At 45.7% G+C, this 230686-nt stretch carries 198 protein-coding genes, 7 tRNA genes, 7 pseudogenes, 3 riboswitches and 1 other annotated feature (2 of these 216 running past the window's edge); of the genes and pseudogenes, 37 read left to right on the top strand and 175 right to left on the bottom strand.

The features are described 5' to 3' along the window. The 15 genes from hypF to argC form a co-directional block, all read right to left on the bottom strand. A protein-coding gene (hypF, locus tag EYS05_RS10040; protein WP_138277100.1) for a carbamoyltransferase HypF crosses the window boundary here: on the bottom strand, positions 1–1772 show its 5' portion. 601 nt of this gene lie to the left of the window's left edge; 1772 of the gene's 2373 nt are visible here — the first part of the coding sequence; it begins with the start codon at positions 1770–1772; its stop codon lies beyond the left edge, outside the window. 78 nt (positions 1773–1850) lie between these two features. Beyond that, positions 1851–2888, bottom strand: a complete 1038-nt coding sequence (locus tag EYS05_RS10035; protein WP_138277099.1) for a nitrogenase component 1 — start codon at positions 2886–2888, stop codon at positions 1851–1853. Further along, on the bottom strand, positions 2885–4189 hold the full coding sequence (locus EYS05_RS10030; protein ID WP_138277098.1) for a nitrogenase component 1: 1305 nt from the start codon (positions 4187–4189) through the stop codon (positions 2885–2887). The genes EYS05_RS10035 and EYS05_RS10030 overlap by 4 nt, the downstream gene beginning before the upstream one ends. Further along, entirely contained in the window at positions 4186–4959 is a 774-nt protein-coding gene (locus EYS05_RS10025) for a nucleotide-binding protein (protein WP_021651581.1), read from the bottom strand. The genes EYS05_RS10030 and EYS05_RS10025 overlap by 4 nt, the downstream gene beginning before the upstream one ends. A gap of 470 nt (positions 4960–5429) precedes the next feature. Continuing rightward, on the bottom strand, positions 5430–5786 hold the full coding sequence (locus tag EYS05_RS10020; RefSeq protein ID WP_118513188.1) for a heavy-metal-associated domain-containing protein: 357 nt from the start codon (positions 5784–5786) through the stop codon (positions 5430–5432). A gap of 18 nt (positions 5787–5804) precedes the next feature. Beyond that, positions 5805–5999 (bottom strand): FeoB-associated Cys-rich membrane protein, encoded by a 195-nt coding sequence (locus EYS05_RS10015; protein ID WP_118513189.1) that lies wholly within the window; start codon positions 5997–5999, stop codon positions 5805–5807. A gap of 184 nt (positions 6000–6183) precedes the next feature. Beyond that, on the bottom strand, positions 6184–8367 hold the full coding sequence (feoB, locus tag EYS05_RS10010; RefSeq protein WP_138277097.1) for a ferrous iron transport protein B: 2184 nt from the start codon (positions 8365–8367) through the stop codon (positions 6184–6186). 59 nt (positions 8368–8426) lie between these two features. Beyond that, a complete protein-coding gene (locus EYS05_RS10005) occupies positions 8427–8645 on the bottom strand; it encodes a FeoA family protein (protein WP_015525998.1) in 219 nt (72 codons plus the stop codon). Positions 8646–8748: 103 nt separating this feature from the next. After that, positions 8749–8961 (bottom strand): FeoA family protein, encoded by a 213-nt coding sequence (locus EYS05_RS10000; protein ID WP_118513191.1) that lies wholly within the window; start codon positions 8959–8961, stop codon positions 8749–8751. A gap of 302 nt (positions 8962–9263) precedes the next feature. Further along, positions 9264–10268: a cytidylate kinase-like family protein gene (locus EYS05_RS09995; protein ID WP_118513192.1), complete on the bottom strand. Its 1005-nt coding sequence runs from the start codon at positions 10266–10268 to the stop codon at positions 9264–9266. A 15-nt stretch (positions 10269–10283) separates the two neighbouring features. Next, entirely contained in the window at positions 10284–11723 is a 1440-nt protein-coding gene (locus EYS05_RS09990; RefSeq protein ID WP_118513193.1) for a sodium:proton antiporter, read from the bottom strand. Between the two features lie 301 nt (positions 11724–12024). After that, positions 12025–13215, bottom strand: a complete 1191-nt coding sequence (locus EYS05_RS09985; protein ID WP_118623556.1) for an aspartate aminotransferase family protein — start codon at positions 13213–13215, stop codon at positions 12025–12027. After that, on the bottom strand, positions 13202–14098 hold the full coding sequence (argB, locus tag EYS05_RS09980; protein ID WP_110103319.1) for an acetylglutamate kinase: 897 nt from the start codon (positions 14096–14098) through the stop codon (positions 13202–13204). Before argB ends, EYS05_RS09985 begins: the two co-directional genes overlap by 14 nt. Before the next feature lie 548 nt (positions 14099–14646). Beyond that, positions 14647–15870 (bottom strand): bifunctional glutamate N-acetyltransferase/amino-acid acetyltransferase ArgJ, encoded by a 1224-nt coding sequence (gene argJ, locus EYS05_RS09975; protein WP_118513196.1) that lies wholly within the window; start codon positions 15868–15870, stop codon positions 14647–14649. Positions 15871–15990: 120 nt separating this feature from the next. Continuing rightward, on the bottom strand, positions 15991–17031 hold the full coding sequence (gene argC, locus EYS05_RS09970; RefSeq protein WP_118513197.1) for an N-acetyl-gamma-glutamyl-phosphate reductase: 1041 nt from the start codon (positions 17029–17031) through the stop codon (positions 15991–15993). 528 nt (positions 17032–17559) lie between these two features. On the opposite strand from argC, the gene EYS05_RS09965 reads away from it, so the two are divergent. Beyond that, positions 17560–18792 (top strand): argininosuccinate synthase, encoded by a 1233-nt coding sequence (locus tag EYS05_RS09965; RefSeq protein WP_015526007.1) that lies wholly within the window; start codon positions 17560–17562, stop codon positions 18790–18792. A 139-nt stretch (positions 18793–18931) separates the two neighbouring features. Continuing rightward, positions 18932–19876: a DMT family transporter gene (locus tag EYS05_RS09960; RefSeq protein WP_138277717.1), complete on the top strand. Its 945-nt coding sequence runs from the start codon at positions 18932–18934 to the stop codon at positions 19874–19876. A 54-nt stretch (positions 19877–19930) separates the two neighbouring features. Here EYS05_RS09960 and EYS05_RS09955 read toward each other — a convergent pair whose 3' ends face one another. Then, on the bottom strand, positions 19931–20320 hold the full coding sequence (locus EYS05_RS09955) for a metal-dependent transcriptional regulator (RefSeq protein ID WP_021650299.1): 390 nt from the start codon (positions 20318–20320) through the stop codon (positions 19931–19933). Positions 20321–20582: 262 nt separating this feature from the next. Here EYS05_RS09955 and EYS05_RS09950 point away from each other — a divergent pair, with 262 nt between their 5' ends. The 3 genes from EYS05_RS09950 to EYS05_RS09940 all read left to right on the top strand — a co-directional run bounded on the left by EYS05_RS09950 (position 20583) and on the right by EYS05_RS09940 (position 25426). Beyond that, positions 20583–22334, top strand: coding sequence for an ABC transporter ATP-binding protein (locus EYS05_RS09950; RefSeq protein WP_138277096.1), 1752 nt, complete (start codon positions 20583–20585; stop codon positions 22332–22334). An 11-nt stretch (positions 22335–22345) separates the two neighbouring features. Then, the gene (locus EYS05_RS09945) at positions 22346–24232 is read left to right on the top strand and encodes an ABC transporter ATP-binding protein (protein WP_138277716.1); all 1887 of its coding nucleotides are present in this window, start codon (positions 22346–22348) and stop codon (positions 24230–24232) included. 147 nt (positions 24233–24379) lie between these two features. Further along, positions 24380–25426, top strand: a complete 1047-nt coding sequence (locus EYS05_RS09940; RefSeq protein ID WP_138277095.1) for a transglutaminase domain-containing protein — start codon at positions 24380–24382, stop codon at positions 25424–25426. Positions 25427–25620: 194 nt separating this feature from the next. On the opposite strand, the gene EYS05_RS09935 is transcribed toward EYS05_RS09940, so the two are convergent. From EYS05_RS09935 to EYS05_RS09905, 7 genes are all read right to left on the bottom strand, one after another. Next, positions 25621–25700 (bottom strand) — tRNA-Leu (locus EYS05_RS09935). A 67-nt stretch (positions 25701–25767) separates the two neighbouring features. Further along, positions 25768–25840 (bottom strand) — tRNA-Lys (locus EYS05_RS09930). Between the two features lie 10 nt (positions 25841–25850). After that, positions 25851–25922 (bottom strand) — tRNA-Gln (locus tag EYS05_RS09925). Between the two features lie 10 nt (positions 25923–25932). Next, a tRNA-His gene (locus tag EYS05_RS09920) sits at positions 25933–26006 on the bottom strand. A gap of 5 nt (positions 26007–26011) precedes the next feature. Next, a tRNA-Arg gene (locus EYS05_RS09915) sits at positions 26012–26085 on the bottom strand. A gap of 18 nt (positions 26086–26103) precedes the next feature. Beyond that, a tRNA-Gly gene (locus tag EYS05_RS09910) sits at positions 26104–26174 on the bottom strand. A gap of 27 nt (positions 26175–26201) precedes the next feature. Further along, positions 26202–26276: transfer RNA gene (locus EYS05_RS09905), tRNA-Pro, on the bottom strand. A 262-nt stretch (positions 26277–26538) separates the two neighbouring features. On the opposite strand from EYS05_RS09905, the gene EYS05_RS09900 reads away from it, so the two are divergent. Further along, complete coding sequence (locus tag EYS05_RS09900) at positions 26539–27312, top strand: hypothetical protein (protein ID WP_015526012.1); 774 nt, start codon at positions 26539–26541, stop codon at positions 27310–27312. A gap of 68 nt (positions 27313–27380) precedes the next feature. Here EYS05_RS09900 and EYS05_RS09895 read toward each other — a convergent pair whose 3' ends face one another. From EYS05_RS09895 to pckA, 11 genes are all read right to left on the bottom strand, one after another. Further along, on the bottom strand, positions 27381–29924 hold the full coding sequence (locus tag EYS05_RS09895) for a histidine kinase N-terminal 7TM domain-containing diguanylate cyclase/phosphohydrolase (RefSeq protein WP_114002197.1): 2544 nt from the start codon (positions 29922–29924) through the stop codon (positions 27381–27383). A 2-nt stretch (positions 29925–29926) separates the two neighbouring features. Continuing rightward, positions 29927–31558: a GH3 family domain-containing protein gene (locus tag EYS05_RS09890; protein WP_114002198.1), complete on the bottom strand. Its 1632-nt coding sequence runs from the start codon at positions 31556–31558 to the stop codon at positions 29927–29929. Beyond that, positions 31555–32136 carry a hypothetical protein gene (locus tag EYS05_RS09885; protein WP_118608104.1) on the bottom strand — a complete coding sequence of 194 codons (582 nt, stop codon included), beginning with the start codon at positions 32134–32136 and terminating at the stop codon, positions 31555–31557. Before EYS05_RS09885 ends, EYS05_RS09890 begins: the two co-directional genes overlap by 4 nt. A 237-nt stretch (positions 32137–32373) precedes the next feature. After that, positions 32374–32853 carry a metallophosphoesterase family protein gene (locus tag EYS05_RS09880; protein ID WP_021650292.1) on the bottom strand — a complete coding sequence of 160 codons (480 nt, stop codon included), beginning with the start codon at positions 32851–32853 and terminating at the stop codon, positions 32374–32376. After that, the gene (locus EYS05_RS09875) at positions 32850–33434 is read right to left on the bottom strand and encodes an XTP/dITP diphosphatase (protein WP_110103311.1); all 585 of its coding nucleotides are present in this window, start codon (positions 33432–33434) and stop codon (positions 32850–32852) included. Before EYS05_RS09875 ends, EYS05_RS09880 begins: the two co-directional genes overlap by 4 nt. Next, positions 33431–34588 (bottom strand): THUMP domain-containing class I SAM-dependent RNA methyltransferase, encoded by a 1158-nt coding sequence (locus EYS05_RS09870; protein ID WP_015526018.1) that lies wholly within the window; start codon positions 34586–34588, stop codon positions 33431–33433. The genes EYS05_RS09875 and EYS05_RS09870 overlap by 4 nt, the downstream gene beginning before the upstream one ends. Continuing rightward, on the bottom strand, positions 34585–35127 hold the full coding sequence (gene yfcE, locus EYS05_RS09865) for a phosphodiesterase (RefSeq protein ID WP_015526019.1): 543 nt from the start codon (positions 35125–35127) through the stop codon (positions 34585–34587). The genes EYS05_RS09870 and yfcE overlap by 4 nt, the downstream gene beginning before the upstream one ends. Positions 35128–35253: 126 nt before the next feature. Then, complete coding sequence (locus EYS05_RS09860; RefSeq protein ID WP_015526020.1) at positions 35254–35586, bottom strand: rhodanese-like domain-containing protein; 333 nt, start codon at positions 35584–35586, stop codon at positions 35254–35256. Positions 35587–35698: 112 nt separating this feature from the next. Beyond that, the gene (locus EYS05_RS09855) at positions 35699–35902 is read right to left on the bottom strand and encodes a hypothetical protein (RefSeq protein WP_022426534.1); all 204 of its coding nucleotides are present in this window, start codon (positions 35900–35902) and stop codon (positions 35699–35701) included. Between the two features lie 305 nt (positions 35903–36207). Next, positions 36208–37137: a cation diffusion facilitator family transporter gene (locus tag EYS05_RS09850; protein ID WP_059086782.1), complete on the bottom strand. Its 930-nt coding sequence runs from the start codon at positions 37135–37137 to the stop codon at positions 36208–36210. A gap of 200 nt (positions 37138–37337) precedes the next feature. Next, a riboswitch (NiCo riboswitch) is annotated at positions 37338–37518 on the bottom strand. 296 nt (positions 37519–37814) lie between these two features. Further along, entirely contained in the window at positions 37815–39419 is a 1605-nt protein-coding gene (gene pckA / locus EYS05_RS09845) for a phosphoenolpyruvate carboxykinase (ATP) (protein WP_015526024.1), read from the bottom strand. Positions 39420–39740: 321 nt separating this feature from the next. Here pckA and EYS05_RS09840 point away from each other — a divergent pair, with 321 nt between their 5' ends. Continuing rightward, positions 39741–41069, top strand: a complete 1329-nt coding sequence (locus EYS05_RS09840; RefSeq protein ID WP_015526025.1) for a threonine/serine ThrE exporter family protein — start codon at positions 39741–39743, stop codon at positions 41067–41069. 95 nt (positions 41070–41164) lie between these two features. Here the strand turns inward: EYS05_RS09840 and EYS05_RS09835 are convergent, their stop codons facing one another. Further along, positions 41165–41920 carry a DUF4866 domain-containing protein gene (locus EYS05_RS09835; RefSeq protein WP_173740795.1) on the bottom strand — a complete coding sequence of 252 codons (756 nt, stop codon included), beginning with the start codon at positions 41918–41920 and terminating at the stop codon, positions 41165–41167. A 15-nt stretch (positions 41921–41935) separates the two neighbouring features. Continuing rightward, complete coding sequence (locus EYS05_RS09830) at positions 41936–42583, bottom strand: YoaK family protein (protein WP_118752824.1); 648 nt, start codon at positions 42581–42583, stop codon at positions 41936–41938. 166 nt (positions 42584–42749) lie between these two features. Here EYS05_RS09830 and EYS05_RS09825 point away from each other — a divergent pair, with 166 nt between their 5' ends. After that, the gene (locus EYS05_RS09825) at positions 42750–43628 is read left to right on the top strand and encodes a LysR family transcriptional regulator (RefSeq protein ID WP_015526026.1); all 879 of its coding nucleotides are present in this window, start codon (positions 42750–42752) and stop codon (positions 43626–43628) included. Positions 43629–43656: 28 nt separating this feature from the next. Here the strand turns inward: EYS05_RS09825 and EYS05_RS09820 are convergent, their stop codons facing one another. Then, positions 43657–44484 (bottom strand): PRD domain-containing protein, encoded by an 828-nt coding sequence (locus EYS05_RS09820; protein ID WP_138277715.1) that lies wholly within the window; start codon positions 44482–44484, stop codon positions 43657–43659. A gap of 239 nt (positions 44485–44723) precedes the next feature. Further along, the gene (locus EYS05_RS09815; RefSeq protein ID WP_138277093.1) at positions 44724–46976 is read right to left on the bottom strand and encodes a PTS transporter subunit IIABC; all 2253 of its coding nucleotides are present in this window, start codon (positions 46974–46976) and stop codon (positions 44724–44726) included. Positions 46977–47421: 445 nt separating this feature from the next. On the opposite strand from EYS05_RS09815, the gene EYS05_RS09810 reads away from it, so the two are divergent. Then, on the top strand, positions 47422–49143 hold the full coding sequence (locus EYS05_RS09810) for an ABC transporter ATP-binding protein (RefSeq protein ID WP_138277092.1): 1722 nt from the start codon (positions 47422–47424) through the stop codon (positions 49141–49143). Positions 49144–49291: 148 nt separating this feature from the next. Here the strand turns inward: EYS05_RS09810 and EYS05_RS17510 are convergent, their stop codons facing one another. The 6 genes and pseudogenes from EYS05_RS17510 to nhaC all read right to left on the bottom strand — a co-directional run bounded on the left by EYS05_RS17510 (position 49292) and on the right by nhaC (position 54107). Continuing rightward, positions 49292–49735, bottom strand: coding sequence for a hypothetical protein (locus EYS05_RS17510; RefSeq protein WP_021650455.1), 444 nt, complete (start codon positions 49733–49735; stop codon positions 49292–49294). Beyond that, positions 49722–50513 carry a ParA family protein gene (locus tag EYS05_RS09800; RefSeq protein ID WP_015526030.1) on the bottom strand — a complete coding sequence of 264 codons (792 nt, stop codon included), beginning with the start codon at positions 50511–50513 and terminating at the stop codon, positions 49722–49724. The genes EYS05_RS17510 and EYS05_RS09800 overlap by 14 nt, the downstream gene beginning before the upstream one ends. 201 nt (positions 50514–50714) lie before the next feature. Continuing rightward, a pseudogene (locus tag EYS05_RS09795) lies at positions 50715–50915 on the bottom strand (sugar ABC transporter permease); the annotation flags it as partial. 35 nt (positions 50916–50950) lie between these two features. Then, positions 50951–52111 (bottom strand): beta-aspartyl-peptidase, encoded by a 1161-nt coding sequence (gene iadA, locus EYS05_RS09790; RefSeq protein WP_015526031.1) that lies wholly within the window; start codon positions 52109–52111, stop codon positions 50951–50953. 53 nt (positions 52112–52164) lie between these two features. Continuing rightward, on the bottom strand, positions 52165–52656 hold the full coding sequence (locus EYS05_RS09785; RefSeq protein ID WP_015526032.1) for an amidohydrolase family protein: 492 nt from the start codon (positions 52654–52656) through the stop codon (positions 52165–52167). Between the two features lie 5 nt (positions 52657–52661). Next, the gene (gene nhaC / locus EYS05_RS09780) at positions 52662–54107 is read right to left on the bottom strand and encodes a Na+/H+ antiporter NhaC (protein ID WP_015526033.1); all 1446 of its coding nucleotides are present in this window, start codon (positions 54105–54107) and stop codon (positions 52662–52664) included. Positions 54108–54443: 336 nt separating this feature from the next. Here nhaC and EYS05_RS18205 point away from each other — a divergent pair. Beyond that, positions 54444–54671: pseudogene (locus tag EYS05_RS18205) on the top strand (IS1634 family transposase); the annotation flags it as partial. A 149-nt stretch (positions 54672–54820) separates the two neighbouring features. Here the strand turns inward: EYS05_RS18205 and EYS05_RS09770 are convergent. The 9 genes and pseudogenes from EYS05_RS09770 to EYS05_RS09735 all read right to left on the bottom strand — a co-directional run. Further along, positions 54821–56149: pseudogene (locus EYS05_RS09770) on the bottom strand (IS1182 family transposase); the annotation flags it as partial. A 389-nt stretch (positions 56150–56538) separates the two neighbouring features. Then, the gene (gene mmsB, locus EYS05_RS09765) at positions 56539–57714 is read right to left on the bottom strand and encodes a multiple monosaccharide ABC transporter permease (RefSeq protein ID WP_092070224.1); all 1176 of its coding nucleotides are present in this window, start codon (positions 57712–57714) and stop codon (positions 56539–56541) included. Positions 57715–57718: 4 nt separating this feature from the next. After that, positions 57719–59257: a multiple monosaccharide ABC transporter ATP-binding protein gene (mmsA, locus tag EYS05_RS09760; protein WP_044960730.1), complete on the bottom strand. Its 1539-nt coding sequence runs from the start codon at positions 59255–59257 to the stop codon at positions 57719–57721. Positions 59258–59342: 85 nt separating this feature from the next. Further along, entirely contained in the window at positions 59343–60371 is a 1029-nt protein-coding gene (gene chvE / locus EYS05_RS09755; protein ID WP_243119302.1) for a multiple monosaccharide ABC transporter substrate-binding protein, read from the bottom strand. Between the two features lie 308 nt (positions 60372–60679). Then, the gene (locus EYS05_RS09750; protein ID WP_243119082.1) at positions 60680–61759 is read right to left on the bottom strand and encodes a sugar ABC transporter substrate-binding protein; all 1080 of its coding nucleotides are present in this window, start codon (positions 61757–61759) and stop codon (positions 60680–60682) included. A 5-nt stretch (positions 61760–61764) separates the two neighbouring features. Further along, positions 61765–63363 carry a response regulator transcription factor gene (locus tag EYS05_RS09745; RefSeq protein WP_138277090.1) on the bottom strand — a complete coding sequence of 533 codons (1599 nt, stop codon included), beginning with the start codon at positions 63361–63363 and terminating at the stop codon, positions 61765–61767. Further along, positions 63341–64102, bottom strand: coding sequence for a histidine kinase (locus EYS05_RS18200; protein WP_330575421.1), 762 nt, complete (start codon positions 64100–64102; stop codon positions 63341–63343). Before EYS05_RS18200 ends, EYS05_RS09745 begins: the two co-directional genes overlap by 23 nt. A gap of 17 nt (positions 64103–64119) precedes the next feature. Next, the gene (locus tag EYS05_RS18195; RefSeq protein ID WP_330575420.1) at positions 64120–64848 is read right to left on the bottom strand and encodes a hypothetical protein; all 729 of its coding nucleotides are present in this window, start codon (positions 64846–64848) and stop codon (positions 64120–64122) included. Then, positions 64826–65854 carry a sugar ABC transporter substrate-binding protein gene (locus EYS05_RS09735; protein ID WP_015526039.1) on the bottom strand — a complete coding sequence of 343 codons (1029 nt, stop codon included), beginning with the start codon at positions 65852–65854 and terminating at the stop codon, positions 64826–64828. Before EYS05_RS09735 ends, EYS05_RS18195 begins: the two co-directional genes overlap by 23 nt. A 141-nt stretch (positions 65855–65995) precedes the next feature. Here EYS05_RS09735 and EYS05_RS09730 point away from each other — a divergent pair, with 141 nt between their 5' ends. Both EYS05_RS09730 and EYS05_RS09725 read left to right on the top strand, forming a co-directional pair. Further along, the gene (locus tag EYS05_RS09730) at positions 65996–66580 is read left to right on the top strand and encodes a TetR/AcrR family transcriptional regulator (RefSeq protein ID WP_015526040.1); all 585 of its coding nucleotides are present in this window, start codon (positions 65996–65998) and stop codon (positions 66578–66580) included. Positions 66581–66737: 157 nt separating this feature from the next. Then, on the top strand, positions 66738–68702 hold the full coding sequence (locus EYS05_RS09725) for an oleate hydratase (RefSeq protein ID WP_138277089.1): 1965 nt from the start codon (positions 66738–66740) through the stop codon (positions 68700–68702). A gap of 145 nt (positions 68703–68847) precedes the next feature. Here the strand turns inward: EYS05_RS09725 and larE are convergent, their stop codons facing one another. From larE to EYS05_RS09660, 13 genes and pseudogenes are all read right to left on the bottom strand, one after another. After that, positions 68848–69675, bottom strand: coding sequence for an ATP-dependent sacrificial sulfur transferase LarE (gene larE / locus EYS05_RS09720; protein WP_138277088.1), 828 nt, complete (start codon positions 69673–69675; stop codon positions 68848–68850). 66 nt (positions 69676–69741) lie between these two features. Beyond that, on the bottom strand, positions 69742–70542 hold the full coding sequence (locus tag EYS05_RS09715) for an MBL fold metallo-hydrolase (protein WP_118513226.1): 801 nt from the start codon (positions 70540–70542) through the stop codon (positions 69742–69744). 174 nt (positions 70543–70716) lie between these two features. After that, positions 70717–71061: pseudogene (locus tag EYS05_RS09710) on the bottom strand (Uma2 family endonuclease); the annotation flags it as partial. A 45-nt stretch (positions 71062–71106) separates the two neighbouring features. Further along, complete coding sequence (locus EYS05_RS09705; protein ID WP_227752229.1) at positions 71107–71466, bottom strand: inorganic diphosphatase; 360 nt, start codon at positions 71464–71466, stop codon at positions 71107–71109. 102 nt (positions 71467–71568) lie between these two features. Beyond that, complete coding sequence (locus EYS05_RS09700) at positions 71569–73173, bottom strand: xylulokinase (RefSeq protein ID WP_118513227.1); 1605 nt, start codon at positions 73171–73173, stop codon at positions 71569–71571. Positions 73174–73191: 18 nt separating this feature from the next. Beyond that, entirely contained in the window at positions 73192–74691 is a 1500-nt protein-coding gene (gene araA / locus EYS05_RS09695) for an L-arabinose isomerase (RefSeq protein WP_138277086.1), read from the bottom strand. A gap of 177 nt (positions 74692–74868) precedes the next feature. Next, on the bottom strand, positions 74869–75963 hold the full coding sequence (locus tag EYS05_RS09690; protein WP_138277085.1) for a GntR family transcriptional regulator: 1095 nt from the start codon (positions 75961–75963) through the stop codon (positions 74869–74871). Positions 75964–76230: 267 nt separating this feature from the next. After that, positions 76231–77556: an alpha-glucosidase/alpha-galactosidase gene (locus tag EYS05_RS09685; RefSeq protein ID WP_118752814.1), complete on the bottom strand. Its 1326-nt coding sequence runs from the start codon at positions 77554–77556 to the stop codon at positions 76231–76233. A 264-nt stretch (positions 77557–77820) separates the two neighbouring features. Continuing rightward, entirely contained in the window at positions 77821–78741 is a 921-nt protein-coding gene (locus EYS05_RS09680; RefSeq protein ID WP_138277084.1) for an AraC family transcriptional regulator, read from the bottom strand. 150 nt (positions 78742–78891) lie between these two features. Beyond that, positions 78892–81111, bottom strand: a complete 2220-nt coding sequence (locus tag EYS05_RS09675; protein ID WP_138277083.1) for an alpha-galactosidase — start codon at positions 81109–81111, stop codon at positions 78892–78894. A gap of 181 nt (positions 81112–81292) precedes the next feature. After that, positions 81293–82132 (bottom strand): carbohydrate ABC transporter permease, encoded by an 840-nt coding sequence (locus EYS05_RS09670; protein WP_021650444.1) that lies wholly within the window; start codon positions 82130–82132, stop codon positions 81293–81295. A 15-nt stretch (positions 82133–82147) separates the two neighbouring features. Continuing rightward, the gene (locus tag EYS05_RS09665) at positions 82148–83050 is read right to left on the bottom strand and encodes a carbohydrate ABC transporter permease (RefSeq protein ID WP_015526053.1); all 903 of its coding nucleotides are present in this window, start codon (positions 83048–83050) and stop codon (positions 82148–82150) included. A 99-nt stretch (positions 83051–83149) separates the two neighbouring features. Beyond that, positions 83150–84403, bottom strand: coding sequence for an ABC transporter substrate-binding protein (locus EYS05_RS09660; RefSeq protein ID WP_059086771.1), 1254 nt, complete (start codon positions 84401–84403; stop codon positions 83150–83152). 591 nt (positions 84404–84994) lie between these two features. On the opposite strand from EYS05_RS09660, the gene EYS05_RS09655 reads away from it, so the two are divergent. Then, on the top strand, positions 84995–85639 hold the full coding sequence (locus tag EYS05_RS09655; RefSeq protein ID WP_015526055.1) for a YesL family protein: 645 nt from the start codon (positions 84995–84997) through the stop codon (positions 85637–85639). A gap of 169 nt (positions 85640–85808) precedes the next feature. Here EYS05_RS09655 and EYS05_RS09650 read toward each other — a convergent pair whose 3' ends face one another. Continuing rightward, complete coding sequence (locus EYS05_RS09650; protein WP_138277082.1) at positions 85809–87335, bottom strand: glycoside hydrolase family 31 protein; 1527 nt, start codon at positions 87333–87335, stop codon at positions 85809–85811. 931 nt (positions 87336–88266) lie between these two features. Here EYS05_RS09650 and EYS05_RS09645 point away from each other — a divergent pair. Beyond that, positions 88267–89094: an AraC family transcriptional regulator gene (locus EYS05_RS09645; RefSeq protein ID WP_110104211.1), complete on the top strand. Its 828-nt coding sequence runs from the start codon at positions 88267–88269 to the stop codon at positions 89092–89094. A 143-nt stretch (positions 89095–89237) separates the two neighbouring features. Here EYS05_RS09645 and EYS05_RS09640 read toward each other — a convergent pair whose 3' ends face one another. The 5 genes from EYS05_RS09640 to EYS05_RS09620 form a co-directional block, all read right to left on the bottom strand. Beyond that, the gene (locus EYS05_RS09640; RefSeq protein ID WP_138277081.1) at positions 89238–90839 is read right to left on the bottom strand and encodes an ABC1 kinase family protein; all 1602 of its coding nucleotides are present in this window, start codon (positions 90837–90839) and stop codon (positions 89238–89240) included. Positions 90840–90908: 69 nt separating this feature from the next. Beyond that, positions 90909–91334, bottom strand: coding sequence for a hypothetical protein (locus EYS05_RS09635; RefSeq protein WP_180211336.1), 426 nt, complete (start codon positions 91332–91334; stop codon positions 90909–90911). 95 nt (positions 91335–91429) lie between these two features. Further along, complete coding sequence (locus EYS05_RS09630; RefSeq protein ID WP_021652500.1) at positions 91430–91807, bottom strand: diacylglycerol kinase family protein; 378 nt, start codon at positions 91805–91807, stop codon at positions 91430–91432. A 265-nt stretch (positions 91808–92072) separates the two neighbouring features. Continuing rightward, the gene (locus EYS05_RS09625) at positions 92073–94388 is read right to left on the bottom strand and encodes an ABC transporter permease (RefSeq protein WP_138277080.1); all 2316 of its coding nucleotides are present in this window, start codon (positions 94386–94388) and stop codon (positions 92073–92075) included. A gap of 9 nt (positions 94389–94397) precedes the next feature. After that, positions 94398–95096 (bottom strand): ABC transporter ATP-binding protein, encoded by a 699-nt coding sequence (locus EYS05_RS09620; protein WP_138277079.1) that lies wholly within the window; start codon positions 95094–95096, stop codon positions 94398–94400. Positions 95097–95328: 232 nt separating this feature from the next. On the opposite strand from EYS05_RS09620, the gene EYS05_RS09615 reads away from it, so the two are divergent. From EYS05_RS09615 to ilvN, 3 genes are all read left to right on the top strand, one after another. After that, complete coding sequence (locus EYS05_RS09615; protein WP_021652503.1) at positions 95329–96615, top strand: HlyC/CorC family transporter; 1287 nt, start codon at positions 95329–95331, stop codon at positions 96613–96615. A 183-nt stretch (positions 96616–96798) separates the two neighbouring features. Then, positions 96799–97040 (top strand) — a binding site (T-box leader). Positions 97041–97140: 100 nt separating this feature from the next. Then, complete coding sequence (ilvB, locus tag EYS05_RS09610) at positions 97141–98859, top strand: biosynthetic-type acetolactate synthase large subunit (RefSeq protein WP_015526064.1); 1719 nt, start codon at positions 97141–97143, stop codon at positions 98857–98859. Positions 98860–98871: 12 nt separating this feature from the next. Further along, a complete protein-coding gene (ilvN, locus tag EYS05_RS09605) occupies positions 98872–99381 on the top strand; it encodes an acetolactate synthase small subunit (RefSeq protein ID WP_015526065.1) in 510 nt (169 codons plus the stop codon). 97 nt (positions 99382–99478) lie between these two features. On the opposite strand, the gene EYS05_RS09600 is transcribed toward ilvN, so the two are convergent. The 13 genes and pseudogenes from EYS05_RS09600 to pcrA all read right to left on the bottom strand — a co-directional run bounded on the left by EYS05_RS09600 (position 99479) and on the right by pcrA (position 112856). Beyond that, positions 99479–99904: a carbohydrate kinase family protein gene (locus EYS05_RS09600; protein ID WP_243119080.1), complete on the bottom strand. Its 426-nt coding sequence runs from the start codon at positions 99902–99904 to the stop codon at positions 99479–99481. Between the two features lie 75 nt (positions 99905–99979). Then, a complete protein-coding gene (locus EYS05_RS09595; RefSeq protein ID WP_015526067.1) occupies positions 99980–101344 on the bottom strand; it encodes an MFS transporter in 1365 nt (454 codons plus the stop codon). 18 nt (positions 101345–101362) lie between these two features. Beyond that, positions 101363–101755: a VOC family protein gene (locus EYS05_RS09590; RefSeq protein ID WP_008369413.1), complete on the bottom strand. Its 393-nt coding sequence runs from the start codon at positions 101753–101755 to the stop codon at positions 101363–101365. A 9-nt stretch (positions 101756–101764) separates the two neighbouring features. After that, entirely contained in the window at positions 101765–102793 is a 1029-nt protein-coding gene (locus EYS05_RS09585; RefSeq protein ID WP_044962122.1) for a zinc-dependent alcohol dehydrogenase, read from the bottom strand. A 426-nt stretch (positions 102794–103219) separates the two neighbouring features. Next, positions 103220–104392: an ROK family protein gene (locus tag EYS05_RS09580; protein WP_330389409.1), complete on the bottom strand. Its 1173-nt coding sequence runs from the start codon at positions 104390–104392 to the stop codon at positions 103220–103222. A 72-nt stretch (positions 104393–104464) separates the two neighbouring features. Further along, positions 104465–104563: pseudogene (locus EYS05_RS17690) on the bottom strand (TnpV protein); the annotation flags it as partial. 93 nt (positions 104564–104656) lie between these two features. After that, positions 104657–106114, bottom strand: coding sequence for a 23S rRNA (uracil(1939)-C(5))-methyltransferase RlmD (gene rlmD / locus EYS05_RS09570; RefSeq protein WP_138277078.1), 1458 nt, complete (start codon positions 106112–106114; stop codon positions 104657–104659). Between the two features lie 210 nt (positions 106115–106324). Further along, positions 106325–106555 carry a hypothetical protein gene (locus tag EYS05_RS09565; RefSeq protein ID WP_015526073.1) on the bottom strand — a complete coding sequence of 77 codons (231 nt, stop codon included), beginning with the start codon at positions 106553–106555 and terminating at the stop codon, positions 106325–106327. Positions 106556–106774: 219 nt separating this feature from the next. Beyond that, a complete protein-coding gene (locus EYS05_RS09560) occupies positions 106775–107128 on the bottom strand; it encodes a CGGC domain-containing protein (RefSeq protein ID WP_044961569.1) in 354 nt (117 codons plus the stop codon). Between the two features lie 36 nt (positions 107129–107164). Continuing rightward, positions 107165–107920 (bottom strand): ABC transporter ATP-binding protein, encoded by a 756-nt coding sequence (locus EYS05_RS09555; RefSeq protein ID WP_021651662.1) that lies wholly within the window; start codon positions 107918–107920, stop codon positions 107165–107167. Continuing rightward, positions 107920–109005, bottom strand: a complete 1086-nt coding sequence (locus EYS05_RS09550; RefSeq protein WP_227574163.1) for a FecCD family ABC transporter permease — start codon at positions 109003–109005, stop codon at positions 107920–107922. Before EYS05_RS09550 ends, EYS05_RS09555 begins: the two co-directional genes overlap by 1 nt. 14 nt (positions 109006–109019) lie before the next feature. After that, positions 109020–110114 (bottom strand): ABC transporter substrate-binding protein, encoded by a 1095-nt coding sequence (locus tag EYS05_RS09545; RefSeq protein WP_015526076.1) that lies wholly within the window; start codon positions 110112–110114, stop codon positions 109020–109022. Positions 110115–110220: 106 nt separating this feature from the next. Then, positions 110221–110511, bottom strand: a riboswitch (cobalamin riboswitch). 101 nt (positions 110512–110612) lie between these two features. Beyond that, a complete protein-coding gene (gene pcrA, locus EYS05_RS09540) occupies positions 110613–112856 on the bottom strand; it encodes a DNA helicase PcrA (RefSeq protein WP_044961576.1) in 2244 nt (747 codons plus the stop codon). A gap of 145 nt (positions 112857–113001) precedes the next feature. On the opposite strand from pcrA, the gene EYS05_RS09535 reads away from it, so the two are divergent. After that, positions 113002–113622 carry a DUF1836 domain-containing protein gene (locus tag EYS05_RS09535; RefSeq protein WP_015526078.1) on the top strand — a complete coding sequence of 207 codons (621 nt, stop codon included), beginning with the start codon at positions 113002–113004 and terminating at the stop codon, positions 113620–113622. A 130-nt stretch (positions 113623–113752) separates the two neighbouring features. Here the strand turns inward: EYS05_RS09535 and EYS05_RS09530 are convergent, their stop codons facing one another. Then, positions 113753–114070, bottom strand: coding sequence for a YerC/YecD family TrpR-related protein (locus tag EYS05_RS09530; RefSeq protein ID WP_015526079.1), 318 nt, complete (start codon positions 114068–114070; stop codon positions 113753–113755). A 239-nt stretch (positions 114071–114309) separates the two neighbouring features. Here EYS05_RS09530 and EYS05_RS09525 point away from each other — a divergent pair, with 239 nt between their 5' ends. From EYS05_RS09525 to EYS05_RS09515, 3 genes are read left to right on the top strand one after another with little or no spacing between them, the layout of a single operon-like run. Next, positions 114310–114999 carry a YesL family protein gene (locus EYS05_RS09525; RefSeq protein ID WP_110102929.1) on the top strand — a complete coding sequence of 230 codons (690 nt, stop codon included), beginning with the start codon at positions 114310–114312 and terminating at the stop codon, positions 114997–114999. After that, positions 114999–115940 carry a TIGR01212 family radical SAM protein gene (locus tag EYS05_RS09520; protein WP_015526081.1) on the top strand — a complete coding sequence of 314 codons (942 nt, stop codon included), beginning with the start codon at positions 114999–115001 and terminating at the stop codon, positions 115938–115940. The genes EYS05_RS09525 and EYS05_RS09520 overlap by 1 nt, the downstream gene beginning before the upstream one ends. Before the next feature lie 14 nt (positions 115941–115954). Further along, on the top strand, positions 115955–116467 hold the full coding sequence (locus tag EYS05_RS09515) for a DUF4364 family protein (protein ID WP_059086750.1): 513 nt from the start codon (positions 115955–115957) through the stop codon (positions 116465–116467). Positions 116468–116495: 28 nt separating this feature from the next. On the opposite strand, the gene EYS05_RS09510 is transcribed toward EYS05_RS09515, so the two are convergent. From EYS05_RS09510 to infC, 11 genes are all read right to left on the bottom strand, one after another. After that, on the bottom strand, positions 116496–117818 hold the full coding sequence (locus EYS05_RS09510; RefSeq protein ID WP_138277077.1) for a replication-associated recombination protein A: 1323 nt from the start codon (positions 117816–117818) through the stop codon (positions 116496–116498). A 157-nt stretch (positions 117819–117975) separates the two neighbouring features. Further along, a complete protein-coding gene (locus EYS05_RS09505) occupies positions 117976–118746 on the bottom strand; it encodes a polysaccharide deacetylase family protein (protein WP_243119078.1) in 771 nt (256 codons plus the stop codon). A 104-nt stretch (positions 118747–118850) separates the two neighbouring features. Beyond that, positions 118851–119471: a cytidylate kinase-like family protein gene (locus EYS05_RS09500; protein WP_118512547.1), complete on the bottom strand. Its 621-nt coding sequence runs from the start codon at positions 119469–119471 to the stop codon at positions 118851–118853. A gap of 10 nt (positions 119472–119481) precedes the next feature. Next, a complete protein-coding gene (locus tag EYS05_RS09495) occupies positions 119482–120192 on the bottom strand; it encodes an ABC transporter ATP-binding protein (RefSeq protein ID WP_092071187.1) in 711 nt (236 codons plus the stop codon). Positions 120193–120206: 14 nt separating this feature from the next. Beyond that, a complete protein-coding gene (locus tag EYS05_RS09490; protein ID WP_021651650.1) occupies positions 120207–120965 on the bottom strand; it encodes an ABC transporter ATP-binding protein in 759 nt (252 codons plus the stop codon). Positions 120966–120967: 2 nt separating this feature from the next. After that, positions 120968–122041 (bottom strand): branched-chain amino acid ABC transporter permease, encoded by a 1074-nt coding sequence (locus EYS05_RS09485; protein WP_174235843.1) that lies wholly within the window; start codon positions 122039–122041, stop codon positions 120968–120970. Positions 122042–122051: 10 nt separating this feature from the next. After that, the gene (locus EYS05_RS09480; RefSeq protein ID WP_015526088.1) at positions 122052–122936 is read right to left on the bottom strand and encodes a branched-chain amino acid ABC transporter permease; all 885 of its coding nucleotides are present in this window, start codon (positions 122934–122936) and stop codon (positions 122052–122054) included. A gap of 96 nt (positions 122937–123032) precedes the next feature. Beyond that, positions 123033–124193: an ABC transporter substrate-binding protein gene (locus tag EYS05_RS09475; RefSeq protein WP_138277075.1), complete on the bottom strand. Its 1161-nt coding sequence runs from the start codon at positions 124191–124193 to the stop codon at positions 123033–123035. Between the two features lie 236 nt (positions 124194–124429). Next, a complete protein-coding gene (gene rplT / locus EYS05_RS09470) occupies positions 124430–124786 on the bottom strand; it encodes a 50S ribosomal protein L20 (RefSeq protein WP_015526090.1) in 357 nt (118 codons plus the stop codon). A 33-nt stretch (positions 124787–124819) separates the two neighbouring features. Further along, positions 124820–125017, bottom strand: a complete 198-nt coding sequence (gene rpmI, locus EYS05_RS09465; protein WP_021651646.1) for a 50S ribosomal protein L35 — start codon at positions 125015–125017, stop codon at positions 124820–124822. 83 nt (positions 125018–125100) lie between these two features. Next, on the bottom strand, positions 125101–125595 hold the full coding sequence (infC, locus tag EYS05_RS09460) for a translation initiation factor IF-3 (protein ID WP_118368792.1): 495 nt from the start codon (positions 125593–125595) through the stop codon (positions 125101–125103). Between the two features lie 434 nt (positions 125596–126029). Between infC and EYS05_RS09455 the strand changes: the two genes are divergently transcribed. Further along, a complete protein-coding gene (locus EYS05_RS09455) occupies positions 126030–126353 on the top strand; it encodes a DUF1540 domain-containing protein (protein ID WP_118512551.1) in 324 nt (107 codons plus the stop codon). A 123-nt stretch (positions 126354–126476) separates the two neighbouring features. Here the strand turns inward: EYS05_RS09455 and ftsZ are convergent, their stop codons facing one another. The 12 genes from ftsZ to EYS05_RS09395 form a co-directional block, all read right to left on the bottom strand. Continuing rightward, entirely contained in the window at positions 126477–127628 is a 1152-nt protein-coding gene (gene ftsZ, locus EYS05_RS09450) for a cell division protein FtsZ (RefSeq protein ID WP_118368794.1), read from the bottom strand. Positions 127629–127880: 252 nt separating this feature from the next. Then, positions 127881–129164, bottom strand: a complete 1284-nt coding sequence (locus EYS05_RS09445) for a cell division protein FtsQ/DivIB (RefSeq protein WP_118512552.1) — start codon at positions 129162–129164, stop codon at positions 127881–127883. Further along, positions 129161–130441: a UDP-N-acetylglucosamine 1-carboxyvinyltransferase gene (murA, locus tag EYS05_RS09440; protein WP_243119076.1), complete on the bottom strand. Its 1281-nt coding sequence runs from the start codon at positions 130439–130441 to the stop codon at positions 129161–129163. The genes EYS05_RS09445 and murA overlap by 4 nt, the downstream gene beginning before the upstream one ends. Positions 130442–130468: 27 nt before the next feature. Next, entirely contained in the window at positions 130469–131569 is a 1101-nt protein-coding gene (locus tag EYS05_RS09435; RefSeq protein ID WP_138277074.1) for an FtsW/RodA/SpoVE family cell cycle protein, read from the bottom strand. Positions 131570–131623: 54 nt separating this feature from the next. Continuing rightward, positions 131624–132979, bottom strand: coding sequence for a UDP-N-acetylmuramoyl-L-alanine--D-glutamate ligase (murD, locus tag EYS05_RS09430; protein WP_138277073.1), 1356 nt, complete (start codon positions 132977–132979; stop codon positions 131624–131626). A 14-nt stretch (positions 132980–132993) separates the two neighbouring features. Continuing rightward, complete coding sequence (mraY, locus tag EYS05_RS09425) at positions 132994–133950, bottom strand: phospho-N-acetylmuramoyl-pentapeptide-transferase (RefSeq protein WP_138277072.1); 957 nt, start codon at positions 133948–133950, stop codon at positions 132994–132996. Positions 133951–134013: 63 nt separating this feature from the next. Next, the gene (locus tag EYS05_RS09420; protein WP_174235842.1) at positions 134014–135780 is read right to left on the bottom strand and encodes a peptidoglycan D,D-transpeptidase FtsI family protein; all 1767 of its coding nucleotides are present in this window, start codon (positions 135778–135780) and stop codon (positions 134014–134016) included. A gap of 66 nt (positions 135781–135846) precedes the next feature. Continuing rightward, positions 135847–137916 (bottom strand): peptidoglycan D,D-transpeptidase FtsI family protein, encoded by a 2070-nt coding sequence (locus EYS05_RS09415; RefSeq protein WP_243119074.1) that lies wholly within the window; start codon positions 137914–137916, stop codon positions 135847–135849. 30 nt (positions 137917–137946) lie between these two features. Beyond that, positions 137947–138516: a hypothetical protein gene (locus EYS05_RS09410; RefSeq protein WP_118368799.1), complete on the bottom strand. Its 570-nt coding sequence runs from the start codon at positions 138514–138516 to the stop codon at positions 137947–137949. 22 nt (positions 138517–138538) lie between these two features. Further along, positions 138539–139474 (bottom strand): 16S rRNA (cytosine(1402)-N(4))-methyltransferase RsmH, encoded by a 936-nt coding sequence (gene rsmH, locus EYS05_RS09405; protein WP_118368800.1) that lies wholly within the window; start codon positions 139472–139474, stop codon positions 138539–138541. A gap of 35 nt (positions 139475–139509) precedes the next feature. After that, complete coding sequence (mraZ, locus tag EYS05_RS09400; protein ID WP_118368801.1) at positions 139510–139941, bottom strand: division/cell wall cluster transcriptional repressor MraZ; 432 nt, start codon at positions 139939–139941, stop codon at positions 139510–139512. Between the two features lie 303 nt (positions 139942–140244). Further along, positions 140245–143289, bottom strand: coding sequence for a glycoside hydrolase family 2 TIM barrel-domain containing protein (locus tag EYS05_RS09395; RefSeq protein WP_138277071.1), 3045 nt, complete (start codon positions 143287–143289; stop codon positions 140245–140247). A 140-nt stretch (positions 143290–143429) separates the two neighbouring features. Between EYS05_RS09395 and EYS05_RS09390 the strand changes: the two genes are divergently transcribed. Then, the gene (locus EYS05_RS09390) at positions 143430–144236 is read left to right on the top strand and encodes a helix-turn-helix domain-containing protein (protein ID WP_138277070.1); all 807 of its coding nucleotides are present in this window, start codon (positions 143430–143432) and stop codon (positions 144234–144236) included. 187 nt (positions 144237–144423) lie between these two features. On the opposite strand, the gene lgt is transcribed toward EYS05_RS09390, so the two are convergent. The 15 genes from lgt to EYS05_RS09315 all read right to left on the bottom strand — a co-directional run bounded on the left by lgt (position 144424) and on the right by EYS05_RS09315 (position 162483). Next, on the bottom strand, positions 144424–145542 hold the full coding sequence (gene lgt, locus EYS05_RS09385) for a prolipoprotein diacylglyceryl transferase (RefSeq protein ID WP_138277069.1): 1119 nt from the start codon (positions 145540–145542) through the stop codon (positions 144424–144426). A gap of 55 nt (positions 145543–145597) precedes the next feature. Beyond that, positions 145598–146695 (bottom strand): redox-regulated ATPase YchF, encoded by a 1098-nt coding sequence (gene ychF / locus EYS05_RS09380; RefSeq protein ID WP_022426886.1) that lies wholly within the window; start codon positions 146693–146695, stop codon positions 145598–145600. Between the two features lie 145 nt (positions 146696–146840). Continuing rightward, entirely contained in the window at positions 146841–147515 is a 675-nt protein-coding gene (locus EYS05_RS09375; protein ID WP_138277068.1) for a thiamine diphosphokinase, read from the bottom strand. Positions 147516–147517: 2 nt separating this feature from the next. Then, a complete protein-coding gene (rpe, locus tag EYS05_RS09370) occupies positions 147518–148192 on the bottom strand; it encodes a ribulose-phosphate 3-epimerase (RefSeq protein ID WP_015526113.1) in 675 nt (224 codons plus the stop codon). Between the two features lie 3 nt (positions 148193–148195). Continuing rightward, complete coding sequence (gene rsgA / locus EYS05_RS09365) at positions 148196–149074, bottom strand: ribosome small subunit-dependent GTPase A (protein WP_118368806.1); 879 nt, start codon at positions 149072–149074, stop codon at positions 148196–148198. A gap of 2 nt (positions 149075–149076) precedes the next feature. Continuing rightward, entirely contained in the window at positions 149077–151284 is a 2208-nt protein-coding gene (pknB, locus tag EYS05_RS09360; RefSeq protein ID WP_138277067.1) for a Stk1 family PASTA domain-containing Ser/Thr kinase, read from the bottom strand. Continuing rightward, positions 151278–152024, bottom strand: a complete 747-nt coding sequence (locus EYS05_RS09355; protein WP_118368808.1) for a Stp1/IreP family PP2C-type Ser/Thr phosphatase — start codon at positions 152022–152024, stop codon at positions 151278–151280. Before EYS05_RS09355 ends, pknB begins: the two co-directional genes overlap by 7 nt. A gap of 1 nt (position 152025) precedes the next feature. Continuing rightward, on the bottom strand, positions 152026–153066 hold the full coding sequence (gene rlmN / locus EYS05_RS09350; protein ID WP_110102942.1) for a 23S rRNA (adenine(2503)-C(2))-methyltransferase RlmN: 1041 nt from the start codon (positions 153064–153066) through the stop codon (positions 152026–152028). Between the two features lie 6 nt (positions 153067–153072). After that, entirely contained in the window at positions 153073–154425 is a 1353-nt protein-coding gene (gene rsmB / locus EYS05_RS09345; RefSeq protein ID WP_118608183.1) for a 16S rRNA (cytosine(967)-C(5))-methyltransferase RsmB, read from the bottom strand. Continuing rightward, positions 154421–155128 carry a zinc metallopeptidase gene (locus EYS05_RS09340; RefSeq protein WP_118512562.1) on the bottom strand — a complete coding sequence of 236 codons (708 nt, stop codon included), beginning with the start codon at positions 155126–155128 and terminating at the stop codon, positions 154421–154423. The genes rsmB and EYS05_RS09340 overlap by 5 nt, the downstream gene beginning before the upstream one ends. Positions 155129–155134: 6 nt before the next feature. Then, positions 155135–156079, bottom strand: a complete 945-nt coding sequence (fmt, locus tag EYS05_RS09335; RefSeq protein WP_138277066.1) for a methionyl-tRNA formyltransferase — start codon at positions 156077–156079, stop codon at positions 155135–155137. Positions 156080–156091: 12 nt separating this feature from the next. Continuing rightward, on the bottom strand, positions 156092–156565 hold the full coding sequence (gene def / locus EYS05_RS09330; RefSeq protein ID WP_021651614.1) for a peptide deformylase: 474 nt from the start codon (positions 156563–156565) through the stop codon (positions 156092–156094). A gap of 12 nt (positions 156566–156577) precedes the next feature. After that, entirely contained in the window at positions 156578–158797 is a 2220-nt protein-coding gene (gene priA / locus EYS05_RS09325) for a replication restart helicase PriA (RefSeq protein ID WP_138277065.1), read from the bottom strand. A 4-nt stretch (positions 158798–158801) separates the two neighbouring features. Next, a complete protein-coding gene (locus EYS05_RS09320; protein WP_118368826.1) occupies positions 158802–160268 on the bottom strand; it encodes a UDP-N-acetylmuramoyl-L-alanyl-D-glutamate--2,6-diaminopimelate ligase in 1467 nt (488 codons plus the stop codon). Positions 160269–160455: 187 nt separating this feature from the next. Beyond that, positions 160456–162483 (bottom strand): DUF7507 domain-containing protein, encoded by a 2028-nt coding sequence (locus EYS05_RS09315; RefSeq protein ID WP_138277064.1) that lies wholly within the window; start codon positions 162481–162483, stop codon positions 160456–160458. 695 nt (positions 162484–163178) lie between these two features. On the opposite strand from EYS05_RS09315, the gene arcC reads away from it, so the two are divergent. Beyond that, entirely contained in the window at positions 163179–164111 is a 933-nt protein-coding gene (arcC, locus tag EYS05_RS09310; protein ID WP_015526125.1) for a carbamate kinase, read from the top strand. 159 nt (positions 164112–164270) lie between these two features. Here the strand turns inward: arcC and nrdD are convergent, their stop codons facing one another. Both nrdD and EYS05_RS09300 read right to left on the bottom strand, forming a co-directional pair. Further along, positions 164271–166406 carry an anaerobic ribonucleoside-triphosphate reductase gene (gene nrdD, locus EYS05_RS09305; RefSeq protein ID WP_118623406.1) on the bottom strand — a complete coding sequence of 712 codons (2136 nt, stop codon included), beginning with the start codon at positions 166404–166406 and terminating at the stop codon, positions 164271–164273. A 201-nt stretch (positions 166407–166607) separates the two neighbouring features. Next, positions 166608–167177: a hypothetical protein gene (locus EYS05_RS09300; RefSeq protein WP_138277063.1), complete on the bottom strand. Its 570-nt coding sequence runs from the start codon at positions 167175–167177 to the stop codon at positions 166608–166610. A 216-nt stretch (positions 167178–167393) separates the two neighbouring features. On the opposite strand from EYS05_RS09300, the gene asnA reads away from it, so the two are divergent. Then, a complete protein-coding gene (gene asnA / locus EYS05_RS09295) occupies positions 167394–168404 on the top strand; it encodes an aspartate--ammonia ligase (protein WP_138277062.1) in 1011 nt (336 codons plus the stop codon). A 49-nt stretch (positions 168405–168453) separates the two neighbouring features. Beyond that, positions 168454–168888 (top strand): CBS domain-containing protein, encoded by a 435-nt coding sequence (locus EYS05_RS09290; protein WP_118623398.1) that lies wholly within the window; start codon positions 168454–168456, stop codon positions 168886–168888. 123 nt (positions 168889–169011) lie between these two features. On the opposite strand, the gene EYS05_RS09285 is transcribed toward EYS05_RS09290, so the two are convergent. The 3 genes from EYS05_RS09285 to EYS05_RS09275 form a co-directional block, all read right to left on the bottom strand. Then, positions 169012–169755 (bottom strand): amino acid ABC transporter ATP-binding protein, encoded by a 744-nt coding sequence (locus EYS05_RS09285; RefSeq protein WP_118512578.1) that lies wholly within the window; start codon positions 169753–169755, stop codon positions 169012–169014. Continuing rightward, on the bottom strand, positions 169742–170434 hold the full coding sequence (locus EYS05_RS09280) for an amino acid ABC transporter permease (RefSeq protein WP_059086976.1): 693 nt from the start codon (positions 170432–170434) through the stop codon (positions 169742–169744). Before EYS05_RS09280 ends, EYS05_RS09285 begins: the two co-directional genes overlap by 14 nt. A 144-nt stretch (positions 170435–170578) precedes the next feature. After that, positions 170579–171355, bottom strand: coding sequence for a transporter substrate-binding domain-containing protein (locus tag EYS05_RS09275; protein ID WP_118512579.1), 777 nt, complete (start codon positions 171353–171355; stop codon positions 170579–170581). Positions 171356–171702: 347 nt separating this feature from the next. Between EYS05_RS09275 and dapF the strand changes: the two genes are divergently transcribed. Then, positions 171703–172557 carry a diaminopimelate epimerase gene (gene dapF / locus EYS05_RS09270; RefSeq protein WP_118512580.1) on the top strand — a complete coding sequence of 285 codons (855 nt, stop codon included), beginning with the start codon at positions 171703–171705 and terminating at the stop codon, positions 172555–172557. Between the two features lie 63 nt (positions 172558–172620). On the opposite strand, the gene EYS05_RS09265 is transcribed toward dapF, so the two are convergent. The 14 genes from EYS05_RS09265 to EYS05_RS17685 all read right to left on the bottom strand — a co-directional run bounded on the left by EYS05_RS09265 (position 172621) and on the right by EYS05_RS17685 (position 188720). Beyond that, positions 172621–172935, bottom strand: a complete 315-nt coding sequence (locus EYS05_RS09265; RefSeq protein ID WP_118512581.1) for an AzlD domain-containing protein — start codon at positions 172933–172935, stop codon at positions 172621–172623. Further along, positions 172925–173644, bottom strand: a complete 720-nt coding sequence (locus tag EYS05_RS09260) for an AzlC family ABC transporter permease (RefSeq protein WP_118512582.1) — start codon at positions 173642–173644, stop codon at positions 172925–172927. The genes EYS05_RS09265 and EYS05_RS09260 overlap by 11 nt, the downstream gene beginning before the upstream one ends. Before the next feature lie 226 nt (positions 173645–173870). Further along, on the bottom strand, positions 173871–174311 hold the full coding sequence (locus EYS05_RS09255) for an amino acid-binding protein (protein ID WP_118512583.1): 441 nt from the start codon (positions 174309–174311) through the stop codon (positions 173871–173873). A 1061-nt stretch (positions 174312–175372) separates the two neighbouring features. Next, positions 175373–177745: a ribonucleoside triphosphate reductase gene (locus EYS05_RS09250; RefSeq protein ID WP_138277061.1), complete on the bottom strand. Its 2373-nt coding sequence runs from the start codon at positions 177743–177745 to the stop codon at positions 175373–175375. Positions 177746–177959: 214 nt separating this feature from the next. Continuing rightward, entirely contained in the window at positions 177960–179195 is a 1236-nt protein-coding gene (gene hflX, locus EYS05_RS09245) for a GTPase HflX (RefSeq protein ID WP_118512586.1), read from the bottom strand. 1 nt (position 179196) lies between these two features. Beyond that, positions 179197–180255 (bottom strand): tetratricopeptide repeat protein, encoded by a 1059-nt coding sequence (locus EYS05_RS09240; protein ID WP_118512587.1) that lies wholly within the window; start codon positions 180253–180255, stop codon positions 179197–179199. 8 nt (positions 180256–180263) lie between these two features. Next, entirely contained in the window at positions 180264–181610 is a 1347-nt protein-coding gene (gene glmM, locus EYS05_RS09235; protein WP_015526146.1) for a phosphoglucosamine mutase, read from the bottom strand. Positions 181611–181624: 14 nt separating this feature from the next. Continuing rightward, complete coding sequence (locus EYS05_RS09230; protein ID WP_118512588.1) at positions 181625–182542, bottom strand: nucleotidyltransferase family protein; 918 nt, start codon at positions 182540–182542, stop codon at positions 181625–181627. A 56-nt stretch (positions 182543–182598) separates the two neighbouring features. After that, positions 182599–183675 (bottom strand): peptide chain release factor 1, encoded by a 1077-nt coding sequence (gene prfA, locus EYS05_RS09225; RefSeq protein WP_118512589.1) that lies wholly within the window; start codon positions 183673–183675, stop codon positions 182599–182601. Continuing rightward, positions 183668–184555 (bottom strand): peptide chain release factor N(5)-glutamine methyltransferase, encoded by an 888-nt coding sequence (prmC, locus tag EYS05_RS09220; protein ID WP_138277060.1) that lies wholly within the window; start codon positions 184553–184555, stop codon positions 183668–183670. Before prmC ends, prfA begins: the two co-directional genes overlap by 8 nt. Next, complete coding sequence (locus EYS05_RS09215; protein WP_118623376.1) at positions 184542–185540, bottom strand: DUF1385 domain-containing protein; 999 nt, start codon at positions 185538–185540, stop codon at positions 184542–184544. The genes prmC and EYS05_RS09215 overlap by 14 nt, the downstream gene beginning before the upstream one ends. A gap of 92 nt (positions 185541–185632) precedes the next feature. Continuing rightward, positions 185633–185836 carry a 50S ribosomal protein L31 gene (rpmE, locus tag EYS05_RS09210; RefSeq protein WP_118512592.1) on the bottom strand — a complete coding sequence of 68 codons (204 nt, stop codon included), beginning with the start codon at positions 185834–185836 and terminating at the stop codon, positions 185633–185635. Positions 185837–185942: 106 nt separating this feature from the next. Then, positions 185943–187475: a transcription termination factor Rho gene (gene rho / locus EYS05_RS09205; RefSeq protein ID WP_138277059.1), complete on the bottom strand. Its 1533-nt coding sequence runs from the start codon at positions 187473–187475 to the stop codon at positions 185943–185945. Positions 187476–187724: 249 nt separating this feature from the next. Next, positions 187725–188720 (bottom strand): anthrax toxin lethal factor-related metalloendopeptidase, encoded by a 996-nt coding sequence (locus EYS05_RS17685; RefSeq protein WP_243119072.1) that lies wholly within the window; start codon positions 188718–188720, stop codon positions 187725–187727. Positions 188721–188880: 160 nt separating this feature from the next. Then, positions 188881–188968: riboswitch (cyclic di-GMP riboswitch) on the bottom strand. A 129-nt stretch (positions 188969–189097) separates the two neighbouring features. Between EYS05_RS17685 and EYS05_RS09190 the strand changes: the two genes are divergently transcribed. Genes EYS05_RS09190 through EYS05_RS09160 form a run of 7 tightly spaced genes read left to right on the top strand, consistent with a single transcriptional unit; the run spans position 189098 to position 193934 of the window. Beyond that, positions 189098–190015, top strand: coding sequence for a transglutaminase-like domain-containing protein (locus tag EYS05_RS09190; RefSeq protein ID WP_174235841.1), 918 nt, complete (start codon positions 189098–189100; stop codon positions 190013–190015). Between the two features lie 21 nt (positions 190016–190036). After that, positions 190037–191080, top strand: a complete 1044-nt coding sequence (locus tag EYS05_RS09185; RefSeq protein ID WP_138277058.1) for a type II secretion system F family protein — start codon at positions 190037–190039, stop codon at positions 191078–191080. A 12-nt stretch (positions 191081–191092) separates the two neighbouring features. Next, positions 191093–191449, top strand: a complete 357-nt coding sequence (locus EYS05_RS09180; RefSeq protein WP_138277057.1) for a hypothetical protein — start codon at positions 191093–191095, stop codon at positions 191447–191449. Then, positions 191446–191940 carry a DUF4860 domain-containing protein gene (locus tag EYS05_RS09175; RefSeq protein ID WP_118623368.1) on the top strand — a complete coding sequence of 165 codons (495 nt, stop codon included), beginning with the start codon at positions 191446–191448 and terminating at the stop codon, positions 191938–191940. The genes EYS05_RS09180 and EYS05_RS09175 overlap by 4 nt, the downstream gene beginning before the upstream one ends. Continuing rightward, complete coding sequence (locus EYS05_RS09170; protein WP_138277056.1) at positions 191937–192386, top strand: hypothetical protein; 450 nt, start codon at positions 191937–191939, stop codon at positions 192384–192386. The genes EYS05_RS09175 and EYS05_RS09170 overlap by 4 nt, the downstream gene beginning before the upstream one ends. Next, on the top strand, positions 192383–192868 hold the full coding sequence (locus tag EYS05_RS09165; RefSeq protein WP_138277055.1) for a hypothetical protein: 486 nt from the start codon (positions 192383–192385) through the stop codon (positions 192866–192868). Before EYS05_RS09170 ends, EYS05_RS09165 begins: the two co-directional genes overlap by 4 nt. Positions 192869–192872: 4 nt before the next feature. Continuing rightward, a complete protein-coding gene (locus EYS05_RS09160; protein ID WP_138277054.1) occupies positions 192873–193934 on the top strand; it encodes a type IV pilus twitching motility protein PilT in 1062 nt (353 codons plus the stop codon). Positions 193935–194106: 172 nt separating this feature from the next. Here EYS05_RS09160 and EYS05_RS09155 read toward each other — a convergent pair whose 3' ends face one another. The 15 genes and pseudogenes from EYS05_RS09155 to EYS05_RS09090 form a co-directional block, all read right to left on the bottom strand. After that, positions 194107–194607: a COG2426 family protein gene (locus tag EYS05_RS09155; protein ID WP_118512600.1), complete on the bottom strand. Its 501-nt coding sequence runs from the start codon at positions 194605–194607 to the stop codon at positions 194107–194109. A gap of 16 nt (positions 194608–194623) precedes the next feature. Continuing rightward, on the bottom strand, positions 194624–195682 hold the full coding sequence (gene hisC, locus EYS05_RS09150; protein ID WP_138277053.1) for a histidinol-phosphate transaminase: 1059 nt from the start codon (positions 195680–195682) through the stop codon (positions 194624–194626). Positions 195683–195860: 178 nt separating this feature from the next. Further along, entirely contained in the window at positions 195861–197036 is a 1176-nt protein-coding gene (locus EYS05_RS09145) for an NAD(P)-dependent malic enzyme (RefSeq protein ID WP_118512602.1), read from the bottom strand. A 56-nt stretch (positions 197037–197092) separates the two neighbouring features. Further along, the gene (locus EYS05_RS09140) at positions 197093–198223 is read right to left on the bottom strand and encodes an Ldh family oxidoreductase (protein ID WP_138277052.1); all 1131 of its coding nucleotides are present in this window, start codon (positions 198221–198223) and stop codon (positions 197093–197095) included. 388 nt (positions 198224–198611) lie between these two features. Next, the gene (locus EYS05_RS09135) at positions 198612–199346 is read right to left on the bottom strand and encodes a FadR/GntR family transcriptional regulator (protein WP_118512603.1); all 735 of its coding nucleotides are present in this window, start codon (positions 199344–199346) and stop codon (positions 198612–198614) included. A 264-nt stretch (positions 199347–199610) separates the two neighbouring features. After that, positions 199611–200696, bottom strand: a complete 1086-nt coding sequence (locus tag EYS05_RS09130; RefSeq protein ID WP_055290736.1) for an IS701 family transposase — start codon at positions 200694–200696, stop codon at positions 199611–199613. 239 nt (positions 200697–200935) lie between these two features. Next, on the bottom strand, positions 200936–202522 hold the full coding sequence (locus tag EYS05_RS09125) for an AAA family ATPase (protein ID WP_138277051.1): 1587 nt from the start codon (positions 202520–202522) through the stop codon (positions 200936–200938). A gap of 93 nt (positions 202523–202615) precedes the next feature. Beyond that, complete coding sequence (locus tag EYS05_RS09120) at positions 202616–203902, bottom strand: vWA domain-containing protein (protein ID WP_243119300.1); 1287 nt, start codon at positions 203900–203902, stop codon at positions 202616–202618. Positions 203903–204181: 279 nt separating this feature from the next. After that, positions 204182–205192: a leucine-rich repeat protein gene (locus tag EYS05_RS09115; protein ID WP_138277050.1), complete on the bottom strand. Its 1011-nt coding sequence runs from the start codon at positions 205190–205192 to the stop codon at positions 204182–204184. A 301-nt stretch (positions 205193–205493) separates the two neighbouring features. Beyond that, positions 205494–205886: a VOC family protein gene (locus EYS05_RS09110; protein ID WP_118623640.1), complete on the bottom strand. Its 393-nt coding sequence runs from the start codon at positions 205884–205886 to the stop codon at positions 205494–205496. An 81-nt stretch (positions 205887–205967) separates the two neighbouring features. Further along, complete coding sequence (locus tag EYS05_RS09105) at positions 205968–206936, bottom strand: carbohydrate kinase family protein (RefSeq protein WP_243119298.1); 969 nt, start codon at positions 206934–206936, stop codon at positions 205968–205970. Between the two features lie 126 nt (positions 206937–207062). Next, a pseudogene (locus tag EYS05_RS18190) lies at positions 207063–207173 on the bottom strand (HPr family phosphocarrier protein); the annotation flags it as partial. A 41-nt stretch (positions 207174–207214) separates the two neighbouring features. Continuing rightward, positions 207215–208573 carry a GntP family permease gene (locus tag EYS05_RS09100; RefSeq protein ID WP_118512608.1) on the bottom strand — a complete coding sequence of 453 codons (1359 nt, stop codon included), beginning with the start codon at positions 208571–208573 and terminating at the stop codon, positions 207215–207217. A gap of 70 nt (positions 208574–208643) precedes the next feature. Next, entirely contained in the window at positions 208644–210260 is a 1617-nt protein-coding gene (locus EYS05_RS09095; protein ID WP_138277048.1) for a mannitol dehydrogenase family protein, read from the bottom strand. A gap of 312 nt (positions 210261–210572) precedes the next feature. Further along, positions 210573–211658: an IS701 family transposase gene (locus EYS05_RS09090; RefSeq protein ID WP_055290736.1), complete on the bottom strand. Its 1086-nt coding sequence runs from the start codon at positions 211656–211658 to the stop codon at positions 210573–210575. Between the two features lie 264 nt (positions 211659–211922). Between EYS05_RS09090 and EYS05_RS09085 the strand changes: the two genes are divergently transcribed. Then, positions 211923–213056 carry an ROK family transcriptional regulator gene (locus EYS05_RS09085; protein WP_138277047.1) on the top strand — a complete coding sequence of 378 codons (1134 nt, stop codon included), beginning with the start codon at positions 211923–211925 and terminating at the stop codon, positions 213054–213056. 109 nt (positions 213057–213165) lie between these two features. Here EYS05_RS09085 and udk read toward each other — a convergent pair whose 3' ends face one another. From udk to EYS05_RS09030, 11 genes are all read right to left on the bottom strand, one after another. Beyond that, entirely contained in the window at positions 213166–213786 is a 621-nt protein-coding gene (gene udk, locus EYS05_RS09080; protein WP_138277046.1) for a uridine kinase, read from the bottom strand. Positions 213787–213961: 175 nt separating this feature from the next. Continuing rightward, entirely contained in the window at positions 213962–214840 is an 879-nt protein-coding gene (locus EYS05_RS09075) for a methylenetetrahydrofolate reductase (protein ID WP_118512611.1), read from the bottom strand. A gap of 124 nt (positions 214841–214964) precedes the next feature. After that, on the bottom strand, positions 214965–215585 hold the full coding sequence (locus tag EYS05_RS09070; RefSeq protein ID WP_138277045.1) for a methylenetetrahydrofolate reductase C-terminal domain-containing protein: 621 nt from the start codon (positions 215583–215585) through the stop codon (positions 214965–214967). A 1-nt stretch (position 215586) separates the two neighbouring features. Next, positions 215587–217551, bottom strand: coding sequence for an electron transport complex subunit RsxC (rsxC, locus tag EYS05_RS09065; RefSeq protein WP_138277044.1), 1965 nt, complete (start codon positions 217549–217551; stop codon positions 215587–215589). A 504-nt stretch (positions 217552–218055) separates the two neighbouring features. Next, positions 218056–218340, bottom strand: coding sequence for a helix-turn-helix transcriptional regulator (locus EYS05_RS17680; RefSeq protein WP_243119070.1), 285 nt, complete (start codon positions 218338–218340; stop codon positions 218056–218058). 192 nt (positions 218341–218532) lie between these two features. Next, the gene (locus EYS05_RS09055) at positions 218533–218658 is read right to left on the bottom strand and encodes a DUF4428 domain-containing protein (protein WP_227752240.1); all 126 of its coding nucleotides are present in this window, start codon (positions 218656–218658) and stop codon (positions 218533–218535) included. Positions 218659–219140: 482 nt separating this feature from the next. Then, a complete protein-coding gene (locus tag EYS05_RS18065; RefSeq protein WP_243119297.1) occupies positions 219141–219260 on the bottom strand; it encodes a hypothetical protein in 120 nt (39 codons plus the stop codon). Between the two features lie 187 nt (positions 219261–219447). Beyond that, entirely contained in the window at positions 219448–221019 is a 1572-nt protein-coding gene (locus tag EYS05_RS09045) for a recombinase family protein (RefSeq protein WP_138277043.1), read from the bottom strand. After that, positions 221012–222664: a recombinase family protein gene (locus tag EYS05_RS09040; RefSeq protein ID WP_138277042.1), complete on the bottom strand. Its 1653-nt coding sequence runs from the start codon at positions 222662–222664 to the stop codon at positions 221012–221014. Before EYS05_RS09040 ends, EYS05_RS09045 begins: the two co-directional genes overlap by 8 nt. Further along, complete coding sequence (locus tag EYS05_RS09035) at positions 222665–224338, bottom strand: recombinase family protein (RefSeq protein WP_138277041.1); 1674 nt, start codon at positions 224336–224338, stop codon at positions 222665–222667. A gap of 280 nt (positions 224339–224618) precedes the next feature. After that, the gene (locus tag EYS05_RS09030) at positions 224619–224861 is read right to left on the bottom strand and encodes a DUF6870 family protein (protein WP_118512617.1); all 243 of its coding nucleotides are present in this window, start codon (positions 224859–224861) and stop codon (positions 224619–224621) included. Between the two features lie 108 nt (positions 224862–224969). Here EYS05_RS09030 and EYS05_RS18060 point away from each other — a divergent pair. After that, positions 224970–225155 (top strand): annotated as a pseudogene (locus EYS05_RS18060) (helix-turn-helix domain-containing protein); the annotation flags it as partial. Positions 225156–225313: 158 nt separating this feature from the next. Here EYS05_RS18060 and EYS05_RS09020 read toward each other — a convergent pair. Continuing rightward, positions 225314–226165, bottom strand: coding sequence for an NAD-dependent protein deacetylase, SIR2 family (locus EYS05_RS09020; RefSeq protein ID WP_118623330.1), 852 nt, complete (start codon positions 226163–226165; stop codon positions 225314–225316). A 319-nt stretch (positions 226166–226484) separates the two neighbouring features. Continuing rightward, positions 226485–227393, bottom strand: coding sequence for an NAD-dependent protein deacetylase (locus EYS05_RS09010; protein WP_138277040.1), 909 nt, complete (start codon positions 227391–227393; stop codon positions 226485–226487). A gap of 54 nt (positions 227394–227447) precedes the next feature. On the opposite strand from EYS05_RS09010, the gene EYS05_RS09005 reads away from it, so the two are divergent. Continuing rightward, complete coding sequence (locus EYS05_RS09005; RefSeq protein ID WP_118512620.1) at positions 227448–227717, top strand: Rrf2 family transcriptional regulator; 270 nt, start codon at positions 227448–227450, stop codon at positions 227715–227717. A gap of 87 nt (positions 227718–227804) precedes the next feature. On the opposite strand, the gene EYS05_RS09000 is transcribed toward EYS05_RS09005, so the two are convergent. From EYS05_RS09000 to EYS05_RS08985, 4 genes are all read right to left on the bottom strand, one after another. Further along, complete coding sequence (locus EYS05_RS09000) at positions 227805–228716, bottom strand: radical SAM mobile pair protein B (protein WP_118512621.1); 912 nt, start codon at positions 228714–228716, stop codon at positions 227805–227807. Between the two features lie 8 nt (positions 228717–228724). Next, positions 228725–228859: a hypothetical protein gene (locus EYS05_RS17810; protein WP_256372095.1), complete on the bottom strand. Its 135-nt coding sequence runs from the start codon at positions 228857–228859 to the stop codon at positions 228725–228727. 96 nt (positions 228860–228955) lie between these two features. Then, complete coding sequence (locus EYS05_RS08990) at positions 228956–229546, bottom strand: hypothetical protein (protein WP_118512622.1); 591 nt, start codon at positions 229544–229546, stop codon at positions 228956–228958. Then, positions 229543–230686, bottom strand: partial view of a glycoside hydrolase family 3 C-terminal domain-containing protein gene (locus tag EYS05_RS08985; protein WP_174235840.1) — the final stretch only. It continues 1295 nt past the right edge of the window; only the last 1144 of its 2439 coding nucleotides appear in the window; its start codon lies off the right edge, out of view; it ends in the stop codon at positions 229543–229545. Before EYS05_RS08985 ends, EYS05_RS08990 begins: the two co-directional genes overlap by 4 nt.

Raw genomic sequence — 230686 nt, 5'->3', positions numbered from 1 at the left:
AGTACCTTTGCTTCCTGATCTGTGCAAAGTCCCAGTTTCCGGACAGTGTCCAGAGTTTTTTCCAGATTTCCCGTATTCTGCCAGATCAGGGAAACAGCGATCCGCCAGCCTTCTTTTGCGGAAATATCTCCGCCAACCTGGACAAAGGGTTCTATACTTCCAAGCCTTGTAAATCCCTGACAGTCTGCAACCAGGAGCTCTCCGCCCCAGATGGTTCCATCGGTTCCATAGCCTGTTCCGTCAAAGGAAACCCCTATCACCTTTTCTTCGCAGTCATTTTCTGCCATGCAGGATAAAATGTGTGCATAATGATGCTGCACCCTCAGAACTGGAAGCCCTAGCTCCTCTGCCACCACTGTGGAATTATATTTAGGGTGAAGATCACAGACCACTACCTCCGGCTGCACCTCCAGAAGTGTTTCCAGCCGCCCGATCGTTTCCTTCAGGGCTTTTACCGTTCGAAGATCCTCCAGATCTCCCACATAAGGGGAAGGATAAAAACGGTTATCCACACCAATGCAGAAGGTGTTCTTAAGTTCTCCACCTGCTGCGATCACCTGGCCCTTCCAGGGTGTGGAGACCATAAACGGAAGAGGCGCATACCCGCGGGAACGGCGGATCATATAGGGTTCACCCTTATAGAAATCCATCACCGAATCGTCGGCCCGGATACGTATCTTCCTGTTGTGGGAAAGAATGCAGTCACAGAGATGGGAAAGCTCCTCTGCCGCCTCCTCATCATCTCTGCAGATCGGCGCCCCGGAAGTATTTCCGCTAGTCATTACCAGAAGCCCGGGCATCCGGATCCCATCATCGTAATGAAAAAGAAGCAGCTGAACCGGTGCATAGGGAAGCATGACACCCACCTTGGGATTCCCGGGGGCAATGCTCTCACAAAGCCCCGTTTCTCCCGGCAGCTTATCCAGCAGCAGGATCGGCTTCTGATGACCGGTAAGGATCTTCTCCTGTTCCTCGCTGACCTTACAGATCTTCTTCACAGCTTCCATATCCTGTGCCATCACTGCAAAAGGCTTCACCGGACGCTGTTTCCGCTGCCGCAGCCGCTGTACAGCCTCCTCACTGGTAGCATCACAGCAAAGGTGAAAACCACCGATCCCTTTGATGGCCACGATCCCGCCGGAAGCAATGATCTTCCTTGTATAAGTGATCGCCTCCCGTCCCCGTTCCTCTCTTCCCGCCAGGTATACCTCAGGGCCGCAGTCATTACAGCACACCGGCTGGGCATCATAGCGTCTGGTATCCGGGTTATGGTACTCATCCGCACAGGAGGGACACATAGGAAATTCCTTCATACTGGTCCGTTCACGGTCATAAGGAAGGGAATCCAGGATCGTCAGTCTGGGACCGCAGCAGGTACAGTTGATAAAGGGATGCAGATACCGCCTGTTTTCCGGATCAAACATCTCCGCCTTACATTCATCGCAGATCGCGATATCCGGGGAGACAAAGATTTCCCCCTTTGTCTTCTCACTTTCGATGATATCAAACTGTGTAAATTTCTCCGGCTCCTCCACCGGTTCTTCAAGAAGCTTCAGGATAGCTGCACGCTTCGGTGGCTTATTCCCGATATCTGCGATAAAGGCATCCACATCCTGCTGCTTACCCTGAGCAAAAATCTCCACATAGGGTCCTTTATTGGACACACTGCCACGGATTCCTCTTGCCATAGCATGACGACTCACCGTAGGGCGAAATCCCACTCCCTGTACGATCCCGTAAACACGGATCATTTTCGTAATTTCCCGCTCCATATGTTTCTCCATTCCCTGCAGCTGTTTCCACTGATCCGGCTGCAGCATGCATGTAACTTTATGTCCTGCCCTTATGGTCTACCTGCATTTTCCGGATACTGCAAAATGCACTGTATCCACAAACACTCCTGAAAAAGCCTTTGTCATCCGCTTCATACATGGATCTGCAAAGATCACGTCATATCCGCCCTTCTCTGCCAGTTCCATGTAATCTTCCTCATCCCTTAATGACACATCGCCCTCCTCCAGGAGATCTTTTTCCATGGAAAACCAGCTTGCCACGGTGAGCTCTCCGTCCGCACCACGTTTCCGTAGCTCCTCTCTTATGGAACCGGCCATCACCTGCTGCTGCACGATGAGAATCTTTTTTCCTGTATAATCCATATCAGGAACCAGCTCTTCCGCCAGAGGATATCCCACCTCATAAGGTGTTCCGAAGGTTTTCTCCAGATATCTGGCACATTCCAGTGCCGCAGGAGAAACCACAATATTTTTTTCCGCAGAGGAGGCTTTTTTTACCTCATCAAGCCCGTCTCCCATTCCATAGCAGACTGCTCTCTGTCCTCTGGTACGGAATTTTTCACGGATCTTGTCTGCTGCTTTCAGGTCACTGACATCCTGAGGTGTCATTCCGAGAACTCCTGTCTTACCAGCCTCCACAGGCTGCTTTTCCCGGGCAAAGGCTTTAAAAAGCTCCAGATAAGCCTTCCGCTCTCCCGCATCATAAAGCTCCATTCCGTTGGTATTTACTGCAAGCACCGGAAGATCTGTTTTCTTCTCGCACATCCGCCGCAGTGCCTGATGATCCGTTCCGATCACAGCAGGTACCGGTGTTCCGATAATGGCTGCAAAGCCTGCCTCCACCTTTTCTGCTACATCCACAAGCTTGGCAACCAGGCGGTCATCCCGTCCCAGGATGGCATCCATATCCCGAAGTCCTGCGCTGAATACCGCGCTTTTCTGTTCAAACCATCTTGGTTCATCAAAGCCGCAGACATTTCCCGCACATCCTCCTGCATCACAGATCACGATGATCCCGCCAAGCTCATACAGCACTGACACAGCTCCGGACTGATCCGGTGCAAAGGGTGTCAGATATTTCCGAAGTCCTCTCATACCTTTTCTCCCTTCTGCAAAACTTTCTCTGTCAGTGTCTCAAACAGCCTGCGTACCCCTGCATAGCCATAGGGCTGCCGGTCCTGATTCCACACGGCATTTGGCTGATCCCGGTGATAATATCCTGCATCCTTTCCTATGGTAAGGTTCACTCCGCTCCCGGACGGATCGTAATACAGCATGGTGGGTTCCATATTGGAAAAAACCTTTGTATCCGGACTCAATTCCGCAAGATGCCGTATGTATACAAAATTCTCGGCTGTGATAGTTCCGTAGATCTCCGGCACCCGGAAACCATACCGCACCAGGGCAAGGGCCAGCTCAAAGGGATCTCCATTCATGCACTCCCCTACTGCAAAGGACGCATCCGGACAGACCTCCCGGAATCGCTCCACAGCCTCTTCTGCTGCTTTTTTATACACTTCCTGATCAAAAGAGACTCCAAGAACCTGTCCCAAGGCACGATACTGATTTTCGATCTTATCTGTCTGGTAGAGCCTCCGAAGCTCAATAAAAGGAATCTTCAGCCGGTCATGAAAATCCTCCGCTGCAAACCTTGCTTCCGGATGAAGCACCAGATTAAAATTGGCCTGTGACATGGTCTGATATTCTTCATAATCCTTACATCTTGAGATCTCATGGATGGTCTTTACGCCTGCCTGCTGCAGCAGCTCATACATCTCGCAGTCATCAACCAGCGGCGAAAAAAATCCCAGAAGATTGACCACATTTCCCTTTTTCTTCTGTGGCTCAAGGAGGGAGTATAAGGACTGGCGCACATGGACCATAGGCGGCTTTCTGCCCTCACGTGTCAGTGCGTACATGTAACAGGGACGCACCGGAATATCCACCTTTTCCTCTGCCTTCCGGCAGACACGTTCCATATCCGTTCCCAGAAGTGCATCCACACAGGTGATACAGATCATCACCACAGACGGCTTCTTCTCACAGCAGTCGCAGATCTCTTTTACCGCTTTCGGGATCTTTTTCAGGTGACGGCCTGTAACAATATCCGTCTCGTCCATCATCAGATAAAAAAATCGATCATTGTACTCCGGCATGGAGCTGATAAGAGAAGTATTTCTTCCGCAGCATCCCGGTGCCACGATCAGCATAATGGAATCCGGCACTGCAAGCCCGGCCCGCTTTACGCCAAAGCCCTCCGCTCCCGGAGAGTTAAATGCCAGAGTTGCCGGAGAGCTGTAGATCAGATGCTTCCCGGAGATCATCTGCGGAGGGATCGCTTCCAGCCCGCCCCGGGCCAGTTCTTCTGCAGTTGCAAAATATGCTTCCTTCTTCATATATCCTCCTTCTCCGTTTCTTCACTTTCCAATAGCTTCCTGGCCAGTGCAAAAAATTTCTCACTGATCTCAGAATTCTCATCTCCCTCGATCACCGTTTTGCCCTGATCCTCCCATCGGATGATCTCGTCACTTCTCGGGATCTCACCCACGATCGGGATATTATTTTTTTCTGCAAAAGCATTTACTTTTTCCGTTTCATTCTCCACATTCCTGTGATTCAGCACGATCCCGAAGATTCTCGCATAGCTTCGATCCTCAAAATTCCGCACAGCACTGGAAATATTATTGGCTGCATAGAGTGCCATTTTCTCTCCGGATGTGACAATGAGTACTTTTTCCGCATAGCCCTCCCGGATCGGTGCCGCAAAACCGCCGCATACTACATCTCCAAGAACATCGTAAAGCACTACATCCGGCTTCCAGGTCTCAAAAAGCTTCAGATCCTCCAGAAGCTGAAAGGTTGCGATGATACCTCTGCCTGCACAGCCAAGTCCCGGCGTGGGGCCGCCGGTCTCAATGCAGAGGACTCCACCAAAACCCTCCTTTGAAATATCCTCCAGCTTTTCCGGCTCCTCATCCTCTTCCCGCATATAATTCATTACCGGCCGCAGAGGTTCTCCCCCAAGAAGATTGATGGTGGAATCCGCCTTGGGATCACAACCGATCTGGATCACTCTTTTCCCCATGGCTGCAAAAGCCGCCGCCAGGTTGGACGTCACTGTAGACTTTCCGATACCGCCCTTTCCGTATACTGCTACCTTCAGCATAAAATCCTCCCTAATTCATTCTGTCCGCTCCCGCAGGTATTTTTCATAAAAAAAGCTCTTTCACGCACAAGGTGAAAGAGTCCCGTATTCCGCTCACAAAACAAAGTCAAGCGGATATTCGCGATCCGCATTTGCTGCTTGTTCATAACCGAATAACTGCTTCGCAGCTGATTCGGTTAAGCTGTGCCGGATGAACAACGATTCCTGCTCGGATATTCCTTGCCGTCAAAGTCTGTTTCCTGCTGTATTTTGTTTTAATGCCTCATCCGGATAGAAAGAAAATATTTCATTCCGTCTGAATTTTTCTGTTTTTATTATACAATAGTGTACATTAGTGAGTCAATTGCAACTCTGACTTTTTATACAAAAAAAGACCTCCAGGCGAAATATTTTTAAGCATTTCGCCGAGAAGTCTCTTCTCTGATCTGCCGGCTCAGAAGCTGCGGCAAAGTTATTCTTATGATAAAGCTTTACTGGATAGAAACTACGTGATATCCCCTGTCTTCCACTACCTTCTTAAGCTCTTCGTCGGATATCTCTCTGTCGTAGGAAACCACTGCCTCACCTTTTTTCAGGCTTACTTTTGCTGCCGCACCGTCAATGCGGTTGATAGCTCTTGTGACACTGGCCACACAGTTCTCACAATGCATACCGGTGATCTTCATGGTTTTCTCGCCCAGCTTGGTTCCATCCAGCTTCTTCTTCGGAATCTCCGGCTTGCTGCCGCCTCCGCAGCAGGCACCTTCCCCCTTCAGATGTTTATATGCACCTTTTCCGGCAAACAACATAATGATGATAACAGCAATGACAACAATTGCATTTGCCATGATTTCTTTCCCTCCTGATCACTTATGCATTCCATTGCACCCGGAGCAGCCGGAACAGCCGGAGCAATGGCCGGCACAACCGCCTGTACGTGTATTACCGGCACAGCCGACACAGCTGAGCCCCTGTTTCTTTCTTGAATAGAGATAACTGATCACAAATACGCCATATGCGATCACCAGTGCCAGTACAATAATATCCGCTATCATACTCATATCTGTCACCCTTTCTTTCGCTGTACAGCCGGTAAACTGCTGCCAGCCTCTGATGAATACTTTTGTAAAAAACTTCTATATTTTTTCAGGCTTATTATAGCACAGAAGACCAGGTATTTACATCCCCGGTCTCCTGCATTTCTTATCATATGTACCGGATCGTTGTTGTATGACCGGTTTTCAATTACTCTGCTGCCTGTACAGATCTCTTTGTAACATCGTTCTGGTTCTTGTACGGATCTGGTCTGAACAGAAGGAAGAGCAGGATCGCTACAAGGATCAGCGCTACGATCGTTCCAATTCCGAAGGAACCGGCACCTGTGACAACAAGACCAATCTGATATACACAAAGTGTTACAACATAAGCAAAAATATTCTGGAAGAGAATTGCAAACCAGAACCATTTTCTGGACTGCATCTCATGTGCCATTGTAGAAATAGCTGCAAGGCACGGAGAGTCAAGCAGGTTGAACAGCAGGAAAGAAAATGCTGCTACTGCTGTCGGGAACCATGCTTTGATCGCTGCACCGACGATCATGGTATCCTCTGCATCATCACCAGCTACGTTTGCAAGAACACCCATTGTACTTACGATGGACTCTTTTGCGGAGAATCCGGAGATGGAGGCTGCAACCGGCTGCCATTTACCAAATCCAAGAGGGGCAAAGATCGGAGCAAGGATACCGCCAAGGATAGCCATGATACTGTCGTTGCTGTCCTCAACAAATCCGATTCCGCTTCCTGTATTTCCGATGCTGGAAAGGATCCACATGATAACTGTTGCAAGGAAAAGAATGGTACCGGCTTTGATGATGAAGCCTTTCAGTCTCTCCCAAACGTGAAGCAGAACTGTCTTTACAGACGGAATATGATACTGTGGAAGCTCCATTACAAACGGAGCAGGTTTACCGGAGAAAGGTTTGGTTTTCTTCAGAATGATAGCAGATACAAGAACTGCTATAACACCGATAAAATACATCAGTGGTGTGATGAAACCAGCAGCTACGTAGTCACCGGTTGCATAAGCTGTCATGATGCCACCCATAAGAGCGATAACAGGAAGCTTGGCACCACATGGGATAAATGTCGCTGTCATAATTGTCAGACGACGGTCATTATCTGCCTCGATCGTTTTGGAAGCCATGATTCCAGGGATTCCACAGCCGGAGGAGATAAGAAGCGGGATAAAGCTCTTTCCGGAAAGTCCAAAATGACGGAATACACGGTCCATGACGAATGCGATACGAACCATATAACCGCAGTCTTCAAGGATGGAAAGGAACAGGAACAGAATCGCCATCTGCGGAACAAATCCAAGCACTGCCCCAAGACCACCGATGATACCGTCAGATACAAGGCTTACCAGCCAGTCAGCAACACCAGCATTGCCGAGTCCATCCGATACAACACTCTGGATGGTTCCCACAAAGCTGTCATTTGTCCAGTCTGTTACCATGGTACCAACTGTTGTTACCGATACATAATAAACGATGAACATGGTAAGGATAAAGATCGGAAGGCCGAGAATACGGTTCGTTACAATACGGTCGATCTTATCGGAAACTGTCATCTTATTTCCGCTTCTCTTAACGTTTGCAGAAACAACCTTCTGGATGTACTGATATCTTCCATCCGTTACGATACTCTCTGTATCATCATCCTCTGCCTTCTCAAGCTCAGAAGCGATCTCCTCGATCCTGGACTGTGCAGAAACCGGAAGGTTCAGTCCTTCTTTCACCTTGCTGTCTCTCTCAAGAAGCTTTACTGCATACCATCTTCTGTTCTCTTCAGAGATATTTGCAGGAACAAGTCCCTCGATCTCGTTTACAGCCTTCTCAACTGCTTTCGGAAATTCCATCTGCTTCGATGGTACTCTGTGCTGGTTTGCACATTTGATCGCCTCATCAACAACCTCTTTAAGGCCTGTTCCCTTAAGAGCAGATGTCTCAACGATCGGGCATCCAAGTGCGGAGCTTAAGCCTTTTACATTGATATGGATATTGTTCTTCTTCAGAAGATCCACCATATTAAGAGCGATAACAACCGGGATACCGATTTCAAGAAGCTGGGTTGCAAGATACAGGTTTCTCTCGATGTTTGTTGCATCCACAAGATCGATGATCACATCCGGTTTCTCTTTCAGAAGGTAATCACGGCTGACAACCTCCTCAAGTGTATACGGGGAAAGTGAATAGATACCCGGAAGGTCTGTTACCGTTACGTCCTTCTGGTTTTTCAGTTTTCCCTCTTTTTTCTCTACAGTAACACCTGGCCAGTTACCAACGTACTGGTTTGCGCCTGTAAGAGCATTGAACATTGTAGTCTTACCACAGTTCGGGTTTCCGGCAAGAGCTATTGTTACAGACATTTTGCATCCTCCTTTTTTCAGGTCAGAGCCTGACGTTCTGTCATTTTTCGAAGCTTATTTTACTTTACTTCCACACATGCTGCGTCATGCTTACGCAGAGAAAGCTCATAGCCTCTGATGGTGATCTCAACCGGATCTCCAAGAGGAGCTACCTTTCGGATATAAACCTCGCTGCCTTTTGTGATTCCCATATCCATGATACGACGCTTGTAAGCCGGGTCGCCGGTTATCTTGGAAACAACTACTGTAGAACCTACTGCTGCATCACGTAAAGTCATTTCTCTTTTCCTCCCTGTTCATATTCCAATTCCTAATCTATCCTCAACTGCGCCTTCCGCAGTTTGGGGCAAATCCACTACCGGTCACTGCCTCTCAGTCCGGTCACACCATAATGTGTCTGGCCATTTCTTTATTGACTGCTACTCTGGAATCCTTGACATTTACGATCAGATTGCCGTCAAACTGGGAAACAACTGTCACTTCCGCATTCTCAACAAAACCAAGGCCTGCAAGAAATCTTCTTGTATCCTCCGCTCCTGAAATACGCTTGATCGTGCCCGTATCACCTGACTGTAAAAATAAAATCGGCTGCATGGAATCCCTCCGTTTCTTTCTAGTAATTAGCTTAATCTAATTAGTTAATTCTAACTCATAGGTTAGTTTATACTAAGTTTTTTCGAATGTCAATCCCCTAAATGAAAAAAGTTAATCAAGATTAAGTTTTTATAAACAAAATATAAAAAAGTTCCTGCATTTTGAAGTACTTCTGTCTGGCAGAAGGTTGCCTCTCCTTTGCAGGAACTCTGTTCTGATTCTTTTTTTCTGTTTGCAGCCTGTTAAGCTAAAAACCCCTTCCGGAACTTTTTCTTTCTTCCGTGCTGCTCATATTTTATCTCTTAGTGGATCTGATCATCCAGCAGCTTCAGGATCAGATTCTCCGTTTCATTGATTCCGTAGCTTGCGCTGTTGATACAAAGATCGTAATTATCCGGCTTGCCCCACTGAGCTCCGCCGTAAAAATTGTAATACTGTCTGTGCTGGCTGTCCATCTTTTTCAGGAAACGGACTGCCTGCTTCATATTCATCTTCCTTACATCCATAACATGCTGCACACGGATAGCAAAAGGAGCTGTGATAAACAGACTGATATGTGGAATGTGATTGTTTTTGAGGATCGCATCCGCACACCTTCCCATAATGATGCAGTCCTCTTTTGAGGCCAGATCGCAGATCAGGTCACTCATGTTAAAGAATACCGCATCCTGTTTCGGAAGGCCATGGTAACGGTTGAATTCCCGGAACCAGCCCTTGAGATCAAATTTATGCTTCTTCTCATATTTATTGAAATCCGCAAAATATTCCGCATCGTTGACCGCGCCCTTTTCCGCCTCAAGACGCCTTAATACCTGATCAAAGATCTCCACATCATAATAGTTGATCCGAAGCTTGTCTGCCAGTCCGAAACCGATATCATTACCGGCACTTCCCTGTGTACGGCTGATGCAGATGACCAGATGGTCATTCTCAGAGATTTTTTCTCTGCGCTTGATCATATGATTCAGCGCCACACGTTCCTTATCCATGATATCCGTAGCAACAAAAGTCTCCGGCAGCGTCAGGATCTCCTGAAAGATCTCATCATATTTCTTCATGAGACGGCTTTTTTCTTCTTTATCCTTGATGGTCCTGGCCATGTTACTGATCAGTGCCATCTCGCTTCGAAGAAGATGTCCGTCCGGTTTGGTATACATCAGAGCACTTAAATTCCGGATAGTGCCTTCTCTGTCACCGGTGAAGGTACGTCCAAGGGAAGATCCTACGCTTTCATAAACCTCGCCATCCAGTTCATAAAGTCTGGTGGCAAGCTCTCTGCATTTCTCTCGAATGTTATTATCCTGCATATTGATCCTCCTCCCTTATAAAAAGAATACCAGCATATCGATGATGAACATCGGTACCAGGAAACAAATGGACCATGCCATATATCCGAAGAAGGACGGCATGTTGATACCATTTTCGTCAGAAAGTGTCTTGACCATAAAGTTCGGAGCATTGCCGATATATGTATTGGCGCCCATAAATACAGCACCGCAGGAAATCGCAGAAAGAAGCTTTACAGGAACTGTTCCCAGTGTTGTTGCGATTCCGTTTGTAAATCCAAGAGTTCCTGCTGTTGTCAGAAATACCAGATAGGTCGGCGTATTATCCAGGAAACTGGACAAAGCTCCGGTCGCCCAGAACATCTGGTACGGCTCGGTGATACCAAGATTCGGTCCTACTGCTTTCAGAAGCATCAGGGCTGGCTGCATGGTGATAAAAATACCGATGAAAAGTACTGCAACCTCCTTGATCGCACCCCAGGTAAAATGGTTCCGCACACGGATCCTTTTATCTGTTGTCTTAAAGGACAGAAATGCAGCTGCCAGGATCAGGACGATCTCAATGATCGACGGGAAGCTTAAAGTAACCTCGCCGAAAATATGAAGCCCCTTTACATTTCCGGCTGCATCCTGGAATGCAGGCATACCGGGAAGCATTCCACTTAAGATAACACCCACAACGATCATCACAAGGAAGATGATATTATGAAGACCCTCGATCTTAAACTCGGTACCCGGTTTGCTGATATCCGGTTTACGTCCCTCTGCGATATCCTTCTTGTAAGAGCGCATATCCAGATGATAGAACACAAACAGAAGGATCACCATATTAAAGATCAGTACCGGAAAAAGATGAAGGCTCCAGAAAAACGGAACTCCTCGCATGAAGCCCATCAGAAGCGGCGGATCACCGATCGGTGTCAGGCAGCCACCCATGTTGGATACCATAAAGATGAAAAAGATCATAATATGACCCTTTCTCTTTCTCCAGGAATTCATTTTGATCACCGGACGGACCATCAGCATGCTGGCTCCGGTAGTTCCGATACAGCTGGAAAGCAGGGTTCCCAGTGCAAGAAGTCCTACATTTACTCTTGGTGAACCCGCAAAATCGCCCTCAACTGTAATGTTACCGGACACACAGAACAGTCCGAATAACAGGATGATAAATGTAAGATAGTCATTGATCACGCACTCCAGTACTGTTTCCGCAGTTTTTCCGGCACCGTAAACAACTGCAAACGGAATGATCATAAGAACGATCCAGAATGCAACCACAACGGGCTGATGTGACTCCCACCACTCACCCTTTACCAGCGGCATCACTGCAACACACAGAAGAAGGCCCGCAAAAGGGATACAAAGCCACACCGGCACACCAGATCCTGTCCCACCATTTCCGGCTGCCCATACACCCACAGGACATGCCAGAAATACTGTCAGAAAAGTACACATGACGGTTAATAATTTTTTCAAAATTTTCACCCCTCACATAAAATTTTTTTACCAGTGAAATTATAACATATGGCGTCCTAAAATCAACTGTGTAGATGTGCAATTTATACTCGAGCCCTCTCGCTTTTTTGTGCATTTTGTCGGTGTGTCATAGCAGTTTTTGTTTGTTTTCAAACACACGACCAGATTTTCGGATATTGTTTTCTATATCTGTTATATAATTTATATATATTGTCTCTCTGACAAAAAAGCAGCCGTATTCTCCATCGGTACACTGCCCTTTCCGGAAAATACTGCTGCTTTTGTATCTGTTATTTTTTTATTATTCCATACACTCGTCAAGGATCTCTGCCATCTTGTCGATATCCTCTTTTGTGATCACAAGAGGAGGAACAAGGCGGAGAACATCACTTCCTGCTGAGATCACTAGAAGGCCTTTTGCAAGAGCTTTTTTCACCACGTCTCCTACCGGACGTCCCTTGATCACGATACCCTGCATGAAGCCTTTGCCTCTTCTTGTTTCTGCACAGTCATGCTTTGCAACCAGTTCGTCCAGCTTCTCCTCAAAATACGGAGTAAGTCCCTGCACATGGGAAAGGATCTGATCTTTTTCAAAAATGTCAAATACCTTGCTGACTGCTGCACATACGAAGGGATTTCCGCCGTAAGTGGTTCCGTGGTCGCCTGGCTTCAGGGAAGCTGCAGCTGCTTTTTTGTTCAGCACAAAAGCCCCTACCGGAACACCACAGCCAAGTGCTTTGGCACAGGTCATGATATCCGGCTGTACTCCATATGCCTGCCATGCAAAATAATGTCCGGTACGTCCCATACCGCACTGGATCTCGTCCAGGATCAGGATGATATCCTGCTCATCACAAAGCTTACGTAAGCCTTCCAGGAACTCTTTTGTAGCCGGATAAATACCGCCTTCTCCCTGTACGGTCTCGGTGATGATGGCACAGGTCTTATCTGTGATCTGAGCCTTTACACTCTCAAGATCATTGAAATCTGCAAATTTCACCCCACCCATCAGCGGCTCAAAGGGTTCTCTGTAATGTGCATTGCCAGTCACGGAAAGAGCGCCGATGCTGCGGCCGTGGAAGGAATGGTTCATGGCAATGATCTCATGGTCTGCATGGCCATCTCTTTCGTAGGCATATTTCTTAGCAGCCTTCAGAGCACCCTCAATGGCCTCTGTACCACTGTTTGTAAAGAAAGCTTTTTCCATATGGCTTGCCTGTACAAGTCTGGCTCCTGCATCAATGATCGGCTCATTGTAGTACAGGTTGGAAATATGCATCAGCTTGTCGATCTGGGATTTCAATGCTTCGTCATAGCCCGGATAATGATATCCCAGGGCATTTACAGCGATACCTGCCGCAAAATCCAGATATTCCTTTCCTTCGGAATCATAGAGGTAACAGCCCTCGCCTTTTTCAAAAACTACCGGAAAACGGTTATATGTATGAAGAATACTGGCTTCAGATTCTTCCATCTGTTCATTCATGCTCATTGTAATATTTCTCCCCATCATCTTTTAAAATTGCAGTACCAATACCTTTGTTTGTAAATATCTCAAGCAGTAAGCTGTGCGGGATCCTTCCATCCAGGATATGGACTCTGTTTACACCATGCTCGATAGCGTCAATACAGTTTTTCAGCTTCGGGATCATACCGCCGCCCACAGTACCATCTGAGATCAGGTTCTCAGCCTCATCTACACGAAGCTCGGAGATCAGAGTGGAGGGATCATCTGCATCCCTGTAAACACCCTCAATGTCAGACAGGAAGGCCAGCTTCTCTGCCTCAACTGCCTCTGCAATGGCGCAGGCTGCATCATCCGCATTGATATTGTAGGAATCAAAATTTTCGTCAAAGCCGATCGGGAATACGATCGGAAGGAAATCTCTTTCCAGAAGGTCCTGGAGGATCTTCGGATTAACCTTTGTAACCTCACCTACGTAGCCGATGTCTTCGCCTTTGGAAAGCTTTTTTTTGCACTGGAGAAGACCGCCGTCCTTGCCGCTGACACCTACAGCCTGTACGCCGAGAGATTCTACCAGAGTAACAAGCTCCTTGTTTACTTTTGCAAGAACCATCTCTGCGATCTCCATAGTATCTTTATCCGTTACACGGAGACCGTTTACAAAATGCGGCTCCATGCCGACTTTGCCGACCCAGCGGCTGATTTCCTTGCCGCCGCCGTGAACAATGATCGGTTTGAAACCGACTAATTTCAGAAGGACTGCGTCCTTGATGACGTTACGCTTTAATTCTTCATCAAGCATGGCGCTTCCGCCGTATTTGATGACTACGATCTTGCGGTTGAACCGCTGGATATATGGCAGAGCTTCTATGAGAACCTCTGCTTTGTCAAGATATTTCTGATTTACCATGTGGGTGTCTCCTTTTTTTGAAAAATGATATGGGGTGAAAAAGGTTTTGTTGTTGTGTGTTGGACGGATTTGTTTTTTATTATAATTTTGTCTCAGCTGACAGCTGTGGGATTTGCGAGGAGGGGAAGCACTCGGAGTTCCGAAGGCCGTTTCCCCTCCTCGCGCTCCTCCCCTCCGGCCACGGGAAACGGGCTGTTGCCCGCGTTGCGGGCAAAGCGCCTGCTGCGGACAGGCTGCTGCAAGCAGCCGCTTCCGACGCGCTTTCGCCGAAGGCGAACAGCCCGTCAGGCAGTCTTCGTCGACTGACGTTTAATACGACATAACTTCCGAGTTCCCGCCCTGAGGTTTCTCACGCTCGTCACCCAGTCTTCGTCGACTGAAGTTCAACACACCACAGCCAAGCGTGCCCAACGGAGGGGGTTCTTAGGGGGAGCGTGCGGGCTTCGCAACTTTGAGCTCGCTCCCCCTAAGGGTTTTCTCAGCTTACAAACTGAAACAAAACTACAACCAAAATCCACCCATAAAAACCATTCTACAGAGTTCTTACATCAAGAACGATAATCCGCATTGATCTTTATGTAATCATAGGTGAGGTCGCATCCCCATGCAGTTGCGGATGCATCTCCCATCTTCATATCCGCGATGGCTGTCACTGCCTCTTCGGAGAGGATCTTAGTAGCTTCCTCTTCGCTGTAGCCTGTAGAAACTCCATTTTCAATGATCTTGATCTTTCCTGCTTTGCTCTCAAAGTAAAGATCTACCTTTTCCGGATCGAACTGAACGCCGGAGTAGCCGAGGGCGCAGAGGATTCTTCCCCAGTTTGCATCGTGACCGTAAATGGCTGCCTTTGTTAATGAAGAGGTTACCACGGATTTACTTAAGGTTACGGCTTCTGCCTTGGTGGCTGCACCGATGACCTTGACCTCGAAGAGTGCAGTTGCACCTTCTCCGTCACCTGCGATCTTTTTGGCAAGGGTTGTGTTTACGTAGTTAAGAGCCTTTTTGAATTCTTCATAATCTGCGTTTTTCTCTGTGATCTTCGGATTGCCGGCCTGTCCGTTTGCAAGGAGGAGAACGGTATCGTTTGTGGAGGTATCTCCGTCAACGGATACCATGTTGTAGGTGTCCTTGATATCTTCACTGAGTGCTTCCTGAAGAAGCTCCTTGGTGATATCCACATCACTGGTGATAAATCCAAGCATCGTGCACATGTTGGGGTGGATCATTCCGGAGCCCTTGCACATACCGCCTACCGTTACGGTTTTTCCACCGATCTCGATCTCTACCGCTGCCTCTTTCTTCTCGGTATCTGTTGTCATGATAGCTTTTGCTGCCTCAAGGCCTGCCTCGCGGCTTCCCTCAAGCTTCGGTGCCATGGCTTTTACTCCGTTTGCGATACGGTCAATAGGAAGCTGCATTCCGATAACACCTGTGGATGCTACCAGAACACTATCCTCCGGGATCCCAAGGCTTTCGGATGCTGCCTTGGCTGTTTCCCTGCAATAGCCAAATCCTTCCTCACCGGTACATGCATTGGCGATTCCGCTGTTGCAGATCACGGCTCTTGCGCCCTGATGATTATATACAATGTCCTGATCCCATCTTACCGGAGCTGCTTTTACCACATTGGTTGTGAAGGTTCCTGCAGCCACACAGGGAACCTCACTGAATACCATAGCCATATCAGTACGGCCTTTATATTTGATCTCTGCTGCAGTTGACGCTGCCTTAAAACCTTTTGCGGCTGTAACGCCGCCGTCGATGATCTTCATATTATATATCTCCTCTCAACGGTTATGCCGGATCCTGTCCGCTGTACCAGATCGAATATCTCAGTCTATTCAGTCAAAATCCTTCGGCATCCACCATATTTTATTTGTGATCCACCTGTTTTACGGGCACATCGGAATCTGTTTCAGTCCTTCGTTCTCGTCAAATCCAAACATCAGGTTCATGTTCTGAACAGCCTGTCCTGCTGCACCCTTTACCAGATTGTCGATAGCGCCCATCATGATGACTCTCTTTGTTCTCGGATCGATCTTGAAGTTCACGTCCACAAAATTGCTGCCTTCTACATTTCTTGTCTGCGGGCATACATCCTTATTCAGGACACGTACAAAAAACTCGTCCTTATAATATTTGTCATAGGCTGCTTTTACTTCCTCGTAGGTAACATCCCTGGTCAGGGAGGCATATGCTGTTACCAGGATTCCACGGTTCATCGGAACAAGATGTGGGGTAAAGTTGATCATCACTTCCTGTCCGCATGCATATCCAAGCTGATCCTCAATCTCCGGTGTATGCCTGTGTGTGGCAACACCGTAAGCTTTGATGCTCTCGTTTACCTCACAGTAGAGATTCGGAACCTTGGCTCCTCTTCCTGCTCCGGAGGTTCCGGACTTGGCATCAATGATAATGGTGTTCGGATCAATGAGGCCTTCCTTTAACAACGGATAAATAGACAGTGTGGAGCATGTCGGATAGCATCCCGGGTTGGCGATCAGCCTTGCATTCTTAATATCCTCACGGTTGATCTCGCAGAGACCATAAACAGCTTCCTCGATAAACTGCGGAGCCTTATGCTCGATCCCGTACCACTTCTCATATTTTTTCACATCTTTAATACGGAAATCTGCGCTTAAGTCGATCACCTTACATTTGGAAAGGATTTCTTCATTGATAAGGGATGCACAAAGGCCCTGTGGTGTTGCTGTAAAGATCACATCTACCTCATCTGCAAGTGCAGCCATGTTGTCATCCATACATTTGGCATCCACCAGCCTGAAAAAATTCTGATAAATATCTGCATACTGCTGATCTATGTAGCTTCGGGAGCCGAACCATTTAATCTCAACGTCTCTGTGTCCAAGAAGAAGTCTTACAATCTCATTTCCTGCGTATCCTGTCGCACCGATAATTCCTGCTTTAATCATCTTTCACATTCCTCCTCTGCCGTTTTTCCTACGGCTTAATCCCCCCTGCAGAAGCGTTTGCTATTCTTATTTATGCCTCTTTTTTATGTATTCTGATATCTGAATCTTCTGCAAAGGTCAGACAGACATCTTAAACCTGTCCGTACTGCCAGTTCATATGTCCGCCTTGTCAATGGATAGATTATACATCTTATCTGCATATTATGCAATAGTCATTTTTTTTGATTTTTCACGGCCTTTTCTGTTTTTCCTGTATTTTCTTATAATAACGCCTACTTCCAGATGCATTTTTATGCAAAATTTTTTTCATATTTTTCAAATTATCTCTTGCATATTTATAAAATCTGGTGTATATTAAGCCATGTCGACAGGACAGCCGAAAATTTTGTTTTGTTGTACATGAATATTTATTCACTCTGGTAAAGTTGTAAAACGGTATAATTTTTTCCAGATAACGTAAAAAAATTCACCGTCCCGGAAATGTCCGGAGCGATACAAAATCAAAAAAATCCCAGGAGGACATATATTATGAAAGAAAAAGTTGTTTTAGCGTATTCCGGTGGTCTTGATACCACAGCCCTGATCCCGTGGCTGAAAGAAACCTTTGATTACGACGTTGTCTGCTGCTGTGTAAACTGCGGACAGGGAAACGAGCTGGACGGTCTTGAGGAAAGAGCAAAAATGTCCGGTGCTTCCAAATTATATATCGAGGATATCGTTGATGAATTCTGCGATGACTTCATCATGCCATGTGTAGAGGCTGGTGCTGTATACGAGCATTCCTATCTTCTCGGAACTTCCATGGCTCGTCCGGTCATTGCCAAGAAACTGGTTGAGATCGCACGTAAAGAGGGTGCCGTTGCTATCTGCCACGGTGCTACCGGTAAAGGAAATGACCAGATCCGTTTCGAGCTTGGCATCAAGGCTCTTGCTCCGGACATCAAGATCATTGCTCCATGGCGTATGACAGATCTGTGGACCATGCAGTCCCGTGAAGATGAGATTGAGTTCTGTAAGGCTCATGGCATCACTCTTCCATTTGATGCAAGCCACAGCTACAGCCGTGACAGAAACCTCTGGCACATCAGCCATGAGGGACTCGAACTTGAGGATCCATCACAGGCTCCGAACTATGATGACATGCTTGTATTAAGCGTAACACCTGAGAAAGCCCCGGATAAAGAAACTGAGATCACCATGACATTCGAGCAGGGTGTTCCGAAAACACTCAACGGAAAAGCAATGAAGGTTTCCGAGATCATCACAGAGCTGAACAAGCTTGGCGGCGAGAACGGCATCGGTATCGTTGATATTGTTGAGAACCGTGTTGTTGGTATGAAATCCCGTGGCGTTTATGAAACTCCTGGCGGAACGATCCTGATGGCAGCACATGACCAGCTTGAGGAACTGATCCTTGACCGTGAGACAATGGAAGCCAAGAAAAAACTTGGCAGCCAGTTTGCACAGGTTGTTTACGAAGGAAAATGGTACACACCTCTCCGTGAGGCTATCCAGGCATTTGTTGAGTCTACTCAGAAATATGTTACCGGCGAGGTTAAATTCAAGCTTTACAAAGGAAACATCATCAAGAATGGTACAACCTCTCCGTACAGCCTTTACAATGAGTCTCTCGCTTCCTTCACAACCGGTGATATGTATGATCATCATGATGCAGACGGATTCATCACTCTGTTCGGTCTGCCGCTGAAGGTTCGTGCCATGAAGCTTGCAGAAGTTAAGAATAACCAGAATCAGAACTAATTTTGTTGGACATTGTTCCGACAGATCATAAGAATGCCCCGGGAAGCTATATAAGTTCCCCGGGGTCTTTTGTTATATACTGCTTTGATCACATAATACCTAATAAACGAAAGGATTTTTTATCATGAACTCACAGAAAATGCCTCTGAAAAATTCTCTCTGTCTGCTTCTGGCCGCAACGATCTGGGGAATCGCCTTTGTTGCCCAGAGTGTGGGCATGGAATATGTTGGCCCCTTCACCTTCAACGGCGTCCGTTCCCTGATCGGCGCCGCTGTCCTGGTTCCGGTGCTCTTTATTCTGAACCGTTCCGGAAATAAATCCTCTGCTGCCACAGACTCCGCAATACCGGAATCCTCATCAACACTTTCAGAAAAAGCTGTATCCGCCACTCCATATAACAGCCGTGACCTGTGGCTGGGCGGCATTGCCTGCGGATCCGCTCTTTTTGCTGCCAGCAGCTTCCAGCAGTTTGGTATCCAGTACACAACAGTAGGAAAAGCCGGCTTCATCACCGCCTGTTACATTGTCATCGTCCCGATCATCGGAATTTTCCTGAAAAAGAAATGCAGTCCCTTTATATGGGCAGCCGTTGTCATGGCACTGGTCGGACTTTATCTTCTCTGCATCACAGACGGATTTTCCATTGGCCTCGGAGATATTCTGGTGCTGGTATGTGCTTTTCTCTTTTCCCTGCACATTCTGGTGATTGACTATTTTTCCCCGAAGGCAGACGGTGTAAAGCTTTCTTGTATCCAGTTTCTGGTCTGCGGGATCCTGTCCATGATCCCGGCACTTATTCTGGAACATCCGCAGATTTCTTCCATTCTTACTGCCTGGCTGCCGATCCTGTATGCTGGTGTGATGTCCTGCGGTGTTGCCTACACCCTGCAGATCGTAGGCCAGAAAAATGTGAATCCCACCGTTGCTTCTCTGATTCTTTCTCTTGAATCCTGCATCTCCGTGCTTGCAGGCTGGGTGCTCCTGGATCAGAAGCTTTCCATAAAAGAGCTCCTTGGATGTGTCATCATGTTTGCAGCCATCATCCTGGCACAGCTGCCGGAAAAAGAAAAAGATAATAAATAAAAAACAGGCAGCCGGTTTGGTATTTTACCTTCCGGCTGCCTGTCTGCATGTTTCTTAGTCTGCTGTTTCTTCCTTCTTAATAAAGTTATTATAATGTGCCTTGATTTTCTCAAAGCTCTCCTGGCTGATGTCGTGCTCCATCTTGCAGGCATCCTCCATTGCGATCTCTGCCGGAACCCCAAGTCCCTCCAGCATCCTGGCAAGAACAATGTGACGCTCATAAATCTGATTGGCGATCTCCGCCCCCTTCTCCAGAAGTGTCACGGTACCGTAACGGTCCATGGCAATATAACCATCCTCACGAAGAAGCTTCATTGCGTGACTGACGCTTGGCTTGGAAACACCAAGTCTGGTCGCAATATCAATGGAACGAACTCCTCCTCCTTTTTTGGATAAAACCAGAATTGATTCAAGATAATCCTCCGCTGACTGTCTGATCTCCATATAAAATCCTCCCTGCAAAAATTTAACTCTATATAGACCCTCTAAAGGGACCTGAAGCCCATTCTTTCCCTGTTCTACAGGCGAATATTAACTTTTAATATACCGCTTAAAGGATGTTGTGTCAAGCATTTCGCACATGTTTATCTTGACATTAAAAATAATTTCCCCGATAATAGTAGCTGAACAATATATCTGTTCTATAGCAGCCCGGAATCCTTTCCAGTAGTGCTGTCTTTTGAACAGTAAAGAAAGGAGATTTTTTATGCTCAAAACCCTTCTGGCCCAGGTCAGGGAGTTTAAAAAGGCATCGTTTCTCACGCCTTTTTTCATGATCCTGGAAGTTCTCTTTGAGACTCTGATCCCCCTGGCCATGGCTTCCATCATTGATAAGGGTGTGGAAGCCGGAAATATCGGCCATATCTATCGGATGAGTGCAGTTATGGTAGCTCTTGCCCTGTGCGGACTCTGGTCCGGCGTCATGGGAGGAAAATACGGAGCACTAGCCTCCACAGGCTTTGCCAGAAACCTCCGAAAAGCCATGTACACCAACATCCAGACCTTTTCTTTTTCCAACATCGACAAATACAGCACTGCCGGCCTGATCACCCGTCTTACCACAGATGTGACCAACCTGCAGAACGCCTATCAGATGATCCTTCGTATGTGTACCCGTGCACCGGCCAGTCTGATCTGTGCCATGGTCATGGCATTTCTTATCAATGCAAAGCTTGCAAGCATCTATCTTGTCGCTGTTATCTTCCTGGGAGGCTGTCTGATCTTTATCATGAGAAAAGCAACGGTATATTTTCAGGCCGTATTCCGTAAATATGACGACCTGAACGCAAGTGTCCAGGAAAACATCGGCGCTGTACGCGTTGTCAAGGCCTATGTCCGCGAAGACTACGAGATCAACAAATTCCAGAAAGCCTGCAACAAAGTATACGAAATGTTCTTAAGTGCTGAGAAGATCGTTGTCATGAACATGCCCCTGATGCAGTTTACCGTTTATGCCTGTATCCTGGGGATCAGCTGGCTCGGCGCCAAAATGATCGTAGGCAGCTCCCTTACTACCGGTGAGCTTATGAGCCTTCTCACCTACTGCATGAACATTCTCATGAGCCTTATGATGCTTTCCATGGTTTTTGTTATGGTGACAATGAGTATTGCCAGCGCAGAGCGTGTTACGGAAGTCATCAATGATACTGCTGACATCACAGATCCGGAGGATCCGGTAACAGATGTCCCGGACGGAAGTATCGTCTTCGATCATGTGAATTTCAGCTATAAGAAAGACAGTCAGGAACCCGTTCTGAAGGATATCAATCTCTCGATCCGCTCCGGCGAGACCATAGGGATCATCGGCGGTACCGGAAGTGCAAAATCCAGCCTTGTCAACCTGATCAGCCGTCTTTATGACGTAACGGATGGTTCTGTTTCCGTAGGAGGCATCGATGTCCGTAAATACCATCTGGAATCTCTCAGAAATCAGGTTTCCGTTGTTCTTCAGAAGAATGTACTCTTCTCAGGAACCATTCTGGAAAACCTCCGATGGGGTGACAAAAATGCCACTGAGGAGGAATGCCGCCGCGCATGCCAGCTTGCCTGTGCCGATGATTTCATCGAAAAAATGCCGGACAAATACAATACCTTCATTGAACAGGGCGGCTCCAATGTTTCCGGAGGCCAGAAGCAGCGTCTCTGTATTGCCCGCGCTCTTCTGAAGAAGCCGAAGATACTGATCCTGGATGACTCCACCAGTGCGGTAGATACTGCCACAGATGCAAGGATCCGCCGTGCCTTTGCCGAGGAGATCCCGGATACCACCAAGCTGATCATCGCACAGCGTGTTTCCAGCATCCAGAACGCGGACCGGATCATCGTTATGGATAACGGTGAGATCAACGGTTTTGGTACCCACGAGGAGCTTCTTAAGACCAACGCCATTTATCAGGAAGTATTTCATTCACAGACCGGCGGCGCCGGTGATTTTGACGAGGGAGGTGAGCCGGCTTGAAAAAACAGAACATGAAAGGCCCGGGCGGTCCTGGCCCAAGGGGTATGGGAACACCGGAGCAGCCGGGAAAGCTTCTGGGACGCCTTGCCCGTTATATCTTTAAAAACTACAGTATCCATATCGTGATCGTGGTGATCTGCATTTTTGTCAGTGTTCTTGCCAATGTACAGGGAACCATGTTCATGAAAACCCTGATCGACCAGTATATCACACCGCTTCTCTCAGCAGATACACCGGATTTCGGGCCTCTGGCTGCAGCCATCGCACGTGTAGCATGCTTTTACGCCATTGGTGTTATTGCCACCTATACTTATAACCGTATCATGATCAATGTTTCCCAGGGAACCTTACGTAACCTCCGAAACGATATGTTTGCAACGATGGAAACGCTTCCCATCAAATATTTTGACACTCACGCACACGGCGATATCATGTCCATCTACACCAACGACATTGATACCCTGCGCCAGATGATCAGCCAGAGCTTTCCGCAGCTGCTTTCCAGTGTGATCACCATCGTCAGTGTTCTTGTAAGTATGCTGATCCTGAATGTTCCGCTTACTGTAGTTACTCTGCTTATGGTTGCCATTATGATGACTGCCAGCCGGAAGCTTGCAGGCTTAAGCGGAAAATATTTCCTGGAGCAGCAGACCAACCTTGGTATTGTCAATGGTTATATCGAAGAGATGATGGAGGGTCAGAAGGTTGTCAAGGTCTTCTGCCATGAGGACGAAAGCATCCGGAAATTTGATGAACTGAACGACCAGCTTTTCACCAGCGCAGACAATGCAAACCGTTTCGCCAACATCCTGATGCCTGTGGTCGCACAGCTTGGAAATGTCAGCTATGTGATCTGCGCCATGGTGGGCGGTATCCTTGCTATCAACGGCATCGGCAGCTTCACACTTGGCGGGCTTGCCAGCTTCCTGACCTTCAATAAGAGCTTCAACATGCCTATCAACCAGGTCAGCCAGCAGTTCAACAGTATTGTTATGGCTCTTGCAGGTGCAAAACGTATCTTTGATCTTCTGGATGAAAAACCGGAAGTGGATGAAGGCTACGTTACTCTCGTCAATGCAAAAGAGGAAAACGGTGTTCTTACCGAATCCGACAAACGTACCGGCCGCTGGGCATGGAAGCATTTCCACAAAGCTGAGGGTACCACTGATTATATCGAGCTGAAGGGTGATATGGTCCTGGAGGATGTAGACTTTGGTTATAATTCCAACAAGATCGTTCTCCATGACATCAATATGTATGCACAGCCAGGCCAGAAGATCGCTTTTGTAGGCTCCACCGGCGCCGGAAAAACCACCATTACCAATCTTCTGAACCGTTTTTACGACATTCAGAAGGGTAAGATCCGTTATGACGGCATCAACATCACCAAGATCAAAAAAGATGATCTCAGACGCTCCATGGGCATCGTTCTTCAGGATACCAACCTGTTCACAGCAACCGTTATGGAAAATATCCGCTACGGAAAGCTGGATGCCACAGATGAGGAGGTTATCGCAGCAGCAAAGCTTGCCAACGCCGACGGTTTCATCCGCAGGCTTCCGCAGGGTTATAATACCCTTCTCCGCGGAAACGGTGCAAACTTAAGTCAGGGCCAGCGACAGCTTCTCTCCATTGCCCGTGCAGCCGTTGCAGACCCGCCCGTCCTGATCCTGGACGAGGCCACCAGCTCCATTGATACCCGTACCGAAAAGCTTGTACAGGATGGTATGGATAAGCTGATGGAAGGCAGGACGACCTTTGTGATCGCCCACAGACTTTCCACAGTACGCAACAGTGACTGCATCATGGTCCTGGAGCAAGGACACATCATCGAGCGTGGTTCCCACGAGGAGCTGCTTGCACAGAAGGGCCGGTATTATCAGCTGTATAACGGCTGATCCAGGCTCACAGTTATTTTCGATCTAAAATATTCAATACCAAAAACATGCAGGGTGTATCTTTTCTGATAGTCCTGCATGTTTTTTTATGCTATAATCTTTGATTGAAATCTATTTTTGCGGAAAGGAGTCTCCGTATTTTTATATATGAAACAAACTGAAGAATATTACTACGGCAAAATGCCGAAAGATAAACAAAACGTGTACCGTGCAATGCTTCACGGGCTTATGGAGCTTTCCGACGAGTTCCTGATCCCGCAGGTACCAACCACCGATGGAAACTGGCTCTATGATGTATTTTTCCAGCTTCGTCTGGATCACCCGGAGATTTTCTGGGCTGTGGGGTTTAAATACCGTTATTACAAGGACTCGCCAAATCTGATACTGATTCCTGAATATATCTTCGACAAAAATAAAATCCGAGAGCAACAGAAAGCCCTGGGAGCCCGCGTAGACAAGCTTGTGCGCACCGCCATGAAGTTTTCCGAGTGGGATAAGGAAAAATATGTCCATGACTTCATCTGCGAAAATATCCGCTACGACAAGCTGAAAAAGCCATATTCCCACGAGATCATCGGGCCTCTGGGCCATGGTGTCGGTGTCTGCGAGGGAATCGCCAAATCCGTAAAGGTCCTCTGTGATGCCCTTGGTGTATGGTGTATTATCGCCATCTGTGGGAACAATCCGGAAAAAGGGATCAAATACCGTCATACCTGGAACATCGTCCGGATCAACGGACAGTACTATCATCTGGATGCCACCTTCGATAATACTCTGGGCAAAAACGAAGACGGCTCAACCAATATCCGTTACGATTATTTTAATCTGGATGACAAAAACATCTTCCGTGACCATGAACCACTGATCGCTCCGGCACCTCCCTGCCCGGATGGAAACCACTTTTATTACCGTGAGAAAAAGCTATCCTTCACCAAATTGGAAGACGTATACAAACGTGCCCTCCAGGCCGCAAAAAAAGGCCGCGAATTCACCTTCCACTGGCGAGGCGGATATCTCACCCGTGAAGTCCTCGCAGACCTTGTAGATCAGATCCAGGCCGCAGGAAAGACACGGGACAAAAAAGCCATCATCACACTCAACTGGCCTCAGGCTGTACTTCGATTTCATTTTGTGGAACAGCAGGCGGAAGGGAAGGTGTTTATTGAGGAAGTGAATGAAGGGGAGAAACTGTAGGGTCATTTATCAGGCGGTTATTCTGATTCAATGTAGATGACAGCTTGATTCAGTTAAAAATTTCTATAGTAAGAATGCTACAGACATATTGCTCATGATCTGTAGCATTTCTGTCCTGGATGTTACATAAGTGTCCATAATAAAAAAGACCTTCCATAAATTCAAAATTTACAGAAAGTCTCTCTCTTTTCTAATGCGGATAACAGGACTTGAACCTGCACGGTTGCCCACTGGTACCTAAAACCAGCGCGTCTGCCAATTCCGCCATATCCGCATATTCAATTATATTTTCATCCTGTCTGATGATAAAAAAATAACGGAAAGCAAATGCTTTCCGCTAATGAGGCATCGGGGATTCGAACCCCGGACAACTTGATTAAAAGTCAAGTGCTCTACCGACTGAGCTAATACCCCATAAAAAGGACTGGGCTAGCTGGATTCGAACCAGCGAATGCAGCAGTCAAAGTGCTGTGCCTTACCGCTTGGCGATAGCCCAATGGGCGAAGGGTGGATACAGGGATTCGAACCCTGGGCCTCCAGAGCCACAATCTGGCGCGCTAACCAACTGCGCTATACCCACCACAACGTGCCTGAAGGGATTCGAACCCCCGACCCACGGCTTAGAAGGCCGTTGCTCTATCCAGCTGAGCTACAGACACATGCTCTCTTCTCAGAGAAGCGGGTGATGGGAATCGAACCCACGTATCCAGCTTGGAAGGCTGGTGTTCTACCATTGAACTACACCCGCATGCTTGCGGTAATAAGTTTACAGCAGTCGGGGTGACAGGATTCGAACCTGCGGCCTCCTGGTCCCAAACCAGGCGCTCTAGCCAAACTGAGCCACACCCCGATGTACCATTTACTTATGGTTTTTATTAAGTTGTTGTCGTCTTCGTTTGTGTTTCGTTTTCGTTTCCTGCCTGACGACAAGTGATATTATATTATAGCAATCTACAAATGTCAACACCTTTTTTGAATTTTTTTAAAAAAACTTTTTTTCACGTTTTTTCCGCCTATTTAAAGGTTTTCTTGTCATTTGCGACTGGCTTATGGTATCATGAAACCATAATTAAAGTCAAGAAAAAAAGCAAATAATAAGGAGATGTTTTTACATGGATATAAAATTATTTCAGCAGAAGCTTAATGACATCTGTGCCATCGCTGAGGAAAACAATAAGCAGCTCTCCCAGCAGCAGATCCGTGATCATTTCGATGAATCGGATCTGAGCACTTCACAGCTTGTAAAGATCCTGCAGTATCTCAAATTAAAGGGGATCACCATCGAAGGCGCCGATGAAGCTGCCGGCGCTGCCAGAGCAGATGCTGTTTCATCCGAATCCAGCGACAAGGACGAGCTTCCGGGTACCCGTGCTGCTCTTACTGCCGAAGAACAGGCTTATCTCAGTGACTATATGGAAAGCTTTTCCCCGGAAGGACTTGATCCGGATGATCTTGCGTCCCTCTTTCATGCCTTTGCAAAGGGTGACACTGCTGCCGAAGGTGCACTGACACAGTTCTACATGGCTCAGGCAGCCCAGATGGCCGCTGAACTGAACTGTGAGGAAATCCACCTGGCCGATCTCATTCAGGAGGCAAATCTGGCCCTTCTGGCGTCTCTCAAAGAAACTGCCCCACAGGAGAAAAACGACACCTGGATGCGTGGTCGTATCCGCAGTGGGATCCTTCATGCCATTGAGGAACAGACACAACAGAAATTCCGTGACGACTATCTGGTATCCAAGGTAGAAAACCTGGAGGCTGCGGTTAAAGAACTCACAGACGATGATGACGCCACCAAATTCACCATTGATGAGCTTGCCGTGATCCTGGATATGAATGTGGATGAGATCCGGGATGTACTTCGCCTTACTGGAGATGATAAATAAAGCTTTCTTCATATTCTTCACAAAAACGGGTCTGACATAGCTTGTCAGACCCGTAATCTTAATATTCTTTATGCTTTTTCTTCCCGTTTCAGCTCCGCCGGTTCTGCCAGATGGATCTTTCCTTCCCGAAATATGTGGATAAATACCTCCGCCATATCCGGATCGAACTGTTTTCCTTCCTCTTCTCTTATGATCCGAAGAGCTTTTTCCACTGGCATCAGTTCCTTATAACAACGTTTGGATGTCATGGCATCAAAGGAATCTGCGATGCAGAGGATCCTTGCAGATGCCGGGATATCTTCTCCCGCGATCCTCCTTGGATAGCCGTTTCCGTCATAACGTTCGTGATGACCGATAACCGCAGGGATAACATAATCCAGCGACGGAAGGTGACGGATGATCCCGATGGACGCCTCCACATGACCTTTCATGATCTCATACTCTTCATCCGTAAGCTTGCCTTCCTTGTTCAGGATATGCTCCGGGATCCCGATCTTTCCAACATCATGAAGAAGCGCCGCCTGACGGATGATCTCCACCATTTCCGTTGTATAGTTCAGCGCCTTCGCAAGACTTGTTGCGTAATAAGCCACATTGTTGGAATGTCCGAAGGTATAATGATCTTTGGTATCAATGGCTGCAGTCAGCGCATAGATCGTGGATTCATAGGACTGATAAATATGTTCATGATCGGATTTCTTACCCGCATTTTCTTCATCCAGGCTTTCCTTCAGCATGGTGTCAAAAATCTCGATGCCGTTTTTACCGCTGCGCTTTACATGATATACTGCCAGGTCCGCATTATCCAAGAGCTCCTTTGCTGAGCGTGCCGCATAAGGCGCCGCACTGATCCCCACGCTTACCGTAAGGATCTTCAGCTTGTAGTCTGCAGAATCGTTGCGCATATGCAGGATCTGCTTCTGTATGGATTCTGCCAGATTTCTGGCGGAAAAAATATCGTAATTTGGCATCAGGACCGCAAATTCCTTGGCACTGTGACGTGCCACATATCCCTGTTCTCCCACACTTGCCTGGATGATATCTGCCACCTTTCGAAGTGCAACATCTCCCTGCTGATTTCCGTACAGCTGATTGTACAGCTTGAAATCATCAATATTGAACAGGATCAGTGCAAGCGAACCCTCTTTATTTTTTTCGTATTCCTCATCCAGGATCTCATAAAAATATTTCCGGTTCAGAAGGCCCGTCAGTTCATCGGTCCTTGCCTCAGTCCATGCCGCCTCATAAAGTCTGGCATTTTTGATGGCAATGGAAGCTACCGAACTGACCGAAGACAGCATGGCCAGATCATTATGGTTCAGATTTCTGTGTCCGTCACCGGAAATCGCAATAATCCCGGCCAGATCATCATTCTGGCGAAGACCTGCACAGTATTCGATACCCAGCTCTGAAAACATATGTTTTTCCGACTCCCACATGGATTTGTAGGCTGTGGAAGAACGAAAATCCCGGATCACCACACAGTCCTCATTTCTGGTAAGCCAGGTGACCACCGGATTATCCGCTTTCAGTGAAAAGGTCAGATCGTTCAACGGACGGTTGCTGTAAACAGCCTGATATTCCCCTGATTTTTTGTCTCTCAGACAAATATAGATCCGTCCTGCATTGGTAGTTTCCTTCAACACATTTACCGTATTGCGCAGGATCTCTCCTACCCGGAGTGTCCTGGATACTGACTGGCTAAAATCTTTCAGCTCCTGAGACTGCTGGATCTCTTTTTTGATAAAAACATTGTTCATCAGACATTTCCACAGCACTGTGACCAGCCATGCAGATATAAGAAAAACGAAAGAAAAGATCAGCACATGATACTCACTGGCTGCAGGGAGCAGCATTCGGATATAACTCATCAGGTACGGTGAAAGATTGATAAACAGTACTACCGTCAGGACCACGCCCACACCAAAGCAAACCCCATCTGACGCAAGACGGCGCATCTGGAACAGCCGTCTTCTGGTCAGTGCATAAAGCATCAGGACAGCATTGATCAGACCGCTGACAATATCGATGGGGAATCCGGAAAATACCGGCACTGCCAGCGCAAGGTTTCCCACAAAAATGATCAGTATCCCCACAAGGATCGGTTCGATCTGTTTGCGGTATCCGGGATGTCTCCGGCATCCGCGGTACATGGTGATAAAGATCTGAATAATGGTGATTCCTGCCACCACAAAGAACAGAAGGAACCAGGGTGTGATCTTATAAACAAAATGCGCACCACCGTTTTTACGGATCAGATCCGGCCAGCGCAGGATGATCCCGCCCGGGATGTTGATTGCAAAAAGCAGCAGCATCAAAAGCAATGGGATCTTGCTTTTTCTGCCCATACGCACTCCCATGAATTCACTGATGAACACATAGTAAAAATATGGCAGAAACAGGATTCCGGCCAGAGACACATAATACCACAGGATGTAAGAGGGTCCTGCCTCCATACGCATCAGAAAAGAGCCCAACGTCCAGCAGAGCATTCCTCCCAGCACACACATGAAACTGTTGATGATCCGGCTGCGCTTACCAGCCAGAAGAGTCAGTATCATAAATGTATAGAAAAAAACTGAAATGATTGAAAATGATATATAGCTTTCCATAGTTACTTCCTCATATTCCCGAATCCGATTTCATCCTGCAGTCTCAAAAGTTCCGCCACCTCATAATAAGGAGTGCTCATATGCCGTGGTTTCCGTCCTTTTCTGGACTCATACAGATGAAAGGTACCACAGCGCAGGATGGTCACCACAAGGGGATCCATTCCCAGGATTTTCTTCAGATCCCGGTAATCCTGATCGATATATTTGAAATACGTGGTCAGAAGTTCTTTCAGAATATCCGTGCTCATAGCCTGATACATCAGCGCTTCTTTTTTTACTTCTATATAAAGATGCAGATATGGGCGTTTTTTCTCATTATATTCTTTCACTGCGATCCAATCCGTAACCGGCTGCCCGGACAGCTGGATCACACTTTTGATACCATTTTCCGAAATCCTGGTAAAGCCTGCGATATCAATGATCCACGGAACACGGTCTATGTACTCAAATCTTGGGATCTGTGTCCGATCCTCCTGGTTGGTAAGACCCACGCATCGATACATATCTCCCACACGGTACCTGGCAAAGGCTCCGCCCTTCAACACAGTGATCACAAGCTCATATTTCTCCCCGGGAACAACCTCATCCATAAGATAGGTCGGAGGAGTGAACGTGGGATCCTCATAATTATGGAGCATATCCTTTTCGGTGATAAATTCATAAAAGCAGGTATCCGGGAAAAAGTACATTCCGTTCCTGGTCCAGGTCTCGGTTCCTATAATGGAAGGTTCCGTTCCTGCAAAAAGCTCCATGGGCCGAACTCCCCACATTTCCTCCAGATCATCCTTATAGCACTGGTTGTCGGTTCCTGCCACCATAAATCCCTTCAGGTGAAAAAGGTCTTTCGGAAGAAGCTCCCGTTTCTCCTTCTTACAGATCTTTTTGGCATTCAGGATCCTTTTCAGCATCTTTGGTTTATACTGCAGAAGTTCCGAAAAGGAGGTTTTGCTTTTTCCTGATGATACGCTTCCGGTGAGGCTCTGGCTTACTGCATAGGCCACACTTCCAAGTCCGAAGAAAAATTCCACGTCCTGTTTCATGGCCATCTTGAAGCCCTCTTTGTTCCGCTCACCAAAGCTCATATTTACCGCATCTTCCACTTCCGGAAGAAAACGGATGTCGATATCTTCTTTCAGCGCCAGTGGAAAAAGGCCGGTAGCAAAAGGCAACGGTGCCAGTCCGTAAAGGATCTTGTCCGTTTCCTCCACATCAAATTTGCCCTTTTCACGGCTTGTAGCTAATATGAGGCAGGCAACTACATTGTTCCTGTAGGTATCCAGCATACTTCTTGTGTATGGTGCTACCTTTATCGGATGGCGTCCGCCTTCCCAGGTCGTCTGTATCCAGATGATCGGATTCCCCGGAAGAGTTTCACTTCTCTTCTGGAGGAGCATATCCGCATAATCCTCATAAGTGGTAAGAGGTACCAGCCGACGGAACTCGTCGATCCCGGACGGTCTCCTGCCCTTCAGAATGCTTTTGCCCAGTTCACAGTCTGACCAGAGCTGGATCTGCTCTTCCATCAGACGATTCTGGATCTTCATGTAATCCTGCATTGTCAGATCAAGAAATCCGCAATATTCTTTCCAGATAGCATCATACTGCTGTTTTCGAAGCTTTTCGCCAAGACTCACCGCCTTTTCCCCCCTTTTCGCCATGTTTTTATGCAGGCAGCTGTACTGTTTCGGTCTGGGATCAGAAAGGGAGTTGTCTGCTGATACGCTCCGTAATTACTGAATGTTTCCGGAAACACGATCCTGTCCTGGTAAAAAATGTACAATATATTCCACACAATAAGGACCCCAAAAGCCCCCATTGCCTTCCCGGATCCCAGAAATCCGGCCAGGCAAAAATAAAATCCGGCGAACCACAGAACGCCAGGATGTCGGCAGAGTGCATAAACACCCTCTGTATAGGCCAGCCTTTCATGATTTTCTTTGACATATGTCTCATCAAAGGGCAGCGCAAAAAACAATGTATAGATCAACAGTCCCAGAAACAGGATCGCTGCTGTCAGAAAAACAGCAGAAATAAAAAAAGAACTTCCCCGCCGCGGCCAGCAGCTCCGGATCACCAGACCTGTTGACACTGCGATCAGGAAACATCCTATGCTAAAAAACGGATGAAGAAAGCTTTTTTTCAATCGGATACTGTTATGATCATACAGGAAGCAGCATAAAAAGCCGATACTCCCTATAATAACCGCAGTCATGCGTATTTTCCCCCTTCATTTATGTAAAGCGGACCTTCTCATTCCGCTCTGCTGCATTCTCAGGAACGAGACCCATTCATGGTCAGTACCCTAAAGAATGCTCTATATTACTAAAAAAAACTACTTGTTCATTATATAGCACATAGCTGACTTTCGCAATCGTTTTTGACTAATATATGCTGAATATTGGCACAAATTTTATCAATTATGACAGTTTATTTGTTTTTTCTGCCGGAATCAGAGGTAACGGATCTCTACGTGCATTTCGCCCTTTCCATCTGTCTCCATTACTGCATAGCTTGGACGGCGTCCCCGTTGTCTGGGATAAGCCAGACTTCCGGGATTTACCAGAAGCACACCTGCTTCCTTTTCAACAACCGGTACGTGGATATGTCCGAAAAAAGCCGCATTGCATCCCCTTGAGCGGGCAGCTTCTGCCAGCTGATCAAAGGCCATGGATACACCGTAGTAATGACCGTGAGTTACCAGGATCTTATTTCCCTCGACCTCGATCACATCTTCTCTCGGAAGATCCGAGAAAAAATCATTATTTCCGGACACAATACTGCAGGGACATTCTGCAAGGGCTTCGATATAAAATTCTCTGCCTTCCACATCTCCGCAATGTACCAGCATGTCAAAAGGAGCCTCCCGATTTATCGCGATCTCCAGGTTTTCATCTCTTCCGTGAGTATCGCTTACGATCAGCACCTTCATACAAGCTCTTCCTTTATAAGGCAAAGAGCTTTTCCACGATGGCTGATCCTGTTCTTTTCTTCCATGGAAAGCTCTGCGGAAGTACAGCCATATTCCGGAAGATAAAAGATCGGGTCATAGCCAAAGCCATTCTCCCCTTTTTCCTCGTAGCCGATGCGGCCTTCCATGGCAGCACGGACTGTCTTTCTTCTGCCATCCGGGAAAGCTGCCGCAATAGCACATACAAAACGTGCAGTACGTTTCTCATCAGGTACACCTTCCAGACGCTGGATCAGGTTTGCGTTTTTAATATGATAAGAAGTATCCTCACCCATATAGCGTGCGGAATAGATTCCCGGCTCTTTGTTCAGATAGTCGATCTCCAGACCGGAATCATCTGCCAGAACGATCTCGCCAGTCATTTTACTGATTGCTTCTGCCTTGATCATGGCATTTTCTTCAAAGCTTTTTCCATTTTCATCAATATCCGCATGGATCCCGGCATCCTTCAGGGAAAGGATCTCCAGAGAAGGATCCGCAAGTATCCTTCGGATCTCCTTCATTTTATCCTCATTTCCGGTAGCAAAAATGATCTTTTTCATTCTTTAATACTTCCTTTCTTCGGCGGACGTGGTCCAAGAAACTGGTAATAGTAGGTTTTCATCATTCCATTATAGATCTTACGGTTTTTATCTGCCTTTCGGCCGATGTCATTCTCTGCCTTGTCATAGGCAGTGATCAGATACATGGACCAGCGATCCAGCCCCTTATAGCTTTCACCGATCTCACGGTACAATGCAGGGAGATTGGATTTTTCTTCGATCCGCTCACCATATGGCGGATTTGTCACGATAAAACCAAAGGGTTTGGAATGGCGGAGTTCACTGACCGGGCGCTGCTGGAAATGGATCAGTCTGTCCACTCCTGCCATTTTTGCGTTGGCGCGTGCTGCCTTGATGGCAGCTGCATCGATATCAAAGCCCTGGATATCGGTTTCAATATCAAGATTTACACGTTCTCTGGCTTCTTCTCTTGCATCCTCCCAGCATTCCTTCGGGATCAGATGCTCCCAGCTCTCGGCCAGAAAATGACGGTTCAGTCCCGGCGCCATATCCGCTGCCATCATTGCCGCCTCAATAGGAAAGGTGCCGCTTCCGCAGAACGGATCGACAAGAATACGGTCCTTTTTCCAGGGAGTGAGCATCAAAAGAGCACTGGCAAGCGTCTCGGTGATAGGTGCCTTGACAGTCATCTGGCGATACCCTCTCTTATGGAGGGATACTCCTGAAGTGTCGATTCCGATCAGAGCTACGTCTTTCATAAAGGCCACACGGATAGGAAATTCCGGACCATCTTCCGGAAACCAGGAAATCCCGTAAATGCCTTTGAGACGCTCTACAATGGCTTTTTTCATAATGGACTGGATATCAGATGGACTAAAAAGCTTACTTTTGATGGAGTTTGCCTTGGCTACCCAGAATTTACCGTTTTTCGGTATGTAATTCTCCCATGGGAGAGCCTTGGTCTTTTCAAAAAGCTCATCAAAAGTCTCAGCCTTTACTTCGCCTATTTTCAGAAGCACACGTTCTGTGGTACGAAGGAACAGATTGGCGTCTGCCACACCCTGGGCATCAGCCTCAAAGGTTACTCTTCCGTCTTCCACCCTGGTCACTTCATAGCCAAGATCCAGTATTTCACGCTTCAGCACCGCCTCTGTTCCAAAATGACAGGGCGCCGTTAATTCCCACAGATTCATAAAGTGATCTCCCGTACTGTATTTCCTTCAAAATCTTTAATGGTAAAAATTCCGTTCTCAAGGATTGCATAGGTCGGCGGGTTACCTTCCTTTGGAATGGATACGGAACCTGGGTTCAGAAGGATATAATCCCCCATATTTTCTGCCTTCAGCACATGTGTATGGCCGTGGATCAGAATGTCTCCGTCCATCATCGGCGGAAGATTATCCTTATTATAGATATGACCGTGTGTGGCGTACATCGTTTTTCCTTCGATGGCAAGGATACAGTAATCTGCCATAACCGGGAAGTCCAGGACCATCTGATCCACCTCTGCCTCACAGTTTCCGCGTACTGCATAGATCTGGTTTTTTCTCTCATTTAAAAGGCGGATGACTTCCTTTGGTGCGTATTCCTTCGGAAGGTCATTTCTTGGTCCGTGATAAAGCAGATCTCCCAGAAGCACCAGTCTCTCCGCCTTCTCCTTGTCATATGCTTCCAGCATTTTCCGGCAGTAATATGCCGAACCATGTACATCGGACGCAAACATATATTTCATAATCTTTTCTCCTTGTAATTTGTGTTGGTTTTTATCTCTGTTCTTTACATTATCATGATTTCCTTTAAAATACAAGATTTGTTACAGATATGCATTCGCAATCTGATTTGATATTGTCCGCTTTTTTTATCCGCGCACAAGATTTCTCCCTCTGTAGGCTGCAAATCCACCAATCACGGACCTGGTACGACAGCCCTGTCTTGCCAGGCTCCGGGCAGCCTGCATACTGGCGCCGCCGCGGTCGCAGTAAAATATCAGCAGCTTATCTTTGGGAAAACGATATTTCTGATCCTGTTTTTTCTCAAGATATTCCTCCAGCTCTCTGTATGGAATATTTACCGCGTTCCGGACATGTCCCCTTCTGTAGGCGGCAGAATCCCGGAGATCTATGATAACAGCGTCGCTGCGCTCCACATAATAATCCAGCATTTTTGCAGAGATAGTTTCGATCTGAAACATGGAAAAAATCTCCTCTTTTTGGTATATTATATGGAAGCTTCCGGGTGAATGTTCCCTTATATGTATTTAAGCTGGAAAAGCCATCTCTGACTTTTCCCGCTTTTCTTATCCTTTAATATCTGTCAGAGCCTCTGTCCTTCTCAGAATCATATTCATCGGAAATTTTGTTTCCGTAGCTGCTTTTGGAACTGTTTCTGGAAGAATTTCCCGAACTGTTCTTAGAGCTGTTTTTTCCGCAGTTTCTGGAAGCACTTTCCCCGTGATTTTTTCCTGCATAATTAGACTCATTTCTGTCTGTTTCGTAATTTTTCGCCATTTGAATTACCTCCTGATGAAGTTGATTTTACGGCTTTCCGAAGCTTTCTGCCGCTTTTTATTACAGGAAATAGTATCCCAAAAAGTTTGGAGATTATTCGCCAAAATCATATTGCTTTTTTTTCCAGTTTATATTATAATCATTCTTGTAAAAAGAATTTACCCTTCAAAAATTTTTTTTACATAACCCCTTATTTAATTATTTATACTCCCCTCGAAACACCCGGTAGCTCCCCTACCGGGTGTTTCTCTATACAAAAACAAGCCGCCGGATTGACGATCACAGTCGCTCCGGCAGCTTGTTTTTTATCCGTTGATCGGATTTACATGCACCATACAGTGCTTTACATCTTTGAATTTATTCTCGATCGTATGATGTACATTTTCCGCAATATCATGTGCATCAAAAAGGGAAATATTTCCATCTGCTGCGATTTCGATATCCACATACATCTTGGATCCGAAAAGACGGGTTTTAAGAAGGTCTACTCTTCTGACGCCCGGTACCTTGAGGATCTCTCTCTTCATGGATTCCTCCGTTTTTGCATCACAGGAATGATCTACCATCTTGTCAATGGCATCCCTGAAAATGTCGATCGATGCCTTGGCGATCATAACGCAGATCACGATACTGGCGATCGGGTCCAGGATCGGGTATCCCAGTCTTGCACCTAAAATACCGACAAACGCTCCGATAGAGGAAAGTGCATCTGAACGATGGTGCCATGCATCTGCCATCAGGGCTCCTGAATTGATCTTCTTTGCAGCACCTCTTGTATACCAGAACATCCACTCTTTTACCACAATGGATACCACTGCTGCAATCAGTGCAAGTGTTCCCGGAATGGCAATGGTTCCGCCGGATGTGCTTTTTACGATATCACGGGCACCGGTAATTCCGATCCCGAGACCAGTGACAAGCAGCATTCCTGCAAGGACAATGGAAGAAACACACTCCATTCTTTCATGTCCGTACTGGTGCTCTTTGTCCGATTTCTTTGTAGAAAGACGGACACCGATAATTACGATGAAGGTGCTTCCCACATCTGATGCAGAATGAATGGCATCCGAGATCATCGCTCCTGAATGTGCCACAATACCTGCGATCAGTTTAAATACAGATAATAAAAGGTTTACCAGAATACTGATCCCGGATACCTTCATTGCTGTCTGCTGTTCCCATGAAGCTGTTTTTTCTGTATCATGTATAATTGTTTTGTTTTCTGTGTGTTCCATAAACAGAATCTCCTTTTAAATATATGATCAGGTTCTTCTTATGGCACAACATTTTCCGTGAAAAAACCGGCGGTTCCTTCACTACTCGCTACAGTGCGATTTTCCGCCGGTGTTCTTTCTTTTCTGTATAGGGATATCCCAGCTTCTACCTTCTGTTCCATCCATATTTTGCAGTAAAAAAGACATACCTGCGAAACATACACTGTCCCGCAGATATGTCTGAAAGCAAAGTCACATTCTGCTTCACCTCATATTCCGTGAATGCAGGTTCTTTGCAATTACGTTTAAATCCATATCCGCTGCCGCTTCCTGCGGCCCGGCCCCATGCCTTCGATAAATATTTTCGATTCCGAAAAGCATCGCCTGCTCAGTTTGTACTGTTGATCTCGCATCCTGTTCGAATGTAATGCAGTGCAAAGAGAATTTTTACAGTCTTACGGGTCTCCCGCTCAACTTCTCAGAAAGGATACACCATGAACCTTATGTTAGTCAAGCCAAAGTTTTTTATTTTACAGGTAGATATCTTCAACTTTCTGTTTATTCCATGTCTGGAAACATGCTTCGCACTGCACAGTTCTATATCAAACAATAGATCCTCAGTTGTTTGTCAAAAAACCGGGAGCGGATAAATCCGCTCCCGGTTAAGTCTACGATCTGTATTCAGTTGGAATGACTGATTATGCCTGCGGGCCGGCTGCAACGAGTGCTTTACCAGCTGCATTTCCTTCATATTTAGCAAAGTTCTTAACGAATCTTGCAGCAAGATCTTTAGCCTTTGTCTCCCACTCTGCAGCATCTGCATATGTGTCACGTGGGTCAAGGATTGCAGGATCTACGCCCGGAAGCTCTGTCGGAACCTCGAAGTTGAAGAATGGGATCTTCTTTGTCGGAGCTTTAAGGATAGATCCGTCAAGGATAGCATCGATGATACCACGAGTATCTTTGATGGAGATACGTTTTCCAGTTCCATTCCATCCTGTGTTAACGAGGTATGCTTTCGCACCGCTCTTCTCCATTCTCTTAACGAGCTCCTCAGCATATTTTGTCGGATGAAGCTCAAGGAATGCCTGTCCGAAGCATGCGGAGAATGTAGGAGTAGGCTCTGTGATTCCACGCTCTGTACCAGCAAGTTTAGCTGTGAATCCGGAAAGGAAGTAGTACTGTGTCTGCTCCGGTGTCAGGATAGATACTGGAGGAAGTACGCCGAATGCATCTGCGGACAGGAAGATAACCTCTTTCGCTGCCGGTGCAGAAGATACAGGGCGAACAATGTTCTCGATGTGGTTGATCGGGTAAGAAACACGTGTGTTCTCTGTTACGCTCTTGTCAGCGAAGTCGATCTTGCCCTCAGCATCAAGTGTTACGTTCTCAAGAAGAGCGTTTCTCTTGATCGCATTGTAGATGTCCGGCTCAGACTCTTTGTCAAGGTTGATAACCTTAGCGTAGCATCCACCCTCGAAGTTGAATACTCCGTTGTCATCCCAGCCATGCTCGTCATCACCGATCAGAAGACGCTTAGGATCTGTGGAAAGTGTTGTCTTACCTGTTCCGGAAAGACCGAAGAAGATAGCTGTGTTCTCTCCGTTAAGGTCTGTGTTTGCAGAGCAGTGCATGGAAGCGATGCCCTTAAGCGGCAGATAGTAGTTCATCATGGAGAACATACCTTTCTTCATCTCTCCGCCGTACCATGTATTAACGATAACCTGCTCACGGCTTGTAATGTTGAACATTACAGCTGTCTCAGAGTTAAGTCCTAATTCTTTGTAGTTCTCAACTTTAGCCTTGGATGCGTTGTAAACAACGAAATCCGGCTCAAAGTTCTCAAGCTCCTCAGCTGTCGGCTGAATGAACATGTTTGTTACGAAGTGTGCCTGCCATGCAACCTCAACGATGAAACGGATAGCCATACGTGTGTCTTTGTTAGCTCCGCAGAATGCATCTACTACGAAAAGTTTCTTGTTGGAAAGCTCCTTCTTGGCAAGATCTTTAACTGCATTCCATGCTTCCTGAGTTGCCGGATGGTTATCGTTCTTGTACTCATCGGATGTCCACCAAACTGTGTCCTTGGAGTTCTCATCCATAACGATGTATTTGTCTTTAGGGGAACGTCCTGTGTAGATACCTGTCATTACATTGACAGCACCAAGCTCACTGACCTGACCCTTCTCAAATCCTTCAAGCTCCGGTTTGGTCTCTTCCTCAAATAATGTCTCGTAGGAAGGATTGTACACGATCTCAGTTGTTCCGGTAATACCATACTTTGTTAAATCGATTTTTGCCATCTTAACATTTACCTCTCTTCTTTAATAGTAATTATGATAGCCACCTACTGCTGCAGGTTTTTGTCATCCTGCCATAGGAATTGGTCATTCCAACATCCCTATCCACAATTATACATAAATTGTACGTAAAAGCAACCAAAAAAATTCATTTTCCGCAAAAAAATGATAAATCTTTAACAGTGACGTTTTAGTACTGTCAGATTTTATTTCATCTACACTTGACTTTTTCAGAATAATGGCTACAATATATCTGATTATAGTTATTATATATATTTATAATAGCAACTATATGATTTTAATATATAGAAAGAAGTGATTTCTATGTCAGATATTCTAATCAAACGTAATCATATGGAAATCCCCTGGCACAACTACGTAAGCGCCAGGAACAACCAGCCCATCACCGAAGCTTCTCTTTCCGAAAAAGCTTCCCTGATCGGCCGTACAGGCATGATGCTTCTCTCCTGTGGGACCGGTGCCTGGCGGGTACGGAGTTCCATGAATACATTGTCAGAAGCACTTGGTATCACCTGTTCCGCAGATATCGGACTGATGTCTATAAGCTACACCTGCTTTGACGGTGAGAGCAGTTTTTCCCATGCACTTAGTCTGACTACCACCGGCGTAAATACTTCCAGACTGAACAGGCTGGAACATTTTGTCAGTGATTTTCCTGCGGAGGGTATCCATATGAGCGGTGAAGCACTGCACAGTCAGTTAGATGAGATCGAGCGGATCCACGGGCTTTATTCCCCTGCATCCCTGGGACTGGCTTCTGCACTGGCCTGTGGTGCATTTACTTTTCTTCTGGGCGGTGGCCCGCTGGAAATGATCCTGGCTTTTGCAGGCGCAGGCATCGGAAACGCCATCCGCTGCAAGCTTGGCAAGCATCATTTTACTCTGTTTATGTGCATTGCAGTTTCTGTTTCCTCTGCCTGTCTTGTATATGCAGGCTTCCTGAAGCTGGCAGAGCTTCTGTTCCACATTTCCGTCCAGCATGAGGCCGGATACATCTGTTCCATGCTGTTTATCATTCCAGGCTTTCCGTTTATCACAAGCGGGATCGACCTTGCCAAGCTGGATATGCGTTCCGGTCTGGAACGACTGGCCTACGCCATTATTGTTGTAATGGTGGCTGCTGTCTCTGCCTGGCTAATGGCACTGCTTCTTCATCTGAAACCTGTGGATTTCCTGCCTCTGGAGCTTTCGGCAGCTCAGAGGATCCTGTTCCGGCTTCTGGCAAGCTTCTGCGGGGTATTCGGCTTTTCGGTCATGTTCAACAGCCCTGTCCGTCTAGCCGCAGCTGCCGCTTTCATCGGTGCACTGTCCAACACACTCCGGCTGGAACTTGTTGATCTTGCCGGTTTTCCACCTGCTGCCGCAGCTTTTCTCGGAGCACTGACCGCCGGACTTCTGGCCTCCCTCATCAAAACAAAAGTGGGATATCCCAGAATTTCCATTACCGTACCATCCATTGTGATCATGGTCCCGGGGCTTTATCTCTACCGGGCGATCTACAATCTGGGGATCATGTCCCTGAATGTTTCCGCCTCCTGGTTTGCAGCTGCGATCCTGATCATCGTTGCTCTTCCCCTGGGCCTTATTTTCGCCAGGATCCTTACGGACAAAATGTTCCGCTACTGCACCTGATGGGCATACAAAAAGGACTGCTTTCTGTAGCTTCCGGTCATCAGCTATCCTTCTGATAACCGGAGCAATACAAAAGCAGTCCTTTTTTGTACATTCTATTTCATTACGATCTCATCAGCGATCCCGATCATTTTTTCCAGGCGGTCCGCAAATTTATGGATGGGGAGAAAAACGCCCAGTCCGTCATAACGTTTTCCACCATCCTCCACAGAATCCTGCCCATAATACACAAAAGCTCTTGGAAGCTTCTTCTGAATTGCCATCATGATATCCCATACAGCCGCATAGGCCTGTGCCTCCGTTTCTTTTTCCTTTACGCTGTCCGGAAGCTCATACACCAGCAGCACACCGATATGTTCGCCCATTTTGTACTCTTCTACTTCCATGGTATCTTCATCATAGGCATGGCGCTTCCGGTAGCCATACGCCAGATACATCTTTACACCAGGTTTCTCCCTGTATATCCTGCGAAATCGGTCGTAATCCCTGTCACTTACATGGATTCCCTTTTCCCGCAGAAAATTTCCTTTTTCATCTGTGAGAAATACCGGATTCTCCTGTCCATCTGCATTGAACCTGAACGGTGCCAGAAAAGAATTTCGCAGAAGATCAAACATACTGTTCTGGCAGATCGCCATAAGGAGAGCTGTCAGATCACGGTTTTTATATGCGTCCAGCAATGCATAGGCGAATTTTTCCGGAGGAAGATATCCGCATTCTATGTCTGTATCCGCATCCATGGATTCATAGAAGGTCTCCGTCAGCCGTCTGCACGCCTCCGGATCCTTCAGGATCTTTTCAAATAAAAGCTCCGCCTTTTCCTCTCTTGGGAATAATGTGCTGTTTTCCACAATTCCTCACCCTTTCTAATCTCTATGTTTACTGGAAAACATCAGAATAAAGCTGATCAGAAGCAAAACATCCGATACCCAGATTGCCGGGATCCCCAGCCTCATGGACAGATTTCCTCCGCCACCGGCTCCAATGGCAAAAAAGAAAATTATTCCGAAATAATAAAGAGCCTGCTTCAACTGTTCCGGACGTTTTTCACGACAATACACGGACAACGCCGCCGTGCCGCTTCGTAAATTTCCGATGCACATGGTGCTTGCATAGGAATAACCGCCCACCTTCCGGAAGGTCTGTACCTGCATGGCGCAGGAAAAGGATACCAGTACGGTTGCTAGCATATCCAATTCTCCCGGCATAAATCCCACCGCAAAAAGGATCAGGATCTCGATCAGCAGGATCATCTGCCTCCAGTGAAGTTTTTTTGCATATTTAAAGGTACTCTGGATCCGCTCCGCCGCTACAACACCAATGGCAAAGGCTAAAACAGGGAACAGGTACCTTAAGCCCTCTCCCCACTGTCCTGTCATAAAATTTTGGCTCATCAGAACCACGTTGCCTGTCTGGGCGTTGGAAAACACCTCATCTCTTGTAAAGTATGTGTAGGCATCCTGAAATCCGCCGGACATTGCCAGAAATACACTTGTGATAAAAGCTTCTGACATCTGCCGGTCTGCGCTCTGCAGCTTTCTGCCTCCTGAAACCACTCTAAATCACTCCTGTCATTGATTTTTTTCCTCGGGTGTATTATAGTTTGCTCAGAAGCAAATGTAAAAAGTATTATTAATATCGTAAACATATTAAAATCATATCACAGGATGGAGACAATACATGATCACTTACGACTACTACCGGATCTTTTATTATGTAGCCCAGTATAAGAGCTTTACCAAGGCAGCAAGAGCTCTTCACAACAATCAGCCAAATATCACCCGCTGTATGAACAACCTGGAGCAGGAGCTGAAATGTACGCTCTTTCTCCGCTCCAACAAGGGAATCGCACTTACACCGGAAGGCCGCCAACTTTATGAACACGTTGCCCTGGCTTTTGAGCAGCTGTCCATCGGCGAGGAGGAGATCCGCCAGAACGGAGAGCTGGAGCATGGTCTGGTTTCCATCGGCGCCAGCGAAAATGCCCTGCGTCTGATCCTTCTCGAAAAGCTGGAGCTGTTCCGCGAGCAATATCCCCATGTTCGCCTGCGCCTCTTTAACCATTCTACTCCTCAGGCAGTACAGGCACTGAAAAATTATGCGGTGGATTTCGCTATTGTCACCACTCCGATCTCCATCCGCAAACCTTTACAGAAAAAAAGTCTCCTGCGTTACCGGGAGATCCTTGTATGCGGAAGCAAATATAAGGATCTGACCACTGCCCCTATCAGCATCCATGAGCTTCAGGATCTGCCCTTTGTAGGTCTTGCGGAAGGGACCAGCACCAGAGAAATGTATATGAATTACTTTATGGAAAACCGTGTTTCTTTTCATCCTGACATCGAGGCAGCAACTACAGACCAGGTCCTTCCCATGATCGTCCACAATCTGGGAATCGGCTTTTACCCCGAGCCCCTTGCCCGGGAAGTGATCAATGACGGGAAGATTTTTGCCCTTCAGCTTAAGGAGCCGCTCCCTCAGAGAGAGGTCTGCTTAGTCACAAACAGCAGTACTGCCATGAGTACTGCTGTCAAAAAAGCTATTGAATTTATTGTGTAAATCCCTGAGGCGGATCAGCCATTTATATTTATTGCTCCACTGTCCGCTCAATATGCATGGCAAGATAACCGATCTCGATAGGGTCCAGCTTTTTCCCAAGGCTTTTGCCCAGACTCTCGCAGACATCCTCTGCGATTCTGTAGGATTCCGGATATTTTTCTTCTATATATTCATTCATATCCAGCTTCAGTGTCTCCCCTGTGGAGACACGGGCTACCATATATTTGATATGGTTCATCATACGGTTGTAGGACAGGGAGATCACATCGATCTTTCTTCCTGTGGCCATCTCGATCATGGCGATGCATTCCCGTACCGTTCTTGCTGTCTGCATGGCAACAGACACCTTTTCATCTCCAAGTGCTGAGTGAATATGAAGTGCCACATATCCCACTTCATGCTCGTCGATTTCAATATCCATCCGCTCCTTCAGGATCTTCTTCAACACCTCCGCCACCTTGAATTCGCTGTAAAAAAGCACCTTGATATCATCCGTCAGGGGATTGCTGATCTGCTCATGATTCCGGATACGTCCCACTGCAAAGGAAATATGATCAGCAAGGGGAAACAGGATCCTTCTGTCTATGGTATCCCCAAAGGTCTTCTCAGCTTCTCTCAATATCTCATCTGCGATCTCCAGAAATTCCGGTGCTACGCTCTTTGCCAGTTCTTTTGCTGAGCCACGTTCTGTCTCCTGAGCCAGCCTGTAAAGGGTACAGTCTGCCGGAGCCTCAAAACGCTGGCTGACCTTCTTTCCAAATCCCACACCTTTTCCCAGAAGCACATATTCCTGGTTTTCTTCCATATCTATGGCAATGATGCCGTTATTGTTCAATACCTTGCTCACTCTGTACATCTTTTTCCCCACCATTTTTATATATCCTGCTGCTTTTCCACATTCCACCACTGTCTGCCCCGGATTTTCAGTCAACATTTTTGTCTGCAGCTATCGATTTTCTTTATCGTAACAGAATCTGTCTTTTGTGTAAAGTCCTTCTGACGGACAGTTATTTTCTTTGCCACAGGAAAAGCGCGCCCGGGCATTAGGCGCGCTTTTCACAAAACCAATCATCTATATTATTGCTGAAAAATTTCTTATTCTTCCACAGTCTCTACTGCGAACAGCGGCTCTCCTGCCTTGATCTCTCCATTGGCAAGAAGGCGTACTCTCTGATTATCCTCGATCTCTGTGCAAAGGATCGGAGAACATAAGGACGGAGCGTTTTCTGTAAGATATGGGATGTCGATCTTCATCAACGGCTCGCCTTTTTTCACATGCTGTCCCTGCTCTACCAGAATCTCAAAGCCTTTTCCTTCCAGCTTTACAGTGTCAATTCCGATATGGAGAAGCATTGGAAGATCTGTATCTGTCTGGAATCCGATAGCATGCTTTGTGTCAAAAATAAACTCTACCTCGCCGTCTTCCGGAGCACAGATCACCGGGTCCTTCGGTGTGACTACCGCACCCTCTCCCATCATTCCTTCCGCAAAGCCTTCATCCGGCGCTGTGGAAAGGTCTGCGGCGATACCGGTTACCGGGCTGTAGACAATCGCTGTTCTGAGAACCTTTTTCTCCGGCTGCGTGTTGGCTTCGGATGTCGGAGCTGTGTTCTGAACAGCCTCACCTGTACTTTCTGCTGTACGCTCTGTATCCGACTGAGCCTGATTTTCCGCATTGTCTGTTTCTTTCTCATTTGCACCTTCAAAATATTCATTCGGCGCTGTCTCCAGATAATCCTCCAGCTTGGATTTGATCACAGTTACCTGGGGACCGTAGATGATCTGCACGCCCTGGCCTTTTTTCACGATTCCTCTGGAGCCTGTTGTTTTCAGAATGTCGTCGTTAACTCTTGCTGCATCATGGACGGTGATACGGAGTCTTGTTGCACAGCAGTCCACATCACTGATGTTTTTCTTTCCGCCAAGACCGGCTGTGATGGCTTCACTTACCGGATCTGCGGATGTGCTTCCTGCTGTTTCACCGGCTTTTCCGACTTCTTTTCTCGCGTTTACATCTGCTTTTGTATAAAGCTTTGTTTCTGTGTCGTCATCCTCACGTCCCGGAGTCTTGAAGTTGAACTTTTTGATCAGGAAGGTGAAGATCACATAATAGAGAATAAAGTAAATGATACCTACCGGGATAATCCTGAGCCAGCTTGTCTTTGCATTTCCCTGAAGGATCCCGAACAGGAACAGATCAAGGAAACCGCCGGAAAAGGTAAGTCCTACTGCAATGTTCAGCATATGTGCGATCATATAAGCCGCGCCTGCAAGAACAACCTGTACCGCAAACAATGCAGGAGCTACAAACAGGAAAGAGAACTCCAGTGGCTCTGTGATTCCTGTAAGCATACATGCAAGGGCTGCGGAAAGAAGAAGTCCGCCTGCTGCTTTTTTCTTCTCAGGCTTTGCACAGCGGTACATGGCAAGAGCTGCTCCCGGAAGACCGAAGATCATGAAAATGAACTCTCCTGAAAAATATCTTGTTGCATCTGCGCTGAAATGCGCTACATTTGCGGAATCTGCAAGCTGGGCGAAAAAGATGTTCTGTCCGCCCTGTACCATCTGGCCTGCAACCTCCATAGTCCCGCCAACGGCTGTCTGCCAGAATGGCATATAAAATACGTGATGAAGTCCGAAGGGGATCAGCGCACGTTTGATAATACCGAAGATCAAAGTTCCGATATAGCCGCTGCCTGTTACAAGACCGCCCAAAGCATAAATACCGTTCTGGACTGCCGGCCATACGAAATACATCAGGATTCCCACAAACATATATACAATGGTGGAAATGATGGGCACAAATCTGGAACCACCGAAGAAGGAAAGTGCGTTTGGAAGCACGATCTTATGAAAACGGTTGTGCAGAGCCGCAACACCAAGGCCGACGATAATACCGCCAAACACACCCATCTGTAAGGACTGGATGCCGCAGACAGATGTTACAGTACCTTCCAGAACGCTTTTTGCGATCTGTCCGTCTGCTGTGATCTTACCATTTACTACCAGCATACCATTGATGGCTACATTCATAACGAAGTAAGCAATCAGTGCAGAAAGAGCTGCTACCTCTTTCTCTTTTTTTGCCATACCGATGGCCACACCTACTGCAAAGATCAGCGGCAGGTTATCAAATACCGCGCTTCCGACTTTGTTCATAATGATCAGGAGTGCATGTAAAATCGTTCCGTCTCCCAAAAGCTTCTGAAGTCCGTAGGTTGCAATGGTTGTTTCATTTGTGAAGGAACTGCCGAATCCAAGAAGCAGGCCTGCCACAGGAAGGATTGCTATGGGAAGCATAAAGGAACGTCCCACGCGCTGCAAAACTCCGAAAATCTTGTCTTTCATGTTCTCTCTCCTTTTCTTTCGACGTTTTGGAGCGGGAGTCTTTTAAGTGGGCAACAAAAAAAAGACACCAACCCCCATAAACGTCAAATAAAAATAATAACATTTATGACTGGTTAATGCCTGCTTATCAGTTACACACCAAATCTGAAATACACTATACGGGTTTTGTTCTTCTGTGTCAAGGAGTAATTTGATTTTTTCCAAAAAAGATATCTCCTCATATCACTATCCGCTCCGTTGCCAACAATCCCTCGCGGAATATTTCCTGTGAACAGCAGCCATATAGTTTCTATTCTCAGAAAGTATGCAGAAACGAAACAGACCTGAAATTCACTTATCTTGACTTTATTCTTACTTATGATAAGATAAACATAGAATGTCCGGCAGCAATGTTTTTTGCTCAGACAACACTATACATTTCATAAAAACGGAGGTACTTTTTCCGATGAATACCATCAAGAAATTCATCCACTACTACGGCCCGTACAAAGCGGTCTTTTTTATTGACCTGATCTGTGCAGCCGTTATCAGTCTGGTAGATCTTGCCTATCCCCAGATTCTTCGTACTATGACAAAAACTCTCTTTACACAGGATAAGGATATTATTCTTCATGCCCTCCCTGTGATCGCAGCTTCTCTTTTTGTTATGTACATCGTGCAGAGTCTCTGCAAATATTATGTAACCTATCAGGGACATATGATGGGTGCAAAGATGGAACGTGATATGCGCCGGGAGCTTTTTGACCATTACCAGGAGCTGTCTTTTTCCTATTACAGCAGGAATAATTCCGGTCAGATGATGAGTAAGCTGGTCAGTGACCTTTTTGACATTTCCGAGTTTGCACATCATGGTCCAGAGAATCTTTTTATCTCCCTGGTAAAGATCGTCGGTGCTTTTATCTTCCTGTTCTTTATCAACAAAAAACTTGCACTGCCGCTGATCCTCCTGGTGATCGTGATGTTTGTGTTTTCCTTCCGCCAGAATGCAAAAATGCAGGAAACCTTCATGGAAAACCGTCGTAAGATCGGAGATGTAAATGCCAGTCTTCAGGATACGCTTTCCGGAATCCGCGTGGTACAGTCCTTCGCAAACGAGGACATCGAGCGTGCCAAATTTAAGAAAAGCAATGAGGCGTTCCTTATTTCCAAAAGAGATAATTATCACTGCATGGGAAGCTTCATGAGTTCCAATCTTTTCTTCCAGGGCATGATGTACCTGGTAACTCTTGTTTACGGCGGCTATCTGATCGCTCAGGGTGAAATGCAGACTGCAGATCTTGCCATGTATGCCCTGTATATCGGAATCTTTATCAGCCCCATCCAGATCCTGGTGGAACTTGTGGAAATGATGCAGAAGGGTCTTTCCGGTTTCCGCCGTTTCCTGGATGTGATGGAAACAGAATCCGAGATCAGGGATGCAGACAACGCTGCAGAGCTTACGGACGTGAAAGGACATGTGCGTTACGACCATGTTTCTTTTCATTACAGCGATGATGAAACTCCTGTGCTCTCCGATATCTCTATTGATATCCCGGCAGGAAAATCCATTGCCCTGGTGGGACCTTCCGGAAGCGGAAAAACCACGATCTGCTCTCTCCTGCCCAGATTTTATGATGTGATCGGCGGTTCCATTACTGTAGACGGAAAGGATATCCGCGGGCTGACTCTTAAGAGCCTTCGAAGCCAGATCGGTATGGTACAGCAGGATGTCTATCTTTTTGATGGAACCATCAAGGATAATATTGCCTATGGAAAGCCCGGAGCTTCCGATGAGGAGATCATCAAAGCCGCCAAATGTGCGAGTATCCATGACTTTATCATGGAGCTGCCGGATGGATACGATACTTATGTGGGAGAACGTGGCACACGCCTTTCCGGCGGACAGAAGCAGCGAATCTCCATTGCACGTGTATTCCTTAAGAATCCTCCGATCCTGATCCTGGATGAGGCCACCAGCGCTCTGGATAACGAAAGCGAACGTTGGATTCAGAAGAGTCTGGAGGAACTTTCAAAAAATCGTACTACCATTACGATCGCGCACCGGCTTTCTACGATCCGTGATGCGGATGAGATCATTGTGATCACGGAGGAGGGTATCGCCGAAAGAGGCACTCATGCTGAACTGCTTGAGAAGAATGGATTGTATGCTGCATATTACAATATGTAGAAAGATACGAGGGAGGCGCTTCGCTGTCCCACTGAGATTTTTATAGGGCAAAATAAAAGGCTGCTGTATACCTTATCAATAGTGATATAGATATATAGCAGTCTTTTTATTTGTCAATTACTATCTTTTCAAAAAATTCAATCAAAGATTACAGCAGATAAACCGGAAGCTCGTCTTTAATTCCTACTGGCTGGTTGTTGTCCGGCTCATCTTTCTTTGGGGTGAGGAATTTGGCCTGGAGTTCGTCGGCGTTTCCTCCGCTGATCACGTTCTGGGCTACAGTTCCTGTTGTTTCTGCTGCAGCTGTTTTCTTTGCTGCGGTTTTACGTGCTGTTGTTTTTCTGGTAGTGGTTTTCTTTGCTGTTGTTTTTGTTGCGGCTGCTTTCTTTGCTGTGGTCTTCTTTGCAGGAGCTTTGGCTGCTGTTTTCTTTGCTGTAGTTTTTTCTGCCGCTTTTTCAGCTGTTTCAGCTTTTACCTCTGACGGCTTCTCTGCTGCTTTAACCTCAGCCTCTTTTACCTCTGTTTTTGTTTCTGTTTTGGATGCTTTTTCTGCATTTACTGCTCTTGCGATGCTTGCTTTACCTACTGACACGATTCATTACCTCCTCTGCCAATGCTATGTACTCTTTTGCGCTGCGGCTGCTTTTTTTGAACTCCACAACTGGTTCACTGCTGTCCTGGGACCATTCGATGGAGCTGTCTACACGGATAAAAGATTCGAAAAGATAGATTCCTTCCATTTCTTTCAGTGTTTCCATAGTCTGTTTGAAATAATTCTTTCTGGCATCTGCCTTGGTTACTACGATTCCCAAAACCTTTAAATCCGGAGCGATCTCCCTGACTTCATTGAGGAAATCAAACATATTTGCAAGACCAAACATACCCCACGGACTTGCCTCTACCGGAACAAGAACATAATCGGATGCACATAAAATATTCATCACCCAGCCGCCAAGAGTAGGCGGTGCATCAATGAGAATGTAATCGTACACTCCGGAATCTTTAACCTTCTGCAGACATTTCCGCAGGATAAACTCTCTCTGCCATTTTGTAAAAAGCTCATATTCCACGGAGCTCATCAGCGTAGACGACGGAACCAGATCCAGATTCTCATACTTCGTATGCACGATAAAATCGCTGAGATCCGACTGATGACCGATAGCATAGTAGAGATTCTTTTCCCCTGCTGCCATCTCAAGCACTTCTTCCTCCGAAAAAAAAGAAAGGGAAAGATTCAGCTGCATATCACCGTCTACCATCAGTACCTTCTTACCCATGCCGGCCAGTGCCGCTCCCACATTGGAACAGCTGGTGGACTTTCCGCTGCCGCCCTTATTATTTGCAAAACAGATCGTTACTGTATTTCCCATTACAGCCTCCCGACAACATAATTTCGTATTTTCTGTCACTTGCCCTTATTATAATATAACGTTCTCCTAAAAACAAGCACATCCCCCATAAAACCACGAAAACCGACAAAATAACCTCACATAAAACAACAGTATATACACCCAAAAACAGCAGGTTCCGGATCACTCCGAAAACCTGCTGTCCTGATTCGCTGACTATTATTATTTTACGATAAAAGATTTTCTCTTGCTGACAACATCGAAGATAACCGCTGCCAGAAGAACCATACCTTTAACAACCTTCTGGATATTCTGGTCAATACCCATGATACTCATGCCAAGATTCAGAACACCCATCAGAAGTGCACCAATGATAACACCAGGAACTGTACCGGTACCACCATAAGCAGAAGCACCACCAATAAGTCAATCACAGTCCTTCTCCTGTATGTTTTTCCTTACTGCTCGAATCTGCCCTTCATCTTCACTTCCTGCTCCCACACAGCGACCTTGCCGCGGGCAAACAGGCTGTTGATGTTGAGATTCTCATCCAGTACCAGAAGGTCTGCGTCTGCGCCTTCCGCTACACAGCCCTTGATTCCTTCTTTGCCAAGGAGTACGGCCGGAGTGCTGGTCAGAAGCTGTAAGGCATCCTCCAGCGGCATGCCCTCTCTTACCAGGATCTGGATGGTACGGTGCAGATACTTCGGGGACGCGTAGGTCAGGCCAATGCACTCGCCCTCTTCGTTGAAGCGCGGCTGGCTTCCGAACGCGTCACTGGACATGGTTACATGATCCAGGCTCACATCTTCGCGGTGCAACAGCTCATAGAGCTTCAGAGCATCGGATTCGACCTCCACATCATCGGCGCCGGCGGTGCAGTCAATGTAGCCGCCACGGCGCACCAGATCCGCGCCGGCATCAATCAGTCCAGGATTGCGTAAGATGTGGGTCGGCAGCAGGTTCTTGGCTGGAACGTCGGAATGATCCAGCACATAGAAAATCGGATCCAGTCTTCCCTCTCCGTCACCCATGTGCATGGTTACCAGGCCAGGGGTATTGCTGAGTAAGCCGGCTCTGCGCGCTGCAGTAGCCAGCGCGATCAGCTCTTCTCCGCCTGGGTTGGAGCTTCTGTGGTCCGATACCGCTACCTTCACACCGATCATCGGTGGAACCAGGATGATATCGCGCTCTACACTTCCGGTCAGGGTGGTCGGCGGGTAACCATAGGAACTGGTCAGAGTGTACACGGTCATGCCCTCTTCGGTCAGGGCGCGAGCTTTTGCGACCAGATTTTCCACACTGCGGGTTACGCCATCGGTTCCCAGAAGTCCGACTACCGTGGTAATACCATTTTTGAAGAATTCACTGAGCTGGGATTCCGGTACACGGGATGCCGGCCCCTGCTCTCCGCCGCCGCCTGTGATATGCACGTGCATGTCAATGTAAGCCGGAACAACGGTCTTTCCCTCCAGATCATAGGTTTCCACTCCCGGAAGTCCCTCATATCCCTCAATAGTATCCTGCATCAGAAGGATTTTTTCCCCCTCAATAAGGATATCTTTCTTTCCCAGTTTCTCCGGTGCGTACACATTCGCGTTTTTCAGTAACTTGATCATAATGTCAATTCTCCTGTCTCTTTCTTTTCCGCTTTTCTATTTCAAAGCTTCTGTCAGTCTGTCTCAAAGGTGCCTTTTACCAGTGCTTTTCCATACTCCACCATTTTCTGTCCACGGACAAATACCGTATCTACCAGAAATTCCTCATCCAGGATCACAAGATCCGCGTCGCTGCCCGGACGGATGCAGCCCTTTTTCGGGAATAATCCGTTGGCTCTGGCCGGGTTCTCCCCGCAGATGCGGATGGCTTTTTCCACCGGAACCCCTGCCTTTACAGCATCACGCACTTCCTCATGCAGGGAAGAAAGCCGTGTAACCAGAAGCTTTGCGCCGCCCCCGCCAATCACATGAACATGCTGGTCCACATAACCAGGAATTACCATTTTTCCATCTGCAGAAACAACTTCCACCGGAGCAGAAAGTTCCGGTGGATCGATGTGTTCTGCCACAGAAAATACTTTTTCATCTACGATCAGGATATCACGGATTCCTTTTGGATCCGGATCATACAGATTCGCGTTTTTAATCAAAAGCACTCTGGACATCGTATTTAGTTCTCCTTTTTCTTCTCATCATCGAGCTTGGCAATACCAAATCCGGTAAAGCCCCAGATGATTGCAAAAATCCAGCCGGTGTAGCACAGGATTGCCCATGGAAGGTAATCCAAAGTCTCTACGCCAAGGGTGGAAGCCATGTAAGCACCTGCTGCGGACCACGGGATCAGCGGTACAACTACGGTACCGGCATCCTCAAGGGTTCTGGACAGGTTCTTTGCCGCAAGCCCGCGCTCTTTGTAAGCGTCACGGAACATCTCGCCCGGAATCAGAATGGCAAGGTAAGAGTTACCGGTGGTCAGTGCCATGGTAATGCAGGCTGCAACGGTTGCGGTGATCAGCGCACCGGTACTCTTTGCCACGCTTAAGATCTTCTGGAGTACCACATCCAGACAGCCAGCCCGGCTCATGATACCTGCGAAGCAGAATGCGCAGAATACCAGAAGTGTGGTGCTCATAATGCCGTTCATACCGCCGCGGTTTAACAGCTTGGTTACGGCCTCGGAACAGGTCTCGGTGTCAAATCCTGCACGGTGGATCATGGATACATCAAAACCGTTTACGGTTGCCTTTAACACATCTCCTAACGCTACGTGCTGAATGAAGACACTCTCCAAGCCTGCTACAAAAGTAGAAAGAAGCATAACCGGAATGGTTGGCTTCTGAAGCAGGGAGCCGCCCAGCACGATCACTACCGGAATGATGATCAGCAGGTTCCAGCTGTACATGGAAGAAAGCTGGCTTAATAAAGTAGTAACGGTGTCAGAAGTAATATCTGCGCTTACATCTGCGTTCATACCAACAATGGCATATACCACCAGGGAAACGATGGTTGCTGGGACAGTGGTGTAGAACATATGTCCGATATGCTCATACAGTGTGCTGCCTGCCGCGATCGGAGCCAGGTTTGTGGTATCGGACAGCGGAGACATCTTGTCACCAAAGTAGGAACCTGCGATGCAGGCGCCTGCAGTAGCCGGAAGGGATACGCCAAGGGCGCTTGCGATTCCCATCAGGGCAACACCCATGGTTGCAACGGAACCCCAGGAGGTACCGGTAACAACCGAAACCACTGCCTCGATCAGGAACGCGGTAACCAGCATGAATTTCGGGTTTACGATCTGGACGCCGTAATAAATCATCATCGGAATGGTACCGGATGCCATCCAGGTACCAACCATAGCGCCAACACATACAAGAATCAGGATGGCAGGCATGCCCTTTGCGATCTTGGTGCAGATCTCATCCATCATCTCATCCCAGGTAATGCCTACACGGAACGCGATAAATGCTGCGATTGCAGCTACCATGATCAGAAGCGGCTCTGTGCTGTAGCCGAATACGCCTTTTCCGATGGTAAGGATCAGGAGCATTGCGACGATCGGTGTGATCGATTCCGCAAAAGTGGGCAGACGTTTGGCCCGTTCTTTCTTTTCTTTCATTTGTAGTTTCTCCTTTTAGCCTCCTTCGTGACAGTTTCACATTTTATCACGGCAGAGTATTAAGATTTGGACTTATTATATCAGAAAAGATAACGGGCAACAACTAAAACTTTATATTTTTTTATTTTCTTGTTACACGGGAGTTTGACACATTGAAATTCAAAAAAGTACCGCAAAGCCTTGAAACAGGCTTATTTTTTTGTCAAATTTTTATTTTTATTATATAGTAATATTTAGTGATATGTACTATAACAGTGGAAGCGGTAATTATTGTGCGTATAACAACATCAAAATCAAAAAATTCCGAGTCCTTTTATATCACTCAGTCCTATACAAATCCGGTTATTAAACCGCGCTTTGAAAGGAACTTATACTACAGAACAATTGCTCCATATTTTAAAAGACATAAAATTTGCAGATGTAGAAGAACAGGGTTTCATGCCGGTATATGAACGTCAGAAAATCACTGACGATCTCCACGAAACCTGTGGATTCAGAACAGACTATCAATTCATAACAAAACGGAAAATGAAAGGAATTCAGAAAAAAAGTAAGCGGAGATAAAACATTACTATGTTTCGTGTATGCAGATAAAAGTGCCACACCCCTTGTATTTGAAGGGCACTGAAAAACTTCCATTTCTTCTTAAGTGGAAGTTTTTCTTTTATATTATTTTCAAATCTTTACTTAGGAAAATCATAAAAAGCTATGGTTTACTCCATAGCCAGCTCATCTAATCTTACTATTCGTTTTACATTTGCTGTAAATGCCGTAAAATACATTTGCAGATGCATAGCAAATAAACCTCTCGAATCTGCTTTACGCAAACCGTGAGCTTCCTTTAGTTCTCCATTCTTTTCTTCTATCCTGTGCCGAATCTTCATTCGCTCCTGAAAATATTCGCTTTCTTCAAATTTAAGCCTTTCAAGATTTTTCTCGCTTGCTTGCGTGATACTGTAGCTTCTTGTTTTAGCGTTTGATCTTCCTACACGGCATTTTTCTCTTTGGGGACATTTCCGACACGTTACTTTGCTAAATATATATCTTAAATAAGTATTCCCATTTTTTGCCGTTCTTTTTTCTACACGCGTGGAAAGCTCTCCGGCAGGACACTGCAGCATCCCAGCATCTTTATTAAAGCAGAAACCTTCCTCAAGGTTCCCGTTTGCTGCAGCAGCTACTGCTGTATTGGTTCTGGCAATCAATGTAATCTCTTTTCCGCAGACTTCCAGATTGTCATCACTGACATATGCCATATCGCCTATAACTTCTGTAACTTTTATTCCATTTTCCTTCGCGTTTTCTATCAGTTTTGGTAATTCCTGCCCATCTGGTGCTCCTCCATCTGTTACAGTGATCCCCGCAATGAGACGTTCTTCAGTCATCGCAAGATGATTCTTATATCCATAGAACGTACTGGTTGCCGTTTTATGTCCAAACCGTGCATCTTTATCATCTTTGGATCGGATCTCTTTGAGCCGCTCATCTTCTAGTAGTTCTTTCATTTCATGAGAAAGTTTCTGTATCTTTTTATTTCCACAGGATTTTATTCCTTCCTCCAGAACCTGGAGTAGTTCCCTAGTATAGGCAATTTCTTCATCCAGTCCTGCTTCCAAAGAGGGTTTCTCAGGAAATCGCTCTGATAATTCAAAAGCTGTTTTATAAACCTCTTTCCGAAGTTGTTTGCTCATATCCCGCAGAATCTGCGTTGGAGATTTTGCCCAGACAGAAGCAATTGTATGGGTGGAATCAACGATAATGGTTCCCGATTTGATCAGATTTTTATCCAAAGCCTGTTGAATGGTTTCTTTTAACATTTCTTCCAGAATATCTTCTGTAATACGAGTTTTTCTGAATTTTGTGAGAAGACTGGGATCTATCATTTTTGCTTCTGGTTCCAGGTCAAGGAAAAATTTATATGCCATGTCCGTCTGGGCGCTGCTAATCAGGGCTTCGTCAGAAAGATCGTACAGTTTTTTCAGGAAAAGCAGTTTAAACATCATTTCTGGTTCCTTTGCCGGGCGACCGAAATTTTCACAAAAAAGCCCAATTCTTTTTTAGAATCAGACTTTTTCAGTGCCCTTTTAAATATGGTTTTGATTTGGTTTTGTAGCATAAAAAAATCTCCTTGTAGTTGTATTTGCATCGTGCAGATGCTTCTTTAACTACAAGGGCCGCTCTCACTACTTCTAAAAACCAATCAGTAGTGAGAGCGGCCGCACATTTGAGTTGAAGTGTCAACCCCTATTTAGGGAAAAACTAAAAAAGAGGTTAGACCTCATGTATAAGATCTAACCTTGAAAATTAACTAAATGACATTGACCAGTGAACAGTAACAAAATAACCTTACATAAAACAACAGTATATACACCCAAAAACAGCAGGTTCCGGATCACTCCGAAAACCTGCTGTCCTGATTCGCTGACTATTATTATTTTACGATAAAAGATTTTCTCTTGCTGACAACATCGAAGATAACCGCTGCCAGAAGAACCATACCTTTAACAACCTTCTGGATATTCTGGTCAATACCCATGATACTCATACCAAGATTCAGAACACCCATCAGAAGTGCACCAATGATAACACCAGGAACTGTACCGGTACCACCATAAGCAGAAGCACCACCAATAAAACAAGCACCGATCGCATCCATCTCAAAGTTTGTACCAGCCTGCGGGTTGGAAGAATTCAATCTGGCCATTGTCACCATACCTGCGATAGCAGCCAGAAGACCCATGTTCAAGTAAGCAAGGAAATAAACTTTGTTCGTATCAATACCGGAAAGCTTTGTTGCCTTCTCATTACCACCAACTGCGTAGAAATAACGGCCTGTTGTAGTCTTGGAAGCAATGTATGTATAGATCGCGATGATCACTGCAACCCAGAGAAGAGAATTCGGGATACCTTTGTACTGAGCAAGTCTGAACATGAATGCAAGAACAACTACACAGATCAGAACCATCTTCACTGCAACACCACCGAAAGACTCAACACTGTAGCCTTTTTTTGCACGGTCTGCACGGTTTTTCATAACAAGTGCAACATAGACGATGCAGACAATAATGCCAACTACGAAACATGTTCTGTTAAATCCTTCACCTCCACCAAGGAAGTCCGGAATATAGTTATTGAACAGAGCCAGATAAGCATCCGGCATCGGGGCCAGGGTCTGTCCTTCCAGAACTACGTTGGAAAGGCCACGAAAAGCAAGCATACCTGCCAGAGTAACAATAAATGGAGGAATTCGTACATAAGCGATCCAGAATCCCTGCCATGCACCAATGGCAATACCCACAAGAAGCATCACGATCATAGTGAGATACGGGTTCATACTGTTGAGAACCATCATCTTACCACCGACAGCAGCAACAAAGCATACAACAGAACCAACTGACAGATCGATGTTACCACCTGTTAAAATACAGAACAGCATACCGGTTGCAAGAATAAATACATATGCATTCTGGGCTACCAGGTTATTTACATTCTGCGGAAGAAGCATAACGCCCTTTGTGTTCACAGAAAACATGATCACAACAAATACCAGAACAATGACCATGGTATATTTTTTTAATATTTCTGAAAAACTAATCTTTTTCTCCATCTTCTTACTCTCCTTTACCTGACTTCACGATCCTGGACATGATCAGCTCAGATGTAGCTTCCTCACCACTTACCTCTCCTACGAATCTGCCCTCGTTCATGATATAGATTCTGTCTGACATTCCAAGCACTTCCGGAAGCTCAGAAGAGATCATGATCACAGATTTTCCTGCTGCGACCAGGTCATTGATGATACAGTAGATTTCATATTTGGCTCCTACGTCAATACCTCTTGTAGGTTCATCCAAGATCAGAATATCCGGCTCTGCAAACATCCATTTTGCAAGAAGGACCTTCTGCTGATTACCACCGCTCAGGTTTCCGACATTCTGCTCAACTGTCGGACACTTGGTTTTCAGTTTCTTCCTGTATTCCTCAGCAACTGCGTATTCTTTATCCGTATCGATCACTTTTCCATTACTGATACCAGACATGTTTGCAAGCGTAGTGTTCATCTTTATGGACTTGGAAAGGATCAGCCCGTTTCCTTTTCGATCCTCTGTAACATAAGCAAGCTTGTTGTCGATGGCTTCCTGAACTGTATTCAGCTTCACTTCTTTTCCGTTCATGAACACCTGTCCAGAAATTTTAGTTCCATAGCTCTTGCCAAAAATACTCATAGCCAGTTCTGTACGTCCTGCTCCCATCAGTCCTGAAATACCGACAACCTCTCCTTTATGTACTTTAAAGGATACGTTATTTACCACCTTACGTTCTGTATACAGCGGATGATAAACATTCCAGTTTTTAATCTCCATGGAAACATCGCCGATCTTTACATTTGGACGTTTCGGGAACCGATCTGTCATCTCACGTCCAACCATTCCCTGAATGATCCTCTGCTCAGAAAAATCGTCTTTCTTTTTATCCAGTGTTTCAATGGTAGATCCATCTCGGATAACTGTGATCTTATCTGCTACATAGGAGATTTCATTTAATTTATGGGAAATGATGATAGAGGTCATTCCCTGCTTCTTGAATTTCAGAAGAAGATCCAGAAGAGCTTTGGAGTCATCTTCATTCAGTGATGCGGTAGGCTCATCCAGAATGAGCAGCTTTGCATTCTTTGCAAGTGCCTTTGCGATCTCAACCAACTGCTGCTTACCTACACCAATATCCTTGATCAAAGTTCTGGAGGATTCCTCCAGTCCTACTATTTTCAAATATTTATCTGCTTCTCCATAAGTTTCATTCCAGTTGATGGAAAAGCTTTTGCCTCTTTCATTACCCAGATACATGTTCTCCCCGATGGTCATGTACGGGATCAGAGCAAGTTCCTGGTGGATGATTACAATTCCTTTATGTTCACTGTCTTTGATAGTGTTAAACTTACAGATCTCACCATCATAAATAATATTTCCTTCATACGAACCGTACGGATAAATACCACTTAATACATTCATCAATGTAGATTTACCGGCACCGTTTTCACCTACCAGTGCGTGGATCTCGCCTTCCTCGACCTGGAGATTAACATTATCCAGTGCCTTTACACCTGGGAAAGTTTTGGTGATATTTTTCATTTCCAGAAGTATCTTAGCCAACTCAATTTCCCTCCCTTTCCACTGTTCATGCAGGCGGTTATATTCCCCGCCTGCATGTGATAAATTTCTTTCTTAAAAATTCTGATTATTTGATCTGATCCTCTGTGTAGTATCCGGAGTCGATCAGGATCTCTTTGTAGTTATCTGTTGTAACAACAACCGGATCGCAAAGGTATGTCGGGATGACACCGGTTCCATTGTCATAGGACTTGGTATCATTAACTTCCGGCTCCTCACCTTTCATAATGGAGTCAACCATTTTTACTACTGCGGAAGCAAGAGCTCTTGTATCTTTAAATACAGACATTGCCTGTTTTCCAGCTACAAGGTTCTTAACGTTCGGTGTATCACAGTCCTGACCGGTGATGATCGGATATTCTCCTGTGTAGGAAGCTGCCAGTGCATTCTCAACACCAAGTGCCGTGGAATCATTGGAGCAGAGAACTGCGTCAAGATTTGTTCCGTCAGAGTAGTTACCTGCGATGATGGTATCCATTCTGTCCTGTGCTTTTGCACTATCCCAGTTTGCGGTAGCAACCTGCTCGAACTCTGTCTGTCCGGATTTTACTACCAGCTTACCGTCATCGATGTATTTCTGGAGAACATCCATTGCACCACCGAAGAAGAAGTTACAGTTGTTATCACCAGGATCTCCTGTGAACAGCTCGATGTTAAACGGTCCATCCTGATTATCAAGATCCAGTGCGTCTACCAGGTACTCGCCCTGTTTCTGACCTACTTTGTAGTTATCAAATGTTGCATAATAGGAAACTGCATCAGAATTCATAAGAAGACGGTCATAGGAGATAACCGGAATTCCTTTTTCTTTGGCCTGTTTCAGTGGCTCGCCAAGGCTGCTTCCGTCGATGGATGCCACAACCAGAAGGTCACATCCGTTTGCTACCTGGTTCTCAAGCTGGGAAACCTGTGTGCTTACATCGTTGGATGCATACTGAAGGTCTACCTCATATCCTGCTGCCTCCAGCTCTTTCTTCATGTTCTCGCCATCCTGGTTCCATCTCTGGAGATCCTTGGTCGGCATGGTAACACCGATCAGTTTCTTGTCTGCTGCCTGTGCTGTTGCTGTCGGAACTACCACCATACCAGCTACCATTGTTGCGCAAAGAAGTGCAGATACCATTTTTCTTTTCATTGTAAAATCCTCCGTTTCATTATTTGTTTTTTGAATCACGTTTCCTTCGATGATGTTACTATAGCACAGGACTGTCTGGACATAGTTGGCAATGACAGAGACATTTTTTTGCAAAAGAAAAATGCCCTGCATCAGGCAAGACATTTTTGCACCAAAAATCTGCTATTGATTTTTGTCATAATTGTGTATTATTGCACATATGGCTACACTGCCACATTACTTGCAGAATTTCACCACCACATATATGCCGGTATGCAATCTGTTCTGCATTACTCTGTATCATAATCTGTATTGAGATATACTTCATCCCTTCTGTGGAAACCGCCGTCAATGATCACCTCATCAATATTATCCCTTGTAACGGCAACCGGTTCCAGCACCTTCGCCGGGATATCGTAGCTTCCATCGTTCATGGTATCTGTCACATCTGACGGAAGCTTTCCCTCTTCTGCCATCTTCACCGCATATTCAGCTGCCTGGCATGCCAGATCTTCGATAGATTTAAATGCTGTCATGTACTGGGTTCCTTCTACAATACGCTGACATGCAGCCAGATCACCATCCTGGCCTACCACGATCACCTGTCCGGCAAGCTGGTTTTCCGCAAGAACCTGTATCACCTGGCTGGCAATATCATCATTTCCACACATGATTCCCTTTACATCGGGGTACTCTTCCAGTGCCTCCTCCACATAATCTGCTGCCAGCTCCGCGACCCAGCCCTCACAGTTGGCTTCGTAAACCACCTTCAGATCACTGTTTTTCAGAGTGTCTTCAAATCCCTCTTTTACCATGTCCACATTGTTATCTGAAGCAGATCCCTGGACCATAAAAATCTTTCCGCCATCAGGGATCGCTTCCATCATGGACTGTGCCATGACCTCTCCGACTTTCCGGTTATCAAAGGAAATATACATGTCTGTATCCGCATCATTTACCATACGGTCATAGGAGATCACCCTGATCCCTACATTGTGGGCACGCTCCACAGCCTCAGATAATGCCTTGCAGTCTCTGGCAATGATCACGATCACATCCATATGCTTCTTGATAAAATAGTCGATCTGGCTGATCTGCTCTTTTGTATCTGCTCCCGCATCCTGAACATTCACTTCCGCTCCCAATTCCCTTGCGGTTGCCACGAATGCATCCCTGTCACAAATCCACCTCTCAATAACAAAGGAATCCACTGTAAGACCGATCTGAATTTTCTTTTCACCACTGTCTTCCTCTGTATCGTTTTCCTGTGCAGCTGTCTGCTTTGTTTTTTCGGAAGCACAGCCATTCAGCATCAATGTCAACAGACACAGCAAGATCAACAGCTTCCTGATCATTTTCCCCCCGCTCATATTGTCTACCTCAACCTCTCTCTGAATTCACTTGGTGTCACGCCTTCGTATTTTTTGAATATCCTGCTGAAATAATTGGGGTCGCTGTATCCGGATTCCGCACAGATCTCCTTGATGGAAAGCCCTGAATCCTTGAGAAGTTCTCTTGCATTCCGAAGCCGCACTTCTGTAAGATACTCGATAAAATTTCCTCCGGTCTCCTGCTTAAAAAGCTTGCTGAAATAATAAGGGCTGATATCCACCTCCCGTGACACCTCATCCAGTGAAATATCTTTTTTGTAATTGTCCCGAATATAGGACTTTGCTTTTTCGATAATAGAAACCGCTTCTTTTTCCCTTGCAATTTCCATGTTACTGCAGATTTCTGATGTTTTGCCCAGGAACCATTTTTTCATTCCTTCTATATCTGTATATTCCTGGATCTCATGAATATAATTTCTGCGGCAGCTGATCGCATATTTCACGGTACCTGCAAAAAAGGCCTTTTTTTCCACTCCCATCACAAGCTCCAGGATCTTGATGCGCATGTCCTCCAGATCTACTCCCGGCTGCTTCTCCATCCACCTGATAAATTCCTCGGCACAGCTTAAAGCTCCTGCCACATCCTTATCCATCACCCGCTTTTCATAGCGACGTTCCAGATCTCTTGGATATTCGCCGTCATATTTCTGTGCAGCCGGAACATCCTCAATATGTATCACATGGCTGGTGCTTTCCCGAAGTGCGATCATAGCCTCCTTGAAGGATTCTTTCATGGTGCTTCCCATCTCCTTCACCCGGCCGATACCACAGCGAAATTTACTGTCGATCCTGCTTTCCAGCTTATGTACCATGTTTCTGGTTCTTGTTACAACCTCCACACGTTCCTCATAGGACTCCCTGGAATTACGGTGCGGAACAAGCAGTACAATACGGTTTCCCATAATGGGTCCTACCAGACATTCAAAAAATCCCTGAGCGATTTCCCGGAATGTGGAATAAAATTTGTTTGCCTTCACACTGGCCCCCACCGCATTGGTAAGAACGCCATTTTCTGTGGAATCCCCGAATTCAGCCACGATCATATATCCATATTCTTCCCGGATATCCAGAAGCTCCCTGTAATTATCCTGATATGTCTGAAAATCATCCTGCAGAAGAATATTATTGATATATCCGCTCTCGATCATGGGTACAACTGTCTCCAGCTTTTCACGGATACGGAGATCATCGCTTCGCTTCTGTCTTGTGGAATCTACCTTTTCCATAGCTTTGGAGCATATTTCCAGAATCACCTTTTTGTTTACCGGCTTGGTAAGAAATTCCATAACTCCAAGATTTACCGCTTCCTTGGCATAATTAAATTTATCATAGGCTGTAATGATCACAAAGACCACAGATCTGTTAAATTTCTGAATTTCCCGGATTGCCTGGATCCCACTTAAGCCCGGCATCTGAATGTCCATAAAGCAGATATCCGGCGGATATTTCTCCGCCTCCTCCACAACCACACGGCCTGTCTTGGCTGTATGGATCTCACATTCATTTCCATAGTTGGAACTTATAATATTTTTCAGGGATTCCAGCATGATCCCCTCATCATCAGCAATCAGGATTCTGTACATTTTTTTCGCTCCTCTCCAGAGGAATATTGATCACTACCTCTGTTCCCATTCCTTCACCTTCACTGTATATTTCCATTAATCCGTCCCGCTCATAATACAGTTCCAGACGGCTGATCACATTATTCATTCCGATTCCCGTGGAATCACCCTCGCCTGAACTGCTGTGGACTTTTTTTGACAGTACTCTTTGTATCTGTTCTCCGGTCATGCCCAGTCCGTTATCCCGAACACTGATCTCAATATGGTCGTTCCATTTCTCCACACTGAGATCAATATGTCCTTCCCAATCTATATTCCGGATTCCATGATTGACTGCGTTTTCCACAACCGGCTGCAGGATCATACTGGGAACACGTACATTTTCCACATCACATTCCACTTTTTTTGAAAAATGGATGTCCCCGGCAAACCGTACATTCAGAATATAAATGTAATTGTCCACAGCCTCCAGTTCTTCCTCCAGTGTGGCATCTTCCTCACCCTTCTTTACATTGTAGCGAAAAAAATCTGCCATCTTTTCCACAAAGATACTGGTTTTTTCTGCATCCTCCATCATTGCAAGCTGTACTCCTGCATTCAGGGAATTAAAAAGGAAATGCGGGTTGATCTGAGACTGGAGATACTTAAGCTGTGCCTCCTTGAGATGTGTTTCCATCAAAAGCTCCCTCTCTATCATCTGCTGTTCTTTTTCCATGCTGGCCTTTGTCCTGGCAATGTAAAGACCAAGATTATCCACCATGGTATTAAAGGCTCTTGTTACCGTTCCAAGCTCATCCCTGGAATCTGCTGGGGCATCTTTACATTAAAATTCCCCTGACCTACCAGCTGTGCAGTTTCTGCCATATTAGTCAGCGGCAGGAACATCTCCCTTGTTGCCATGATCAGAAGGAACATTCCACAGATCACCACCAGAAGCATGATCATCATATTACTGATCTCCAGATATCTCATAACCGCCCGGAGAGCTGCATAAGTCTGGGAATTTTCTTTAAAAAGCTGCTTGTTCAGCTCATCCATAGAACTCTGGATATAACTGTAAAGCTCCAGACTTTCATCATATTCCTGCTTATATTTCTCCACATTCCTGCCTCTCTTGGCAGCTACAGTTCCTGCGGTACAGGAAAGATATGATTCCGACATCTTACGTATCTTCTTCTCCAGAAGTTTTACGGAATCATCAATATTCCGTTCATTTAACTTCTCCAGCTCCTGCCTGTATTTCGCCTCATTCTGATAATAATCCATCAGTGCCTGAGAGTTTTTTAACTTCAGATACTGGTACATACTGTCCTGCACATCGTCAAAAACCTGCCCAAGCTCTGTGATCTGGGCATTGCTGGCATACACATCATCCATCTCCTGCATGGAGTTGTTGATCCGCGCATAAAACAACATGTTGATGCTGAACAGTAAAACTGCCAGCACGCCAACCTCGATCATGATCTTGCTTACAAGAGAAAAGTCACTCCAACGGATCTTTTTCATCTGTGACTGCCTCCCTCCTCATCTTCTTCACTGCTGTTCTGTCAAGAAAATTAATGTCTACGTTGTAGAAAGAATTGGTTCTTCCATCTTCTATATAGCTGGTAACTGCCTCCACACTGTACTGTCCCAGCTGGGTCGTGTCCACATCACAGGTAACTGAAATAACACCTTTTTCAACTGCCGCCAGAATATCCTCAGATGTATAATAACCAATGATCTTCACTTTTCCTGCAAGGTTGAAATCCAGAATTGCCTGTCTTGCACACTCCGTTGTCTCCTCATCCATACACACAAGGATATCCGGAACATTCCGCTTCTGCTGAAAAATATCAGTAACTGCCTCCTCTGTTTCAAAGGTTCCTGTTGACAGAAGATTCCTTCCCTTGATCTCAATATCCTCAGACCCAGCTGCCATCTTCACCGCATTGCTGATCTGAGTGTATATCTGACTTTCGTTCATATCATCAATATCCCGTTTCTGCAGGATCAGGATCTTCTTCGTGTTCTCATCCACGTATTTGGCAACAATTTCCCCGTAAGCCATGCCAAGCTGATAATCGCTGACTCCCACAAAGCTCTGGCGGCGGCTGTGCACCGCATCACTCATGACTGTAACCACCGGTATTCCGTTTCTTACTGCAGTATTGATTGCTTCTTCCAGACCGGCTTCTCCATTATACTGCAGGATAATACCATCCGCCTTGGCCGCAATGCTCATATTCATATAATCAAGTTTATCATAGGATGTTCCTCTGTCCGGCCCCATGATCTCAAGCAGTACATTATTCTGAGCTGCTTTTTTCTTCGCACTGTCATATACTGCCTGCCAGAACTGGGAATCGGGGCTGTCCACGATCATGTCGTACTGGTATTTATATATTTTCTCTTCCTGTTTATCCAACCCTGCTTTTTCACTGATTCCTCTGTAATAGGATTCTCCTGTCACATAAGTAAGTACTATCACGGCAGCAAAGATCAGCAGGATACAAACTGATTTTTTCTTCATAGTACACTCCGTTCTGTTCCGCAAAATATTCCAGATCCAGTTTATCATAATTTCACAGAAAAGTCACTGTTTAACATGGATTTTCTGTGCACTTTCATGTTATATTAATAACTATAACCTTGCCAAAGGAGGCCGCAAGACATGACAAACGCAACCAAGCTTGCCCTGGAAGAATCCCTGAAACATCTGCTTCTTAAGAAGCCTTTAGATAAGATCACCATCAACGACCTGACTACGGACTGCGGGATCAGCCGCATGACTTTTTACTATCATTTCAAAGATATCTATGATCTTGTGGAGTGGTGCTGTCTGGAAGATGCCAGAATTGCCCTTCAGGGCAAAAAAACCTCTTCCACATGGCATGAAGGGCTTCTGCAGATCTTTGATGCCGTGATGGAAAACAAGCCGTTTATCTTAAATGTATACCGCTGCGTGGGGCGGGAACAGATCGAGAATTATCTGTTCCAGCTTACCTGCGATCTTCTTATGGGCGTGGTAACAGAAAAATCAAAAGATATCCCCATCACGGATGAACAGAAAATTTTTATCGCAGATCTGTATAAATACAGCTTTGTAGGGATCATGCTGGACTGGATCAAAAACGGCATGCGCGAAGATTATCGCGAAATCGCAGATGATACCGCAACCGCACTGTACGGAAGCATCGACAACGCCATCCGCAATTTTGCCGCCAGAAACAAAACAGCAGAAATGCATACAGAATAAAAACTTATCAAAACAGACATAATGATAAAAAACTGAACACTTTCGGTATTTTGTAAATAGAATCTTTTTTCCGGATGGGCTATCATAGCCTCAACAGCAACAAAGAACAGTTAATCCGATACAAACAGGTATCTCATTTACGAAAGGTGGATGTCATATGTCAGATAAAAAAGGATTCATGGGACTTGCAGCACTTGCGGCAGCCGGAGCAGGCGCGGCCATGCTGATGAAAAAAACAAGAGAGATCAACGAAGAGGAAAACCTCCATGTGAAAGAAACTACTGCAAACTACCGCAACACCGAGCGTGGAAAGCATGATAAAAACAGCAAAGGGATTTATTATTCCAACGGTAACTACGAAGCCTTTGCCCGTCCGGAAAAACCGGAAGGTGTGGACGACAAGCATGCCTACATTGTAGGAAGCGGTCTTGCTTCCCTGGCTGCTGCATGCTTCCTGGTAAGAGACGCACAGATGCCAGGTGATCATATCCACATCCTGGAAGCCATGGATATTGCCGGCGGTGCCTGCGATGGAATCTTTGATCCGTCCAGAGGCTATATCATGCGTGGCGGTCGTGAGATGGAAAACCATTTCGAGTGCCTGTGGGATCTTTTCCGCAGTATTCCTTCTCTTGAAAAACCGGGTGCTTCTGTTCTGGACGAATTCTACTGGCTGAACAAGCACGACCCGAACTATTCTCTCTGCCGTGCAACCGTCAACCGTGGACAGGATGCCCATACCGACGGAAAATTTAACCTGAGCCAGAAGGGTTGCATGGAGATCATGAAGCTGTTTATGACAAAGGATGAGGATCTTTACGATAAAACCATCGAAGATGTATTTGATGATGAAGTGTTTGATTCCACCTTCTGGCTGTACTGGAGGACCATGTTCGCATTTGAAAACTGGCACAGTGCTCTGGAAATGAAGCTTTACTTCCAGCGTTTTATCCACCACATTGCAGGTCTTCCGGATTTCAGCGCCCTGAAATTCACCAAGTACAACCAATACGAATCCCTGATCCTTCCCATGAAAAAATATCTGGAGGATGCAGGTGTTGACTTCCAGTTTAATACTGAGGTCACAAACGTGATCTTTAATTTTAAAGATGGCAAAAAGATCGCCACTGCTATCGAATGCAAGGTAAAAGATGTGGAGCAGGGCATCCTTCTTACAGAAAATGATTATGTTTTCGTCACTAACGGAAGCTGTACAGAGGGCACGATCTACGGCGACCAGAACCACGCACCAAACGGTGATGCAGAGGTACGCACCAGTGGTGTATGGTCTCTGTGGAAAAATATCGCAGCTCAGGATCCTTCCTTCGGACATCCGGAAAAGTTCTGCTCAGACATTTCCAGAACAAACTGGGAATCCGCTACTGTCACCACTCTGGATGACCGTATTATCCCTTATATCACCAATATCAGCCAGCGTGACCCACGTACCGGCAAGGTTGTTACCGGTGGTATCGTAAGCTGCCAGGATTCCAAATGGCTCTTAAGCTGGACCATCAACCGTCAGGGACAGTTCAAAGAGCAGGATCCGAAGAAGGTCTGTGTATGGGTTTACGGATTGTTCACAGATGTTCCCGGTGATTATATCAAGAAGCCGATGAAGGATTGTACCGGTAAGGAAATTACCGCCGAGTGGCTGTACCACCTGGGTGTTCCGGTAGATCAGATCGACGATATGGCAGAAAACAGCGCTGTCTGCGTTCCGACCATGATGCCGTACATCACCGCCTTCTTCATGCCGCGTACCAAAGGTGACCGCCCGGATGTTATCCCGGATGGCTGTGTAAATTTTGCATTCCTGGGACAGTTTGCGGAAACTCCTCGTGATACCGTATTCACAACAGAGTATTCCGTACGTACTGCAATGGAGGCTGTATACGGACTTTTCGGTGTAGACCGTGGAGTTCCGGAAGTATGGGGAAGCGTTTACGATATCCGTGAGCTTCTGGACAGCAGTGTGAAACTGATGGACGGAAAATCCCCGCTGGAGATCCAGCTGCCAGGGCCGCTGAATGCACTGAAGAAACCACTTCTGAATGTTGTGAAGGGTACTGTGGTTGAGAAAGTACTGCGGGATCATGATGTGCTGAAAGATTATATGTAAGATATACAGCCTGCCAGGCAGATATTCTCAATCCGAAAATTAAGATTTGAACACAGTAACGGAGCCTCCGGTTCTATTCTTGCAGCAATCCCCCGGAAATACTTCTCGCGCGGTATTTCCGGGGGATTATTTTATTTTCTGATACTTATTTTCCCAGTGTTTCATTCATACTTCCGGAACGGAAGCCCTGAAGATCCAGAGTCACGTAAGAAAATCCCAATGTGTGGAATTTCTCTGTGATCTTTGTTCTTGTTTCATTATCTGCAATTTTCAGGATCTCTTCTGCCGGAACCTCGATCCTGGCCATGGTTCCATGGATACGGACGCGGAACTGACGGAATCCCAGATCCATCAGAAACTGCTCCGCCTGATCTACCATGTGAAGCTTCTCCTCGGTAATGGTCTCCCCATACACAAACCTGGAAGCCAGACAGGCAAAAGACGGCTTGTTCCAGGTTGGAAGATTCATGTCTTTTGACAGCTCCCGGATCTCTTCTTTATAGAGTCCGGCTTCCTGAAGGGGACTTCGCACACCAAGTTCCTGGATGGCCCGGCGGCCGGGACGGTAGTCGCCCAGATCATCCATGTTGGAACCTTCCGCAAGCACATTGATGTTGTTCTTTTTCGCTACTTCCCATAATCTGGTAAAAATGCCTTTTTTGCAGATGTAGCAGCGATCCGGAGGATTCTGGCGAAATCCCGGAATCTCAAATTCATTAAGCTTGCATATCTCCTGATGAATGTGATTTTCCCTGCAGAAATCCTCGGTTTCTTTCCTCTCTCTTTCTGTAAAGGAGCAGGGGCATGCAGTGATGGCTATGGCCTTATCGCCAAGTGTCTCCTGTGCCACCTTCAAAAGAAAGGTAGAATCCACTCCGCCGGAAAAAGCCACGGCTACACTCTCCAGGGAGCGGAGGATTTCCTGAAGCTTCTGATATTTTTTTTCAAGGGTGATTCGGTCTGTTACTGGCATATGTTCTGTCACCTCAAAACCGGGAATGCCACCACAGTCTCATTCCCGGTCCTTTATCTATATTTCTTACATTTCGATCACATCAAGATCATCCGGAATAAACAGATTTCCGTGATAATACTCTCTGCCTTCTGCTCCGTAAAGCTCTTTACGTTTCTTAATGTTCTTATCCTCTGTGTGATACAGGACAAGATTCTTAACTCCAAGGTTCTCAGCCAGCTCACTGGCATCCTTAACTGTGGAGTGGTGTTTCTCATAAGGATTGAAGATATCACGCTGTCCATACAGACAGAATGCTTCGTGGAACATCCAGTCGCTGCCTTTTGCGTATTTCTCCTCACATTCATTGTATGGCTCGTCTCCGCAGCAGGTAAGTACCTTACCACCGTCATAGATCATCTGGAAACCGAACTGTTTCGCCTTGGTGGAACCGATATCAAAGAAGGTCACTTTCTTATTAAGAATTGTTTTTTCCTCGCCATCTTTTACCTCGATCAGATGAAGTCTGTCACCGATGTACTGTGTCTCCTTCTTATTCAGAAGCTTAAATGCCATGTCTTTCAGAAGTCCGATCACTTCGTCATGTGCATAGATATTTGCCTCGCCCTGATAAGTGCCTTTTTTCATGTTCTGGCAGATGATGCGGATCACCCACACGATTCCCATGATATGGTCTACGTGCTTATGTGTAACAAAGATCTCATGAACATCCATCAGATCAATGCCTGCTTTTTTCAGCTGGGAAAGCACCGTATTTCCGCCGCCTCCGTCAACCAGAAAATGGCCGTACTCATCGCTGAGTACAAAGCAGGTATTGTAACACTCTGTTACCAGTGCGTTACCGGTTCCAAGCATGGTTAATTTCATTGTATTCTCCTCCTGTATAGCCCTGGTCATCAAACATTTTGCCACCCATCATTCTGTTCTCTGACCGGCTGCCTCTGATCGTATTACAGACACATATACAACCGTTTAATTTTTTTGTTTTTTAATTTTTTCTGTGTTTTTCGTGTCCAATGATAACATTACGGAGAAATATTTTCAATAAAATCCATTCATTTTCATAGCAGAAAAATCAATCCACAGATCTTCATAAATTCCTGCTTTCACAGAGTCCTGTAATGTATATGGTTCCGAGGTTCCATGTTCAAAATTATATACCAGAACAAGATTCTTATCCGGATCTACCAGCCAGTATTCTCTTACTCCGGCAGTTCGATATTTAAACAGTTTCGTATAATAATCCATCTGCTTACTGGAAGGAGATACAATTTCCACGATCCAGTCCGGTGCTCCCTTGCACCCTCTATCATCCAGTTTATCTGCATCGCAAATAACAGAAATATCCGGTTCAACGTAGGTATTTGATTTTTCATTCAAAAACAGGAGCAGGCACATGGCATACCATGTCTGCTCCTGTTTTTAATTTTCTTATTCCAACATTTCTATCTCTGTCTCAAAATACTGCTCCTGAAACCGTACCTGTTCCATGATCTCCCTGGCTGTCATATTCATATCTTCCGGGACCGCCACCCATTTGTCTTCCACATCACTGAGACGATGGATGATGGCAATCACTTTTCCTGTAAATTCTTTTACAGGGTGATCAATGCCAAGAACGTAGACGTCCTGTTCCTCTCCGTCCGGGGCGATGATTCCTTCAATGTAACCATAATTTACCGGATAAAAAAGATCTTTGTGTTCCGGATGGCAGGTGTTCATGGGCCGGTCGATCACCACATGCACCATCTGGCCGGATGCCGGTTTCTTTTCACGGTCACTCTCGTTCATTTATTTTTCCTCTCTGGACACATCTCAGAAATTCGCCAGATATTTCCATCTGTTTTTCTTCGTATCCGAAACAAACCTTCTGATTTCCGTGCATCCTGTATTTTACCAGATTTTGGATTCCACAGCAGCTCTCTCGATGCCAAGCCCTTTCATATACCGGTCCATAAAGGCGTTAAATCCTTTTACGCCCTCTTCCTCCGGCGCAAGGGTGCTGCCCTCATTTCCCTTAAATACATTCTCATCCAGGAAATCCGCAAGCTCCTCGCCGTCTTTTTTATTAATGAGATAGGAAGCCAGAAGTGCGATTCCCCAGGCTCCGCCTTCTCCTGCCGTAGACATTACAGATACCGGTGCGTTCACTGCATCTGCAAGGATCTGCTGTCCCACACCTTTTGTCTTAAAGAGACCGCCATGTCCCAGAAGCTTGTCGATCTTTACCTGTTCCTGATTCAGAAGGATATCCAGACCTACACGCATGGCGCCGAGGCAGGTGTAAAGATTATTTCGCATAAAGTTTGCCAGTGTAAATTTGCTCTCAGGAGAACGTACAAACAGTGGACGTCCCTCTTCAAAGCCGGTCATATGCTCACCGGAGAAATAGCAGTAGGAAAGAAGTCCGCCACAGTCCGGGTCGCCTTCCATGGCTTTGTTATAAAGAGTTCCGAACAGTTTGTTCATATCTACTTCCATGCCCATAGCTTCTGCAAATTCCTTGAAAACATTCACCCATGCGTTCAGATCAGAGGTGCAGTTGTTGGAATGTGCCATGGCAACCGGATCTCCGGCAGGCGTTGTGACCATATCGATCTCTTTATATGGTTTTGAAAGTGCTTTTTCCAGAACGATCATTGCGAAGACAGAGGTTCCGGCCGAAACATTTCCGGTACGCTGACGTACACTGTTTGTGGCAACCATACCGGTTCCTGCGTCTCCCTCAGGCGGGCACATAGGAATTCCGGCTTTCAGCTTTCCGCTTACATCCAGAAGCTTTGCACCTTCCTCAGTAAGAACTCCTGCATCCTGACCTGCCACCAGAGCTTTCGGCATAATATCGCGGAGTTTCCATGGATATCCATAAGGCGCAACCAGTTCATCGAACTTCTGCACCATCTCCTCGTTGTAGTCCTTCGTTTCACTGTCGATCGGGAACATACCTGCCGCATCACCGATACCAAGAACTCTTTTTCCGGTGAGTTTCCAGTGCACATAGGCCTCCAGAGTGGTGATGTAATCGATATCTTTTACATGCTCCTCACCTTTCAGGATTGCCTGGTACAGGTGTGCGATGCTCCATCTCTGAGGGATATTGTAATGGAAAAGCTCTGCCAGCTTCTCAGAAGCTTCTCCCGTGATATTGTTTCTCCAGGTGCGGAAAGGAACCATCAGCTCTCCCGCTTTATTAAAGGGCATATATCCGTGCATCATGGCACTGACACCGAAAGCACCTACGCTTGTCAGTTCCACGCCGTATTTCTCCCGGACATCTTTTGCCATATCCTGATAGCTGGCCTGAAGGCCCTTCCAGATCTCTTCCAGGCTGTAGGTCCAGATTCCGTCCACATACTGGTTCTCCCATCCGTAACCGCCGGATGCGATCGGCTGATTTTTGTCATCTACCAGAACTGCCTTGATCCTTGTGGAACCAAACTCAATACCAAGAGCTGTACGGTTCTCAAGAATGGCTGTTTTTGCCTCGTTTACTCCCATTTTAAAAAACCTCCCGTATTATTTGCTGAAATACATGCTGTTCCATCTCAGCTCATTCTGCAGATTCCGGATTGTTGTATCACCATCAATATAAACAGCTTCAATACCCATAGCTGCTGCCCAGTCGCCCATCTGCTCTGCGGTCAGATCATAGGTAAATGCAGTATGGTGTGCGCCGCCAGAAAGGATCCAGGCTTCTGCTGCCGTGGAAAGATCCGGCTTCGGTGTCCAGAACGCCGTACCTACCGGAAGTGCAGGCATTGGTTTCTCTGTCTTCTTGCACTCCACTTCATTGATCAGCAGGCGGAAACGATCGCCAAGGTCAACCAGGGATGTTGCGATTCCAGGGCCTGTCTTAGAAGTAAATACCAGTCTTGCAGGATCTTCACGATCTCCCATGGAAAGCGGGCACACACGCATGCTGACCTTTCCATCAGCAACGGATGGGCAAACCTCCAGCATATGTGCCTCAAGGATTCCCTCTTTACCAGGTACCAGATTATAAGTGTAATCCTCCATAAAGGAAGTGCCCTTGGCGTCCTTTTTGCCTGCTGCCATGATTTTCATCAGGCGAACCATAGCTGCTGTTTTCCAGTCACCCTCGCCACCGAAGCCATAGCCTTTTTCCATCAGTCGCTGGATCGCAAGTCCCGGAAGCTGCTTCAGGGATCCCAGATCACCGAAGTGTGTTACGATAGCCTGGTAGTTTTTTTCCTCAAGAAAGCGCTCAAAACCAATCTCAATTCCCGCCTGGACTGCTACATGCTTCTTAAATTCCTCAGGGTCACGTCCATCCAGAATCATATCATATTTATTATAATATTCTTCTACCAGAACATCAATATCTCCCTGGCTTACATCCTGAACATATTCTGCAATCTCATTAACCGGATAAGCATCGATCTCCCATCCGAATTTCATCTGAGCCTCAACCTTATCGCCCTCTGTTACGGCTACATTTCTCATGTTATCCGCAACACGGCATACACGAATATGGCTGCTTTCCATGATACCAACTGCAGTACGCATCCAGGATGCCAGACGCTCCTGGACCTTTTTGTCTGCCCAATGTCCTGCAATGACCTTACGCTCGATTCCCATTCGGGTTACCATATGGCCAAACTCACGTCCGCCGTGTGCGGACTGGTTCTCATTCATAAAGTCCATATCAATGGTGTCATAGGGAATCTCCACATTGAACTGTGTATGAAGGTGACACAGCGGTTTACGATACTCTTTGAGACCAAGAATCCAGGATTTTGCCGGGGAAAATGTATGCATCCATGCAATCACGCCGGCACAATTTTCATCTGCATTGGCATCATTAAAGGTTTTACGGATCAGCTCATTTGTGATCAGCGTTGGTTTCCATACAACCTCAAACGGAAGTACGCCGGATTTGTTCAGCTCCTCCACAATGATCTTAGAATGCTCGGCTACCTTGCGGAGACACTCATCTCCGTAAAGATCCTGTGAACCTGTGCAAAACCAGAATTTGTAATCTCTTCCTGTTTTCATGCGAAAAATCCTCCTTAAAATAAAATTAATATCATATGCATAACATTCCTGAAAATCTTCTGCCCAGTTCTGCTGCCAATATGTGTCCGATCTTCTAAAATGTTATAGGATTCTCTGTAAGCTACATCGCTTCATTCTCTAATAAAACAATCTGATAAAACAGTTATGTATCTGTGCTCACGCCCCTGCTTTCACGCTACTGCCCCGTATGATCAGTTCCGGCCGGATCAGCCGTTCCACTGTACTTTCTTCATCAGGCACGCCACTTAATTTTTCCAGGAGAAGCTTCGCCGCCATCTCCCCCAGTTTTTCCTGGGGATGGGTGATGGTGGTAATGCCCTGTCCCTGTCTTGCGTACAGTGAATTGTCATAGCCGGTCACTGCAACGTCTTCCGGGATCTTTTTGCCCTGACGTTCCAGTTCTTCCATGACCTGGACAGCGATCTGGTCGTTGTAACATACGATCCCATCCGGAAGACTGTTCTGTCGGACCATGTTCCGTACCATAAGAGCCGGCTTTTTTCGCCGGTCTTCGGTGTGAAACCAGACCACCTTATCCGGGTCATAGGCAATTCCATGCTCCTGCAAAGCCTTCACATAGCCCTTATGCCGTTCGATTCCCTGACGGTCATCTGCCTTGAAAAAACCTGCGATGTCACGTCTGCCGGAATCCAGGAGATGCTTTGTAACAAGATAACCGCCACCTGCATCATCCATGAGGATATGGGGTTTTTCCTGCATCTCTGTATACAGTCCCTGGATAAAAATATATGGGATCTGATATTTGTCCAGTGTTTCGTACAGACTTACATGTCTGCACAACAGCTCGCTTTTGCTGGGTTCAATGATCAGTCCGTCAATCCCCTTACTGATCAGCTCTTCCAGGAATCTTGCCTCCTTCTGACGACTGTTTCCTGTATTTTTGAGGATGATACTGTACCCATTATCGGACAGTACCTCATCAATCCCCTGGATCAGCCTGGGAAAAATATAATCCGAGATATATGTAGTTACCACTGCGATGTTTCCGGTCCCGTGGATCTGACGGAGTACATCCGCACAGAAGGTTCCTTTTCCCTGAAAGGATTCTATGTATCCATCTCCTGCCAGAATCCCCAGAGCCTTTCGCACCGTATGCCTGCTCAGCCCGTAGCGGACACTGAGCTGGTTTTCAGAAGGAAGCTGCTCACCCGGACGGATCTTTCCGGAAAGAATGTCTGTTTTCATTTCTTCCATCAGTGCATAATATTTTGCTTTTCCGTTTTCTGCCATAAGCTGCTCCCTTCGTTTGTATTATTCTTCCTTCAAACATCGGATGTAAAACGGATATTTATATTTTGATCTGTATTTATCCTGTTAATTTCATCTGTAATCATTTTATAACTTGTATATACATACGAACAAGTTGTTTTTATTATTTATCCAAAGTTCCATATAAAGAAAGACCGGAACACCCTCCCCATTCTGGTGTTCCGGCCTTTCTATGCTGCCTTGCATATTTATTTCAAAGTTTTTGCTGCCTTCCGATCATTTCCTGCCTTAGCGGTACATCTTCATATAATCCCCGTGTGCCTCGATCAGCTCATCACACATTGCCTGGATGTCTTTGATGTTCAGCTCTGCACCTGTGTGCGGGTCCATCATGGCTGCCTGATAGATTTTCTGGCGGTCTTTGGTCACTGCTGCCTCAATAGCAAGGAGCTGCGGGCTGATATTGGATGAATTCATAGCTGCCAGCTGTGTAGGAAGCTTGCCCACTTTTACCGGATGTACACCGGTTCCGTCGATATAGCATGGAACCTCTACGCAGGCATCTGACGGAAGGTTATCGATGTAACCGTTGTTAAGAACATTTCCACCGATCTTGTACGGTGTGTTTGTAACAACAGCCTCCATGATATAAGAAGCATACTCTTTACTTCTCTCATGGCCGATCTTGCCATCCTTGAGGATATCCTCGCGCTCTTTTTCCCAGCCCTCGATCTGTTTGATACATCTTCTCGGATATTCGTCAAGCGGAATATTGAACTCCTCGATCATCTCCGGATATTTGGATTTAATGAAGAACGGATTATACTCTGCATTGTGCTCACTGGACTCTGTGCAATAGTATCCAAGATGACGGATATACTCATAACGCACCATGTCCTCATGCTTCTCACCGGAGGTATTCTTCTCCTCGGCAATTCTGCGGATCTCCGGATACAGATCATTTCCGTCTTTGTCGTGGATCTCAAGGAGCCACGCCATGTGGTTGATACCTGCGATCAGCTCTGTACGTCCCTCAATCTTGTCTTCCATTCCCATTCCCTCAAGAAGCTTCTGGGAGCAGACCTGAACGCTGTGACAGAGGCCTACAGTACGGATCTTTGTAAAACGCTGCATATAGCCGGTAAGCATTGCCATAGGGTTGGAGTAGTTCAGGAACAGAGTGTTCGGGCAGACTTCTTCCATATCCCGGGCAAATTCTTCCAGAACCGGAATGGTACGAAGTGCACGCATGATTCCGCCGATTCCCAGGGTATCTGCGATTGTCTGTTTGATGCCGTATTTCTTCGGGATCTCAAAGTCTGTTACGGTGCATGGCTCATAGCCGCCTACCTGAATAGCATTGACTACGAAATCTGCATCTCGAAGTGCATCTTTACGGTTCTCTGCACCAAGATAGGTCTTGATCACTGCACGATCCTCGTTTACGTTGTGGTTGATGGCACTTAAGATAATTCTGGAATCCTCCAGCCTCTTCTCATCGATATCATAAAGTGCTATCTCGCTCTCGCGAAGTGCCGGTGTACACATACAGTCACCAAGTACATTTCTTGCAAAAACCGTGCTTCCTGCTCCCATAAATGTAATTTTGATCATGTTCGTTCCTCCTGCCTGTCTTTTTGGATTTTTCTGTGACAGATTTTTCTGTTCTTGGCAAAAATCCTGATTTTCTGCTGATTCTGCGGCGCAGCCCCGCCTCGTTATTATTATGGTTTTATGATACTACCGGAAGCATCTTTAAAATATGTACTTTGATGTCAATAATTGTTGTTTTGTTGCATGAAATATATCCTAATTCAGACAGAGAGTTGTTATTTTTTATCGCAAAGATCTGCCAGCAACAAAAGGTACTGCCAGTTATCAGGCCTCAGATTCCGTATAATCACCCTTCTTTCCATTCACTACAAGTCTTCTCTTTTCTTCCTTGTATTCTCTCGGACTTCTTCCTGTTCTTGCCTTGAATACCTTGGAAAAAGCCAGCGGATCTCCATACCCTACTCTTGCAGCTACTTCACTGACCTGAATATCTCCGTTTTTCAGAAGAGTTTTCGCCTTCTCAATGCGAAGATTCATAAGATATTCCTGCGGCGAGCATCCAAGGCTTTTTTTAAATGAACTGGTAAGATAGCTCCGGTTGACGCCAATGCGGTCTGCCAGCTCATTGATCTTCAGCCTCTTGTCAAAGTTGGCTGCAATGTAATCCACTGCATGCTCCACATAAACGGAATTTGGATATCTGTGGGATGGAAGAAGCTTGCCTTCTCTCAGACATGCATCCCGGTTATCTGTGATCAGGTCAGAAAAAAGAAGCAGCAGAAGTCCGTTTCGTTTCAGCTCATTTTCAAAAACGAGCTTGTTGGTCCGTACCATTGCATCAATATACTTCGCAGCATTTTCCATGCAGTGGATCCTTCGGACCGGATTTTCCCGGCTAAAACCACTTACATGAATTACTTCCTCGGCAATCATTCCCTCAAATCCTACCCAGCGGTACGTCCAGGGATCGTCCATGTCTGCCTCATACCAGGCCTCCACACTGGGTGGAATCAGAAATGCTTCTCCACCGGTCAGATGATACTGATAGCCATCCATCTCAAAAACTCCGCTTCCGGATTCCACGATATGAAGTACATGGGAGATCCTTTTATTTGGTCCAAATCGATATCCCGGATCACATTTTTCCCACCCACAGTAAGTAAGACAGAGATCCACCGCACCTTTCTTTAAATTCTCCAGACATTTATAGCTGTCTGAGTTTGTAAAACCAACTGTATGAAGCAACTTGCCACCTCCCTGATGTCATATATTACATTTCCGACCGTGCGCTGCTTCGCCACCCAATAACAGACCGCCATATCCGGCGGCCTGTTATTTTTCTGGTCAGGCGGATGTTTTTTCTGCAGATAATTTTTATTCCATCATTTACAGAAATCAGTCCTCTGCTTCAATTGTATACAATACAGAATGGAAATCACCGTTTGTCTTATTGCAGTAGTCACGATCAACCGGGATTCCTGCATACATCAGCTCATTTCCGTAAGCTTTCAGGCACTTATCTTCCCATTTTACTTTGTAAAGCTGATCCTCGTCAAGACCCTTGAAGCGCAAACGCATCCAGGAAGCATTGACCTTGTTCAGTCTTTCATAGTATCCGGCAACTGCCTGTTTTTTGTCTCTGGAAACAACCATCCATGCAGTATCATTTCCTTCGAACGGGCTTAAGATACGGTAGAAATCACCCTCCACCTGGATCAGGTCACGATGTTCCTTCATGAATTCCACCTGTGCCTTTACCTCTTCGATCTCTTTGGCACTTAAAAGGTTCAGATCCAGCTCATAGCCAAAGGTTCCGAAATATGCCACATTTGCTCTTGTGGAAAGCGGTGTGGTACGGTGCAGCTGATGATTCGGTACTGCTGATACATGAGATCCCATGCTGACGATCGGATAAACAAAGGAGGTACCGTACTGGATCTTTTCTCTCTCAGCTGCATCGGTATCATCACTGGTCCATGTCTGCGGTGCAAAATACAGCATTCCCGGATCAAATCTTGCTCCGCCGCTTGCGCAGGATTCAAAGAGGATATCCGGAAATCTCTCTGTCAGTCTTGTATACAGCTCATATACACCAAGGATATATTTATGCATAGTCTTGCCCTGATCTGCTGCAGATGCGCCGCGGCTGAAAGGCTCGGACATGTAGCGGTTCATATCCCATTTAATGTAGGAAATGGAAGATTCCTCGATAACCTTGGAGATGGAATCATAAATAAAATCCACAACCTCAGGTCTGGAAAAATCAAGAACATGCTGATGTCTTGAGTGGGACTCAAAACGGTCCGGTGCTCCGATGAGCCAGTCCGGATGTGCTCTGTAGCAGTCGCTGTTCTTGTTTACCATCTCAAGCTCTACCCAGAGGCCGAATTTCAGGCCCATCTCCTCGATCTTGCGGGAAAGTCCGGAAATTCCGTTTGGAAGCTTATTCTTATTTACAAACCAGTCGCCAAGGCCCTGGTAATCATCGTTTCTGGTTCCGAACCATCCGTCATCCAGAACGAAAAGCTCTACCCCAACCTCTTTGGCTTTTTTTGCAATATTGAGGATTTTTTCCTCATCAAAATCAAAATAGGTTGCCTCCCAGTTATTAAGAAGGATCGGGCGTGCATGATTTCTCCATTTTCCGCGCATCAGGCGGTCACGGTACAGTCTGTGGTAAGCCTGGCTCATTCCGTTTAAGCCCTTATCGCTGTATACCATAACGACCTCCGGAGTCTGGAATTCCTCATCTCTGGAAAGCTCCCAGGAAAATCCCTGTGGATTGATTCCCATCATAACTCGTGTCATCTCGTAGGTGGAAACCTCGACCTGTGCAAGGAAGTTGCCGCTGTACACAAAGCTGAAGCCGAAAACCTCGCCTGTATCTTCTGTTGTATGAGGACGCTTCAGCGCGATAAACGGATTCTGCTCAGAGCTGGAGCCGGTTCCTGCAAGACTCTGTACAGCCTGTGTACCCATCTCAAGTTTACGTGTTTTTACATAGCGCTCACGTGCCCACGCACCGGAAAGATGGATCATCTCATAATCCATATCCGGGAACTCCACTGCTGCACTCATCACGTTCTCAAGACGGATTTTCTGATCCCCTTTCTGAACAAGGCGTGCACTTCTGGTGACCACCGGGTAATCCTCATATACGGAATATGTAAGAACAAGTTCTGTGTCCATCACAGAATCATGAAGTGTAATGTCCAGAGATGTTGCCTCTTCCTCGTTCTCTGTGTAGGTTGCCGGAAGACCGGCAAGCTTCTTCTTGCCGCCGTAAATCTCATGAGAAACATATTTGAAATCTACGATCTCGCTTCCGTTCTCCTGACGAACAGTAAGGGCAGGATTTCTGTAATCACCGGTTCCGTAAACAGGATACTCCTGTTTGGTATACTGCATGGAAAGAAGTCCCGGTTCCGGAACGCATACAGCCATCAGGGAACGCATGATCTCCTCGTGAAGATAACTGAAATCCTCTTTATCGCGGATAGCTTTTCCATAGTACAGATTCTCCATCTGGCCATTTTCCATGATACAGGTGATGTAGCTTAAATGTTTGTTATAAATGTGGAATGTCTTTGATCCCTCGTGAAATTTGATCGGCATAATTTTCTCCTTTTTTTCGTTTACTGCGGATAAAAATATCCGCCTCTTTCCTTAAGAATCATCAAATAACTGTGCATTTTGGCATTTGCTTCGATAAAAATACCGCTGACAACATCAATAACCAAATCCTCAGTTATATACATTGTCAGCGGTCTTGTATTACCTTATGTAATATTTCTGATTACAGTTTTCCACCGCTGGTAGCAATACCTTCGATAAACTGTTTCTGGAAGATCATGTAGATCACGATCATCGGAATGCAGGCGATCAGAGATGCAGCCATCAATTCCGGGAATTTGGATACGTACTGGCCCTGCATCTTTGCAAGTGCGGAAGAAAGTACCAGCATATCCTTATCTGTATTAACGATCATCGGCCACATCAGATCTTTGAATGCGAATACAGCTGTGAAAATTCCAAGTGCAACCATACTGGATCTTGTAAGTGGTGCCATGATGTAAAGGAAGGTCTGACCGATGTTACATCCATCAAGTCTGGCAGCCTCCTCCAGATCCTTCGGCAGTCCCATGTATCCCTGTCTCAGAAGGAAGGTACCGAACGCAGTGACAATACCCGGGAATACAAGGGCAAAGATCGTATTCAGCATACCCATCTTGCTGACCATCAGGTACTGCGGGATGATGAAGATCTGTACCGGAACCATCATCTGGAACAGTACAAGACTGAAGCAGAGATCACGGCCCTTGAAGTTCAGTCGTCCAAATGCATAGCCTGCCATAGTTGCTGTAAGAACCGCACACACTACTCGGAAGAAGATCAGAAGCAGTGTATTCTTGTACAGAAGCAGGAAGTTCATGTTATTGATAACAGAAATAAATGCGTCTTTTCTCCATATTTTCGGGAAAATGGTGAAAGGATCTACAGATGTTGCTTCCGTTACAGTTTTAAAAGCTGTCAGGATCATCCAGATAAATGGCACAAGCATCGTTATGGACACAATGATCAGTATGACATGTATTAAAATAGTGGTTAATTTCTTTTTTGTTTCCATACTATCCATGGTTAATCCCCCTTTTTAGTTGTAGAATACCCATTTCTTCTGACCGATCATCTGGAATACTGTCAAGATCATGGTGATAATAAGAAGTACTACTACGATCGTAGCGCCGTATCCCATGTTCTTATTGATAAATGCATATTTATAGAACAGATAAACCAGTGACTGAGTCTTGGTAAGTGCCGGGTTTGACTTGTCAATAACCATATAGATCAGGTCGAATACCTGCAGGGATCCAATTACACGGGTAACAAGTACAAAGAAAATAGTTGGCGACAGAAGCGGAATCGTAATGCTGAAGAATGCATTCACACCTGTAGCTCCGTCAATCTCTGCCGCTTCATAATAATCTCTCGGAATTTCCTGAAGTCCTGCCAGAAAAAGAACCATATTGTAACCGATGATAGACCATACACCGATGATCGCAACGGAAAATACTGCAATTTTCGGATCAGAAACCCAGTTTACATGAACATGGAAAACGTTATTGATAAGACCATAATCAGAGTTGAACAGCCATCTCCATACCATGGCTACCGCTGCCGGAGCTGCTACCATCGGAAGGAAGATGATGGTTCTGTAAACAGAACGGCCCTTCATCTTTCTGTTAAGAAGTACTGCAAGAACAAGTGCGATGACAATGGAAAAAGGAACCTCCACGATCGCATATTTGAATGTGTTGATCAGTGCCTGCCAGATCTCTTTATCTGCAAAAACCTTCTGATAGTTCTGTAAACCGATAAAGATATTTCCTTTACCAAAATCTCCTGTTTTGAAAAAGCTCTGGTAAATAGTCTGGAAGATCGGAATGATGTTCAATACAATCAGTCCGATGGTTGTTGGGAGAATAAACAGCCAGCCCCAGAGGAACTCACTGCGCTCTCTCTTTGTCCGTGCCTGTGACTTGGTAGTTTTAGCCATAAGAATCACTCCTTCTATTCCTTCTATGTATGAGGCCGCTGCACCTGAGTGCGGCGGCCCCTCTCATTACTGCACTTAATTATCGGTGTTTCTTAATGCTTACTCCTCAGCCAGCTTCTCGTTCATCTGATCAGCCATCTGCTTGCAAGCCTCTTCCATTGTGATGTCGCCTGTGTATACGCCCTTAAGGATCTCGTTGTCCTCGTTCTCCCATGTTACAGTAGATTTGGAGTATGGACGGATCTCCATGTCATCCATCATGTTCAGATAAGCCTGAAGGTTGAAGTCTGCGGATTTAGCCCATGCATCAGATGTATCCTTGTATGCACTCATTGTAACACCAAGCTCAGCCTGTTTCTCCTGAGCCTCTTTGGATCCGAGGTACTCGATCAGCTGCCAAGCTTCGTCTGTGTGCTCACCGGAAGCAGATGCTGCCCATCCAAGTCCGTTATATAAGGAAGCTCTTCTGCCTGTCTCAGCGTTTTTAGGAAGCTCTACACAATCACAGTTAGCTGCTGTGTACTCGTTCTCTTTAAATGCTGCAAGCATCCAGGAGCCCTGGCATGTCATAGCGATCTTGCCAGCCTCGAAAAGTACGTCCTCGTTGTTCTCGGACATTGTCTCAAGAGACGGGATCACGCCATCCTTGATCCATCCTTCCAGTGTCTGCATAGCTGCGATCGTCTTCTCATCATCCCAGCCGGATTTTGTCTTGTCATCGCTGATGATGTATCCGCCGTTATCATAGATCAGGTTGTAGTATCCGGCCTGGTTGTTATCATTTCTCATTCCGAGACCGTACTGGGAACCATCATCCTTAGTAAGCTTCTTAGCTGCCTCTGTAACATCATCCCATGTCCAGTCAGCTGTCGGATAATCAAGTCCTGCCTCGTCAAATAATGTCTTGTTGTACCAGAGAGCGATTGTATCTATATCCTTCGGTACTGCATAATATTTATCATCGTATGTATACAGTCCCCAGATATCCTCCGGATAGTTCTCCGGATCGATCAGATCGCTGTCTTTGATCTTATCGGTCAGATCAAGAAGCATATCGTTGGACATGTATCTCTGACTCTCGTTGGAGTGCATCCAGAATACGTCCGGAAGGGAACCACCCTGTGCACCGGCCTCGAGCATTGTCCAGTACTCATCCCATTTAACAACGGAGATCTCTGTCTTGATTCCTGTCTTCTCTGTGAAGTCTGCAAGAATTTCTTTGATTCCCGGCTCCTGGTTGGTGTCCCAGATGGATACGGAAAGTGTAACATCGTCACCTTTTGCATATACCGGAACTGCTGTCATTACCATGGCACCTGCTAACAATAATGCTGCTACTCTTTTGAAATTCATAACTTCTTCCTCCTTTTAAATCTTTCTTATTTTCCCTCTTTCTTTGGTCAGTTTTTATATTTTTTCACGTCCCTGACCGTTGATATTATTATAATTGCACATGGAAAAATGATAAATGGATTATTGTCATTTCAATATGGAAAAATGTTACTTTTTATTCATTTTATCCATTTTTTGTTCATACTTAGTTAATTATTCGTCATTTTTACATGTTTTCTTTCATTTATTACATATATTTTCATTTTTTTCACTATTTATGAGCATATTTTGGCACCCATTTATTTCCTTGTAGCAAAACCAACATTTTTACATATCTGTTTTTGTATGTTTTACTAACTCAGCACATGTATAAATGTCATTTTCCAAAAAACACAATTTTCCTTTCCTAACATAATTCCATGCGTGCCATCATTTTCACATGTGCACGCAAAGTTCCATGTTTTTTTATACAGTCCCATAAACCGTGCTGATACTTATCTGCGTCCCCTCTCTTTACACACAATCAAAAACTATGCTAAGATTAGCTGTATCGGACTTTTCCCATATGGTCTGTTTTCATTTCTACATTTCTATATAAGGAGGTATTTCGTTATGAATCTTTTAAATGAAGATAATGTCGTCCATGTATTTCTCAACAAGCTGGGTGACATCGTGATCGCCAATCTTCTTTTTATTCTCTGCTGCATCCCCGTGATCACCATTGGGCCGTCACTAACTGCCCTTTATCACTGCATGATGCGTACAGTAAAAGGGAATAACAACGGCACAACGAAAACATTTTTCAGAGCTTTTAAGGAAAACTTCAAACAGTCACTGATCATATGGCTGCTGATCCTTGCTGCCGGAACCATGCTCATCCTGAATATCCGCTTTCTGCTCCATGCAGAAGGAAGCGCTGCACATATGCTGTTTTATCTTTCTGTGGGGGTTCTGACTTTGCTGATAATTTTTACTTTATACATATTCCCGGTAATCGCAACCTTTGCTAATACACTGGGGGCACTTTGCAGAAATGCATTTCTGCTGGCATTTATGCATTTCCCCACAACGATCGCCATTGCGGTGATCACGATCTTTCCATTGTATATGACATATCTCGATGCAAAGCTACAGCCACTTTACGCATGCTGCTGGTTTTTCTTTGGATTTGGACTTGTAGCTTTTATAAATTCGATGCTGTTGTATCGATTTTTTAAGAAGCTGCTTCCTCCGGAGGAGGATATTTCGCTTTTGTGATGAAAAGCTTGGGAAAATTGTTATTTATTTAGATATAGTATTTTTAGATATAGTATTTTCGCTTTTCAAAGCGGAGGAAATCTGCGAGGGGGAAAGCACTCAGAGTTGCGAAGCCCGTTTTTCCCCCTCGCGCTCCCCCTTTCCGGGCACGCAATTGTTGTGCGTTGTCCTACACTCTCCTCAAAACAACCAGCCCATCATTCTCACCAAGAACCACATTCCGGCCACCATTCAGTACATCACCCTCAGTCTCTCCAAGGCTAACACACCTCCACTGCCCCTCAGGCAAAGTCACACTTCTGACAACCTCCCCCTGCTTCCAAACAGGCGCCACCAAAAGCGCATCACCAACCATAAACTGATCCATCACCCTCTCCATACCCTGTCCAGGGAAAACAAACTCCATAGAACGGGCAATCGGCTCACCAGTAACTTTCGCACACTCTACAGCCTTGAAAATCTCCGGCAGACATTTCTCTCTGAGCGCCAGCGCAGCCTTAACCTTCTGAAAATCCGCCTCAGGCAGCACCCTCCACGGAGAAGCCGAAAACTGCATCACCGGCATCAAAGCCGCGATCTGTGCATACCGCACAAACATCTCCGGCGTACACGCATTCTCATTCCCATTCAAAAAGCAGGTATACTCACCCCCGCCAATCATATCCGGACTGCCAAAAGGATGCCCAGTAAGCCCCTGGAGCAACGTATCCGGGATCAATCCCGCAATACCACTCTCATCCCACTTCGTCTGCTTATCACAAAGTCTCTGCATCAGAGAATAACCCCCGGCCCGGAAACACACTCTCAGCTCATTAAACGCAAACTGCTCTCCAAACTCAGCCCAAAGCCTGGACAACTCATCCGTAGAAACATCACGGAACAGCTTATCACCCGCATGATAATAACAAGGATCACCCGCGTCCAGTTTAAAGCCATCCACACCCATATCCGTCAGAACATCCAGCTGATCCTTCAGCCACTTCATCGCATCCGGATTCGTCAGATCCAAAGCTGCAGAATACCCATTCCACCACTCCAGGATACGAGGTTTTCCCTCCGGAGTTTCAATCAGAAAATGCTTATCCCTAGCCTCCCGGAACTCCAACGTATCCGGAGTAATAAACGGACAGATCCACAGCATCACAGAAAATCCCATCTCATGCAATTCTTTGAGCATCGCCTTCGCATCCTTGAAATTATCCCCCCTGAACTGCCACCTTCCATAATAAGGAGACCAGCCATCATCGATCATCAGAACACCGGATGGAAAACCATTTTCCAGAATACCTTTTGCATATTTCAGGATATTCTTCTGGGTCTGATAATAGGTAAGTTCGATCCAGGAATTGTATACCGGTACTTTGAAAAACCTGTCTGAAAGTTTGATCTCATGAAATGGAAAATGCGCTTTCATGGCTGCCAGGTATGCACCTCGCAGATCATTGAAGCCATCTTTCAGAATGATAGGTTCCGGACCTTCCGCCAGGATCTCACCATTTCTGAAAGAAATGTGAAAACCTGCATCGCTCCAGATGTAGCGGCCTTTCGAGGAAAGGAATAAAGGCATGATCTGATTGTGGGTTGGGTTTTCGCGGAAATCCCAGTCCACAATGTCGTCTGCACCTACGGGCTGGCGGTAGCCTTCATAGACTGCACCACCGTACCAGAATTCGTTTTTTAATATAATTGTTTTCATGTTGAGGCTCCTCCTTTTATATGTAAATCTATTTTTTTAATGTTGAGGTTATTTTTGGGGGTATTAGTGTAAATTTATCCGCTTTTCAAAGCGGAGGAAATCTGCGAGGGAGAAAGCACTCAGAGTTGCGAAGCCCGCTTTTCCCCCTCGCACTCCCCCTTTCCGGGCACGCTATATTGTCGTACGCTGTGGAAATGTGTTAATGTATTGGCACGGCGATGTATTCTACGGTATTGATAATGCTACGCTACACCGATGTATTCATCCTGCTCCGCTGTGTTCCTCTATATTCCTATGTATTGATATCTCATCCCGGCGCCACTGCATTGCCACAACAACTCACCTCCAAGTCGACAGCGAAACGCCTCGACCCATTCTTCCCCGGCAGACCACAGGGAAACTCTGCCTTTCGTCCCAGTCATCCAGCGTAGCGCTGATGACTCATCCAACTCCCGGGAAAACACCACCATTCCCACTCTGAACCAAATCCCCTCTCCGCCAGCCACATTTTCTCCATCCCCTTCCCTCCTCACCTGTAATCCCTCCCGCCATCGCCACTCTATCCCTTCCGCCCTGAAATACCAGCCCGTGAGGTGTGTGCTGCCTGTCGGCGGACTCTGCAGGAGGGGTGCTGATTCTTAGCCGGTGGAAATCTGCGTTGCTTCAAAAATTCTCGCTGTCTGAGCGGCTTCAGACGCGAGTTCGAGAATTTTTAAAGCGCTTTTAGCAGATTTTCAGCGGCTTAGAAGTCAGCCCCCGACGAAGCCCCGCCGACAGGCAGCACACACCTCACGGGCGTCCGTATATCCATATCCATCCTTGCCCTTCCCACACCCAATATTGTATAATCACCTCATACAACATTCCATCCCATTTTGTGACCCAAAATTGCGTTTTTGTTGAATAACCCAAAAACAGGAGGCCCACCCAAATGAAAAACGATTCCAAAGAAACCCAAACCCAGCACACCCTCTCCGTCTACTTCTGCGGCCAGGAAGACTGCGGTCCGAACCACTCCTTCGGCCCGGCCATGCGCCCACACTACCTTCTCCACGTGATCTTCCACGGCAAAGGCATCTACCAGTGCAGCGGCCACACCTACCATCTGAAAGCAGGCGACGCCTTTCTCATCCGCCCCATGGACTCCATCTACTACCGCGCCGACACCTCCGACCCCTGGAGCTATGCCTGGGCAGGCTTTGACGGCTCCGCCTGCAAAGAAATCCTGAAACAAACCGTATTTTCCGACACCCCAATCTTCACCCCGGAAACACCCTCCCGGCAAAACAGCCTCCTCACCCACATGCAAAGCCTACTTGACACCTTTTCCGAAAACAACGGAAACGACCTTGCCTCCACAGGAAACCTCCTCCTGATATTATCCGACATGCAAAAAAAGCCCTCCGAAAGCAGGACCGACATCTCAAACCTGTACTTTCAGAAAGCCTCCGAATACATTAGAAACAACTATGCCTACCCCATCCAGATTTCAGACGTGGCACACTACGTAGGAATCGACCGTTCCTATCTTTACCGGATCTTCATGGAACATGAAAACACCTCCCCAAAACAATATCTCCTGAAACACCGCCTCCAGATGGCAGCCCAGCTTCTCTGCTCCTCCTCCTGCACCATCACAGAAGCAGCTCTCTCCTGCGGCTTCCGGGACGCTCCCTCCTTCTGCAACTACTTCCGCCAGGGAACCGGCTACACCCCAAGGGAATTCCGCAAAGCCTACAGCGGAACCATCTACACCTGACCAAACACCCGCACTCCGTCCTTTACCAGCTGGTCGGAAGATGATAGCTCCTAATCGCAGTTATAACAGCAGACCGAAACAATTCCATAACAGCAAAAAAAGACGGAAACCATCCCGCAGACTCTGCAAATGATCTCCGTCTTTTATTTTTTTCCTGAAAAGAAATGCTTGATAAACACATACAAAACAATAATAAAAGCAAACACATAGCCAAAAGCCCCCAACGCCGGAATCCCCCACAGCTTTGGTTTCATATCTGTAGTACAGATAATGCTGGAACTGATCAGAAGTGCCATCACCCACAGCCCCATCACAATATTCCGCACCAGCCGCCGCAAAAGCCACGCCAGATCATCCGAGGCATGAAGATCCAGATTGATCTTTGTCTGCCCTTTCATACAGCCCTGAAGAAAATCTGCTGCCAGAGAAGGAATATCCACTGCACGTTTCAGGGACCAGGCAAGATTTTTTCCTTCTTTTTTTATCTCACGCTTCCAGTTCCCATTGCTGAACAGCTGCTCCTTGAGCCTTGCCGCAGCAATCTGTGTCATATTGATGTCCGGACATATCTCAGCCAGAACCCCCTCCACATGAGTCAGCCCCCTTGCAAGCATAGTCAGTCCGTGAGGCATCATGATCTTATTTTCTTTCATGACCTCCATCAGGTCCACCATCACTTCAGCCACATCAATGTTCCCCATATCCGCAGTACCGTATTTCTCCATAAGTCCGCGGATATCCTCATAAAGCTTGCTGGAATCCGGTTTGCCTTTAAACTCCCCAAGAGCCAGGACCGCATCCTGGATCTTGCCGATGTTGTTCATGGCAACCCCTTCAATAGCTTCTGCGATCAGCTGACGATCGTGCTCTGTAAGCCGCCCCATCATTCCCATATCGATCCAGACGATCTTTCCATCCTGGATCCGCACGTTTCCCGGATGTGGATCCGCATGGAAAAAGCCATCCTCCATCACCTGTTTGATGAAATTATCCACATATTTCGTTCCGACCTCATTAAGATCATAACCATTGGCCAGAAGCGCAGCCTTGTCATTGACAGCAAAACCGTCAATATATTCCATCACAAGAATATGCGGCGAAATATACTCACGGTAGAGGATCGGTACTTTAACAAAAGCCACATCTTTGTTCTTTTTTGCAAATTCCGCCATATTTGCAGCTTCCGTCAGGAAATTCATCTCCTCCTGAGTCACAGTCCACAGTTCACTTAAAACCATGTTCAGATCCACCATGCCCTTAATGCTCACCGGCGGCATCAGGCGCACTGCTTTATGCATCAGGCCGATATCCCTGGCCATGGTCTCATAGATTCCTTTTCGCTGAACCTTGATCACAACCTCTTCACCTGTTTTCAGCGTGGCCCGATGCACCTGGGCAATCGATGCTGCTCCCAGAGGTTTCTGCTCAATATGCTGAAATTCCTCCTGCCATGGACATCCCATGGATTCCTCAAGAACCTCGATCACCTGGGAAAACGGCATGGGCGGCACATCCGAGCAGAGTTTCATCAGCTCATCGCAGTAGCGTTTCGGCAGAATATCGGAACGAAGAGACATGATCTGACCCAACTTAATATAAGTTGGGCCCAGATCTTCCAGTATGAGCCGGAGCTTCTCAGGAGAAACACCCCGGGTAATGGCATGTTTTTTCAGAACGGCTGTGATCTCTCTCAGCCGTTCTCCATATCCGCCTTTCTCTTTTTTCTCCTTTTCTTCTCTGCCCATAAACTTCTCCATTTACTGCTTCGTCTGCGTTATCGTTTAGTCAAGCGGATATTTGCGATCCGCAGTCGGTTACTCTGCTGCCTGTTCTTCGCTCCCGGTATCTTCTGCATTTTCTGTTTCCGCAGAAGCTTCCTGTACAGCTTCCTCTGCCGGTTCTTCTGCTGTCTCGGCTTTCTCCTCAGCAGCCTCGGCCTGCATGCGCTCGATCTGCGCCTTCACAGCAGCCAGCTGCTCCGGTGTCAGCCTGGAAATCGTTGCCTTCAGTTCTTCCTGATCATTCTTTCTGGCTGCAGATTCCTTTACAGAATCAGCAGCTGTCTTAACCGTTGATTTGATGTTATGCTTCAGCTCCTGATTAAGAACCTTACCCTGTTCAACCGTAAGCTCACCCTTTTTTACCAGTTCATCCAGGATTTCTTTGGATTTCTCTGCTGTCACTGCTGCTGTACCAATACCCACCAATAAAATTTTCTTCAGTCCTTCACCTAATTCCATAATATTTTCTCCTTTCCTGAAACCGGCAGCTGCCGGACCATCACACCACAGTCCGACACCAGACCCTATCCTGAAACAAAAGTTTTCTGTTCCTGTCATATTCCCAGAAAAGCAAGTCCCTTGGGAACAAAAATGATCAGTCCGACGATCGCTGCCATGATCGCTGCGATCAGTACTGCTCCGGCTGCTGTGTCCTTGGCGATCTTTGCCAGTGGGTGACGTTCCTCTGTGACCAGATCCACAACAGCTTCCACTGCCGTATTCACCAGCTCCAGCGCCATCACCATTCCGAACAGCCCCAGGCAGATGCACCACTCTGTCACGGAAATCCCAAGGATCAGTCCTGCGATCACCACAAGCGCTGCCACCATACAGTGGATCTTCATATTTCTTTCCTTGCGGATGCAGGTAAAAATCCCCTGAAACGCATATCCGAAGCTTTTATACAGCGGATCCTTCTTTCTGCCTGCCATGTTCCTCACCTGATTTCCTGTTTGAATTATTCCCTCCAACGGGAAGTATGGGATTATTATAACAAGTTTGTAGTAATATTTCCAGTATTCCGGAAAATTTATGAATATTTAAGGAGTATATGTGGTTATTCACAGATAACTGTTCAAGCGGATAAAAACATCCGCATTCAGTTAAACCACACATACTCCTGATCCTGTTGCATATTCTGTAAAATTTCCGGATATCCTGAATTATTTTTCCAGATATATATACAGATGTCACATATTATTCCACATTTTTCAGTGCTTCATCCATGGGCACATGACGGATCCTCCGGAATTCCAGCACTGCTACCACTGCATAGGCTGCGATTCCGATCGCTGTCATTTTCACATAGATCATGGGATCCACCCACATGGTAATCCATCCCGAAATACTGGAAAGCATCATCTCGCGGAACAGCACTTCCATGATCTGCCGTTCAACCGGAAGGCTTAATAGCAGGCAGAACACCACCACAAGTGATGTGGAAAGTATATACAAACGGCTGATCTCACCATTTGTATAGCCCAGGATCTTGGTCATGGAAATCGACTGGGCATTTTTTTCGATGATGACCTTGGAAAGCAGATAGATCACCACCAGGAAAATGATCACGGAAAATCCATACATCATTCCCATCATATCTCCCATGGAGACATCCAGCTGCCTGGATATTTTTGTAAGAGCTTCCAGATCAATGACAGAGCCGATATATTTTGAAGGGATATCCCGGATCTCTGTATCAGAGAAATATCCTCCAAAATAATCATCTTCAAGATCAAACGCCTCATTCAGTTTATCTCTTTCCATAAATACACAGAGGCTTGCCGCATAATCATAGATTCCATCTACTTTAAAGGAATACTCATCCTTCTCGTATTTTTCCTTCAAAGTTATGGTATCGCCCTCCTTGATCCGGAATTTATCTGCATAAGCACTGGAAATATAAACACCCTCTCCCGAAAGATCTGCACGGATATACTTGCTATCCGGCTCCACACCATAGAGAGTGATCTCCTCACTTTTATATTTACCAGGCATGGTATTCAGGGAATATGCAGAAAATTTTTCCGCATCTTTATTGTCCGTTCTGATATCCGTATAATATTCCAGAAGAGAATTCATGGCATCCGCTTTATTTCCTGAATAGGCACTTGCCGGAACCGAAAGTATGTACTGGTATTTCGCCAGCATATTCTCCTGGATCTCCATCTGATAATGATCCAGCGTAGACGGCAGGAGCATGCCGAAAAACAGCAGCAAATTTGCAAAAATGACTCCCACAAACAGCACCAGATAATTGCTGACATTCTGAAAGATCACCCGGAGGCGAAACCTGGAAAAAATTCCGATCTTCGGACTTAAATACACCGCGCGTTTCTGTCTTTTCCCGGAAAAATCCCTTCTCAGGAACTTCAGAGGCGAAAGCTTCAGGCGGTACCAGAGCACCGCATAATCGATCAGTATCATAATGATGACCGGAACTACGGTTGTCAGAAGAAAGGCATCTGCATTCCATACTGTCACATAAGTCGGCAGACTATAGCTCCCGTAATATATGTCTGCACATACACCCTTAAATACGGTATATCCAAGAATATTTCCAATCAGGGCACCGACCAGTGTGACCAGAACCGGAAGCGTCATATAATGAAGGATCAGCTCACGCCTGGTATAACCGGATGCACGTAACGTACCGATAACACCGGCTTCCTTTCGGATCGTATTGCTGATGGTAATTCCAAACACAAAAGCCATGATCACGATCACAATATAAAGAAGCGTGATGACCATTGCCCTGTCTCCGCCCATATCATCACCGGTGAAAATGATCGCCTGGTTAAGATAACGTGGGACAAAGGTTTCCAGAGCTACCACTTTGCCAATGTCTTCCATGAGATTTTCAGAAACCTTCTTCTCCTCTTTTTCGTTCTTTGGCTGATGATCATATATCCATGCATAATTGTACCGGAGCTTTTCCTGATCCAGGTTTTCAAATTCCTCCGGAGTTACGATCGCCACACCAAACTTTACAGAATCAAACATGGAATCATTATTATTCTGAAACAGGGCACTGTAATCCGAAAGTGCCACCAGGCCTGTGATCTTCCAGGATTTTTCACCTCTGATCAGGGTATCTCCTACCTTAAGACTGTTGTTATCCGCATACATACGGTCAATGGCGATCTCGCCCTGCCCTGACGGCATTTCTCCCTTCATCAGGCAGACCTTATTCACCTTCTCACGGTTTTTAAAAAAACGCATGGTGCTTCCGTTATCCAGATCTTCTTCTATATAGTAGTTCTCATAAAGCTTAACACCGGTAGCTTCAATATCCTTCCACTGAGAACTGTAAATCTTTTCCGCAGTACGAAAATTTCCGTTTTCGATGTTATATTTATCAAAGCTCTCATTATAAGCCTTCAGCATGCTTCCATCGGCTACCAGAAAGCCGGACACAAACCCGATGGTCAATACCATCAGCAGGAAAACCACCAGATATTTTCCAAATTCCCCCTTCAGTTCCCTGGGGATACGTTTACGTAAAGGATTCTTCATAATGCCCCCTTACCATTCCAGGTCAGCAGCCGGAATCTTCTGCTCATTCTGATAGTTTCTGCGGATCATCCCGTCACGAAGCTTTACCACACGGTCTGCCATATCCTTGATGCCATCGTTATGAGTAACCATGACTATAGTATTTCCGTATTTGTGATTGACTGTTTCGATCAGCTTCAGGATTTCCTTGGAGGTGTTGTAGTCCAGAGCGCCGGTAGGCTCATCACAAAGCAGGATATCCGGATTTTTTACAATGGCACGTCCAATAGCAGTTCTCTGCTGCTGCCCTCCCGAAAGCTGGTTCGGAAACTTCCGCTGATGTTCATAAAGTCCCAGTGTCTCCAGCAGTTCATCCACATCCAGCGGTCTGTCACTTAAATAAGCACCAACTTCAATATTCTCCCTCACAGTCAGATTGGGGATCAGATTATACATCTGAAAAATATATCCCAGATGTTTTCTGCGGTAGAGGGAAAGCTTCTTTTCATTCATATCCTCCAGCTGTTCTCCCTGAATGGTAATGCTTCCTGCATCCGCTCCGTCAATGCCGCCAATAATGTTTAGCAGCGTGGATTTCCCGGAACCGGACGGCCCCAGAAGCACACAAAATTCTCCCTTTTCAATCTCAAGATCGATCCCCTTCAGAACATCTACATGGCTCTCTCCTGCCCCGAAGGATTTTTTGATTCCTTTTATCTCCAGAAACATAAACCTCTCCTTCCATTCCTATACAGTTCTTCTTTATATATGAATATACATATATGTTAGTCTGAACTTACTCTTTTGTCAAGAAGCAGACTTATTTTCGTATTTTTTCCATATATCTATATGCGCTGTACCGGTCCGGCTCTTGCCAAAATCCAGTAAAACGTATATAATGTGGGAGTATCTGTATATTTTTAACCAAATAATCTTATTTTTAAAGGAGTGAATATTGAAAGTGGACCCCAGCGACACTTACCAGATAATCATATTACTTATTCTGCTGGCATTGTCAGCCTTTTTCTCATCTAACGAAACCGCGCTGATGTCGGTAAACAAGATCCGTCTCCGCTCTCTTGCAGACGAGGGAAACAAGCGTGCAGCCATGGCTCTCGATATCCTGGAGAACCAGACGCCCAAGCTTCTCAGTGCGATTCTCATCGGAAACAACATTGTGAACATTTCAGCTTCTTCCCTTGCAACCACACTTGCATACAGCTTTGGCGGCTATATGGTCAGCATCGTGACGGTGATTCTGACGGTTCTGATCCTGATCTTCGGTGAGATCACCCCCAAGAACTACGCAACCATTAACTCTGAAAAGATCACCCTCCGCTATATCCCGGTCTTTAAATTTCTTATGACCATCATGACACCGGTGATCTTCATCATCAATCTCTTTTCAAGAGGTGTGATGCGCCTGATGCGTGTGGATCCGGATGCAGCCAGCAAGGCCATGACCGAGGAGGAGCTTCGTACTATCGTGGACGTCAGCCATGAGGACGGTGTCATTGAATCCGACGAAAAAGAAATGATCTACAATGTGTTTGATCTTGGAGATGCCACAGCCAAGGATATCATGGTTCCAAGAGTACATGTTACCTTTGCGGATGTAGAATCCACCTATGATGAGCTGATCGATATTTTCCGCGAGGATAAGTTCACACGTCTGCCGGTTTATAAGGACAGCCAGAACAACATTGTGGGAATCATCAACATGAAGGATCTTCTTCTTTACGACAAAAATGAGGAATTTGTTATCGATCATTTCCTCCGAAAGCCGCATTTCACTTACGAAACAAAAAGCATTTCCGATCTTCTTGTGGAAATGAAGGACTCCACCTTCAACATTGCCATTGTACTGGATGAATACGGTGATATGGCCGGACTGATCACACTGGAGGATATCCTGGAGGAGATCGTGGGTGAGATCCATGACGAATACGATGAGAAGGAGGACGAGCTTGTCCAGAAGATTTCCGACCGGGAATATATCATCGAAGGTTCCATGCATCTAGATGACGTAAATGATCATCTGGATACGGAACTGGATTCCGAGGATTATGATTCCCTGGGTGGATTTATCATCGAACATCTGGATCGTTTGCCTGTTGCCGGTGACGAAGTGATCACAGAGGACGGAATCCGTCTGATCGTAGAAAAGCTGGATAAAAACCGTATCGAGAAAGTGCATGTCTACCTTCCGGAAAAAGATCCTGAAACACTGGATAATACCGAATCCTGAGTAAGCAGGCTCCAGCTCCGTAACAAGAAACAGCTAATGTACCGAAAAAATATTTAATACTTAATATCATCCATATCGGAACTGTTATCGTAATCCCCGGCTCACCCATTGAGCCATCAGGATTTTTGATTGACAGTTCCGATATTTTATATTATAATAATAGAAAATTTTTATCCATATTTACTAAATGCAATGACAGGGAGTAGTACACAGTCTCCGGATGCACAGAGAGAAGATGGACGGTGAGAATCTTCGTGACTGAACTGTGGAAGTAGCCCTCGAGCAGTGGACTGAACCATGGATCTTCATGCAGTAGGCTTCATCGTCATTCCCACGTTACAGGGAGGCAGTATAATTTTGTACTGGCAGAGAGCAGAGTTTTACCTCTGAAAACAGGTGGTACCGCGGAATCATCCGTCCTGAGCATATTTTATCCAATATGCCGGGACTTTTTTATTGGAAAAATTTCTCGCGGCAGCCCTTATCTGCTTAACTTTTCACATCATCAAAGGAGGGAACCAATTCATGAAACAGATTTCCGGAAACAAATTGCTTGTAAAAGCCTTAAAAGAAGAAGGCGTTGATGTTCTGTTCGGCTATCCTGGTGCCTGTACCATCGATATCAGCGATGAATTATATAAACAGAGCGGCATTGACATCATCCTGCCACGTCACGAGCAGGCCCTTGTACACGAAGCAGATGCCTATGCCAGAACTACCGGAAAGGTTGGCGTATGTCTCGTTACCAGCGGTCCCGGAGCTACCAACCTTGTTACAGGTCTTGCAACTGCCAACTATGACAGTGTTCCGCTTGTATGCTTTACCGGACAGGTTGCCCGTCACCTCATCGGAAACGATGCGTTCCAGGAGGTTGATATTGTCGGGATCACCAGAAGCATCACAAAATACGGTGTTACCGTCCGCAACCGTGAGGATCTTGGACGTATCATCAAGGAAGCTTTCTATATCGCACGCACCGGACGCCCAGGCCCGGTTCTCATCGACCTTCCAAAGGATGTAATGGCCGAGCTGGGAAGTGCTGAGTATCCGAAGACTGTCAATATCCGCGGCTACAAGCCTAACACCAGCGTGCATATCGGACAGCTGAAGCGTGCCCTCAAAATGCTGCAGAAGGCCAAAAAACCTCTGTTTCTTGCTGGCGGCGGTGTGATCATTTCCCGCGCACAGGAGATTTTTACCCAGGTTGTTGAGAAAACTCAGATCCCGGTTGTCACAACCGTCATGGGACGTGGCGCCATTTCCACAAAGAACCCTCTGTTTATCGGAAATCTCGGTATGCACGGCGCTTATGCCGCAAATATGGCCGTGAATGAATGCGATCTTCTGTTTTCCATCGGAACCCGTTTTAACGACCGTATCACAGGCAAGCTCCATGAATTTGCCCCACATGCACAGATCGTCCACATCGATATTGACACCGCTTCCATTTCCAGAAATATCCATGTAGACATCCCCATCGTTGCCGATGCAAAAGAGGCAATAACAAAAATGAATGAATATGTACAGGACTGTAATACCGGCAAATGGCTGAAGCAGATCCAGGAATGGAAGGAAGAGCATCCTCTTACCATGAAAGACCGTGGTATTATGGGACCGCTGGATATCATCGGCGAAATCAACCGCCAGTTTGACAAGGCCATTCTTGTTACCGATGTAGGTCAGCATCAGATGCTGGTGAGCCAGTATGCAGACATCACCGAGAACCGTCAGCTGATCATGTCCGGCGGACTTGGAACCATGGGTTACGGCCTTCCAGGTGCCATCGGTGCCAAGATCGGTAATCCGGATACACCGGTCATCTCCGTTTCCGGTGACGGCGGCATGCAGATGAACATTCAGGAGCTGGCTACCGCAGTTCTGGAGGAGCTTCCGATCATCTGCTGTATCTTTAATAATGAATATCTCGGAATGGTCCGCCAGTGGCAGAAGCTTTTCTACGGAAAACGTTACGCCATGACAAATCTGAAGGCCGGTGCACTCTCCCGCCGCACAGACGGTCAGGAATATCCGGAATACACACCGGATTTCATCCGTCTCGCAGAGAGCTATGGGGCAAAGGGTATCCGCGTAACTGAGAAGGATCAGATCGCGGCTGCTTTCGAAGAGGCTAAAAAGAATACAAAAACTCCTACGATCATCGAATTTATCATTGATCCGGAGGAAATGGTTTACCCGATGGTCAAGCCGGGCGGCACCCTGGCTGATCTGATCATGGATTGTTAGGAGGAATGAATGATGGATAAAGGAATGAAAAAAAGATGGATCTCTCTCTACGTTGAAAACCAGGTCGGTGTTCTTTCCAAGATTTCCGGTCTTTTCTCCGGAAAGTCCTATAACCTGGACAGTCTTACTGTTGGAACCACCGAGGACCCCACAGTTTCCAGAATGACCATCGCCACAGTCAGCGATGATGAGACTTTTGAGCAGATCAAAAAACAGCTGAACCGTATGATCGAGGTGATCAAGGTTATTGATTTTACAGACGTGTTCGTTCGAATGAAGGAGATCCTTTACATCAAGGTAAAGGGCTGCTCCCCGGAAGATAAAGTAGAACTTTTCCAGATTGCTGAGACTTTCAAGGCACGTGTCATCGACTATGGAAAAGACAGCCTCCTTCTGGAATTCGTCCAGACCGCAACCAAAAATGACGCGGTCATCAAGCTTATCAAAGAAGAGTTCAAGCATATCGAAGTTGTCCGCGGCGGAAGTGTTGGAATTGAATCGATCAGTATGATGGAAAGATAAAAGCGGAATAATACTCCGACAGAAAAACACGGGGCTGATGCTTTAACGATTAATAAATCGTGATTTTTACAGCCCCGAGTTTGTTCATATACATTCATTATTTCTGCATAAATTCAAGCACTGCCTCTTTCGTCGGAATCGCAGGGATTCCGCCTCTCTTTTGCACACACAATCCAGCAACTGCATTTCCCAAAACAGCACACTTTTTGATTTCTTCCCATTCCATTTTTTCAACATTCTTATTCATAGAAAGGATACTGCATAATACGCCTCCCCAGAATGAATCACCTGACCCAGTCGTGTCGACCGCATGTGTCTGAAATGCTTTGATGATTTCTTTTCTGCTTTTTGTTGCCATAAGAACGCCCTGTTCTCCCAATGTAATGGCAACCAGCTTTGGTCCCATGGCAAGGAGTTGATCTGTAGCCTGCTCATAACTTTTCGCCTCTGTCAACAGAGTACTCTCTTCATCTGATACCTTCATAACATCTACCAATTCTATGACAGATCTCATTTTTTTCACTGCATACTCTTTGCTCTTCCAAAGAGACGAGCGATAATTTGGATCATAGGAAGCAACTCTCCTAATGCCACGATATCAACTTTTTCTTCCATTTTTTAGTTCCTCTACAATCTCGTTATAACGTTTTTTATTTAACCGGTAGAAAAATAATACAACCGCAGTCACAATCCACAGTACACCCGGAATCGTCGTAAATGCATGTTTCATAATTGAAAGTACAATTGCATTTTGTGTCTGATTTGCAATATAACCATATTTTCCAAGTAATCCTGCTAAAAGTGCTGTTCCAACTGCCATTCCGATTTTATTTCCAAGTGAAATAAATGCATACTGAAAACCGTCATTTCTAAGTCCGGTTTTCCACTCCCCATATTCCACACAGTCTGGAATAATTGCATAGATTGCGGTATTAAATCCAGAGAAGAAAAACTGTGTGAGACCAGATAATGCATAAAAAATAGCTGGTGATTCTTTGGCATTGAAGAAAAACATAAACAACATGGAAATTCCTGTAAATAAAGCAAAGAGAGATGCTGTTCTTCCTTTGTTATTCAACTTGCGGAATAATGGTTGAAAACAGGCTGCCCCGATGATAGAAGGAATAATAATGCACATCGAATAAGTTGTGTAGTAGGAGGCATTCCCTTCCACATATGTAAAATAATACAGAATATCTGCGTTTCTACCATACAATGTAAATCCAAATAATATCTGTCCTGCCAATGCAAGAAGATATGGTCTGTTCTGCATAACTGCTTTCAACTGTATCTTTACAGAAATTTTTTCTTTTTCCGGAGTAATCACTGCCTCTTTCGTCTTCGCAAAGCAGAAGAAATGACAGGCTGTAAAAATACATCCATATATGACCGCCACCGTCAGATATCCTGTCTTTGCACTGTGACTGCCGAATTTGCTGAGCAGTGGAACTGTGATAATATTTAACACACCAATTGCAATCATCGCTGCAACCGAACGGGATGTATTTATTTTTGCACGTTCATCAATATCCTGTGTCATAGCACCACACAAGGTTCCATATGGAATATTCACACAGGTATACCCCAAAACCAGCAGACAATATGTAATTACCATATAAATGATCTTTCCATTCTGCGGCCAGTCGGGTCTTGCCCAGAATGTCATAACAAGAAGAATCGCTGTAATTGGTGCCGCTACTAACAGCCATGGACGGTACCGTCCCCATCTCGATTTTGTTTTATCCGTAAGTCCCCCGACGATTGGATCATTGATCGCATCCCAAAATCTTGAAAAAAGCATAAGTGCTGACACAGCCGCCATACTGATTCCGAACACGTCTGTATAAAATATCATCAGAAAATTACTGACGAACATCCAGCTAAAATTACATCCGACATCACCAAACCCATATGCAATCTTACTGATCAGCGGTACTTTTCCATTTTTGTTTTCGCTTCCCATATGTCCCTCCTATTTTTATCAGAGTTTCTGACAGAACTCTATTCTTTCCTCATTTGGTCCCTTGATCATAAAAAACTTCACACCATTTTCCCAAAATGGCAGTTCTTCGATTCCGTCTGTAATAATTGTGTATTTTTCATTGCAGATTTTCTGATACATACTTTCAATGTCTTCCACATCAAGTGCAACATGTTGGTACGCACCGTCTGACATTGCCGCCTGCCCATTTTCAAAAGTCTCTATACAGTAATTTTTTATCTGTAAAAATGCCACTTTTTCCCCTGCTTTTTCATTATAAGACTGCATAATTACTTCAAATCCAAGACTCTTATAAAACTCAACTGTTTTCTGCAAATCGTTTGTCGGAAGCCCGACATGGGCAACTCCGACAATTCCATATTTATTTTCCATACGAACTCCTTACTTTTCACTGACGTTGATAATTACTTTCATCGTTGTCTCGCGGTTATCATCAATATACTGGTATGCCTTCAGATAATCTTTAAAAGCAAATGTCTTTGAGATGAGCGGTTTCAAATGAACTTTACCCTCATTTACCAGTCTGATTCCATCTATGTAATCATCATGGCGGTACATCATCGTGCTCTTAATGTCAAGTTCGTGGTCATTTGCCACTGCAAGATCTACTTCTGCCATTCCTGCAAAAACAGCCACCAGTACGATCGTGCTTCCTTTTCTTGCATATTTAATTGCCTGTCCCATTGTGATATTGTTTCCGGCACAGTCGTAGATCACATCTGCCTTATCCGGTCCAAATGCTTCGATCATTGCCTCACCGAAGTCTTTATTTTGGGTATTCACACACACATCAATTCCACATTCTTTTGCCTTTGCCAGTCTAAGATCACTGATATCTGTGATCATCACTTTCGCTGCCCCCATTCCTTTTGCTGCCTGTGCCACGAGATTTCCAATCGGTCCTGCTCCAAGGACTGCAATATTCATGCCAGCCACATCGCCCATCTGTTTTACACCATGGACTGCCACAGCAAGAGGTTCGATCATAGCTCCTTCTTCATAGGACATATCTTCTGGAATAGGTGTTACTTTAGATGCATCCACTGCAAAATACTCAGATGCTGTTCCTGTCGTCTGAAATCCCATTACTTTTAATTCCTCACAGAGATTATACTTTCCATGACGACATGGATAGCAATGTCCACAATATACCTGAGGCTCTATCGTCACCTTCTGTCCCACATGAAACTCTGTGACATTTTTTCCAAGTTCTGTAATCTCACCGGAAACCTCATGTCCCTGTGTTACCGGATATTTTGTAAACGGATGTTTTCCATGATAAACATGAATATCTGATCCACAAACACCAATATTCATAATCTTTACCAACACCTGATTTTCCTTTACCTCCGGAACCGGAACCTCTCTGAAAATAATTTCTCCTGGATTTGTCATTACCTGCTGTAACATAACTGTTTTCTCCTTTTTTATCATAATTGTTTCTTCCTTATTTATATTGTTTTATTTTATCTTTTATAAATTATTTTATTAAAGTAATTACATTATTGCCCTGTAAACACAATTTGTCAATATGTTTTTTCATATTTTTATATATTTCATAATTTCAAAATACATTTTTTGTATATTTTTTACAATTAACACGCAAAAAAACGGAAAGAAAACCATAGTTACTGTTTTCTTTCCGTTTTTTACTATAATATCTTTTTCTAATTTTACACAACTTCTCGTTTTTCACACATATAAAGCGGACATCTGCATTCACTTTGCAACCTGTCAGTGGGAGCTTTTAACTCCAACAGAGTGAACATCCCCTTACCCAACGCTTGATGCCCTGCGCACCAGATGCGGTGGACTGCTTATCTGCGTTCAAAAAATTTACAATTCTGCCATATGTTTTGTAAAAAAGTATTTCGCGGCTCCAACAGCCGACGCTTCTTTCTTATACGAACAATTTTTTAAGTATGAAACATCATGCTCAAAGCCATTATATGCCATCACTTTTTCTCCCAGTGGTATCATATAATCTGACAATACACCTCCCACATCACCTCCGAGTATGATATCCATATCATATGCCATCCGCAGATTTGATATCAAAACAGCAAGATGATCCAGATACGCATTCCATGTCTGCAAATTTTTTTCATCACCACTTTCAATTTTTTCCATAAATGCATCCAGTGACTGCCTGTTATCTTGTGTCAGTACACTTGCAGCACAATATGCATCTGCACATCCTGATTTACCACAATAACACTTTCTTCCACCGGGAACGAGTATCATGTGACCAAACTCACCTGCTTTCTGGTTCTGCCCTCGAAACAGCTTTCCATCTATGCAGAATGCGCCTCCTAAGGTGTGGTTCAAAGACAGATATATCGCATTTGGATACTTTTGCTTTTTTTCTGCAAGCATTGCAGCATTAGCATCGTTTTCAAAATATACTGGAATTTCCAAAGCCTGCTCTAAAAAGCGCAGACTATAATTCTCTATACCTAAAGCATGGGATTTTAAAACAATCCGTTCTTTCTGATCAATAATTCCCGGAATCGCCACTCCAATCCCAAGTAGCGTATCCTTCGCTAATTCGCCTTCAAGAAAAGTTTTGACCTTTTGTGCCACTTCTGTACAATAGGATAATTCTGCCGTAAATTTTAAACGGATGCGATCTTTTTTTATAATCTCATCTCCAAGATTTACTAATACCATTTCTATATGATTCGCTGTAATCAAAATTCCCATTGCATGACAGTATGACTTATTAATCCCTATACTTTTTGCCTTTCTTCCACCGGTCGAAGCATATTCCCCAGTTTCTTCCAACACCATTTTTTCTAACAAGTCATTCACATTTGCTAACACAGTCGGCATACTCAAGTTTAACTCTTTTGCGATTCCCGCCTTGGATGTAACATGATTGTTCAGCACATAATTAATTATTCTTTTTCTTGTTATATTTTTTTTATCTTTATTTTCCGTTTTCTTACCCTCTTTTATTAAATATATTATAAAAGAATTATATGCTTTTTTATTCTTCTTGTAAAGCAATGTTTTATAATAAATCTCCGACAGAATTTATCTTATAAACAGCAAAAAGCTCCCGAAGGAGCTTTCCACGCATTAGAACACCAATTCTTTTAACACAATCTCTTCTGCCATATTACGAATATCATTTACCAATCTGACCCATTCCATCTAATCACGAGCTTTCAACTCAGCACTGGTTGCATCCAACTCATCTAAGTTGATCTCTATCGTGTCATCTGGTTTTTGCGCGAGCAACGAGGCAAGCCGAGATGCTTGCATCTCGATTTACCGACTACCGCGTTCATCGAGACAAGTACTCTTGTCTCGATGTTGGGACAAAAGAACAACCGTCTCCACATGAACGCCCTGGCAGAACTGATCCACTGCACAGGCGTGGGTCATCTCATATCCTGCCTCATAAAATGCCGGGAGATCTCTCACAAGACTTGTAACCTTGCAGGAAATGTATACGATCTGGTCTACGCCGTAAGCCAGGATCTTTGGAAGGGCTTTGGGGTGAACGCCATCTCTGGGCGGATCAAGGATGATCATATCCGGTTTCTCCGGCACATCATCCAGAACCTTCAGCACATCCCCGGCAATAAAACGACAGTTATTGATGCCGTTAAGTGCAGCGTTTTCTCTGGCGGCTTTTACCGCGTCTTCCACGATCTCCACACCGATCACCTCGCTGGCAACAGACGCTGCAAGCTGTGCAATAGTTCCTGTTCCGCTGTAAAGATCAAACACTACCTTATCTCTGGTATCTCCTACATATTCCCGCACCTTGGAATACAGGATCTCTGCAGCCAGGGAATTTGGCTGGAAAAAGGAAAAGGTGCTGATCTTAAATTTCAGTCCAAGAAGTTCTTCATAGAAATAATCCTTTCCATAAAGGATCTTCGTCTCATCGCTCTGTACCACGTCAGATAAAGAATCATTTAAAATGTGCATGATCCCCACGATCTTCCCTTCCAGCGGAAGCGCAAGAAGCTGTTCTTTCAGAGGCTCCAGATCATATTCTTCCTGGGTGGTGGTTACCACATGGACCAGGATCTCACCACTTGTGACGCCTCTTCGAAGAAGAAGATGTCGAAGATACCCCACATGCTGCAGCTTTTTATAGAAGCTGGCATTACGCTCCAGGAAAAACTCCCGCACACAGACCAGGATCTTCGTCATATCCGGATGGACCAGTTTACAATCATCCGTATTCAGGATATCGTAAGTGCTTCCCTTCTTGTGAAGTCCAAGGGACAGCGGCCCATCCTTATACTCATCCCCAAAGGAAAACTCCATCTTATTGCGGTACCCGAACTCAATGGGACTGCCGTAGATCCCATCCCAGTGATATAAACGATCTGCAGCCTCAGCTTCTTCTGTCCCATCACCGTTCTTCCCGATCTTAGCCAGGCTCTCTCTTACTGCCCCATCCAGAAGTTCTCTCACCTGGCGCTCCTTCATCTCCTTCTGTGCCTCATAGCTCATGGTCTGGTACATGCAGCCGCCGCATGCCGGAAATTCCTGACAGGCAGGTTCTCTTGTTTCCAGGGGAGATTTCTCCAGGACCTCCAGAAGACGTCCTTCCGCCCGGCCGGAACGTTTCTTATTGATCATAAACCGGACTTTCTGTCCCGGGATTCCGTTTTTTACAATTACTTTCTGGTCATCAACCCAAACAAAACCTTTGTTTGGAAATTCCACTTTTTCTATAATACCTTCGTAAATTTCACCTTTTTTCATAAATCCTCTTTCTGTTTTATAACCAGCAGACAATAATTCGAACATTCAGGATCCTCTTTACTGTCTGCTCATGAACGCCAGCGTTTCACGGTCCGTCTTCAAAAATCAAGCCCCGGTATCGCGCCGGGGCTTCAATTATCCGCTTCTCATATTCATACATAACAGACAACCATTCTGATCTGTTCAAAACAGCCTCTGCAGTGAAAGTTCTTACTCTTCCTCATCCTCGAAATAATCATCGAAGTCATCATCAAAATCTTCTTCAAAATCTTCCAGGTAATCCGGAGCGAAGAAACGATATACTGCAAATGCGATTCCTGCAACAGCTGCAACTGCGCCGATGATCGCCAGTACCCAAAGGACTGTGTTCTTATCTTTCTCTTCTTCTTTTTTCTTCAGTGTTGCAAGCAGTTCTTCAAGCTTTGTTGTATTTAAATTCATAACACTGCACCATCCTTTCTTTCTGTTCGGCTGTACTGTCTGTCAGTAAATCTGCAGCGCAGCGTTTTTTGAGGTCGCTGCACCCGAGCCTTTTTTTAATGTTCTTATTATACCACCATATGTCTGGTTTTACCAGAACTTACACAAATTTTCGCAGAAACATTCTGTAAAAAAATCGCCGTATTTCCGGCATTTCCGGAAAGATACGGCGGTTTTCTCTTATTCTTTATGGGTTCCTCGGATCACTTTGATCCCGCGTTCTTCTATCAGACCGCAGATCTGTGTTATCCGCGGACATTCCTTTTTTTCCTCATTCAGACGGCATACCCCGACATGGATGACGCTGATCTTTTCACTGACCAGCCGGTCTGCCTTTTCCAAAATCCCCTCATCTTCAGCAGGTTCTTTTGCATTGGTTTCTTTGCATCCGTTGCATGTCATCACAGCTGCCAGAATCGTATCTTCCGGATAGCCGGAAAAAAAATCTCTTCTTTCCCGAAATGCAGACAGACATCCTGCCCTGGTACACACATCATTGGAATTAAGGCATGTCAAAATCCCGATCTTTTTCATCTTTTTCCCTCTATGCATCCCGCCTCACAGCCAGAATCATAAAAACAAAATATGCATCTTTCCGCGGCTGTCGTAAACGATCTCCGCTTCTACTTTATAGATCCTGCGGATCAGCTCCGGGGTCAGGACTTCTTCCGGCGTTCCGTAACCTTCCAGAACTCCGTCCTTCAGTACATAGATCTTATCACAGTATGCTGCTGCAATATTCAGATCGTGAATAGCGGAGATCACGGTTACATTAAGTTTTTTCACCAGCTCCATCAGCATGATCTGGTGGGTAATGTCCAGATGATTGGTAGGCTCATCCAGAATCAGTGCAGAGGTCTGCTGGGCAAGTGCTCTTGCCAGGATCACCCTCTGCTGCTCTCCTCCGGAAAGAGTGGAAAAGGTACGGTCTGCAAACGCCTCCATCTGTACGGTTTTCAGCGCTTCATCCACGATCTGGTAATCTTTTGCATTGTCCCGTTCCAGAGTCTTTTTATGAGGCGCACGCCCCATAAGAACCACCTCGCGGACCGTAAAATCAAAATTATAATAATTGTGCTGTGCCACCACGGCCATTTTTTTCGCAGAACTTCGAACACTCATGGAATGAAGCTCCTCGCCGTCCAGATACACGGCTCCTGCGTCTGGTTTCAGAATACGGTAAATGCATTTCAGCAAAGTGGATTTTCCGCTTCCGTTTGGTCCGATGATTCCTACCAGTTCCTTATCCTGGGATTCCATGGAGATTCCCTTCAGGATCTGTCTGGCGTGAAAGCCAACCTGAATATTTTCTGTGGTGATCTTCATTACCGGGCACCTCCGAATCCATAGGATTTCCGCACAAGCAGATAAATAAAGCAGGGAGCACCGATAATGGATACCAGCACACCGATGGGCATCTCGGAATTTTTAAGGATCACACGACATGCCACATCGCACCAGATCAGAAACGATGCACCAAGAAGCGCACTTAAGGGGAGCAGTTTTCTGTGATCTGTTCCAAAAAGGATCCGGACCACATGAGGGATCACCAGTCCCACAAATCCGATCACACCGGCACAGTACACGGCAAATCCGATCATAACAGAAGCAACGATCAGATAAAAAGTCCGCAGTCTGTGCAGATCTGTTCCAAGGGTAATGGATACGTCATCTCCCAGAAGCATCAGATTCAGGTTCCGGTACTGCGTCCAGAAAACAGCCACGCACACCAGCGTGACCGGAAGCATTACACCCACTCTGGTCCAGCTTGCTCCGGCAAGACTTCCCATGCTCCACTTCATAACTTCTGTTGCCGCATTTTTGTCATTGGTAATATAAATGACAAAATTGGAAAAAGCAGAACAGACTGCGCTGACCGCCATTCCCGCAAGGATCAGTTTTGCGGAAGTTGCCTTTCCACCCATGTTTGCAATGGCGATCACCGCAAAAGAAGTGATCATCGCGCCAATGAAAGCTGTGATTCCCACAGAGTTTCCACCAAGAAAGCTTCCGATTCCAAGCATGATGGCCAGTGTGGCACCCAGAGATGCACCAGATGAGATACCCAGCACATACGGGTCTGCCAGCGGGTTCTGCACGATAGCCTGCATCACCACGCCGCACACGGAAAGAGCCATTCCAACTGCCAGAGCCAGAAGGACTCTAGGCAGCCGGATCAGCCACACAACATCATGAACTGCGCCTTCCGCATAGGCGGACAGACTTTTTATATGAAACAATTTATAAGCGATAACGCTGTATACATCCTTCAGTGACAGATCCGCATTTCCAAAAGTGATGGCTGCAAGTATGGAAAAAATAAGGAATCCTGCAAGTCCGATGAGAACTGCCACATACATGGATGTTCTGAGCACCTTATCTTTTTTTCTCTGTGAAGCTGTTTCTTTCACTGCATTTTCTCCGATCAGTCAAGATTTACGTCCGGATATAATCCCTTTGCAAAAGTTTCGATTCCGTCCTGGGTACGTGTTGCACTTGCATACATCTCACTGAGCATGATCGGGTAAACACGTCCGTTCTTTACTGCGTCAAGGCTCTTCAGGGACTCATCATCCTGGATCACTGCAAGCTGGCTGTTCTTAACAGTTTCCGGATCATCTCCTGCATATGGCATGTAAACCACAAAGATCACGTCAGGGTTGGCTGCGATGATATCCTCTTTTCCAACGGTGGAAGCATCCGGGTTTGCAAGAGTTGCGCCTAACTGTGTTACCATATCTCCGCCAAGGCTCTTTACGCCATAGTTTGTGATGTCATCTCCAAGAGGCTCCAATACCATTACGCTTGGTTTGTCTTTTACATCTGCAGTTGCAGTAAGAGTTTTGTCGATCACTGCTTTTGCATCATCAACGATAGCCTGTGCTTTGTCCTGTACATCGAAGATCTTTCCGATATTTAAGATATCTGTGAATTCATTTTCCAGTGTTCTGTCGCCGTCCGGACGAGTATTGGTGTTGTAGTAGGTGTTGCAGCCTTTGTCGATCCAGTCTGTTACATTTCCCAGATTCTTATCAGAGAAAAGAGAGCTCCAGGATAAGATCATGTCCGGCTCCAGCATTGTTACAGTTTCAAGGGATGGGGTAAATTCGTCAAGATAATTTGTTTTTGAGAATGCTTCTTTGAGATCTTCCGGAACTTCATTATCAAGACCTGCGGTAGCTACCAGGTGGTCTTCCAGACCAAGTGCGAGCATAGTCTCAATGCTTCCCTGATATACAGCAAGGACTTTTTCCGGTGCTTTTTCATAAGTGGTTTCGATTTCGTTTCCATCGTAATCATAGGTTGTGATGGTCAGAGGATATTCTGTCTTGGTTGCCTCTGCGGAAGAATCTTCGATGTCTGCAGACTCTGTACTGTCTTCTGCTGCCGGCTGGTTGTCTTCCTTGATGGTCTCGGAGTCTGCTCTCTCTGCGGCATAAACAGCCGGAGCTGCTGATACGGTCATTGCCGCTGCCATTACCATTGCCATGATTCTTGTGGATACATACTTGTTTTTCATTTCATTTCCTCTCTTTTCGCCTGTTTTATCTCCTGTTGCCTATGGGTAACCGAAAAGATGGGGCTTCATAAAATCTGCACGGAACACTTTGTACGGAAGCTCCCACTTACATACTGTCAAGCAGGTTTCCTGACTTACAGACTCAGAAAAAACTCCGCAAAATAAAAACTGATACACCATTCATCTTTTAGCCGATCATGAATGATGTATCAGAATTTTCTCCAGAATCTCTCTGACATCGGGATTTCGCCTTCTCACATGAGTTTCTGCAATGGCATGTGAAATCCCTTCTTCTGTATACAGTGGCCGCAACCGCTCAGGCTTTTTACCCGATTCCCTCCTCACAGTATCCGGCAGCATATGTGCCGGTGATACTGTTCACTTCACAGCAATTCAATTACGCTGATACTGATTCTAACATACCGGTTTTCCAATTACAACCTTGAGGCCGGATTTTTACAGTTTTTTGCAGAAATAGTCTGCCCGGAGAGATCCCTCTCAGATCTTTTTCAGCTTGGCAAAACCGGCGAACATTTTTTTCACGCCGACTTTGTCAAAGTCTACCGTCACTTCGTAGTCTCTGCCGCCGTCTGCGATATTTTTTACGATACCGACTCCGAATTTCACATGACGGACCGTGTCTCCCTCACCATAGTCCAGGCTGTCCGCCTTCTTCACTGTGAAATCTTTTTTCTGCAGGGTGCTCTTTGCCTGGAAATTCATTTTCATCTGGGCATAGGCGCTTTTCGGAGATACGATATCATCTACTCTGGGCTTTTTCTCCTGAATGGTATGTCCAAGATCTACCAGCTCCCGTGGAACCTCCCTTACAAAACGTGACACACGGTTATACTGAGTCTCCCCACGGATCATCCGCTGTTTTGCACAGGTTAAAGTCAGTTCCTTCATGGCACGGGTGATCCCCACATAACAGAGCCTTCGCTCCTCCTCGATATCCGACGGATCACCGGACCAGATGGAAGCATATCCCGGAAAAACACCGTCCTCCATTCCCACGATAAATACATTTGGGAACTCCAGTCCCTTGGCACTGTGAAGAGTCATCAGCAGCACATAATCCTGATCCGGATCAACAGAATCGATATCTGCCACCAGTGCGATCTCCTCCAGAAATGCAGAAAGTGTTGCCGGCTGTCCGGCCTCCTCCATGGCTTCCTGGAAGGATTCTGTCTTGGAGATCAGCTCGTCGATATTTTCGATCCTCGCCTGAGCCTCCTCCGTTTTCTCTGCCTCCAGTTCCTTCACATAACCGGTAAGTTCAATGACCTCTTCCAGGGTTTCACGGACTGTATAGGCCTCTGCCTTACTTTTCAGTCCTTGGATAAAGGATACAAAATCATTGATCTTTCCTGCTGCCCTGCCAATGGACGGTACTTCCTCCACCACGCGGAGCGCATCGTAAAAGCTCAGGTTCATCATATCCGCATAGTCCTGGACACGGCCGATGCTGGTGAGTCCGATTCCTCTTTTTGGCACATTTAAGATCCTGCGCACAGCCAGATCATCACTGGCATTGTCAATGGTCTTCAGATAGCTTAACAGATCCTTGATCTCTTTGCGGGCATAAAAGTTCACGCCGCCGACAATCTTATAAGGAACATTTGCCAGGAGAAATTTCTCCTCAAAGAGACGAGACTGGGCATTGGTCCGATAAAGTACTGCACAGTCCTTGTACTGGAATTTCCCGTTGCGGCGCCCCTGGATGATCTCTCCTGCAACATACTCCGCTTCCTCAAATCCGTTGTTGAACTGACGGAAATGTACTTTATCGCCCTCTTCGTTCTCTGTCCAGAGGCGTTTTTCCTTACGCTCTGTGTTGTTGACGATCACCTCATTGGCTGCATTGAGGATGTTCTGGGTAGAACGGTAATTCTGTTCCAGGCGCACCACCTTAGCCTCAGGAAAAACCTTCTCAAAGCCTAAGATATTCCCGATATTTGCTCCACGAAAACGATAGATGGACTGATCATCATCACCAACCACACAGAGATTCTTGTATTTCTCAGCAAGAAGACTTACAAATTTAAACTGGGCAGTATTGGTATCCTGATACTCATCCACCATAATATATTTGAAACGTTCCTGATAATAGTCCAGGATATCTGGATTATGCTGAAAAAGCTCCACAGTCTTCACGATCAGGTCATCAAAATCCAGCGCATTGTTTCCCCGGAGGATAGACTGATATTCCTTATACATACCGGCAATCTTCCGTGCATCCGGATCGCCGCCTGCATTCAGCTCCATCTCTTCCGGTGTGATCAGTTCATCCTTGGCATGGGAAATCTCAGCAAGAACAGCGCGTTCCTTGTAGATCTTGGTATTGATATCAAACTTCCGGAAGATTTCCTTCATGACTGTTTTCTGGTCGTCGGCATCATAAATGGTAAAATTACTGCCAAAGCCCAGCACCTCAATATGTCTGCGCAGGATCCTCACGCAGGCGGAATGGAAGGTGGAGACCCATACGCTCTCCGCACCCATTCCCGCAATTTTATTCACACGTTCCCGCATCTCACTGGCGGCCTTGTTGGTAAAGGTGATCGCCAGGATATTCCATGGGTTTACACCCTTTTCTTCCATTAAATAGGCGATCCTGTGGGTCAGCACTCTTGTTTTTCCGGAACCGGCTCCTGCAAGGATCAGAAGTGGTCCCTCTGTATGTACGGCAGCTTCCCGCTGCATAGGATTCAATGTGTCCAAAGCATCATGTATACTCATTTTGATCTCCATTTCTTTTTCCATATGAACAGTATCTTTATATACTATCATGACTTTACTTTCCGGTAAACCCACCTCTCTGAAAAAAAGTTTCTTTACAAGTAGTATTTAAAACTATATAATAAGGAGCAGAGGTGATAATGCGATGACAGAAAACGAAAAAGAAATGATGAACAGCATTTTTGCAAAAATTGCTGAGCTTGATTATATAAAACCCGATGAAATTCCCAATATTGCTCTTTACATGGATCAGGTCACAACCTTTATGGAAGATAATCTCGCTTCCACCAAGCGTCATCATGATGACAAGATCCTGACCAAGACCATGATCAACAATTACGCAAAGAACAAGCTCCTTCCCCCGCCGGAAAAGAAGCGCTATTCCCGGGAGCATCTGCTGATGCTGATCTTTATCTACTATTTTAAGAATATCCTCTCCATCAGTGATATCCAGACCCTTCTGGGACCGATCACCGAGAAATACTTCAAGTCCGTTACAGAAAAGGACATGACTTACATCTACCAGGAGGTTTTCAGTATGGAGCAGTCACAGATCCGTTACCTGGAAAAGGATCTTATGCGCCGTTTCAAAAGTGCCGGAGAAATTTTTGAGGACGCCGACCCGGAGGATAAGGAATTCCTTCACCAGTTTTCCTTTATCTGTCTTCTTAGCTTCGACGTATACATGAAAAAAATGATCATCGAAAACATGATCGACCACATGAATTCCTCAAAAGATACGGATTCCTCAAAAAAAGACAAATAATATCCGGAGCTCACATCCGGTCATAAACGTGCGTCGCCGGGCGCACCGAAAAAAAAGAGACAGACGCACGATCGCCTGTCTCTTTTTCGTTACAGCATTATCCGTTATCATCACGGTATGGACGTAAGCCTTATTCTGCTTCGCCGCCCTGCTCCCCGTTATCCTTCTTCATACGTGCAAATACCATCTCATAACCATCATTTCCATAGTTCAGGGAACGGTTCACACGGCTGATCGTAGCTGTGGAAGCTCCTGTTTTCTCGGAAATATCAAGGTATGTACGCTTATCAGTAAGCATCTTGGCTACCTCGAAGCGCTGAGATAAAGAAAGCAGCTCATTGATGGTGCACACATCCTCAAAAAATGTATAACACTCTTCCTTGTCCTTCAGGCACAGGATCGCTTCAAAAAGATGATCCACAGCCTCCGTCCTGATTTTTTTGCTCATTGTTACGCTCCTTTAAAATACATGAATTTCGTCTAATACAATACTGATATTTTAACACTCTAAATCGTGATAAGCAAGCCTTTTAGGAAAATTTAATAAACTATTTCTCTTTTTTGTCTTTCTATGGCGGACACATGATTTTCCCATTTCCACTGCCCCGGAAAACATTTGGGATTTGCTTTTTCTGCTGTGATTGGGTATACTTAAAATAATATCCAAAAGAAAAGGAGACTTATCAAATGAATCGTTTTTTCAACATGGACAACAAATTCTTCGTGTTCATGGGACGCGTAGCAGACCTGCTTCTTCTGAATTTTCTGTGCATCCTCTGCTGCATTCCGGTTGTCACCGCAGGCGCCTCCATAACAGCTCTCTACTATGTCACACTAAAGATGGCAAGAGACGAGGAATCCTATATTGCCCGCAGCTTTTTCCACTCCTTCAAACAGAACTTCAAACAGGCGACCATCATCAATATCATCATGCTCCTCACCGCTGCTGTTCTGTTTATCGATCTTCGGATCGCCAGAGTCGGAAGCGGAGCTATGTACAAAGGACTTTTCAGTCTGTTCATTGCATTTGCACTGATCTATGCGATGATCCTTCTGTACATTTATCCGATCCTTTCCAAATTTTTTAATTCCGTCAAGAATACCTTTGTAAATGCATTCCTGATGTCCGTCCGCCATCTTCCGCTGACACTTTTGATGCTTGTGATCTCTGCGTCCCCACTCCTACTGATGTGGCTTTTTGCTTATGTGAGCTACGCACGGTTTACATCCATCCTGATCATGCTTTTTATTCTGATGGGATTTTCTACGCTGGCGTACTGGAAATCGAAGATCTTTGTAAAGATCTTCGATAACTATATACCGAAAGATGAAAACGAAGAAAACGGCGAAGAGAAAAACGAACCGAAAGAGGCATAATGAAGCGCTGGAACGACAAGCCTTATCATTCTCTGGACTATATGCTCCGGGAGCGATACGGCGAAAAGGTCTACCGGGTTGCATTAAACGGCGGCATGTCCTGTCCCAACCGTGACGGCACCCTGGGCAAAAAAGGCTGCATCTTCTGCAGCCAGGGCGGAAGCGGAGATTTTGCAGCAAACGCCGCTCTTTCCATTACAGAGCAGATCAACACACAGATCAAAAGTCTCTCTTCCAAACGCCCGATCCATAAATATATCGCCTATTTTCAGGCATATACAAACACATATGCTCCTGTGGAACACCTGCGTAAGATCTTCACAGAAGCCATCTCCCATCCGGATATCGTGGCACTGTCCATTGGTACCAGACCGGACTGTCTGGGAGATGATGTACTGGATCTTCTTTATTCCCTGAACCAGATCAAACCGGTGTGGGTGGAGCTGGGACTCCAGACTATCCATGAAGATACCGCCAGATATATACGGCGCGGCTATCCACTGTCCTGTTTTGATACCGCAGTAAAAAATCTCCGCGCAGGCGGCATCGAAGTGATCGTCCACACCATCCTGGGGCTTCCCGGTGAAAGCCGGAAGGATATCCTGGAAACAATGGCTTATCTGAACGCCATGGATATCCAGGGGATCAAGCTGCAGCTTCTTCATGTACTGCGTGGTACAGATCTTGCCGCTGATCATGAAGCCGGTCTTTTCCGCACTTATGAACGGGACGAGTATCTGAACCTTGTCATTGACTGTCTGGAACATCTCAGACCGGATATCGTGATCCACCGGGTCACCGGCGATGGACCGAAGGATCTGCTGATCGCACCTTTATGGGCCAGCCGCAAACGAGAAGTTTTAAACCTTCTTCATCACCGGATGAAAGAAAGAGCAAGTTTTCAGGGAAAAGCTCTCGAAGCCCTTTCCCGCAGCCAGTAAAAAGGAGGATTCTTATGGCATCACCTTTTACAACCTATAAGCTTATTATTTTATATATGCTGCAGAATTCCGATGGGGATCTCACAAATTCCCAGATCACCGATTTTATCCTGGACCGGAAATACACCAATTATTTTCAGCTCCAGCAGGCAGTTTCCGAACTTGTGGAGGCAGATCTGGTGGAAATGTCTTCACAGTCCAACCGCAGTTACTATCGACTGACCTCCGAGGGAAAAAACACTCTGAAATATTTTTCCAAAGAACTTTCCTCTGACATCAAGAAAGAAGTGGAAGAATATCTCAATTCCCTCCACTGCAAGATCGAAGAACATCTCCTGACTCCTGCAGATTACTATCCCACCAAAGAGGGTAGCTACTCGGTACGTCTGCGGATCATCGAAAGCGGCGTCAGCATCGTTGATCTCAGCATCAATGTGCCAAATCTTGCTGCTGCACAGTCTGTATGTGAAAGCTGGCCTTATAAATACCAGAATGTTTATGACAAAATAATGGAGGAGCTTCTCTGAGAGGCTCCTCCGTTTTACTTATATTCATTTATTTCGCTTCTTCGTGGATCTTCTTCATATGCTCTTTCAGTTTCTTTTCATATCCCATATCACTGAGCTCGTAAAAATGTTCTCCTTCGATTTCTGATGGCATATACTGCTGTTTTACATAGTGGTTCGGATAATCATGGGCATATTTATATCCGATACCATGACCCAGACTTTCGTGGCCACCATAATGGGCATCCTGCAGATGCACCGGAACGGTTGTCTTCTTCGCCTTCACGCAGCGCATGGCTTCCTGTATGGCATTTACTGCAGAATTGCTCTTGGGTGCACAGGCCATATAGGTAACTGCCTGGGAAAGAATGATCTGGGACTCCGGCATTCCCACACGTTCCACTGCCTGTGCTGCTGCCGTTGCCACGCAGAGGGCCTGGGGATCTGCGTTTCCGATATCTTCGGAAGCAAGGATCATGATCCTTCTTGCGATAAATTTCACATCTTCTCCTGCATAGAGCATTTTTGCCAGATAATAGACTGCCGCATCCGGGTCGGAGCCTCGCATGCTCTTGATAAAGGCAGAAATGATATCATAATGATTGTCCCCGTTCTTATCGTAGCGCACCACACGCTTCTGGATACACTCAGAAGCCACCTCAAGGGTCAGATGGATCTTACCGTCTGTATCCCGAGGCGTGGTGAGGATTCCCAGTTCTATGGCGTTTAAAGCGCTTCTGGCGTCTCCTCCTGCCATATCTGCCAGAAATTCCAGAGCATCCTCGTCGATCACCGCCCCATAGCTTCCCATTCCACGTTCCGGATCGTTAACCGCACGCAGGATCAGTTCCTTTATTTCCGGTATCTCCAGGGACTTCAGTTCAAAGATGATCGATCTTGAAAGAAGCGCTCCGTTTACCTCAAAATATGGATTCTCTGTTGTGGCCCCGATAAGAATGATGGTTCCGTCCTCAACAAAAGGAAGAAGATAATCCTGCTGTCCCTTGTTGAAACGGTGGATCTCATCAATGAACAGAATGGTCTTTTTTCCATACATGCCGAGATCGTCCTGTGCCTGCTTTACAACTGCTTCCATATCTTTCTTCCCTGCTACGGTTGCATTGATCTGGGTAAAGCTGGCGCTTGTGGTATTGGCGATGACTTTTGCCAGGGTGGTCTTTCCGGTTCCCGGAGGGCCATAAAAGATAACAGATGTCAGCTTATCCGCCTTTATAGCACGATACAGCAATTTATCTTTTCCTACAATGTGCTGCTGCCCCACCACCTCATCCAGCGTTCGCGGACGCAGCCTGGATGCAAGGGGCGATTCCTGATCCAGCGTTTTTGACTTTGCGTATTCAAATAAATCCATTGTTTTCACTCCTGTATTTTCTGTAAAAAGCGGATATTCACGATCCGTATTCTTTTCATAGATCTGTATCCGGCATACGGACAGATTCCTTATTTTTATAATTTTACCTGTTTGCACATAAAAAAGCAATCGTTTCTGCCTTTTCGGCAGATCACAGTTACATTACAAGCAGTTGGTCTGCAGTTACCAGGTCATATCCTTCTTCCGTAAGCATATCCGCGATCTCCAGGGCTGCTTCCACAGAGGTAGAAAAGCTGTCATGCATCAGGATAATGGAGCCATCCTTCACTTGTCTTTTTACGATATTTTCCACAGAACGGACATTTTTTGATTTCCAGTCCAGGGTATCCACATCCCAGAATACCGGCAGCATGGTCACGCAGAGCTCCAGATCCTTCGGCCAGGCACCGTAGGGCGGGCGAAGATACATGGGATACTCTCCGGTGATCTCGTAGATCTCATTATTCGTCTTTATGATCTGCTGGCAGGCCTGATCACCTGGAAGCTTATCAAGCTGCACGTGATCATACGTGTGATTACCGATGAGATGGCCGTCTCTCTGCATCTGCGTTACGATCTCCTCATTTCCCCGGATATTTTTTCCCATAAGAAAAAATGTGGCATGGATTCCACGCTTCCGCAGGCCATCCAGAAGCAGAGGTGTATATGTTGCATGCGGTCCGTCATCAAAGGTGAGTGCGGCCCTGGGACGGTCCTCCGTTTCACTCCTGTCAGATATCGTCTTGGCCACGGGTTCTGCTGCTTTTTGTCCGTACTGTGCTTCCACCAGCCGGAGCATTCCCTCACCGGCGATCATTCTGGCCATCTGCATCCGAAACGTACGGTCTGAAATTTTCCCATATCCACTGAGTACGACCAGCAGTACTGCCACTGTCACTGCCCGGAAATATTTTTTTCCCTTATCCATATCTCCCGCCGGATCAAACATACTTTTCCACAATATATGAAAAAATCCCCAGGAAAAGACTTCTTATCGTTCTTTCCCCGGGGAATATTCTCTGCAATTTCTTTTTATTTCTTCAGGATCTCAAGTGCACTCTCGATCTCCTCCACGCATTTCTCATAGCCAAGGGTACCGTTATCCAGGCACAGATTGTATTTCGTCATGTCTGTCCAGTCAACACCCATGAATCGTTTGCAGAAATCTTCTTTGCGTTTGTCATCTTTATGCATGAATTTCTCAATGTCCTTTGTGGTTCCGCTGAGCTTCTTGCTTGCCTCGCGGATACGGAAATCCCAGTCTCCGTAAACAAACACACGGAGAACATTGGAATAGTCTTTCAGGATCATATTTGCACAACGTCCGATGATCACACAGGACTCTGTTTCTGCCAGCTGCCGGATCACCTTTGCCTGATAATTAAACAGGTTCTCATCTGATGTGAAATCCTTGCTCTGAGGTGGGATCAGCTCACCCTTGTAGATTCCGGACTTTGCAAAAAATCTCTGCTTTGTGCTGACATTTTCATCTGCCCTTCCAAAAAGCTGCTCATGAATGCCGCTCTCCTCAGATGCCATGCGGATGATATCCTTATCATAGTAAGAAATCCCTAATTTCTTTGCAAGCTCCTCTCCGATGGTACGTCCGCCGCTTCCATACTGTCTTGCAATGGTAATTACGAAATTATCCATGTCTTTCCCCCTACTCTCCAAGATATGCCTTCTGAACAGCCTCATCGTTCAGAAGATCCTCAGCCTTTCCATCCATAGTGATGCTTCCTGTTTCCAGAACATAGGCACGATCTGCAATGGAAAGTGCCTTCTTTGCATTCTGCTCAACAAGAAGTACCGTAGTTCCGCTCTCGCTCACCTCACGGATAATGTCAAAAATCTCATTTACAAAGATCGGTGACAGACCCATGGACGGCTCATCCATCAAAATGATCCTTGGTCTGCTCATCAGTGCACGTCCCATGGCAAGCATCTGCTGCTCACCACCGGAAAGTGTTCCGGCACGCTGTCCTTTACGTTCTTCCAGACGCGGAAATCTCTTGTATACACTTGCAAGACTCTCTGCGATCTCTGCCTTGTCCTTTCTTGTATAGGCTCCAAGGAGAAGATTCTCATAAACGGACATATCCGCAAATACACGTCTTCCCTCCGGAACATGCGCCATACCCATCTCTACGATCTTATGAGCCGGTGTTCTTGTGAGGTCTTTTCCCTCAAACACAATGCTTCCGGACTTCGGAGAAAGAATTCCGGTAAGTGTCTGAAGTGTGGTTGTCTTTCCGGCGCCATTGGCACCGATCAGCGCAATAACCTCTCCCTGATTTACATGAAAAGAAATTCCCTTCAGAGCCTGGATCACACCATAATAGACCTGGAGGTCCTTTACTTCCAACATTGCCATTGTCTCGTTCCTCCTTATTCTCCCAGATATGCAGTGATAACCGTCGGGTCTTTCAGCACTGCAGATGTCTCACCCTGGATCAGTACCTGACCGAAGTTCAGAACTGTAAGTTCCTCACAGATACCGCCCACCAGTTTCATGTCGTGCTCGATCAGAAGAACAGTCATATCAAAATGCTCCCGCACAAAACGGATAGTATCCATCAGCTCCTGTGTCTCATTCGGGTTCATACCAGCCGCCGGCTCATCCAGGAGAAGAAGCTTCGGCTCTGTGGCAAGAGCTCTGGCGATCTCCAGCTTACGCTGTTTACCATAAGGCAGGTTTCCTGCCAGAGTATCTGCTTCCTTATCCAGATCAAACACCCTCAGTATCTCCATTGCACGTTCATTCATCTCTTTTTCTACCTTATAATATTTCGGCAGTCTTAAGATCCCGGTCAGTGTGGAATATGGATGATGATTGTGAAGTCCTACTTTTACATTGTCAAGAACCGGCATATCCTTGAAAAGACGGATATTCTGGAAAGTTCTTGCGATTCCGGCCTTGTTGATCTCAATGGTGCTTTTTCCTGTGATGTCCTGGCCGTCAAGTTTAATGATTCCCTCTGTAGGCTTATACACGCCTGTGAGAAGATTGAATACTGTTGTCTTACCGGCACCGTTAGGTCCGATCAGTCCATAGAGCTGTCCCTTCTCAATGGTCATATTAAAGCCGTCAACAGCACGAAGACCGCCGAACTGGATAGACAGATTATTTACTTCCAGCATTGCCATGATCAGGCCACCTCCTTTTTCTCTTTTTTGCCTTTGAATTTCTCTACCATACGTGCTCTCCAGTCTCTTGCTGCCGGTGCCCAGTTAAAGAGCATCATGATGATCAGCACGATGGCATAGATCAGCATACGGTAGTTTGCAAATCCGCGGAGAAGCTCAGGCAGCGCATAAAGGATAATGGTTGCGATGATCGATCCTCTGATATTTCCGATCCCGCCAAGTACCACATATACCAGTACCAGGATGGACATGTTGTAATCAAATACAGATACCTTCAGAAGAGAAAGATTATGTGCATACAGCACGCCTGCCACTCCCGCAAGGGCTGCGGAAATTGTAAATGCAAGCAGTTTGTATCTGGTGATATTGATTCCTACGGATTCTGCTGCGATACGGTTATCTCTGGTTGACATAATTGCACGACCACTTCTGGAATTTACCAGGTTCTGTACAATAAACAGAGTCAGAAGGAGCAGGAGCACACCGATCAGGAAAAAGTAACTCTTGATATCTTTATAAAGGGTTGCTGTTCCGGAAATACCAAGGGCACCCTTGAGGATCTGCTTTCCGCCGGCTTCCAGATGAAGACCTGCCGCACTGGTTGCAACATGAATACCCTTGTCATCCACACCAATATAAAGCACGTTGATCAGGTTCTTGATGATCTCACCGAATGCCAGTGTAACGATGGCAAGATAATCCCCGCGGAGACGAAGTACAGGGATACCGATGATCACACCGAACAGGGCTGCAACTGCCGCACCTACAAGGATCGCAAGGATAAAGCGCGGAACCTGCGGGATAGAATCTGCAGCCACCTGAGAAAACAGGGCGCTGGAAAAGGCTCCCACGCACATAAAGCCTGCATGTCCAAGACTCAGCTCACCGGAAAAACCAACTACCAGATTCAACGAAACGGATGCGATGGTATAAACACAAAGAGGAACCAGAAGTCCCATAAGCAGTCTGGAAAGATTTCCCGTCGAGGAAAGCGCCTGCACAATGACAAAAAGTACAATGACGATTCCATAGTTGATCATGTTATTTTTTGTTGTTTTGTTCTTCATATTCTTCATATCGGCCACCTTACACTTTCTCCTGGATGTTCTTGCCGAACAGTCCGGTAGGTTTTACAAGAAGCACGACGATCAGGACTGCAAATACGATCGCATCTGCAACCTGGGAAGAAATATAAGCTTTTCCGAAGATCTCGATGATTCCCAGAAGGATACCACCGACCATAGCTCCCGGAATAGAACCGATTCCACCGAATACGGCTGCTACGAATGCCTTGATACCAGGCATAGCTCCTGTATACGGAGTCAGTGTTGGATAAGTCTGGCAGAGCAGAAGTCCGGCAATTGCCGCAAGTCCGGAACCGATGGCAAATGTAAGGGAAATTGTCGCATTTACATTAACACCCATCAGCTGTGCCGCATCTCTGTCCTCGGAAACCGCCTGCATGGCACGGCCAGGTTTTGTCTTTTTTACAAAGAGGGAAAGTCCCACCATGATGATGATACATGCAAGGATGGTTACGATGGTGATTCCCTTGATGGTAAGCTCACCGTCAAACAGTGTGATGGACGGAACTTTGATAACAGCTACGAAACTCTTGGCATCTGCGCCAAAGATCAGAAGTGCCAGGTTCTGAAGCAGATAACTGACACCGATAGCCGTAATCAGAACGGCCAGGTTTGAGGAAGCTTTTCTAAGCGGACTGTAAGCTACCTTCTCAATGACAACACCAAGCAGTGTACAGATCACAACGGAAAGAATCACTGCAAGAATCGGTGACATACCGCCTCTTGTGATACAGGTAAGAATGATATAAGCTCCTACCATGATAACATCTCCGTGTGCGAAGTTCAGCATCTTGGCGATACCATAAACCATGGTATATCCAAGTGCGATGATCGCATAGATACTGCCAAGACTGATGCCGTCTTTTAAATAAGATATAAAACTCATAACGCACCTCTTTTGATAGTTTATTGATAAGGGAAAAAGGGGACGGTTCCCACTAAAGGTGACCGTCCCCTGACCCCTAACGTTAACAGAAATTACTTATTTCATCTCTACATAAGCACCGTCTTTGATCTCGAATGCTTTCGGCTCTTTATCACACTCACCATCCTCGGTCCATTTTGCTTTTCCGGTAAGTCCGTCAAGCTCGATGTTTGCCATGGATGCGCTCATTGCTGCACTGATGTCTGCATTTTCCATATCTGGTGTGATCTTTGCATCGTCAGCTGCAAGCTGCATTGCGTAAAGTACATCATATGTATCTGCCGCAAACTGGTTCGGGATCTCACCGTTGTGAGCATCGCCGTATGCTTTTACGAAGTTCTGGCTCTTCTCATCTGTGGATGTTGCTGAGAATGGTGTCAGGAGCATAACGCCCTCTGCAAGGGATTTATCAAAGTTCTCTACGTTAAGGATACCATCCATACCGTCTACACCGAAGAATTTAATATCCATTCCTGCCTCAGATGCCTGCTGAAGGATCAGCGCATTGTCGGAATAGTAGTTCGGAAGGAAAAGAAGCTCAGCGCCGCTCTTCTTGATCTTTGCAAGCTGTACAGAATAGTCTGTGTTGCTGTCTGTTGTGTAAGCCTCATCTGCAACTACTTCAAGTCCGTCATCAGCAGCTGCTGCAACGAATGCGTCATGTACACCGGAGTTGTAGTCAGCAGCAGAATCATAAAGTACTGCTACTTTCGTTGCAAGTTTGTGCTCGGAAATGTACTGAGCAGATTTTGTTCCCTGTGCCGGGTCTGTGAAGCACATACGGAACTCGTTTGTTCCTGCTGTGATACAGTCAAGTGCTGTTGCGGATGGTGTGAAGAGGAATGTATCCTCAGCTGCCTCAGCTCCTACTGCGATACAGGAACCGGATGTTACAGTTCCACAGAGCATCTGCATTCCTTTATCGATCAGGTCATTGTATGCGTTAACAGCCTTCTCCGGATCTCCCTGGTCATCACCTGCGTCAAGAATCTCTACTTTATATCCGTTGAATCCACCGTTCTCGTTGATCTCATCAGCTGCGATCTTGGCTGCGTTGTATACGTTGGTACCGTACTGTGCGTAATCACCTGTCATCGGTCCGATCACACCGATCTTAAATGTCTCATCATCTGCCGCAAAAACTGATGCAGGCATCATCATAGCTGCTGTCATCGCTGCTGCTGATGCAACGCCGATTACTTTCTTCCAATTCTTCATAATAATCTCTCCTCCTGCGCTTTGTCGCGTTACTAATGTTTAATGGTAAAATTATAGCATCGCATATTTTTTATTTCAAGGACAAATTTTGTTATCTGCTGTTTTTCGTCTGATTGCACAACACGGACACTTGTCCGCTGTACAGCTTGTGTTGTTTTTCGGCAAATTGTCTGAATTTTTTCGCAAAAAAAATCCAGGGAAAACTCCCTGGACTTCTTCGTCTCTTAATACTTTACTTATGCGATTGCTTTCTTAGCGATCTCAGCAAGTGCTGTGAAGCCTGCTGCATCGTTAACTGCCATCTCTGCAAGCATCTTTCTGTTGATGTCGATGTTTGCAACTTTAAGGCCGTGCATCATTTTGCTGTAGGAAAGTCCGTTCATTCTTGCTGCTGCGTTGATACGAGCGATCCAGAGCTGTCTGAACTGACGTTTCTTCTGCTTTCTTCCTGCATAGGAGCTTGTAAGAGCTCTCATTACAGACTGTTTAGCTACTCTATACTGTTTGGAACGGGCTCCTCTGTAGCCTTTTGCCAGTTTTAATGTACGGTTATGTCTTTTCTTTGCGTTTAATCCGCCTTTAATTCTTGCCATTTCTTAATTCTCCTCCTGTTCGTCTTCTCTATCTTATAAATATGGTAATACTTTCTTCATGCTCTTTACGTTAGTAGAATCAACAACAGTAGATTTTCTCAGATTTCTCTTTCTCTTCTGAGATTTCTTTGTAAGGATATGGCTCTTGTAGGCTTTATTTCTTACTAATTTTCCTGTACCTGTTTTTTTAAAGCGCTTTGCTGCTGCTCTGCAAGTTTTAATTTTTGGCATTATGAATTCCTCCTTGATTTGGTACTTCTAAATTTTATATAGCATCCCGTTCTGCCCGGCTGTTGCCGTGAAGACTGAGATATCTACCGTTTCTCAGTCAGAAACATAGTCATGCTTCTGCCTTCTATCTTCGGAGCCTTCTCTACAGTCGCTATATCGGACAGAAGATCTGCGAAGTCGTCAAGCACATGCTTACTGCTGGCCATGTGTGCCATCTCTCTTCCGCGGAAACGAAGTGTAACCTTAACTCTGTCACCCTTGCTAAGGAACTTTCTTGCTGCATTTACCTTCGTCTTCAAATCATTCGTATCAATGTTCGGGGAAAGACGCACTTCTTTGACATCGATGGTTTTCTGCTTTTTTCTGGCCTCTTTTTCTTTTCTTGCAAGCTCGTAACGGTATTTACCGTAATCGATGATCTTGCATACCGGCGGTTTCGCCTGTGGGGCAATCTTTACAAGGTCAAGTCCTGCCTCCTGCGCTTTCGCCATCGCTTCTCTGGCGGACACGATTCCAAGCTGAGCTCCGTCCGGACCAATCAAGCGTACCTCTCTGTCTCTGATCTGTTCGTTAATCATTAAACCGCTAATTGTTGTACACCTCCATGAACATGATAGAATTATTTTTTTCTCATTAATGTAGCTAAAGCCGCACAAAAAAAGCGCAGACAGATGTCCACACTTCAAACAATTACACCTGCGCACCGATGGTTGATCCGTTCGCAGTACTGTGCAATATTGACCTGAGCCGCTTATCTTCAGCGCTGAGGTGAGAGTGAACTCTGCTTTCTTTTCGCTACGTACTTTAAGAGGATACCATGGTGTCTGCTATTTGTCAACTGTTTTTTTATATTATTATGTATTTTTTTGAGTATGATTTTTTCTTCTTTCGGACATACTATGCAACATCGGAATCTGTCAGGCTTTATCGCAGTGCTGACGATCAGACAGGGTGCGCATTCCGGCAGGCTGACAGTTTCCGGTAAAATCATAATTATCAGGAGGACACTTTTATGACAAATCTTAAATGTTCCGCACACAACTGCTACTATAACAAAAATTCTCTCTGTTCCCGGGGAGCCATCAATGTTGAAGGAGCAGATGCACGTTATGCAGATGATACCGCCTGTGAAAGCTTTCGTGCTCAGGAAGAAGGTTCTGTAAAAAATGCCGCAGATCCCTGCTATGGGTGTGAGACCGTTAACATCGACTGCAAAGCACACAACTGTACCTACAATGAGCACTGCAAATGCACCGCAGCTTCCATCAATGTATCCGGTGCCAATGCTCATCGCTGCTGTGATACAAAATGTGATACTTTTCACTGCGAATGCTGATATCCTGAACGGAACTCCTGTTTCCATACAGAGCAGTCATTCCTGTTTCTTTTGATCGAAGAGTCAAAAAGATCCGGCAACGTTCCAGATGGAACCTCTGCCGGATCTTATCATGTTCATTTATTATCTGTTCTTAAGAAAATCCGGGATCTGGATGTCCTTTTTCTGAACAGTGCTTGTAGGAGCCTTTGTTCCAAACTGTGTGGAATTCATAGTCGGCAGGCTGAAGCTTGGCATGTTAAGGTTCATACCACCTGGCTGTGACTGGCTTGTTTTTTTGGTGTTTCCAAATACAGAATTGGAAGCTCTGTTTCCAAATGGTGTGTTCTGAAGGTTATTGTCTGTAAGACCTGTAGCAATAACTGTAATTCTTGCATAATCTGCAACAGAATCATCATACATAGCACCAAAGATGATGTTTGCCTCCTCACCTGTAAGCTCCTGTACATAGCTTGCAGCATCGTTGGCATCCATAAGAGAAATATCTCCGGAAATGTTGATGATCACATGAGTAGCGCCCTTGATGGTTGTCTCAAGAAGCGGAGAAGATACCGCCTGCTGTACAGCCTCCATAGCCTTGTCATCGCCTCTTGCCTCACCGATACCGATGTGAGCGATTCCCTTGTCTGTCATGACTGTCTGCACATCTGCAAAGTCAAGGTTGATAAGAGCCGGCAGATTGATCAGGTCTGTGATACCCTGTACTGCCTGCTGAAGAACTTCATCAGCCTTACGCAGTGCTTCCGGCATGGTTGTTCTTCTGTCAACGATCTCAAGTAACTTGTCATTGGGGATGACAATCAAAGTGTCAACTGCTTTCTTCAGATTCTCGATTCCCGCAAGTGCATTGTTCATACGGGTCTTTGCTTCAAAACGGAAAGGCTTGGTAACAACACCGACAGTCAGGATACCCATCTCTTTTGCCGCACCGGCAATCACAGGAGCAGCTCCGGTTCCGGTTCCGCCTCCCATACCACAGGTAACGAAAACCATGTCCGCTCCCTCGATGATCTTCTTAACTTCCTCAATGCTCTCCTCAGCTGCCTTCTGTCCAACCTCCGGCTGTGCGCCGGCGCCGAGACCTTTCGTAATTTTCTCACCAATCTGAAGTACAGTCGGAGCTTTACACAGTGTCAGAGCCTGTTTATCGGTATTAACACCTACAAACTCAACTCCGCCAATGGCCTCTTCCACCATTCTGTTTACCGCATTATTACCTGCGCCACCTACTCCAATTACAATAATTTTCGCAGAAGACTCAGCCTCATTCGTCATTATCTCTAACAATGTACTTCCTCCTTTATTTCTACCTGATATCCGATTCAGTGTAATAATCTATTCCAAGCTACATATACACATAGTTATATCATATATTTTTTTCGGTAATTAATCAACCATTAATTTTGTTTTTTTATACTTTTTTCACTAAATTTCGGCACTGTTTCTATTAACCGAAACATTTACAAAACAATCTCTGGCAAAATGCCCAAATACCGGTACTATACATTAAGAAAGCTTTTTTTATCTTTACTCATAATCGTACTCATCACTGTAATCGCTGTACGTATTTTCATCATAATCCTCAGACCCGTCTCCCAGATCACTGCTGTAATCAGCCTCTTTCCCGATGCTGTCCAGGCTGCTGTCTGAAGAATCTTCTTCATTTTCCGGATCTTCGGTATCCGTACTCTGAGCATCTGGATCTTCGGAATCTGTTCCGTCTCCGGAGCTTTCTGCCGAGGCCTGATAATCCTCCAGAGTGCCTACGTAATTGCCATCACGGTCATATTCACTGACTCCGTCATAGCCGCCGTCTTCCCGGTAACCGCCCTTCCAGTTTCCTTTTTCTGCCATGGTTTCTTCTGTGGGGGCTTCGCCTACATAGGTCATGTTGGCATCGTACTCACCACTGCCTGTGTAATCTCCCTCTTCATCATAACCACCCACCCAGTTTTCCTGCGCATACTCCAGATCCGTCTGCGGTTTCGGTCCTACATAGTTACCATTTTCGTCATATTCGCCTTCTCCGGTATAATTTCCCTCCTCATCATAGCCACCGGTCCAGTTTTCTGCGGAAGTCTGGCTCTCATCCTGTTCCTGCTCCAGGGTAATGTTCTTGGAATTATCATTTACATTTTCTGCATGGAGAATTCCTTTTTTTCCGGAAATCATCGGAAGGATAGCCAGAACTCTGGTCATTTTGTCTTCCAGATATTCATCCTTTCCAAGTTTAACCGTGATATCCCCGTAAACAAGACTGATCTGTCCGTCATCTTCAAATTCAATGTGATCCGGAACCTTATCATTTTTTGCAAAAATAGTAGAAAGAGCAACTGCCGTGTTCATCACTGTTTCATCCTTGATGGGGAGTTTCTCGTTCTGGATCACTTTTTTGACTTTGATCCCGTCAAAAAACGGGATTTTTTCGTCACGTTCCGTGGATCCTTCCACAAAAATACCGTTTCTGTCAAAATAAATATAACTGTCCAGATAAGGGATACAACCAACGATATCCTTCTCCTTCACACTGACACAGATGGTGTGCCGGTTCAGCCTTGTTACGGTATAACCTTCTACAAAAGGAACATCTTTTGTGTTCTGCTTAGTATAAAGAAGCGGTGCAAAAACAGAATTGGATGCCAGCGGTCCCCTGAGTACCATCTTCCTGATCTGTTTTTCAGAATAATGGCTGCTGCCCATCACCTGCACTTCATCTACCTGATAATACGTAAAAAAGAAAATAATTCCTGCCAGCAGCAGGACAAGAAGTACGCCAACTGCTTTCAGTGACTTTTTTTTTGATGTTTTCATAAAGTTCCTCTGTCCTTTATCAGCAGACCGCCCAGTGCGGTCAGATCCTCACAGATATGTTCATAGCCTCTTTCTATGAAACAACAGCCCCGAATCCTGGTAATCCCCTGTGCGGCAAGTGCTGCGATCACAAGTGCCGCACCACCGCGAAGCTCCTCTGCTTCCACAGTACAACCGGTCAGAGGCTGCCCTCCGTATATCACAGCAACTCCATCTCGGATCTGAATCTGTGCTCCCATTTTACAGAGCCATGAAGCTGTTTTATATCTGTCTTCAAAAATCTTCTCGCGGATCCTGCTCACTCCCGGGATCGTGGCCAGTACCGCCATCGCAGGAGACTGCAGGTCTGTAGGAAATCCCGGATAAACTTCTGTTTCCAGAAGCTCCAGGGGAAAACCTGTATTTTTTCCGTTGACTATTAGTTTACCACCTACCCGGCGGCATTGTCCACCCATTTTCCGATATACATCCAGGATTCCACCCATTTCCTCCAGAGGCGGATTTTCCAGGATGATCTCTCCTCTGGTTGCCGCCGCTGCCATAAGATAGGTTCCGGCGACAATACGGTCTGGTGGAATGCAGTCATCGCCGGCTTCAAGCTTCTCCACTCCTTCAATACAGATACAGCCTTTTTCACGAATCCGGATCTTTGCCCCCATTCCGGTAAGATAATGGCAAAGCCAATAAATTTCCGGTTCACAGGCACAGCCGTTAAGAACTGTTTTCCCCTCTGCAAGAACCGCTGCCAGAATGCCCTGTTCTGTAGCGCCTACACTTCTTTTTTGAAAAAACATCTCTGCACCTCGGAGTTTTCCACAGGATGCCCGGATCATCCCGCTGTTTTCCACCACAGCTGCCCCAAGGCGGCGCAAAACCTGGATATGAAGATCCACCGGCCGCTTTCCGATCACACAGCCTCCGGGATATCCTGTCTGTGCCTTTTTGCTCCGCCCCAGCATTGCTCCCATTAAGATCACGGAAGAACGCATTTTTCCGGAATAACACTCCGGTATCATGGTGCCGTCCGCATGGCTACAGTCCAGATAAAGATCTTGACCTTCCCACCAGGTTTCTGCCCCCAGATATTTCAGGATCTTTTCCATCAAATATACATCACTGATTCTCGGGCATCCCCGCAGTACACTGGTCCCGGTGCTTAAGAGTGCTGCTGCCATAACCGGAAGTGCCGCATTTTTTGACCCCTGGATCCGGACGCTTCCATGCAGCGGCCTGCCTCCGGTCACGATGATCTCATCGATCTCATTCAAGTATTCCACTCCTAAAAGGGCCTCTTACTTGTTATTCTATGTGATCCTTCCATGTCTGTGACTGCTGACACTTAAGGCCAGCCCCATTTCCCCCAGAAGAAAAACAACAGAAGTTCCGCCATAGCTTACAAAGGGCAGAGTGATCCCGGTGTTGGGAATCGTATTCGTTACTACTGCAACATTCAGGACTACCTGGATCGCCATATGTGCCATGATCCCGGCACACAGCAACGTTCCCTGCAGATCCCGGCAGTTTAATGCCAGAATACAGAGCCTCCAGATCAGGATACCAAACAGAAAAAGTGTCAGAAAGGCTCCCAGTATCCCCGTTTCCTCACACACAATAGAAAATATCATATCATTCTGGGCTTCCGGGACAAATCCCAGCTTCTGCAGACTGTTCCCGAACCCCTTGCCAAAGATCCCTCCGCTTCCGATTGCATACAGGCCCTGTATGGTCTGAAATCCTTTTTCATATTTTTCCGGATCCCGCCAGATTGCCAGGCGTTCCAGACGATAACTCTCCGCAGCAAGAAAAACCGCAATAAATCCTGTCCCCGCACCTCCAAGCGCGAGAAACTGCAGATATCTGGGATTGGCCACAAAGATCAGCAGCACACCGATTCCTAGAATGATCACCGCTGTGCTTAAGTTATTGGAGCCCACCAGACCTGCTACCGGAAGCAAAGTCATCATAGTCCTGCAGATAAACCAGAATCCGGTTGTTTTGCTTTTTGTATTGCTGATCTGCCACACCAGGAACAATATCACTGCCATCTTGGAAAACTCCGACGGCTGAAAGGAAAGCGGCCCCAGGTTCAGCCACCTCTTCGACCCATTGATCTCCTGTCCGAAAAGCAGGACTGCAGCAGACAGAAACAGTGAAAAAATATAGGCAGCCGGCGCCAGCTTTACAAACAGCCGGTAATCTACCCGTGATGCCAGATACATAACAAGCAGCCCCAGTGCCGTGGCAAAGAGCTGCTTTTTAAAATAATAGGCAGAGTCGTGGAAACGTACTCTGCCATTATATTCACTTGCCGAAAAAAGCGCCCCGAGTCCCAATACCACCAGAATCAGAACCAGTGCCCAGAGAACGGTATCTGTCTTTCCGGTCTGTTTCTGTCCTGCCTTCATGCATGGCCTCCACAGTGGTCTTTATTTCAGCTTATGTATGTATTTTTCGGATTATTACAGTGCTTTCACATATTCCTTGAACATGTCACCGCGCTGCTCATAATTATCAAACTGTCCCCAGCTCGCACATGCCGGTGAAAGCAGAACTGCATCTCCGGGATTAGCTTTTTCCGCACAGACCCGGACAGCTTCCTTCAGATCCTCGCAGAGGATGATATCTGTAAATCCAAGACGTTCTGCTGCTGCTTTGATCTTCTCTTTCGTCTGACCGATGAGAACAAGATAACGGACTTTTCCGTCGAAGGATTCTATCCACTCATCGTAGCTGGATTCCTTGTCGTAGCCGCCGCCGATCAGAAGAGTCGGACGGTTCATTGCCTGAATCCCCTTGATGGCCGCATCCGGATTGGTTCCCTTGGAATCGTTGTAATATGCAACACCGTTTTTCTCCGTCACATACTCGATCCTGTGTGGAACTGCCACAAACTCACAGACACTCTTGCGGATACTCTCCACAGAAACTCCCGCATAATATGCCATGGCTGCTGCTGCCATTACATTCTCGTGATTATGACGTCCCAGGATCTTAAGCTCTCCGGTTTTTACGATCGGGATCTCTTCTTTTTCTGTTTTGAGAATGATCTGGTCTCCGTCCAGATAGATTCCCCTATCCAGTTTGCGAAGACTTGAGAAATATACCACCTTCGGAACGATATTTTCACCGAATTTACGAAGGACTTCATCCTCGTAATTCAGAACACATACATCTTCCGGTCCCTGATTTTTGGTGATCAGTTCTTTTACACGGATGTATTCCTCCATGGTATGATGACGGTTCAGATGATCCTCTGTGATGTTGAGGATCGCACTTACCTTCGGGCGGAACTGGTCAATGGTCTCCAGCTGGAAGCTGCTGATCTCCGCAACAGTTACGGAATCCTCCCTCATCTCCAATGATTTGGATGTATATGCAGTTCCGATATTTCCTACAACAAATACAGATTCACGGGCATCTCCCATGATCTTTCCGAGGAGTGCTGTAGTTGTTGTCTTACCGTTGGTTCCTGTGATCGCAAGAACCTCTCCCTTGCCTGTACGGTAGGCAAGCTCCACCTCGCTCCATACCGGAAGGCCCTTTTCATAGAAGCTCTTTACCAGCGGAAGGTCTGTGGGAACTCCCGGGCTTAGCACTACGAGATCAAGAATGTCCAGCGCTCTCTCCGGAAAATCTCCGGCCCAGATCTCCGGGGTGTATTTTCCGTTTGTTTTATGTAAAACTACCTCTTTATCAAGATCTGCGTTTCCGTCATAGATCACCGGCTGTGCTCCTGCACTTCCAAGCAGATCAGCTGCTCCGATGCCGCTTTTTCCGGCTCCGAAAACGAGAACCTTTTTTCCTTTTAAATCCATTTTTCTGTTCCTCCTTATAATGCCAGGAGAGCGATCAGGCACATAATAGCAGTTACAACAGAGAACACTGCAACAACCCGTGTCTCGGACCACCCACAAAGCTCAAAATGATGGTGGATAGGCGCCATCTTGAAAATTCTTTTTCCGTGTGTTGCCTTGAAATAGGATACCTGGAGCATAACAGACAATACCTCCACAAGGTAGATCAGTCCGACCAGGATGATAAACAGCGGCATCTGCATGGCATAAGCCACACCAGCCACAAATCCTCCCAATGCCAGAGAACCGGTGTCTCCCATAAATACCTTGGCAGGATATACATTAAACAGAAGGAATCCCATAAGACTGCCCACAACTGCACAGGTGATAGGTTCCACACCACTTTCCATTCCAAGGGAAACCACCGTAAAGAATACTGCCACGATCAGGGTAACACTGGAAGCCAGTCCGTCAAGTCCATCCGTAAAATTGACTCCGTTTACTGTACCGATCACCGCAAAGAACAGTACCGGAACCGCAAACCATCCCAGGTTCAGATAATGTCCGCTCCAGAACGGGATCTTCATAGTCAGGGATACGTTGGAATAATTTACAAGATAAAAAGCAAATACAGCTGTCACAACGATCTGCAGTGCCATTTTCTGCCATGGCAGAAGTCCGTCAGAACGCTTCAGGACTACCTTCAGATAATCATCCAGAAATCCGATCAGTCCAAATCCCAGTGTCAGGAAAAGTACCGGGATGATCATCGGATAATCTCTGATATAAAACAGTGATGTTACAGTTGTTGCAATGAGAAAGATCACTCCACCCATAGTAGGGGTGCCATTCTTTTTCAGGTGAGACTGCACACCCAGCTCTCTCTCTGTCTGTCCCATTTTAAGTCTTCTTAAAAAAGGGATAACAATCGGTCCTAATACAAGGCTGATCGCAAATGAGATCAGCACAGGGATCACAACATGAAACTCCATCCTCACACCTCTAATTCTTTCGTTTTTTTATACTTCTTCAACAGTATAAGGCTTTTATCCTCATTAATCAACCCCATCTGCCCGGTTTTCCCCGGATGGAGTTTCCGTAACTGTCCTCTCGATTCCAAGATAGGGAAGTACATTTTCAAAAATACTGCGTACCACCGGTGCGGCAATGATCCCGCCATAATACATACCCTGAGGTGCATAGATGATACAAAGAGCCAGGACCTTCGGATCCTCTGCCGGGGCAAACCCCAGAAATGAAGAAATATATCTGCCTGAGCCTCTGGGCAGTGTCTGAGAGGTAGCTGTTTTTCCCCCAATAGAAAACCCCTTGATCCCGGCATTTTTTCCGGAGCCTTCTGAAACTACAGTTTCCAGGATCGTACGTACTGTCCGGGAAGTCTCACCGGACACGATCCCGCTTTCCACCGGATATTCCAGTGTCCGCACCTTTGTTCCGTCCGCACTTTCCACGCTGATCCCAAAATGAGGTGTGATCCGGTTTCCGCCATTGATGATCCCACTGACGGTTGTTGCAAGCTGGATCGGTGTGATCTGAAACGACTGGCCAAAGGATACCGTGGCAAGCTCCACCTCTCCCATATTTTTGGGGTTATGCATGATCGTTCCTGCCTCTCCCGGAAGATCTATTCCTGTTTTTTTTAAAAGTCCGAACTGTTTAAAATATTTGTAATAACGGTCTGCTCCAAGCCGCAGACCTACCTCAATAAATACCGGGTTGCAGGAGTTCTGGGCGCCTTCTACAAAACTCTGCGCACCATGTCCTGTTCTCTTTGCACAGTGGATCCGCCGGTCCTCCACCACCTTATAGCCCGGACAGAAAAAACGATCCTCTGTTGACACAACACCTTCTTCCAGTCCCGCTGCCATAGTGATGATCTTAAAAGTCGAACCAGGTTCATAGGTATCATTCAGGCAGGGATTTCTCCACATCCGGTTCAGAAGATCCTGCTTTTTTTCTCCCTCTGCTGCTGTTTCTTCTGTATTCAGAGTAAACGGATCGTTCAGATCAAATTCGGGCACATTGACACAGGCATAGATTTCTCCGTTCTGAGGGTTCATAAGTAGTATGGATACTCTCTCCGCCTGTTTTTCTTCCATAACTTTACCGGCTGCCTGCTGCACATATTCCTGGATATTAACATCCAGACTGGTACGCAGAGTATTTCCTGACACCGGTTCCTTCCTCCGTTCTCCGGTTCCGTCGATCTCCACACCACGTGCATCCGTAACTGTGAGGATCTTCCCGGGCTCTCCTTTCAGGATCTCATCGTATTTCACTTCAAGACCAATGATCCCCTGATTATCGCCTCCGGTAAATCCCAGTACTTTTGAAGCGAGAGATCCATAGGGATAATATCTCCGATAATCCTCATCTACCTTCACTCCCTCAAGGTCATATTCCCGGATCCTGTCTCCAATGCTTTTTTCCACATTTGTCTGTATTCTTTCAATAGAAGAAACTTTTTCAACTTTTTTCCGGATTTCCTCTTCTTTCACGGACAATACTCCGGAAAGTACCCGGATCACTTTTTCCGAATCTTTGATCTGGCTGTGTATCACCGATACGGTGCAGACTGTCCGGTTATCTGCCAGAATATTTCCCCTGATGTCCAGGATCTTTCCCCTGGCTGCTTTTATGTCACGTTCCCTCTCATGAAGATTCTCCGCCTTTTTTGAATAATATTCTGCCCGGACGTTCATAAGATACCAGAGTCTTCCCACAAGTCCCAGAAGAAGCATTATGCAGATCAGAAAAACCACCCATATTTTTTTCCTGTGATAAACCATGGTCCGGATCATAAAAAATCCCTCTCAGAGGTAGTCACTGTAATATATGACGTTCCCCTGAGAGGGTATTCTTTTTATCTATTCCAGACCGGCCTCCTCGTTGGTAAGACCTTCGCTCTGCATATCGTTATTATCTTCGGTATCACTGTCCTCCGACTCATCTTCCGGCGGACTTGGTACATTCTCATCGGAAATTGCCTCCTTCTGCCCGTCTGCGCCGGTTCCTGTTGCAGAATCGCTGATTCCCTTAAAAAGTTCCCACAGCTCTGTAGTCGGAACTTCTCCATCCTCTGCCTCATCCGGCTGTACATTCAGATACGGAAGTGCTTCGGAAAGGATTCCCTGTGCAATGTACTGTGCGTACGTACTGCTTGCCTGATCATCTACCTTCGGCTCATCCACAACTACATAGATCACAAGTGCCGGATCATCTACCGGTGCAAATCCGATAAAAGATACCAGATACTTGCCATTGCCTCGCGGAAGCTTCTCGGCAGTACCGGTTTTACCACCGGAGCTGTAGCCCTGCACCTTGGAGGTACGGCTGGTACCATGGTCTACACTGGCTGCCATGTAGGAACGGATGTCTGCAGATATCTTCTCGGAAATCGTCTGCTTCATCAGTGTCGGAGAGATCGTTTTTACGATTCCGCCGCTGCTGTCCTTGATCTTCGTCACCAGATGAGGCTGATAGTAGTATCCTCCATTGATAACAGAACACATTGCATTGATCTCCTGGATCATGGTCAGTGTATATCCCTGTCCGAAAGCAGAGCATGCAAGCTCCGTTTCTCCCATGGTATCGCTGGTATGGATCACACCGCTTCCCTCATTGGGAAGATCGATACCGGTTCTTGTTCCGAAATTGAAAACGCTTTGTGTCTTAAGGAAATTATCTTTTCCCATCTTTGCTGCGATCTGCATCATACCATCGTTGCAGGAATTGGCAATGACATCGGAAAGAGCTTCTGTCCCGTGAGCATCCGGCCATACCGCACATTTGATGAAAGTAGTCGCACCTTCCGCTCCAAAAGACTGTCCGCCGTCACAGACAAAATTATCGCTCTCGGAAATCGCTCCCATTTCAAGTGCGGAGCCCATAACGATAGGCTTTACAACCGATCCCGGCTCGTAGGCATCTGTCACGCAGAAATTACTCCACATTCCGTTCAGCGCATCTACGGTCTCCTCATCGTTCATGGCATCGATCTCACTCTGGGAATACACGTTTGAAAGATCTCTCGGGTTATTCAGATCATAACGGTCACCGCCATCCATTGCCAGGATCTCTCCTGTTTTCGGATCCTCGATGATCACGCCTACATTTTTGGCTCCCATCTTTTCTTCAAAGGTATTTACGTATTTTTCCACGATCTGCTGAAGTCCCAGATCCAGCGAGGTCTCAATGCTTTTGCCATCCGTCGGTTCGATAATCGTCTGTTCTACGTCGGAATTGTTGTTGATGTATCCGTATTGTCTTCCATCCACGCCGGTAAGTGTCGCATTGTAATATCCTTCCAGTCCGGCATCCGCCACATCTCTGGAAAGTGTAAATCCAATGGTATCACAGGCAGTCTCATTAAACGGATAAGATCTGAGATAATCTTCTTCAAACCATACACCTGTGATCTTGGAACGTTCTTTCAGCTGCGTGGCAGTCAGTTCACTGTCGTCTCCCGGATCTTCGTATTTTTCGAAGGCTTTTTTGTCGTCCATGGAGATCTGTTTCTTTACGATCTGATACTGACTTTCCTTTGTACCGCTGTCGGTGAGAAGCTTCCGCATCTCATCTTCATCAAGTCCCAGAACTTCTACAAGCGCCTTGATGGTAGGCTCCACGGAATCCTGATCCTTATTGACCTCCAGACAGTCAAGGATCACATTATAGACCTTGTTGCTGGTTGCCAGGATATTTCCGTTCCGGTCATAGATATCTCCTCTTTTTGCCGGGAGTGTCTGATTTTCATATTTCTGCTGAGCCTGGCTCAGCACCTGCTTTCGATATTTGCTTCCGCTGGTGGCATTGATATAGGTAATTCTTGCCACCAAACCGACTAAAGCCAGCAACACTAAGGAAAATAGTACTGCCAGCTTTTTCTTCATACTGTAATTTATTTTTTTTACCGGCCTGCGCCTTCTTGTACTCAATCGATCACCTGCTTAAAAACTGTACTTCTGCTACTTGTGTGTGTCCACATCCTGATACTGTCTCACATAACTGTTTCCTTCAGTGGTATAAGTCTGTATCTGATCCTCCGAAGGATATTTCATTCCAAGCTCGCCGATAGCTTTTTTCTTGATCTCGCTGATATCCACTGTAGAAGTGACCTGACTGTAATATGCATCGTTATCTTCTTTCAGCTGTGCAAGCTCAGATTCCAGATTTGCAACATTTTTCATACTCGCCGTGATTTCGGATTTTACCTGAAGATAATTGATACAGGTAAAAAGTACTGCGATGGAAACTGCCGTAAGAAACAGAACGAACCCCTTGTTCATGGCCATTGCCTTTTCCCGGTTCCGCTGTGCCTGTCTGCTCACCATCTGTTTTGCCGGTGTCACAGGTACTGCGGATTTCTGTTTTCTTTTCTGAGCCAGCCGTCGCCTTTCCTGTATCTCGGGCAGATCAGTCCTCTGAGGAACTTCCTGCAACCGTTTTACCGCATTTCCCTGAACATACATTTCTCTGCTGTTCCTGACGGTATTTCGATTTCTTCTGGCTGTAGTCCCTCTTCCTGTCTTCGCCATTTGCCTACCTTCCATCTCTCAACTACATTTTCCGTTCAAAAATACGAAGCTTCGCACTTTTGGATCTCGGATTCTCTTCCATTTCCTCTTTTCCCGGTAAGATCGGTTTCCTTGTGATCACCTTCCCCTTGGATTTCTTTCCGCATACACAGACCGGAAAATCCGGCGGGCAGGTACAGGGATTTTCATTTTTTCGGAAAATGGTCTTGACAATCCTGTCTTCCAGAGAATGGAATGTAATGATACAGATCCTTCCTCCGTCATCCAGGAGATCGATCATGCCGTCCAGGGAATCCCTGAGCACGTCAAGCTCCCGGTTGAGCTCAATACGTATTGCCTGAAAAGTCCTCTTGGCCGGATGTCCTCCTGTAGCCTGTATTTTCATGGGGATCGCACCCCGTATGATCTCTGTCAGTTCTCCGGTTGTCCGGATCGGTGCCTGCTCTCTGGCAGCCACAATGTGTTTCGCTATATTTTTGGCAAATTTGTCTTCGCCGTAATCACGGATAATACGATACAGTTCCCGTTCCTCATAGCCGTTGACAATATCACCGGCTGTACGGCTCTGTCTTCTGTCCATTCGCATGTCCAGAGGAGAATCGTACCGATAAGAAAAACCTCTCTCTTCATTATCCAGCTGATAAGATGACACTCCTAAATCCAGCAGGATCCCGTCCACCTTCTCAATGCCACGGGATCTCAGCTCATCTGCCATGTAACAATAATTGCTGCGAATGATTGTCACCTGATTAAAGGCTGACAGCCGTTCACTCGCAGCAATTATCGCATCCTGGTCTTGATCTATGCCAATAAATCTCCCCTTGGCAGAAAGTTTCTTACACACCTCTGTGGCGTGTCCCGCTCCTCCTAAAGTGCCATCCACATAGATTCCATCCGGCTTTACCCTTAAGCCGTTAATGGTCTCATCGAGTAATACAGATTTATGCTTAAATTCCATATCCGTCTCCTGTGGGATTTCTACCTGCGTTATGCTCAAATGACGATTCCTATGTTCTGCATGCTTTCCGCAATGCTGTCCATATCATCATAATTGCAGTTCTCGCTCCACTTCTCTTTGCTCCAAACCTCGATCCGGTTCAGATTACCCGTAAGCACCACATCCTTATCCAGACCAGCGAACTGGCGCAGCGTCTGCGGCACCAGGATTCTTCCCTGCTTATCCAGCTGACATGCTGTAGCTCCGGCTACAAAGAAACGTGAAAAGGTTCTTGCGTCTTTATTTGTAAGTGGTAATGCTCGGAGTTTCTCTTCAAAGGCAACCCATTCATCCATCGGATAAATAGAAAGGCAACCATCCAACCCTCTTGTCAGTACGAACTCTTCCCCTAAGAGTTCCCTGAACCTGGAAGGGATGATCAGACGCCCCTTCGCGTCGATCGTATGATTATACTCGCCCATGAACATGAAACCCACCTACTCTCGTGAAACACGATTCTCCCCTTCGTGCTTCCAGGGCGCAAATGGTGTGTTCTGCCACTCATCCCCATTCGCTACCACTATTCACCACTTTCTACCACTTATGTAATCATTTTAAACTATTTACCATGAAAAAACAAGTGCATATCCAAGTTTTTTTTCATTTCATGAAATATCCACAGGTTTTTTTTCAACCTGTTTATTTTCTGTGCATTATTATGAAACGAAAAAGCTTCCGGACAGTCGCCGGAAGCTTTTTTCTGACTTTATGTTCTGTTATTTTATGACATTTTAAAGACCTTTGAACGCAAAGGAAAATTTCATCTTTCCATTGGTATCCAGGAGGTATTCCGGATGCGTGCGGGCACCCCAGCTGTCATCTCCTCCAACACCCATCTGCGCCTTTGCAGCACGGACAACGGTATAATGGATTGCCGGAAGCTCATAGGGATGCATGGCATTTTCCATTTCATGAGGAGTATATGGAAGTGCTGAGAACATCATCGGGCCGTTTTCTTTATCCATCTCAAAGAGCATTCCTCTACCCTTTCTGTCTGTGATCTTTGCCCAGCGTACTTCCTCTTTGTTTCCGCATTCCTGCGGCACAAGATAGCGTGCCATATTGTCTGTCACGAGATTCTCATAAATGCCGAGTTTTGCGCCATGCTTCCGGTCTGCATAAGTCTCTGCCGGTCCCAGGCCGTACCACTGAACATGATCATAATCCGCATTGAATTTAAAGAGTACTCCGAACTCCGGCATATCGCCCAGCTCTTTTACAGGATCATAGGTCAGCGTTGTCTTTACTCTTCCATCTCCGGTTACCTCATAGGCAAGGCGGCATTCACTGGCAGGCGTAGTTGGCAGGATGTAGGTAAAAGCAACCTCCACGCTGTTTTCGTGAACCGTTGTCTCCGGAGCATTGGCCGGACCATACATACCTTTTCGGTAATCCTTATGACTTGCGTACATGCTGGCGATCTTCCACTGTGCATAACGCATCTGCATCAGACTTCCGCAATCATTATCTGTAGGTGCTCTCCAGAAGTTGGGCTTCGGGATCGCTTCGATCATTTCTCTTCCTGCATATTTATACGAAACCAGGCCACCATTGAGAACAGAGAACAGCACTTCGAAATTTTCCCCGCGGACACCGATGTTATGAAGGCTTCTCACAAGCTCCACGCCACTCGCAGGAGCTTCCGGTATTCCTTCCACCTGATAAACATGCTGGCCGAAAGCAACCTCATGCCCTGCCTCTGCCCAGAGTGTTTTTTCTCTGAGAAGGAAGGCTACGGTTACCGTATATTCGCCCGGGCGCTGCTGTTTTCCAAATGGAAGTCTGTAGGTCTGTTGGCTTAAAGGCTCCACCGCTGTATCCAGTGTCTCTGTGCGGAGAACATGACCGTTCTTTGCAAGAGTCACTTCACATCGGAATGTGTCCGTATTTACAAAAAGATTTTTGTTGATGATCTTAACAGAATCCTCACTTACCTGCGCAGTGATATTCTGGTAGTTGAATTTTACCTCCTGCATCTTTGGAGAAGCATCTCTGTCACCGCCGTATGCGATACCGTTTCCACTGAAATTATAATCCGTAGGACGTTCACCAAAGTCTCCGCCGTATGCCTGGAATTCTTTTCCGTAACGGTCTTTTTTGTAAATAGACTGATCAATGTAATCCCAGATAAAGCCACCCTGATATTTCGGTTCTGTATCTGTAAGATCTGTATATTTATGCATTGCGCCGCAGGAATTTCCCATTGCATGGGTATACTCACAACAGATAAACGGCTTGCTGTCATCCTTTGCAAGGAACTCCCGGATCGCTTCTACGGAAGTATACATCTGGCTTTCCATGTCACTGGTAGCATTGTAGCTGCGGTCATGGATAACCCCCTCATAATGTACCAGTCTTGTAGGATCATTCTTGCGGTAAAACTCAGACATCTCAAAGATATCTTTTCCGCCAAAGGATTCATTTCCACAGGACCAGATCAGGATCGCCGGGTGGTTCTTGTCACGCTGATACATGGAATTTACACGGTCCAGCATCATGCCCAGCCATTCCGGTTTGTTGTGCGGAACGATATCCGTGTAATCTCCGGTAAATTCTGCTATATCCCAGGTTCCGTGAGACTCCAGATTGTTTTCTGCGATCATGTAAATACCATATTCATCGCAGAGATGGTAGATCGGAGATGCATCCGGATAATGACAGGTACGGATTGCATTGATGTTGTTCTGTTTCATGATCACGATGTCTTTGAGCAGTTCCTCACGGGACACATGTCTTCCTGTGACGGAGCTGAACTCATGGCGGTTCACACCCTTGAATACGATACGTTTTCCGTTAAGGGTCATGATACCATCCTTCATTTCAAAACGGCGGAAACCAACTTTCTCCGGGATGATCTCCTGGAGCTTTCCGCTTTCATCACTGATCTCCAGCTCCAGATCATAGAGATTCGGCTCTTCTGCACTCCAGAGAAGGGGATCCTGAATCTCCCAGGTACAGGTATCCTCTCCGTTCAGAGATCTTTCCTCCTGCAAAAGAACCTCTCCCTTTCCGGAAAGTGTAAGCTTCATTTTTCCTTTTCCCCAGGTACTGGTCACGATCTCAAGCTCGGCTTTTTTGAGAGTTTCATCCGGAATGGCACGGATCCTGAGATCATATACATGGACATCCGGTACCGTAAACAGATAAACATCTCTGTAAATTCCGGAAAAACGGTAAAAATCCTGATCCTCGCACCAGCTGCTGGCTGTCCATTTGAACACCTGTGCCGCCAGCTTGTTCTCGCCGTCCTTCAGATATTCCGTAAGCTCAAATTCTGACGGAGTAAAAGAATCTTCACTGTATCCCACAAATTTTCCATTGAGCCACAGAGCCAGTCCGCTCTCTGCTCCCTGGAATGAGACAAATACTCTTTTTCCTTTCATGCTCTCCGGCACATGGAAATATTTCACATAGCTTGCCACCGGGTTAAAACGTTCCGGGATCTGTCCCGGATGAAGTTCTTCATGGCCTTCCCACGGATACTGGACATTGGCATACTGCGGTGCATCATATCCTTCCATCTGGATATGTGCCGGCACATAAATATCCTCCCAGTCCTTGCAGGAATATGCTTCTTCCTCAAAACCTGGGATGGCAGATGCATAATTCCGTGCATAATGGAACTTCCAGAGACCATTCAGGCTGTGACGGAAAGAAGTTTTTCCATCTTCTCTCTCTTCCTCACAGCGATAATACGTATGATCTGAATGAGCATCCATTCTTCCATCGCTGAAATACCGGGGATCTTTTAACAGAGAATGATCAAATCTTTTCATTTTTTCCTCCTGTCCGGCGGCTTCTGTTTTTCTGCCGGATCCTTCGTTTTTTTATGCTATGATCATTATAGTATAATCCACCGGATTATGGTATAATATGTTTCGCCAAAATATATAACATTTAGAAACAGGTGAATATCATGTCGATCTATTTCAGAAATACTCCGGTCAGTGCTCCCTTCATGTTTGAATCTCTTGGGAACCACTGGAATCAGGTTAATATCTTCCGTCCGGACGGATATCCGTATTATCATTACCTCCAGACTGAAAAGGGTACCGGACGCATTGAAGTCCGTGGAAAATTTTATACTCTCGGAGCCAACGAGGGCATCCTCATCGCTCCCGGTGTCCCTCATTCCTATCACAGAGAGTCTACTTCCTGGACCACAATGTTTGCCACCTTCACAGGAACACTGGCAGGCAGCATCCCTTCCATGACAGACAACCAGGAAGTGATCCTTGTTGAAAAGGAACAGGGGGCCAGTATCCGGAAAATGATTTCTTCTACCTTGCGTAAATATCATCAGCCCACACCGGATATGAAATCTCTTTCTTCCGACTGCTACAACTTTCTTATGAATTTTACAGACTGTGCAGCTTCTCCGAAGATACAGGATAATCCTCTCTACCAGAGATATGTGATCCCGGTAATAAAAGAAATCGAAACCGGTTATCAGCAGGATATCACTGCAGCGCAGCTGAGCCGGAGCGTTTTTGTCTCTCCGCAGTATCTTTCCCGTCTGTTCCGCCGTTTTATGGGCTGCTCGGTTTACGAATACGTTACCATGTACCGCATCAGCCGCGCCCGTGAGCTTCTGCTTTCCAGACCGGATATGAAGATCCAGGATGTTGCCAGCGCTTCCGGATTTTCCGACGCCAGCCACTTTATCGCCATGTTCCGTAAAGTCACAGGCACAACTCCCCTGGATTTCCGAAAGATGTACTGATATATTCCTGCTGCACAGCACAAAAACTGCCCTGCCGGAAACGTCGCAGAAGACGTTTTCCTGCAGGGCAGTGTTCTGCTGCTCTTATCATTCAAATGCCGGTATCTTATCCTATACTCTGATCCATCAGACAAAAGCATCTGTATCTGTTTGATCTCAGTTTCCGTAATATAATTCCAGAATACGGTCAACTTTTTGGCTGGCCTCCAGATTCTTCAGAAGATCGCTCCTGCTCCTGATCTGGCTGTCCAGCTTCTTCCGTTCCTCCTGCAGCTGCTGCAAAAGTGACGCTTTCCGAAGAGCTTCCTCTTTCTGCTGTATCTCGTTCTGGTCCATTTTTTTCTCCCTGTACAGTCTCTGTTTCCAGATTCTCTGCTGCATTTTCCCGTTGCTGTTCAGCTTCTTTCTCTGCCTGCTGATCTTTCTCGATCCTTCTCATCCGTACTTTTGCCCGCTTTCTGGACATCACGCGTTTTACTGCAACTACCACGGTGCAAAAAACAAAAAGTATTACCGAGATCACCAGCGAAACATCCACGCCGGTTCCCGGAAACAGTACTTTATCTGTGCGGAACCACTGGATCACTGCTCTTCCCAGACCATAGCTCGCCAGATATCTCAGAAATATCTCTCCCTGGAATACTTTTTTGCGAAGCAGCATCATAAGCACCAAAAGCACAAGCAGACACCAGAGACTTTCATAGAAAAACATGGGCTGTACCAAAATCCAGGTACCACCGTCCACGGTTTGAAGCTTTTCACGCATAGCCGTGGTGACCTCTCCTGCCCGTACCGCAGTCAGCGGCAACTGCATGGAAAAAATGTTGTCTGCATATTCCCCGAAAGATTCTCTGTTAAAAAAGCTTCCCCACTTTCCTATTATCTGCCCGATCAGAAGTCCCATGCATGCAAGATCTGCCATCTGACAGAAGGATTTCTTTCGGATCCTGCAGTAGATCGCACCACCTAGCACACCGCCCAGAAGTCCTCCATAAAACATAAGTCCTCCGGACCGTATATTCAGAAGCTGTCCCGGATCATTTTTATAAAGGCTCCAGGAAAAAGCCGCATAAAGCAGCCTCGCCCCTGCCACACCGGAAAGCAGCGTTATGATGGCCAGATCCAGATATGCATCCGGATCTTCATGATTTCTTCTGGCTTCCAGTACCACAAAAAAGATTCCCAGAAGCATTCCTATCGCGATCAGGACGCCATAGATCGTGATCTCAAAGCCAAAAATCTCAAAGGATCTCGGCACATAATCCAAAACCAGATTTAATCCGGGAAACCGAATTGACATATCCATAAAATCACCTGTTATAATTTTTCAGCTTACAGCCGGTATTTCACGACGTTGGTGATCACACGTTAAATCTGAATAAGATCACATCTCCGTCCTGTACAACGTACTCTTTTCCTTCCATACGTACAAGGCCCTTCTCTCTGGCACCTGCATAGGAACCGCAATCCAGAAGATCCTGATAATTCACAACCTCTGCTTTGATAAATCCACGTTCAAAGTCTGTGTGGATCTTACCTGCTGCCTGCGGTGCCTTGGTTCCGATCTTGATGGTCCATGCTCTTGTCTCATCTTCTCCTGCTGTCAGGAAGCTCATAAGACCAAGAAGGTGATAGCTTGCGCGCACCAGCTTCTCAAGGCCGGATTCTGTCAGTCCCAGATCCTCCAGGAACATCTTTCTCTCATCTTCATCCAGCTCGGAGATTTCTTCCTCGATCTGTGCACAGATCACAAATACCTCGCTGTTCTGTTTGGCAGCGTATTCCCGTACTGCCTGTACATACTGATTGTTCGCCCCATCATCTGCGATATCATCCTCTGCAACATTAGCCGCATAGATCACCGGTTTTGCAGTAAGAAGATTATAAGTTGCAAGCCATGCATCCTCGTCTTCGTTCTCTGTTTCAAGAGTAATGGCAAGCTGTCCCTCTTCCAGATGCGCCTTTACTTTTTCAAGGAATGTAAGCTCTTTGGCAGCTTCCTTATCCATACGTGCAGTCTTGGTAACCTTGGCAATTCTTCTCTCGAGGATCTCAAGATCAGAGAAAACAAGCTCCAGATTAATGGTCTCTATATCGCGGAGCGGATCAATGCTTCCATCTACATGAACAACATTGGAATCCTCAAAGCAACGTACTACGTGAACGATAGCATCTACCTCACGGATATTTGCAAGGAACTGGTTTCCAAGTCCCTCTCCTTTAGATGCGCCTTTTACAAGACCTGCAATATCGACGAATTCGATCACTGCCGGTGTTACTTTTTTTGATTTATAAAAATCTCCGAGAAGATTCAGTCTCTCATCCGGAACGGTTACAACACCCACATTGGGGTCGATAGTACAGAACGGATAGTTTGCGGATTCTGCTCCGGCTTTTGTCAGTGAATTGAATAATGTACTTTTTCCTACGTTAGGAAGACCTACGATTCCTAATTTCATCTCTCTATATACGTCCTTTCGATATATTTATTTACAGTATTTTTCAGATACTCTTTAAACAGGCCTTTCCGTTTTTCAGGCCATTCCTGTCCCATATTACCATACACAGCCTGAAATCGCAACTGTGAGGCATTTATTGTTACTGTCAGTCCCTGGACATGATCATCAGAAGCTGCCCGCTTTCATACAGAATCTCTGCGGTTTCTTCCGAAATCTCATTACTGACGGTCAGGCCACTGTCTTCTACTGTCAGATGATATCCGTTCAGAGGATACTTAAATCCCCTCAGAGTGAGGCCTGTCACATCACCTCCCACAGTAAAGAATGAAACATATTTTCCAAACTGCTCCTCTCTGTGCAGTAGGGTTCCGCTTTCTGCAAGTGTAATATAATTCCACTGATCTGCGATCGCAATGTGGACACCCTTTTCTTTCCCCATGGAAAGCAGTCCCAGATTCGCCAGCACATGATCCAGCCTTGTGCCGGTAGCTCCCAGGATCAGGATATCCTTTGCACCCCTGCGGATCATCTGATTTACCGCAGACTGTGTATCCGAATCATCCTTCTCAGGCTTCAGCCTGATGATCTCCGGTCCCTTCAGGCTTTCCATGTATTTTTTGCCTTCTTCGGAAAGACTGTCAAAATCCCCTACTGCAAGATCCGGAATAAATTCCCGGTTTTTCATAAACCATTCCATCCCTTTATCTGCAGCAACAAGAGTGATTTTCTTTCCTCGGCTCTCTTCTATTCTTTTTTTTAAAAAATCGAGGGCAAAACCATTCTGGATATTGCCCCCGCTGATTATTATTGTATCGATCATTTTCAGTCCAGCTCTTTTTTGATATTGTGGATTTTTTCTGTAATGTGTCTTACATTGGCTGCCACATCGCCCTTAAATACCCAGGAACCTGCAACCATGAGGTTTGCACCTGCACGCATAACAGTCTCCAGTGTATCATCATTGATGCCACCATCTACCTGGATATCAACATCCAGCTCTTCCTCATCAATAAGTTCACGAAGCTCCTGGATCTTCTCCGTGCATTCGTCCATGTATTTCTGTCCGCCAAATCCTGGCTGAACAGTCATTATCAGCACCATATCCACATCTTCAAGAAGATGGCTGATGTCATTTACCGGTGTGGATGGCTTGATTGAAACTGCCGCCTTTACGCCTGCTGCCCTGATCTGCTCCAGTGTACGTTCCAGATCCTCACATGCCTCCGCATGTACAGTAATGGAATCTGCTCCGCATTCTACAAAATCGCGGATATATCTTTCCGGTTCTGTTACCATCAAATGTACGTCGAAAAACATGTTGGATTCTTTCCGGATTGATTTGATCACTGGCATTCCAAAAGAAATGCTGGGAACAAAATCTCCATCCATAACATCAATATGCAGATATTCAACGCCTTCCTTTTCCAGAATTTTAATCTGTTCTCCCAGTCTGTTAAAATCTGCTGATAAGATCGACGGGCACAATCGGTATTCCATGACTCAGTATCTCCTTTTCTCTTTTAATTCCTGGTGCAGCTCCAGATAATCTTCATATCGGAGTCTGCTGATCTCATTGTTCTCAAGGGCTTCCTTAACGGCGCAGCCCGGTTCATGTATGTGACGGCACCCCTGAAAGCGGCACTGTCCTTCATATCTTCGGAACTCCGGAAAGTAATCCTTCAGTTCCTGCTCCTCCATATTTTCAATATATAAGGAGGAAAATCCCGGCGTATCCACAAGGAATGTATCCTGTGCCACCGGTATGATCTGTGCATGGCGCGTGGTATGTTTTCCCCGTTTCAGCTTACGGCTGATCTCACCGGTTTCCATCTCCACTTCTTCCTGAAGAGAATTGGTAAGAGAGGATTTCCCCACGCCGGAAGGGCCGGCCACAACGGTGGTCTTTCCCTGCAGGACCTCTTCAATCTCTGCAAGACCTTCCCCCTTCAGGGCACTTGACAGGATTACCTGATAGCCGCAGCTCTGGTATGTTTCACAGAGAAATTCCAGCTCTTCCATTGTTGCCAGATCTTTTTTGTTAAAACAGATGACTGCCGGAACACCTTCCCTCTCCATCATAATGAGGAAACGATCCAGAAGCATGAAGTTCGGCTTCGGATTATCCATGGCAAAGATCACCAGTGCCTGATCGACATTGGCCACAGCCGGACGGATCAGAGAATTCTTCCGCTTGTGGATCTCCGTCACACTTCCCTCCAGTTCCTTTTCATCCAGAACTGTAATGTCCACATTGTCACCTACCAGAGGCTTGAATTTATCCTTACGGAAAATTCCCTTGGCTCTGCATTCATATGTATTGCCGTCTTCTGCATATACGTAGTAGAATCCGGCAATACCTTTGATTATCTTTCCCTGCATGATCACTCAGCTTTCTTGAATGTAACCGTGTAGGTTCCAAGCTGCTGATAATCCCCGTCTACCTCCTCATAGAGATAGATGGTTCCTGAGGTAATGCCCTCAGCACCTGAGATATTAAGCTGATACGGGAAGCTGATATTCTGTCCGTCAATGATAGTGGATGCCTTAGGCTCACCGTTTACGTCCTGGATCAGTTCCAGACGAATTGCTCCTCCATTGTAACCAGACGGTGTATCCAGTGTCTGTGTACATTTCCAGCCTGTGTTTGCATTGACATCTGCTGTAGATGTAGTTGTGGATACTGTGCTGTCCGCAGATGCTGTACTGTCTGTGGATGCTGTGCTATCTGCAGATGCTGTGCTGTCTGTGGATGGAGCCTTGTCACCGGAGCTGATGGTAATGCTGATCGGCTGATCCGGGTCTGCTGCCGCATAGGCTTCCGGATCCTGTGCGATAACTGTACCTGCAGCTTCTGTACTCTGCTGTTCTGTTATCTGAATATCAATAAATTTACCTAAAATAGTAAGCGCAGCATCCTTGGTCATTCCTACAACACTCGGAACCTCAGCATTATCGCCATAATCAACCCCTCGACTGACTGTCAGTGTTACAGAAGAGCCTGCCTGCACAGAAGTACCTGCTGCCGGCTCGACATTGTAAACATATCCCGGATCTACCAGTGCATATCCGTTGTCATCTGTGTCACTGTATTCTTTCTGGACATTTACCTGAAGTCCAAGATCTTCCAGAGTCTGCTGTGCATCAATTCCTGTACGTCCATCCAGATCCGGGATCGTAACCTGCGCTGTTCCGGTGCTCACCCAGTATTTCACAGTTGTATTGGCTTCAACCTGTGTTCCCGCTGCTGTCTTCTGACGGGAGATCCTGCCTTTTTCCTGATCAGATGCCTCCTCACCGGCCATCTGGACACCCAGATGTGCATCGTTTGCAAGTGTTTTGGCCTCTTCCTCTGTTTTGCCTACAAGATCAGGAACGGTTGCCAGCCCGTCAGCTGCTGATTCCTGCTTCGCCTCTGCCTTGCTGCTGTCTGCAGTTCCGCTGCTGCCTGTTCCAAACAGTCCTGCGGCACGTCCAAGCACTACCACAAGAACGATCAGAAGGACTGCCCCGCCAATCAGTGCCGCAATAGTCAGGCCTCTTCCGGAACCATGATGCTTCTTTTTCTTTCCGGATCTATGCTCGGATCTCGGTCTGTATTCTTCCTCTGCATCATCGTAATCGTTATCGTCGTATTTTTCTTCCTCAAGTGTAGTGATCTCCGGTTTTGTGATCTGCTTCGGTGTATGTTTGATCTCACCAAGCTCTTCTTCTGAGATCACAACCGTCTTGGCATCGTTGTCAACTGTAGTAAGCTTTACAAAATCGCCCTGGGGATCGATCAGGGAATGTTTCAGGTCCGCGATCACATCCTCCATACGGCTGTAACGACGATCTACACTTTTCTGTGTACATTTCAGAATGATCTGCTCCAAACTGTACGGAAGATCCGGTGTATACACACTTGGCGGGACCATCTCTTCCTGCAGATGCTTGATAGCGATCGCCACAGTGGTATCTCCGTCAAAAGGAACTCTTCCTGTAACCATCTCATACAATGTGATTCCGAGAGAATAGATATCGCTCTTCTCATCACTATATCCGCCTCTCACCTGCTCAGGTGAGCTGTAATGTACAGATCCCATTACATTGGAGCTGATCGTATTGGAAGATGCAGCTCTGGCAATTCCAAAGTCTGTCACCTTTACTTTACCATCTGTGGAGATAATGATATTCTGGGGTTTCACATCTCTGTGAACGATACCATGGCTGTGTGCCGCCTCCAGCCCCATAGAAACCTGGATTGCGATACTTGTGGCCTCTTTAATGGAAAGCTTCCCCTTCTTGGAGATGTATTCCTTCAGAGTGATACCCTCGATCAGTTCCATAACAATGTAATAAACACCGCCGTCATCTCCTACGTCAAATACATTAACGATATTCGGATGTGTAAGACCAGCTGCCGCCTGGGCCTCACTTATGAATTTCTTTATAAACGTGGTGTCTTCCCGAAACTCCGGTTTCAGGACCTTCACTGCAACAAAACGGTTCAGCTTATGGTCCATAGCCTTATAGACATCTGCCATTCCGCCAGTTCCGATTTTTCCTACGATCTCATAACGCTCGGCTATGATCATTCCCGTCTTCAACATGCTTCCACCTCATTCGTGAATGGCTCTACCAGTACGACTGCAATATTATCCTTACCACCATTCTGATTTGCTTCCCGAAGGAGCGCACTGCCCTTCTGATCAATATCTGCTTCCGGATCGGATATGATCTCCTGGATCTTCTCATCTTCAACCATATTGCTGAGACCGTCTGAACACATCAGGATCGTACATCCTTTTTCAAGTTTCAGATCAAAGAAATCCACATCCACCGTTTTCTCTGCACCAAGTGCCCTTGTAATGATGTTCTTATCCGGATGATTCCGTGCTTCCGCTTCGCTGATCTCGCCCATTCTCACCATTTCCTGTACCAGAGAATGATCTCTGGTAACCTGGCGGATCCCGTCCTGGATCACATATAAACGGCTGTCACCCACATTGGCTACATAGGCATACTGATCTACAATAGTCGCCACCACCATAGTGGTTCCCATGCCCCGGAGGTTTTCGTCTTCCTGCGCACGGTTTCTGATCTCCGTATTCGCAGCTTCGATCGCATGACGAATAACCTTCACAGGATTGTAATCCGCATCTTCACGGATTTCATCCACAAGGATCCGTACTGCATGTGAGGATGCATAGTCACCGGCGTTATGGCCGCCCATTCCGTCCGCGACTGTGAAAAGATTAGGCAGATTCCCAACCGGACCTTCAGATACAAACACGTAATCCTGATTCATCTTACGCTTCTGCCCTACATCAGTAGCTGAGTATATCCTCATGTCACTTCTCGCTTTCTGTTTTTTCCATGTAACTTTTTCTTAGCTGTCCACAGGCACCGTCGATATCGCTGCCCATTTCCCTTCTAATAGTAACATTAATTCCGTATTTTTCAAGTTTTATTTTGAAATTCTCCACAGCCTGTCGAGTAGACCTCACATAGGAGCGTTCCTTGATGGGGTTGACCGGAATCAGATTTACATGGCAATTGATGCCTTTTATACGGCCGGCCAGCTGTCTCGCATCTTCTTCACTGTCGTTGACACCGGCTACAAGACTGTACTCAAAGGTGATCCTTCGGCCTGTTTTATCAAAATAATTTCTGCAGGCATCCAGAACCTCATCCATGGAATACTTATTCGCGATCGGCATCAATTCCTGTCGTTTTTCATCATTTGGAGCATGAAGGGAAAGTGCCAGAGTGATCTGAAGCTTTTCTTCAGCCAGATCATACATCTTCGGCACGATCCCGCAGGTAGAAACCGTCACATTTCTCTGACTGATCCCAAGACCGTTTTCGTCGGTAAGGATCCGGACAAAACGGACAAGATTGTCATAATTATCCATCGGCTCACCGGTTCCCATCACAACTACATTGGCCACACGTTCACCGGTATCTGCCTGGATACGGTAGATCTGATCCAGCATCTCGGACGGCTTCAGGCATCTGGTCAGTCCTCCGATGGTAGATGCACAGAATCTGCATCCCATACGGCAGCCCACCTGAGAAGAAATGCACACAGAATTTCCGTGGTGATACCGCATGAGAACACTCTCGATCACATTTCCATCTTCCAGCCGAAACAGATATTTTCTGGTTCCGTCAATTTTTGAGATTCTTACATCTGCCTGGGTCAGCGCTGTGATCGGATAAGCCGAAAGCTTTTCCCTGAGGCTTTTGGAAAGATTTGTCATTTCATCCCAGGAGGTAACCAGCCGCTGGTGAAGCCATGCATAGATCTGTTTCGCCCTGAAAGGCTTTTCACCGATCTTTGTCATGAATTCCTTCAATTCCTCCATGGTCATGGATTTTACATCTGTCATTTTCTGTTATTTCCTTCTGAATCTGGCAATAAAGAATCCATCCGTCTTATGTATTCCCGGCAGAAGCTGCAGATAGCCAAGCTTCGTGGATTTACAGTGCAGTTCCTCCGGAATATACGGATCCAGGCTTTCCAGCCGGTACGGATAGTTCTTTAAAAACCATAATACATTTTCTTCGTTTTCTTCCCGGGCAATGGTACATGTGCTGAAGATCAGCGTTCCATCCGGTTTCACATACTTTGCAGCCTTATCCAGGATCATTCTCTGGAGCATTACGATCTCTTCCTGTTTCTGCGGAGTTGCCCGGTATTTGATTTCCGGTTTCTTGCCGATAACACCATAACCGGAGCACGGTACATCCGCGATCACAATATCCGCAGCCTGTTCGGAATCCGGATCATATACCGTTGCATCTTGAACTCTGGCTTCCACGTTGATCACTCCGGTCCTGTGGATGTTTTCTTCGATAAGATCTGCCTTATACTGACTTACATCTCTGGCATCCACATTTCCGTAATCCCCCATTTTGTCTGCCGCATGGATGCTTTTTCCACCTGGCGCAGCGCACATGTCGATGATATGGTCGCCTTTTTTCGGACTTGCAGCTTCCGCTACAAGCATAGAGCTTACATCCTGCACCAGGATCTTTCCCTGAAGGAATGTCTCTAGTGTCAGAATATGATTGTAATCGGAAATCTTCAGTGCATAGGGAAGATAAGGAGCCTGTTCTACTGTCACTCCCTGAGACTTCAGACTGGTGACGATTTCTCTCAGAGACGCCTTATGAGTACGGCACCGTACTGTGATCGGTCTTTCTGTCAGAAAATCCTCCAGGATCCTCTCCGTAGTCTTCACTCCGTAGGCTGCTTTCCATTTTTCTACCAGATATTCCGGCATGGAATATTTCACGGAAAGATAACGGACTTCGTTTTCTTCCCTGGAAGGAAGCTCCAGATCACCGATCTCTCTTGCGATCGTACGGAGCACCCCGTTGACAAAGGGTTTTAGATTATAAAAGCCTTTTCGCTGTGCCAGCTTTACCGCTTCATTGCATACTGCACTGTCCGGAACACTGTCCATAAATTTCAGCTGATATACCGCACTTCTCAGGATCTCGCGGATCTGCGGTTTCATCTTGTTTACAGAAACCTTGGAAAAAGAATCGATGACATAATCAATATAGATCCTGTATTCCAGGGTTCCCTCACATACTCTTGTAATAAAGCTACGTTCCTGTTTCGGAAGAAACTGATATTTGGAAAGCGCATTCCGAATCGCAATATGGCTGTGCTCCCCCTCCTCCTCGATCTGTAACAGGATCTCAAGAATCAGTTCTCTGGTATTTACTCCGCTGCTAATCACGATCTCTACCTCCTGCAAGGATAATCAGTCTCAGAAGCTGCAGAATGGATGCCGCCAGAGCTGCCACATAGGTAAGCGCTGCCGCTGTAAGTACTTTTCTTGCACCCTTTTTTTCATCTACACCTAAGATACCTGTACTTTCCAGCATTTTAAGCGCTCTGGAAGACGCATTGATCTCAACCGGAAGTGTCACCAGCTGAAACAGTACTGCCAGTGAAAACAAAACAATTCCCAGAGTTACCAGCGGATCAATGGAAAAGATCAGCCCTGCGATAAACAGCGGCCACGAAAGCTGGGAACCAATATTTGCGGCAGGTACAATGGCTGAACGGATATTCAGTGGTGCATAATTGATTGCATCCTGGATCGCATGGCCACATTCATGTGCTGCCACCCCCACAGCCGCCAGAGAATTTCTTCCATAAATATCTTCTGAAAGGGAAACCGTTTTCGTTCTCGGATCATAGTGATCCGTAAGACTTCCGCGGATCGGAACCACCTGTACGTCTGTGATCCCTGCTGCTCTCAGGATTCTCTGTGCAGCTTCCGCACCGGTGATGCCAGAATGACTCCGTACCTTTTTATAGACTGCAAAGGTACTGCGCAACTTTGCGGATGCCGCAAGAGAAAGAAGCATTCCGATCACAAGTAAAAGAATCGTGGGGTCCATTCCCCATCCGTAATAACCATATCCGTACATAACTCATCACTCCCTGGAATCTCTGAACATGTCTCCTGGTTTCAACTGATATCCCCGGAGGAACGCATCCGCTTCCATGCGTTTTTTGCCTTCCAGCTGCACTTCATGGAGCACGAGTACCTTCTGGCCGCATGCCACCTGGATTCCTCCTTTGTCAGCGGCTATCACAGTTCCAGGTGCTTCCTGTGCCTGTTTTTCCAGAACAGAGCTCTTCCAGACCTTCAATGTTTTTCCATTGATAAAGGTAAAAGCGCTTGGCCATGGATCAAGGCCTCTTACCAGACGCTCCAGTTCTTCCGCATTTTTGCTGAAGTCCAGAAGTCCCATTTTTTTGGAGATCATGGCAGCATATGGTGTCGGACTCTCCTCCGGCTGTTTCTCGCGGGTTGCAGTTCCGTCAAAAATGGACGGTAAAGTCTGTACCAGAAGCTCTGCACCTGCCTGTGCGAGCTTATCAAACAAGCTTCCACCTGTCTCATCTTTGGCAAGCGGAACCACGATCCTGGAAATCATATCACCGGTATCCAGACCGGTTCCCATCTGCATAATGGTAACGCCGGATTCTTTTTCACCGTCGATCACCGCCTGCTGGATCGGTGCAGCTCCACGATATTTAGGAAGCAGAGACGCATGGATATTGATACATCCGAATCTCGGCATATCCAGGATACTCTTTGGAATGATCTGCCCGAATGCCGCAACAATGATGATGTCCGGTGCAAGATTTTTCAGTTCTTCCACAAATTCAGGATTTCTTACCTTCACCGGCTGCAGTACCGGGATCCCGTGTTTCAGTGCTTCTTCTTTTACAGGAGTAGGCATCATAGTTTTGCCTCTGCCCTTCGGTTTGTCCGGCTGTGTGATCACAGCCTCCACTTCATATCCGTTCTCTGCCAGTGCTGCAAGAGGCGCCACCGCAAAGTCCGGAGTTCCCATATAAATAATCTTCATAGTATCCCGCCTTTAGTCTTCTTCATCATAAGTTACCTTGTGAAGTTCTCCCTCCACAAGTTCTGTATACATTTTTCCATCCAGATGGTCAATCTCATGACAGAACGCTCTTGCCAGAAGGCCCTCTCCCTCGTAGATCTGTTCGTTCATATTTACATCAAGTGCTTTTACCTTCACATAGTTCGGACGTGTTACCTGTCCTGCCATTCCCGGAACGCTCAGGCATCCCTCGTCACCGGTCTGCTCGCCGCTTGTCTCAAGGATCTCCGGATTGATCAGCACGATCGGGCCCTCACCTACATCGATGACAACGATACGTTTCAGGATTCCTACCTGTGGTGCGGCGAGGCCAACACCCATTGCATCATACATAGTATCCAGCATATCTGTGATCAGTTCCCCGATCCTCGGTGTCATTTTGTCTACTGTCCGGGATTTTTTTGTCAGTACAGAATCCCCCTGTACACGGATTGTTCTAAGTGCCATTTTTCTTCTCCTTTAATTCATATCAAATTGAATGTATATTTTCCGGAATCCGGAATTTATCTCTATATATTTCTCCAGCTTCTCTCTGACTGCTGTGAGAAAACAGATATCCCTGTGCTTCAGATGGATCACCTGACGATAAACATCCTTTACCTTACCTACCGATGCAGCTGCAGGTCCGATCATGTGAAGCTCTTCCTTCGGACTTACCCTGCGGATAAAAACTTCTATATAATACATGGCATTTTTCAGAAGTTCTTCATCCTGGCAGGCGCCAAAAACAGTCATCATATGGGCTGCCGGCGGATAGTCCAGAAGCATCCGATACCCCATTTCTTCTTTATAAAATTTCTCATAATCCTGAATAGCCGCAGCCTGGATACTGTAATGCTCCGGCTGATATGTCTGGATCACCGCCTGCCCCGGGTGGTTCCCTCTGCCGGAACGTCCAACTGCCTGAGTCAGAAGCTGGAATGTACGCTCCCCGCAGTGATAGTCATCCATATTCAGCGAAAGATCTGCTGCGATCACTCCTACCAGGGTCACATTCGGAAAATCATGTCCCTTGACGATCATCTGGGTCCCCACCAGAATATCTGCCTCATGCTTTGCAAAAGAAGCCAGGATCTTCTCATAGCTGTCCTTGGTCCTTGTGGTATCAAAATCCATTCGAAGTACCCTGGCTTTCGGGAATTCTTTTTCAATGACCTTCTCGATCTGCTGGGTTCCTGCCTTAAATCCACCAATGTGCGGTGAACCACAGGACGGACAGATTTCCGGTTTCACAGTCTCATAGCCGCAGTAATGACAGATCAGACGATTGCCATTGTGTTCACTTAGAGATACATCACAGTGGGGACATTTCATAACGTGACCGCAGGCTCTGCAGGAAACAAAGCCCGCATATCCTCTCCGGTTCAGAAACAGCATGGCCTGTTCTCTTCTTTCAAGTACCTGCTCCAGATCCTTCTTCAGCTCCAGACTCAGCACCGAGCGGTTCCCTTTCTTTAATTCTTCCCGAAGATCCACGATTGATACCTGTGGAAGCGGTCTTTCCTCATAACGTGCATTTAACTTTACCAGAAGATATTCTCCGTCACAGGCATGACTGTAGGCTTCCAATGACGGAGTGGCTGATCCCATGACCACGCGGGCATGTTCCATCCGCGCCCTCTCAATGGCAGTCTCACGTGCATGGTACCTTGGCGTATTCTCACTTTTGTAGGTGGGTTCATGCTCTTCGTCGATAACGATCAGTCCCAGATCTGAAAACGGTGTGAACAGTGCGGATCTGGGTCCTACCATCACCTGGATCTCACCACGTTTTGCTCTTTTGAACTGATCATAGCGTTCTCCCTGGGAAAGTCTGGAGTTCAGAACCGAAACCTTATCTCCGAACACGGCATAAAAGCGCCTGACTGTCTGATAAGTAAGCGCGATCTCAGGAATCAGCACGATCGCCTGTTTTCCCTTCTCCAGTACCTTCTGGATCAAGCGCATATAAACTTGGGTCTTTCCGCTTCCGGTCACTCCGAAAAGAAGTGCAGGCCTTGGGTCCGGCTCCTGCCATTCCCGAAAGATCTGCTCTGCTGCCAAAAGCTGTTCCTGGTTCAGACTCAGTTCCATGTTCTCCTTCACCAGGCCGAGCCCCTCGGGAATGCGATACATTTCCTGACTTTCAATGGTTATCAGACCTTTTTTTTCAAAAAAATCAAGAACGGAAATGCCGGCTCCAAGTTCTTTGGAGGCATAAGTATAATCCAGGCTCCCGGCTTCCAGGATTGCCCGAAGAAACCGCTCACGTGCTTTAAAGCGGCTGCCTTCCAGCTTGCCAAGAAGTGCCTGACCCTCTTCCTTTTTTCCTGTAAAAAAAATCAGCCTTTTCTCTTTTGCACGGACCTTGTCTTTTACAGGCAGAACTGTTTTCAGTGCCTGGATCATGGTGGAACCATAGGTCTCCTTCATCCAGGCCGCAAGTGCGATCAGCCGGGATTCTGTTGTCTCACTGTCTGTGGACACTCCCCGGATCTCCTTGATCTTTGACGCATCATATTTTGCCGTTCCGGAGATTCCGGTCACATAGCCTTTCCGAAGGGTATTTCCCTTTCCGAAGGGCACTGTGACCACAACTCCGGGTTTTATTGCCTGCACCAGTTCCTCAGGTACACGATACTGAAAATCCCGGTCCAGCTTTTCATGAGAAATATCAATGATCACATCTGCATAGATCATCCATTTACGCTTTCTGATCTTCTTCCAGGATCTCCCGGATCAGTACGCGCTCATCCATGGGATATTTCTTTCCCTTGATCTCCTGGTAATCCTCATGGCCCTTTCCGGCAAGGACGATGATATCTCCCGGCTCACCATGATGGATCGCATAGGCGATCGCCTCTTTACGATCCGGGATCTCTACATATTTTCCGTCTGTTTTTGCCATTCCGATCTTGATGTCATCAATGATGGCCTGTGGATCCTCATCTCGCGGATTATCCGAAGTGATGATTGTCAGATCTGCCATCTTTCCTGAAACCTCACCCATCTCATAACGACGCAGCTTGGAACGGTTTCCGCCACAGCCAAACAGGCATACCAGTCTGTGCGGGTCATATTCCTTCAGTGTTCCGAGAAGACTCTCCAGCGCCATGGCATTATGTGCATAATCAATCATCAACGTAAATTCGTCAGATACCTTGATCATCTCAATACGGCCTTTGACCCTGGCCACCTTCAGAGCTTTGATGATATTCTCCTCGGATACTTTAAAATGACGGCAGATGGCAATGGCAGTCAGAGAATTGTAAATGCTGAACTTACCTGGAATATCAATCTCCACAGGAAAATCCATAAGTCCCTTAACATGATAGGAAATTCCCAGATAGCCCTTTCTTCCAACGAGTCTGGCGTCCTCTGCACGGAGATCTGCTTTTTCGGAAAATCCATAGGTTTCAAGTTTACAGGTATGGCCTTCGATAATGCGGTCAAAGTGTTCATCGTCACGATTTACGATACCAACCTTGCACTGCCTGAGAAGCATGGATTTGCAGTGCAGATAATCATCAAAGTCCTTGTGCTCATTCGGTCCGATATGATCCGGTTCAATATTTGTGAAAATTCCAAAATCAAACACAAATCCCTGAGTCCTGTGAAGCATCAGTCCCTGTGAGGAAACCTCCATAACGACCGCATCGCAGCCTGCTTCTACCATATCATGAAAATATTTCTGTACCATATAGGATTCCGGTGTCGTGTTGGCTGCCGGGATATGCTTCTCCCCGATAACAGCCTCGATGGTTCCGATCAAACCAACCTTATATCCGGCATTTTCAAGGATCGATTTCACCATATAGGTTGTAGTTGTTTTTCCTTTGGTTCCGGTAATACCGATGGTTTTGAGCTTTTCTGCCGGATGTCCGAACCATGCTGCTGAAATAAAGGCCATGGCGTAACGGGTATCCTCTACCTGGATCACTGTCACATCCTCCGGTACCTCCACCGCTTCTTCCACGATGAGTGTCTTCGCACCCTTTGCCACAACATCAGGTATAAATTTATGTCCATCCACGACCGCACCTCTGATGCAGATAAAAAGGCTCCCTTCTTCTACTTTGCGGGAATCATATACAACAGAAGAAACCTCCTGCTCTGTACTTCCCTGAAGGCATTTGTATTCAAGATGTTCCAATAAGGATAAAAGATTCATTTTTCTCCTCCATTTTCCCTTTTTCCGTTCTGACGGGCAGCACACCGGAGGCGGGAAATATACTATTTTTGTTTTCTGTACATACCATATAGAATAGCACACCTCCCCCCTGTTTTCAACGTTTCTTTGAGGCACGGCCGCCTTGTAAAATGTCAGCTTGTTACCGTTCACTCCGTTCTCAGTAACATCAGCTTTTCTCATAAATATCCGCATATTTTTTCCGGAGCCAGATACCGCCCAGCACAGTCACCAAGGCTGTCACTGCCAGAAGAGTCCACAGATCCGTCCTTGTATCATCTTCTGTCTTCGGATGTGTGGACGCTGCTCTTGCCATCTGTGTCTGACCGGAAGCCGGATCCTGGTCATCACTTTGCACAAAAAGCCTTTCTTCCGGCGTAACGGTTATCTTTCCTTTTACTATGACAGAAGCGGAGGCCTCCATCAATCGCTCTCCAGTTTCCTGGCTTGTGACCGTCACCTGGTTAAAAAGCTTCTGATCCGCTGTTCTTTCCGGGATCTTCACCACGGCCTGAAGAGAAACTGCCTCTCCCGGCGGGATCTGTTGGATCATTGCCTTTGTACGGCTGCTGTTGAGCGTTACACCTTCCTGCTCCAGAAACTGTGCATGGATCCCAGCCGCCTGAAAGCGCTCCGTTCCCACAACCGAATGAAGCGTTTTTTCACCGGTATTCACGATACAGATCTGATAGGTCACAGTCTCACCCGGTGCAGCGGTTTCTTTGTCTGCAGTTTTCTTTACAGAAAGATCCGCCTTCAGTGCCTCCAGACTATTTATAGTGGTGGCGTTCTTCCGGATCACCTCCGCTGCTCTGCCCTTTACCCTGGCCTCTGCTTCCACCTGGTGCTCCAGATCTTTTTCCTGTTCATCCAGAAGCGGCGCCTGTACATAAAAGCTCCTGCTCTCTCCGGCTTTTAATTCCGCAAATTCCGCCACTGCCCCTTCTGTCAGAAGGCCTTCTGCATCTTCCCACATCTGCCGGATCTTAGGGCAGGAAAGGCTACTGGTCAGACGGATATCTGCAAGATCCAGTTTTCCGGTATTAGCGATCTCCACCTGATAACGGATGGTCTGCCCTGCTTTCATTTTTCCATTCTGTGCAGTTACCGACAATTCCATATCAGCCTCTGCAGCCTCCACGTCCAGCATAGGCGCGATCCCCTCTGCGATCACCAGCTCTTCCCCGTTTTCTTCTGTCAGGAGAAAGGTTCCCGCACCGGTACAGTCCTTCTGAAGCGGTTCCTCCTGAGTCACAGGATAACTGCTTTTCTCTGCCGGAAAACGGTATTCCTGACGCAGGATCAGCGGGATCCGGAAAAAGATCTCATCCTGCCCGTCCTGTTCCACGTTCAGCATGATTTTCAGCTTTGTGATCTCTGTAGCTTCACCACTCTGGCTCCTTACAGAAATCTGCTGTGCAGCCATATTTTTCGGGACAGAGTCCGTTTCCGGAACAAAATACTCGGAAATATACGTAACCAGCGTCAGTTTTTGAATCTCCTCAGACTCATATTCCTCTTCGTCACCTACATTTTCTTCTCCGGACGCCGTTCCTTCCGGTGTGAGCGGACCCGTTTTCTCCTGCTCTTCATCCTCCGGCTGTACTGTTTCCCCGGATGCCAGCTGCTCCACGTGCTCATATCCTTCCTCCATTTCTATTCCGATTCCTTCCACAACCTTATTCACCGGCAGTTCCTGTTCTGTTTCTTCTTTCTTCTGCCAGTCATCCTCCGGCAGTTCCTGTTCTGTCTCTTCTTTCTTCTGCCAGTCATCCTCCGGCAGTTCCTGTTCTGCCTCTTCTTTCTTCTGCCAGTCATCCTCCGGCTGCTCCTGTTCTGTCTCTTCTTCCTGCTGCCAATCATCCTCTGGCAGCTTCTGTTCTGTCTCTTCTTCCTGCTCCACCGATGGATCTTCAATCTCCTGAAGTTCATCGTCCCACTTCTCATTTTTCTCCTTATCCTCCGAAAACCTTCTCCCGGACAGCCATTCATTCAATCCGCGGATCCGGATCCCAAGCTCCGCCTGTCCGGATTCTCTATCTTTCCAGAACACACTCTGATCGATAAACGGTACCTGTCCCGGCAAAAAATCTGCTCCCAGGATCAGCTTCGGTTCTATTGTTCCTCCCAACATGACTCCTGTCAGCACTGTCACAATTCCGACTTTCTTCATCTGTTTCCATATTCTGTTTTTCATGGCTCTTCCTCATTTCTGCCTGATCTGGCATTTCTTATACACATGTTTTTTTTACAGAAACTTACTTTTCCACAGACAAAGGCATCCCTCCCCGGCAAATGGTGCATGATCAGTGTTTTTTCGATAAAATAAAATGGATTTCTGCATCGAAACGATGCGTGAACAGATCCCGCAGAATGCAGGATCAAGACTTTTTCAATGTATCACATTCCCAGACCATGTGCAACCGGATATAAAAATTATAAAGTTTGTTTAAACTTTCTTTATAAATTTTCCATTTCTTTTAGATTAACGACATATTTTAAACATATTTTCTCTATATAATAGGTATTGGATAGATGAAAAACCACTCTCTATCTCCCCCCTCAAAAAATAGTAAGAAGCAAACCGTCTGACCGAATCAGGCGGTTTGTTGCTGTTCACACTGTTCTCAGTAACACACTTCGAGATGCACAGAATTTATGCTGATCGCGTAAATTCGTGCGGTATGCCTCGGGTTTTCTGTGACCTTCGCTCACAAAAAACACCTCGCGGAATATTACCAGTGAACAACAATGACAGTTTTTCCGGTCTTGGAAAACACTCGATTTTCTATTGCATTTCCCACATAGGTCTTTTATAATAAAATATAATACTCGTTACTGGATACAGTAACTGATTTCATTCCAATTTTAAAGAGAAACGAGGTATTTCCTATGAGCGAAAAAACCGTAGTAGTTGCATTAGGCCACCGGGCACTTGGCACCACACTTCCAGAGCAAAAAACAGCTACAAAACTCGCAGCGAAGGTAATCGCAGATCTGGTAGAGGAGGGAACCCGCGTGGTGATCTCCCACAGCAACGGTCCGCAGGTAGGGATGATCCACACCGCAATGAATGAATTCGGTAAGGCACATCCTGATTATACATTTGCACCAATGTCCGTATGTTCCGCCATGAGTCAGGGTTATATCGGCTATGACCTTCAGAACGCCATTCGTGCCGAGCTTATCTCCAGAGGAATCTACAAACCGGTCAGCACAGTTCTGACACAGGTTGTCATCGATCCATACGATGAAGCATTCGCAGAGCCGGAGAAGATCATTGGACGTGTTCTCAACGCAGAAGAGGCCGAGGCTGAAGAAGAAAAAGGAAACTTTGTTACAAAGGTGGGCGAGGGCCAGTACCGACGTATCCTTGCAGCACCGAAGCCACAGAAGATTGTAGAGATCGAAACCGTGAAGGTCCTCTCTGCTGCAGAGCAGATCGTCATTGCTGCAGGCGGCGGCGGAATCCCGGTTCTTGAGCAGGGAACTCAGCTGAATGGTGCCAGTGCCATCATCGAGAAAGACCTGGCAGCAGGACTTCTTGCAGAAGAACTGAACGCTGACACTCTGATGATCCTTACAAGCGTCGAGAAAGTAAGCCTTGACCATAATACGGATCATGAATCTTATCTGGATACTATTTCCACAGAAGATGCCAAGAAATATATTGCCGGCAAACAGTTTGCGGCAGGCTCCATGCTTCCTAAAATCGAAGCAGGTGTTTCCTTTGTGGAGAAGGGAACCGGACGCCGTACCATCATCACAGACATGGCCCATGCAAAAGACGGCTACCGTGAGAAGACCGGAACTATCATTAAATAATCATTTTACGGACTCAGAATACAAAGTGAAATGTGAACCTTCACTTTACATGAAAATATCCCGCAGACGGCTGCTGGTCTTACCGGCAGCTCTGCGGGATATTTTTTATACCGTCTGGCTGTCCGATCACTGTTCCACAGTTGATCGGACAGTCAGCATTTACATAGATTTTCGCTCAGCGATCTCAGCCATCTTCGCCTCATTCAGGCGGGTATCTCCATGGACACGGCTGTAGGAAAGATATCCGTTCATACGGTCGATCTTGGTCAGGTTTCTGGAACCGCAGACAGGGCATATATCCATCTCCAGCTCCTCATGTCCACAATCGTCACAGTATGCAAGAGAAAGGTTCACTCCCTCATAATATCCCAAATCCATGGCTCTGCGGATCAGCGTACGGATAGCTTCTTTGTTGTATCCGATCGGATAACGTACATACTGTATCTTACCGCCATTGCAGAGCTCCCAGAAACGTCCCTCCAGATCCTGTTTCTCGATCGGAGTCACATCCTCTGTTACATGGCAATGAAAGCTGTTGCTCACATACGGTCTGTCAGAAACGCCCTCGATGATTCCATACATCTTACGGAACTGCTCTACCTGAAGGCCACAGAGACTCTCTGCCGGTGTTCCGTAGATCGCATAAAGATAACCGTCTTCCTTCTTGTACTGATTTACCTTGTCATTGATATATTTCAGGACTTCCAGAGCAAACGCCCCATCCTCGGCAATAGATTTGCCATTATAAAGCTCCTGAAGCTCATTTAATGCTGTGATACCGAAGGAAGCTGTCATAGGCTTCAGAATCTTACCGATCTTTTCATTCGGTTTCAGATGTCCGCCGTAGAAACCGCCTTCACAGTATGCAAGCGGGTTGGTGGATGCACGCATCTGTCCCAGATATTCGTAAGTGCGGATATGCAGGTTACGGATCATTTCCAGATAGAAATCCAGAACCTCATAGAAATCTCTACTCTCTGCTCTGGCCTTGGCAAGGATCATCGGAAGATGAAGACTTACCGCACCAATGTTAAAACGTCCCACAAAAACAGGCGTATCATTCTCATCCGCCGGCTCCATACCGCCACGCTCATACCACGGACTTAAGAAAGCACGGCATCCCATCGGGCTGATGACCTTCTTGTATTTCCTGTACATACTGGAAATGTATCCCGCACCGGACATAGACAGCCAGTCCGGATACATGGTCTTGGAGGAACACTCCACACCAGCCTCAAAAATATCCTCACAGCACTTTCCGGGACCATGGATCTCCTTGTCATAAAGGAATACGATTTTCGGGAAAAGTACCGGTTTCTTATGTCCGGCCTTCCCCTGTCCTCCTTGATGGACCTCAAGAAGGGAAATCGTGCACATCTTCTCAAACTGCTCGGTTCCGAGACCAAGTGTCACCGTAACAAACGGATAATCTCCTCTGGAAGAACCGACGGTATTCAGCTTGTACTCAATTCCCTGCCATCCCTGGTCATAATCCCTGCGGACCTTATCAAGAGCATATTCAATAGCTCGCTCCTCGCGGCCACTCCAGCTCTCATCCGAGTATTTCATAAATTCGGAAATATATTTATCATAGCTTTTCTTTGCATACGGTGCCAGGATCTTATCAACCTCCGGCACTGTAAAGCCACCATACTGCTGTGCTGCTGTACTGAGAATGATATCCCCCATAACATCAAAGGCTGTATCCAGAGTCTTCGGCTCGTTATACCAGACATTGCCCATCTCAAAACCGCCACTTAAAACAGCTGCCACATCGAACAGACAGCAATTCATGGTATCCAGACGTGCAGACTGGTCATGAATATAAATGTAGCCGTCCTTACATGCCTGAAGCTCATTACGGTTCATAAAAAACTTCCGATAGAGTTCCTTGTTCAGCTCATTAAAGATCAGGCTTCGTTTCGTGGCAACAAGGGCGCTGTCTGTATTGGCATTACTTTTATCACCTATATAACGGATTGCCTGACTCTTGGTATATACATCATCCATCATATGGATAAAATCCAGCTTGTAATTCCGATAATCACGGTAGCTCTTGGCAACTGCCGGATTCACACGCTCCAGAGCCCCCTCCACGATGTTGTGCATCTCCTGGATCTCGATCTCATTCTTTCCAAGGGAATCCGCATGCTCCTGGGCAAAACGGCAGATAAAATCCTTCTCCTCGTCTGAAAAAGTATAAAGAATACGCTCTGCGGATTTGTTCACGGCAGCCACGATCTTCTGCGGATTAAACTCCTCTCTTGTCCCATCTTTTTTGATCACATATAACATTGCTCATCCCTCCCTGTGCTATATATAAGCCGCTATGCTAAAATACTATATATAGTACCTATATCCTCTATATATTGTTTTTCATCTATATGTTGTGCTAGGCATGAGTATAACACAGCTGAGAAGAAAAGAAAAGGGATATTTCTGTATACACGAAAATACAGACACTTAGCACTGCATGATCTCACTGCTGAAATATTCTCACAAATTCGTTCCGATCCAGTCTGCAAGGAAATCCCATAATTTAGGAAACAGCATGGCCAGTGTCACTATGATCCATATGATCCAGCCTGCCCCGCTGTTTTTCTGATCTTTTTTCTGCTGTTTTTTCCCCTGATCTAAAACTCCCGTATGATTCCTGCCCACCATTGTTTTGTTCCTGGTATTATCTGCAGCAGCAGTCCTACGTCCGGCTGCTGCACCTGTATTCCGGCTTCCGGTTGGATTCCGATTCAAATCTGTATTGCGGCTTGCATTCGTATTCCGGTTCGCGTTCGTATTCCGGTTCACATTTGTATTCCGGTTTACGTTTGTATTCCGGTTTACGTTTGTATTCCGGTTTACGTTTCCGTTATGTTGTGTTGTTTGATCAGCATCCTGTCCATACCGCCGCATCATATCCCGCACTTTGGCGGAAGCATGTTTATAATGTACCTCCCGGGGCTCATTCAGATGATATAACGCCTCATCATTTCTGTAAGGCATCCCACATAATGAACACCTGCCATTTACAACCTTACCCCCACAAACCTGACACCTTTCACCTGCCATAAACTCCCTCCATTCTATCCGTTAAAACGGATATTTATATTTCCATCGTAAACATAAGCATTCTTTTTTCAGTATATCACACCAGGCATTTAATACCCAGTATTTTTCTACGATACCCCAAAAGACTTCCCCTCTCATTATATTGCCACTCCACCCATTTTCTGCTATAATACCCCACAGAGCAATAAGCATAAAAATCATCAGGAGGAGCCGATAATGAATACAATCACGATTCCCGCAACCTATCATGCAGACCTGAACCTCCATGACACACAGATTGCGATCAAAACAGTAAAAGATTTCTTCCAGCAGACACTCTCACAGAAGCTGAACCTTCTCCGAGTATCCGCCCCGACATTTGTAGCCCCGGAATCCGGCCTTAATGACAACCTTAATGGTGTAGAACGCCCGGTAAGTTTTGATATCAAATCTATCGAAGGAAGCAACGCCGAGATCGTACACTCCCTTGCCAAATGGAAACGCTACGCACTGAAAAAATACGGATTTTCTCACGGAGAGGGTCTTTACACAGATATGATAGCAATCCGCCGGGATGAAGATCTGGACAATATCCACTCCGTTTACGTAGACCAGTGGGACTGGGAAAAGATCATCTCCAAAGAAGAGCGTTCCATTGAAACTCTCAAGGAAACCGTACGCACCATTTACAGTGTCCTTCGTAAAACCGAGAAATACATGGCTGTACAATATGACTACATCGAGGAGATCCTTCCAAAGGATATCTTCTTTATCACAACTCAGGAGCTTCTTGACATGTATCCGGACTGCACACCGAAGGAACGTGAATATCGGATCACCCGTGAAAAAGGCGCTGTCTTCCTTATGAAAGTCGGCAAAACCCTCACCAACGGCGAACGCCACGACGGACGTGCCCCGGACTATGATGACTGGGAACTGAACGGTGATATCCTCGTGTACTATCCGGTACTTGACATTGCCCTTGAGCTTTCATCAATGGGAATCCGTGTTGACGAGGACGCACTTGACCGCCAGCTCACCGAAGCAGGCTGTGACGACCGAAGAGAACTTCCATTCCAGAAAGCTATCCTGAACAAAGAGCTTCCGTACACCATCGGCGGTGGTATCGGACAGTCCAGGATCTGTATGTTCTTCCTTCGCAAAGCACACATCGGAGAAGTACATGTCTCTCTCTGGCCGAAGGAGATCACAGATGTTGCAGAGACACACGGACTTCAGCTTCTCTAAAAACAGCTTACAGATTTATTTATAATTTTTGCGGAAATGAGGTAATAACGTGAACATTCTGTTTTTTCTGATTCCCAAAAGCGAAGTAGCCTACATCTTTGAGGATGAAACTCTTCGCCAGACCCTCGAAAAAATGGAGCACCGCAAGTACTCCTGCATTCCTATCCTCACCATGGACGGCAAATATCTCGGCACTATCTCAGAGGGAGATCTCCTCTGGGGCATGCGCCGTGCAGATATTCACGACATCAAGGAAACAGAGGGAATCCCGATCATGGCGATCCCACGCCGTGCCACCTATAAACCAGTCCATGCTAATTCTAATATGGAAGACCTCCTGGATCGCGCCATTAATCAGAACTTCGTGCCGGTGGTAGATGACCAGGGCTCCTTCATCGGGATCATAACCAGAAAATCTATCATCAAATACTGTTACAACGAAATAAAAACCGCACAGAAAACTGCCGGTGAAGAAATCCACTGAGCAGCAAAAAGAAAAAGTATTTTTTTGCAACTAGCACTACAAAAAACGGATGCTTTATCTCCTACAGCATTTCCACAGGAGGATAAAGCATCCGTTTTTAATATTCTTATATTTATAATGTCATTATAACGTCTTTGAAAGAAACTCACGAAGTCTTTTATTCTTTGGATTTGCAAAGAATTCCTCAGGAGAATTTTCCTCCTGGATCGTTCCTTCATCAATGAAAAGAACTCTGGTTGCCACCTCGCGGGCAAAGCCCATCTCATGAGTTACCACAACCATGGTCATGCCGGATTTTGCAAGCTCCTGCATCAGCTCCAGAACCTCTCCGACCATCTCCGGATCAAGAGCAGATGTCGGCTCGTCAAACAGCATCACATCTGGATTCATGGCAAGCGATCTTGCAATGGCAATACGTTGCTTCTGACCGCCGGAAAGCATATCCGGATAGGAATCTGCCTTATCAGGAAGACCTACTCGCTTCAGCAGCTCCAGTGCCGTTTTTTCAGCCTCTTCCTTACTCATAAGATTCAGTGTTACCGGTGCGAGCATGATGTTCTCTTTTACCGTCTTATGAGGAAACAGATTGAACTGCTGGAATACCATTCCAATTTTCTGACGATGACGGTTGATATCCACCTTTGGATCTGTAATGTCGGTTCCCTCAAAGAGGATTTTTCCCCCGGTCGGCTCCTCAAGGAGATTCAGGGAACGGAGAAATGTGGATTTACCACAGCCGGATGGTCCGATGATGGCTACTACTTCACCTCTGCGGATCTGTGTGGTGATCCCGTTGAGAACCTGATTGCCGCCATAGGCCTTTTCAAGTCCCTGCACATCCAGAAGTACTTCATTACTTACGCTCATTGGTTCTCAGCCTCCTTTCAAGTCTTCCTACCAGATAGGTAAGGAAACAAACGATCACAAGATAGATTGCAGCTACTACCAGCAGCGGGAACAGTGCACTGTAGGTCTGGCTTCGGATAATGTCTCCGCCACGGGTCAGATCCATAAGTCCGATATAACCACTGATGGATGTCTCCTTCAAAAGTACGATCAGCTCATTTCCCAGAGCCGGCAGGATGTTCTTGACCGCCTGCGGAAGAATGATCTTGATCATAGTCTGTGTATAGTTAAGACCCAGGCTCCGTCCTGCTTCAAACTGTCCCTGATCAATAGACATGATACCAGAACGGACGATCTCAGCCACGTATGCAGCAGAGTTCATACCAAAGGCGATAATGGCAACGACTATCTTACCCGGATCTATGGTTGCAAAAATAACATAAAATACGATCAGCAGCTGTACCATCGTTGGTGTGCCACGGATCACCGTCAGATAAACACGACAGATCACATTAAGGATCTTAAGCTTACCTGTCTTATCATGTGTGGAACGGACAATAGCAATGACAAATCCCAGAAAAATACCAAGAAGTACAGCAAAAAAAGTAATAATGATGGTATTTTTCAGACCGGACAAAATGAACTGCCAACGATTGTCGTCCAGAAAGTTAAACTGAAACTGTTCAATAAGACTCAAAATTTCCACCCTTTCCAAAACTACAGGTTCCGAAATCCGGAAAACATACCCGGATATCCGGAACCTGATCATTCGCTACTGAACTCTGCAACGAATATCTGTTTCTCAGCTTATCCGTTCAGAATCCTCTGATTTCTCTGTACAAAATTATTTCTTTACGATAACAACCTGCTCTGCAGTTGTGTACGGATCAGTGAAATCAACGCTCTTTTTACGATCCTCTGTTACTGTCATTCCTGCAACACCAAAATCAGCTTTTCCGGATTTAACAGAATTTACGATCGCATCAAACTCCATATCCTCGATCTTCAGCTCATATCCAAGCTTGTCGCAGACAGCCTGAGCGATATCAACATCAATACCTACGATCTTATCTCCGTCGTAGTATTCGTATGGCTGGAAGGTTGCGTTTGTTGCCATGGTAAGAGTTCCCTTGGAGTGATCTGCATCCTTAGGAGTCTCATATGGTGTCTTACCTGCATCATCACCGATATAGTTATCTCTAATGGAATCCAGAGTTCCGTCATCCTTCAGCTCCTTCAGAGCCTCGTTAAACTCTTTTGTAAGGTCTGCATTATCTTTGGAAAGACAGATTGCATACTCCTCTTTGTCAAAAATGTCCTCAACGATCTCAAGATCATCGTTTTTCTCAACAAATTTCTTAGCAGGCTCGCTGTCGATCACTACGCAGTCAATCTTACCCTGTTTCAGAGCCATAACAGCGTCATTACCTTTGTTGTATCTCTCCACTGTTGCGTCTTTAACCTCTGTAGCGTCTGCGTCACCGGTTGTTCCAAGCTGAACACCGATCTTCTTACCCTCCAGATCATCTGCGCTCTTGATCTCATCTGCTGCAAAAACAGCGGATGTCATAGAAACTGTCATAGCTGCTGCAAGTGCAAGTGCCATAAATTTTCTCTTCATTTTTTCTTCCTCCTGAATTCTATGTACTTTACGTTAACTGTCTCTCCTGTTTCTGTCAGCCCAATTCGTAATGTACAGCATAATTATACATCTCCATGCATATTACTTTGTTTTATGATACCATGTTTCTGACAAAATGCAAGCATATAAAATCCATAAATGCGAAAATTCACTCCTAATTTACCGGAATTCCACAGGGAAAATTCACTTTTCGATAACAATTATCCAGTATACTATACTATTAAAGGCAACAAATGGAAAAAACCTGCGTATTTTTTCCATGGGGGGTCTTGTGCTCCAACAGAAAAAACAAGTATAATATTCAGGAACAAGAGGAGGTTACTATTATGAAATTCACGAAAATGCAAGGCATCGGAAACGATTATGTATATGTAAACTGTTTTGAAGAGACTGTTAAGGATCCGGCCGCAGTGGCAAAATTTGTCAGCGACCGTCATTTTGGCATTGGTTCCGATGGTCTGATCCTGATCCGCCCGTCTGAGATCGCAGACTGCGAGATGGATATGTACAATCTGGACGGCTCTCAGGGTGCCATGTGCGGAAACGGTATCCGCTGCGTTGCCAAATATGTCTACGACCACGGCATCGTGGACAAAACTTCTTTAAGCATTGCCACAAGAAGCGGTATCAAATATGTGGATCTTACCATCCGTGACGGCAAAGCCTCCATGGTAAAAGTCAACATGGGCTCCCCGATCCTCATCGCAAAAGAGATTCCGGTGGTTGCCGAAACCGAGCAGGTTATCGACGCTCCCATCACTGTCGAGGGAAAAGAATATCACATAACCGCAATTTCCATGGGCAATCCTCATGCCATCATCTACGTAGACGATGTGGACAGCCTTGACCTGGAAAAGATCGGCCCATCCTTTGAAAATCACGTGTGCTTCCCTGACAGAGTCAACACCGAGTTTGTTCAGGTGATCGACCATCACACCGTAAAGATGCGCGTATGGGAGCGTGGGTCCGGAGAAACCCTTGCCTGCGGCACAGGTGCCTGCGCAGTTACAGTAGCTTCCATCCTCAATGACAAGGTTGATGGCAGCAAGCCGGTTACTGTACAGCTTCTTGGCGGAGACTTAAACATCTCCTGGGAAAGAGATGAAAACCTTGTATATATGACAGGACCTGCAACTACAGTGTTTGACGGAGAGATCGATCTTGGATTTTTAGGTGAATAAATGAAAATGGAGGGAGCTTTTCGAGGCTCCCTCCTGCGTATTATATTTCCGCATATCCCCTGTTCAAATAAATGCCAGAACCCTCTCCACGATAAACACCGCCGCACACGCCAGCAGAGCTACTGTGAGCAGGCTTTTTTCCTTATATGCAGCAATAAGCGCTACCAGGAAACCTGCTGCACCGGAGATGATGCTGTCTGTGGCTTTCAGGATGGCCGGGAAAGTCATGGCTGCCAGACAGGCGTATGGCACATAATACAGAAAAGACTTGATAAACGGGCTTCTGATCTCATTTTTTGCAAGAGCAAGGGGCAGCATACGGATGAGATAGGTGACAGCTGCCATCACCAGGATATAGATATATATATTATGACTCATGAACGACTTCCCCTTTCTCTTCCAGCGGGCAGAAATAAGCTGCCAGGCCTGCTACCAGAAGTGTTGTGATAATGATCATAAATCCGGATGATACCTGTTTTAACACCGGTGTCACCGCAAAAACAGTGCTGACTGCCATGGATGCCGCAACCACCCCAAGAACCGGTCTGCTCTTTTTGGACGGCGGGATGATGATGGCCAGGAACATTCCGTAAATGGCAACGCTCAACGCGCTGAGCATAAAATCAGGCAAAAGGCTTCCGGAGATTCCTCCTGCCAGAGTTCCAAGAGTCCATCCGGGGATTGCCACGCACATGGCTCCGTAATTATAAAATACGCTGACCTTTCCCTCCTGGGCTGCACTGATCCCGAAAATTTCATCGGTGACACCAAAAGCAGCGATATATTTCAGGATGCCGGACTCCTCACGCCGGAATTTCTGGGACAGGGAAAATGACATCAGGCAATATCTCAGGTTGATGATCAGCTGGGTCATTGCCATCTCCCACATGGAGCCTCCTGCAAAAATAATGTCCAGTCCCGCAAACTGACCGGCCGATGTCAGGTTGGTCAGGGAAATCAGGACTGCCTGCCAGATACTCAAGCCGCCGGCAACAGCCATCATGCCAAAGGTAAAGGATACCGCAAAATATCCAAGAGCGATAGGAACTCCATCCTTCATACCTTTTCTGAAATTTTCTCTTTTCATCGATTTCCTCCATTGTATGTACATTCTGTTATAAAACGCAGGCCTGCTTCTCCGATCTGTACAGCACTCATCAGAATCTCGCCACAGCTCGTTGTACATGTAAATAAGAGCGTGCCCGGAAACATTTTTCCTGTTTCCTGACACGCCCTTTTATTGTAGCATTACCCTGTCAAAACTTCAATACGTGAATACGTCATTCCTGTTTGTCATTTTCCAGAATATATCCTTACGCTTCTTCAACTCCATCCGGATTTACCAGACGATTCAGAACCTTGAAGCCATTGTTACGAAGAACGCTCTCTGCAACAAGGAGATCCTCACAGTGCATGATCGCTACCGGGACTTTCAAACCTCTGTGGAAAAAGGTATAGATGTAATGAAGGTTTACGTTGCTGTCGCCCATGACGCTGAGAAGCTTGTCAAGGCCGCCGATCTCATCCTGAAGATCCACCAGGATGGCCTGAGTAATACGGGTCATATATCCGTTTTCTGCCATGATCTGATCTGCTTTTTCCGGATCATCACATACCATACGGAAGTTTGCGAACTCCGGTGCATCGAAACAGCCGAACCCGTAGATGTCGATCTGATTCTCTGCAAGGATCTTTGTGACTTTCTGAAGACTTCCCGGAGTGTTTTCTACGAAGACGATGTTCTGTTTTACCATGATGTGTTTTCCTCTTTTCCTGATTATTCTTTTCTTATTATTCTTTTTCTTATTATTCTTTTTTTATTCTAGCATGAAATTAATTGGAAGTGAATCCCTTTCCGGGAGGGGACATTTCGCATGCGGCGGTGGATTCCCTTTCCAGGGGGGCATTTCGCATGCGGCTGTGGATTTCCTTTCCAGGAGGGGCATTTCGCATGCGGCTGTGGATTTCCTTTCCAGGAGGGGCATTTCGCATGCGGCTGTGGATTTCCTTTCCAGGAGGGGCATTTCGCATGTGGCTGTGGATTTCCTTTCCAGGGGGAGCATTTTGTATGCGGTTTTTCCCTTCCAGGGGGAGCATTTCGCATGCGGCAGGTGCGAGGAGGGGAAGCATTCATAGTTGCGAAGGCCATCGTCCCCTCCTCGCGCTCCTCCCCTCCCGGCCACGCCGCTGTTCTGCGTTGTGGAATGTGTTAGTTTTCTGACGAGGCGATGGATTCTACGGTATTGGATATTGCAGGTTGTGCCGATATAAATATAAATAACGGATATGCTTTCCTGATTCAGTTAAATATCACAGAACATGAATCTCATATCAGGGAACAGGCCCGCTATGCGGGCCGCTTTTCCCGTCCGCCCTCATCCATCGGCTCAGCCTTGAATTCCCGATACAGTCGAATCCATCGCCCCATCAATAACGTATCACACACCACAACGTGCGCTCCAAAAGGCGTGCCCGGAAAGGGGGAGCGCGAGGGGGAAAAACGGGCTTCGCAACTTTGAGTGCTTTCCCCCTCGCAAATTTCCGCCGGGAAACAATTCCCGGATCCCCCACGCGGTATCACAGCGGTATATATTTATACATTAAAGTGTAACACTTTCAACCATTAAACTCACGTATAAGTATACCATTCCGCCATGAAATGTCAACCACCTTTCCCCAAAAACGAAAATCTCCCCAAAAAACCTAAGAACAAAAAGACAAAAATAAAAAGAATATATAAAAAAAGACCAGACGCACATCCAAACAGACATACGTCCAGCCATTTTAATTACAATTTACAATTGCCCCGAAGAGCTCAATCCAGCTCTTCATCTACATACTTCTGAATGTTAGAAGCATTCACATACTTCTTAACCTGTGACCCGTCAGTGATCACAAGTGTAGGCGCCTGACGGATCCCATACTGCTTGACAAGCTCGGGATTCTGCTCAGCATCGATGATCTCCAGTTCTTCTCCTTCAAGCATTTTCTTTGCCATACGGCAGTTCGGACAGGTGCTGGTCGTAAAAAGATATTTATGAGATTCCACAGGCTGGATCTCCACCTCGTCACCCTTCATGGTCATCACACTGGTGTGGACCTTTTTCAGCTGGGAATGGGTAATATCATAGAGGGTACGATTCTTGTACTCCTGGGTCTTACCATCATTCCAGTTCTGTACAGGGCGGTAATATCCTGTGATACGGCTGTAAACCTCAGCCTTCTTTCCACATTTCGGGCAGGTGAAATGCTCGCCGCTGATGTAGCCGTGCTCCTGACATACGGAATAGGTCGGTGAGATAGTGTAATAGGGCAGGCGATAATTCTCTGCAATCTTACGTACCAGAGCTGCCGCTGCCTTCCAGTCCGGAAGCTTCTCCCCAAGGAATGCATGGAATACGGTTCCTGAAGTATACAGAGTCTGCAGATCGTCCTGAATATCCAGTGCGTCAAAAATATCCGCAGTGTAATCAACCGGCAGATGAGAACTATTTGTGTAATACGGGGTGTCGCCCTCTTTTCCTGCTGTTTTGATATCCGGATAACGACTTCTGTCGTGTTTGGCAAGACGGTATGCAGTGGACTCTGCCGGTGTTGCCTCCAGGTTGAAAAGCTCTCCCGGATACTGCTCCTGATAGTCTGAAAGACGGTTTCTCATATGCTCCAGAACCTCTTTTGTAAACTTCTGGGTTTCCGGATCTGTCATGTCCTTTTTCAGCCAGCAGGCATTTAAGCCCGCTTCGTTCATTCCCACAAGACCGATGGTGGAAAAATGGTTGTTAAAGCTTCCAAGATATCTCTTCGTGTACGGATACAGTCCCTCATCCAGAAGCCTGCTGATCACATCTCTCTTGATATGAAGAGATCTTGCGGAGATATCCATCATGTGGTCCAGGCGCTGATAAAATTCCTTCGGCGTTCTGGAAAGATATGCGATACGCGGCATATTGATGGTAACAACGCCTACAGAGCCTGTGCTCTCACCGGAGCCAAAGAATCCACCGCTCTTTTTACGGAGCTCACGAAGATCCAGACGGAGGCGGCAGCACATGCTGCGGATGTCGCTTGGCTTCATATCACTGTTGATATAATTGGAAAAATACGGAGTACCGTACTTGGAAGTCATCTCAAAAAGAAGACGGTTGTTCTCGGTATCAGACCAGTCAAATTCCTTTGTGATGGAATAGGTCGGGATCGGATACTGGAATCCACGTCCGTTGGCATCTCCCTCGATCATGGTCTCGATAAATGCCTTGTTGACCATATCCATTTCTTTCTTACAGTCCTTATATTTGAAATCCATGTCCTTGCCGCCTACGATAGCCGGAAGCTCTGCAAGGTCGTCCGGAACGGTCCAGTCCAGTGTAATGTTGGAAAACGGTGCCTGAGTACCCCAGCGGCTTGGAGTATTTACGCCATATACAAAGGACTCAATACATTTTTTAACCTCCGGATAGGAAAGGTTGTCTGACTTTACAAAAGGTGCCAGATAAGTATCAAAGGATGAAAATGCCTGTGCGCCTGCCCACTCGTTCTGCATGATACCCAGGAAATTCACCATCTGGTTACAGAGTACACTTAAATGCTTTGCAGGTGCAGAAGTGATCTTACCCTCAATACCGCCAAGTCCCTCTCGGATCAGCTGCTTCAGGGACCAGCCTGCACAGTAACCGGTCAGCATGGACAGATCATGGATATGGATATCTGCATTTCTGTGTGCATCTGCGATCTCGTTGTCATAGATCTCAGACAGCCAGTAGTTTGCGGTAACTGCTCCGGAGTTGCTTAAGATCAGACCTCCTACAGAATAAGTAACCGTTGAGTTCTCCTTTACACGCCAGTCCTCAACCTTTACATAGCTGTTTACGATCTCTTTATAGTCAAGGATGGTAGATTTCATATTGCGGATCTTCTCACGCTGCTTACGATAAAGGATATACGCCTTGGCAACATCAGAATATCCGGCCTGGATCAGTACGTTCTCCACACTGTCCTGGATATCCTCAACAGAAATCCGGTTGTTCTCGATCTTATTCTGAAAATCCGCTGTAACACGAAGTCCCAGAAGATCGATCATATCCGAACTGTAATTCTTGCCTTTAGCATCAAATGCCTTGTCAATTGCCGCGGTGATCTTCCCCATTTTGAATTCGTCTAATTCGCCGTCTCTTTTTACTACCTGAAACATAAGAAAATGCCTCCCTCATGCATTTATTTATAAGCGGATATTCCATTCCGCCTCACTTGCCTGCTTACGAACACACTCCGTTTCACGATCTGTGTTCAAAGCGCTGTAGGCTTATTGTATCAGACACGCCTCTTTGCGTCAACATAAAAAGCACCATATATAGTGCCCGTTTTGTTCACGGTACTATATATGGTACTGAGTAGATATTTTAACATTATGTGACTTTCGGATAGATTTCCCGCGGAACTCTTGCTTTTACAGCAATCCCGCCTTCGGTATACTCTTCCGAAAGAAGCTGTCCATACTCACGGATCAGCTGTATCTGACCGGCCTCCGAATAAGGAAAAAGCCGTTCCATATAAATCTGTCCTTCTGCTAGGATCTCCGAAAGAAGCTGCTTAAATTCCTCAAGCCCTTCTCCTGTCTGTGCGGAAATCTTCAGCGTATGGTCTGCCCGGAGATCCCGGAAGCTCTCCCCGGAAACACGGTCCTGCTTGTTAAAAAGTGTGATCGTCTTTTTTCCCAGGGCACCAAGCTCTTTCAGGGTTTCATATACGATATGCATCTGCATCTCCGCCTGAGGATTGGATGCATCTACCACATGAATGATATAATCCGCATATTTGGCTTCCTCCAGAGTACTCTTGAAGGCTTCCACCAGATTGTGCGGAAGCTTGCGGATAAAGCCTACGGTATCCGTAAGAAGAAGCTGCTGTCCGTCATCCAGCGTCAGAAGACGGGTAGTCGGATCCAGTGTGGCAAACAGCTTATCCTCCGAAAGCACCGAGGCGCCTGTCAGTGTATTCAGAAGCGTTGACTTTCCTGCATTGGTATAACCGACAATGGCTGCTGTCTTCAGATTTCCCACAGCTCTTCTGGAACGGATCAGCTCTCTGTGCTTTTCCACCTGGGAAAGCTCCTGCTTTAGTGCGGAAATCCTGTTCCGGATCAGACGACGGTCTGTCTCCAGCTTTTTCTCACCGGGGCCTCTGGTTCCGATTCCTCCTCCAAGTCGCGAAAGAGAAGAACGAAGTCCCACAAGACGTGCAGACCGGTAACGAAGCTGTGCAAGCTCTACCTGGATCTTGCCTTCACTTGTGACAGCACGCTTCGCAAAAATGTCAAGGATCAGCAGGGTACGATCCATAACCTTGCACTCCAGCTCCCGTTCCAGATTATTCATCTGGGCAGGAGAAAGCTCATCGTCACAGATCACACCATTGGCATCCAGGGCATAGAGAAGACCTTTTACCTCTTCGATCTTGCCTTTTCCGATATAGGTTCCCGGATGTACGGCCTCACGATTCTGAATGATCCTGCCTGCAACCGCCGCACCTGCCGTAGCCGCAAGTTCTCCAAGCTCATCCAGGGATTCCTCCATGTCATCCCCCCGATCTGCCTGAACACCGATCAGGATAACCCTGTCCTGTATTTCCTCAAAATATTCCATATCAGCCCTCCGAAGACGTTCTGGTTTTCAGGAAAGCCCGCTCTTTTTTTGCAGCGGAATCTTCAGGGAACATCTCAATATATTCCTGGACCTTGGTCAGTGCAGTAGCAAAATCCAGCTTTTTCTCATAGGCTACGATCTCATTGAACAGGAGGCTCTGCATCTCGTCTGTGGCAGCTGTCGGAAGGCCTTTTGTGATGTTATCAAGAGCGGAATCATAATCTCCGCTTCGGATATCGCACAGTGCCAGGCCATTATAGCCCTTGGCGGAATCACCCACTGCGGAAATATACTGCTTGTACATTGCCTGGGCATTTTCCACATCATCCTGGGCAAGATATACCATTCCCAGAAGAAGCAATGCTTCCGTATTATCCTTCTTGGTTGCTTCCAGAAGCTCTTTTTTTGCGTTGCTGTAGTCTTCCATATAATAGTAGACACGGCCTCTGTCACAGTGGTCCTGGGCATCCTTGGCCTCAGAAGAAAGAGCAGCTTCCAGATATCTGGTCCCGTCCGCTTCCATATCCTTGTCCAGATATGCCTCATAGATCTCGATTGCCATATCATAGGTGGAATCTTCTCCATAAGCCTGTTTGAAGTTAGATGCAGCTTCTTCGTAGGAATCCATGGCAAGGGCAACCTTTCCGGTGAGGAAATAACTGCCTGCATCCATGGAAAAATCTTCTCCAAGTGTCTGACAGTCTGCCATGGCATCCTCGTATTTTCCAGACTTCAGCTCTGCAGTAGCCCGATAGGACAGGATATCCTTACGAAGGCTTTTGCTTACTTTATCGCAGTTCAGAGCTTCCGTGAAGCTATTCACCGCATCCTCATATTTGCCAAGACGCAGGCTTGCGATACCTGCCCCACGATAGGACTGTGCCAGCTTCACTCCGTTCTGGATAGAGCTCTGGTACTCCTCCAGGGCATACTTGTAGCTTCCCTGGGAAAGATCCTTTCCGGCCTGTTCATATATTTTTGTTTTTTCACTGCCGCAGCCGCCCAGAAGCAAAACTCCTGTAACAGCTGCAAGAATCAATACGGTCTTTGTTTTTTTCATGGAATTCCTTATTCTACAACAAGCCCTTCGGCTTCCATCACATCAACAACACTGTCCACATATTTATGGCAAAGATCATCCGTTCCCGCTTCTACCATAACACGGATCAGCGGCTCTGTACCGCTCTCACGTACCAGGATACGTCCGTCATCGCCAAGTGCCTCCGCAGCTGCCTCAATGGCTGCTTTTACCTTTTCGTTCTCCAGTGCTGTTTTCTTGTCGGAAACACGCACATTCCTGAGAAGCTGCGGATAAACCTTCATCTCCTTTGCAAGATCACAGAGTGTGGCCTTCTGATCCACACATGCCTCCATGATCATAAGAGAAGTCAGGATCCCGTCACCGGTAGCGGAATAGCGGCTGAAGATGATATGTCCGGACTGTTCACCACCGATACTGTAATTGTTTTCCATCATGTTCTCGGCAACGTATTTATCACCAACTGCTGTCTGCTCATAGTCGATGCCTTCACGCTCCAGAGACTTGTAAAGACCAAGATTGGACATAACGGTTGTTACAACTGTATTTCCGTTGAGCTGGCCTTTCTCTCTTAAATATTTGCCGCACACATACATGATCTTGTCACCGTCAATGATGTTTCCGCGGTGGTCTACGGCGATACAGCGGTCTGCGTCACCATCATATGCAAAACCGATATCCAGACCTTTATCTACCACGAACTGTCTCAGAACTTCAATGTGTGTGGAACCGCAGCCACGGTTGATGTTGGTTCCGTTTGGCTCATTGTTGATCACATAGGTTTTTGCACGAAGTGCGTCAAAAACACTCTTGGCAATGGCGGATGAGCTTCCGTTGGAGCAATCCAGTCCAACCTTGATATTTTTGAAATCATGGCATGGGATAGAGATTAGATGTCCGATATAACGATTTCTTCCGGATGCAAAATCCACAGTACAGCCGATATCTTCTCCGGTTGCCAGCGGAAGTTCCTCAATCTCACCGTCCAGATATGCCTCAATACGTGCTTCAATATCTGCGGAAATCTTCTGCCCGTTCTCATTAAGGACCTTGATCCCATTATCATTAAACGGATTATGGCTTGCGGAAATCATGATACCGCAGTCAAAATCTTCTGTACGTACCACATAGGATACACTTGGAGTTGTGGTTACATGAAGCAGATAGGCATCTGCGCCGGATGCGGTAAGTCCTGCCGCAAGGGCATACTCAAACATGTAGCTGCTTCTTCTTGTATCCTTGCCGATCACGATCTTCGCCTTGTGATCTCTGCCATAATACCAGCCGAGATAACGTCCCACGCGAAATGCATGATCTGCCGTAAGTTTTACATTTGCTTCACCACGAAAACCATCTGTTCCGAAATATTTACCCATAATGTTCTCCTTTATTACTGATACAGTCCTTCCGGATAAACGCCGTCATCTGTAAGCTTTTTGAATGCAGCCTGTACAGATGCCTTATCCTCCTGATAAGTAACACCGAACCACTCGTCCTTTGTCTCAAGAACATCTACCGCTGCTTTTCCGGAATGGATCAGCTGGTCGATAAGCTCAGGAAGAAGATACTCTTTTTTGATGTCTCCCTCTTTGATCCCACCAAGGAACTCAACGAAGCCTTTCTCAAGGATCTCCATAAATTCCGGTGTCAGTCCCCACATATTCATGGAAACAAGGCTCTTTGTATCCAGTGTTTCTGCTGTACCATCGTCATTTCTTGTCTCTGCGCCGTCTGCTGTCTTGAAGATGTTATGTGTCTCTGTAACGCCTACAAGCTTGCCGTCCTCAATATGGCACACTCCTCTTGTGACGCTTCCGTTATCACTTAATGTATTTCCAAGGCGGAAACCTGCCATGCAGATGTGCATCGGGCCATCCTGCGGATGATCCTGTACCAGGTAGTCATGCACCTTTACGTAGGCTTCTTTTCCATAGTAGTCATCTGCATTGATAACAGCGAATGGCTCGGAAAGGACTTTCTTTGCTGCCAACACAGCGTGTCCGGTTCCCCATGGTTTGGTACGGTCTGCCGGTTTTGTAAAATCGCCCGGAAGATCGTCGATCTCCTGGAATGCATAAGCAACTTCTGTAATTTTGGAGATACGATCTCCGATTACCTTTTTGAATTCATCTTCAAGGTCTTTGCGGATGATAAATACGACCTTGTTGAATCCTGCCTCCAGTGCATCATGGATGGAATAGTCCATAATGATCTCGCCCTTCGGGCCTACCGGTGCAAGCTGCTTGATTCCTTTTCCAAAACGACTGCCGATACCGGCTGCCATGATCACCAATGCTGTCTTTTTCATTTTCGTTTCCTCCTGATTTATTATAATTTTTTGAACTCTGTAGCTGTAATCAGCGCTTACTCCTGTTCATTCAGCTTTGTCAGCTTCACTGCCTGGTCTGCTGCGATCAGACTGTCAATGATCTCATCCAGATCTCCGTTAAGGATATTCTCAAGACGGTGAAGGGTAAGCTTGATCCTGTGGTCTGTTACACGTCCCTGAGGGAAGTTATAGGTACGGATCTTCTCGGAGCGGTCGCCTGTACCGATCTGACTTCTCCTTGCCTCTGCCTCAGCGTCATGCTGTTTTGCAAGCTCCATCTCATACAGACGGGAACGGAGCACACGAAGTGCTTTATCCTTGTTCTTAAGCTGAGACTTCTCATCCTGGCAGGAAATCACGATTCCTGTAGGGATATGAGTAAGACGTACTGCGGAGTCTGTGGTGTTGACACACTGACCACCGTTTCCGGATGCACGGAACACATCGAATTTACACTCATTGAGATCCAGATGGAAATCAATTTCTTCCGCCTCCGGCATGATCGCTACCGTACAGGTAGAGGTATGGATCCTTCCGCCGGACTCTGTCTCCGGTACTCGCTGTACACGGTGAACACCGCTTTCGTATTTCAGTCTGGAATATGCACCCTCACCTTTGATCATGAAGGTAACCTCCTTGAAGCCGCCGATGCCGTTCTCATTGAGGCTGAGCATCTCGGTTTTCCAGCGGCGGGACTCCGCGTATTTCACATACATACGATAAATCTCTGCTGCAAAAAGTGCTGCCTCATCACCGCCTGCACCTCCACGGATCTCAACGATAACGTTCTTGCTGTCGTTAGGGTCCTTCGGAAGAAGAAGGATCTTCAGCTCATGCTCCAGCTCCTCCACTCTCTTTTTTGCATCGGAAAGCTCTTCCTTCAACATCTCACGCATCTCTTCGTCCTTCTCGCTCTCCAGCATGGAAAGACTGTCCTCGATGGTTTCCTTGTTTTTCTTATATTCTTTATATGCTTCAACGATTGGCTGCAGGTCGCTCTGTTCCTTCATCAACTTCTGAAAATGTGCCGGATCGTCGGTTACTCCCGGTTCTCCCAGCTCATTGAGAAGCTCTTCAAAACGTACCAGCAGATCATCCAGTTTATCAAACATGTATTTCCTCCTGTTTCTGTCCAAGCACCACACGGTCAAGGCCCGGCAGATCCTTTACGATCTGAACCCCGGTAAAACCGGCTGCTTTCATCATTGTACTGACCGCCTCCCCCTGGGTGCAGCCGATCTCATATAGAAGCCATCCGCCCGGTTTCAGGTACCTTCCGGCTTCTGCGGTGATCTTTCTGTAAAAATAAAGCCCGTCTTCCATTCCGTCAAGTGCCTTCCTCGGATCATGGAGGCGGACTTCTTCCATCAGTGTTTCAATTTCTTCTGTTGCGATATAAGGCGGGTTTGAAATAAGGATATCATATTTCCCACTATCTTTTCCACCTTTTTCACAAAAATACGGTGCCGAGAACAGATCGCTTTCCACAAAGTCCGCCCGGTTCTCCACCTTTAGAATACCGGCATTCTTTTTTGCCACTTCCAGTGCTTCCGGCGAAACATCCACACCGGTCCCACAGGCATCCTGCCGTTCCAGAAGAAGACTGAGCAGGATGCAGCCGGAGCCGGTACACATATCCAAGATCTCCGGTTTTTCCACATTTCCAAGGTGTTTCAAAGCCTCTTCCACCAGAGTCTCCGTATCCTGTCTCGGGATCAGCACATTTTCGTTTACATAAAACTCATATCCCATAAAAAAAGCCTGATGAGTCAGCTGCTGTACAGGAATATGTCCTGCCCTCCTGCCGATCAGCGTAAGATACTCTGCTGCGGTCTCATCAGACACCGGTTCGTCTCCATGCGCAAAATAGTATGCCCGATTCTTTCCGGTCTTAAATTCCAGAAGGAGCCAGGCATCCAGCCCGGCTTCTTCCAATCCATTATCTTTCAGTATTGTTGTACCTTTTTTCAGAAGGGACTCAAGAGTCTGCATTTTCTGTCTCCTCTGTCTCATATGGGATGTCCAGGTCAAATTCCTCTTTCAGATAGGCTCTCCAATCAAAAACAGCCTCAACTGCTTTGATGGCTACCTCTGCCATATCTGCAGTAGGCTCCTTTGTGGTGAATTTCTGCATGGCAAGACCTGGTTTACTCATAATGTCCGCAAATTTACTGTCTGTTCTTCCTGCCCACTGGATGATCTCAAAGGAAATCCCCGCAACTACCGGTACCATGAGAAGTCTTCCCAGCAGTCTCACCCAGTAAAACGGCACCGCCACAAACACAAAATGCAGCACAATACTTACCAGCATGACCAGAAACAAAAAGCTTGTTCCACAACGCTTATGAAGCCTGGAGCTCTTTAACACATTCTCTACCGTCAGAGGCAGACCGTGCTCCACACAGTTGATACATTTGTGTTCCGCACCGTGATACATAAATGTCCTCTGGATATCCTTCATTCTGGAGATCAGGAACATATATCCCATAAACAGTGCCAGTTTCACAAAAGCTTCCACTACGGTGACCAGAAATTCCGAAGCACCTGCCCCTCGGATCAGACTGGCCAGTACATACGGAAGGAACATAAAAGCAGCTACAGAAACCACCATGGAGACAGCTACCGTAATGTAAAGAAGCCACTTGAACTGCTTATCCTCTTTGGCTTTCTTTGCAGAACGCTCTGCTTCTGTAAGCTGCTCGTTCTTCCTGGCTGTTTCTTCATCTTCCTCGTCTCCTGCGATCTCCGCAGAATACATCAGGCATTTCGTACCTACCACAAGAGAATCCACAAAGCTTACCACACCGCGGATGATCGGTTTCTTCAGAAATGCATGATTTCCAAAGATACATTTATAATCCTCTACCTTCAGCTCGATCTCCTGATCCGGGCGGCGCACTGCAATAGAATATTTGTCCTTGTGACGCATCATGATGCCTTCCATGACCGCCTGTCCGCCAATATTCGATGATCTCATTCATTCTCTCCTGTGCAAATCAAAAATTTTTCAGTTAAAGAAAGGTTGAGATTTCCCAACCTCAACCTTCTCATTTCCTGTATTCGCAATAATTACTTACTCAGGCCGTATTTCTTGTTGAACTTATCGATACGTCCACGAGCCTGTGAAGCCTTCTGCTGTCCTGTGTAGAACGGATGGCATTTGGAACAGATCTCAACATGGATGTCCTCTTTAGTAGAACCTGTTACGAAAGTATTTCCGCAGTTGCAGGTTACAGTTGCCTGATAGTAGTTCGGATGGATTCCTTCTCTCATGATTTTCACCTCTCTATATATTTTAATATTATTCGTATTCAATTGACGAATTCCATTTTAAACAGCTTGCTAAGTATAACATAGCTTTCCATAAAATGCAAGGACTTTATAAAAATTTCTGTTTCTTTACAGTCTGTACCAGTTCTGCATTGTTCCTGGTTCTGGCAAAGGTATTCAGGATCTGTTCTACTGCCTCATCCGCTTTCATTCCGTTGAGAGCTTTCCGCATAATATAAACCGCTTCCTGTTCATCCTTGCTGAGAAGCAGATCCTCTCTTCTGGTTCCGGATTTCTGGATGTCAATGGCCGGGAATACCCGTTTCTCCTGTAATTTACGATCCAGGACAAGCTCCATATTACCGGTTCCCTTGAACTCTTCATAAATAACATCATCCATCTTGCTTCCGGTATCCACAAGTGCGGTTGCCAGAATCGTCAGGCTTCCGCCCTCGCGCATATTACGGGCTGCGCCAAAAAATCTCTTGGGCATATGGAGAGCCGCCGGGTCAAGACCACCGGATAAGGTTCTTCCGCTTGGCGGGATGATCAGATTATAGGCTCTGGCAAGCCGTGTGATCGAATCCAGAAGAATGATCACATCCTGTTTATGCTCTACAAGACGGCGCGCACGCTCCACAACCATCTCGGAAACTCTCTTATGATGTTCCGGAAGCTCATCAAAGGTAGAATAGATCACTTCCACATTCGGTCCCTGAATCGCCTCTCTGATATCGGTAACCTCCTCAGGGCGCTCATCGATCAGAAGAATGATCAGATGCATATCTCTGTTATTCCTGAGGATAGATTTGGCAACATCTTTCAGAAGGGTTGTCTTACCTGCCTTTGGCGGAGATACGATCATTCCTCGCTGGCCCTTTCCGATAGGACTGATCAGATCCACGATACGCATGGCCGTTGTGCCGCCTGCACGTTCCATGACAAGTCTCTCATTCGGAAAGATTGGTGTCATATCTTCAAAATTATATCGTCTCTGTCCCTCACTCGGATGGAAACCGTTAATGGAAGATACGTAAAGAAGGGCGCTGAACTTCTCTCCCTGAGTCTTAATGCGGATATTTCCCTGGATGATATCACCGGTCTTTAAATTAAAACGTCGGATCTGGGAAGGAGACACATAAATGTCATTCTCACCCGGCATATAATTCTCGCATCGGATAAAGCCATATCCATCCGGAAGAACCTCAAGGATCCCGTTAGCCTTTTCACCACTGTCCAGCTGGGTAGATTCTGACGGGACATTCCCGTTCTCCCTTACAGATTCCCGGTTATATTCACGGTTATATTCACGATTGTACTCTCTGCGGATATTTGTGTTTCTGTGTTCCTGCTCATTCTTATCACTACGATATTCCTTCCGCTGCTCCTGAAGACCTTCCCCTGCCGGACGGGTACGATATTCTGTTTTTTCCGAATCATAGCTTTTTTCTTTTGCAGTATTTTCTGCCGGTGTACTTTTGTGTACTTCTTCAGAATTTCCTCTGTCGGACTCTTTGGCGTCCTCCTCCAGCATCCGCTCGATCAGTGCCGGTTTTCTCAGAGTAGAAATCCCCTTCATCCCTCTCGCCTTTGCCAGATCCTTCAGCACCGCCAGAGACAATGATTCATACTTTTCTCTCATATTAAATCCTCTATTCTTAAATCTGATAAATTATATATTTGTTGTTTATGGAATCAGATACAACCTGACATGGCTGCACTTTTTTGAATGAAAGCATGTTTTCAGCTTATGTTTCATTATACACACCTTATAGAGTCTATTGCAAGAAATATTTATCGACATTTTTTTTATACTTTTCTCACAAAAAAGAAAAAAATCTGCCCGGGAGATATCTCCCGGACAGATCCAACGTTTCTGTATGCTTCTTCTTTAGCTCCAGAACGGTCCGTATATATCCATGACTCTCTGGACACGTTCATCGGTAATTTTATTCAGAGCCTCCACGATCGCTGCATACGTCTTTGGTCTCTGTCTCTTAAGTGTTGACGGGCTTGTTACATACTCAAGCACTGATTCTGCAAAATATTCTGAACTGTTCTGCGTTGCATAGCTTCTGTTGATACCTGTAAATTTGGATTTTTCGCTGTTATAAACTGCAGCAAAAGCACTTGTTCTGTCTACGTTTCCCGCAACAAAAGCAAGGAAATGTCCCAGTTCATGGTAGACTGTCTCATTTTCAAAACGAAGGATGATGCTTCTTGAATGTGCGTTAAAGCAGCCTCCGTAGTTAACAGACGGATCAACCGTTACAGTAAATCCAAGCTTCTTGTAGGCATTGAGCACCCTGCTGTCCATCTTCGGTGCAATGGAAGCAATATTGCTTACTGAATATTTGCTGTCCATGCTGATGTTTTCTACTTCTTTTGTGGAAGCTGCATTCACTTTGCCGGCAGTACCTGCAGCTGCCCTGACTGTTGTGGTCGTCTGAATGGTTGTAGTCACTTTCCGTGTCTGAACGGCTGTTTTTGATTTCTTTGTGTATTTCTGTGTTGTTGCAGTCTTAACTGTCTTTAATGTTTTTACGGTTGTATTTCTGTTTGTTTTCTTTGTGGTCGTACTCTTCTTATTGGTAGTCGGAAGCTTCTTGGTATAAGTCTTGGTTGCCGCTTTTTTAAGCTTAACTTTTTTTCTGGTTGTCTTGGTATTTGAAGTCGTTTTGGTAGTCACCTTCGGTTTTGAAGCAAGTGGAGTGTCATCCTCTGTGATGGTAGTTTCCATTACCGGATCTGTAAAATCCGGAAACTCCGGAACCTGTGACGACTGCCAGACATTAAAGCCACCTGCCAGTACAATAACAGCTGCGAGACATCCTGCCAAAGCTTTTTTCCTGCCTGTAAAAATTTTACGAATATCTGTTCTTTTCATATCATTCACACCTTTCTGAAAGCCGACGTTTCAGTTTCCACCCCAAACCGGATTTTAGGCATCAAAAAAACCGCTTATTCTAACAAAATAAACGGCCGCATCAAAACACATATCCTTGTTCATAGATGTTATCTGAATACGTCATTAAATCGGAATTTAATGCGGCAACCGGCTGTCATAGTCATCCTTCGGACCTTAGACCCATGGCTTTGCGTCCCTGTCTTTCAACAGGTTTGCCCTTATATGTATAGTATATGTTTTTTTCCCTGAAATGTCAACATTTTCCCCTGCATTTTGAGCCTTGCTCCTGTCTTTTTTTCACGGAATCTGCTATACTGTTCAAAAAGAAAGCATGATATAACAGGAGAACGGAAACCATGTCAAAATTTTTACCAGTCCGTCTCTTTTTTGTATGGCTGCTTTTCGGAATCCTGCTGGCAGGCTGCGGAAATTCTCCTTCCTCCGATGAAGAACCTCCGGTATATTCTCCGGCCAGAGTCCTCACCCCGGAGGCCCCCGGCAAAAAAACACTGGGCAGCTCCCCTCTGATCCTGGATATTTCCAATCAGGATCAGGGATATCTGACTGCAGAATCCGATTCCGATGATTCCCGCATGAACATTCAGCTTACCGCTCCCTCCGGTGTGGTCTATTCCTATTTTCTGGAACCAGATGAACAGGCGGTACTTCCTTTTTCCGAAGGCTCCGGTGAGTATCTCATCACCTGCTATCAGCAGGTAGATGGAAACCAGTATGCCGCCCTTTACACGGAAACGCTCACAGTAAAGCTTCAGAATGAATTTCTTCCGTTTCTGTATCCAAACCAGTACGTGGACTTTTCTTCCAAAAGTGAAGCCTGCAAACTGGCAGCCTCTCTTGTCAAAGAGGACATGACCGACATCGACATCCTGAAAACCTTCTATACATACGTTACCAGTCATATTTCCTACGATTATGACAAAGCCGATTCTGTCGAAGCCGGTTATCTTCCTGATGTAGATGATACTTTAAACACCGGCACAGGGATCTGTTTCGATTACGCTGCACTGACTACTGCAATGCTCCGCAGTCAGGACATTCCCTGCAAGCTTCAGATCGGCTATTCCGGTGATGTGAAGCATGCATGGATCGATGTTTATATCCGTGGCAGAGGCTGGGTGACAAAGGCAGTATCTTTTGACGGAGACACCTGGAAGCTGATGGATCCCACCTTTGACGCCAACAGTGATGGTGATGAAGCGATCCAGGAATATATCGGTGATGAAAGCAATTATACGGTACAGTTCACGCGCTGACCCACTAAAGGAGACATTATTATGAAAAACAAACTGACAGCCCGGGAATTATCCAGTTTCTGCGGGCAGATGGGAATGCTTCTGCATTCCGGCATATCCACAGCTGAAGGACTTCACATCCTCTGTGACGAGAGCAAGACCGATGCAGACCGGCAAATCCTCACACCCCTGATCCGTTCTGTGGAAGAAAACGGTTCTCTTTCCCGGGCTCTTGACGAATCCGGGGTCTTTCCCTCATCCATGACCGCCTATGTCCGGACCGGCGAGGAAACCGGCTGCCTGGATGAGATCATGGAAAGTCTCAGTTCCCACTATGAACAGGAGGAAGAAATCTCCGGACAGATACGGTCTGCAGTCACTTATCCGCTGCTCATGCTTGGCATGATGGCTGTTGTGATCCTGGTCCTTCTGATAAAAGTCCTGCCGGTATTTCAACAGGTATTTAACCAGATGGGAATGGAAATGAACGGGGTTTCCCGGGGACTTCTGAATGCGGGCAACGTGATCAGCCGGTATTCCTCTGTTTTTCTGATCCTCGCCGCAGTCCTCATTAGCTGCATCCTGTTTTTCAGTCTTACGGAAAAAGGCCACAGCCAGCTGCGAAAAATGGACATCCATCTCCCGTTTTTCCGTGAGATCCCGGTTGCCATGGATTACAGTCGTCTGACCCAGGGCCTTTCCCTGGGACTTCGGAGCGGACTTTCCCCGGAAACCAGCCTGGAGCTTACAAAGGATCTGATCTCACAGCCGGTGATACTCGAAAGACTCCGGAAGGCTTCCTCTATCCTGGATAGCGGAGAAACTTTTTCCAAGGCTCTTACAGAATCCGGTCTGTTCGGCGGCATGGAAGGCCGTCTCATCACGATATCCTTCTATTCCGGTTCCAGTGACGAAACCTTCCGCAGGCTTTCCCGGCAGTACACCGAAAAATCCATAGATCTGATCTCTCAGGCAGTCTCTATTGTGGAGCCTACCATCGTGATCCTGCTGTCTCTTCTTGTGGGGCTGGTCCTTTTATCCGTCATGATGCCGCTTCTGGGGATCCTCTCAGATTTTGCAATGTAAGGTGGTGACCGTATGAAACTTTTTGAAAGCCGCAGAACAAAATTTCTCAGAACATTTTTTCTTCTCTTTCCGGCGCTGCTTCTGGTTTTATCCTGCACCTTGTTTGTGGCAGGTGTCAGCAGCACCTCCGACCAGGCTGTGCAAAAAGAACAGAGCGCTCTGGAGCAGGCGCTGAAAAACGGCGCTATCCGCACCTATGCCCTCACAGGTACATACCCAGAAAGCCTGTCCCAGCTTCTCTCGGATTATCATATCACTTATGACAAAACCAAATTCGTAGTAGAATATGTTCCTAACGGTTCCAATCTCCTGCCATCTATCAGTGTAATCGCTCTGTCCGGCAGTGTGAAAGGAGGGAATGTCTCATGAATCACCGGAAGAACACCGGACATTCCGTTTCTTCTCTTTTTTCGCTTCTTCTTTTCGGTGTTTTTGTTCTGTTCCTTATACTAATGCTGCTATTTTCCGCCCGGATTTACCAGCAGACTGTGAAACAGACTGACTCCGATTCCGAGCTTGGGACCGCAGCAACTTATCTGACTACCAAATTCCGGCAGCACGACCGCGGCGATGAGATTTTTTCCGGTTCCCTGGATGATATTCCGGCTCTTTGTTTCCGGGACGATATCAAAGGAAAAGAATATATCACGTATATTTACCTGAAGAATGACAGTCTGATGGAGCTTTTCACTGCAAAAGGCTCTCAGGCCAGCTCTGATGCAGGGACCGTCATCTCACAGCTTTCCGATTTCCGGTTTTCGGAAATGGAAAATGGTTTTTACCACTTTTCCCTGGAAAGTACCACAGGGATCCGCTCGGAATTCCTGCTTCATCGCACTGCCCAAAAGGAGGCATCATGAAAAAATCAAGACATAATTCCGGCACCAGCCTTTTTCTGATGGAAATGATCCTTGCCCTTTTGTTTCTGTCACTTTCCTCAGCTGCCTGCATCCAGATCTTCGCGGCAGCACGGAAAAGCCGGCTCCAGGCAGAACAGTGGAACCAGATCCAGGCTCTCACAACCTCCGTGGGCGAGGTACTGGAAGGCACTGACGGAACCGATGAACAGATCCTCTCTCTGCTTCCGGGGGGCATCAAAAAGGACACCAGCCTGATCTGGTATTATAACCGTAACTGGCAGAGCTGCTCTTCCGGAGAAGCCGCCTGTGAAATGATCCTGGAAACAGATATTTCTTCAGAAAAATCCGGCGAGCTTTCTTTCCAGCAGCTTTCCAACGGCAATGAGCTTTATCGGATCACCCTGCGTTTTCCTGTTGATGATTACAGAAGGGAGGCTGTACATTGAAGCAGAAGCATACGTTTTTTGTAACTGTCGGCATTCCTTCCCTGGTTCTTATCTTCTCTGTACTGTGTCTCTGTGTACTTGCTCTGCTTACTCTTGGAAGCTCCAGATCCAGTCTTAACACAGCCAGACATTCTATGGAACAGACCGAAAATTATTACACCGGCTGCGCAGACGCCACGGAAACCGTTTCAGAAATCCATGATGATCTGGAGCAATACAGGGAAAAAGCTTCCGATGAGACCGGATATTTTTCCATGGTACAAAAGCTTGCGGACACAAGGGACGATCTCAGCTGGGATCCCCACAGCCACACCCTTTCCTTCTCCGTTGGAATTTCCGAGACACAACAGCTTTCTGTAGTGCTTGAGATTTTTTACCCGCAGAAAAAAAGCTCTTCTGCTTATCAGATCCTGCAATGGAACACAGAGCTTACCGGATCCTGGCAACCTGACAACCACCAGAATGTATTTAAAGGAGAATAAACCTATGGATACCTCTATTCCTGAATTTTTGGCAGAAGCTGCCAACCGGCGTGTCTCTGATATCTTTATCATCGCCGGCCGCCCTCTGGCAGAAAAAATCGACGGTCATCTTTTGGACCGTGGTGACAGGCTGATGCCTGATCAGACAGAAAATTTACTCCGCACCATTTACGGACTTGCGGAAAACCGCGATATATCCCGTCTTATGGAAACCGGTGATGATGACTTTTCTTTTTCTATTCCCGGTGTTTCCAGATTTCGTGTCAATGCCTACAAGCAGCGTGGTTCCCTGGCTGCCGTGATCCGCGTGATCGCCTTCCGGCTGCCGGATCCTGCAGAACTTTCCATTCCCGAGGATGTGATGAACATCTCCGAATATACCCGTGGCATGGTCCTTGTTACCGGTTCTGCCGGAAGCGGCAAATCCACCACCATGGCCTGTCTGATCGACCGGATCAACCATACCCGGGAAGGCCACATCATCACTCTGGAAGATCCTCTGGAATATCTCCACCGCCATGATCGCTGTATCGTCAGCCAGCGCGAGATCTGTACCGACACTGAAAGCTATCTGACCTCTCTTCGTGCCACACTACGCCAGAGCCCGGATGTGATCCTTCTTGGAGAGATGCGTGATCATGAAACCATCCAGACTGCCATGACCGCTGCGGAAACCGGTCATCTTGTCCTTTCCAGCCTGCATACTCTGGGAGCAGCCAACACCATTGAACGCATCATGGACGTGTTTGAGCCATCCCAGCAGCATCAGATTGCCCTCCAGCTTTCCATGGTCCTTCAGGCTGTGATCTCCCAGCAGCTGATCCCGGATGTGGACGGACGCAACATTCCTGTTTTCGAGATCATGCGCCTGACTCCTGCCATCCGCAATATGATCCGCGACAATAAAGTACACCAGATCGAAGGCGTGATCTCCACATCAGGTCAGGAGCAGATGCGTTCTATGGACCAGAGCCTTCTGGAATTATATAAAAAAGGCCGTATCACCAGGGATACAGCTCTGAAATACGCTTTAAACGCTGACATGCTGAAGCGCAGACTTATGTAAGGATCTTCTTGGTATACATCTGCCTGATATGTAAAAGCACATAAAAAAATCCCTTACCAATATCTGATATGTTTCCAGAATACAGAACACATATCATTTTACAGATCCGGTAAGGGATTTCTTTATTTTCAATCCGATTTCGATCAGAAAGACATTCCTTCTCTGCGGTCGGTCAATGCACTACATTTCCTACAATTCCATAAGAAACAATATACATAATGGCACTTGCCATAAAAAGTCCGCACAGGATCGCAATGGAGGATTTTTTGATATCCACCTCAAGAAGAGAGGCGATCAGTGCACCTGTCCAGGCTCCTGTGCCCGGAAGAGGGATTCCCACAAACAGCAAAAGTCCAAGAAATTCATATCTCTTGATCTGGTCACTCTTTCCCATAGCTCTATTTTCCAGCTTTGTGATCAGACCTCTGAATGTCTTTGTTTTTTTCATCCATTTAAAAATCTGCCGGATAAAAAGCAGGATAAACGGAATCGGAACAATATTTCCCACGATACAGATCGGCAATGCCTTCGCAGCCGATATCTTCAGCAGAGAGGCTGCCAGAAGACCGCCTCGAAGCTCCAGTATCGGGATCATAGAAATGATGAACACAGCACCCTCGGGAGAGATAAACTGTGCAAGGTGGTGTGAAAACCATTGTACCAGTACTTCCATAATACCTCCTTAACTGTTATTTCTGCAGATATTCCGTCAGGAATTCTACCAGTTTTTTCATCTCCTCATCGGTACCGATGGTGATACGGAGATGATTGTCGATCCTGTCCTTCGGGAAATATCTTACATAGATATGTTTCTCCCGCAGTGCTGCGAAAAGCTCTTTGGCCGGACAGCTCTCATGTGTGGCAAAGATAAAGTTGGATCTGGAATCCTGGAAGGAAAATCCAAGCTTCCTGAGCTCTGCCTTTGTCCACTCTCTTGTTGCAATGATCTTATGGCAGCATTCCTCAAAATATGCCTTATCCTCCATAGATGCCACACCAGCTGCGATAGTAGTACGATCCATGGTATAGGAATTAAAGGAATATTTCACATCATTGAGATATTTGATCAGCTCCGGATTTCCGAAGGCATATCCAATACGCATTCCTGCCAGGGATCTGGACTTGGAGAAGGTCTGCACAACAAGCAGATTATCATATTTTTCGATCAACGGCAGTGCGGATGCTGCTCCGAAATCCACGTACGCCTCATCTACGATCACGATACTCTCCGGATTCTTTGCTACGATCTCCTCGATCTCGGAAAGAGGCATTTCCACGCCGGTCGGTGCATTGGGGTTAGGGAATACGATTCCGCCGTTTTCACGGAAATAATCTTCTTTACGGATATGGAACTCCTCATCTAATACCGGGCGCTCATATGGGATCCTTAAAAGATCTGCCCATACATCATAGAAGGAATAGGTGATATCCGGGAACAGAATCGGCTTCTCTGAATTAAAAAATGTGAGAAAACACATAGCCAGTACGTCATCGGAACCAACGCCTGTAAATACCTGATCATCCTTCAGTCCGTAGAACGCGGCAATACTGTGTACCAGTTCTCCTGCTGTCGGATCCGGATAAAGTCTCAGGGTATCGGCATCAAGGGCCTTCAGCGCCTTCTCAACACCCGGAGCCGGTGAATATGGATTCTCGTTTGTATTCAGTTTGATCATGCCACTCTCATTTGGCTGCTCGCCAGGAATATACGGCACTACTTTTCGTATATTAGCTTCCCATGGTTTCATGCTGTGCTTAACCTCCTATCATATTCTTTTGCTATTGTACTCACTGAGAGGACATTTGTCAAAGGGTAATACCACCTGCCGGGAAACAAAAAGACACCCGTACCGGGTTACAGAGTACGGGTGTCTGATATATTCTTCTTAATGAAGGGCTGTTTTGGTTCGTATCAGGCGCTTAAGATCAGATACGTGCTACGCCTGTTGCTTTTGCTGCCTCTGCTACTGCTTTTGCGACAGCCGGTCCGACTCTCTTGTCGAATGCCTTCGGAATGATATACTCCGGAGAAAGCTCCTCATCTGTGATCAGATCTGCAAGAGCCTTGGAAGCTGCGATTTTCATCTCATCGTTGATATCGCTTGCTCTTACATCAAATGCACCACGGAAGATTCCAGGGAATGCAAGAACGTTGTTGATCTGGTTCGGGAAGTCACTTCTTCCTGTAGAGATAACCTTTGCTCCGCCTGCTTTTGCGTCATCCGGGAAAATCTCCGGTATCGGGTTTGCGCATGCGAAGATGATGGCATCTTTGTTCATGGTCTTAACCATCTCTGTTGTAACTGCTCCAGGAGCGGAAACACCGATAAATACATCCGCGCCAACCAGCATCTCTGCAAGAGATCCCTGTTTCTTCTGAAGGTTTGTGAGCTTGCTCATCTCTTCCTTAACCGGGTTCATTCCTTCTGTACGTCCCTCATAGATGGCACCCTTTCTGTCGCAGAGTGTAACATCCTTGAAGCCTGCTTTCAGAAGAAGTCTGCAGATAGAGATAGCAGCTGCACCTGCACCGTTCATAACGATACGAACATCCTCTTTCTTCTTTCCGACAACCTTAAGAGCATTTGTCAGGCCTGCAAGTGTGATAACTGCAGTTCCGTGCTGGTCATCATGGAAGATCGGAATATCACATTTTTCTTTCAGCTTCTTCTCGATCTCAAAGCATCTCGGAGCGGAGATATCCTCAAGGTTAACACCACCGAAGGATCCGGAGATCATGTAAATAGTATTTACGATCTCGTCTACATCATGGCTCTTAATGCAAAGCGGGAATGCGTCTACATCGCCGAATGCCTTGAAAAGTACACATTTACCTTCCATTACAGGCATACCTGCTTCCGGTCCGATGTCACCAAGACCAAGAACTGCGGAACCGTCTGTTACAACAAGACACATATTCCATCTTCTTGTAAGCTCGTAGGATTTATTGATATCTTTCTGGATCTCAAGGCAAGGCTGAGCTACACCTGGTGTATATGCAAGAGAAAGGTCGTCTTTATTCTCAACCGGCACTCTTGTAACAACCTCGATCTTACCTTTCCAATCTCCGTGCAGTCTTAATGACTCTTTTGCATAATCCATTTTCTTTTCCTCCTTGGATAATTATGATATATTTCATTTCAAAAGGATTACCTGAATTAATAATTACCATCGAAGAATTTACTGTCCTTCGGAAGCTCATAGCCTTCAAAATAAGAACCAAAATCAAGCTTCAGATAACTGCAGAGATCAGCAAGCTCTACCATGGTATTGTCGTTGACCGGAATGCCATTCTCTTTTCTGTCTTTTTCAGCAGCTACCTCTTTCTCGCCGTGTGTATAGATCCTGTCCTGACCGTCTGCCTTCGGACTCTCCCGAAGTGCCTCAAGGTATTCTGAAAAATGTTTGCGGATCGCATCCGGATCTCCGAATGCCTCCGGGTTGATTGCCATAAATCCATGGCAGATACCGGTCTTATCCGGGAATGTACAGCACTTGTCGGAGGTAACGCCCATGGAAAGAATAGAGCTGAACAGCTCACAGAGCATTCCATAGCCATATCCCTTATGGCTTCCGCTGACTTCCTCGTTTCCGCCGAGAGGCATGATTCCGCCGCCTTTCTTGGCTACGATGTTTGCAAGTACATCCGGTGCATTATTGCTGGCATGACCGTTTTTGTCAAGTGCCCAGCCATCCGGAAGAGGCTTGCCCATCTTATTATACATTTCCAGTTTACCTCTGGTTACAACTGTTGTCGAACAGTCAAAGAAAAACGGGTACGGGTCTGCAGGCATAGCAACTGCGATCGGGTTGGAACCCAGCATAGCCTTTCTTCCGAAGGTCGGTACCATGATCGCCTCGGAGTTGGTACATGCCATTCCAAGAAGTCCTTCATGACAGGCCATGTTCGCATAATACCCTGCAATACCGAAATGGTTGGAATTTCGTACACTTACGATTCCCACACCAGTTGTCTTCGCCTTCTCAATTGCCTTTTCCATGGCAAAATGGCTGATCAGCTGGCCCATTCCATTATGTCCGTCTATCACAGCAGAAATCGGTGTCTCAAAAACAACTTCCGGTTTCGCCTGGGGATGAATAGTCCCCTTCTCGATTCCTTTATGGTAACGAACCATTCTCTGCATTCCGTGGCTCTCGATCCCATAGAGATCAGCAGTCAGAAGAACATCTTTAATGATGCTTCCTTCTTCCTCAGAAAAACCAAATGCTTTAAAAACATCTCCGCAGAAATGGTTCAGTGTGTCATAACTCCATTTTACATATCCCATAATCGCAAGTCCTTTCTCCTGATATGTCCGGCAGGTTACTGCCCACGCTGTGACCCGCAGCATACTTTATATAATACTGCAGGGGTACAGTAACCTTCATCCTGTGCTGTCTCGTCTTACGCTGTCCTGCCTCATGCTGCCTCAACTTGTGCTGCCTCAACTTGTGCTGTCTCATCCTACGTTGTCTTGTCTCATGTTGTCTCGTCTCAAGCTGTCTCGTCTTATGTTGTCTCGTCTCATGAAGCCTTCGGGATGCTGCCATAATATCAAACTTTTTGGTATTACCAATACATTCCCTATTATAGCACGCGGTCTTACCAAAATCAATAGTGGTCTTACCAGATCAACGGGATTTTTACTGAAATTTTATTTATTTTTTTCAAGTGGATCAGCGATGAAATACAAGGCTGTTCTCACCCTGCTGCTGTGCGATCTCCATTATATATTTCTCAATGGTTTCCATATGTTCGCGCATCAGCCTCTCCGCCTGGTTCCGGTCTCCGGAAATAATGGCTTCCACCAGTCTTCTGTGCTGGTCATCCACCTCAAGAGCGGAATTATGTTTCTGCATAATATAAGCTCGGGTACCGGAAATGATCTCCTCTGTCAGCTGCGCTGCCGCATCCAGAACATTATAGATCATAGGATTCCCTGCGATCCTGCCGATCTTCGTATGAAGCTTCTTATCAAGACCTGCACGAGCTTTCTCGTCCTCTGAGCTCTCCAGCTGTGCCAGGATGGAACGCAGATCTAATGCATCCTTCTCTGTACACTTCCCGGCTGCAAGAAGCGCAGCCTCCTGCTCCAGCGCAGAACGAAGTTCCTGCACCTGCTGTACATGGCTGTTATTCAGCTGAAAAAGAAGGGCCAGTGGTGCAGAAAGCCACTGATCCATATTCTCGGTAATATAGTTGGCTCCGCCGCGGACCGTTGTGACAATTCCCATCAGCTCCAGTGCCCGCAGGACTTCACGGACAGCAGGTCTGGAAACTCCCAGTGATTCTGCCATAACACGTTCCGCAGGTAAAGTGTCCCCCGGCTTCAGTTCTCCCCGCCGGATATTTTCTATGATCTGCACTAATATTCCGTCAAATGCTCGTTCTTCTGTAATCTTTGTAAACATGTCGTCCGTTTCGGCCGCCTTCCTTTATTATTGTGTTGCCTTCCTTTACATAAAAATTCCGGAATATAGACAAGTGGATATTCACCATTCTCAGTCATCATGCAGTTCTGCACCATATAATCGCTCTGCAGCTATTCAGCCAGTCTGTGCATTTTGACTATTTGCCCTCTCTATTTTCCGGACTTTTATAGTAAATATTATACGATAATTCCCCAATTTAATCAATAGTACTATAAATGAGCAAATTTGAAAAATTGCACAAAACTACACTGCGAATTTCATAAATGAATCAAAATCATTGCTTTCCTTTGCGCATTGAAAAAGATAACGATACTTTTCCAGCTGAATGGTATCACAGATTTCGTGATATCCAGTTTCAAACGAACAGAACCTACCAGTACCCACTGCACACATGAAATGTGCCAGTGACATAAGTAGCCAGTACCTTTTGATTCCCTGTGCAGAGCGTATCTGATAGCTGTCCAGTGCCAGTTTATCCTTACACTGGCGGAAAAATACTTCAATCGGCCATCGACACACATACCAGGAAAGAATCTCCTGTGTAGACAGGGCTGCGTTTGTACTGATGAAAGCACGCAATGCTTTGGGATTACCAAATGCTTTTTCCGGATAACTCAAAAGAACTACCGCATTTTCTATGCCGTTGAGGTTTCCCTCGTACCGGTACACATAATAGTTTCGTTTTTTGACTGTCACAAGGTCAAATTCACGATGTGTAACAGACAATTCGGCGGCCAGTTCACGAAGTTTCTTTTTCATTCCCGATGGATACAGCAAACGGTTTGTTTTCAAAGCACCGATGGTATGGAACCCTCTCTGTGCAAAGGTATTGATTATCTTTTCAGAAACATACCAGCAGTCGCAAAGAAAATAGGACATTACCGGTGGAACAGGCAGCTCCTTTGCAATGCTTTGTACAATGTCAATCTTGGAAATTGACTTATTGTACATTACAAAAGCATAGTTCAGAACAATGCCATTGCAGGAAAGCATAACAGCAACTGCCTGATGCCCGTAATCCGGTTTTCCCTTTAAATGGGATTGGTGAAAATACGCATCTTCAATCGGATGTAAAGCCTGTGACGAAGGCTTTGTCTTTGAAGCAATCGTATCGTCCACAATACAGAGAACAGGTTTTCCGGTGCGTGCTGCTTCTGAATAAATAATCTCAATGACAGAGCATTTTAACGTATCTGAAAGTAAGGAATCATCCCATTTTCCGGAATTGAGGAAATGGGCAATCGTAGTTCTGTGGCAGGAACTGTTTTTAGCAAAGTCCGTGGTTTTTCCATGATATCCTGAAATGAAAATACTGATTAGGATACTCATAAGATGGTTTATTACTCGGTTCGAATAAAATTTGCATAAGTTTAATTTTTTAAACTGGTTGTATATGAATGAGGAATGATGTATAGTATTTGCGAGAGACACCTTCTTTCGTAAATGTTGCAAATGTTTGTTTTGGCACTTTCATTATACAACACATGGAATCGAGGTGTCTTTCTTTTATGCAAAATCACGAACTTGCTCATTTATAGCAATAGTAAATAATAAATTGGTAAGACATATTACATTATTCCATTATTGAGAATGTTTTCCACTTCCTCCATCTGACCCAGAATCATTTTCTGGCGGTCGTCAAAAAGAAGACCTTTATTATGCCTGTAATACTGGTCGGAACCGTTCTCCCGAATGAACCAGAGACTATAGTAGTTGGCATTCAGTTCCGTGATAAATGCCACCATTTCCTGACTGTCCCCAAAGGCAGCTTCCATAAAGTCGAAAACGTTCTGAAGAGTAAAGGATATTTCGTCGGTTCGGTTTTCGTAGGCTTCGGTTTCGGATTCAAAGAGGGCTTTCACAAACTCATAGTTCCTGTTTGACGATAAAACTTCCGATTCTGCTGCAGCACTTCTGCCTCCTGCCGGCTCTGAACCTGATCCGGTTTTATCTGATCCGGTTGATTCCGAAGCTGATTTCAATCCGGACGCATTTTCAAAGAATGACACAACACGTTTCTGTATACGCTCCTGCTGTTTTGTAAGAAGCTCACTCTTTTTGTCCTTTTCAAGATCCGCCTCTGCTTTTTCCATGAGATTTTTTGCTGTGAGGATGTCCTGATCTTCTCTGAAGTACACCATATAATCATACAGTTTCGTGAGATAGGCATCGGTAAGATAGCATTCTGTAAAAAGCTCGCTGAGCTTTCCATTGAGAAGGCTTACAATGCTCAGATGCTCATCCAGAGAGGCCGTGCGGATCTTACCCAGGGTAATGGAATCCCACTTTCCTTTCAGGATGTCCTCCACTTTATAATCCGTTCTGTACTTATAATAAAGAGCCAGATAGCTGGCGAAATCCTTCGCGATCATCCTGTGCTGGATGTACTGGCTGACCACCTCACGGTCTACGGTTTTTCCAAGGATCTCATAAACCTGGATCAGACGTGAAAGATCCTCCCAGCCTCTGGCTGTGGCAAAGATCTTTCCGTCTACGGTATTCTCCACCCTGTAGAAATTTTTTCTGCGAAGCTCCAGATAGGAGATCACCGCCGGATGAATTCCCTGCTGGTAGGCGTATTCCTTCCATACATCAAAGTCTGCCTCCACATCAATCTTCTTGATACGGTCCAGAGTGACCACATCGAATTCCCGGACGGATTTGTTATATTCCGGCGGGTTGCCTGCTGTGACGATTACCCAGCCTTCCGGCACCTTCTGGTTTCCGAAGGTTTTTCCCTGAAGGAACTGCAGCATCATCGGTGCCAGTGTTTCAGATACGCAGTTGATCTCATCAATGAACAGGATGCCTTCTTTCAGACCTGTTTTTTCCATTTTGTCGTAAACGGATGAAATGATCTCACTCATGGTATATTCCGTGACAGAAAATTCTTCCTCACCGTAATTCTTTTTTACAATGAAAGGAAGTCCCACGGCACTCTGTCTGGTGTGGTGGGTAATAGTATAAGAAACAAGGGCAATCCCGCATTCCCTTGCGATCTGCTCCATAACCTGTGTCTTTCCGATTCCCGGAGGGCCCATAAGAAGGATCGGTCTCTGACGGATTGCCGGGATCCGGTACTCACCGAATTCGTCTTTTGCAAGATATGCTTCTATGGAATCTCTGATCTCCTGTTTTGCTCGTTTTATGTTCATGGTTTTCTTATTGTCTCCTTCTGTATGCTTCTCTTTGTCTCACGGCTGCACGTTTCTCTGATCCAAAATATCTCATTTCCTGCCTGCAGCGGATTACTTTATCGACGTATCCCGCTTATCCTCCAGTTCATCCTCCGTGATCACCAGCTTCATGGCCCAGGCCGGGATATCCACATCCTCCGGCTCCTGCTCCATAAATGCAAATGCAGTCCGGTATGGCGGCATCTTTGCCGGAAAAATGCCGTAACCGTCTGTAAAATACACCAGGCCTTTCAGATTTTCAAACTCTCGTTTCTCCATCAGCTCTTCCACATAAGCAAAAGCCGGGCGAAAATCTGTGCCCCCATCGCCGTAAAGCTCCAGACTATCCATGTAATCCTGCAGTTCTTCTCTGCCGGTGATTTTCACATCTGAATGCACCTTCTCGTCACACTGGATAATGTGTATATTTACCTTTTGGAAAAAATTCCCGCTGTCACTTAAGATTCCGTAAGTTTCCTCCAGAAATCTCCGCACCAGTTCCCCAGAACAGGACATGGAGGTATCGATCACGATGACAAATTCCGAAACTTTTTTCACTTCTCTGGTTTCCAGGGGTTCAATCAGCGGCATATTCCCATAAAGAGAAAGCCCATAGGTATAAAAATTATGATCAAAGCTATCCGGATCTACCGTCAGCTCTTCCCGGAATACCGCAAACTTCCGCAGAAAATCCCGGTAATCATACCGTTCTCTGTTCTCTATTTTCAGCTGATCCAGAAAATCTCCGTCCTGTTCTCCTGCCTCCCTGGAAAAAGTCTCCAGGTCTGTTTCGATCCCATCGCTGATATCTCCCCATTTTTTGCTCATCAGGGGATTGGGTTTCTGATTCGGCTGCTGGTTGACCCAGTATTTGTGATCATCCACATAGAACTCTTTTTCCAGCTGCAGCAGTTCTTTTTCCTTCAGGAACTGTTCTTTCAAAATCTTGTAGATCCACTCCGCATTCAACGTCTTCTTTTCCTTTTCCAGAAGACGGTAGGTCTCCCTCCGAAGAAGACTTCTGGAATATCGGACTGAGCGGTGATAAATACCGTCGATCATATGCTCCACCGCAATGTCACAGCTTAAATTCCATAGGCGCTTGTCTGCCCCTGGCTTTCCGAAATGTCGGAAAATACAGTGGAACACCATGTGAAGATATCCCCGGTTCACAAGTATCCGGTTCTCCCTATAAAGCCCGCCAAGCTGCGCCGGATGGAAGTATATCACAGCCCCGTCTGTTCCAAATGGACTGACCGAACCATCCATCCGATAAACAAAGCTGCTCAGCGCCACGTCCAGAAAGCGCATGCCCAGATACAGCTCGTCTCTTGCCGCCCGCAGGATGCTGCTGCCGATGTCCTGGAGACGCTGGGCTGCTTCCTGGGAATTGGATCCCTGACCGGATAGATAGTTATTTTTGTTATTTTCGGTTATTTCTATTTCACTCAGAATTCTCACCCCCTCTGATCTGCTGTCACAATTCTGTCTTCATTATAGTTCTCTCAGAAACTACTATAATTGCCATTACTACTTCATAATATCGTAATCTATCTACATGCAACTTATTTTTCACATACTCACATATGTTATAAAGTTAGTGCAGTCACTCCGCAGTTATCAGTGGGCACTTCCAACTTACAACTGAAATTTCTGTTTCCTTCTCACCGGTCGAACTGAATCTTCTGTCTCCCCGGCCACCTTCTGTTCTTCCTCCAGCATCCTGCTGCGCTCATTCATCAAAAACGCGGAAATCTCCATATCCTTCTTTCCGGAAGCCACATCAATACTGTGTTCCAGGCCCTCTCTGTTCCAGAGTTTTTCCCGGGAAAGCAGTTCCAAACCATTTAAGTTTCCGCTCTCCACCAGATATTCCCCGATATCCTTAATATTTCCCCGGATATAATCCTCATACTGCTTCTTCGCTTTTTTACTCAGCAGCCACGGATAACAAAGTCGTCCGAAGCTCATATCCACCAGGACCTCTAGCTTATCCATCACCACTGCCATATCAAACAGGCTGTCATACTCCGCGAAATCCAGTTCTTTACTATAGAAGCATTGCCGGTAATTGGTCCCGGATCCATGATACTCCGTAAACAAAATTCTCGCAGGCGTATTCTCCACCGCCTCATCATAATGCTCCGGAAAAACCATATGCGCACGTTTTCCACTTGCCTCGCCATTTTCGTACAGAAAATCCACATCGATCTTCTGCCATAACTCCCCAAGAATCTCCTTCGCACAGGATTTGGTTCCCTTTTTCTGATGGATCACAAGCTCCTTCAACCCGCTGCATCCCGTAAATGCCCCGGTTCCCACCTGCATCAGCGTATCCGAAAACTCCAGCCGCTCCAGTTTTTTGCATCCATAAAAAATATATCTTCCGATTTCCTTCAGCGTATCCGGGAAAACGATCTCCTGCACTTCTTCGCCGGCAAGAAGCCTCTCTTCTCCAAACGAAAATGTATCTTCATTCTCCCAGACTTCCGCCTCTTCTTCTCCATCCTTGTGTACGGAAAACGCATACGGCGCCGCACTGACTACCGGAAGACCATTGATCTCTTCCGGAAGCACGATCCGGTCATCAGTACCGTAACAACGGATGATTTCTATTGTATTATTTTTGATTCTGTAATGTATTTTCATAATTCTCCATTATACGTGAACGGATATCCGAAATCCATTTCCCGTTTTCATTCTTCAGGAATCATCTCATCTACTGCTGATCCTGATCTTCTATAGCACGTCTGCATTTCATTGTAGTCTCATTATCCATTTCATGCAAGAAATTTTCCCATGTCCGTAAATTCTTTCTGATACATAAAACAGCCCGTCAGACATACGATGATCTTTAATTCATCTGATATCTGACAGGCTGTATGCAACACAAAATAAACATCTGCATTATACTCTGTTTCACACCCATGAGCACAACTTTATTTACTTCTTATAAGTACTGGCTGAACTCCACTTTCTCCTTATTCGGGCCTTCAATGGTAAAGAACTTCACGCCATTCTCCCAGAACGGCAGGAAATGGACTTCATCATTGGTAGTATTCAGTCCGGCTGCTGTTACCAGCTCGTGGACTTTCTCCACATCCTTCACATCAATGGCAACATGGTCGATGGCACCGGATTCCATTTTTGCAGCTTTGTTCTCGTACGTCTCGATCACAAGATTTCCAAGCTTCAGGAAAGCAACCTTCTCATTGGCAGCCTCGTTCACTGTCTGAAAAGCGATCTCAAATCCCAGTGCTTCATAAAATTTAATGGTTGTCTCAATGTCATTGGTCGGCACACCTACGTGCTGAATTCCGTTCATCTGATCTTTTAAATTCATTTCAAAACCCCATCCTTTCATAAATCTGACATGCTCATAAACACAATTGCTTCGCAATTTAGATATAACTCTGCTACAGGTTTATGAATACGATTCCTCTGCAATTCTGCGTTCCACCTGTGCAAGCTCCGGCATTGCCGGGATCGCACCTTTTTTCTCCACGCATAGACTGGCCACCGCATTACCGAAACGTGCAAATTCCTTCAGATCCTCCTGTGTCAGCTCGTCCGGCTGTTTCTCCGATGTGCTGACCTTATACAGGAATCCTCCCCAGAAGGAATCACCGGCTCCGTTCGTATCCGCAATCTGTTTCACTGAAAATCCCGGCACCATATAGCCTCCATCTTTGCTGTAAATATAAGCTCCTTCACCGCCAAGAGTAACTGCCACGACTTTCACGCCCTGCTCATACAGTATCTTCGCTGCTTCCCGGACATCCTTATGATCTGTCAGAAGCTCGGTTTCCTCATCTGAAATCTTCATGAGATCCACATAGGGTACCAGACTTCTCATATGTTTTTTGGCAGTTTTTTCATCCGGCCACAGAGATGCACGGTAATTGGGATCGTAAGAAATCACGCTGCCCTTGTTTTTCGCTCTTTTTACCGCATAAAACGTGGTATCTCTTGCAGGCTGATCCGTCAGGGACAATGATCCAACATGAAAAATATGGGTATGATCCAGCACATCCACGTCCACTTCTTCCTTCTGGATCTTCGTATCCGCTCCCGGTTTTCTTGCAAAAGAGAAAGTCCTCTCTCCGGTCTCCCTGACTTCCACAAAAGCCAGGGTAGTAAAATAATTTTCGTCCAGAAGCATACCCTTGGTATCCACGCTTTCTTTCTCAAGAACAGATTTCAGGAACTTTCCGTGCATGTCTTTTCCTGCTTTACCGATAAATGCAGTATGAGCTCCCAGTCTGCTGGCTGCAACTGCAACATTGGCTGGTGCACCGCCCGGATTTCTGGCATACAGCATCTGTCCGTCCTCATTAATATTCCGGGAAGTAAAATCGATCAGGATCTCACCAAAAGTTGTGATATCATAGATGGATCTTTTCACAGCATCTCCTGTGTCCACAAGAAGGTTCTGATCAAGCAGCTGAAAAAGGATCTTCTCACATTCTTTCTCATTATCTGTATGTATATGAAGCTCTCCCCCATCAAACTCAGGCATACTTAAGACCCCAAGCATAGACTTTGCATTTACAACATAACGACCGTAACATAATTCTACATCACATGGGATGGATTCTGCAATACTTACCAACTTTCTTGCATTCTGCATTGTGCCTAAAATTACTTTTACTATCATTTTTGTCCACTCTCCTATGCAAACAGGCTGATCACAACAGCACAAACCAGGCCTGTTACTCCTACGATAGTTTCCATCATTGTCCAGGATTTCAGGGTTGTTTTTTCATCAATCTCCAGAAGAGAGCTTACCAGCCAGAATCCAGAATCATTTACATGGCTGAATGCGGTTGCACCACCGTTGATGGCACAGACCATTGCTGCCAGATAAACCGGTGACAAGTCTGCAACTCCGGGCATAGCAGCCATAATTCCTGCTGCCATTGTCATAGCCACAACTGCCGCACCAACAGATGCGCGGATCAGAGCTGCAATAAGAAATGCGACCAGTACAAGCGGAAGTCCGCTTTTTTCCAGGGCAGGTCCTATAATGTTTCCCATACCGCAGTCCTGAAGAACCCAGCGGATGATACCTCCACCAGTGATGACCAGAAGGATCTGTCCGGTAGGCTTCAGAGAACGATCCAGGATTTTCTTAAGCTGCTCTCCATTATAGCCCTGCTTCTTTCCGAGAAAATACATGGCAAGCAATACTGCTATGATCAGTGCCACAAAAGGTGTTCCCAGAAATTCCAGAACAGGACGTGCCGCGTCGATTCCCGGAATGTATTCAGAAACTGTATTGCACAGGATCAGTACCAGCGGAACAAGAATGATACATAATACTGTAGAAAATTTCGGCAGATTGGCTTCTTCCTCCTCACGTACCTCCTGGATATTGGAGGGAAGCCCTGTGTTGATCTTTTTGCCGATAAATTTGGACCATAAGATTCCTGCAAAAATCAATGATAAAATACCCACAGGCACACCTACCGCGATCATCACTCCGAGATCCACATTCAGCATATTTGCCACCAGAACAGATCCTGCTGATGGCGGAATGAATGCAAAACCGGTGGCAAGTCCGGCGAGAAGAGGAATCACATAATATAAAGTAGATTTCTTTGTTTTCTTCGCAAGTCCGAATGCCAGAGGGATCAGGATCACAACGCCTGCCTCAAAAAACACGGTGGTTCCTACAACAAGTCCTGTAATTCCAAGAGCGATCCCCGCTTTTTTCTCACCGAATTTGTTTATCAGTGTCTGGGCAACGCACTGTGCGCCGCCGGACACTTCCAATATCCCACCGAACAGAGAGCCCAATCCGATCAGGAGTATGATTCCCTGTAAGGTTTCTCCTGCGCCGTTTTCCACAGTGCTTACCAGCGTTGGAACCGGCATTCCGGCACCAAGCCCGATAACCAGTGCAGCGATCAACAGGGATAAAACCGGGTGAATCTTAAATTTTATGATAAGTAACAATAATAATAAAATCCCTGCTGCTGCCGCGATCAACAGTCTTAACGGATCTGCCGCAAATACCGGTTCTGTCATCTTTCCATTTACCTCATTTCTCTTTATTCACTACTTACGGATTGCTGTCTGACTTTTGAACTCTGATGTTTCATTTTACATATTTATGAATAGTTGCCTTTACAGCTCCCGGTCCTGCGATCATCTCACGGAACATATCCTCGATTTTCTCTCCGACACCATCTTTATAAAGGTCTGTGAAGAACAGTCTCTCATTGGAAAGGATCGGCTTCAGCTGATTCTTAAGGGTCTCCGGTTTTCCGATCACGATATCGTCAAGCTGCTCTGTGATCTCCTCATTCATCGGGTCCGGTGCAAGCTCAAATTTGTTTCCTTCGTCATCTACAGCCAGCATGTATCTCAGCCATCCTGCGATTCCAAGCGGGATTGCTGTCAGCCTGGAAGCATCTCCAAATTTCTTCACATATGCTTTTACAGTCTCACCGAAACGGATACCTACCATCTGGGACACATCTACAGCCAGACGAAGGTTGGTGTCTCCAAGATACTCATTCGGGAAACGGTCATTGAAAAGCTCATCCACAAATGTCTGTGGGGAAAGGATTCCAGGATCTGCAACTACCGGAAGTCCCTCGTCATAAGCAACCATACGGGCCATTTTCATCATATCTTCGTTGGTGTTCAGCATATGTGCAAAGAGATCATATCCAAGTACCACACCAAGAGGGCCGGTTGCGGAATGTACCGGATTCAGGCAGACGGTTACTTTCATTCTCTCGGAGAGATTGACGGTATCTCTGTCCGCCATGTATACGCCGAAGCCTTTTTCCAAAGCAGGGCGTCCGTTGGGGAAGCTGTCCTCGATAACAAGATACTGTGGCTTCTCAGCATTAACAAATGGTGCAATGTATGTTTTCTTTCCTGTGATCACCGGCTGCATATCTTCAACGCCCAGGTTCTCAAGGTCTGCTGCGATCTGCTCGCTTGGACGAGGTGTGATCTTGTCGATCATGGTCCACGGGAATGCAACCACCTTCTCATCCGTTACATAATCTACGAAGCCATCATCTACGAAGCCCGCTTTATGCCATTCCTCTGTCATAGTCAGTACGGACTCACGAAGCTTGGCGCCGTTCTGTGAGCAGTTGTCCATGGATACCAGGGCGATCGGATATTTCCCTGCTTTATATCTCTCATTCAGCATAGCCACAAGAACTGCCATTGCTCCCGTTGCCTTATCCGATCCGTTTTTAATATCTGCTTCCACAAACGGGAACCATGTTCCGTCTGCTTTCCGGAGTGCATAACCCTTCTCTGTGATAGTGAAGGAAACTAACTGCAGGGATTTAGCCGCAAAAATTTCTTTCAGGCGGTTCCATTGTTCAGCATCAGAAGACTGTGCTTTCACTGCTTCTGCAAGTGCCCCAAGAACTTTGTATTCACGGGTTCCATCACCATGGAGAATGACATTTAAGCCAAGGTTGTCATATGGCGCGTAAATCTTATCTGCTACATCATAATCAAAGGTTTCTACACATGTGATGCCTCTGTCAAGAACTCCCTCTTCCAGAAGACCATCTGCAATACCTCCGATAAATACACGGAAGATATTTCCGATTCCGAAATGTACCCAGCCTGGCTCCTTCTTCGCTTTCTCAGTAACTGCCTCTACATCGTATCCTGGAAGATCGATGCCTGCTTTCTTCCATGCTTCACGTTCTTTGATTCCTTCTCTTGTTAATTTCATAATCTTAGACCTCCCTGTTTTCTTCTATTTCGTTGTCATTTATGCGTTTCACTTATGCTTATGTCTTAACTGTAAGTAGAGTATAAAACTATTTTTTTTAAAAATCCATTGACAAAACACCTAATTTTGTTCTTATATTTTTGTTTACTTTTACTTATGCACAAGACATATATCCTTTGCCAATCCATATACTGTTACTTATTATTCCTCGAAAAAACTTTTGTTCTGCTCTGCTTCATGCGCTGACATTGCATTTCCTGCAAATTTATACTAAAATACTATAAATGAGCAAATTTGAAAAATTGCACAAAACTACACTGCGAATTTCATAAATGAATCAAAATCATTGCTTTCCTTTGCGCATTGAAAAAGATAACGATACTTTTCCAGCTGAATGGTATCACAGATTTCGTGATATCCAGTTTCAAACGAACAGAACCTACCAGTACCCACTGCACACATGAAATGTGCCAGTGACATAAGTAGCCAGTACCTTTTGATTCCCTGTGCAGAGCGTATCTGATAGCTGTCCAGTGCCAGTTTATCCTTACACTGGCGGAAAAATACTTCAATCGGCCATCGACACACATACCAGGAAAGAATCTCCTGTGTAGACAGGGCTGCGTTTGTACTGATGAAAGCACGCAATGCTTTGGGATTACCAAATGCTTTTTCCGGATAACTCAAAAGAACTACCGCATTTTCTATGCCGTTGAGGTTTCCCTCGTACCGGTACACATAATAGTTTCGTTTTTTGACTGTCACAAGGTCAAATTCACGATGTGTAACAGACAATTCGGCGGCCAGTTCACGAAGTTTCTTTTTCATTCCCGATGGATACAGCAAACGGTTTGTTTTCAAAGCACCGATGGTATGGAACCCTCTCTGTGCAAAGGTATTGATTATCTTTTCAGAAACATACCAGCAGTCGCAAAGAAAATAGGACATTACCGGTGGAACAGGCAGCTCCTTTGCAATGCTTTGTACAATGTCAATCTTGGAAATTGACTTATTGTACATTACAAAAGCATAGTTCAGAACAATGCCATTGCAGGAAAGCATAACAGCAACTGCCTGATGCCCGTAATCCGGTTTTCCCTTTAAATGGGATTGGTGAAAATACGCATCTTCAATCGGATGTAAAGCCTGTGACGAAGGCTTTGTCTTTGAAGCAATCGTATCGTCCACAATACAGAGAACAGGTTTTCCGGTGCGTGCTGCTTCTGAATAAATAATCTCAATGACAGAGCATTTTAACGTATCTGAAAGTAAGGAATCATCCCATTTTCCGGAATTGAGGAAATGGGCAATCGTAGTTCTGTGGCAGGAACTGTTTTTAGCAAAGTCCGTGGTTTTTCCATGATATCCTGAAATGAAAATACTGATTAGGATACTCATAAGATGGTTTATTACTCGGTTCGAATAAAATTTGCATAAGTTTAATTTTTTAAACTGGTTGTATATGAATGAGGAATGATGTATAGTATTTGCGAGAGACACCTTCTTTCGTAAATGTTGCAAATGTTTGTTTTGGCACTTTCATTATACAACACATGGAATCGAGGTGTCTTTCTTTTATGCAAAATCACGAACTTGCTCATTTATAGTAAAATACATTTAAAACTTAAACATATCTATAATTACTTTTATCAGGAGAATCTCATGAGCGAAAAAGGATTAACCACCATCAATTTAAAGAAAATAAACCGGTCCAAGGTTTACCAATATATATACAAAACACGCCAGACTTCCAAAATGCAGATCGTCCAGGACCTTCAGATGGGGCTTTCCACAGTAAGTCAGAACCTGAACCTGCTGGAAAAAGAAGGGCTTATTGACAGAAACGGATATTTTGATTCCACGGGAGGCAGGAAAGCTCAGGCCATCCAGATCACCTCGGATTTCCGGATTTCCATTGGCATCGGGATCCTGAAAAACATGTTCCATATCACAGCCATCGACTTATATGGAAATGCCTTTTATACAGAAACCATTGCTCTTCCCTATTCCAACGCAGAAGAATATTACAGACAACTGACCGATAAAGTACGAAGATTCATCGCAGAAAATCACTATCCGAAAGAAAAGATCTTGGGTATTTCCATTGCCACACAGGGGATCACTTCTCCGGATAATTCCACTGTGATCTACGGAAACATCATGAACAATACCGGAATGAAGCTGGAGGATTTTTCCCGGCATCTTCCTTACCCCTGCCATCTGGAACATGATTCCAAATCCGCCGCTTTTCTGGAGCTGTGGAATCACCCGGAGCTTGACAGTGCTGTCGTGTTCCTTCTGAACCGAAACCTTGGCGGTGCCATTATAACCAATCATCAGATTCATCAGGGAAGTTCCATGCACAGCGGAACCCTTGAGCATATGTGCGTCAATCCTGACGGCCCTTTATGTTACTGCGGAAACCATGGCTGTCTGGAAACCTACTGCTCTGCCAACGCTCTGGAACAGTCTGCCGGGATGCCTGTGAGGGAATTTTTCTCTCTGCTCCGCGAAAAAAAATCTCCCCGGCTTGCTGAGCACTGGGAAGATTATCTGAACCATCTGGCCTTTGCCATGAAAAATCTGAACCTGATCATCGATGCACCGATCATCATTAGCGGATATCTGGCACCTTATTTTACAGAAGAAGATATTAATTATCTGTTAGAACACATCAACACAGACGCACCATTCACCCTGGACAAAAGCCAGATTCTGGTCGGCACCCACGGGCAGTATACACCTGCCATTGGTGCAGCTTTATATTATGTGGAGAAATTTATACAGAGCGTGTGAATACAGACATATTCACCTGAACCGTTCAAAAAAGCATGTCATACACAGCCAGACGGATATAACCTGATCCGCTCTGTCCTAAAGTATGACATGCTTTTTATTTTACTTATTATTTTTTCAGTTCTTTCAACAGCTGCCCGATCTTTGATACAAACAGATCAAAGGCCACGTTATTCTTACCGCTGTTGATCACAATATCTGCTTTCGCCCGTGTAGGCTCCACGTACAGATAATGCATCGGTTTTACTGTGGTAAGATACTGATCGATGATTCCGTTTAAATCCCGTCCACGTTCCTCCACATCTCTGGAGATCCGTCTTAAGATCCTCTCATCTGCATCTGCTTCCACATAAACCTTGATATCCAGAAGATCTCGGATACGCGAATCTGCAAGAAGCAGGATTCCCTCTACCAGAATAACCGGTCTTGGTTCGATCTTCAGCACTTTGTCGGAGCGGTTGTGCTGACTGTAATCGTATACCGGACATTGGATGGTTTTGCCCTCCTTGAGTTCTTTGAGATGCTCTACCAGAAGATCTGTTTCCAGTGAATCCGGGTGATCGTAATTCACCTTCACACGTTCTTCAAAAGGAATTCCGTCCTGTCTGCGGTAGTAATTATCATGATAGATCACCACCACATCGTCTCCGAAATGCTTCTTCAGTCTGTTTGTAAATGTAGATTTGCCGGAGCCTGATCCTCCGGCGATCCCGATAATAATACTTTCCATCGTCTCTTTACCTCTTAAGCTAGAATTCTTCCGCTGTGGATCACGCAGGCTTCCCGAAGAGTTTTTCCGTATAGAGAAGCTTTTTCTTACACAAAAGCTGCCCGGTCGGTGTGCATCTCCTGCATCCGGTTCCGGACAGCTTTTCTGATTATTTTTTATAAAGCAATCGTTCTGATCAGATCTCAGCCTGCTCCAGAAGTGCCGGGATCTTGGATTCCCATCCAAGTGCCATGATATGTACACCCTGGCAGTACGGCTTGCACTCTTTGATGATACGTGCAGCGATCTCAACACCTGTGATACCGGCTTTTGTTTTCTCTTTGTCTGCTTTCAGCTCCTCGATCATCTCATCCGGAACATGGATGCCGGCTACGTTGTTGTTCATGAACTTAGCCATTCCGGCGGATTTCGGAATGATGATACCAACCTGTACAGGTTTTCCGAACTGTTTTGCTTTTTCCATAAATTTGATGAATTTCTCCGGCTCAAATACAGCCTGTGTCTGGAAGTAGTCTGCACCTGCAGCAACCTTTCTTTCCATCTTTGCAAGCTGAGCGTCAACGGAATCGCTGCATGGAGATACAACGGCACCCTTGGAGAATTTCGGAGGCTCACCAACCAGCGGGTTTCCTCCAAGATCTACACCGGACTCAAGAAGCTGTACTGTATGAAGAAGAGATACAGAATCAAGATCGAATACCGGTTTTGCCTGCGGATGATCGCCCATCTTCGTATGGTCACCTGTCAGACAGAGGATGTTCTCAATACCAAGCATAGCAGCACTTAAAAGATCAGACTCCAGTGCGATACGGTTTCTGTCACGGCATGCAAGCTGGAAGATCGGATCCATTCCGGCGTCCTTGAGAACTTTACACATTGCAAGAGATCCAAGACGCATAACAGAAGACTGGTTATCTGTTACATTGACTGCATGAACGCCTTTGAGATAAGTTTTGGCTTCTTCTACCAGTTCATCTACATGGATCCCTTTTGGCGGTCCTACTTCTGCAGAAACTACAAATTCACCACGGTCGAATAATTCTTTCATTTTCATATTATATTTGCTCCAATCATTTAAAATTTGGGGTACGGTCCACCTGCTCTGCAACATACCTTGCGGAATACTTCCGGTGAACCGTATCATAATTTAATTTGGCTTCTTAATAAATCTTTGCTTATTATTTCACTTCATCATCTGTAGCGAAATTATGGATCTGTGTCGGGCATTTCAGTGCGTCAAGGCGTCCGATCTCTTTCAGACGTCTGTAGATGCGCTCCCATCCACACTCCATGTCACTGTCCACTTCGCATTTACCATTCTTGGAACCGCCGCACTGGCCGTTGACAAGACTCTTGGAGCATGCTGTGATCGGGCAGATCCCGCCGGTAAGGTTCAGATAACACTCACCACACTGGTCACATTTATATTCTAACGGTGTTACACCCTGGAAACCAGGTACCGGGTATGTATCGCAGGCTGCGCATACCATCTTGTCTTCCAGATATTCTGCGATGGTCTGTACACCAACACCACAGGAGAATACCAGAATCAGATCCGCTTCCCTGATCTTATCCATGTGTTTCTGAAGACGTAACTGCATATTTTCCGGATTACAGATATAATCCGTTGTCATGATCCCTGTCACATTTCCTTCAGCGGAAAGCTCCTTCTGAAGTTCAACAGCTTCTTTTTCCGGAAAACGAACTTCCTTGCATCCATGGCAGTTGATGATAAAAACTTTCCTTCCGGCTGCCAGTGATACGATAGTTTCTTTTGCTTTTAACTGGGTAATCAACATATCACTTCATCCCCCTTACTGCATTTTTTCCGGCTTTGATACTGTTAATGATCGGAATCTTGGAAGAACAGATATACTGACAGCATCTGCATTCAACACAGTCCATGACATTCATGTCCTTCATGCCCTGCCAGTTCTCTTCTTTCGCATATTTTACGAAATACAGAGGAGAAAGTTCCATCGGACATACGTCCACACAGCGTCCGCACTTGATACATGGCTGCTCTTTGGTCTCATCTGTATCAATAGCGATGATACCATTGGAGCCCTTCATCATAGGTACCTCCAGAGTGTTCAGAGGGAATCCCATCATAGGTCCGCCCATCTTGACCAGAACATCGTCATCTGTAAATCCACCGCAGTAATCGATCAGCTCTTTTACGCTGGTACCGATCTTGATGATAAAGTTGCCAGGATTCTTGATCTTCTCGCCTGTTACGGTTGCAACACGCTCGATCAGCGGCATACCCTTCTGAATCGCATCGGAGATCGCTTTTACAGTACTGATATTATCTACGATAACGCCAACATCTGCCGGAAGACCGCCGCTTGGAACCTTTCTGTCCATGACGCGCTTGATGAGAGTTTTCTCAGCGCCCTGCGGGTATTTGGTTCTTGCAACAAAAACTTCCATATTTTCGATATCGGCAACTTTTTTCTGCATTAATTCGATCGCATCCTGCTTGTTATCCTCGATGACAATGATGCCCTTCTCAGCACCTGTTGTCTTAAGGATCGCTTTCAGACCGAAAATAATATCATCAGCAAACTCAAGGAGAACCTTATGGTCTGCCGTTAAATATGGCTCACACTCACATCCGTTGAGAAGGATGGTATCAACCGGCTTCGCAGGTTTCAGTTTGACACAGGTCGGGAAACCTGCACCGCCCATACCAACGATTCCGGCATCTTTTACGATCTCAATGATCTCATCCGGTGTAAGTTCGTCCAGGGCTTTATGTGGCTGTACGGATTCGTGCAGAGTATTTTTTCCGTCGGATTCGATGACAACTGCCATCACCTCACTGCCTCTTGTACCATGCATACGTGGCTCAACAGCAACTACGGTTCCGCTTACACTGGAATGTACCGGTGCGCTGATAAATCCGGCAGCTTCTCCGATCTTCTGTCCAACCTTTACCGTGTCGCCTACTTCCACGATTGGGTTGGCAGGTGCACCAAGATGCTGGGACATGGAGATCACAACAGTCTTCGGATCCGGGAATTTCTTCAGATCGATATGCTCGCTGAATTCCTTGTGCTCTGACGGATGAACGCCACCATAGTATCCGTTCAGTCTGTCCTCTCTGATAGACTTCACGTAATCATTGATCACCTTAAAGTTAACCTTGGAGTAATCACGTACCTGTACCGGCTGGTTCAGGAACTCTTCCAGACGACCCTGTTTTGCCAGTCTCTGGTAGATCTTCTCCCATGCGCAGTCCTTGTTAGGATCCACTTCACATTTTCCGTTCTTTGCTCCGCCGCACTGTCCGTTCACAAGACTCTTGGAACAGTCGACGATAGGACAGACGCCTCCGGTAATGTTCAGATAGCACTGTGCACATGCATCACAGCTCTTTTTGGTAAGTGCCATGCCGTGATGGCCTCTGTAGTTAAGGGTATTACTTGCTGCGATCACCGGCTTATCGGCCAGATCTTCAACAGTCTGGATACCAAGACCACAGGAGATCACAACTACATTCTCTGTACCTTCCGGCAGCAGATCCTGTAATTTTCTTTCTGTGTGCATCTTGTTGCACAGAAAATCGAATTTCGCACTGCCTGTGACGGTTTTTCCCTGCTCCGCAGCAAATTTCAGGAATTCTTCGCAATCCGGTTCGTCAACGGTCTCAAATTCCTTGAAACACTTGTTACAGGCGATTACAAACAGATTGTCCCTGCCGTTTAGCACTGATGCAAGCTCATCACTGCTTTTCAGCTTGTACTTAGTATAGTTTTCCAATTGCTCACCTTCCTTATAAAGATTATATCCTTATGATTATCTGCTCTTATCCGTTCCCTCCTTCTCTGCACTCCCAGGAAAGAAACAATAAAACCAAATAAATAAGTTCTTTGTTATTTGTTCAGCCCTTCAAAAATCCCGGTCCCAAAAAAGGCCGCAGTATTTCCTCTGACTGCTACAATAAATGTACCATAATTTGAACATATTATCCAGTTTTATTAGCTATTTTTATAAATTTATTCTATGATTTCATTCCAATCGTCTATGGATGTACAGATATTTGTACAACTTCTGTTATGCTGCATGCGTTAGTTATATGCAACTTATATAATTTTGTTTATAAAATATCCTTTTTATGCATTGAGCATATTGCACAAGAATTTTATCTTTAACAGGGCAGATCCGAAAGGTGTCTTTTGTCATGGGGTAAGACGCTGTCCGGTGCAGTGATCATAATATAATTTCCTTCTCTGTCTGAATATATTTCTGCATTCTGTGGATCTTCTATTTCAGTGTGGTTACGATCAGTTTACTTTCCAGTGCAGCTGCTATCAGATCCTCTTTGCAGCTGTATCCCGCCTTGGCGATCATTTCCTGAAAATTCCATCTCACCCCGGAAGCAGAACAGTCCATTTTCCTTGCAATCTCGGAATATGACATCCCATGAATATACAGACGCAGCATCTCCAGCTGTCTGGGACTGATATCACCGCTTGTGATCCAGTTAAGTTCCACCTCCGGTGCCACATCCGGAAATACATGCTCCCCATTTAACGTTCTGTAGATCACACTCCGTATTTCCTCTTCACCGTGATCCTTATACCATAGACTGTCTGCACATCCGCTCTTTGCTCTTTCCAGCACCTTGGGATCGATCAGCGAAGTAACAACCAATACCTTTGTATATGGATATTTTCCCTGATAATCTTTCCGGCACTCAGCCCATCATGAATATCCTCTACCGTACTGTGCCGCCGGTCTTCAAACCATGGTGACAATTTTTTTTGCACAATCCTTACACAGATTCCCGTCATCCAGTTTTCTGTTGCCCAATAAACCTATTTTCTCTCCACAGATATCACAGATCTTCTTATCAAATAATCCCATACCCTATCCTCCTTCTTTTTATATTTGTGTTTTTGTTTATCTACATTATGCGTGAATGCTTCAATATTTGCACTAGCACCTCTGACAGTAACTGAATTCATCTCCGCATCAATGGAAGGATCTCAGGATTGTAACAATGCCACTAAGTACAATATTTTAATCTGGCAGGCTCCTTTCCAGACAGAGTCTCCCCGAGGATGTCAAGTCATTGCTACAAACTTTTTGACCTTTTTTCCTTCGATTTTTCCCATAAAATCGTTGTTTTGGAACGGAGGACGTTATATTGTTGTCACAAAATCAGTGGGTAGGATGTAACGTCATTGCTACATTTATACAGCAACAATGTCGCATTATTACCACTATAGCCAACCTATCAAATCAAGCTTAGCGAAACTTAAATCATACCCAATACGGAATATATTTTTTATACCTTGGTGCTGTATCCACACCATTTCTTCTCCAGAACATAAAAACCCCCTTCTCTATTGGATTTTCCAATATCCTTTTCTGTCAGATCCTATTCTGACGATTTTTTTACTTTCTTTTAACACTTTTATAAGACGACTAACCTTTCTCGTACTTATACCCATCTGTTCTGCCATTTGCTTTGCTGTGATAGAAGCATTTTCCTCTAATATTTTCAGAATCTTCATTAGTTCCAAATTATCATCGCCAATTTCATTGCCATTGGCAATGATTGCATTGTCTTTTGGCAGTGAAAATGGAAATTCAACTTTTATAAAATGTTCTGATATATGAAAAATATTTTTAGAGTACGTTACATTATTGCTACAAATTTAGGTAAGTGCTTTTCCACTCCACCTCCACCCGTCCGTCGTCATACACATATATCCCATCCACATACTTTTCAAGCATCTCTTCTATCAGTTTCTCATACCCCAGAAACTCCATCATCTGTTCCACCGGAATATTCTTCTTCAGCAGGATTTCTTTCTCGCCGCTGATCAGTTCTTCCAGTTCTTTCTTTCGTCTTTGCAGACGCTCTCTTTCTTCCTCTAGCTGCTTCTTTTCACTCAGGAACTCCTCCCGGCTCATCTGCCCTTCATGGTACTTCTCATAGTTCTGTTGGTTCTGAGCCTTGATCTGCTCCTGTCGTCTTCCGCAGTCAGCACTTTCAGCCTTGTATGCTTCGATATTATCTTCATGCTGTTTTCTCATGGATTGCTGCATCTGTTCCTGGCTGATATTCTGGTGTAAGTATGCCTTTATTTCTGCCAGCACCATATGCTCCAGCATTTTATCATCGGCTTTTCCGGCAAAGCACCCGGTATCTTCTTTTCCCTGGCTGTATGCACAGCTATACAGAATATGACCATGTACCCGGCTGCTTCCGGTCAGGTTTCTTCTACAATTTCCGCATTTCACGTACCCACTTAACAAAGTGGTGTCCTTGTTGAATTTACTCTTTTTGTTATACCTGATCTGCAAGGACTGTGCTTTCTCAAAAATTTCTTTTGATACGATTGGTTCATGGTGATCTTCCAATACCTTCCATTCACTTCGTGGCACAGGAACTTTTTTTCCTGTTCCGGGATCTGGAATTTTGGTTTTTCCATAGACCATACAACCGATATAGTTCTTATCATTCAGAATCTTTCGCACCATATCACTTGTCCATTGCAAGCCTCTCGAAGATGCTTTCTTACTGTCTGATTTCTGTCGCCTGCTCATAGACTGCAATGGTGTAAGAACACCTTCTTCATTAAATAATCGGCAAATATCCAGCTTTGAATACCGCTGATTCGTCAGTTCAAATACTCTGCGGATGATTTCCGCTTCTTCTTCCACAATCAACAGTTCCTTTTTGTTCTCTGGATTTATCCGGTATCCATAAGGTGCAGAGCCACAACAATACTCTCCATTACTTCTTTTCGTGCTGACTGCCGATTTCACCTTAACAGACTGATCTTTCACATAAAAATCTGCTATCAGACCTTTAAACTGTACTTCAATGTCAGAACTTTTTCCTTTATAATCCTTGGAATCATAATGGTCAGAAACAGAGATAAACCTTATTCCCAAAAATGGGAAAATCTGCTCCAGATACATTCCCATTTCAATATAGTCTCTGGAAAAACGTGAAAAATCTTTTACAACAATACACTGTACCTGTTCATTTCTTGCCAATTCCAGAACCTGTTGTATTCCCGGCCGTTCCATACTGGAACCGGAATAGCCATCATCATAAAGCTCTTGAAAAGGCAGTTCAGCCAGCTCTGGAATATGAGAAATATAATCTTTCACCAGTTTTCTCTGGTTGATGATACTGTTACTTTCTCCGTCAGAGCCATCCTCCAACGAAAGACGATAATATCCGATCAGCATTTTCTGATCATTCATGTTCTATCGCCCCCTTAAATCGAAAATTGATTTCCAGTCTGCCATCACCATACAAGTACATACTTTCAATCAGTGCTTCCGCAAGCTCCGCATTGATTCTTGTTGTCCCTTCCAGATCCAGAAGACTTCGTAAAAATCTGGTTTCTTCCTTTTGCTGTTTCTGCAATCTTCGAATCATTTGTTCCAGTGTCTCTTTTCTTTCTTCACAGAATATTTTCCAGTTGTTACGCTCCTCACGCATTTCCATATAAGTTTCTCTGGAAAGTTTTTCATCCTTATATTGCATAAATGCCTGAGCAAGTTTTTCGGAGCGTTGTTCCACCTCTGCATCCAGCTTTTTGATTTCATTCTGAATTTCCAGAATCTTAGCCGAAAATATATCATTACTCATTGCCGACATATCTTTTTTCTTAAATCCTGCTAATTGCATTTGTCTGGTCAGTTCTGAGCAAACGATTTTCTGTACCGTATTTTCTGAAATAGATTTATGACTGCATTTTCTTTCATCCCGGTACTGAGCCGCATTGCAAAAGTAAAACACACTGCCTCTTGATCTCCTTGTACACATTTTCCGCTTACAGTCACCGCAATAAAACACATTGTAAAAAGCTCTTTCATCATCTTCCCATCCTACTACTGTGCTTCTGGCTTCTTGTGCCACTTTTAACCGGATCTGTACTTTTTCAAACAGTTCTCTGCTGATAATCGGTTCATGAGCATTGGGAGTAACAATCCACTGACTTTCATCCAGCACATCACACCCTTTTTCACCTTTTACAAACCTGGATTCGTATTTTCGCTGTACCAGATCTCCATAATAGTTATGCCTGTTCAGTACTGCACGAACAGAGGAATTTCCCCACTGGTGCAGAGTTTCACCTTCCTGCCAGTACACATGATGATAATGATTATAATCAGAAATCCGGTGTACACTATCCTCAAACAATCCATCTATAATCTGCTGAATCTCCTTACCGGAAGCATATTCCGCAAATATCCGCTGCACAATCTTTGCAGATTCCGGCTCTTTGACCAGTTTATAGATTCCATTTATCTTCTCACAGCAATATCCATACGGAGCTGTTGCTCCAACATACTCCCCATTTTTCTGTGCTGTTCGCTTTGCTGCCCGTTCCTTTGCGGAAATATCTTTCGCATAGGTATCATTTACCAGATTCTTGATATTCATGGATAATTCCTGATTTTTCGCATTCGGTGCAAATGAATCATAGTGGTCACATACAGAAATAAAACGCACTTTCATAAAAGGCAATATCTTTTCCAGATAATTTCCTGTTTCTATATAATTCCTGCCAAATCTGGAAAAATCTTTTACAAGAATACAGTTTACTTTTCCTGCTCTGACATCATCCATCATTCGTTCAAATCCAGCTCTCTCAAAATTGGTTCCGGTTTTTCCCAGATCAGAATAAATATCATACACAACCAGTTCATACTCTTTATTTGCTTCTGCATTGTGCCTGTCAACAAACTCTTTGATCAGCGTCACCTGCGTTTCGATAGATTCTGACTTTCTTTCGTCTGTATCTACGGATAATCTGGCATAAATCGCAGCCATATACACTGGAATCTGAAAATTTTTCTTTTCTGTCCTTTTCTCATATCTTCTTGCTGTCCTTGCCACTTATCCCACCTCTTTTCTGTACTGATCCTGATGTTCTGTATAAAATCGTTTTATGACTTTCATTTTTTCAATCACATCCTGATAACGAATCCGGATTTTAATCTGCTTGTTCTCATAAATGTAGATTTTATCTACTGTCAGTGCCAGTAAGGTACGATCCAGCTCTTTGATCTCCAGAGATTTCTTCCAGTTTTCTAACTGAACTTTTGCAGAAACGCCACCTTCAAACATCTGCTTTACCAGTTTTTTCTGATGTTCTATCATCTGATCCAGTTCTTCACACTTTTTACCGTAACTTTCCCGGAACTCGTCGAACTCCTCTTTGCTAATCATCCCAGACTTCAAATCATCTGCCAAAGATACTTTTATGCTGTAACATTTGTTGTATTCTTCCTGCAATTTTGCGATCTGTGTATCATAACTGATTACCTGGTCGTAGCTGACTTCCATTTGCTGAAGTTCTTCCATGATCATCTCATAATCTACAAAAAGTGCTGTATATATCTGGATTTCTTTCAAGACAATTTTTTTCAGCACTTCCTCCGGTATGCTGTGTCTGGTGCAGTCTCCGCCTTTATTCTTTGTCTGGCAGATATAAAAAGCCTTTTCTTTTCCCTTATATCGGTTCACTCTGCGTATCATCGGTACTCCACAATCTCCGCAGAAGATAAATCCTGCAAAAAAACTGGCACTGTCTGATGTCTTTGACGCTCTGCCATCATATTGAAGCAGTTTTTGTACTACATCAAAATCACTCTGCTTGATGATTGCCGGATGTGTATTTTTTACTTTCACCCATTCTGACTCTGGTTTATCCAGACGTTTCTTCACCTTATAGCTGATTCGTTCCTGCTTTCCCTGAACCATATTGCCGATATACACTTCATTGGTCAGAATCCTTTTAATCTGTACTGCTGACCACTTTGGGGTATCTGTCCCCTGAAATCCAGCATTATAATTTTCGCCGTTTGCAATCTTGTATTCTTTTGGAGATTGTACATGACGCATATTCAATTTTTCAGCAATCGCACCGAAACTGAATCCTTCAATCTTCCAGGCAAATATTTTTCTTACAATATCTGCGGCATAATCATCAATCACAAGGCAGTTCTTATTTTCCGGATCTTTGCAATAACCATATGGTGCAAATGCCCCGATAAACTCTCCTTTTTCCCGTTTGATTTTCTGGTGGCTGCGTACTTTACCGGAGATGTCCCGGCAATAACTTTCATTTACAAAATTTTTAATCGGAACTACAAATGACCTCTCCGAAAAATCAGCCGTTTTACTGTCGAACTGATCCGTCACAGAAATAAAACGCACATTTAAAGCCGGGTAGGTCTTTTCGATCCATCGCCCGGCTTCTATATATTCTCTTCCGAATCTGGACAAATCTTTTACAATTACACAATTCACTCGTCCAGCTTCTATATCGGTTGTCATTCTCTTGAACTCAGGTCTGTCAAAATTTCCACCTGAATATCCATCATCCACATATATATCAAAGATCTGAATGTCCGGCTGGCTTTTTACAAAGCTCCGAAGCAATTCTCTCTGATTTGCAATACTGTTGCTCTCTGTCTTCTCACTGCCGTCATCCATATCGTCTCTGGACAGTCGAAGATACAATGCAGCATCGTATATATCTGGTGTGTTCTTTTGCATTTGTTCCATTTTACATCGCTCCTAACCCGCTTAATTCCATCGAATAGAAGTCAGAAACCATGTATCACGTTCATTTTCCCTGACTTCACATTAACATAACATCTGTGTCTTCGCAAAATTTTTTTCGTCTTTCATCTGCTATATCAACTCCGTTGTTACAGTTCACAGAAAACTGCGAACTGTAACATTCGCAGCTCTCATTTAAAGTTTTGCTACGCAAAAGGAGCGCTGCTCACACCTGAATCATGTTCTTGCGCACCTGAACAGCAAGTGTTCAGGTGCTGAGCGATCAATAGCACTCTATCCGCTTTTTGAGATAATCACTGAGTGCATCCGTTGCCTCAAGCTCCCCGGTCATTTGCACAACCACCACATAGCCTTCATTCATATGAGCATATGGCTGATCACCGGATTTATCCAGAAATGTTTCCACCTTTTCAGAAATCGTTCTGTCCATATCCGGAGTTAATTCTTCAATATCTTTTAACTGTTCCAGATCAACACTGGAATCTAACACTGACTGATTCACCATAATGCTCACCTCTTTTCCAACATATTCCTGATAGAAGTCGTCCCATCACTTCAATTTTCTCAAACTCATCACCTTGCCTTTCTTACCTGTTTTCCTAATGTTTCTTTTGGTATGTGGTTTAATTATGGGATTCTCAATAATTTTCTGAAAGAATGGACTCTTAGAAAAGAAGAACTGAAATCTGGTAAAATTACCAAAGATGAGTATTTTGAATGGAAAATCAACTGGCCGCAGACTTGTGATGATTGTGGAAAACGTGAACCGTCAAAGCAATGGCGATGCTCAAACGAATAGAATTTAGCGAAACTTAGCAAAACTTAAATTTATTATATTTTTTCTCTTTAACTAATGGAAAAGGCACTAAAAAACCAATATTTCTACGGTTTTCAGTGCCTTTTTTGCATTGTCCATTCAAAAAAATTAATTGCCCAAATAGAAATATATAAACAACCCTATAGGTTCTCTCTTGCCAGACATATTTCTTTCAGCGCCTCCCCAATATCTCCATCTACCCCGATCGACTTTCCGGCAATTTCTGAAGGAATATAGACTTCTCCTTTATTGAAGGTGATATAAACTGCTTCAGGTTCAGAAGCAGCAAGGCTCATGAAAGGCTCTTTGATCATACGGTTTCGCCATCCCACGCCCAATTCCAGAATCGCTAATCTTTTACCATGATATTTCTTAATAAAGTTCTGATAGTCTTGCATTTTCTTTTGGAACTGTTCGGTCTGAAAGAATGCATTGCTGTTTGCCATATTGACCGTAACTGGCCCTCCACAGCAGGAACAGCATGGGACCAGTTCTGAGGGGATCTGTCCGTTTTTTTCAGCTTCCGCCATTTTGAGAATTTCATTCTGGTTTTCGTAAGGATCTGTTCCGCATCCATTCTGGCACCGGGACTGGGTGAGACGGCCTTCCATCTCAAAGACTTTATCCCTGTCAAATCCTGCAGGCACGAAATGGTCCTCGCCATTGGAGGTCACAATAAAATAATCTTTGGAACTAACCAGACGATACAGATCCTCCATTACAGGACCGGGCTGTTCCAGATAACATTTCCGGCTGATCAGTCTGCTGAAAAATGCCCATTTAGATTCTTCTGTAGGATACTGAAAGAATAATCCCTGCAGTATGTTTCTGATCCCGTATCTACTGCGGAAATCTCCGAAATCTTTCTGAAACCAGTGATCATCTGCAAAAATATTATATCCTTCTGAAATAGATAATCCGTTACTGGCGCCGATGAGAAGAGCATCTGCTTCCTGGATAGCTTTATAAATATTTCTGAAGTTTTCTTCCATAATGTTATTTCTCCTTTTCCAACTGTATCCGAAGTTCCTTTAATATATCTGCCAGATTGCCTTGCAGGTAAAGACTTCTCCCTTTTTAATGTTCCGGAGCAGAAGAGGCTTCCCGGTTCAGACAGACGTAAAACACCTGGCTGTTACGGGCCGTCATCTCCCAGAAAGGCAGTCTGATCACCCCCGGTGTCATCTCTCTAATCTTTTCCGGCAAGTACAGCCTTAAGAGCCAGATATAGCTGACCTGTAGGCAGATGCCACATACTGTAAATATATTTTGTATAGTAGGCCCATTGCTGTTCCAGGGATGTCCTTGTGACTATGCTTCTCCATGCTCCTTGTTTCCCTCTTTCTTTACCCGCACTGCCTCCTGCAGCACCAGGGCAATGTCTTCTTTGATAGCCAGCCCCTTCTGTTCTATTTCTTCAGGAAGAATGGCGTCCTTTGGATTAATGGTAATGTAAAACGCCTTAGGCAGGGAGTATGTGAGATTCCAGAAAGGTTCCTGGATAAACATAGGGGTCATTCGTCCTACGCCCAACTCCAGAAAAAGGATCTTCTTCTCTTTATTCTTTTCCAGAAATTCGTTGATCTTCCGGTATTCGTCTCTATACTTGGCACCTTCCAGGAATGTATATCCCCGTACCCAGGGCTCCATCTGGGCTCCGCATTTTGGACAGCGGGGGATCATTTTGGCGGGGATACACAGATTCTCGTCAATAGCTGCATTCATGGCATAGACCATATCCTTGTTGTAATAAATCTGGTCATGACATCGGCGGCTGCACTGATAATAGCGGAAATCACCCTGGATGGCGCTTAATTTTTCTTCGGACACCACACGGGTAAACTGGAAGTCCTGATTGGTGGTCATAATATGATAGTTTTTACCCTCAAGGAGTTCCATGAGATCGTAGTAAGGCTGTCCTGTAGGACACTCATATTCCATATAGCCCATACGTACAAGAAATGCCCAGTGAGCTTCCGGGGAAGGATAATGATAGTAAAATCCGTTAAAGGCTCCGGTAAATCCATATTTTTTATGGAAATCCCCCAGATATTTCTGAAATATCGCATCATTCTGATAGAAAAAATTATAGCCACAGGAAGCGGACATGCCGGCTGCTGCTCCTACCAGAATGGCTTCAGCAGAATTAAGTTTATCTAATAAGGTCCGGGCATTTTTTTGATATGCATTTTCAAAAACAATATTTTTCATTGGCTGCATGGTTGACTTTCCTTTCTTTTATTGTTATTATTAAAATTACATCAAAATTGTACCATGTTAAAATATAAATTACAAGAAGAAAAAGAGCATCTGACCAGTGCCCAGATTGCAAAAAGTGTAAAAACAAATCCTGCCTATATCCGGCAGCTGATGTCCGCGCTGAAAAATGCAAGCCTTATCTCCAATACCCAAAGCCAGGCAAACGCCTGTCTTACCAAACCTGCGGATGAAATTACTATGCTGGATATATACCGGGCAGTGGAGGGAGAAAAGCCTTTGCTTCATCTTGATATTGATACCAACCCAGAGTGTGGAGTATACTGATAATAATAAAGAGACTGTAACATTCATGGAAAACTATGAGTTGTTTCAGTCTCTTGAGGCACCTCTTTTACATCTCAACTTATTCAATCATTTTTTGCGCCGCCCTGTATTTTCCGATCCCCGTACTTCTTCATGATAGAAATAGTCCACGATTACAGGATGGCCTGGCTCTGCGCGGTCATAAGGCAGTTCGTTGTCTACAAAAGGACAGTCGTATTTTTGGGACATCTGTGCTGCCTGGTTTTCCAATGCCCGAAAATAACTTCGATCTCCCTTGCGATAGATTTCATCATACAGGGTAACAAGGTGAGGATAATATTTCTGAATATAATCCAGGATCTCCTGTTTGAAACCACCGCGGAGATTTAGATTTTCTAACCATACCAGGTCACACTGATCTTTCACACGTTCAAAAATCTTTTCAAAATCTGTGATGCCCGGAAATACTGGGGAAATGAAACAAACCGTGCGTATTCCGGCTTCGTATACCTGCTTCATTGCCTCAAGTCTGCGGCTGATGCTGACAGCTTGATCCATGTCTGCCTGAAATTTTTCATCTAATGTGTTGATCGACCATGAGACAGTGACTTTTCCCATTTCTTTTAGCAAGTCAATATCCCGGAGTACAAGATCCGATTTCGTACAGATAAGGATTTCTGCACCGCTATTTTTTAACTGTTCTAAAATCCTGCGGGTATTTCTTATCTCCTTTTCCTGGGGCAGATACCCATCTGTCACGGAACCAATCACTACCCGTTGGCCTTTATATTTTCTCGGGTTTTTAATTGCCGGCCAGTGTTTTATATCCAAAAATGTCCCCCACGATTCGGTATGCCCGGTGAACCGTTTCATAAAAGAGGCATAGCAGTATTTGCAGCCGTGGGTACATCCTACATAAGGATTGACAGAATATCCCCCTACCGGAAGACTGGATTTAGTCATGATATTTTTTGTTTCTACATCCCGGATCAGAAGATCCTTTTCCATTATTTTTTCCATGCGTTCTGTTACTCCAAAACCCGGATAAATGCAGAGGGCAGATCCTGGATCATTTGATTATCTCCCATAACGGGAAGTAGATCCTCTTTCATAAACACCGGTTTTGAATCATCTACAATCAGAATTTTTTGTCTTTTATTCATATTTTTTTACCTTTATCCTTGTTGATTTTATGATGTTCCAAATCATATCAGATTGCATCATTTTAATACCAGTTTCTAACATCTTGCTATTTTCTTCTATTCAGCCTTCCCCTCTGGGAAAATAATTTTAAACACAAAGAAAAAAATCACCATGGAAACTCCACCTGTAATAATTGTCACAAGCATGTTATAGACTGCCGGTGCCACATATGCAGATGCAACTGGCATCCACAGATTATTAAATCCATTACAAATCAGTGAAATTACCACCCATGCAACAAAATACCAGATTGCCTGATATACAGGATTTCCATGGCTTTTAAAGGTAATATTTCTCTGAAGTGGAAAATTGATACACTGTGCAAGAAATGACCCCAATTCATAACTGATAAAATAGCCAAGTCCACCACCGATCAATACATTCCCCGTTGCATCACGCAATACATTATACCCCAGCAAACTCCATGTAAATTTTACTCCAAACAGATTCATAGAAACCTTTGGCCACATAAATTCTATACCAGCCAGACCAATTCCCAAAATCCCTGGTAAAAATGTAAATACCAGATACTGGAATACTGTCACGCCCATACTGAATATAACAAAATAGAATATCTGATAAAGCCATTTTGCAAAAACAGAATGTTTCTCTTCAAAACATTTCCATATATTTTTTATATGATTCATCTGCGCTTCCCTCCGTCTCCTTTTAATAATTTTTCATATTTCTTATTATTTCTTCTGTTTCTGAAATATCCGCCAACTACTTTCTTTACTCCAAGCATAAAGTGGCCATTCACAGCATCGACAATTCCATATACCATTTCCATACTGACTGCCCCGCCGGTCATCTTGGCAATCCCCCGAAACGGCATATTGTAAATAAAAAGAATATTCAGATCCGGCTTTCCCTGTGCCTCACTCTTCTTTTTCATTTTTGTGAGACATCTATATATCAGTCTTGCAAGTCGGCTTTTTGCATAATACATCTGACAAATTGCATCATTAATTTCCAGATTTCCACTCCATCTCCCGTTCGGTATCTCATGGCCAAGAAGTTCACGAAATTCCTCATCTGATATTTTCTGCACGATTCCTGTATAATAGTAAGGCATTTTTGCCGGATTATACGGATACCCTTTACTATTTCCAGTTCTCTCAGTCATACCTGTTAAACGAATATCTGCAACACTGGCTCCTACCATAATCTGATAAGTTCCTGTTTCTATTTCCCACTGTCCCGTTTTTATATTCCAATAACGGAATGTCTTATCATCAAAGGGAATCCTGAGCTGTCTGCTTTCTCCTGCCTTTAGATAAACTTTTGCAAAACCTTTCAGTTCTTTTTCCGGTCGGAACACGATTGCATTAGGAAGTCCTACATACATCTGAACAACCTCAGCTCCATCTCTGTCACCTGTATTGGTAACCGAAACTTTGATTCCATCCTCTTCTATGATAAGATCAGAATATGTAAATTCCGTATAGGAAAGTCCAAAACCAAATGGAAACTGCACCCGTACTTTTGAAGTATCATAATAGCGATATCCTACATAAACACTCTCGCGGTATTCCGATGTTTTCTCATTACTTGGATAATATCGAAATGCCGGTGTCTGTTCATAAGATATGGGATATGTTTCTGCCAGTCTTCCTGATGGGTTCACCTTTCCGGTCAGAATATCCAATGTTGCAGAAGCGCCTGCCTGTCCATTCAGATAGCCATGCAAAATCGCTTTGCAGCAGGTGTGCCATGGCATTTCTATCGCTGATCCAGCACTCAGTATTCCAATAACATTTTCATTCACCTTACTAATATCCTGCAGA

It is taken from the genome of Blautia sp. SC05B48, from assembly GCF_005848555.1.
Classification (GTDB): Bacteria; Bacillota; Clostridia; order Lachnospirales; family Lachnospiraceae; genus Blautia_A.
Note: the sequence above shows the minus strand (reverse complement) of the source record. Positions and strands in the feature narration are given on the sequence as shown.

Coding starts and splice junctions, on each gene's coding strand:
- EYS05_RS10035 (WP_138277099.1), bottom strand. CDS start 2,888: ATGAGAGGACTTCGGAAATATCTGACACCCTTTGCACCGGATCAGTCC.
- EYS05_RS10030 (WP_138277098.1), bottom strand. CDS start 4,189: ATGAAGAAGGAAGCATATTTTGCAACTGCAGAAGAACTGGCCCGGGGC.
- EYS05_RS10025 (WP_021651581.1), bottom strand. CDS start 4,959: ATGCTGAAGGTAGCAGTATACGGAAAGGGCGGTATCGGAAAGTCTACA.
- EYS05_RS10020 (WP_118513188.1), bottom strand. CDS start 5,786: ATGGCAAATGCAATTGTTGTCATTGCTGTTATCATCATTATGTTGTTT.
- EYS05_RS10015 (WP_118513189.1), bottom strand. CDS start 5,999: ATGAGTATGATAGCGGATATTATTGTACTGGCACTGGTGATCGCATAT.
- feoB (WP_138277097.1), bottom strand. CDS start 8,367: ATGTCTGTAACAATAGCTCTTGCCGGAAACCCGAACTGTGGTAAGACT.
- EYS05_RS10005 (WP_015525998.1), bottom strand. CDS start 8,645: ATGACTTTACGTGATGCAGCAGTAGGTTCTACAGTAGTTGTTTCCAAG.
- EYS05_RS10000 (WP_118513191.1), bottom strand. CDS start 8,961: ATGCAGCCGATTTTATTTTTACAGTCAGGTGATACGGGCACGATCAAG.
- EYS05_RS09995 (WP_118513192.1), bottom strand. CDS start 10,268: ATGCAGGATAATAACATTCGAGAGAAATGCAGAGAGCTTGCCACCAGA.
- EYS05_RS09985 (WP_118623556.1), bottom strand. CDS start 13,215: ATGAGCATGAATGAACAGATGGAAGAATCTGAAGCCAGTATTCTTCAT.
- argB (WP_110103319.1), bottom strand. CDS start 14,098: ATGGTAAATCAGAAATATCTTGACAAAGCAGAGGTTCTCATAGAAGCT.
- argJ (WP_118513196.1), bottom strand. CDS start 15,870: ATGAAGATCATCGACGGCGGCGTTACAGCCGCAAAAGGTTTTAAGGCA.
- argC (WP_118513197.1), bottom strand. CDS start 17,031: ATGATTAAAGCAGGAATTATCGGTGCGACAGGATACGCAGGAAATGAG.
- EYS05_RS09965 (WP_015526007.1), top strand. CDS start 17,560: ATGAAAGAAAAAGTTGTTTTAGCGTATTCCGGTGGTCTTGATACCACA.
- EYS05_RS09960 (WP_138277717.1), top strand. CDS start 18,932: ATGCCTCTGAAAAATTCTCTCTGTCTGCTTCTGGCCGCAACGATCTGG.
- EYS05_RS09955 (WP_021650299.1), bottom strand. CDS start 20,320: ATGGAGATCAGACAGTCAGCGGAGGATTATCTTGAATCAATTCTGGTT.
- EYS05_RS09950 (WP_138277096.1), top strand. CDS start 20,583: ATGCTCAAAACCCTTCTGGCCCAGGTCAGGGAGTTTAAAAAGGCATCG.
- EYS05_RS09945 (WP_138277716.1), top strand. CDS start 22,346: ATGAAAGGCCCGGGCGGTCCTGGCCCAAGGGGTATGGGAACACCGGAG.
- EYS05_RS09940 (WP_138277095.1), top strand. CDS start 24,380: ATGAAACAAACTGAAGAATATTACTACGGCAAAATGCCGAAAGATAAA.
- EYS05_RS09900 (WP_015526012.1), top strand. CDS start 26,539: ATGGATATAAAATTATTTCAGCAGAAGCTTAATGACATCTGTGCCATC.
- EYS05_RS09895 (WP_114002197.1), bottom strand. CDS start 29,924: ATGGAAAGCTATATATCATTTTCAATCATTTCAGTTTTTTTCTATACA.
- EYS05_RS09885 (WP_118608104.1), bottom strand. CDS start 32,136: ATGACTGCGGTTATTATAGGGAGTATCGGCTTTTTATGCTGCTTCCTG.
- EYS05_RS09880 (WP_021650292.1), bottom strand. CDS start 32,853: ATGAAGGTGCTGATCGTAAGCGATACTCACGGAAGAGATGAAAACCTG.
- EYS05_RS09875 (WP_110103311.1), bottom strand. CDS start 33,434: ATGAAAAAGATCATTTTTGCTACCGGAAATGAGGATAAAATGAAGGAG.
- EYS05_RS09870 (WP_015526018.1), bottom strand. CDS start 34,588: ATGAATCTGTGGGAATTAACGGCGCCCTGTCATTTTGGAACAGAGGCG.
- yfcE (WP_015526019.1), bottom strand. CDS start 35,127: ATGAAATATATGTTTGCGTCCGATGTACATGGTTCGGCATATTACTGC.
- EYS05_RS09860 (WP_015526020.1), bottom strand. CDS start 35,586: ATGTTTCAGATCGAAACTATCTCTGCAAAAATGCTGGATTATTATGTG.
- EYS05_RS09855 (WP_022426534.1), bottom strand. CDS start 35,902: ATGGCGAAAAATTACGAAACAGACAGAAATGAGTCTAATTATGCAGGA.
- EYS05_RS09850 (WP_059086782.1), bottom strand. CDS start 37,137: ATGGAACACACAGAAAACAAAACAATTATACATGATACAGAAAAAACA.
- pckA (WP_015526024.1), bottom strand. CDS start 39,419: ATGGCAAAAATCGATTTAACAAAGTATGGTATTACCGGAACAACTGAG.
- EYS05_RS09840 (WP_015526025.1), top strand. CDS start 39,741: ATGTCAGATATTCTAATCAAACGTAATCATATGGAAATCCCCTGGCAC.
- EYS05_RS09830 (WP_118752824.1), bottom strand. CDS start 42,583: ATGTCAGAAGCTTTTATCACAAGTGTATTTCTGGCAATGTCCGGCGGA.
- EYS05_RS09825 (WP_015526026.1), top strand. CDS start 42,750: ATGATCACTTACGACTACTACCGGATCTTTTATTATGTAGCCCAGTAT.
- EYS05_RS09820 (WP_138277715.1), bottom strand. CDS start 44,484: ATGTACAGAGTGAGCAAGGTATTGAACAATAACGGCATCATTGCCATA.
- EYS05_RS09815 (WP_138277093.1), bottom strand. CDS start 46,976: ATGAAAGACAAGATTTTCGGAGTTTTGCAGCGCGTGGGACGTTCCTTT.
- EYS05_RS09810 (WP_138277092.1), top strand. CDS start 47,422: ATGAATACCATCAAGAAATTCATCCACTACTACGGCCCGTACAAAGCG.
- EYS05_RS09800 (WP_015526030.1), bottom strand. CDS start 50,513: ATGGGAAATACAGTAACGATCTGTTTTGCAAATAATAAGGGCGGCAGC.
- iadA (WP_015526031.1), bottom strand. CDS start 52,111: ATGATCAAGTTACTGAAAAACGCGAATGTGTACGCACCGGAGAAACTG.
- EYS05_RS09785 (WP_015526032.1), bottom strand. CDS start 52,656: ATGTCCAGAGTGCTTTTGATTAAAAACGCGAATCTGTATGATCCGGAT.
- nhaC (WP_015526033.1), bottom strand. CDS start 54,107: ATGAAAGAAAAGAAAGAACGGGCCAAACGTCTGCCCACTTTTGCGGAA.
- mmsB (WP_092070224.1), bottom strand. CDS start 57,714: ATGGAGAAAAAGATTAGTTTTTCAGAAATATTAAAAAAATATACCATG.
- chvE (WP_243119302.1), bottom strand. CDS start 60,371: ATGGTAGCTGGTATGGTGGTAGTTCCGACAGCAACAGCACAGGCAGCA.
- EYS05_RS09750 (WP_243119082.1), bottom strand. CDS start 61,759: ATGAGCGGGGGGAAAATGATCAGGAAGCTGTTGATCTTGCTGTGTCTG.
- EYS05_RS09745 (WP_138277090.1), bottom strand. CDS start 63,363: ATGTACAGAATCCTGATTGCTGATGATGAGGGGATCATGCTGGAATCC.
- EYS05_RS18200 (WP_330575421.1), bottom strand. CDS start 64,102: ATGGTGGATAATCTTGGTCTTTACATTGCCAGGACAAAGGCCAGCATG.
- EYS05_RS18195 (WP_330575420.1), bottom strand. CDS start 64,848: ATGAAAAAGATCCGTTGGAGTGACTTTTCTCTTGTAAGCAAGATCATG.
- EYS05_RS09735 (WP_015526039.1), bottom strand. CDS start 65,854: ATGAAGAAAAAATCAGTTTGTATCCTGCTGATCTTTGCTGCCGTGATA.
- EYS05_RS09730 (WP_015526040.1), top strand. CDS start 65,996: ATGACAAACGCAACCAAGCTTGCCCTGGAAGAATCCCTGAAACATCTG.
- EYS05_RS09725 (WP_138277089.1), top strand. CDS start 66,738: ATGTCAGATAAAAAAGGATTCATGGGACTTGCAGCACTTGCGGCAGCC.
- larE (WP_138277088.1), bottom strand. CDS start 69,675: ATGCCAGTAACAGACCGAATCACCCTTGAAAAAAAATATCAGAAGCTT.
- EYS05_RS09715 (WP_118513226.1), bottom strand. CDS start 70,542: ATGAAATTAACCATGCTTGGAACCGGTAACGCACTGGTAACAGAGTGT.
- EYS05_RS09705 (WP_227752229.1), bottom strand. CDS start 71,466: ATGAACGAGAGTGACCGTGAAAAGAAACCGGCATCCGGCCAGATGGTG.
- EYS05_RS09700 (WP_118513227.1), bottom strand. CDS start 73,173: ATGGGAGTAAACGAGGCAAAAACAGCCATTCTTGAGAACCGTACAGCT.
- araA (WP_138277086.1), bottom strand. CDS start 74,691: ATGAAAACAGGAAGAGATTACAAATTCTGGTTTTGCACAGGTTCACAG.
- EYS05_RS09690 (WP_138277085.1), bottom strand. CDS start 75,963: ATGGCAGAAAACGGAAAAGCAAAATATTATGCACTGATGGAAGAAATG.
- EYS05_RS09685 (WP_118752814.1), bottom strand. CDS start 77,556: ATGATCAAAATTACATTTATGGGAGCAGGAAGCACGGTTTTTGCAAGA.
- EYS05_RS09675 (WP_138277083.1), bottom strand. CDS start 81,111: ATGCCGATCAAATTTCACGAGGGATCAAAGACATTCCACATTTATAAC.
- EYS05_RS09670 (WP_021650444.1), bottom strand. CDS start 82,132: ATGGATAGTATGGAAACAAAAAAGAAATTAACCACTATTTTAATACAT.
- EYS05_RS09665 (WP_015526053.1), bottom strand. CDS start 83,050: ATGGCTAAAACTACCAAGTCACAGGCACGGACAAAGAGAGAGCGCAGT.
- EYS05_RS09660 (WP_059086771.1), bottom strand. CDS start 84,403: ATGAATTTCAAAAGAGTAGCAGCATTATTGTTAGCAGGTGCCATGGTA.
- EYS05_RS09655 (WP_015526055.1), top strand. CDS start 84,995: ATGAATCTTTTAAATGAAGATAATGTCGTCCATGTATTTCTCAACAAG.
- EYS05_RS09650 (WP_138277082.1), bottom strand. CDS start 87,335: ATGAAAACAATTATATTAAAAAACGAATTCTGGTACGGTGGTGCAGTC.
- EYS05_RS09645 (WP_110104211.1), top strand. CDS start 88,267: ATGAAAAACGATTCCAAAGAAACCCAAACCCAGCACACCCTCTCCGTC.
- EYS05_RS09640 (WP_138277081.1), bottom strand. CDS start 90,839: ATGGGCAGAGAAGAAAAGGAGAAAAAAGAGAAAGGCGGATATGGAGAA.
- EYS05_RS09635 (WP_180211336.1), bottom strand. CDS start 91,334: ATGGAATTAGGTGAAGGACTGAAGAAAATTTTATTGGTGGGTATTGGT.
- EYS05_RS09630 (WP_021652500.1), bottom strand. CDS start 91,807: ATGGCAGGCAGAAAGAAGGATCCGCTGTATAAAAGCTTCGGATATGCG.
- EYS05_RS09625 (WP_138277080.1), bottom strand. CDS start 94,388: ATGAAGAATCCTTTACGTAAACGTATCCCCAGGGAACTGAAGGGGGAA.
- EYS05_RS09620 (WP_138277079.1), bottom strand. CDS start 95,096: ATGTTTCTGGAGATAAAAGGAATCAAAAAATCCTTCGGGGCAGGAGAG.
- ilvB (WP_015526064.1), top strand. CDS start 97,141: ATGAAACAGATTTCCGGAAACAAATTGCTTGTAAAAGCCTTAAAAGAA.
- ilvN (WP_015526065.1), top strand. CDS start 98,872: ATGGATAAAGGAATGAAAAAAAGATGGATCTCTCTCTACGTTGAAAAC.
- EYS05_RS09595 (WP_015526067.1), bottom strand. CDS start 101,344: ATGGGAAGCGAAAACAAAAATGGAAAAGTACCGCTGATCAGTAAGATT.
- EYS05_RS09590 (WP_008369413.1), bottom strand. CDS start 101,755: ATGGAAAATAAATATGGAATTGTCGGAGTTGCCCATGTCGGGCTTCCG.
- EYS05_RS09585 (WP_044962122.1), bottom strand. CDS start 102,793: ATGTTACAGCAGGTAATGACAAATCCAGGAGAAATTATTTTCAGAGAG.
- rlmD (WP_138277078.1), bottom strand. CDS start 106,114: ATGAAAAAAGGTGAAATTTACGAAGGTATTATAGAAAAAGTGGAATTT.
- EYS05_RS09565 (WP_015526073.1), bottom strand. CDS start 106,555: ATGAATTTAAATACAACAAAGCTTGAAGAACTGCTTGCAACACTGAAG.
- EYS05_RS09560 (WP_044961569.1), bottom strand. CDS start 107,128: ATGAAAAAGATCGGGATTTTGACATGCCTTAATTCCAATGATGTGTGT.
- EYS05_RS09555 (WP_021651662.1), bottom strand. CDS start 107,920: ATGAAGATCACCACAGAAAATATTCAGGTTGGCTTTCACGCCAGACAG.
- EYS05_RS09545 (WP_015526076.1), bottom strand. CDS start 110,114: ATGAAAAACAAGTATGTATCCACAAGAATCATGGCAATGGTAATGGCA.
- pcrA (WP_044961576.1), bottom strand. CDS start 112,856: ATGAGTATACATGATGCTTTGGACACATTGAATCCTATGCAGCGGGAA.
- EYS05_RS09535 (WP_015526078.1), top strand. CDS start 113,002: ATGACAGAAAACGAAAAAGAAATGATGAACAGCATTTTTGCAAAAATT.
- EYS05_RS09530 (WP_015526079.1), bottom strand. CDS start 114,070: ATGAGCAAAAAAATCAGGACGGAGGCTGTGGATCATCTTTTTGAAGCG.
- EYS05_RS09525 (WP_110102929.1), top strand. CDS start 114,310: ATGAATCGTTTTTTCAACATGGACAACAAATTCTTCGTGTTCATGGGA.
- EYS05_RS09520 (WP_015526081.1), top strand. CDS start 114,999: ATGAAGCGCTGGAACGACAAGCCTTATCATTCTCTGGACTATATGCTC.
- EYS05_RS09515 (WP_059086750.1), top strand. CDS start 115,955: ATGGCATCACCTTTTACAACCTATAAGCTTATTATTTTATATATGCTG.
- EYS05_RS09510 (WP_138277077.1), bottom strand. CDS start 117,818: ATGGATTTATTTGAATACGCAAAGTCAAAAACGCTGGATCAGGAATCG.
- EYS05_RS09505 (WP_243119078.1), bottom strand. CDS start 118,746: ATGGATAAGGGAAAAAAATATTTCCGGGCAGTGACAGTGGCAGTACTG.
- EYS05_RS09500 (WP_118512547.1), bottom strand. CDS start 119,471: ATGGATAATTTCGTAATTACCATTGCAAGACAGTATGGAAGCGGCGGA.
- EYS05_RS09495 (WP_092071187.1), bottom strand. CDS start 120,192: ATGGCAATGTTGGAAGTAAAGGACCTCCAGGTCTATTATGGTGTGATC.
- EYS05_RS09490 (WP_021651650.1), bottom strand. CDS start 120,965: ATGGCAATGCTGGAAGTAAATAATCTGTCTATCCAGTTCGGCGGTCTT.
- EYS05_RS09485 (WP_174235843.1), bottom strand. CDS start 122,041: ATGAAGAATATGAAGAACAAAACAACAAAAAATAACATGATCAACTAT.
- EYS05_RS09480 (WP_015526088.1), bottom strand. CDS start 122,936: ATGAGTTTTATATCTTATTTAAAAGACGGCATCAGTCTTGGCAGTATC.
- EYS05_RS09475 (WP_138277075.1), bottom strand. CDS start 124,193: ATGAAGAATTGGAAGAAAGTAATCGGCGTTGCATCAGCAGCAGCGATG.
- rplT (WP_015526090.1), bottom strand. CDS start 124,786: ATGGCAAGAATTAAAGGCGGATTAAACGCAAAGAAAAGACATAACCGT.
- rpmI (WP_021651646.1), bottom strand. CDS start 125,017: ATGCCAAAAATTAAAACTTGCAGAGCAGCAGCAAAGCGCTTTAAAAAA.
- infC (WP_118368792.1), bottom strand. CDS start 125,595: ATGATTAACGAACAGATCAGAGACAGAGAGGTACGCTTGATTGGTCCG.
- EYS05_RS09455 (WP_118512551.1), top strand. CDS start 126,030: ATGACAAATCTTAAATGTTCCGCACACAACTGCTACTATAACAAAAAT.
- ftsZ (WP_118368794.1), bottom strand. CDS start 127,628: ATGACGAATGAGGCTGAGTCTTCTGCGAAAATTATTGTAATTGGAGTA.
- EYS05_RS09445 (WP_118512552.1), bottom strand. CDS start 129,164: ATGAAAACATCAAAAAAAAAGTCACTGAAAGCAGTTGGCGTACTTCTT.
- EYS05_RS09435 (WP_138277074.1), bottom strand. CDS start 131,569: ATGAAGGCAGGACAGAAACAGACCGGAAAGACAGATACCGTTCTCTGG.
- murD (WP_138277073.1), bottom strand. CDS start 132,979: ATGGATTTAAAAGGAAAAAAGGTTCTCGTTTTCGGAGCCGGAAAAAGC.
- mraY (WP_138277072.1), bottom strand. CDS start 133,950: ATGGAGTTTCATGTTGTGATCCCTGTGCTGATCTCATTTGCGATCAGC.
- EYS05_RS09420 (WP_174235842.1), bottom strand. CDS start 135,780: ATGATCCGGACCATGGTTTATCACAGGAAAAAAATATGGGTGGTTTTT.
- EYS05_RS09410 (WP_118368799.1), bottom strand. CDS start 138,516: ATGGCGAAGACAGGAAGAGGGACTACAGCCAGAAGAAATCGAAATACC.
- rsmH (WP_118368800.1), bottom strand. CDS start 139,474: ATGGAATTTAAGCATAAATCTGTATTACTCGATGAGACCATTAACGGC.
- mraZ (WP_118368801.1), bottom strand. CDS start 139,941: ATGTTCATGGGCGAGTATAATCATACGATCGACGCGAAGGGGCGTCTG.
- EYS05_RS09395 (WP_138277071.1), bottom strand. CDS start 143,289: ATGAAAAGATTTGATCATTCTCTGTTAAAAGATCCCCGGTATTTCAGC.
- EYS05_RS09390 (WP_138277070.1), top strand. CDS start 143,430: ATGTCGATCTATTTCAGAAATACTCCGGTCAGTGCTCCCTTCATGTTT.
- lgt (WP_138277069.1), bottom strand. CDS start 145,542: ATGGATATGTCAATTCGGTTTCCCGGATTAAATCTGGTTTTGGATTAT.
- ychF (WP_022426886.1), bottom strand. CDS start 146,695: ATGAAATTAGGAATCGTAGGTCTTCCTAACGTAGGAAAAAGTACATTA.
- EYS05_RS09375 (WP_138277068.1), bottom strand. CDS start 147,515: ATGATCGATACAATAATAATCAGCGGGGGCAATATCCAGAATGGTTTT.
- rpe (WP_015526113.1), bottom strand. CDS start 148,192: ATGGAATACCGATTGTGCCCGTCGATCTTATCAGCAGATTTTAACAGA.
- rsgA (WP_118368806.1), bottom strand. CDS start 149,074: ATGCAGGGAAAGATAATCAAAGGTATTGCCGGATTCTACTACGTATAT.
- pknB (WP_138277067.1), bottom strand. CDS start 151,284: ATGTTGAAGACGGGAATGATCATAGCCGAGCGTTATGAGATCGTAGGA.
- EYS05_RS09355 (WP_118368808.1), bottom strand. CDS start 152,024: ATGAGGATATACTCAGCTACTGATGTAGGGCAGAAGCGTAAGATGAAT.
- rlmN (WP_110102942.1), bottom strand. CDS start 153,066: ATGACAGATGTAAAATCCATGACCATGGAGGAATTGAAGGAATTCATG.
- EYS05_RS09340 (WP_118512562.1), bottom strand. CDS start 155,128: ATGTACGGATATGGTTATTACGGATGGGGAATGGACCCCACGATTCTT.
- fmt (WP_138277066.1), bottom strand. CDS start 156,079: ATGAAGATTATTTATATGGGAACTCCGGACTTTGCGGTGGCGCCTCTT.
- def (WP_021651614.1), bottom strand. CDS start 156,565: ATGGCACTTAGAACAATCCGTGTACAGGGGGATTCTGTACTGACAAAA.
- priA (WP_138277065.1), bottom strand. CDS start 158,797: ATGATCTATGCAGATGTGATCATTGATATTTCTCATGAAAAGCTGGAC.
- EYS05_RS09320 (WP_118368826.1), bottom strand. CDS start 160,268: ATGAATCTTTTATCCTTATTGGAACATCTTGAATACAAATGCCTTCAG.
- EYS05_RS09315 (WP_138277064.1), bottom strand. CDS start 162,483: ATGAAAAACAGAATATGGAAACAGATGAAGAAAGTCGGAATTGTGACA.
- arcC (WP_015526125.1), top strand. CDS start 163,179: ATGAGCGAAAAAACCGTAGTAGTTGCATTAGGCCACCGGGCACTTGGC.
- nrdD (WP_118623406.1), bottom strand. CDS start 166,406: ATGTTATATGTGATCAAAAAAGATGGGACAAGAGAGGAGTTTAATCCG.
- EYS05_RS09300 (WP_138277063.1), bottom strand. CDS start 167,177: ATGGCAGGTGAAAGGTGTCAGGTTTGTGGGGGTAAGGTTGTAAATGGC.
- asnA (WP_138277062.1), top strand. CDS start 167,394: ATGAATACAATCACGATTCCCGCAACCTATCATGCAGACCTGAACCTC.
- EYS05_RS09285 (WP_118512578.1), bottom strand. CDS start 169,755: ATGAGCGTAAGTAATGAAGTACTTCTGGATGTGCAGGGACTTGAAAAG.
- EYS05_RS09275 (WP_118512579.1), bottom strand. CDS start 171,355: ATGAAGAGAAAATTTATGGCACTTGCACTTGCAGCAGCTATGACAGTT.
- dapF (WP_118512580.1), top strand. CDS start 171,703: ATGAAATTCACGAAAATGCAAGGCATCGGAAACGATTATGTATATGTA.
- EYS05_RS09265 (WP_118512581.1), bottom strand. CDS start 172,935: ATGAGTCATAATATATATATCTATATCCTGGTGATGGCAGCTGTCACC.
- EYS05_RS09260 (WP_118512582.1), bottom strand. CDS start 173,644: ATGAAAAGAGAAAATTTCAGAAAAGGTATGAAGGATGGAGTTCCTATC.
- EYS05_RS09255 (WP_118512583.1), bottom strand. CDS start 174,311: ATGGTAAAACAGAACATCGTCTTCGTAGAAAACACTCCGGGAAGTCTT.
- EYS05_RS09250 (WP_138277061.1), bottom strand. CDS start 177,745: ATGTTTCAGGTAGTAAAAAGAGACGGCGAATTAGACGAATTCAAAATG.
- hflX (WP_118512586.1), bottom strand. CDS start 179,195: ATGGAATATTTTGAGGAAATACAGGACAGGGTTATCCTGATCGGTGTT.
- EYS05_RS09240 (WP_118512587.1), bottom strand. CDS start 180,255: ATGAAAAAAACAAAGACCGTATTGATTCTTGCAGCTGTTACAGGAGTT.
- glmM (WP_015526146.1), bottom strand. CDS start 181,610: ATGGGTAAATATTTCGGAACAGATGGTTTTCGTGGTGAAGCAAATGTA.
- EYS05_RS09230 (WP_118512588.1), bottom strand. CDS start 182,542: ATGAAAAAGACAGCATTGGTGATCATGGCAGCCGGTATCGGCAGTCGT.
- prfA (WP_118512589.1), bottom strand. CDS start 183,675: ATGTTTGATAAACTGGATGATCTGCTGGTACGTTTTGAAGAGCTTCTC.
- prmC (WP_138277060.1), bottom strand. CDS start 184,555: ATGCAGACTCTTGAGTCCCTTCTGAAAAAAGGTACAACAATACTGAAA.
- EYS05_RS09215 (WP_118623376.1), bottom strand. CDS start 185,540: ATGAGATCATCGAATATTGGCGGACAGGCGGTCATGGAAGGCATCATG.
- rpmE (WP_118512592.1), bottom strand. CDS start 185,836: ATGAGAGAAGGAATCCATCCGAACTACTATCAGGCAACTGTAACCTGC.
- rho (WP_138277059.1), bottom strand. CDS start 187,475: ATGAGAGAAAAGTATGAATCATTGTCTCTGGCGGTGCTGAAGGATCTG.
- EYS05_RS17685 (WP_243119072.1), bottom strand. CDS start 188,720: ATGAAAAGAACAGATATTCGTAAAATTTTTACAGGCAGGAAAAAAGCT.
- EYS05_RS09190 (WP_174235841.1), top strand. CDS start 189,098: ATGTCAAAATTTTTACCAGTCCGTCTCTTTTTTGTATGGCTGCTTTTC.
- EYS05_RS09185 (WP_138277058.1), top strand. CDS start 190,037: ATGAAAAACAAACTGACAGCCCGGGAATTATCCAGTTTCTGCGGGCAG.
- EYS05_RS09180 (WP_138277057.1), top strand. CDS start 191,093: ATGAAACTTTTTGAAAGCCGCAGAACAAAATTTCTCAGAACATTTTTT.
- EYS05_RS09175 (WP_118623368.1), top strand. CDS start 191,446: ATGAATCACCGGAAGAACACCGGACATTCCGTTTCTTCTCTTTTTTCG.
- EYS05_RS09170 (WP_138277056.1), top strand. CDS start 191,937: ATGAAAAAATCAAGACATAATTCCGGCACCAGCCTTTTTCTGATGGAA.
- EYS05_RS09160 (WP_138277054.1), top strand. CDS start 192,873: ATGGATACCTCTATTCCTGAATTTTTGGCAGAAGCTGCCAACCGGCGT.
- EYS05_RS09155 (WP_118512600.1), bottom strand. CDS start 194,607: ATGGAAGTACTGGTACAATGGTTTTCACACCACCTTGCACAGTTTATC.
- hisC (WP_138277053.1), bottom strand. CDS start 195,682: ATGAAACCATGGGAAGCTAATATACGAAAAGTAGTGCCGTATATTCCT.
- EYS05_RS09145 (WP_118512602.1), bottom strand. CDS start 197,036: ATGGATTATGCAAAAGAGTCATTAAGACTGCACGGAGATTGGAAAGGT.
- EYS05_RS09140 (WP_138277052.1), bottom strand. CDS start 198,223: ATGGGATATGTAAAATGGAGTTATGACACACTGAACCATTTCTGCGGA.
- EYS05_RS09135 (WP_118512603.1), bottom strand. CDS start 199,346: ATGTTTACAAAGATTACAGAAGAACGAGCATTTGACGGAATATTAGTG.
- EYS05_RS09130 (WP_055290736.1), bottom strand. CDS start 200,696: ATGAGTATCCTAATCAGTATTTTCATTTCAGGATATCATGGAAAAACC.
- EYS05_RS09125 (WP_138277051.1), bottom strand. CDS start 202,522: ATGAACATAAAACGAGCAAAACAGGAGATCAGAGATTCCATAGAAGCA.
- EYS05_RS09115 (WP_138277050.1), bottom strand. CDS start 205,192: ATGAAAATACATTACAGAATCAAAAATAATACAATAGAAATCATCCGT.
- EYS05_RS09110 (WP_118623640.1), bottom strand. CDS start 205,886: ATGAATTTAAAAGATCAGATGAACGGAATTCAGCACGTAGGTGTGCCG.
- EYS05_RS09100 (WP_118512608.1), bottom strand. CDS start 208,573: ATGACAGAACCGGTATTTGCGGCAGATCCGTTAAGACTGTTGATCGCG.
- EYS05_RS09095 (WP_138277048.1), bottom strand. CDS start 210,260: ATGAAATTAACAAGAGAAGGAATCAAAGAACGTGAAGCATGGAAGAAA.
- EYS05_RS09090 (WP_055290736.1), bottom strand. CDS start 211,658: ATGAGTATCCTAATCAGTATTTTCATTTCAGGATATCATGGAAAAACC.
- EYS05_RS09085 (WP_138277047.1), top strand. CDS start 211,923: ATGAGCGAAAAAGGATTAACCACCATCAATTTAAAGAAAATAAACCGG.
- udk (WP_138277046.1), bottom strand. CDS start 213,786: ATGGAAAGTATTATTATCGGGATCGCCGGAGGATCAGGCTCCGGCAAA.
- EYS05_RS09075 (WP_118512611.1), bottom strand. CDS start 214,840: ATGAAAATGAAAGAATTATTCGACCGTGGTGAATTTGTAGTTTCTGCA.
- EYS05_RS09070 (WP_138277045.1), bottom strand. CDS start 215,585: ATGTTGATTACCCAGTTAAAAGCAAAAGAAACTATCGTATCACTGGCA.
- EYS05_RS09055 (WP_227752240.1), bottom strand. CDS start 218,658: ATGGGATTATTTGATAAGAAGATCTGTGATATCTGTGGAGAGAAAATA.
- EYS05_RS18065 (WP_243119297.1), bottom strand. CDS start 219,260: ATGGCAGAACAGATGGGTATAAGTACGAGAAAGGTTAGTCGTCTTATA.
- EYS05_RS09045 (WP_138277043.1), bottom strand. CDS start 221,019: ATGAATGATCAGAAAATGCTGATCGGATATTATCGTCTTTCGTTGGAG.
- EYS05_RS09035 (WP_138277041.1), bottom strand. CDS start 224,338: ATGGAACAAATGCAAAAGAACACACCAGATATATACGATGCTGCATTG.
- EYS05_RS09030 (WP_118512617.1), bottom strand. CDS start 224,861: ATGGTGAATCAGTCAGTGTTAGATTCCAGTGTTGATCTGGAACAGTTA.
- EYS05_RS09020 (WP_118623330.1), bottom strand. CDS start 226,165: ATGGAAGAAAACTTCAGAAATATTTATAAAGCTATCCAGGAAGCAGAT.
- EYS05_RS09010 (WP_138277040.1), bottom strand. CDS start 227,393: ATGCAGCCAATGAAAAATATTGTTTTTGAAAATGCATATCAAAAAAAT.
- EYS05_RS09005 (WP_118512620.1), top strand. CDS start 227,448: ATGTTAAAATATAAATTACAAGAAGAAAAAGAGCATCTGACCAGTGCC.
- EYS05_RS09000 (WP_118512621.1), bottom strand. CDS start 228,716: ATGGAAAAAATAATGGAAAAGGATCTTCTGATCCGGGATGTAGAAACA.
- EYS05_RS17810 (WP_256372095.1), bottom strand. CDS start 228,859: ATGAATAAAAGACAAAAAATTCTGATTGTAGATGATTCAAAACCGGTG.
- EYS05_RS08990 (WP_118512622.1), bottom strand. CDS start 229,546: ATGAATCATATAAAAAATATATGGAAATGTTTTGAAGAGAAACATTCT.